This is a genomic window from Desulfoluna sp. CYM3A, assembly GCF_056829965.1.
The window spans coordinates 3928847-4157584 of sequence record NZ_CP186556.1 but is presented as its reverse complement, the minus strand read 5'-3'; the positions used below and the strand labels follow the sequence as shown (position 1 = coordinate 4157584).

The window sequence follows — 228738 nt, the reverse complement described above, 5'->3', positions numbered from 1 at the left end:
GGGCCCCGAGTTTTTCCATCGAGCCGCGCCTGATCCGGCTCCTGGCCGAGTGCGGATACCGTTATGATGCCAGCTACAACTCCTATGGGGGCAACGCCCGTTACGGCAGCTTTGACGACATGCCCCCCCCGGACCGGGGGGTGGCCCGACTTGCCAACGGCCTCTACGAGCTGCCGGTAAGTAACCTGTCCGTGGCCGGACGCACGGTGCCCTGGGGAGGCGGGGGCTTTTTCCGCCTGATTCCCAAGGGGCTGTACGTAAGGGGGGTCAAGGCCGAGGCCGCCCGGGACGGGGTGTTTCACTTTTACCTCCATCCCTGGGAGATCGACCCGCACCAGCCTCGCGTCCGTCAGGCCTCGCCCATGTTCAAGTTTCGGCATTACCTCAACCTGGGCCACTGCCTCGCCAAACTCACCTACCTCCTGAAGCGCCTCGACGGGTTTGTCTTTTCCACCTGCTCCAAGCACCTTGACAAGGTCGCCAACGATTCGACCGAAGGCTAAAGGGGACCCCATGCACATCGTGAACACAGAGACGGATCGTACCGTCACGGAGGAGGCCTGGAACGCCTACCTGTTCGCCCACGGCAGCGGTTCGCTTTACGCCATGGCCCAATGGGGGGCGCTGGTCAGGGAGATTTACGGCCATCGGGACATTCGCCTAACGGCCTTGGAGAGGCGCCACGGCGCCGACGAGGTGGTGGGGGTGCTTCCCCTGGTGGCCATGCGGTCCCGGATTTTTGGGCACAAGCTCGTCTCCATGCCTTACGTGGACATGGCCGGGGTGGTGGCCGATACCCCGGAGATCGAGCAGGCCCTTGTGACACGGGCCCTTGAGATCGGTCGTGAAACCGGGTCGCGCTGTGTGGAGGTAAGGCAGGCCGGAACCTTAGAGTCCTTTGACGGAAAGGAGACCCTGGACATGGGGGCTGGGGTGTATACCCTCACCGTGGCCCGGGACAAGGCGCGCATGGTGCTCTCCCTTCCGGCTTCGTCCGAGGAGCTGTGGAGTTCGTTTAAGTCCAAGCTCAGGAATCAGATCTCCCGGGGAACCCGGGACGGGCTCTCGGCGCGGGTGGGAGGGGACGAGCTGGTGACCCCTTTTTATACGGTGTTTGCCGAGAACATGCGGGACTTAGGGTCTCCGGTGCACTCCAAAAAGCTCTTTCACCGGGTGATGGAGCGCTTTTCCGGCAAGGCCAACATCATCCTGGTGGAAAAAGAGGGGGAGCCTGTGTCCGCTGCCATGGTCTGCTCCTTTGGAAAGGCCCTCCAGAACCCCTGGGCCTCCACCCGGAGGCGGTTCAACAAGATGAGCCCCAACATGCTCTTGTACTGGCGCATGCTGGAGTTCGCCTGCGATGCGGGGCACACCTCCTTTGACTTCGGCCGGTCCACCCCGGGGGAGGGGACCTACCGGTTTAAAAAACAGTGGGGGCCGGAGCCCCACCCCTTGTACTGGTACAGGTTTACCCCCGGAGTACAGCCCCGATCCGAAGGCCCCGCCGGAGAGCGGGATCGGTTCGGCAAGGCCATGGCCTTCTGGAAAAAGCTGCCTGTTCCCGTGACCCGGGTCATCGGGCCCATGGTGAGGGGGCAGATCAGCCTGTGAGACTGGGACGTACACTGCCGCCCGCTGCCGCCCCCGTGCCCTTGAAAAGCGTGCTGAACGGCCTCAAGGGCCTCATGCGCGGGAAGACCGAACTCCGGCGCTTTGAGGACGAGCTCAAAGCGCACCACGGAGCGTCCCACGTGATTCTCGTCTCGTCGGGCAAGGCCTGCCTCTACCTTATCCTCAAGGCCCTGCAGCGGCTCAACCCGTCCCGCAGGGAGGTGGTGATCCCTGCCTACACCTGCTACTCCGTTCCTTCGGCCGTGAAGCGGGCAGGGCTTACGGTGTGCCTCTGCGACATCGACCCGGCAACCCTGGATTTTGATTTTACACGCCTCTCCCGGCTCCTTGCCGAGCGGGGCGATGACATTCTGGCCGTGATGCCGACCCATCTCTTCGGGGTGGCCTCGGACGTGCCGGAGGTTCGAAAGCTCACGGCCGGGACCCCGGTGACGGTCGTCGAAGACGCGGCCCAGGCCCTGGGGGGACGGCTTCGGGGCAAGCCCTTGGGCACCTTGGGTGACGTGGGTTTTTTCAGTTTGGGGCGGGGCAAGGCCCTCTCCACGGTGGAGGGGGGCGTGGTTCTCACCGACAACGGGGACCTTGCCGCAGCCTTTAATGATGAGCTTTCGTCTTTTGACGGGTACTCGGCCCTTGATATCGTGAACCTTGGGGTGCAGGCTGCGGCCCTTGCTCTGCTCATGGACCCCAGGTTCTTCTGGATTCCCAAGGCCCTTCCGCTTTTGAGACTCGGGGAGACCCATTTTGATACCGATTTTTCCTTAAAACGCATGTCCGGCTTTCAAGCAGGGCTGGCCCGTGGCTGGCAACAGCGGCTGGAAGAGGCGACATCAGCGCGGCGCCGACACACCGGTGCCTGGGCCGAGGCGCTTCAAGGTGACGGGGGCGCAGGGCACACGAGCCCTGCCGAGGGCCTTTTGAGGTACCCCCTTCTGGTGTCGGAGCCGACGCAGAGGCAGGCGCTTTTGTCTGCCAGCGAGCGTCTTGGCCTGGGCGTGATGGCCGCTTACCCGCGATCCCTGGATTGCCTTTCCGCCATGGGGGCCCATTGCGGGGACACCCACTGCCCCGGGGCCCGTGACGTTGCGAGCCGATTGGTGACTCTGCCGGTGCATCCCTATGTGACGGACGGGGACCGGCGGCGCATTCATAATGTCCTTCCGTGTACCGAGGCGTCCGGTGGGGAGGCCGTACCATGAACGGGGCCCACCAAAAAATACGGTTGATGCAGATCACCCATGACCTTGCCATCGGGGGCCTTCAGCAGGTGGTGGTGAATTTGTGCCGCCACATCGACAAAGAGCGCTTCGAGGTCTCGGTGCTTTGCCTGAGAGAACTGGGGGAATTTGCCCCGGAGGTGGAGGCCATGGGGATCCCCGTCTTCCTGCTGCCCCAGAAGGAGGGCACCGACTATTTTTCGTTTGTGAAGGTGGGGCGCCTGTTACGGCGCGAAAAGATCGAGGTGATCCATACCCATAACACCCAGCCCTTTGTGGACGGCATGGTGGGTGCCCTCATGGCCGGGGTGAAGAGACGGATCCATACGGACCATGCCCGTGCCTTTCCGGACAAATGGCGTTACATGGCCGCCGAATGGGCGGTCTCCCACGTTGCCCACAAGGTGGTGGGGGTTTCGGATCATACGGTGTCCAACCTGAGGCGTTACGAAAAAATTTCCCCTGCCAAGCTGGCCACCATCGTCAACGGCATCTCCGGGGAGACCTACGCCGTGCCCGTGGACCGCAGGGCCAAGGCACGTGAACTGGGCCTGGATTTCGACGGGCCCGTGCTGGGGTTTGTGGCGCGCCTGGAGGAAGAAAAGGGAGGGATTTTTCTTATCCGGGCCATGCCGGAGATCGCCGCCCGTCTTCCCGGGGCCGTGCTGGTGGTGGCCGGGCAGGGCAGCCGGCAGGGGGCCCTGGAAGAGGAGGCCCGGAGCCTTGGCATGACCGATCGCATCCGTTTTATCGGGCCCCGCATGGATGTGCCGGAACTCCTGGGGCTTTTTGATTTGTGCGTGCTCCCTTCCCTGCGGGAAGGACTGCCCATGGTGATCCCCGAGGCCATGGCCGCCGGGTGTCCCTTGCTGGCCACCCGGGTGGGAGGCATCCCGTCGGTGATTACCCATGGCGAGAACGGCTCCCTGGTGCCCCCGGCAGACCCGGGGGCCCTGGCCGCCGAGGCTGCGGACCTTTTGGAAGACGAAGCCAGGCTGGGCGCGTACCGGGAAGCCGGACGGCAGGTCTTTTGGGAGCGGTTCAGCGCCGAGACCATGGCAGCACGGTATGAGGCCCTCTATCTCGGGCGGAACGGGACGGACCCATCATGACAGTGGTTGAAAAAGCGTTCAAGGGCGTCTCCTGGCTGGCCCTGTTCCGTCTCTTCAGTCAGCTCTTCTCCTGGGCGGTGACGATCTTCATCGCCCGGGTCCTGGTCCCCGAGGACTACGGGCTCATGGTCATGGCCACCATCGTGACGGGCTATGCCGAGATCTTCAACGAGCTGGGCTTGGGGGCCGCCATCATCCAGAAGCAGGACATCGTCACCGAGCACCTTTCCAGTGTGTTCTGGTTTGCCCTGGGGGTGAGCTGCCTGGTGGCGGCAAGCTGCGTGCCCCTGTCTTACCTCACCGCCTATCTCCTTCGGGAGCCCCGGGTCGTGCCCCTGACCCAGGCCGTTTCCGTGATTTTTATCCTGTCGGGCCTTCAGATCATCCCCTTGAACCTCATCAAGAAAGAGCTGGGGTTCAAGTTCCTGGGGTTCATGACCATGGTGGGCACCGTGGTCTCGTGCCTGGGCATGATGGTCATCGCCACCCGGGGCGGGGGAGCGTGGACCCTTCTGGGGGGGCGGATCATCTCCTTTTCGGTCATCACCTTCTTTGTCTTTGCCAAGACCCGCTATTGCCCCCGGCTGCACTTCAGCTACCGGGAGCTCAAGCCCTATGTTTTCTTCGGGCTCACAAAGGCCTTCAGCGGGTCTGTATTTTATGTCTGGGAAAAATCAGACCAGTTCTTTGCCGGTCGCGCGTGGAAGAGCGGGACCCTGGGGTACTACTCCCTGGCCCTTCAGCTCTCGAAGATCCCCACGGAAAAGATCGTCTCCCTTATCAACCAGGTGGCCTTTTCCGCCTTTGCCAAGCTCCAGGGGAACAAAGAGGAGTTCAACCGGTTTTACTTAAGCATCACCAAGGTCTCCATGCTCCTTGTGATTCCTTTTTTCTTAGGGGGCTTTCTCACCGGGGACGTCATCGTCACCCTGCTCCTCACGGAGAAGTGGAGCCCCATCATCCATGTGTTCCGGTACCTGTGCATCGCCCAGATCTTCATTGCCTTAAACGCCAACAACAGCTTTGTGCACTTTGCCCAGGGGCGACCCAAGTGGGGGCTGTACTACCAGCTGGCCTGCGCCGTGTGCATGCCCATATCCTTTTACCTGGTCATCCCTTACGGCCTTAACGCCATCGTCATCCCGTGGCTCACCGTCAATCCCCTGCTCTGCCTCGGCTGGGTCCTTGTGACCATCCGAAAGATCGGGATCCCGGTCTCCACGTATGTTGCCAACATCATGGGGTCTTTGGTGGCGTCTGTTGCCATGGTGTGCGGGGTGACGGCTTTGCGCTACGGGGTGGACTCGGCGCCCTTTGATGTTGCCCTGGGGGCTGAGCTGGCCCTCTACGTTGTGGGCGGGGGCGTGGCTTATCTGCTGGTTCTTTTCAAGCTGGAGCGAGCCGTCTTCGACAAGGTGGCGGAGTCTGTCTCCGGGGTGGTGTCGGTGGGCATCAAGCGCCTGCGCATGAGCCATGATGCCACCAAGCCGTAATCCTTTTAAGGCTCGGGCCATGCCGTGGCCCGGCCGTTGATTTCACGGGGTGTGAAACAGATGAAGAAAAAAAAGATATTTGTCGTGGCCGGGGCCCGTCCCAATTTCATGAAAATTGCGCCCATCGTCCGCGCCATGGACGCCTCCCCGGCCTTTGAGACTGTGATCGTCCATACCGGTCAGCACTACGACCACAACATGTCCGGCTCCTTTTTCGCGGAGCTGGGCATCCGGAGGCCGGATCACAACCTGGAGGTGGGGTCCGGTACCCATGCCTTTCAAACCGCTTCGGTGATGATGAAGTTCGAGGAGATCTGCCTGACGGACCGGCCCGATTACGTGATGGTGGTGGGGGACGTCAACTCAACCATTGCAGCTGGCCTTGTGGCCAAAAAACTGGGGGCGAGCCTGATCCATGTGGAGGCGGGCCTGCGCTCCGGGGACCGCCTGATGCCCGAAGAGATCAACCGGCTGGCCACCGATGCCATCACCGATATTTTCTTCACCACGGAAAAGGGCGCCACCGCCAATCTTGTTTCCGCAGGGTGCGACCCCGGCCGGGTCCATTTCGTGGGCAACGTGATGATTGATAACCTGTTTTATCAGCTGGGCAGGCTCGAGGCCTCGGCGGTGTCCGGGGAGGTGGCGACCCTGAAGCAGAGCATTCGCGGAAACTACATCTGTCTGACCATGCACCGGCCCTCCAACGTGGACAACCCCGAAGTGCTTGAGGCCATGCTGGCCGCCCTCGGGGAGCTGGCCGGAGAGGTGCCAGTGCTCTTTCCCTGCCACCCCCGGTCGCGAAAAAACATCACGCGCTTCGGCCTGGACGGGTATCTCAGCGAACTCCCCATCAACGGCGGCACCGTGAAAGAGGGCCTGTTGTGCATGCCGCCCCTGGGCTACAACGATTTCCTCTACCTGTGGAAGGATGCGGCCCTGGTCATCACAGACAGCGGCGGGCTCCAGGAGGAGACCACGGCCCTTGAGATTCCCTGCATCACCATCCGGGAAAACACGGAGCGCCCCGTCACCGTGGATGTGGGCTCCAACCTTATCGTGGGATCCGACGGCGAAAGGCTCAAAACCGAAAGCCTGAAGGCCCTGTCCGGCCGCTGGAAGCCATGCACCGTGCCGGAGCTGTGGGACGGACACGCCGGTGAGCGGATCACGTCGGTTCTTGAGGGCGCCTGTGGCATCTAAAAACCTTTTGATGGTGTGTTACTACTTTCCGCCCTTGACCGATGTGGGGTGCAAGCGGAGCGTTGCCTTTGCCACCTACCTGAAAAAGGACGGCTGGAGCCCCTATGCCCTGAGCGTGAAAAACCCGGACAGGCACTACTGCTCCCTGGGCACGGACGCACCTCCGGACGGGGTGCCTGCGGTCTACACCCGGTCCATCGTCAATCCCATCAAGTTTCTGGGCAAGGCCAACGGTCTTGTGGACAGGGGCCTCTCCCTGTTCAACAGGGGCGTGTCGCGGAACTATTTCTACGAGTTCCTCTGCATCCCCGGTTCCTGTGGGGCGGGGGTGCCGCTGACCATTGTCCGGGCCGTCAAGCTCATCCGTGCCCACAAGATCGATACCGTCTATGTCTCCTGTTCCCCTTTCAGTGCCGCCCTCATCGGCGTGGCCTGCCGACGGCTCACCGGCAGGCGGCTGGTCCTTGATTTTCGCGACCCCTTCGGGTTGACGGTGGAGGGCTCCAAGGCCAGCCGCACCAAAGAAAAGATCGATGCCTTTTTTGCGAGGCTGTTTTTGAAACACACGGACCTGCTCATCGTCACCACCGACGAGACCCGGCGTGAGTATGCGGCCCAGTTCCCCCAGTTCAAAGAGAAGGTGGTGACCGTTCACAACGGCTTTGACGCCACCCACCTGGTGACGGATCGCCCGGAGAAGTTCGACAGGTTCACCATCATCTATACCGGGCAGTTCTACTACAAGTTCAATGCCTCCCTGAACATGTACGCGGACAATTTCTTTTCGGCCCTGGCCCAGTTGAAGAAGGAGAACAGGATCTGTCCCGAGACCTTTCGGTTTCTCTTTTACGGCTCCGAACAGGGGGCGATACGCGACTATGCGGCCCGGTACGGGGTGGAGGACCTGGTGACGGTCAACGGCCGGGTGAGCCATGCCGAGGTGCTGCTGGCCATGAAGCGGTCCCATCTGCAGCTGCTGCGCATCATGAAGTTGATGCTCAGCACCAAGCTTTTTGAAGGGATCCCCATGAACATCCCGTTTCTGGCCACCATCCCGTCCGGTGAGGCTGAGGAGATCATCCGGCGTTACAGCCCCGGCTCCTATGTTATCACCGAGGACTCATCGGAGGAGATCAAAGGGGCCATTGTGGATGCCATGGACCGGTATGCGGAAGGCCCCCTGCCCGACAATCATGTGGAGGAATTCATGGACTGTTTCTCACGGGAGGCCCTGACACAAAAACTCATGGGCCACCTTAACCCGGATATTTCATGAGCAAAATGGACCGAGGAGAGCGTGTGATGGAAGGCAACGGCAACAGGAAAAAGCTGGTCTTTATCGTTCCCCGCCCTTTAAGCAAGGTTTCGGAACTGTCCAAGTACGAGGATCTGTCGGCCCATTTTCAAGGGGTGGTGCTGGGTTCTTGCTACGGGCCCATGCTCAAGGTGCGCAAGGCGGGACATTTTCGGTTGATTCTCACGAAAATCCGGTACGACCGGTACCTGATGTACAACATTCTGTTTTTCATGCGCTGCGTGGCCTTTGCCCTGGCCTCGCGGGTGAAAAGGGACCGCTACGACCTGGTGGTTACTTACGACCCGTTGAAAACCGGGGTCTGGGGCGCTGTCACCGCCGCCATCTTAAACACGAAATTCGCCCCGGAGGTCAACGGGGTCTACACATCCCCTGCCGAGTACATGGACGAAGCCCATACCCTCTCCGTGAAATTGAAGAAGTTCTTTTACCCCAGGATCGAGGCCTGGGTCCTCAAAAGGGCCGACGGGGTTAAGCTCCTGTTTCCCACCCAGGTGGACCCATTCAAACCGGTGATGAAGACCGACGTCATCCACAGCTTTTCCAATTACGTGCCCATCGACCGGTTTGCCGGGGGAAACGGGACCGAGAACCATGAGGTGCTCTTTGTGGGGTACCCCTTCAAGCGCAAGGGGGTGGATATCCTCATTGACGCCTTCAAACGGGTGGCCCCGGAGTTCCCCCAGTGGCGGCTGAAGATCCTCGGCTGGTACCCGGACCCCCGGGAACTGGAGGCATGCATGGGCAATCATCCCCAGATCCACCACCACCCCCCGGTGGAGACCTCGGAGGTCCCCGCCCACATCCGGGGGTGCTCCATCTTTGTGCTGCCCTCCCGTTCGGAGGCCATGGGACGGGTGCTGGTGGAGTCCATGGCCGCCGGGAAACCCCGCATCGGGGCCAATGTGGACGGGATCCCCACCGTGATCCGGGACGGGGTGGACGGGGTGCTTTTTGAGCCTGAAAATACCGCGGAGCTGTCGGAAAAACTGGCGCAGCTCATGGGGGACAAGGCCTTGAGGGACGTCCTTGGTGAGGCCGCCCGAAAGCGGGCGTTCACCGAGCATGTAAAGGAAACCTACCTCAACAATGTCGTGAGTTTTTACAACGCCGCCATGTGAGCGTGGCGTTGAGGCAAGACCACGGGAAGGAGGGACCATGAACAGGGCAGGGGTCGGCACGGCCGAGAAAAAGGCAATGGACCTGTCAAATCAACCCGGCACGTATTTTGTCTGGACGCTGCTGTTTTTATGTCTGGCAGCGATTTTTTTCATCATCATGGTGACGGACATGGAGCTTTATCTCCTCCTGGTGAAGGAGAGCGCCTACACCGAGCTGTTGACGGCGATCCTTTACCTGGCTTCGGGGTTGATGTTCTGGGTCCGGGCCTGGCAGGTGTACCGGGTAGAAAGGTCTTTCAAGGGTATCGTGTTCTACCTTCTCTTCGGGCTGATGTTTGTGTTTATTGCCGGGGAAGAGGAGAGCTGGGGGCAGTGGATGTTTCATTATGAGGTTCCGGAGGGCATCTCAAGCATCAATGTCCAGAACGAACTCAACGTCCACAACATGGCTTTTTTCTCCAAGTACTCCCATATTTTCAACACCCATCGGGTGCTGGCGGCCATGGCCGGCATGCTCTTTGTCATCCTTCCCTTGCTGAACGCGAGGGTCCCCAGGGTGCGGACCCTCCTTGAGACCCTGCGGTTTCCCGTGGCGCCCCTGCTTTGCGTCCCCCTGTTTGTGGTGGCCATTGCCTACGAAAAGGTGGCCATGATGGTTCTGGCCCATTGGTCCCACGCCGAGATCGCCGAGTTTTTCTATTCCATGGATTCCTATTATGCATCGTCGGTCTATACACGGGCCGACCTGGGGCCGCGGAAGTCCCCGAAGGGGAAGATCGCCGAAACGTGAGCAGAAGCTTATTTACCAGCGGGTCACGGCCCTGAGCCCTGCCCCCCGAAACCGGATCGGAAGGCCTATGTCCAACGTAACGCAACCCGGGCTAACCATGGAGCGTGGCACCCAGTACGCGTCGTGGTTTTTTTTCACCATGATGTACCTTGTGGTGGATTACGGCAGGCCCCAGGTGGTACTGCCCATCGCCGCCATACGGCCCGCCCTGATCCTGACTCTGGTTCTGTGCTTCTACCTCTTGATCAACGGGTACAAAGACTACCTTCAGTACCGGCAGATATGGCTCATGGGCCTGTTCATCCTGTTGCTGGCGGCGTACGTTCCCTTTGTCCGTAACCAGTATTACGCCTTTATGGCCTTCAAGACCCAGCTTCTCTACATGCCCTTTGTGCTTTCCCTTATCGTGTGCGTGGATTCTGTCCGTCGCCTGCGGACCGTCATGACGGTGGGGGTGATCCTGTCGATTTACATCGGGTTTTACTCCATGACCCACGGCTGGATCGGTCCGGGGCACTATTTCCACGATCAGAACGACCTCTCTTTGTACATGAACATGTGGTTTCCCATCAGCTACTACCTCTATGTCACGGAACGCAGCCGGAGCCTCCGGATTCTCTTCCTCGCAGGGGTGGGGGTGGGGCTGCTGACGGTGGTGGGCTCCATGTCCCGCGGGGGCTTTGTGGGGCTTTTGGCGGTGTGTCTTGCCATGTGCTTTTTTTCAAAGAGAAGGGCGCTTTCCCTTACCCTGGTGGCCCTGGCCTGCGTGGCCGTGGTGTTGTGGGTGGACTCCGGGTACATCGATGAGATGGCCACCATCACGGATTTGTCGGAGAGCACCGCAGATACCCGGCTCAAGTCCTGGGCCGCGGGCTGGCGGATGTTTCTGGACAATCCCCTGGGGGTGGGGGGCAACAACTACCCTATCCGTTTTCCCGAATACCAGGGGGATGATTTCCAGAAGAGCATGTGGGGCCGTGCCGCCCATTCCCTCTGGTTTACCCTGATTCCGGAGACTGGCATTATAGGGACCCTTCTCTACCTGCTTTTGGTACACGCCAATATGAAGGACGCCTTCTGGCTGATCAGGGTGTCGGCATGGGATGAGGACAGGGACGAAGACGAAGAGGATGATGATGAAGCCGAAGATCGCGGGTTCCTTCGCGCTTTGGGTCTGGGATATGTCGTGGCCATGGTGGGGTTCTTTGCCTCGGCCACGTTTATTTCGGTCCTGTACTACGCCCACTTCTGGTACCTCACGGGGTTGATCATCGTGACGGTCAACGTCGCAGACCCCCTGGCCGAGGCGTGGGAGCCTTCCGGGGCGAGCCATGGGGTTTCTTGACCTGACGGGCGCCAAGGGCGCCGTGAAACAGGCCATGGCCTGGGCATACTGCAGAATGGGGCTGACGGCCCGGAGGCTGGCCGATCTCTCCTTTGGGGCCTATCCCGTTCTCATGTACCATCGCGTGCTTCCCGAATCCGAAGCGGCGGGCACCACACAGCCAGGGATGTACGTGACCCCTGAGACCTTCGAGGCCCATGTGGCCTACCTTAAAGAGCGATTTGACATTGTCTCCCTTGAAAAAGCCCTCTTGCTTGCCCTTTCAGCCAACGGCGCCGGGTCGGGACGTCCCTATTGCGTCTTGACCTTCGATGACGGGTGGATCGACTTTTACGAAAACGCCTACCCGATCCTGAGGCGCGCCAAGGCCCCGGCCACGGTGTTTTTGCCCACCGCCTTCATCGGGGAAAACCGTACCTTCTGGACCGACAGGCTGGTAACTCTTTTTTACGGTCGCCAGGGTGCGGCGAAGCAGGCCGAGCCCTGCAGAGACAGCCGGGTGAGGGCCCTGGAGGGGCTCAAAGGGACCGTGGAGGCACAGATCGAAGCTGCGGCGGCCCTGCTGAAAGAAGAGCCCGTCGCAGAGATCGAAGGTGCTCGCCCTTGAGGTGGCAGGTGGGGGTTGCCCCGGCAAAGCGTGCCTTTATCAACTGGCAGGAAGTCGAGGAGATGCGGGCCTCGGGCCTGGTCACCTTCGGGTCGCACACCCACGGCCACCATCTGCTTACCCTTCTCAGCGACGAGGAGGTGGCCGAGGAGCTGACTGTCTCCATGGCACAGCTCTGTGCCAGGGGTGCCGTGGACCCCGGGTTCTTGCCCTTTTGCTATCCCAACGGCAACTGGAATCCCGCCGTTGCCCGCCAGGTGGAGTCGTGCGGGTTTGCCGCGGCCGTGACCACCGAGTGGGGGTGGAACGACGGGAGAGGTGATGTGTTCAGATTGAGCAGGGTCCCGGTGCATGAGGACATGACAAATTCGGACAGGATGTTCGGCTGTCGGTTGGCGGGCCTTTTGTGAGGGCCGTGCGGCGGTGAGTTTTTGCATGGGGTTTTGAAGCAAGTCGAAAAAAAACGTGGATGGAGGAAAATGATGGACGAACGGACAAGGACAAGGGGGATTGCGGGCCGATGTTGCATGGTGATGTGGGCGGTGCTGTTCATGATTGGGGCCGGGGTCGCGGAGGTCCGGGCAAAGTCGCTGTATGTGGCACCCGGGGGCAGCGATTCCGTCTCCTACGACAGCAACACCATCGACAATCCCTGGGCCTCGCCCCGGCAGGCCTGGTTCAACGCCCGGGCCGGTGACACCGTCTATTTCCGGGGAGGCAGCTACACCATCTCCTCGGAGATCGATACCAAGAGCAGCGGAAATGACGGCACATCCTCAAGTCCCATCACCTTTCGGAACTACGAAAACGAAGACGTGACCTTTGTCAGCACCCTGGGATCGGCCAAGGTGTTTGACATCGAGCGAAACTACAACGTCGTCAGGGGGATCAATTTTCGTGGGGGCGGCATCTTTTTCCATGTGGGGTACAACACCACGGCAACGAACTTTACCATCTCCCACTGCACAGCCGAGATGACCGACGGCGGGGACAACGTGGCCTTTGTGAAGGCTTCAATCCGGGCCGAAAACCTCCTTATGGAACACTGCACGGTGAGGGGGCCCGGCTTCAACGTCCACCAGAACACCGCGGGCGTGATTTTCTTCCGCAGCCCCGGGGCCAGGGTGCTCCACTGCGAGTTTTCCAACGCCCCCATCGGCATTTTTTACAAGCATGCCAACACGGCGAACTCCCCCCAGATTGAGATCGCCTACAACTATATCCATGACACGGCCAACCGATACTCCATCCTCACCAACACCAACTATGCCTACATCCACGACAACGTCATCGGCGTTTCCAACGCCAACTTCCGGGTGAACAGCGAAAACGGCGGGGACGGCGGGGACAACAACAAGATCTGGTACAACACGGTGTTCGGTGCCCAGCTGCTCTTGAGCGACGACGCAGACGGCGCCCGGAACAACGACATCCGGGGCAATGTCTTCACCCAAGAGATTCCCATCCACCGGTATGAGAGCATGGCCCATAACTCCGTCATGGACGAGAACCTGCACCCCACCGGGACCATCGTCATTGAAAACAGGGTGAACTACGACCTGAACGCATGGCGCAGCCACACCGGGGGCAGCGCCAACTCCGTGCTCATGGGCTCCACCTCCGCGGATTTCGTGGGGGGCAGCTCGCCGAGTTCCCTTTCCGGGTATGCCTTGAGCAGCTCCAGCGCCGGTTACATGGCCATCAACCGGGATGTGGACGGGGACGGCTCATCCGAAGCGGCCAGCATGGGGGCGTACATCCCCCTGGTGGGGCCCCAGGACGGTGGGGACGAACCCGTGGATCCGGATCCTCCCGATTCCAATGTGCCGGTGCCCCGTGTGGACAGCGTGGAGGTGGTGGATGAGGTGGCCGGGGATGACACCATTTTCATGGACGATTTTGAATCGTCTTCCCTTTCCAGCGACTACTCCGACTACAACGCCGGGGACAACACCGCCTTGTCCATTACCTCGGACCAGGGGTTCGGCGGCTCCTCCAAGTCCCTGGTGGCCAAGTGGTTTAGCGCAGGACAGGTGAGCGCCGGGTCGGTCTCCTACTTTTTCGGGCGAAACCCGGCGGGCTCCAAGAGCCGCAGCTCCGAGGATTTTGATGAGGTCTTCTGGCGGTTTTACATCAAGCTCTCCAAGGGGTGGGAGGGCAACGCCAAAAAAGTCACCCGCGCTTCGGTGTTTTCCGCCTCGGACTGGCGCCAGGCCATGATCGCCCACGTGCTGGGCATGGCAACAATGAGCTGGCCCTGGGAACGGACCCCAAGACCTTTGTCTCCGGCAGCACCGTCACCTCCACCACCTACAACGACCAGAACAACGGGACCTGGCTGGGGGCCAAGTCGGGCATATCGAGATCTATGCCACGGACAACGCCGATCACTGGATCTGCATCGAGTCCCGGGTCAAGCTCAACTCACCGGGCAACAGCGACGGCGAACAGGACCTCTGGATCGACGGGGAGCTGGAGATTCGCCAGACAGGCCTCAACTGGATCGGTTCCTGGCGTGACTACGGCATCAACATGATCTCCCTGGGCAACTATTGGAACGGTGGCTCCCCCCGGCCCCAGCAGCGGTACCTGGACAATCTGGTCATCGCCACCTCACGCATCGGCATGGCAGGCTCGCCGGTGAACTTGGCCATTTACAATACTGCTTTTTGATGATCGGGCCACACCCAGAGCGGGTTCGAAGGGCAGGTGAGCACCACGTCTTCGGAGACCGGCATGGTGTGGGCCGGGCAGGTGTCGGGCACCGGCAACACCCTGGTGGTGAACAGCAGCTCCGGTGCCTTCCAGGGAAGCCTTGCAGGTCAGGCCTCCCTGGCCCAGTGCACCACCTACTACGCCCGGGTCCGACAGGCCGACGAAGGGGGAAACCTCTCGGGCTGGTCCCCCTGGAAGATGTTCGTGACCCTGGAGGCCCCCTGGGGCGGCGGGGAGGTCGGCCCCCTTGAGGTGAACTGACACGGCTTAAATGATCACAGCGATGCCTCCGGCAGGGCCGCCGGAGGCATCGTTGATAACCTAATATTGAAAAGGCCAACGGAGACCCATGGATATACAAGGTCCATCCCTGTCCGTCATTATTCCCGCCTACAATGAAGAGGAGTTCATCGGCGCCACCCTGGGGCGTGTGTTTGAGCTGCTGGACGACGACCTTCTCAAGGAGGTGGTGGTGGTGGACAACGGCTCCACCGACGGCACCGCAGCCATTGCCCGGGGGATGGAGGGGGTGACCCTTGTCCCCCTTGCCGAGGCCGTCACCATTTCGCGGGCCCGCAACATCGGGGTTGCCTCGTCTACAGCCCCGGTCCTGGCCTTCCTGGACGCCGATGTGCTCATCACCGGAGAGTGGGTGAGGCAGCTGCGCCAGGAGCTTCCCCTGATGGAGGGCGGTCCCCTGGTGGTGACCGGGGCCCGGTACGACCTCTCCGAAGAGCCCAGCGCCCTTGAGGAGGTGTGGTTCGCTCACCTGGTTCGTCTGGACCACCGGGCCGCCACCTACCTCAAGTGGGAACATCATCACAACCCGGGCCGTGTTCGAGGCCGTGGGCGGGTTTCGTGAAGACCTGGTGACGGGGGAGGACGTGGATTTTTGCGACAGGGCCCGGGCCGCCGGGGCGGCGCTGCACATCAACCCGGGGTACAGGACCCACCACGAGGGGTACCCGAAAACCGTGAAGGCGTTTTTTCTAAGGGAACTCTGGCACGGCACCGGGGACATGCAGAGCTTTGCGGCCTTTACCCGGTCCAAGGTGGCCGTGGCCGCCTCGGTCCACAGCGCCCTGTGGTGCCTGTCCCTTCTCCTGCTGGTGACGGGGCGCTTTGCAGGGGCCATGGTGGCAGCGGTGGCGGCCGTGGCTCTCAACGTGGGGCTCACCGTCACCAAATTCGGTTTCATCACGCCCCGGGCCCTGGTGCCGAATGTGTTCTACCATGGGGTGTACCTGGTGGCCAGGAGCCTCTCTTTTCTTAAACGCTGATCCGAAAGGCCATGATGCGCGTCTGTTACATTGTCTCCGACGATCTCTGGGCCGGTGCCGAGGTCATGGCGTGGAACCTTGCACGGATCCTGCATGCGTCGGGCAGGGTGGCCGTTCAGGTCATCGCCCTGAACCCGGGGCGGCTCTCCCGCCTCCTCCGGGAAGAGGGCGTGCCCGTGTGGGTGGTGCCTGAAGAGACCCTCTCCTTTGGGGCGCTTTTGGTGAAGGTGCGCAGGATCCTCAAGGAGACAGCGCCGGACATTGTCCATGCCCACCGGTACAAGGAGAACATCCTCGCCTTTCTGGCCTGCGGCCTGGTGCGAAGGCCGCGGCTGGTCTCCACCCAGCACGGGATGCCGGAGACCTCCCTTAAAGAGTCAGGGATTCTGAAACGATGCGTATCATGGATCAACATGCTGCTGCTCACCCACGGCTTTCACCGGTATGTCTGTGTCTCCGACGATTTAAGGAGAGCCATGGCTCGCAGTTTCGGCCTCAAGGATGGGAAGGCCTGTGTGGTCTACAATGGGGTCACCCCCTCTGGGGGCCTTGCACACCGGCCGGCAGGGAACACCCTCACCATCGGCTCCGCAGGCCGGTTTTACCCGGTGAAGGATTTTGCCTTGATGATCGATACGGCCGAGGCCGTGGGGCGCCTCCTGCCTGAGGTGCGGTTCAGGCTGGCCGGGGACGGCCCCTTGCGGGATGCCCTCCAGGGGCGGGTCCAGGCTGCAGGGCTCACGGACCGGTTCTCCTTTGCCGGGCATGTGACGGATATGCCCGCTTTTTACCGGTCCATCGACATCTACCTCAACACCTCCGTGCACGAGGGCATCCCCATGAGCATCCTGGAGGCCATGGCCGCCGGGGTGCCTGTGGTGGCGCCCGATGTGGGGGGGCTCGGCGAGATCATCACCCACGGCAGGGACGGGTACCTGGTGCCCACCCGGGACCCGGGGGATTTTGCCCGGTGCCTGGTGCCCCTGTGTGAAAACGGTGACCTGCGCGGGCAGGTGGCCCACCGTGCCGAAAAAACCGTTCAGGACCGTTTCTCCGCCGAGGCCATGGCGGAGCATTACCATCAACTGTATGAAGGGGTGCTGGATCGGCCCGGGGGGGATCGATGAGTGCATGGCTGTTCGCGGGGTCCGTGTTCATGATTTTTTTCGCTTACTTTGGCTACCCCCTGTCCCTGAAGCTGATCCGGCCGAGGCATGCCCCGGTGCAAAAGATGTCCATTCTTCCGTCGGTGACCTTTATCATCGCAGCCTACAACGAAGAAAAGAGGATCCGGCAGAAACTCGAGGACACCCTTGCCCTGGACTATCCGCAAGACTCCTTTCAGGTGGTGGTGGCCTCCGACGGATCCACCGACGGCACCGCCGATATTGTCAGGACCTTTGAGGACCGGGGGGTCGAATTCATCGAGATGCCGGGGCGCAGCGGCAAGGAGCGGGCCCAGAAGGCCGCCCTGGAGCGGGCCCGCGGTGAGATCGTGGTTTTTTCCGATGTGGCCACTATCCTCGAACCCCACGGCATCCGGGCCATTGTCGCCAACTTTGCGGATCCGTCGGTGGGGTGTGTCTCCAGTGAGGACAGGCTCCTGACGCGGGACGGCAAGCCGTGCGGGGAAGGGGCCTATGTCCGCTATGAGATGTGGGTGAGGCGGGTGGAGTCTTTGGTTCATTCGGTGGTGGGACTCAGCGGCTCTTTTTTTGCCGCCCGGAAAGAGGTGTGCCGGGATTTTTCCGGGGAGATGCAAAGCGACTTCAGGATGCTGCTGTCCGCGGTGAACCTGGGGTATCGCGGGGTGAGCGATCCCAATGTCCTGGGGTATTACCACGACATCGCAGACCCGGACAAAGAGCTGAGCCGGAAGGTCCGTACCGTGGTCCGCGGCCTGACCGTTTTTTTTGAGAACAGGCGGTTTTTGAATCCCTTCAGGTACGGCCTGTTTTCCTATCAGCTTCTGGCCCACAAGCTCTGCAGGTGGCTGGTTCCCTTTTTTCTCGTGGTCGCCTTTGGGGCCAACCTGATCCTTGCGCCATTTTCTGTTTTTTTTCTGCCTGCTGTTCTGGCAGGAACCGTTTTACGGGATTGCCGCCGCCGAGCATGCGAGAAGGGCTCCGTTTGCCCATGCCATGCTTCGGATTCCCGGGTATTTTGTCACCGTGAATATCGCCATTGCCCTGGCCTGGAAGCTTTACTGGAGCGGGCATCGCATCGTGATGTGGACTTCATCGGAGCGGTAAAGGCAATGTGGAAGAAGAACAAGGAGGCAGTCCATGGAAAAAGGAGAATGGGGTGCCATTCTCCTTTTTTCATGGGCATGCCCCCCCCAGGGAGGCTGCTCAGTGGACTTTTTTGGCTTCGAGGCGTCTCCGGCAGATACCGGCAAGGCCGAACAGGGCGATACCGAGGAAAAAGAGCGACGCGGGGTCATACACCGGCGCTGCGTCAGCCTTGGCAGCCTTGGGTGTGGTGAGGCTTCCGCTGACGGGTTGCACGGCGTGGCCCATGGTGCGGGAGGTGTCCTGCCCGCTGAAGGACGTGGTGACCGCCACAGGAGAGTGGGTTGTATCGGCGGAGGCTATCAGCAGGGGCTGGGTTGTGTACCCGGCCTCCGGTGCCACCATGGACTCATGGATAGTATGTGGTGAGGCAAAAACAGTTTCCCGCCGTGGTGAAGAAAATGGCGAAAAATGCTAATAGCCAGGGGTCAAACGGCATTCAGATGATGTCTCCAAACGTGGGAAGGGTAAACGATGAGACGATATGGCGGAGCATGATGGAGATGTTTTGGAATCGCTGCCCATGGGCGTTGTGCGATCCGGTCATGGTGAGGGTGAGAGGGAGGTTCCAGCTTAAGGGGAAAATACTGCAGGAATGATGCCAGGACGCCCTGATGAATCGCAGGGTATGGATGATTCGTAAATACACTGTGTTCAGCCCGGGATGCCACCGGGCGGGGGTGGTATGGAATGTGGTGATGTGTACCTTCTTACATAGTTTGCTGTGTTGATGTGTAACAGATTACATAATTGATCCCGCCCATGGAGCCCTTTCATGCCCACGGAAACCCGTGAATGCATTTTGGTTGTTCAAACCATCTAAAACCCAACAGCAACCGGTTGTAACGATAATGTATTGATTTGGTGTCATTGTTATCCCATGACATATCCTGGCAAGGAGTGTAGCCATGTACGTAGAGCACTATAGCCTGAAGGCCAAGCCCTTTGAAATCACCGCGGACCCGGACTTTCTCTGGCTCGGGGAAAAGCACAGGGAAGCCTATGCCATGCTGCGGTACGGAGTGCTTGAGAACAAAGGGATCCTTTTGCTGACCGGTGATGTGGGGGCGGGAAAGACCACCCTGATCAAGGCCCTTGTGGGGGATCTGTCCGGGGATGTGATCTGTGCCACTGTCCCGGACCCCGGGGTGGGCGTGATGGACTTTTACAGGTTCATGGCCCGCGGGTTCGGCATTGATGCTTCCTTCTCCTCCAAAGGTCAGTTCATCACCGTTTTCGGCACCTTTCTTCATGAATGCTTCAACCGGCGAAAGATCGTTCTGCTCATCATTGACGAAGCCCAGAGGATGAGCGAACGATTGCTGGATGACGTGCGCATGCTCTCCAACCTGGAGCACAACGGTGTCAAGATGCTCAACATCTTTTTTGTGGGCCAGCAGGAGTTTCTGGTTGCCATCGGCACCCAGAAGTTCAGGGCCTTTCGCCAGCGCATCACCCTCAGCTATGCCATCGAGCCCTTGGACCTGGAGGAGACCTACCGGTATATCGCCTCGCGGCTGAAGAGGGCCGGGGCAAAGACCAACTGCTTTACCAAGGGCGCCATCAAAGAGATTCACCAGTACTCGGGAGGCTCACCCAGGGTGATCAACCTGCTCTGCGACATGACCATGATGGTGGGCTACTCCAAGGGGGTAACGCGACTGGAAAAACAGACGGTCCGGGATGCAGCCGAAAAGCTGCCCGGGGTGACGGCACCCGTGAAGAAAAAACGGAAGCTGACACGGGACGAGCCCCGTGAACCGGCGGTTTGAATTGTCTTGATGTATTGAGTTTCTATGCTATAATGTATTTAATTTTTAATCCCTTATAAGCTGAGTGTGACAGCCTCATACCTTGTTTTTCATCATGCCTTGCGCAGATATGCAAGGGATGATGACGGGCTGAAAAGTGGTATCGTACCGCGTTTTTCGAGCCTTTGTTTCCGTGCGTCTGCAGCTTGTCCGCTTGCCGGGGACTCACAAGCCCTTTGACCGAGACCGTCTTTATCCCAGCCACCTCTGTACTCTGTCTTTCTTGAGCACCCCTGTCTCTCATCCCCGTGTATCCCTCATGTTCATGCTGACATCGTCGCTTATCTCAGCGCACCCACCGACGCCATCAGTCAATGCCGTCCACCCACAGGCTCGAGGGGATCGGATCGTTTATCGTGCACAGGTCAAAAGCAACAACGGAAAGATTCGCCCCCCCATGGGCGACGGTCAGGCGCTGGACGCTGGGCTTTGGCCTTTTGGTGTGCGGGGCATGCCTTCTGGCCTTGTCTGTTCCGGCCGTCAAGGTGGAGTTACGGGCCGCCCTCGGGCGGGAGCTCATTGATGTGGACTCGCCCATCCCGGGGAAAGTGGACGCAATATACGTTCTGGGCGGAGGCGTCCGAAGCACCCGCGCCCATTTGAAACGGGCGGCGGGCCTGTACCATCAAGGTGTCTCGGAAAAAATTCTCTACTTTCACCGGGACGGAGACACGGTGAGGGACTGGTCCCTGGGGCGCGACATCAGCCGTGACGCCTGGGTGATGAGGCAACTGACCGCCCGTGGGGTTCCCGTCTCGGCCACCGAGGCTGTCCCTGTCATGGAGGGGTTCTGGGGGACCTACTCCGAAGCTGAGGCGGTGTCGGCCCTCGTGGTGGAACGACGTCGGAAGAGCCTGCTGCTTATCACCTCGCCACACCATACAAAGCGCGTTCGGCAGTCCTTTGCCTATTTTCTCCGGGGGCAGGGGGTCTCCGTCCTCGTGGGCGGCTCCGAGGACACGGCCTATCTCCGGGAGCTTTTGATGGAGCACGTGAAGGTGAGGGTTTACGGAATGTTTCTGCTGTAGGAAACCTCGATGAAAATCGACGGCGCACCGGGATCCCGTCAGGGAAGGGAACGGTGCGGCGGACAATGCAAGGAATCATGCCTATGTGCGGCGTTTCAGGGATATTGGGCGGTCACCTGGACGGACCGTCAAGGGAGAGGGCGATCTGCTCGATGGTCTCCACCTTGACCCACCGGGGACCCGACGGATGGGGCATCTATTGTAGCGGGGAGCTGGCGCTGGGGCATACCCGGCTCTCCATCGTGGACCTTCAGGGTGGTCATCAGCCCATGATGAGCGACCGGTTCGTGATCTGCTACAACGGAGAGATCTACAACCATATCGAGCTCAGGCAGGAGCTTGAGAAAAAAGGGGTCACCTTTGAGACCACGTGTGACACGGAGGTGGCCTTAAAGGCCTTTGAGGTCTACGGCACCGATGCCTTCTCCCGGTTCAACGGGCAGTTTGCCATGTTGATCTGGGATCGGCTGAAAAAGGAGCTGGTGGTGGCAAGGGACCGTTAGGGTCTAGACACCCTGTACATCCTCCAGCATGGGGGCGCCTTCTACTTTTCCTCGGAGATCAAGGCCTTCGACACCCTGGAAGGGTTCCGGCGCACCATGGACATGCAGGGGCTGTTCGAACATGCCCTGTTGTGGAACACCATGGGGGACAGCACCGTTTCACAACGGGATCCGCAGCGTATCGTCCGGGACCTTCGAGCGGTTCACGGCCCAGGGCCGGATCGGGGGCGGTCGCTATTACGAGATCGGCGAGTCCTGCGGGACGTCGCCGGAGACCCTTGAAGAGGCAGGGGAGCTCCTGGAGTCCCTGCTCCTCGACTCGGTGCGCCTGCGGCTCAGGAGCGATGTGCCGGTGGGGGCCTACCTCAGCGGGGGCATCGACTCGTCCGTGATCACCCACCTGACCTCGGTGTGGAACCGCGAGAAGTTCAAGACCTTTTCCGTGGCCTTTGAAGACGCCGAGTTTGATGAGTCCTTTTTCCAGCGGGAGATGGTCTCCCGCATCAACTCGGATCACCTGGCCCTTCAGGTGGGCTACAGCCACATCAACGAGCATTTCCTCGATGCCGTGTATCACTTTGAGCGGCCGGTGTTCCGCACGGCAGGGGTTCCCCTGTTCATGCTCTCCGAGAAGGTACGGGAGCACGGGATCAAGGTGGTGCTCACCGGGGAAGGGGCCGATGAGATTCTCTGCGGGTACGACTCCTTTAAAGAACTCAAGCTCCTGGAATTCTGGGGGCGGGATCCTTCCTCCACCATGCGTCCTTTGCTGATCAAAAAGCTCTATCCCCACCTTCGGCACTACAGCAACCCCAGGCAGTACGGGTTGATGAAGATGTACTACGAGGGGTTCCTCGGGGAGTACGACAACGAACTCACCGGCCTGAACATTCGCGCCGGCAACAACCGGATCCTTGCCAAGTACTTCCACAAAGACCACCCCGTGACGTTTGAAAAGGAGCGCCTCATCGAGACAGCCAGGCAGGTGCTCCCCGACAACTTTTCGTCATGGACCCTCCTCCAGAAAAACCAGTTCATGGAGATGAAGACCCTCCTTTCCGGCTACCTGCTCTCGTCCCAGGGGGACCGCATGTCCCTGGCCCACAGCGTGGAGGGGCGCTATCCCTTCCTGGATCACCGGGTGGTGGAGGCCCTCTTCTATTTCAAGGACAGGTTCAAGCTCCGGGGCTTTTCCCAGAAGTACCTGTTGGGCAAAACCTACGGGCACCACCTGCCCGATGCCATCGTCAACCGCCCCAAAAAACCTTACACCGCCCCGGATCTGAAGTCCTTTTTCCATGGGGGCGGCCTCTCGGAGCAGGCGGCACATTTCCTCTCCCCGGAGGTGATCCGGGAGTACGGGGTCTTCGACGAGACCATGGTGGAAAGGCTGGTGAACAAGTTCAACCGCCAGATACCAGCTGAGATCGGCTATCGCGACAACATGCTCATCACCTTTATCCTGTCGTGCCAGATGACCCATCACTGGGCGGGGCACCCGAAAAAGGACCTGCTGGACCCGGCGTCCATGACCGTGAGGATCGACGACCGGCAGGGAACCACAGGGGCTGTTGGATAGGATCGTTGACCTAACCCAAGAGAGGACCATTCCATGAAGGAACATACCCAGGACCGCTGTGTCAGCTGCGTTCTTTCCGCTTCTTTTCCGGGCATTGAGTTTAACGCGGAAGGGGTCTGCAACTTTTGTCGGAACAAGCTCCAGATAACCTCCGATGCCGAGGCCATTGCCCGTGCAAAAGAGAAGATCGAGTCCACCATCAGCCAGCGGCGCGGCCAGGGCCGGTACGATGCCCTGATGTGCTACAGCGGCGGCAAGGACAGCACCTACACCCTGATGCTTGCCGTGCATAAATACGGTCTGAGGGTGCTCTCCTTTACCCTGGACAACGGGTTTTTGTCCGCCGGGGCCATGGACAACATCAACCGGGTGGTGGACGGCCTGGGTGTGGACCAGGTGACGGTGAAGCCGTCGTCGACCTTTTTCCGGTCCGTGGTCAAGGCCAGCGCCCTCAACGACATCTTTGGCGACCGGGCCCTTGTGCGCATCTCCTCCGGGTGCCATGCGTGCATCTCCCTTGTGAACATCACCGCCCAGACAATGGCCCTTGAAAAAGGCATCCCTTTTATCCTGGCCGGGTTCACCCTGGGCCAGATCCCAGCCAACGGCGTGATGTACAAGACCAACTACCGCTTTTTGATGGACAGCCGCAAAACCGCCATGGACAACCTCAGGGCCCACGTCGGCGACGATGTGGATGCGTACTACGGGATCCGGGAGTCCCTCATCGATGCGGTGACCTCCTACCCGTACACCATGAACCTGCTCTGCCTCGAAGACATCACCGAGGCCGAGATCGTGCGGGCCATCGAGCCCCTGGGCTGGGAAAGGCCCGGGGATGTGGACGGTTGCTCTTCCAATTGCCGCCTGAACACCTTCAACAACCATATCCACCAGATAAAATACGGATACAGCCCCTATGAACTCGAACTCAGTCACCTCATTCGAAAAGGGCTGATGGCAAGGGACGAGGCTCTGGAAAAGATATTTGATCAGCCGGTTGATCAGTTTCAATCGGTGATGAGCCAACTCGGCATGACAGACAACGACATCGATTCCCTTGAGCCCCGGAGGCAGGAGGCCTGTTCCGGGGGCCTGGGAGCGATGGGGGGGACTTGACCATGGGACCAGTGAACTCAGGAGACCGCCCCGACAATGGGGCTGAAGGAACCAACACCATCGTGTTTCGAAAAAAGGAGATCCAGGAGGCGCTGCTGGAATTCATCACACGAAATTTCATGGTGGAGCGCAGTGACATCAAGCTGGATCTCTCCATGATTGACGAGGGGATCATTGATTCCTTCGGTCTGGTAGAAATCGTCACCTTCATGGAGACGACCTTCGACATGGAGGTGGCCGACGACGACATGAACCGAGATAACTTCGGCTCGGTCCTGAAGATCGTGGATTACATCTACAGACAGACCGACACCGACATCCCAATCCGTGCCGCAACATAACCCCGGGAGGTATTGTATTATGACGACCTTCAGCAGCGAGGCCGCAAGTTATCCTGCATCGGCCATTCAAGAGCAGTTCTGGCTCATCAATCAGCTCCATCCGGAGAGCTCTGCTTATAACATTCCCCTTTTATTTCGCATCAGGGGGCCCCTTGATCGCGACAGCCTGGAAAAAAGTCTCAACGACATGATCGGACGCCACCAGATCCTGCGGACCTGTTTTGCCATGGACCGGGGGGATCTGGTGCAGCATGTGGCGCCCAGCCTGAACCTTCCCCTGGCCTGCGATGTGCCGGAAGGGGAGGAGGCGGTGAACCGCTGCGTCCGTGAGGAGCTGAGGCGGCCCTTTTCCCTGTCGGAGCTTCCCCTGATCCGTTTCCGGCTCTTTCGGACAGGGGAGGAGGAGCATCTCTTCCTCATTGTCATGCACCATATTATCACCGACCTGCGGACCAAGGAGCTCTTTACCGAAGAGCTCTCCTCCCTGTACGGAGCGGCGGTGACCCGGCGTCCGGCCCTTCAGCCCGCCTCGTCGGTGCCTTATGCTGAGTTTTCGAGGTGGCAGAGGGACTGGCTCGCAGGGGATGAGTGCCGCTCCATGCTGGTGTACTGGAAGGAGCATCTCAAGGGCCGCACCGATTCCCTTGACCTGCCCATGGAGAAAAAGCGTCCGTCGCTTCTTTCTCTGGAAGGGGAGGCCGTGTTCTTCCACCTGGAGCCTTCGTTTGTGGGTGAGTTGAAGCAGTTTAGCAGAGACCGCAGCGTCACGATCTTTCTGACCCTTCTGGCCGCCTACGCGGCCTTGCTTTTCCGCTACGGCGGCAACCCGCAGCTCACCATCGGCGTGCCCCTGACCAACCGTCGCAGGGCCAGGTACAAGGATACCCTGGGGTGTTTTGTTAACATTCTTCCCCTGGCCGTGACCGTGTCCGGGGAGACCAGCTTCCCGGACCTCCTGGGCAAGGTCCGGCAAGCCATGCTGGGAGCCCACAGGCATCAGGAAGCGCCCTACCGCCTTCTGGCACACACGGTGGAGCCCAGGACAGGGGCCAGCCACAACCCCCTGTTCCAGGCCGGGTTTACCCTGGACCCGCCTGTGGGCATGAGCTTAGAGGGCCTTGAGGTGGAACCCGTGGCCGTGCACAGCGGGGGCGCTCAACTGGACCTCTTCTTTACCTTCTGGGAAGGGGACGACGGGATCCGGGGGTACTTTGAGTACAACTCGGAGCTTTTTGACGAGGCCATGGTCCGGCAGGTGTCGGAAAATTACCGGATGCTTCTCCGGGAGGTGCTCCGGGACGGGGACCGCCCCATTGCCGCCATTCCCGTGGTGTCCGAAGGGGAAAAAGAGACCCTGTGCGTGGCGTGGAATCAAACGGAGGCACCTGCGTCCCGGGGCACGGTGGTGCACCGGCTCATCGAGGCCCAGGTGGATGCCGCCCCCCATGCCGTGGCCGCCGTGTTTGAAGGGGAGTCCCTCACCTACGGCGAGCTGAACCGGCAGGCCAACCGGCTGGCCCGGTACCTTGGGGCCCAGGGCGTGAAACCCGGCGACCTCGTGGGGATCCACATGGAGCGCTCCCTGGACATGCTCGTGGCACTGGTGGGCACCATGAAGGCCGGGGCGGCCTATGTTCCCCTGGACCCGGCCTTTCCCGAAGAGAGGCTCCAATACATACTTTCCCACACCGAGGCCTCCGTGGTGCTGACCCAGGAGAGCCTCAAAGGGACCCTGCCCGCGTGCACGGCCCGTCGGGTGTTCATGGACACCGACCGGGGGGCCGTGGCCGAGCAGTCCGACGACAATCCGGAGGTGGCGGTCTCTTCCGACGACCTGGCTTACGTGATCTATACCTCGGGGTCCACGGGGCGCCCCAAGGGCGTGGCCGTGCACCACGACGCCGTGGGCAACTTTTTGTCCAGCATGGCCAGGGAGCCCGGGCTCACATCCGAGGACGTGGTCCTGGCCGTGACGACCCTCTCCTTTGACATCACCGTGCTGGAGCTCTACCTGCCTCTTATCGTGGGGGCCAAGGTGGTCATCGCCCCCAGGGAGACCGTGGCCGACGGGCGGTTGCTTTTAGAAGCCCTGTCCCGGCATGGCGTGACCCTGCTCCAGGCCACCCCCGTCACCTGGCGTCTTCTCGTTGCCGCCGGGTGGCAGGGGGGAGATAACCTGAACGTCCTATGCGGCGGCGAAGTTCTGCCCGCGGATCTGGCCGCCGCCCTTGTCTCCCGGTCGTCCCGGGTGTGGAACATGTACGGCCCTACCGAGACCACGGTTTGGTCCACCTGTGCCCGCATCACGGACGGGGAGGCCAGGGTGACCGTGGGCCGTCCCATCGACAACACCCGTACCTACATCCTGGATCCCTGGATGCAGCCGGTTCCCACGGGGGTCTCAGGGACCCTTTTCATCGGCGGGGCCGGGGTGGCCAAAGGGTACCTGCACCAGCCCGACCTGACCCGGGAGATGTTTGTCCCCGATCCCTTTGCCGGGGAGGCCGGGGCTCGGATGTACAACACCGGGGACCTGGCCCGTTACCGCGCCGACGGCACCATCGAGGTGCTGGGGCGGTCGGATTTTCAACTCAAAATCAACGGGTTCCGCATCGAGGCCGGGGAGGTGGAGACCGTGCTTTCCGGCCATCCGGCAGTCTCCCAGGCCATTGTGTCGGCCCATGAGTTTGAGCCCGGGGATGCCCGGCTCGTGGCGTACATCACCCACACCAACGGCGGCCAGAGTCTTGTCTCCGATCTCAGGGCGCACCTTGCAGGGAGCCTGCCCGATTACATGATCCCCTCCATCTTCATGCCCCTTGATTCCCTGCCCCTGACCCCCAACGGAAAGGTGGACCGCAAAGGGCTTCCGGTGCCGGATACCCGTCGGCCCCAGACGGACCAGGCGTTCATGGCCCCGCAAAGCGATATGGAAAAGCTCCTCTCGGAGATCTGGACCCAGGTGTTGAAGGTGGACACCATCGGCACCGGAGACAGCTTTTTCGAGTTGGGGGGCAACTCCCTGCTCGGGGTTCGGGTGGTGGGCAAGGTGGGTGAGGCCCTGAAACGGAAGGTTCCCGTCCTGGCGCTCTTTCAGTATCCCACCATTGCCGCCTTTGCAGGCTACCTCGCAGGGGAATCAGCGCAACCGGCTGTGGCCCAGGACAAGATTTCAGATCGCGCCACACAGAAGAAGCGGGCAATGGCCCGCCGACGGCGGTCGCCATAAGAGGTCGGCGACGCATCACAGCCATGGATGGAGACGAGGATGAATTGTTTACGTTCATATAAGATCAAAGATTTTTCGACCAACGTGGAAGGCGAGGTGAACCGCCTTCGTTCCCAGGTGGACCTCTTCTGGCAGAAGGAGGTGAGGGCGTACCGGCGGTTCGGCCTGAAGGACGGCATGCGGGTGCTGGAGTGCGGAAGCGGGCCCGGCCACGTCATCGAAAACCTCCTGAAGGCCTGTCCGGGGTGCCGGGCCACGGCCGTTGAGATCGACCCTTACCTTGTGGCGATCCTCAAGGAGAGGCTGGACGGGCGGTGCGATATCTCGGAACAGTCCATCATGGAGCTGGGCTTTGCCTCGGGGAGCTTCGACTTTGTCATCACCCGCCTGGTTCTGGAGCACCTGCCGGACCCCCTGGGGGCTGTGCGGGAGGTCTATCGGGTGCTGAAACCGGGGGGCCGGGCCGTGTTCGTGGACAACGATTTTGCCATGCATCTTCGGACCCATCCCGAGATCCCGGAGTTGAGTGATCTCTACGATGCGTATTGCCGCCTGAGGGTCGACGAGGGGGGCAACCCCCTCATCGGCCGCGAGCTGCCCTCTCTTTTGAGGAAAGGCGGGTTTACCGATGTGGACCTGGAGGTGGTGTGCGCCCACAGCACCGTGACCGGGGACGATATGTTCCTCAAATCCGAAGGGGTGGGCATTCCCTCCCAGCTTGTGAAGGAGGGGTACCTGCCCTCGGGGCTCCTGGACCGGCTCGCCGTGAAGTGGCACCGGGTGCTGCGCCATGAGCACCACTCCATCTTCAGGCAGCTATTTGTCTCCGGCGGAGAGAAACGGGCATCGGGCTCCCGCGGGATTCCCAGGCTTCACGGGGAAGCGGGCTCCGAGAACCGCCTGGGGCGGGAAGGGCAAGGCCTCGCTTCCGGCAGGGGGCTGGGGCCCCATCAGGTCATGGCTGCTCAGCCCCATGAGCGCCTGGCCCTCTTGAAAGCCTATCTGGTGACGCGTGTGGCCGATGCCCTGGGGGCTTCCCCGGAATCCCTGGAGGGCGGCATGCGGATCAGTGACCTGGGGTTTGACTCCCTCATGGCCGTGGAGGTGATGGACGAGGTGGAGTCCCAGTGGGGCGTCTGCCTTTCCCTGATGGATTTCTTTGAGGGGCAGAGCCTCGACGACATCACGGTCACCCTGCATGGTCGGCTGTTTCAGGAGGCACCGAAGGATCCGGTCGAGGCGTTGGCTGAAGAGCCACAGGCCGTCCCGAGCGCCGTGACGGGCCCGGACGATGACGTCGTGGAATGGGAAGAGGGTGAGATATGAGCATCGCGTATATCATGGAAAAACTCAGCCGGCTGGACATTGACCTGTGGGTCGAGGGCGGAGGCCTGAAATATCGTGCCCCCAAAGGGCGCATGACCCCTGAACTGCGTCGCCTGATCAAGCTGAACAAGCCAGGGTTGATGGTGCACCTGGGGGGCTCCGTGGGGGACGACAGGTCCGGCCCCCTGTCCTACAACCAGCAGTCACTCTGGATTCTCAACCGCATGGACCCGGACTCCGCATGCTACAATGTGTCCCTGTCGTGCCGCATCGTCACCGAGGTCCGGCCCGAGGTGATGCAGGGCGTGTGCCGGCAGCTGGTGGCCCGCCACGAGATCTTGAGGACCACCTATGGTTTTGGCGACCATGACGGTCAGACCAGCCAGACCGTCCACGACACCATGGAACCGGAGTTTCACCTGGTGGACGCCCGGGAGCTCTCCGGGGAGGCGCTCAAGGAGCGGGTCCGGGAATACCATGCCCGGCCCTTTGACCTGGAGAAAGGCCCCCTGTTGAGGGTGTGCCTTTTTACGCTTTCCGGGGGCGAGCACATCTTTGTGATGACCATTCACCATATCGCCAGCGACGGCAGCTCCTTTCACCTTCTCATTGACGAGTTCGGCAAGCTCTACCGCGCGGCGACGGCCGGTGAGGAGGCGAGGCTTGCCCCGGTGGAGCGCCAGTATCGCGATTTTGTCCGATACCAGCAGGAGATGCTCGCAGGGGAGGAGGGGGCCCGGCTGGAGCACTTCTGGCGGGATCGGCTGTCGGCCCCGCTTCCGGTCATGAACCTTCCCCTGGACGGCACGCCCTCCGCCTCCCCCAGTTTCACCGGGGCCAGCTACCCCTTTCAGGTGACCGGGGAGGCCTATGAAACCCTCCGGACCTTTGTGGGCACCGAAAATGTGACCCTTTATGTCATGCTGCTGGCGGTGTTTCAGGTGACCCTCATGCGGTTTTGCAACCAGGGGGACCTGATTATCGGCACCCCGGCGGTGGGGCGGGTGCGGCCGGAGTACAAGGGGGCCTGCGGTCACTTCATCAACATGGTGGCCATGCGGGGGGACCTCTCGTCGAGCATGAGTTTTCGAGAGCACGTGACCCGGAGCAGGCGGGTGGTTCTCCAGGCCCTGGACCATCAGGCCTACCCCTTTCCCCTGCTCGTGGAGAGGCTGGGCCTGGATCGCGATCCCAGCCGCTCCCCCCTGTTCCAGGTGATGTTCAACATGCTCAACCGCAAGATTCTGGGCCCTGCAGCGGATTTTTTCATGGGCGCATCCAACGAAACCCCGGTGGATTTCGGCGGAATGGGCATCATGCCCTACCCCCTGGACCAGGAGGAGGGCCAGTATGAGCTGGTCCTGGAGATCGTTGATAACGATGAGAGCCTGGCCTGCGCTCTTCAAGTACTGCATGGGGAATCCTGTTTTCCGAAGAGACCGTCGCCTCCCTTGCCTCGGCCTTTGAAGGGTGCCTCGGCCACGTCATGGCGTCCCCGGACATGCGCCTGGGGGACGTGCCCATGCCCCTGGGACGGGACGGGGACCGGCCGGGCGGAAAGATGCCGCGAGGGGCCTCGCCCGTGCCCTGGGAATGGGAACAGGGGGAGCGGCTTGCGGCCGGGCCACCCGTCACCTTTATGTTCACCGGGCAGGGGGCCCAGTCTGTCCGCATGGCAGAGGGACTGTACCAGGGCGAACCGGAGTTCAGGAACTGGGTGGATTATTGCGCGGACCGGCTGGTACCCCTCATGGGCTGCGATATCCGTCGCTTTATCTACCCATCCCCCGAAGAGGCCCCCGAGGCCGAGGAGAAGCTCAAACAGACCGCCGTCACCCAGCCCGTTCTCTTTACCCTGGAATATGCCCTTGCACGGCTCTGGATGAGCTGGGGTGTCCAGCCCCGGGCCATGATCGGACACAGCATCGGTGAATACACCGCCGCCTGCCTGGCCGGTGTTTTTTCCCTGGACGATGCCCTGGAACTGGTGGCCGCACGCGGTCGCCTCATGCAGGGGCAACCCGGGGGGGCCATGCTGGCCGTGGGCCTGCCCGAAGAGAAGATCATCCCGTTTTTGAGGGACGGGCTCTCCGTTGCCGTGATCAACGCGCCCTCCCGGTGTGTGGTGTCCGGGCCCCAGGCGTCGATCCAGGCCCTGGAGGAGAGGTTGGCCAAGGCCATGAAGATGGAGGGCAAAAAGGCCCGGTGGAGCCGTCTGCGCACCTCCCATGCCTTTCATTCGGAGATGATGGAGCCGGCCCTTGCCCCCTTTGAGGCCTGCGTGACCAAGGTCTGTCCTGCGGCTCCTCGGATCCCCATCGTTTCCAACGTCACCGGGACCTGGCTCACCGCAGCCCAGGCCATGGATCCTGCCTACTGGTCGTCCCACCTGAGGGAGCCGGTGCGTTTTTCCAAGGGCGTGGCGACCCTTTTGACCCAACCCGCAGGGGTACTGCTGGAGGTGGGGCCAGGAAGCACCCTGGCGCTTCTTGCCCGCCAGCAGGTGGCAGAAACGGGGCGCCCGGTGATCCTTACATCCCTGCGTCATCCCGGCCAGGGCGGCTCCGACGACGCCTTTATCCGGGAGACCGTTATCTCCCTGAGAGAGGCCGGAGTCTCCGTGGACTGCTCCGGGGAGGCCTTTGGCTCAGGGACCACACCGGGCGGGTCATCGGAAAAAGCGGAACTCGCTTATTGGAAGGAGACCCTGGGCACGGACCTGCCTGTACTCCAGCTTCCGGTGGACCATCCGCGTCCCGCCCATCTGGCATTCAGGGGCGGCACCCAGCGGTTTCGCCTTTCCTCGGAGTGCATCAAGGCCCTGAAAGGCCGTGGCCTGTCCGAGGGAGGCACCGTCTCTACCCTGCTGCTGGCCGCTTACGTCACCTTGTTGACGCGCTATTCCGGACAGACGGACCTCATGGTGGGGGTCTCGGGGGCCGACGGCGAACGGCCCGGAAACGGTGGGGCCTCTTCCCATATGTTTCCCTTGCGTGCGGATGTGTCGGACCCCTGCACCTTTGATGCGCTGCACCGCCGCATTTGCGAGGCCGCGCGCACGGCGCGGGCCCGTGCCGGGATGTCCCTTGCCCGCCTTGCCCAGCTCCTGGACCCGGACCACGCCCCGGATTCCCACCCGCTTTTCCAGGCGATGTTCACCTTCCAGGACGGCCCCTTGCCCGGCGGCATTGAACAGGGGCCTTCCCTTGGTGGATCGGGTGAGCCAAAGGGGCCTGCATGCGATCTCTCCCTGTTTGTCCGTGACGATGGCGAGCGGTGGCACGGCGGTTTTGTCTACAACGCCGAGCTCTTTCCACGTCGATCTGCGGCGTTCTCTGCGAGAGCTTCGAGGTTCTTCTGGATGCCGTGGCCGTGGGAGGGGACGTTGCCCTGGACCGCCTGCCTCTTTTGAGTCGGTCCGAACGCGACAAGCTGCTTTTCGAGTGGAACGACACAGGGCGGACCTACCCGGAGCCTGTCTGCCTTCACGAGATGTTTGAGGCCCAGGTGGCAAGGACCCCCGATGCGGTGGCCCTGACCTACGAGGGCGACACCCTCACCTATGGGGATCTGTCCATACGGGCCAACCGTCTTGCCCATGCTCTTCAGAAACACGGCGTGGGACCGGAAAAGCGCGTGGGCGTGTTTATGGAGCGCTCCGTGGAGATGGTCGTGGCCCTTTACGGGACCCTTAAGGCCGGCGGGGCCTATGTGCCCCTGGATCCGGATTATCCGGCCGAACGGCTGGCCTTTATGCTGGAAGACACCGAGGTTCCGGTGATTCTCACCCAGGAACGCCTCAAAGAAATGCTGCCGGATCACTCGGCCACGGTGATCTGCCTGGATACCCAATGGGAGACCGTGGCCGGTGAGCCCGCCGAGGCCCCTGACGCCGGGGTCACCGAGGACAACCTGGCCTACGTGATCTACACCTCCGGCTCCACGGGCAAGCCCAAGGGGGTCATGAACGACCACCGGGGCATCAGCAACCGCCTGTACTGGATGCAGGAGGCCTACGAGCTCACCGCCGGGGACCGGGTGCTGCAGAAAACCCCGTACAGCTTCGATGTGTCCGTGTGGGAGTTTTTCTGGCCGCTGCTTTTCGGGGCGCGCCTTGTGGTGGCCCCTCCCCGGGTCCACAAAGACCCCGACGCTCTGGGGCGTCTCATCGAGGACCAGGGCATCACCATCCTTCATTTTGTACCCTCCATGCTCCAGCTTTTTCTCCGGGAAGACCACGGGGACCGGTGCCGGAGCCTCACCAAGGTGATCTGCAGCGGGGAGCCCCTGCCCTGCGAGCTGCGGGACCGCTTCTTCGACACCTTGCCCGCGGAACTCCATAACCTCTACGGCCCTACCGAAGCGGCCGTAGACGTGACCTTCTGGGAGTGCAGGCGGGAAGATCGTGGCCTGGTGGTACCCATCGGCAGGCCTGTTGCCAACACCCAGATCCATATCCTGGATCGGCACATGGAGCCCGTGCCCGTGGGGGTGGCAGGGGAGCTGTATATCGGCGGCGTTCAGGTGGCCAGGGGGTACATGAACCGGCCCAAGCTGACCCGGGATCGCTTTATTCCCGATCCCTTCAGCAAGGAGCAGGGGGCGCGCCTGTACAAGACCGGCGACCTGTCCCGTTACCTGCCCGACGGGCAGATCGAGTACCTGGGCCGCAACGACTTTCAGGTCAAGGTGCGGGGCCTGCGCATCGAACTCGGAGAGATCGAGGCGGTCATCGCCGGGCATCCCGATGTCCTGGAGGTGGTGGTGGCGGCACGGGAGGATGCTTCCGGTAACAAGAAGGTGGTGGCCTATGTGGTGGCGGCCGACGGTGCCACGGGCATGGCCTCTGCCCTGCGGGGCTTTCTTTCGGAAAAGCTTCCCGAGTTCATGGTCCCCTCTTACTTTATCCAGCTTCCCGCCTTTCCCCTCATGGCCAATGGCAAGGTAGACCGCAAGGCCCTGCCGCCGCCCACCACGGACAGGCCTGAGGTGGGAACCCTCTACGCCGCCCCGAGCAGCGACGTGGAATCCGTCATCGCCGAGGTGTGGCAGGATCACCTGGGGGTGGACAACGTGGGGGTGGACGACAACTTCTTCGAGGTGGGGGGAGACTCCTTCCTGCTCGTGGAGGTGGCCAACAAGCTGGCCGGTACATTGAAGACGGACCTGAAGGTGCATCATCTCTTTGAGTACCCCACCATCCGTGCGGTGGCGGATTTTCTCAAGCCCCAGTCGGTGGCGGAGTCGGCACCGGCACGCGACGACATGGAAGCGCGGCTGAAAAAGAGAAAAGAGACATTGTCCAGGAGAAAAAAAAATAGAACGGGAGATCGCACATGAGCCAGGTGGACCAGTATGCAAATGCCATTGCCGTTGTGGGCATGTCCGGCCGTTTCCCAGGGGCTTCCAGCTGTGAGGCCTTCTGGGACAATATCGTAAACGGCGTGGAGTCCATAACCACGTTGTCCGAAGAGGAGCTCAAGGCCCATGAGCTGGATTACGATGCCGTGAAAAACGATCCGAACTACGTGCCCGCCCGGGGCATCATCGAAGGGGCCGACTTGTTTGATGCCGGTTTCTTCGGCTTCAACCCCCGGGAGGCCGCCATGCTGGATCCCCAGCACCGCCTCTGGCTGGAGTGCGTGTGGGAGGCCCTGGAGCGGGCCGGTTACGACCCGGAAAAGTACGACGGGGTCATCGGCCTGTTCGGGGGCGGGAGTTTCATCGACAGTTATTTCCTGCACAACATCACCCGCAGCCACGATCACCTGGAGCGGATGCTTCGCCAGCGAACCCCGGACGGGTTTGCCGCCATCCTGAGCAACCGCATGGAGTTTCTCACCACCCGGACCTCCCACCGACTGAACCTGAAGGGGCCCAGCGTCAACATCCAGACCGGGTGTTCCACCTCCCTTGTGGCGGTGTACTATGCCTGCCAGAGCCTGTTGAACTACGACTCCGACCTCTGCCTCGCCGGCGGGGTGTCGGTTATTTTTCCCCAGGAGTCCGGGTATCTCTACCAGGAAGGGGCCATCAACTCCCCGGACGGGCATTGCCGCCCCTTTGACGCCAAGGCCCAGGGCACGGTTTTCAGCGGGGGCCTGGGGGTGGTGGCCTTGAAGCGCATGGAAGATGCCCTGGCCGACGGGGATCAGGTCATCGCCGTGATCAAGGGGGTTGCCGTGAACAACGACGGCTCCCAGAAGATCGGCTACGCAGCACCCAGCGTCCAGGGCCAGGCCGAGGTTATCGCCATGGCCCATGCCGCAGCCGAGGTGGAACCCGACACCATCTCCTACGTGGAGGCCCACGGAACGGCAACGCCCCTGGGGGATCCCATCGAGGTGGCGGCCCTTACCAAGGCCTTCCGCATGCAGACCGACGCCAAAGGCTTTTGCGGCATCGGTTCGGTGAAGAGCAACATCGGCCACTCCGATGCCGCCGCAGGGGTGGTGGGGCTCATCAAGGCCTCCCTGTGCCTGAAGCACGGAAAAATTCCTGCGAGCCTCCATTTCCAGAGCCCCAACCCGGAGATCGATTTTGAGAACAGCCCCTTCACCACCGGGCCATGGACTGGACCCCGGAACACCTCCCGAGGCGGGCAGGAGTCAGCTCCTTCGGCATCGGTGGGACCAATGCCCACGCGGTCTTGGAAGAGGCCCCCGAATCTCCCCCCGTGGGGGAGGAGCGTCCCTGGAAGCTGATGCTGCTCTCGGCAAAGACAGAGACGGCCCTTGAGGCCCAGGCCGAGCGCCTTGCCGATTTCCTGGCAGGGCCGGAGGAGACGCCCCTGGGAGATGTGGCCTATACCCTCCAGGTGGGTCGGCAGGACATGGCCGTGCGGCAGGCCTTTATCTGCCGCGACACACAGGAGGCCATGGCCGCGGCCCGCAAGGAAGAGGGCCAGTGGACCATGACACGCACCCCGGGCAGGCGGGATCCTTCGGTTGTGTTCATGTTCTCGGGCCAGGGCTCCCAGCACGTCCGTATGGGGGAGCAGGCCTATACATGCGAGCCGGTGTTCCAGGAGGCCCTGAATCAGTGTGCCGACGGCCTGGAGCCCCACCTGGGGCTCGATATCCGTGAGCTCCTCTTTCCCGCCGAAGGCCAGGAAGAGGAGGCCACCCAACGCCTGGCCCGAACCGAACTTACCCAGCCCTGCCTGTTTGCGGTGGAGTACGCCCTGGCCCGGCTCTGGCAGAGCTGGGGCGTGGAGCCCGAGGCCATGATCAAGCAGATGACGGGTCAAGTCCATGGCCGCCACCCTGGCCGGGGTCTTTGCCCTGGAGGACGCCCTGGCCGTGGTGGCCACCCGGGGGCGACTCATGCAGCAGATGCCCGAAGGGAGCATGCGGGCCGTGAGGCTTCCCCAGGAGGAGCTGACGCCCCTGCTGACCCCGGGGGTGGCCCTGGCTGCGGTGAACGCCCCGTCCCTCTGCGTGGTCTCCGGTGCCCACGAGCACATCGAGGCCTTTGAACAGGCCCTGGCCGAGCGGGAGATCGACACCAGGAAACTCCACACTTCCCATGCCTTCCATTCGGAGATGATGGAGCCGGCCCTGGCTCCCTTTGCCGAGGCCCTGGAGGGTGTGGAACTCCATCCTCCGGAGATCCCTTTTATCTCCAACGTCACGGGCACCTGGATCACCGAGGAGATGGCCATGGATCCGGGGTACTGGGTCAGCCAGCTTCGTCGGCCCGTCCTGTTCAGCGACGGGATCCGCGAGCTGCAGAAGGTCTCCGGTCGGGTGCTCATCGAGGTGGGGCCCGGAACTGCCCTGAGCACCTCAGCCCGGCAGCATCCGAACCGGGCGGCGGAGCAGACCGTCATCGCCTCCCTGGGGCACGCCAAAGAGACCCTTCCGGCCCTGGCCTGTCTGCTCAAAGCCTTGGGCGAGTACTGGCTCTCCGGCGGACAGGTGGACTGGGCAGGGTTCTCGTCTGCCGAGCGCAGGCAGCGCGTCCTGTTGCCCACCTATCCCTTTGAACGGACGCGTCACTGGATCGAACCGGCGGACAGGGCCCCCGCAGCCGAGGTGCCGGAGACCTTTGCGGCAGCGGCTGCTGCACCCGAGCCCGCAGAGGCTGTGGCCGCGTCTGCTGCCCCTCTTCAGGCAACCGGCACCGATGCCATCGTGGCGCAGCTCAAAGAGATCATGCACGAGCTGTCGGGCATCGATTTTGATGCGTTTGCCCCGTCGGTGACCTTCCTGGAGATGGGCATGGACTCCCTTTTCCTTACCCAGGTGAGCAACCGCCTGAAAAGCGCCTTTGGCGTTACCCTGGCCTTTCGGCACCTGGTGGGTGAGTATGCCACCTTCCCGAAGCTGGCCGCCTTCATCGAAGCCTCCCGGCCCGAGAGTGCGCCCGCTGCCCCTGAAGAGGATCCGGCCGTGACCCGGGAGCCGGAGGCCGCAACGGAAGGCCCCGCTGGGTTTGCCGGGTCCACGGCAACGGAAGGGGATGCCCCCCTTTCGTCCATGCAGCAGCGCCTCTGGTACATCGACCAGCTCAACCCTGCCGTGTCACCCTTCCCTTGCCATTCGGTTTTCAGGGGCCGTGGACGGGGAGGTGATGCGGCAGAGCCTCCAGGCCTTCATGGATCGCCACGACGCCCTGCGTACCACCTTTGCCCTGGACGGGGGCGCACCGGTGCAGGTGGTGGCCCCCACACAGGAGATCGACTTTATCGCGGTGGATTACAGCACCCTTCCTTCAGAAACGCGGGAAGAGTCCCTGGCAACCTATCTGGAAGCCGAAGCGGCAAGGCCCCTGAGCCTGGCCCAAGGGCCTTTGGTACGCGCCGGGCTGGTGACCCTCTCCTCCGACGAACATGTGCTCTTCTTCATGCCCCACCACAGCATCTTCGACGGGATCTCCTTTGTCATCTTCCAGCGGGAGCTGTTTGCCCTGTACGAGGCCTTTTCAGAGGGGAGAGCCCCTGAGTTGCCCCCCCTTCCCATCACCTATGCAGAATACTCCCGCTGGCAGCAGGAGGTGTGGCTGCCCGGTGAGGACTATCAGCGACAGCTTGCCTATTGGAAAGAGCAGCTGGCAGGGGACTTACCCGTGTTGCAGCTTCCGGCGGATTTTCCCCGCCCCGCGGAGTTTTCCGGGCCGGGGGCCACCGAGACCCTGGTGATCCCCGAGGCCCTGGCAGCCCCCCTGGAGGAGCTGGCGCGCCGTGAAGGGGCCACGCTGTTTATGCTCTTTCTGGCCGCGTTCAAGGCGCTCCTGTATCGCTACACAGGCCAGGAGGAGATGTGTGTGGGCTCTCCCTTCGGCAACCGTGTCCACGGGGAGACCGAAGAGATCGTGGGGTTTTTCACCAACACCCTGGTGCTGCGAACGGCCTGTGGGGGCTCTCTCTCCTTTACGGAGCTCCTGGGGCGCGTCAGGGAGGTGTGCCTCGATGCGTACAACCACCAGGAGATGCCCTTTGAGCGACTGGTCCAGGAACTCAATCCCCACCGGGACCTCAGCATGACCGCCTTGTACCAGGTGCTTTTTGTCTTTCTCGGGGACATGGAGCAGGAGCGCACCATGGCCGGAGTGCCGTGGCGGGAGGAGCCAGTGACCACCCACGTGGCCCAGACCGACCTCATGTGCACCGTGGGCAGGGAAGGGGCCGGTGTCAAGGTGGCCTTTGAATACGCCACGGACCTTTTTACGGCCGAAACCATGAAGCGGCTCCTTGAAAGCTATGCCGTGCTCCTTTCCGGCATCGTGGCCGAGCCCGATGCCGAGCTGGCAAGGCTGCCGGTGCTGTCGGAGACGGAGCAAGGGCTTTTGGCCCAATGGAACGAAACCCAGACCCCCTATCCCGAGGCTGCCTGTATCCACGAACTCTTCGAGAACCGGGTCGCGGCACATCCCGACGCTCCGGCCGTCTCCTGCAACGGGGACTGCCTGACCTACGGAGAGCTGAACGCAAGGGCCGAGGAGATTGCCGCCCATCTGCGCATCTCCGGGGTGGGGCCGGACGTTCTGGTGGGGATCTGCGTGGAGCGGTCCACGGAGATGCTGGCAGGGCTTCTGGGGATCCTCAAGGCAGGGGGGGCCTATGTGCCCCTGGACCCGGAGTACCCGGCCGAGCGCCTTGCCTACATGGTGGAGAGCGCCAAGGTCTCGGTGCTGCTCACCGAACAGGCCCTCCTCGACAACCTGCCGGAAAACAGCGCCCTGGTCATCTGCCTGGACAGGGATGTCTTGACGGGCCAGGGACGGGGCCTGGACAGCGTGTGGGAGGACCCGGGCTCGGAACACCTCGCCTATGTGATCTTCACCTCCGGCTCCACGGGCAAGCCCAAGGGGGTTCAGGTGCCCCACGGCACTGTGGTGAACTTTCTCACCAGCATGGCCCGGACTCCGGGGATGACTTCGGAAGACACCCTGCTGGCCGTGACCACCCTCTCCTTTGACATTGCCGTTCTGGAGCTTTTCCTCCCCTTGAGCGTCGGGGGTGAGGTGATCATCGCAGACCGGGAGACTGCCCGAGACGGCCTGGCCCTGGTGGACGTCCTGAAGAGTTCCGGGACCACGGTGATGCAGGCCACCCCGGGAACGTGGCGGCTGCTTCTCGCCGCGGGCTGGAAAGGGGCCCAGTCCATGAAGATCCTCTGCGGAGGAGAGGCCTTTCCCCCGGACCTTGCCGAAGAACTCACCGGCTGCGTGGGCGAGGTGTGGAACATGTACGGACCCACCGAGACCACGGTGTGGTCCACGTGCAGCCTGCTGGATAAAAACGGCGGGCCCATCCGCGTGGGGCGCCCCATTGCCAACACCCAAATTCACATCCTGGACGGGCGTATGCAGCCCGTGCCCGTGGGGGTTCCCGGGGAACTCTTGATCGGCGGGGCCGGGGTCACCCGGGGCTACCTGGATCGGCCCGAGCTCACCGCAGAGCGGTTTATCCCAGACCCCTTTGCGTCGGGGCCGGGGCATAGGCTCTACAGGACCGGCGACCTCGCCCGGTACCATCCCGACGGAACCATTGAATACCTGAACCGCATGGACAACCAGGTGAAGGTGCGGGGCTTCCGCATCGAGCCCGGGGAGATCGAGGCCAGCCTCACCGACCACGAGGCCGTGCGCCAGGGCATTGTAACGGTTCGGGAGGAGAGCGCAGGGGACGTGCGCCTTGTGGCCCACCTTCTTTACGAGGATGGGGCTTCGGCCACGGGGTCCCAGTTGCGCAAGCACCTGCGAAAGACCCTGCCGGACTACATGATTCCCCAGCATTTTGTGGAGATCGACGACCTGCCCCTGACCCCCGCCGGGAAGATCGACCGCAAGGCCCTCCAAGCCTCCTTCAGCCTGGGCGCGGTTGCGGCCCGGGAGTTCGTGGCACCGGAGACCGACAGCGAAAAAATCCTGGCCATCTGGCGGGACGAGCTGGGCATCACCCAGGTGGGGGTCCACGACAACTTCTTTGACGCCGGGGGCCACTCCCTGCTGGCCATCCGGGTTATCGCCCGGGTGCTCAAGGAGACCGGGGTAAAGCTCAGCCCGAGGGATATCTTTTTGAATACTCTGGGCCAGATCGCGGCCCGATATCCCTTCGCCCAAAAGGACGATAAGAATGACGGCCCGGGAACCAGGCTCCGCCAGCTCTGGGAGAAGGTGGCCGGGGCGTTGAAGCCCAAAGGGGACCCCGTGGAGGTGCCCGTCAACGAGAACAGACCTGCGTGACCACGTTGCCACAGGAGAGGTGAAACACACCCATGGTCCCATTCTATTTCGGCGCCCACGACACCCAGTTGTTCGGAATCTACTACCCACCGGCAGGGGCGGGGCTGCACCAGGAAGGGGTGCTGCTCTCAGCCCCCGTGGCCCATGAACACATACGGACCCACATGGCGATCCGGCAGTTGGCCCTTGCCCTGGCCGCCGCAGGGCGGCACGTGCTCAAGTTGATGCTACGGGGTGGGGGACTCCGCCGGAAAAAGCGAGGAGGGGGACGTGAACCACTGGACCCGGGACTTGATAACAGCCGCCGGGGAACTGAAGGATATTTCCGGAGCCCTGCGGCTCTCGGTGGTGGGCTTGCGCCTCGGGGCCTCCCTGGCCGTGGCCGCGGCAGGGGAGATTCCAGGCCTCAAAGAGCTGGTGCTCTGGGACCCGGTGGTGGACGGAAAGGCCTATCTGGACGCCCATCGGCGGGCAGGGGGCACAACCCGTCCGTCCAGGGGAATACAGGAGGAGATCCTGGGCTATGCCTTCTCCCCGGAGATGATCACCTCCATTGAAGCCGTGGACCTGCTGACTTGCCACCCGACCCTGCCGGGCCCCGTCCACCTGGCCCTGTCCGAAGAAAAGCCCGAGTACCGGGCCCTTGAACAGGCCCTGGCCACGGCTGGAACCACCGTGGACACGGCCTTGGTGCAGGAGCCCGCCGGGTGGGAGCAGTTCAACGGCCACGACGAAGTGCTGGTGGCCAACGCCATGGTCCAGGCCATCGGAGATCGGCTGACAACTCCATGAGCGGCGGCCAGGTGGGGGCACCTGGAAACCCTATGGCGAATGCATGGAGGCAGACATCATGCAATTTTTTTTCGGGGCATTCGCATGGGGTGTGACATGAGTCAACCGGTTTTGCAGGAGAGGCCCATTTCATTTTTTTGGAAACACGATGAAGGGCATTTGGGATTCTCTTGTTGAGTCATCGGTAGGGCGCCGGAGGTCGTGCGGTTACTCGTAGCGGCAACGTATCCTGTGACGGTGAAGCTTGTGAGGCAGCTTGCATAAACCACCAGCGTAATATGCTTTCAAGGTGGCTTCACCTCGCCGCCGGAGGCATGCTTTTTTGGCATTTTTGCCATAAGGAGCGTTTTATGGAAAAAGTGCTGGTATTCGGAGAGCACCGGAACCTTGTGGGGATTTTGTCCGAGCCCGAGGGGGGGGGCGGGGGGATGCCCGGGGTGCTTTTGCTCAACGCGGGGCTTCTGCACCGTGTGGGCCCTTATCGTCTCTATGTGGAGCTGGCCCGCGGCCTGGAGGCCTCGGGGTTTCATGTGCTGAGGTTTGACGGCTCCGGCCTGGGGGACAGCGCCATGCCCCACGATTCCCGCGACTACGACGAACGGTCCAGAGACGACATCACCGATGCCATGGATCTGCTGACGGAAAAAAAGGGGATTGAGACCTTTGTGCTGGTGGGGCTCTGTTCCGGGGCCGACAACGCCCATGCCGTTGCCAGTGTGGACGAGCGGGTCACCGGGGTGGTGATGCTGGACGGGTTTACCTACCCCACCCTGCGGTTTTACCTGAAAGATTACGCACCGTACATGATCAATCCTGTGCGCCTGGCCTGGTTTCTGGCCAAGTGCCTGGGCAGGGCCGTGGCACGGCTTATTCCTGCCTTACGGGCTTCCAAGGGCGGTGGGGATGTGTACGAACGGACGTTTCCACCCAAGGCACGTGTGGCAGGAGAGCTGGCGGAGATGGCGGGGCGGGGGGTCCAGATGCTCACCATCTATTCCGGGGGCATTGCCGGGTACTACAACTATGCGGACCAGTTCACCGACATGTTCAAAGGCACGGATTTCAGGGGGCTCCTCCAGCTGGAATACATCGAGGAAGCCAACCACACCTACACGGCCCTGTCCGTGCGACGGCACCTCATGGGCATTATCTTTACCTGGGTGACAGACCATTTTGCCGGGGACGCACCCGTGTATCTGGAGGGGACGCCATGACCGTTCACGTGTACATCACCATCGATACGGAAGAGGACTCCTGGGACACCTACCACGCCACGGACAACCCGGTGGAGAACCTGGCGAGGGTGCCGGAGCTTCAGCGGCTCTTCGACCGGTACGGGGCCGTCCCCACCTACCTCATCAACTGGCCTGTGGCAACGGACGACAGGGCCCGGGAAATCTTGAAGGGAATCTACGACGACGGGCGTTGCGAGATCGGGACCCATTGCCACCCCTGGAACACCCCGCCCCATGACGAAGAGATTTCGGTGGAACACTCCATGATGTGCAACCTGCCCGAGGCCCTGGTGAAACAGAAGATGACCCGCCTCCATGGCGCCATTGAAGAGCGGTTTCACCTCTCTCCGGTCTGTTTTCGGGCGGGGCGGTGGGGGTTTGACGCCAAGGTTGCGCGGACCCTCAAGGCTTTGGGCTACCGCATCGACACCTCCATCAGCCCCTTTGTGGACTGGAGTGCTTACAGCGGGCCTGATTTCAGCCGGGGGCTCAGCGAGGCCTACCCCTTTGACCCGGATTACCCCATGGTACCCGACCCCCAAGGCTCCCTTCTGGAGGTGCCTCCCACCGTGGGATTTTATCAGAAAAACGGGCGCCTCTGTTATGCCCTCATGGAGAGACTCCGCAAGAAGCCCCTGTCCAGGCTGCGGCTTCTGGGCATCCTGGATCGGCTGAGGCTCCTTAACTTCAGGTGGCTCTCACCGGAACTGAGCAGCGGGGCGGAGATGGTGCGGCTGGCGAAGCAGTGCGTTCGGTTCGGCCACCGGTTCCTCAACATGTCCTTTCACTCAACCTCCATGCTGCCGGGCAAGAGCCCCTTTGTGGACAGCGAGGAGGATCTGGCGCGGTTCCTGGCCGACATCGAAATGTTCCTGGACTACGCCGCCGCCACCATTGTCTTCTCCCCCCTGTGCGAAGCCCTGGAGGCGCCCACGCTCCGTGAGGAGCGGGGGCGCCTCGGCCAGGGCCGTTAAACCACTTCCTTTTGTCCGGCTAATCTCCCCGTGAGGTGTCGATGAAGCAGCCCGACGAGCCGGAGCCGGGATCAGGGGTTTCCTCTTCATCGGGCTCATCCGGTGTGTCCGGGGTGTAGGGGCCCATGCCGATGGCCACGAAGTGTTCGCCGTTGGAGATAAAGGGCGTGGGCCTGCTCTCACCGTTGGCCTTGTTGTAGGGGGAGAGCCCCAGCTGGCCCCACTTCACAACGGACTGGTCCGCGGTCATGGCCGGGAACCGGCCCTCGGGCAGGTGCTCGTCTGCGGGCACGGGCCCCAGGCCGATGATGATCTCGTCGATGCCGTCGTCATTGATGTCCGTGGTGGCCGGGCGCGTCTCTCCCTGCATGCTGTTGTAGTCGTTCCAGTCCACGGTGAGCCAGCTGTGGTGCACCGGGGCGCCGTCCACCATGGCGGCGATCTCCGTGCGTCCCTCTCCACCGGCACCCAGGCCCAGGAGGATTTCATCGCGGCCGTCGCCGTCGATGTCCCCGCAGGTGGGCCAGGTGGCGCCGTTGGAGGCGTTGTACTCGTCCCACTGGCTCTGGCCCCAGGCCATGAGTTCAAAGGGATCGTTGAGGTTGCCGTTGCATACCTTGTCCAGGACGGCGTAGCGGCCGTTGGGTGTATAGCCGGTGCGTTCGTCCGATCCCAATCCCACCACGATCTCCATGCAGGGATCGTCGTCCAGGTTGCCCAGGGCGGGCCGGGTTTCCCCGATGACCTCATTGTAGGCGTCCCAGGGAACAGAGGTCCACTGCCGGAGGGCAACACTGCCCAGGCTGTAGGAGAAGACAGCCAGTTTTCCCTGCCCCCCTTTGCCCAATCCCACCACAATTTCATCGACACCGTCGCCGTCGATGTCCCCACATGCCGGCCATGTCTCCCCATTCAGGTTGTTGTACTCTTCCCAGGGAATCTGGCCCCAGGCCAGATGCTTGAAGTCATGGGAGATGATCTGGAAGTACCCGCCGGGGATGGCAGGGTCCGAATCCACGGGCCCCAGGCCGATCACCAGCTCATGATAGCCGTCCCCGTCCAGGTCGCCACTGGCCACCCGGGCTTCGTTGTTGTGTTTGCGGTAGGCATCCCAGCCGATACTGAGCCAGTCACGGTGCTGCATGTCGCTGTCGAGGACTTCGATGGAGGCGTTGCCCGTATCGTCCGTGGGGTTGGTCTGCACCAGGGTGTCGGTGACTTTGATACTGTCTGAATGGGACAGCCCGCCGTTGTCCGTGATCGTCAGTGTAAACTCCAGCTCCACGCCGCCCGGGGTGGATTTCGGTGCCACAAAGTGCACCACGGGATCGCCCGGAGGCGTCAGGGTCACGGTGGGCCCGGAGGTCTGGGTCCAGGTCCAGGTGGAGATGCCGTCGTCCGGATCCAGAGAGGCCGATCCGTCCAGGGTGACTGTCTCCCCTTCCAGGACGAACTGGTCTTCCCCGGCATTGGCCACGGGAGGCTGGTTGACAAAGAGGACCTGCACAGCGGTGGAGTCCGTGTCGGTGAGCCCCTGGCTGTCCGTGACAGTGACGCTGAAGAGGAGCCTGGCACCTTCGGTGCTCACGATGGGCGCCGTAAAGGTGGGGCTCACGGTTTCGGCGTCGGAGAGGAAGACCGTGGGGCCTGATGTCTGCTCCCAGAGATAACCGGTCAGGTTGTTGTCCGGGTCATGGCTTCCCGTAGCCGACAGGGTGACCACGGTTCCTTCGTCCACCACCTGGTCGGGGCCTGCCGAGGCCACCGGGGGCTGGTTGACAAAGGTGACGGTGACCCTCACCTCATCGGTGGTGAAGAGCCCGCTGTTGTCCGTCACGGTGAGGCGGAAGGCGAGGGTGGCCCCGTCCGTGGAGACTGATGGCGCCGTGAAGGTGGTCACAGCCTGGTTGGGTGTGGCCAGGGCCACATAGGGCCCTTCAATTTGCTCCCATCGGTAGGCACTGATGCCGTCATCCGCATCGGAAGAGCCTTCGCCCGAGAGGGTCACCGTGGTCTTTTCATCGGCGAAGAAGTCTTCCCCTGCATCGGCCGTGGGGGGTTGGTTGGTGTCGGTGACGTTGATGATGACCCGGTCCGCTGCCGAGAGTCCGCCGTTGTCCGTTACCGTCAGCTCGAAGGTCAGGGTTGACCCGTTGGGGCTGTCGGCAAGGGCGGTGAAGACCGGTGCCACGGCCGTGGCATCGGAAAGGGTCACCACCGGTCCGGATTTCTGGGCCCAGCGGTAGGCGGCAATGGAGCCATCGGGGTCGCTGGAGCCTGCTCCCGAGAGGGTGACCTCGGCGCCCACGGGCACGGTCTGGGCGTCACCGGCATCGGCCACCGGCGGTTGGTTGAGGGTGGAGATGGTCACCTGCATGGTGTCGGTGGCGGTTAAACCGCCCGTATCGGTGACCGTGACCATGAAGGTGAGCTGGGTGCCGTCGGGCAGCCCGTCAGGCACGGTGACCCTGGGGGAGACGGCCGAGGTGTCGGAAATGGCCGCAGGGGGACCCAGGGTCTGGGACCAGGCAAAGGTGGCGATGCCGTTGTCCGGGTCGCTGGAGCCCGCAGCCGAGAGGGTCACGGTGCCCCCTGAACTCAGGGTCTGGTCGGCCCCGGCGTCGGCCACCGGCGGCTGGTTGACGAAGATCACGTTGATGACGGTCTGTGCCGTGGCCGAGAGTCCGCGGCTGTCCGTGACCGTCAGCTTGAAGGTGAGGCTTCCCGGAGGGTCCCACGTCCGGGGCCGTGAAACCGGCCACGGCGGTGTCGGCGTCCATGAGTTCAACGGACGGCCCGTCCAGCTGCTCCCAGCGATAGGAGGCAATGGGGTCGTTGTCGGGATCCGACGAGTTGACGCCGGAGAGGCTCACGGGCTCCCCTTCCCGGGCGGTGCGGTCCGGTCCTGCATCGGCCACGGGGGGCTGGTTCTCAAAGGTGACGTTTACCAGGCTCGTGGCCGCGTGGGTGGCCCCTTCGTTGTCCGTGACCGTCAGCTGGAAGGTCAGGGCGCTGCCGCCCTCGTCCACACTGGGGGCCGTAAAGGAGGCTGTCTCGGTGTCGGCACCGGTGAGGGTTACCACGGGCTCGTCGGCTGTGGTCACCTGCTCCCATGTGTAGGCTGAGACGGTGCCGTCCGGGTCGCTGGAGTTGGCGCCGGACAAGGTGACCTCAACCTCCGGCTCCACGGTCTGGTCCGGCCCGGCGTCGGCCTTGGGCTTTCGGTTGACCTTGGTCAGGGTCACCTTGGTGGTGTCCTGGGCCGTGGCACCGGCCGGATCGGTCACTGTCAGGGTGAACTCCAGGGCGGTGTGGGACCCCACGTCGGGGGAGACAAAGCTGGGGGTTGCCGTGTCGGCGTTTTCAAGGGTGACCGTGACCTTGGAGTTGGCGTCCGTACGGACCCAGGCGTAGCTGAGAACGCCCCCTTCCGGATCCCTGGAGCCCGTACCATTGAGCACCACGGTGGTGGGGGTGCCGTCTGAGGTGATCTCCGGGTGGGTCTGGTCCGGCCCGGCGTCGGCCACCGGCGGCTGGTTGAGGTGGGTGATGGTGACCTGGACGCGGTCCGAGGCCGTGGCACCGTTGTCGTCGGTGACGGTGAGTTCAAACTCCAGGGTGGTGTCGGCGGAAACCGCAGGGGCCGAGAACTGCGGGGTGGGGGTATCGGCCCCCTGGAGGGAGACGGAAACCCCTGAGTTCGTGTCCGTACGGACCCAGGCGTAGCGGGTGAGGGTGCCGTCCGCATCACTGGAGCCGTTGCCGTTTAAGCTGATCATCGTGGGGACCCCACCGGTGGTCTCGGACTGGACCTGGTCCGGTCCCGCATCGGCCACGGGGGGCCGGTTCACATGGGTGATGGTGGTGCGTACGCGGTCCGAGGCCGTGGCGCCGCTGTTGTCCGTGATGGTGAGCTCAAATTCGAAGGTGGTGTTGGCGGAAACGTCCGGGGCCGTAAAGCTCGGCGTGGCCGTGTCGCTGTTCTGGAGCGAGATGGGGATGTCCGCATGGGAGTCGATACGGGTCCACGCGTATCCGGTGATGGAGCCGTCCGGGTCGCTGGAGGCACTGCCGTCCAGGGTCACGATGGTGGGGATTCCCCCGGTGGTTTCCGGCTGGGTCTGGTCCGTCCCGGCGTTGGCCATGGGGGCCTGGTTGACGTTGGTGATGGTGACGGTTACCTGGTCGGAATCCGTGGCTCCGTTGTCGTCGGTTACCGTGAGTTCAAAGACAAGGTCCACGTTGGCCGAAACACTGGGTGCGTTAAAGGAGGGCCGCACAGCCGTGGGGCTCGACAGAATGGTGGAAATGTCGCCGTGGTCGTCCACGCGTCGCCAGTGATAGGCGATGATGGTGCCGTCTTCATCCGTGGAGCCCGAGGCATCCAGGGTGATGCGCGAGGGGATGCCGCCGATGGTTTCCGGATGGGACTGGTTATCCCCGGCATGGGCCGAAGGAGAGGTGTTCCCGCCGGGCAGGGGGATGGTCTTGTTCACTTCGTTGGAGTACTCCGACGGCTGGTTGCAGGCGTTGAATGCCTGGATGGCAAAGTAATAGGTGGTGTCCTGGATCAGCCCGGACACGGTATGGACCATCTGGGGCGGAAGGGGGGATGGTTGCGGGATGGTGGTGCTGTGTTCGGTGTAATTTCCAGCCTCGGTGCCCCAGTGAACGATGTAGTAGGACGCTTCGGCCGAAGAGGGCCAGGTCAGGGTGGCATCTCCGGTCTCCACAACCCGTTCGGTGATGGTGACCCTCACCTGGTCGGTGTCCGTGGCCCCCTTGTCGTCGGTTACGGTGAGCTCAAACTCAAAGGCGACGTCTCCGCTTACCTGGGGCGCGGTAAAGGAGGCCGTGGCCGTTCCGGCATTTTTCAGGTCAAAGGAGTAGTCTGTGTTCGTGTCGATGCGCGTCCAGGCATAGCTGACGATGGAGCCGTCGGCATCGCTGGAGGCGTTGCCGCTTAAGGTGACGGTGGTGGGAGACCCGTCGGTGGCGTCCGGGTGCTGTTGATCCGAACCGGCGTTGGCCGTCGGAGGAACGTTTGTCCCGGGGGCGGTGATGGTTTTGGAGACTTCGTTGGAGAAGTCAGAGCTTGCGTTGCAGGCGTTGAAGCCTTTGACGGCAAAAAAGTAGGTGGTGCCCTCGGTGAGTCCGGACACGGTATGGGTGATGCCGGACGGCAGGGGGGACGGCTGGGGAATGTTGGCGCTCTGCTGGTTGTATTGCCCGGAAGCGGTTCCCCAGTAGACCACGTAATACGAGGCTTCGGACGCAGGGGGCCAGGTGAGGACAGCGTCCCCTGCCAGGGCCCCGGAGGGGCCGAGGAGCCAAAAAAGAAAAACCCACAAAAGGAGAAAGGCGCGTGTTCCCGGTTTTGCGGGGGGGCGCCTGTTTTCCGGTCCGTTGGTGGTGCATGGGTACAGGTGTTGGTTTCGGGGGCGGTGATCTCGTGTTGCGGGTGTGTGTGTCATGTCGTTATTGCTTATATCTCATGGCCTTGGGAGGCATCTTTCCCAGCGGGGATGGCGTTCAGGTTGGGGAGCCGGCCCAGAATCGGGAGCCGGGTGTCTTCAGCGATCTGTTTTTCAGATTTGTACGAGCTGTCCATGGATTCCAGAAGGATGTGGACCACCACAAAGGCCACGAGCCCGGCAAAAAGCCACAGGAGTGTTGGCAAGGCCCTGTCGCTGCTCCAGGCAAGGCGAGTTGCCGGAGGCACGGGGTCCATGCGGGGTACGTCGATGATGGGGGCCTTGATGTGGGCTCCCTGCCGTTTGTAGCCCTCCTGTATCCGTTGGTGGAGGGTGGTGCTGTAGTAGAAGACCAGGTGGCTTCCCAACTCCTTGTCGGAGCCCCGGTAAACGGTGCGCAGGTTGTTGTCCTCGACCTTGATCGACAGGTTGGTCAATGCCTCACGGTAGATCTCATTGGTCTTTTTCGGGGAGATGGGCAGGCCGTAGCCCCGGGGGTATCCCATGATGCGCTGGGAGTTGAAATTGGCCTTGATAAAGGCCTCCCAACGGGAAGGACTGGAAAGAAGCGGGGCCAGGGGGGCCACGCCCGTGGGCGTACCGGTCTGGGCCACGGGGGCGTCCTCGGGCACGGCAAAACTTGACGAGAGGGTGTAGACGCTTGGCGTCAGGGCCATGTAACCGACATACGCCAGGGGGGGGATCAGGACCATCCAGAAGAAGATCCAATGCGCAGTAAGGCGGTACGTCAGTCGTTCAAGGTAAAAAATCATGGTCGACCTCATGATAGGGCGGTTAGCGGTTGGAGTGCACCAGGCGCGCTCCGGCTTTTCCCGTCCCGGACCGGCGTGCAGGGCCGTGGCTTAAGGGGGAAAGGGGGTTCCGCCATTGGTTGGCGACAATGCCGAGTACCTGGGCCCCGCTTGACTGCAGTGCGCAGCAGGCGCCTTTGGTTTTGGACTTGGGGGTGACATGGGTCAGGGCCACGAGGATCACCCCGTCGGCAGCTTTGCCCAGGAGCATGGGATCGTTCATGTTCCGGTTGGTGGGGTAGACGGCCGAGGTGTCGATGAAGATCTGGTCGTACCTGTTTTTTGCCTCGTTGATCAGGGCCGCCTGGCTCGGAATGGAGCTGGCGTCGTTCCAGCTCTCCGACTTGGCAAAGGCCGCAGCCGTGAGGATAGACAGATCGCCCATGCCGGGCACGGCGATGACGTTGTCCAGGACATCATTGGATGCATTCGGGGGAGGCTCTGCGGGGATGCCGAACTGGGTGTGCACCTCCGGTGAGAACCAGTGGTAGTCGATAAGCAGCACCCTTTTCCCTTTTTCCCGGGCGGCCAGGGCCGCCAGATTACAGGCCAGGGTCGTTTTACCCTCTCCCCACCAGCCGCTGGTGATGAGAACGCTTCGGGGGGGCGACGTCCCTTTTTGTTCGAACACGACCGAGTAGATGCGTCGTGTTTCGGCGCTGTCCCTCAGGATGGACGACGTGTTGCTGTGTTTCCGATCCATGGAGTACCTTTAGGTTTATGTATGTGTAAAAGATACGCATTCAACGGGCCCGTACACATGGTCACTCACGGCCGTCTGTGGGTTGCAGGCCACGGCGTGTTTCGGAAGAACACAACGTCTCCTGCCACCGGACACAAGGGGGCCGTTGGGTGGATGCGTCGGCATGTACGGACATCGGGATGTAAAACAGAATCACTTCAGGAAGGAATATCAGCAGGTTGGAATATCCATTTCGTCAAGCTGGGAAGAGGGGTGACGGGTGGTCTGGTGAAGCTCAGGGGGAATCAATGAATCCTGTGTGTTTAAGACCAAATATAGTCGAATGTGTTCTTGTTTTCAATGCAAATTAAGATGGCACCCTTAGTTTTTTGGGGTGAGCGATGTTCAATTTAAGGGAACCCGGGCAATCACAAAGCCGTTGGTTGCCCAGGGGCGTTTTGGTGCCGGATTCCCTTCCGAAGGGGCTATCCCGCTTGAATTATCGGTGCAATGTTCGTATATCTGTCTGGCATTGAGGATTAAACACGGAACATTCGGACCCCATGGTTGACACTCCGGCACGGGCCGGAGCCAGAAGGATCGGGACAGGGAGCAAAAAAGGCATGCAGGAGCAGGGCGGTATCACCATCACAACGGAGCAGGGGCAGGGTGTGGTCTCCCTTCACGGTCCCTGGGACCGGGCGGAAACGGGCCTTCGGGTCGCAGAATCCCTTCTCGCCCTGGGGCCGGTGCGGCGGGTGCGTTTCGATACCACGGGGCTTGTCAGCTGGGATTCCCGCCTGGCCGTCTTTGTAAGCGGCCTGGTTGAGGACCTCAAGGCCCGGGACGTGGCCGTGGATGAGAAAGGGCTCCCCACGGGGATGCTCCGGCTCATGGCCCTGGCGGCCCAGGGGGCGGGCGCGGCGGGCGCTTCGGTGAAGCCGCCGCGGGAACCGCTCTTGATGCGGGCCGGCCTGAAGGCCACGGCCGCGTGGGCGGCCCTTGTGGACACCCTTGGCTTTATCGGGGAGACGGCCCTTGGCCTGGGCCGCCTGGTCACGGGCAGGGGGCGCTTCAGGCGCGACGATTTTTTCCTGCTCCTGCAGGACTGCGGGGCATCGGCCCTGCCCATTGTGTCTCTCATCAGCCTGGTCATCGGGGTGATCTTTGCCTTTGTGGGGTCGGTACAGCTCAAGCTGTTCGGGGCCCAGATCTATGTGGCGGATATTGTGGGCCTTGCCATGGCCCGCGAACTGGGCGCCATGATGACGGGCATCATCATGGCGGGCCGCACCGGCGCAGCCTTTGCCGCCCAGCTGGGCACCATGCAGGTCAATGAAGAGGTGGACGCACTCACCACCATGGGGTTGAACCCGGCGGAGTACCTGGTGATTCCGCGGGTAGCGGCCCTTGTGATGATGATGCCCCTGCTCTGCCTGTATGCGGATTTCCTGGGCATCGGTGGGGGCATGGCCATCGGGGTGGGGATGCTGGACATCCCCCTTGTCCAGTACTGGAACCAGACCCGGGCTGCCCTTGACGTCACCCAGTTTATGCACGGTATCATCAAGAGCGCCCTGTACGGGGTCATCATCGCCATGGCGGGCTGCTATCACGGCATGCGGTGCGGTCGCAGCGCCTCGGCTGTGGGGGATGCGGCCACCCGGGCCGTGGTGGCGGCCATTGTGGGCATCATCATCGCCGACGGCCTCATCGCCGTGGTCACCAGCATCATCGGAATGTAGCATGACAAACACACGTGCGGGGGATCCCCCCCTGAAAGTGACGGACCTCACCATGGCCTACGGCCCGCGGGTGATACAACGGGACCTCGCCTTTGAAGTGGCAAAGGGTGAGATCTTTATCATCATGGGGGGCAGCGGCTGCGGGAAGAGCACCTTGCTGCGCCATCTCGTGGGGTTGAAGGAGCCTGCCAGGGGAAAGGTCTTCCATGGCCGGACATCCCTGTATGAGGCTTCGTCCCGTGAGCAGAGTGCCTTGATGCAGCGCATCGGGATTCTTTACCAGAGCGGAGCGCTTTTCAGCTCCATGACCCTTTTTGAGAATGTGGCCCTTCCCCTGTACCAGTACAGCGATTACACGGCGTCCGAGATCCGGGAGCTGGTGATGTTCAAGCTGGCCCTGGTGGGCCTGGGCGGGTTTGAAGACCACCTTCCGGCAGAGATCAGCGGGGGCATGAAGAAACGGGCCGGCCTGGCCCGGGCCATGGCCCTTGACCCAGAGATTCTTTTTTTCGACGAACCCTCGGCGGGACTCGACCCTGTCAGTGCCCGTCGTCTGGACGACTTGATTTTGGAGCTCAAGGAGTCCCTGGGGGCCACCATCGTGGTGGTGACCCATGAACTGGCCAGTATTTTTGCCATCGGTACCGATTCGGTTTTTCTGGACGCAGAGACGAAAACCATGATCGCCTCCGGGCATCCCAGGGACCTTCTTGAACGGTCGGAGGATGCGCGGGTGGTCCGGTTCCTGACCCGTGGCGAAGGCAGTCGATAGTCGTCGGGATTCGTGCAGAAGGGAACCTAATTCAGTTTGGAGCGGGCATGAAGCAGAAAGCAAAATTCAGCATCATCGGCGCCTTTGTGGTGGGGGGCTTCCTCCTGGCTTCGGCCATGGTGGTCACCTTCGGGGCCGGGGAGTTTTTTAAGGAAAAGGACCACTATGTCCTCTATTTTGAGGATTCCCTCAAAGGGCTTGATGTAGGGGCACCGGTGCGGTTTATGGGGGTCAAGGTGGGCAATGTGACAAGCATTGGCCTGGTGTTCGATATGAAGAACCTCTCCTTTACCACCCCGGTTCACATTGAGGTGGAGAGCAACCGGGTCAAGCTGATGGACTACGGCGCGAACACCGAGATGATCCTGGGGTCCATGAATGAGGATGATTTCAGGGAGGAACTGGTGAAACGGGGGCTCAGAGCCCAGCTTAAGATCGACAGCCTCCTGACGGGTAAATTGTACGTGGCCATCGGGTTCCACCCGAACAAAGCGTACACCCTCACCGGCAAGTCAAAGGATGTCATGGAGTTACCGACCGTTCTGTCCGATATCTCGGAGCTCTCGCGGGCCGTGGAGAACATCCCTGTGGAGGCCATCGCCGACCGGTTTCTCTCCACCGTGGACTCCATCGATCGCCTCATCGCCTCGGTGGAGGAGGATGATACCTTGGGGCAGATGAGCGAAGCCATCGTGGCGTTCACCGATCTCATGAACCAGGCCCGTTTGTCCCTGGAGCCCATCACCGATTCCATCGAAGGGGCGGCCACGGAGACAAAGAGCCTTGCGGTGAATTCCGGGGAAGGGATCCAGCGCACCTTAAAGGCTCTGGAAGAGGTGGCCGTCTCCTCCCAGTCCATGGTGGCCACGGCGGAAAAGACCATGCAGAGCCTCGATGCAGGCCTGGGAGCTGATTCAGCTGTTACCTATCGTTTGAACCGCATGCTCGGGGATGTCTCCGAGGCGGCCCGGGCCCTGCGGGCCCTGGCCGATTACCTGGAGAGGCACCCGGAAGCGCTGGTTTTCGGGAAGAACAAGGGGGAGTAAGGCCGCAGCGCAACGACATGCGGTTTATGTCTAATGCGCCTCGCGTACGGGCGCCTGCTAATGATTTGTTTCCACAGCTTATACCACTGGAGAAAAAAGATGCTCAAGACTGTTAACCTGATTGTTGTGGGCGCGCTTCTGTTGATGGCGGGGTGCGCCTCTTCTTCCGCCGTGGTGACCTATCACCTGCTTCATCCCGTGGCGGCCCCTGCCGAGGCCGGGGAGTGGGATCCTTCCACCTACGTGGTGGTGGGACCTGTGGAGCTGCCCTCGTACCTGGATCGTCCCCAGATGGTGGCCCGCCGAAGCGACCATACCCTTTCGGTAAACGAGTACCAGCGGTGGGCAGAGCCCCTGGATGAGGGTATCGCCCGGACCGTGGCGGAGAACCTGTCTCAGCTCACCGGCGGGGAGAAGATGTTCCTCTATCCCTTTGATGCGCCCAAGGCATCGGCCACCATGCAGGTTTTTATGGATGTGGTGCGGTTTGACACCGATGAGGCGGGAAAGGCCGTGTTGGATGTACGGTGGGGGCTGAAAAACGGTAAAAGGGAGACCCTTCTGACCCGGCACACCTCCCTTACCGGGGTGGTGGATGGTGAGGGCCAACCGGCCCGGGCCAAGGCCCTGAGCCGGTTGGTTGCGGAGTTCAGCAGAGACGTTGCCCAAACCCTTGTGAATCCGGAGTAAGGTCCCGTCGCCTGTCTCTCATTCCAAGGGGTGCCGGGGGGGGGAAGGCACCCCTTGGGGCTTATCCCCCGGGCGAGGCGGGTCAGCTCATGGCCTTGAACATCCCCGTCACTCCGTCGCCTCCCGAAAAGTCTCCCAAGTCCACCTTGACCGGTTCCAGCAGGGTGGGATCCACACCGAAACCTTCCATCATCAGGGTATCCAGAACCCGGATCTTGTGGCGCATCTCCTCTTCGGTGTGAGACGGCCCGATCATGCCCTGCATCATCATGGTTTCCATGGTCAGGGTTTTTAACCCCTCTTCAAATTGATGGGCTTTTTCCGCGGCCGCTTCCATGTCCTGCCGGATGGCCATGAAGTGATCCTGCAGGGAGTGTCCCCCGCCAAAGGAGCTCATGGTGATGATGGCGGTCACCAGGTGGTCCTCCAGGTCTGATCCCCGGTTTGCAAGGCCCTTGAGAAGCCGATTGAGAAACCCCGTGGTTTCGTCGGTCCATCGCATTTTCTCACCCCTGAGCAGCACAAGGAAAAGATCGTCCCGTCCACCCGCCAGGTGGGCCCGTGCGGCGTCCACAACGCTTTGCGGCGGATTGGCCTTGACGTTGAGCCGTTTGACGAACAGTTCCATGCACTCCCTAGGCAGGGTGACGCCCACCGGCTCGGTGGCACCTTCCAGGGTGATGTTCACGTCCACTGTTTCTTTGCAGACGGCATCCAGAAGTGTTTTTTCGTCCTCGGCGGTGAACCTGAACTCGTCAAAGAGGGGTTCGAGCCTCAGCTTGGTCCGGCGGTCGGGGAAAAAGAGCAGCTCAAAGAGCATGTCCCGGTCGGGGTGGTCCTCATCGTTAAAAGCGAGGCGCAACTCCTCGGGGGTGGTGATGGAAAAGGTGGACTCCAGAAAGTGGGACATCTCTTTTTCAGGGGTGATTCCCCTGCGAAGTTCTTCGAGAAGTGTGCGGGTCAGCTCCTCGTGTTGGCTTTTTTTGTTCATGGTCTTTCCTTAGTATTGAATGATCCATGGTTGAACATCTGGTACCTGGCCGAACGCCTTGAAGATGGTCCAGAGTTTTGACGGGGCTGGCTTTTCGACATAAGATGGTCGTGCATATGTCAACGCGCCGGGTAATGCATGGGGGGATCGGCGGGCCGATGGTGACCGGTGCGGAGTGAAGGGGGCATGAGAAAGGAGTGAATGGCGCTTACTTGTTCATAATATAATGGCTTTACGCCGCAGCGCAAATTAATTTTCGGCGACGGACTGTTTTGCGGGCCATGCCCAGGCACCGCTGGGAAAAACAGGCCGGCGCCGGGGCGGACCTGTGGCGTGAACCGACTCAATGCAGCGGAAAAGGAGGTACCATGGAACGAACCGGGATGCTCTCTCAGGCAGCAGAACGCGGACGCGTATGGGACATGATCGTGGTGGGCGGAGGGGCCACCGGCCTGGGGGTGGCCGTGGAGGCCGCCTCGCGGGGATACACCACCCTGCTTCTGGAGCAGGCGGATTTTTCTCAAGGCACCTCCAGCCGAAGCACCAAGCTCATCCACGGCGGTGTCCGGTACCTCCAGCAGGGCAACATCACCCTGGTGCTGGAGGCTCTCCACGAGCGGGGCCTGCTCTTTCACAACGCCCCGCACCTGGCCCGTCACCAGTCCTTTATCGTGCCCAATTACAGCTGGTGGGAGGGCCCGTTTTACGGCATCGGCATGAAGGTGTACGACATGCTGGCCGGAAAGCTCGGCATCAAGCCGTCCAAGCACTTGAGCCGCCAGCGGACCCTTGAACTCATCCCCACCCTGGAGCCGGAAGACCTGAAGGGCGGTGTCATGTACTACGACGGCCAGTTCGATGACGCCCGCCTGGCCATCACCCTGGCCCTCACCGCAGAGGACCACGGGGCATGCCTTGTCAACGGCATGCGGGTGGAAGGGCTCATCAAGAACCAGGGGCTGGTGTCCGGGGTGCGGGCCGTGGACGCGGAGAGCGGTGACGAGCTGGAGATCATGGGGCACTGCGTGGTGAACGCCACCGGGATGTTCGTGGATGAGCTCTGCCTCCTGGACGACGCCGCCCGGGAGCCCATGATCGCCCCGAGCCAGGGGGTGCACATCGTCCTGGACAAATCCTTTCTGCCCGGAGACAGCGCCATCATGGTCCCGCAGACCGATGACGGCCGCGTCCTTTTTGCCGTGCCGTGGCACGACTGTGTCATTGTGGGCACCACGGATACCCCCATTGAAAAGCCCCTCATGGAGCCCGATCCCAAGGAGGAGGAGATCGAATTCCTGCTCACCCATGCGGCCCGGTATCTCACGAAAAACCCCGAGCGAAGGGATGTTTTAAGCGTGTTTGCGGGCGTTCGGCCCCTCATCGGGTCAACGAACGCCAAAAAGACCGCGGCCCTCTCTCGGGATCATCATCTGGAGATCTCCAACTCGGGCCTGGTCACCATTGCAGGCGGTAAGTGGACAACCTATCGGAAGATGGGGGAAGACGTGGTGGACCATGCCGCAAAGGTGGCCGGACTCCCGGAACGCCCCTCAAGGACGGCCTACCTCAACCTCCACGGGTGGTCGGCAGACGAGGCGGGCAACGCCCCCTACACCCTCTACGGCAGCGACGCGCGCCTGATCAAGCGCCTGGAAAAGGAGACCCCGGATCTGGCCGAGCCTCTCCACGAGAAGCTACCCTACCGCAGGGCCGAGGTGGTGTGGTCCGCCCGGCATGAAATGGCCCGCACCGTGGAGGATGTCCTTTCCCGCAGGACCCGGGCCCTGATTCTGGACGCCCGGGCCGCCATGGAAGCGGCCCCGGACGTGGCAAACCTCATGGCCGGGGAGCTCGGCAAGGACAACGCCTGGGCCGACGATCAGGTACGCGCCTTCAGGGAATTGGCCTCCGGCTATATCCTGGAAGGGTAGCAGGTTACTTCATTCCCTTGGCAAGGGCCTGGAGGCCCTTGCCCATGAGCCAGCAGGCCAGGGCGAGAAGGGGAAAGGCGATGAGGGCCGGGGTGTTGGCAAGCTTGGCTGCCCCCAGGATCAACTGGCGCCGAATGGCCGAGAGCCTGTCGTCCAGGATGAGCTGGAGAAAGCCAAGGTCTGCGGCCTGGTGGGTTTTCAGCCAGGCCTGCAGCTCCCTGTCGATGACGAGCATGATTTGAAGGATAAGGGCTTTGATCGTGACGATGACGGAGAGGGTGACCCCTGCCAGGGGGATGTAGGCCAGGTAGTGGAGGGCAACCGACGTTGCCTTGGATGCCGGGTGACTCATGGGAACCTCGCGGGATTGTGTGGATGGCGGCACAAAAAAACGGACACACGCCGTGAACGCATGATTTTCCGGGGCACATCATCAGGTTGTGGGTGGTGACGGTCAATCTATAATACGGTTCGGGGGTTGGCAACAGGGTTTTCTCCGAACCGGAGGAGAAACGGGTTGATTCCCTCCATGGTGTGGGATACACTCCTCTTTTTTTTATGACCGGTCGGTCGGTCATAATTTACGGAGAGCGAGATGCCGAAGATTGTGGACAAAGAGGCCAGACGGGAAGAGATTGCTGAAGAAAGTGGCCTATTTTTTCTTGAGGGGTACGAGAACACCCCGGTTCGGGCCATCACCGAGGCGGCAGGGATCTCCAAGGGCTCCTTTTACGACTATTTTTCGTCCAAGGAGGAGATCCTGGGCTTCATTGCCGAGGCGCGTTTTCGCAAGTGGCGGGACCTGTTTGAAGGGGCCGTGCGTTCTGTGGAGGGCCAGGGTGCCGCAGCCGAGCTGTCGGCGGTGGTGACGGAGGCCATCCGGTCGGTGGATGCCCCATACGGTGAACATGCTGGACCTCTGGCGCATGGCCATGCGGGGCCGGGGCGCCTCGGACCTGGCACACGCCATGGACCGTGCCATGGCCGAGCTTCGGTCCATTCTGGAAACGGTGGTGGACAAGGGGAAGGCCGCAGGCGAGTTTCGCGGAGACACCGACTCCCGGGCCACGGCCGTGGGGGTCCTGGGGCTGGTCTCCGGGCTCACCATGCATGTGAACATGATGGACACCACCCCCATGGATCCGTCCCATATGGCTGAGAAGACCTGTGGGCTGATTTTGTCGGGGATAGAAATAAAGGCGCGGTAACGCGCCGGACGGACAGGTATACGGATGGTAGTGTCGTTGGGAGATGGGATCTCCCTGATTGTGAATGCTGGATACGGCGGGTCAAACTGCCTGTATGTGGACGGAGAGCGTCGGGTCCTTGTGGAGACCGGCGGGGAAGAGGGCCTGTTGGAAATCGATCCCGAGGGCGTGGATCTTATTATCAACACCCATCGCCACATCGATCATGTCAAAGGCAACGGGTTGTTTCCAAACGCCAGGGTGTGTGTTCACCCCGACGAGAGGGCGGCCATGGGGGATGTGGACCTCGTGGCAGCGAGCGGCGGGTGGCCCCGCCTCATGGACGGGGGATTCCAGGATTACGGCGCAGCTGGACCCGGACCTGCTGTACGCCAAGCGCCCGGTCCACGGGACCCTTACGGACGGCGAGGTGATCGACTGCGGGCGGACCCGCATGGAGGTCCTCCACACCCCCGGCCACACCGCAGGGCACTGCTCCCTGTTTTTTCCCGAGGAGGAGCTTCTCTTTGCAGGGGATATCTGCTTAACGGCGGTGGGCCCCAACTATGCCGATCCCGATGCCAACATCGACAAGCTTATGGACTCCATTGATCGGATCGCGGCCCTGAAGCCCAAAGCCCTGGTGTCATCCCACAGCAAACAGGTGTTCAACGGCAACTCCGCAGAGGTCCTCTCCGAGTTCCGGGGGCGTATCCTGCGCCGGGAAGAGAGGGTCCTGTCCGCCATCAGGGAGCAGCCCGCCGATGCCCTGGCGGCAAGGCGGCGGCCGACCTCATCCCCGTCACCCAACCCGTTTTGTGGTGTTCTGGGAAAAGAGCATGATCGAAAAACACCTTCTCCGACTGGAAAAGGCCGGGCTTGCCGAAGTATCCGAGGATGGAATCTGGCATCCGGTGTAGAGATGCCTCCACCTTGTGGCCGGAGGCACGCTTTTTGAGCCGGCCTTAACCATAGAAACCTGCTTTTTCCTTGGCCTATTTCAGGGCTCTTCCCTCTTTTTCTTGGTTTCCCGCGCCCCATAGGCGATGAGCCCCAGAAGGGCCCCTCCGGCCACGGCACCGTAAAAGGGGTTCTTGCCGTAGTGTGACAAAAGCTGGGTGAGAAGGCCGACAAAGAGGAGGTAAACGGTGAATCCCAGGCCCTCTGGTGAGGGGCTGTCCATAAAAAGGGATTCCCGCACAGGGTGACGGCGCGGGAAGCCGCCGAACCGGCTGAGGATCAGGCAGCCGATAGGGATATAGGGGGAGAGGCCCTGGACATGGGAAAAGAGTCCCGGGGCAAAGAGCCGCAGGAAAAGCTCCAGAAAGGGGATGAGCATGGAGGCGCAGAGAAGGTAGAGCATTCCCCGAAGCACGGGAAGGACGTATCGAAGGGAAGGCGGGGCCTCCCTTTGGAAATAGGGCGAGGAGGACGCCCAGGAGAAGAAGGCGTTGGCGGCCAAAAGCACCAGGGTCGTGCCGCCCCCCAGGAAGAGGGCCGGAAGGAGACCGGTGCTCACCGAAAAGAGACTTACCAGCCAGAAGACACTGAAAAAAACCACCCACCCCGGCGGATCAATCCACACATCATAAAAAAAACGGCGGAACTGGCGCCCCACTAAGTTCATGCGATGCTCCCTGTGGCTCAGGTTGAGACGATGTGGCCGTATTCGGCCCCGGTTGCGTATGTGCTATCTGATATATCACAAAACCATAACACAGTTTGAGCCGAAGGAGCAGGATATTTGGCGGGTGGAAATCAAGTGCGCCCCGGGCTACTTAACTGCCCGGGTCGCGCATCGTGACCCGGGGCGGAGATCAGCATGGGGTGGGGGCCATGGCATCAGGCCTTGCGGCTGATGACCTCCACGAGGTGGTAGCCGAAGTCCGTTTTGACGGGGCCTGTGACCACGCCGGGTTCTGCGGAGAAGACCACCTTGTCGAACTCGGGCACCATTTCGCCGGGCTGGAACTCGCCCAGGAAGCCTCCCTGGTCACCGGAGGGGCAGGTGGAGAATTTTTTGGCAAGTTTGGCGAAATCGCCGCCGTTTTCTATCTTTTTCTTCAGGTCGTTGCACTCTTTTTCGGTTGCCACAAGGATGTGGCGGGCTTTTGCACTGGCCATGGTGTTGTCCTTTGTCGATGACGATGGGTTTCGGGTATCGGCGTGTGTCCCGTTGGGGGCACACGCCCAAAGCTTTTCTATATCACGCCCCGGGCCGTGTGCGGAGGATTATCTCTGCAGGGCGTCTTCCACCCAGGCCGCGACGGCAGAGGGGGAGTCGGCCACCGGGTGATCGGCGGGCCCCCGGACAAGGCCCCATCCGTAGGAGACCCCTAAAAAGGGGGCTCCCGCCTCTTCTGCGGCCTGTCGGTCCGAGGGCTGGTCTCCCACAAAGAGAAGGGCTGTGACCGGAATGCCCAGGGCGCGTGCTCCGAGCCGGATGGCATCGGCTTTGGGCATGCCGTCGGTTGTGTCCCGGGCAAAGACGCAATGGGGGTGAAAAAGGGTGAACAGATCGCCTAAGGGCCCCTGGACATTGGCCAGGGTGTTGGCCGTGACGATGCCCAGGGGAAGGCCAGAGGCCGAGAGGCCGCGGAGCATCCGGGGAACGCCTTCGAACAGCGGAATGCGGTAGTTGGCCGTAAACCCGGCGCGATATTCCCGGTCTCCTTTTCGGGCAGCCTCTTCGGGGAACCCAACAGCACGGAAAAAGGCCGTCATGGGGCTGATGGGGACCCCGCTTGCGGCGATTTTCTTGAACGCGTCACTGTCCGGGATGTTCAGCCCCAAGGCGTATCGGGCGTTTAGCTCCCTGCAGATGGCAAGGTGGGGGGGAAGGGAGTCCAGGAGGACCCCGTCCACGTCGAAAAACACGGCCTTGATTTCAAGCATGGTGTGATTGACCTCCAGGGGGCAGTTGCAGGGGCCTGGTCCGGGGGCCCGGCAGCGCGGGAAAAAGTGTACGTATCGCATGACGGCCTGGTGGCAGCCATCATCGCAGGGGCATCTGCACCGTAAGGCTTGGCCCTTTGAAATGTGTCCGAGCCTTTATCCTGCACACCATACCAGAAAAGAGGCCGGGGCGGAGCGTATGGTTTGGACTTTTTCCTGGGGCCGCCGCCGGAAGGGGACAGTTTAGCCTGATTTTCCGTAAATGGAAGTGTTGACAGTGCTTTTTAGGTGCTGGTATCATGAAAAGGTGATTGGGTGCCTTCTTCCCCCTCAAGACTCATCTTTCGAGCTTTTCGTTTTCTTGTGTCTGTTTTTTATGCATTTTCAGTTGTGTCCGGTCGATTCGCCTGTCTGCCGATGTCAGATAGGAATGTCATGGCTTTTTTTCGAGTTGTGCCTGCATATGGGGCAACCCTCGAAGACGCCTGTGGTACCCCATAAACCTGTATAAGGAGCGAACATGATACGAGTAAAAAGTCTGGCGGTTGCCCTTGTTGCCGCTTTTTTGCTGGCGTCGGCAGTACCGGCCTTTGCCGCCAGTTCATTTCGGTGCGGGTCCACCATCGTCAAGCCGGGGATGCTTGATGTGGATATCCTGAACAATTGCGGCGAGCCCTCCAGCAGGGAGATTGTCGGCAAAACCACGGGTAAAATGGAGCTCAACATCGAACGATGGGTCTACGGCCCCATCAGCGGGTATATGTATATCCTCTATTTCAAGGCCGGAACCCTGGAAAAGATCGAATCTTACCGGCCCTGATGGGTTTTTATCAGCCCTTCTGATGCGGTTTTACCCGGAACGATAAACGGCACGGCATGCCCTTTGCCCGTGGACCCCTGGTTCACGGGTTTTTTATGGGCAAGCGCAATTTGTCAACACTTCAGGGCTTTGGACGCGAAGCTTTTGAAGGCCGATTTTTCCCGGGCGAGGCCCTCGTCCACATGGGCGCCGCTCTGGACCTCAATAAAGGCTTTCACGGTGTGCATCATGGCACGGTTTACCGAGGCGATGCGCTCCGCAAGCTCCAGAGCACGGGTAAGCAGGGCCTCCCGGGGCACCACCTCATTGACCAGGCCCCAGCCAAAGGCTTTGTCTGCCGGGATCTTTTCGCAGGTCAGGGGAGATATCTGAAGGGCCCGCCTTCGGCCCACGGCCTGCTGCAGGAGCTGGGTCATGCCCCAGCCGGGGTGGATGCCGATTTTGGCGTGGGTGTCCATGAAGCAGGCCGTGTCGTCTGCGATGAGGAAATCGCAGTTCAGGGCCAGCTCAAAGCCTCCGGTGACGGCGTATCCGCTCACCGCTCCGATGACCGGAGTGGTACACCCCTGAAACACGTCCACCATGTCTTTTCCGTCTCCCCTGGGGTTGACCAGGTTGTCCGTGGCCAGGCAGTCCAGATCGATGCCCGAGCAGAAGCTGGTTCCCTGTCCGCAAAGGACCAGGGCGCCTACGTCATCGTCGTTATCGCCCTTTTCCACGCAGTCGAACAACTCCGTGAGCAGTTGCTGGGTGATGGCGTTGCGGCGTTCGGGGCGGTTGAGGGTGATGAGCCCCACGGTTCCTTTTTTTTCGTACATTACAACCGGGGTCATGGCAGGTGTCTCCTGTGGCTACTGGTTCGGGTTGTGCATGGCAAAGGCCATGAGCATCTGGTTGCGGTCCTCCATCTGGAGGCAGGCCTCCAGGCCCCCCGCATCGATGTTGGCGTTGATGGCCTCCTTGGTCATGCGGATGCCCAACGGGTTTTTGGAAAGCATGATGGTGGCCAGCTCCGTTGCGGTGGGGATCATGGCCTCCCTGGGGACCAGGCGGCTCGCAAAACCTAAAGCCATGGCCTCTTCTGCGCCCATCCAGTTGCCGGTGAGGAGGTACTCGTTGGCCCGGCCCGAGCCGATGAGCCTGGGCAGGAAGTAGCTGGAGGCCATGTCCGCCCCCCCTAAACCGATGTTGATGTAGGCGGCGGAGAAGCGGGCGTTGTCGGCAAGGATGCGGATGTCCGAGGCCATGGTCAGGGAAAACCCTATGCCTGCGGCGGCACCGTGGACACAGCAGATCACAGGCTGGGGGATGCGGCGCATGGCCAGCATCAGGCGGCTCATGCGTGCCTGGGCGTTGTAGGCGTTGACAGGGCGCATGGCAAAGATCTCCGGGCCGTATCCCTGCATGTCCAGGCCTGCACAGAAACCCTTGGCCTCACCTCCGTCGAGGATGAGGACCCCCACCTCCTCGTTGTACATGAGCTCTGGGAAAAGGGTCTCCATTTCGCGGACCATCTGTTCGTCAAAGGCGTTGTACTTGTCCGGCCGGTTGAGGGTGAGTCGGCCGATGCGTCCGTCGCAGCTAAACGTGAGTCGTTCCATGGCGGTCTCCGTATCCGTCGGTGGTTGGGTGGGGTGTGGCATTGAAAAGGTGCGCTGTCCTGGATGCTTACAGGGGGAGCTACACGGCATGGGACGGCGCGGTGTGTTGTCCCGGAAATGCTAATGGGATTGCTCTTTGTTCGTCAAACGAAAAGAGTGGTGCCCATGGAAAAAAGTGCGGGTCGCAGGGGCTTTTTTCACCTTATACCCTTTGGGGCGCCCGGCGCGGGACCGTGTCTTTCGCAACGTCGGCAGGGCTTTTGCGACGGGGGTTTGTTTTTTTGTAACGGATTGATTTCAATGGGCTTGAACCTCCAGTTCACGGCATGGTATAGTAAACTAAAATTCAATCCAGGGAGTCCATCTGATGATGCCCTGTTGATATCCTTCTCTTTATTCCATTCATTCCAAATCTTTCTTCTTTGCGGTCATACTTACCAGACTTCTCCCCGATTGAGCTGTTCTTGCAACAGTGGTCATTCGTAATGGTGCGGGCTTCCTTCTGTTTTCGAGGTCGGCAACCCCAACGACCTGCGCATCCGGCCTGGGTCGTTCAATGATCTCGTCGGCATGCATGTCGGCACAAGCGAGCCAAATGGAGGCAAAAAAATGAAAGCTCTCAAACGATGTGTGACCCGTTTTCTTGCTGTGGCCCTGGTGGTGACGGCGGCCACCCTGGTGGCCGGACCGGTTTCTGCCGGGTTGTTTGATTTTACGTACGGACGTGTCGCCGAACCGGGCAGCGACCTGTATGCTCTGGGCAACGAAGCCCTTGAACGGGTCGCGGGATAGCCGACTTCAACCAACGGCGAGGGCCGTGTGGTGGAAGTCCGGGCCAAGAAGATGGCGAGCGGGGATTTGCGCGTCACCAAGCGGCGGGTTTTTATCCCCAAGAATTACGTGGCAAAAAACCATGACCAAACCCTTGAGGCCGAGCAGACTTACAGCCGTCTTGAGGAGCTGGCCGAGGAAAGCCCCTGGGTCGGTGGGTATGCGTTGCTGCCCCAGAACGAGGGCTATGAAGCCTACAAGTTTGGCGTAATGGTGGAGACCGAGTTCAACAGGAACCACGTCTCGGACAAGTGATGACAGAAACGTGATAACAAATAGACAAGGCGGACGCCGTGACAGCTCGTTTCCATGGCGTCGCCCCATGATCAAGGGGTGTATGACACGTTTTTCATGCACCCTTTTTTTATGCGCGGGGAGAGGAGACGATCCGTGGGCAGGCCCGGCCCCCATGGGGATCTTTGAACCGGCCCCTGAAGGCACCGTTGCCTTCAGGGTCGCACCAGAGAGCCGGTTTGCCGGGGCTCAACGGGGCAACGGACCGAGTCAGAACCGATTGCGAAGGGCCACCTGGTTCATGAACAGAGGCCCCTCGGAGCCCAAGAGGGGGCTGCCGTTGCCATCGGTCTTCGGGACCAGGGCGTCGGTGGAGGAGAGGATCGGATCAATCGCTCCCGTACGTCGGCGGGAAGGTGCCCGTGGAGGCGCGACCAGATCCAGGAGCCGATGCCGCGTCGTTTTAAAGCATCGGGCAGGGAAAATCGCCCCACACACATGAGGAGCTCATCCCGGCTGTTTGTGAACCAGCTCTGGGATTGGGCGTGGCGTCGGGTGGCACCGCCTGAAGACGGATCGGGGTAGGTGAGGGTGATGGTGACGCGGCCGTGGCCCTCGGAGGGCATGGAAAAGGAGAAGGCCACCTCACACAACAAGGTGCGCTGGCTTGCACAGAACAGGCGATACGGAATAGGGGGACTTTTCTTCACCTGGCCTGGGATTCCTCGCGCTGCATGTATCGTCTGGCAAGGGGCAGGTCGGGCTCAAGGAGGTCGTAGGAGAGAAGGTCCCGGGGGCGTACCCAGTCGATGCGGTCATGGTCTGTGGGGGCAAGGTCCCCGGACTCCCACTTCAGCTCGTAGCCCAGCAGGCGGATGGTGGCGGTGCCGGTGTGGGCGATGCTCTCCCCGACGTAGGTTACGACCGATGTACGGATGCCCAGTTCCTCACGGATCTCCCGGACAATGGCCTCCTCCGGGGTCTCTCCGTCCTCAACCTTTCCCCCGGGAAATTCCCAGCGGCCCCCATGGCGGGTGCCGGGTCGGTGCCGCGCAACAAGAATGGTTCCTTTTTTGCGGATAAGGGCTGCAACGACGGTGAGCATGGGATGTTCCTTGTGGGTTCGGGTAAAAAAAAGAATGTACCCTATCAGCTCAACCAACGGCGCGCAAGCCCTCCCGGGTGCTTCCTCAGGGCCAACGCACTTAGATTTTTGCCTCCGGAGGCCCTGTCGGGGGCCAAACTGTTGAAAAGTTAGATGAACAGGTTTTGTTTTTTGAGGATGCGTCCCTACAAGGTATAGCTCTCTTCTTTTTTATTACCGGAGAGTTTTTGCGGAGCTTTTTTCAAAAAGCGACCCGCCGGAGGCAGCCAGGTTAAAGACGCCTCCGGCGGCCCTGCCGGGGGCCAAACTTTTGAAAAGTTTGATAAACAGGTCTTGCTCACTTATCCAGAAACCTTCGCGAATGTCCTCACCCTGAGGAACGAAGGGAGAGGGCATTCGCAACCTGGGGTCCAGGGGTGGCGAAGCCACTTAGGCAAAAAATCCCCTGGCCGCCGGAGGCAGGCTTTTCTTGCCCACTTTAACCATAGAAGGCAACTGGATTGTTACATGCGTTGGCCCTCGGCGCTTCCTGGGGGCCCCTGCGTTTTTTTGGGGCCCTCGCCTCGACTTTGGGGGGGAATGGGTGTATCTGGAAGCAGGATAACCGGAAAGGATAGACCCCAACCCACAGGACAGGACCCATGGACGACAGCCACCCCAGAGAAGACCGAAATTTTGACGACCTGGCCGATCGCTTTGGGAACACCACACGCCAAGGCGGTAACCGTTTTCACCCTCCCCGAAGCCCTGCACAGGAGCCTGCCGGCCTCTACGACGGAGAACGGCCCCTGGAGATTCTGGATGCGGGCTGCGGCATGGCCCAGATGGGTTGCGAGCTGGCTGCAAAGGGGCATCGGGTGCATTTTTGTGATCTGTCTGAGCGGATGCTGGAGCTTGCGGGCACCATGGCCTCGGAGGCAGGGGTGACCGAGCGTTGCACTTTCCACCACGGGCCGTTTCAGGAGTTCATCAACGGAAAGAACGGGGCCTTTGATGTGATTCTCTTCCATGCCGTCCTGGAGTGGCTGGTGGAGCCTCAAACCTCCCTGGAAGCGCTTGTGAAAGCTCTGGCGCCGGGGGGATCCCTTTCCCTGATGTTCTACAACGTCAACTGCCTTATCCATCGCAACGCCATCCTCGGCAACTTCCGCAAGGTGATGTCCGGTGAGTTCGGCGGATTTTCCCGGAGCTTTACCCCCCTTCACCCCCTGGACCCTTCAGAGGTGGAGACGTGGGTGGCCGGGATGGGGCTTACCGTGCTTCGGAAAACCGGGGTAAGGGTGTTCACCGAATACATGCGAAAGGATGTCCTGAAGGATCGGAGCTACGAAGACACCCTGGAGATTGAACGGGCCCACTGCCGCAAAGAGCCCTTTGCCTCCATGGGACGCTATGTGCATCTGCTTTGTCGCAAAGAGGTGGAATAAAGGAACGACACGCATTATCTCCGGCGTAAGAGGGGGCACCTTGAAACCCTGTGGCGAATGCATGGCGGCCGCCATCACACACATGTTTTCGGCGTATTCGCGTGGCCTCTGGCATCGGGTCACCGATTTCGTCGGTGGGCATAAAAAAACCGGCCCAACGGTCGGTTTTTTCGGGCATCCATCCTGTATTTGAATAAAATTCCCTATTCCCTATTCCCTATTCCCTATTCCCTATTCCCTATTCCCTATTCCCTATTCCCTATTCCCTATTCCCTATTCCCTATTCCCTATTCCCTATTCCCTATTCCCTATTCCCTATTCCTTTTCTTCTTTGAACCGCTTCTTGTCTTCAAACATAAGGGCATCGGATTCCAAAAGCAGGGAGTCGATGGTGTAAGGCTCTGAAGGCGTGCAGGTCCGGGTCCCGAAGCAGAAGGAGGGGGCCTTGATGTCGGGGTCACCTTCCAGGATGGCCTCAAAGGACCGGCGGATCCGGTTGACCAGCATGTCGGTTTCCGGCAGGGTTTTCTGGAGGGCAAGGAGCACGAATTCATCGCCTCCCATGCGGGCTGCGCAGTCTTCGATGCGGGTGGCCTCCATGAGGGCCCGGGCAAAGGCCCGGATGAGGCGATCGCCAGCCTGGTGTCCGGCGGTGTCGTTGATGTTTTTGAGGCCGTTGAGGTCAAAGAAGGTCATGGCGATGGAGAAACCGTTGCGGCGCGCCAGCTGGACCATTTTTCGGGCCAGGTCCATGAAGCCGCGGCGGTTGTTGAGCTGGGTCAGCTCATCCTTCAGGCTCAGTTCATGGAGTTTGCGCGTCGTGACCAGCTGGCTGAGGTCTCCGTCGATGACATGCTTCAGCTGGTGCATGAGCTCGATATACTCATGGGGATGGTCTGTCTCCATGGTGTCCATGGTGCAGAGGGTGCCGAAGACCGTACCGTCGGGCCACTGGATGGGAACCCCGAGGTAGGATTTGAACCCGTATTCTGTGAACTCCGGGTTGTCTGCCCAGCAGTCGTCGTGGACGGCGTTTTTTACGTACAGGGCTTTGTTCCGGGTGATGACATGGCGGCAGTAGATATTGACGTCCTGTGCCACTGCATCACCGGGTTTCAGAGGATTTTCAGGCCCCTTGTCCGCCAGCAGGGTTTCCATGCCCGCTTCATTGGCTTGTATCAACCAGGCACCGGGGGCTTTGTAGATGACGGCGATGAGGTCCACGAGGCGCTGCCACTTATCCAGAGGGATCTCCGGGGGCATGTGTTGGAAAAACGACGGCTGATCAAAGGGGGACTTGGGCATAACAGAATCTCCGGGTGCGGGTCAAACGGACGTTGCTGAAAAGACATACCAATTCAGGGCAGTATACCCTATTTTTACGGCGGCGTATAAACATTCGCGTAAAAATGATCGGGTCAGACTGGAATCGGGCGCGTGCATGGTGTTGATATGAATGAGCAAACAGGCAGGGCGGCATCCCGGGGACGTAAACAAAGAAATACAGCTCTCCCTGGCATACCTGGCAAGGAAGCCCCCTGGGCTTACCCGCCACCCACCGGGGGGAAGATGCCAAGCCGGTCGCCGGCGCATAGCTCCCGGTTCCGGTCCGCGTGCCTGCCGTTGACAAAGATCAGCCGGACCTGCTCCTCCGGGAGCTTCAGGAGCTTGATGACATCGGCCACCGTGGTGTTGTCCGGCACCTCCAGGGTGCCGTCCTCACAGGTGCCCTTCAGGTAGGGCCGGAGCGTGGCAAAGAGTTTGAGTTCAAGTTTCATAGGCTCATCGTGTCTGTGGTGTGGTTCCATGGGGCCCTGACACAAAGAGCCGCGCCTTATGGATGAAGGACGCGGCTCTCCGGTTGTCAGGTGCCTCGGCTACCCGAAGGAGAGGGTTCCGTCGAGTTCGTCGTCGGTGAAGTCCCAGGTCACGTTGTGGGGCTCCAGGTTCTCCTTGAACATGGCGGGCAGGCGATCATCGTGCTTGGTGAAGCCAGCGGCACGGTTGAAGGCTTTTTCCGTCTCCAGGGTGTTGATGCCGATGGCCAGCACGTCGTCGGCAGTCAGGTTGGTGTCGTAGCGGGCGTTGATCATGTCCACGATCATGCCGAATCCCTCTTCGCTGTCCAGGACGGGGAAGGCCACAAAGATGCAGAGGCCTGCGGCGTCCAGGACGGCGGTTGCCACCTGGAGGTTTTTGGACACGTCGATGTTGCCCTCTTTTTTCAGGGCGTCTACGTCTCCGCCTACCTTGAGGATGTTCTGGCAGACACCGTATCCTGCGGTGTGGTCAGCCCCCATGGGGGTGGTGGCGTAGGTGACGCCCACGCCTTTGACGGCTCGGGGGTCGTAGGCGGGCAGGGCCTGTTTCTTGACCACAGGGATGCGGTCCACGCCCAGGGCCTGGCCGGTGAAGGCTGCGCCGTTGCCGATGATCTTGCCCACGGGGTCGCCGGTTTTCACCTTGTTGAGAAGGTCGATGGCCGCGGCCTTGTCTCCCCACTCAATGAGGCCACCCTCCATGGCCATGCCGATGGCCACGCCCGCGTCGATGGTGTCCAGGCCGATGTCGTCGCAGAGGCGGTCCATCTCGGCGATGGCGTCCAGGTCGTCGATGAGGCAGTGTGCGCCGAAGGCCCATACGGTTTCATACTCGAACCCGGAGGTGAGGTAGTCCCCGTTCTTGTCGTGGTAGGCCTGGGAGCACTTGATGACACAGCCCGGGTGGCAGCCTTCCTTGATGATGCCGCCGCGTTTTTCAATGAGCTCGGCCATCATCTCACCGCTGATTTTGTCCGCCTTGTCAAACCGGCCGCTTCGGAAGTTCTTGGTGGGCATGGCCCCGGCTTCGTTGACCACGTTGACGAGAATGGCGGTGCCGAATCCGGGAAGGCCTTCACCGGAGACGGGGTGGCTGGTGAGGAGCTTGGCCCATTTTTTTGCCACCTCGGAGAAGGCCTCCTTGTTGGCGGGCTTTACGCGCTCGCAGCCGGTATCGTCGATGACCATGGCCTTGATCTTTTTCGATCCCATCACCGCGCCCAGGCCTCCGCGCCCTGCGGCACGTCCGGGATTTCCCTTGGGGTCGGCCAGCTGGATGGAGGCGCCGGTGAGGCGCTGCTCCCCGGCGGGGCCGATGCAGGCCACGCCGACCTTTTCGCCGAACCGTTGCCAGAGGGTGGTGATCACCTCAGAGTTGGTCATGCCCACCAGGTCATCGGCGGGGAGGAAGGAGACCCCCTCTTTGGTGATATGGATCAGGCTGTAGTCCGCTTCCTCGGGTTTGTCCTCGATGACAATGGCCTGAATGCCCATGCGGGCCAGTTTCTGGGACACCAGACCGCCGGCGTTGCTCTCTTTGATTCCGCCGGTGAGCGGAGACTTGGAGCCCACAGACAGCCTGCCGGAGTTGGCGGCGGTGGTGCCTGATAGCAGGCCGGGTGCGATAACGATTTTGTTGTCGGCACTCAAGGGGTGGCACGTCGGCGGGACCTCGTCCATGACCATGCGGGACGTCAGGGCACGCCCCCCCAGGAGGGCATACCGGTCGTCCGGGTCAGAATAGGAAAATTCTTTCCTCTTGGTGTCGATTCTGAGAATTTTGTTCATGATGCGTTCCTCTCCAAAGTAAAACACAATGAAAAAAATGATGAAATTATCATCTCTTCATGCATACCACAGCCGGAACACGGGATAAATAACAAAAAGCTAATCTGCTTGATTTTAAAAGGTATTTATGTGTATTGTCTGGAATGACAACGGCTTGACACCCAGGGTTTGACCGGGTGCCTGAAAAGGAAAAAGCGGGTTGTGCTCTTACAGGGAAGAGCATGCTCGCAATGAGGCTTTCGATTCCTGAATTTGCGATCCGTTGTAACGTCTTGGGAAGAAAAGGGATCCCTGGGATTTCAGTGGAGCATCTGCCTGCGCATGAGGGGGTGGGTTCCCCCGGCTAAGGCTTTCGGGTTGTTTTTTTCTTTGTTAACCGGGGATTGCCGATGGGTCGCCCAATTCCTGATATTTTACAGACCTAAAACGGTGAATTGTATTTTGGGCTTTTGAATGTCTTGAAATGTTTGGGTAAGTGGTTGTTGTGGCGGCGTATTAACTTTTTTTAATCACTTTTATGAAATGCCCGGGCAAGGGGGATGTGCCATGCATGATGTGCCGGTCAGGTCACCATTTTCCGTCAGAAACGTTCGTCTTTTCATCGCCTTTCGTGTTTTTTTTACCGCCCGTTTTTACTACCCCGTGTTTTCGATTCTCTTCCTTGACTTCGGCCTCACCGTTTCACAGTTTGCCCTGCTCAACGCCGTGTGGGCCGGCGTTATCGTGGTGTCGGAGGTGCCCTCCGGGGCCCTTGCCGACACCCTCGGCCGCAAACGCCTGCTGGTGGCCACCGGGGCCATGATGGTGGTGGAACTTTTTCTCCTGTGCGTGGCCCCCATCCGCGGCGGAGGGCTCCTTTTCACCCTGTTTCTTGTGAACCGGGTCCTGAGCGGCCTGGCCGAGGCCTCGGCCAGCGGAGCAGACGAAGCCCTGGCCTATGATGCCCTCAAGCGAGAGGGGATGGAAGAGGACTGGGGCCGGGTGCTTGAGGTCCAGATGCGGGTGCAGTCCGTGGCCTTTGTGGTGGCCATGGTCTTAGGCGGCCTGGTGTACGACCCTGAGGTGATGGGGCGGGTTTTTTCTTTTCTGGGCCTTGCGATCTCCGTGACCCAGGACCTGACCCTGCGCATTCCCCTTGTGCTGACTTTTGTCTTCGGGATCCTGACCCTTGGGTGTGCCCTGGCCATGTCCGAACCGGCCAACCCGGATCACACGGAGCAGCCATCCACGGCGGAGGCCTTTGCAAAGACCCTGGAAGCCGGGCGCTGGATCCTGACCACTTCCTTTGCCCTTACGGTGATCCTGGCGGGCCTGATCTTCGACGGGGTGATGCGCATGGTGATCACCCTGGCAAGCCAGTACTACCGGGTCATCGGCATCCCCGAAGCGAGTTTCGGCCTTATCGGTGCCCTGGTGGCGGCCCTGGGCATCGTGGTGCCCAGGATCTCCCGTCACCTGGCCGAGACCCGATCCCCACGCTACAACCTGATGGTGCTGGGAGTCCTTACCCTTGCCAGCCTTGCCTGGATGGCCTTTTTTCCCCCTTACCTGGGGATTGTTCCCGCCCTGGTTCTCTTCGGGGCCATGAGCATGGTGGCTTTTTTCGTCAGCCATTACCTGAACCGCCTGGCCCCATCTGAAACCCGGGCCACGGTGCTCAGTTTCAAAGGCCTGGCGTACAATCTCTCCTACGGCTTCCTGGGCCTGCTTTACGCCGTGATCGTCGCCATGGAGCGGCGTTCCCTTATCTCCGTCGCCCCCGGGCTCTCCGGCCAGGGCCTCCAAGACCGCCTCTTCATGGACACCTTCTTCGTTTTTCCCTTTACCTTTGTCCTCCTCATGATTTTTTTCCTTCTTTTTGTCATTGTTAAAAAAGACAAAAACGATTTGTCGCCGGGTGTGCCGTCGTGAGTTTTTGGGTGGAGAAGGTCGTCCTTGGTGGAGATGTGTTCAAGTGGTTTCTTTTTGAGCGTGTTTGTTCCTGCCTTGTGAATGAATAAACTTTTATGTATGCTAAGTAGATTTTAAAAATCAATGTTTATAGTTATGGAGGCGACAAAATCTCCACGAAAGCCTGGGGAACATCGCTGCGGTGTTGGGTCCCTCCGGTTTTCCTGCGTCCTGTTTCTGGGGCGGCTTGCGTGGATGGTTTTTGGGCCTTTGAGGTGTCTGTTCCAGGATCCGGGCTACAGATAAGCGATAAGGAGAAGTCCCTGACTTCCCTTTGGAAACCATAAAAGAAAGGAGAGAGGAGGTCCGGTGGATTCCGGGTCTTGTGTCATGCATCGACCACTTTGTTATGAAAAAAAGGGTGATGGATCGTGGTGGTCGTATGGCGCGTGTTATGAATGGTATTATCAACAATCCAATGGTAAGCATGGTGGCCCGGCGACTGGCCATCGGTATCGGGACCCTTCTGGTGATCTCGGTTCTTATTTTTGTCGGTGTGGAGGCCCTTCCCGGGGATCTCGCCGAATGAGTGCTACTTTTGCCCTGGGCCAGAACGCCCTGCCGGAAACCGTAGCGGCCTTTCGCGCCGAATTGAACCTCGACCTTCCGGCCCATGTCCGATACGGGACCTGGCTGGCTGAGGTGGTCAGGGGAGACTTCGGAAACTCCCTTGCCAGCGGAAAACCCATCGCCGATCTCATCGGATGGCGGTTCAAGAACACCCTGTTCCTTGCGGGGATCACGGCCCTCATTGCCGTTCCCCTGGCGCTCTGCCTCGGCATGCTCGCCGCATTGTACCGGGACACCTGGATGGACCGGTTTCTATCCATCTCCACGTTGAGCGCCATCTCCTTTCCTGAGTTTTTCGTAGCCTACATTCTCATTACGCTATTTTCAGTTAATCTGGCTCTTTTTCCCAGCATCTCCACCCTGACCCGCGACATGTCCCTGGCGGTGAAGCTGCACACCATTACCCTTCCCTGCATCACGCTGACCCTGGTGGTCCTGGCCCACATGATGCGCATGACCCGCGCTGCCATTATCAATGTGATGGACCTTCCCTTCATCGAGATGGCCCGCCTCAAGGGTATCTCCCGGCGACGGATCGTCTTTGCCCACGCCCTGCCCAACGCCCTGGCTCCCATCATCAACGTCATCGCTCTGAACCTTGCCTACCTGGTGGTGGGGGTGGTGGTGGTGGAGGTGGTTTTTGTCTACCCGGGGCTGGGACAGCTTCTGGTGGACTCTGTCTCCAAGCGCGATTTGCCCGTGGTGCAGGCCAGCGGCCTGATCTTTGCCGTGACTTACGTGGGCCTGAACCTGACGGCCGACGTGTTGTCCATGGTGAGCAACCCGCGCCTGCGGCATCCGAAATAGGGGGGGATATGAAACGGATTTTGAATACATTAAAGAGCATGCCGCCGAGTGCCCTGTTCGGGGTGGTGGTCATCGCGCTGAATCTTTTTGTCTTTCTGGTGGGGCCTTATGTGGCCCCTTACGGGGAGACGGAGGTGGTGGGGGATGTGTGGCTCTCCATGGGGCCCGGCCATCTCCTGGGGACGGACCATATCGGTCGGGACATGCTGACGCGCCTGATCTACGGTGCGAGAAACACCATCGGCATCGCCCTTCTGATCACTGTCATTGCCTTTGTCTCCGGCACGTTTCTGGGCCTTGCCGCCGCCACCTTGAAAGGGTGGGTGGACCAGGTTCTGGGGCGACTCGTGGATATCGTCATGGCTTTTCCTCCCCTTATTTTCGCTCTTATGGTGCTGTCTGTCATGGGCACTTCGGTGACCGTGCTGGTGGTGGTCCTCTCCCTGCTGGACTGCACCCGGGTGTTTCGCCTGGCCCGGGCCGTTGCCATGGACGTGGAGGTGATGCCCTATGTGGAGGCCGCCCGCCTGCGCGGCGAAGGGCTCTGGTGGGTCATGCGCCGGGAGATCCTGCCCAACACCCTGCCGCCCCTCATTGCCGAGTTCGGCATGCGGTTCTGCTTTGTGTTTCTATTTATAAGCGCCTTGAGTTTCCTGGGCCTTGGCTTTCAGCCACCGGCTGCGGACTGGGGGAGCATGGTACGGGAAAACGCCGGGGCCATCACCTTCGGGATCCCCGTGGCCCTCTGGCCCGCTTCGGTGATCGCCGTCCTGACCATCGGGGTGAACCTGGTGGTGGACTGGTTTCTCAACAGGCAGGGCAAATCAGCGCAGTAAAGGAGACAACGCATGGCAACACAGAAGAAAGAGAAGAAAAACGGTCTGCTCACCATGACCGATATCCATATTTCAGGGGGCCAGGGGGAGCGCCGGGAGGAGATCATCCACGGCATCGACCTCACCCTCAAACGGGGGGAGGTGCTCGGGCTCATCGGCGAGTCCGGGGCGGGAAAATCCACCCTGGGCCTGGCGGCCATGGGGTACATCCGCTCCGGGTGCGAAGTGACGAAAGGCTCCATCGTCTTTGACGGCATGGACCTCATGGCCATGTCTCCGTCTAAGCGGAGAAAACTCTGGGGGCCCCGTATTGCTTATGTGGCCCAGAGTTCCGTAGCTTCCTTTAACCCGGCCACAACCCACTCCGTCAGTTCACCGAGGTGCCCCTCCAGCATGGTATCGCAGGAAAATCCCGGGCCGAGGAGAAGGCGGTGAAGCTCTACGATCGCCTCAACCTCCCCCAGCCGGACCAGATCGGGCACCGGTATCCCCACCAGGTCTCCGGGGGCCAGCTCCAGCGGGCCATGGTGGCCATGGCCATGGCCGCAGACCCGGACATCATCATCTTTGACGAGCCCACCACAGCCCTGGACGTCACCACCCAGATCGAGGTACTGGCCGCCATTCGGGACGTGATCCGCGATAAGAACACGGCCGCCATCTACATCAGCCACGACCTGGCAGTGGTGGCCCAGATGGCGGACCGGATCATGGTACTTAAAGATGGGAACCTCGTGGAGGAGGGGGAGGCCGAAGTCCTTCTGGACGACCCCAAAGAGAGTTACACCCGAGATCTCATTTCCGTGCGTCTGGACAAAGGAAAAAATCGAAAAGGAAAGAAGGCAGGTGAGACGCTCTTGAAGGTTGACGGCATCACCGCCGGGTACAAAAAAGGGGAGCGGGTACTCAAGGAGATTTCCCTTCACGTGGAGCGGCAAAAAACCGTGGCCGTGGTGGGGGAGTCGGGCAGCGGCAAGAGCACCCTGGCCCGGGTCATCACCGGCCTTTTGCCCCCGTCCAAGGGGCGGATCCGGTTCGGGGGCGACCTGCTCAAGCCCAAAACAGCCCAACGGGACCGGGAGACCTTACGGCGTCTCCAGATGATCTACCAGATGCCCGATGTGGCCTTAAACCCGCGCCAGACACTCCTTGAAATCATCCTCATGCCCTTGTCTTCTATTTCGGTATGGACAAAGAGGCGGTGCGGGACCGCGTCTTAGAGTTGCTTTCCATGGTGGAGCTTCCCGAGGCCTACCTGCAACGCTATCCTTCCGAGCTTTCGGGCGGGGAAAAACAGCGGGTCTGCATCGCCCGGGCCCTGGCGGCCGAGCCCGATCTCATCATCTGCGACGAGGTGACCTCGGCCCTGGACCAGCTCGTGGCCGAATCGGTGCTGAATCTCCTTCGGCGCCTGCAAAAGGAGCTTGGCGTCGCTTACCTGTTCATCACCCACGACCTCAACACCGTGAAAGCCATCGCCGACGAGGTGGTTGTGATGCTCAAAGGTCGCATCGTGGAGCAGGGCCCGCGGGCTGACGTCCTCAGCCCGCCCCACCATGCCTACACAGAAAAACTTCTTGCTTCCGTGCCGGAGATGGACACCGACTGGCTGGATAACTACCTCGAAGGGAGCGTGGCTTAGGGCAAAATAAACGTAACTATTCAGCCTGCCTCCGGTGGCTGCAGAAATATTTTAGGGCATAGCCCTTATCACAAACGATGGTTCGATACGCATGAACGCGGATTCGGCCTGAATCGTTTTCTTGGTACCGTTTTTGCCCGCAACCTAACCGGGTGTCGGGCATGTGAGGCAGGCGGTGCTTGCGCACCGCCGAAGGACCGCAACGGTTATGTAAAGCCATATCCGGGGTGACCAGAAGGAAGGCAAAGAGACTTTGGGCTTTGCAGTAAACGGGCGCAGGCGCACTACGGGATATCACATCACACGCTGTGAAGGTCCTTCCGGCTGTCTGAGGCAGATTGAGCTGAACCGTTACCTTTACTCATGTTTCAGGCGTTGGCTTTCGGCAACGCCGTCAACCCCGGTGCGATACGCACCGGAGAAAGGAATCTGTAAAGACGTATGCATGCATTAAAGGAGTTGGAAACACAGTTGGAGAAAGGGCGCATCTCGCGCCGAGAGTTCATGCGACGCGCAGCGACACTGGGGCTTGCCCTGGCCGTTGCTCCGTCCATCTTTCCCCTGGGGGCCCAGGCCGCACAGGGACCCACGCGGGGCGGTCGCCTGCGCGTGGGCATGGGGGGCGCCTCCACCACGGATACGCTTTCACCCGCGGTGATCACACGGACATGATGACCCAGACCCTTGTCTATGGTCAATTGGGCAACAGCCTCATGGAGATCGACAACGAAGGGCGTGCCGTTCCCGAGCTCGCCGAGAGCTATGAAGCCTCAGCCGATGCCGCCACCTGGGTGTTCCGCCTGCGCAAAGGGGTGACCTTCCACAACGGCAAGACCATGACCGCCGATGACGTAATCCACTCCATCAACCTGCATCGGGGCGAGAAGAGCACCTCAGCGGCCAAGGCCATTGTGAAGCCCATTAAGAAGATCGTCAAAGAGGATGCCTACACCGTGCGCATGGAGCTTGCCTCCCCCAACGCCGATTTCCCCTACATCCTCACGGACTACCACCTGGTCATCGTCCCCGAAGGCCACGACGGCACCGACGGGATCTTCACCGGCGTGTATCGCCTCAAGGCCTTTGAACCCGGGGTCCGCAGCCTCACCGTGCGAAATGCCGATTACTTCCGGGACGACAGGGGCTGGTTCGACGAAGTGGAGACCCTTGCCATCAACGACATCAACGCACGCACCAACGCCCTGAAAACCGGTCAGGTGGATCTGATCAACCGGTGCGAGCTCAAGACCCTTCGCTTCCTGGAGCGCACGCCCGGCCTTCAGCTCATCAAGCAGACTGGCTACAGGCACTACACCTTTGCCATGCACACGGACGCGGCGCCCTATGCCGACAACAACGTACGCATGGCCCTGAAGCACGCCGTGGATCGTGAGCAACTGGTAAAGACCGTGTTCCGCGGGTACGCCGTGGTGGGCAACGACCACCCCATCAGTACCGGCAACCGCTACCACGCAGGGGACCTGCCCCAGCGGGTGTACGATCCGGACAAGGCAAAACACTACCTGAAAAAAGCGGGGATGGACAACCTGAAGGTGGGCCTTCACGTTGCCGATGCCGCTTTTCCCGGTGCCGTGGATGCCGGGGTTCTCTTCAAAGAGAGCGCGGCAAAGGCAGGCATCGACCTGAACGTGGTGCGTGAGCCCAATGACGGCTACTGGAGCAATGTCTGGCTCAAGAAGCCCTTTTGCGCCGTTTTTTGGGGCGGGCGTGTCACTGAGGACATGATGTTCTCCACCGCCTATGCCGACAACGCCGCCTGGAACGACACCAACTGGAAGCACAAGCGGTTCAACGAACTCCTGGTGTCGGCAAGGGGCGAACTCGACGAGGCCAGGCGAAAGCAGCAGTACGGAGAAATGCAGCGTCTGGTCAGGGACGAAGGCGGGGTCATTATTCCGGTCTTCGGCATGGACATTGCCGCTGCAAGCAGCAAGCTCGGGCTCAACAAGCCGGCGGTGAACTGGGAGCTGGACGGGTTCCGATGTGCACAGCGTTGGTGGTTTAAGGCGTAATGATGTGCCGTCTATGGTCAATGTTTCTGGAAAAAGCATGCCTCCGGCGGCCCTGCCGGGGGCCAAACTTTTGAAAAGTTTGACAAACAGGTCTTAAAAAAATCATTCCAGGCTTCGCCGAAAGACATTCGTTATTTTTGCAGCCCGCCCTTTGTTTTGATCGCCCCGAAGGGCGATCAAAACAAAGGGCGGGTGTATTTGGAAAGTTTTTTGCGGAGCTTTTTTTCAAAAAAGCGACCCGCCGGAGGCAAACTGAATAGTTACCGTTTTTTATATGCTGATGTGGGCGATCCAGGCGAGTGCCGATGTCCGCCAGGGTATCGGCGTTCCGTCCCACGGAGACGGCGGTTTGAAGGATATCCCGGGAGGCTCCGTCGATTTCCGAGATATCCCCTGCGATCTCCTGGGCGGCGATGGTGCCTTCGGCCAGGTTGCCGTTGACTCCCTCAATGCGTCCGGAGGTTCGGGCCAGGCGCCCCACAACCTCCCGGGTGGCGGTGGACTGCTGGTCCACGGCTGTGGCGATGTCGGAGATGATGGTGTCGATGTCGTGGATAATCTGAGCGATGTCTTCGATGCCCTCTGCCGTGATCCGGGTGGTTTTCTGCATGCCCGTAAGGTGATCGTGGATGCCCAGGGTGGCTTCGGCGGTCTGTTTGGACAGGGCTTTGATTTCATTGGCCACCACGGCAAACCCTTTGCCCGCGGCACCGGCCCTGGATGCTTCGATGGTGGCGTTTAAGGCCAGAAGATTGGTCTGATTGGATATTTCGGTGATGGTTTCGGCCACGTGGCTGATGTCCGTTGCCGATTGGGTGAGTTCCCGGATCCTTGAGGAAGAGGATCCGGCCTGGCGGCAGACGGCGTGTTCTGAAATGGAGCTCGCTTTTTTTGTTTTGGCGGCGATGTTGTCCATTGCAGCCTGCATCTCTTCGGTGGCCCCAGCCACCCGTGTGAGGTTGGCCGTGGCCTCTTCGGAGGCCGTGACGATGGCGCTTAAGGTGGCGCTCATCTGGGCCCCTGCCGCAGCAACGGTGCCGGAGCGGTTGGCGGTGCTTTCGGCGCTGCGAGTCATGATACCGGAGATGGCGTCCAAATTGGCCGAGGCAGAGACCAGAGCGTCTGTCTCCCTGGACACCTCCCCGACAATGGCGTGGATGTTGCCCACAAAGACGTTGAACCAGTGGGCCAGCTTGCCGATCTCATCCCGGTTTTTCACGGGGAGGCGGACGGTGAGGTTGCCGTCCTTTGAGGCGATGTCTTCCAGGGCCCCGGAGAGCACCCGCACCGGCTGCACCAGTTTTTTGATGAGAACGCTACCCAAAAGCACCAGGCTGGAGATGACCACAATTCCCACGGCCAGGTTCAAGCATGATAAGCGTGATAAGGGTTTGTTTTCTGTTTTTTTCCTGTGCTGCGATATTGCCTGTGATCGTCTGGCAGGACCGTGCATGGGCGACCATGACCGGCTCCAGCTCGGTTTTTCGCATCTGGTAATCCGGGGTGCCGTAAAGGGTTGTCAAATGGCGGAAATCGGTGATGTAGGCATGAATCTCCCCTGTGGCCCGGGCAAGGGAGTTCCCGGTACACCGCGGCACCGTGCGGCCTGCAAGTCCCACAACGTCCGGTGGTCTTTGCAGTGGGCTTCCATTTCCCAGGGAGTTTCTTGTGTCCTTGCCATGGGCTTTGAACCCGCGAAGTTGAAAGTTTTTTTCCTGCCGCCTGCACTCCAGGATGCGGGTGTTCATTCCCTCCAGGAGTCCCAGGGTTTGATCGATGGCAACGATCCCACCCATGGCCAGGTTGGAATGGATGCAGATAATGGAAACGCCCACCGTTATACCGATGAGCAGGACGACCGCTTTTTGCCTGATGGTAAGCTGCTTTGGCATGTGTATCTCCCCCATGGTCAATCATCATTTCGTTCAAGTCTTACGACTGACCAGTGAGCAAGTTGCATACCAAGGGCGGGCATGTCCTGTGCGGAGGGAAGTGACGTGAAATAAGGGGCTAATCGAGGCGTAGGGCATGTGGTCTGGGTGACTGCGGGATTTGTCTGTCAGGAGGATTGGCAGGGTGTAAAGATGAGCGGCACAGCTGTTGGAAAAACGCCGGGTGCAACTTATGAACTCATGTGATGGGCCTTACCCCGGGGAAGGAAGGGTGAGGCCAGAGCCAAGCTGGGGCATCAGGCTTACCGGAGGCCGTGAGGTTAAATCGCCAATGGGCAAGTAGCGACAACGTATCCTGTTTCTTCGAAGCGTGTGAGCCAGCCCGCACAAACCATCAGCGTTTCTGTCGGGCGAAGCCCGGGCCGAAGGCCCTTGCGCTTTGGCCCGAGGAACGAGGGACTAAACGCAAGGGCAATCAGCTTTCGATGTGTTTTCGCTATCGTGGCTTCGCCACCCTCGCCGCCGGAGGCAGGGTATTCTTAAATCCAGCCCAGGCCCCCGAAGACGGCTGCGCAGGCAAAGTCAAAGGCAAGGATGGAGGAGACCACCTTGACGCGCTGCCGGTCGGTTTCCATGTCGTGGACCCAGAAGGAGACGACGAAGAAGGGGAGGTAGCCGATGAGGAAGATAAAAATGGGAAACTTGATGCTCCACCAGGCCCAGTCCCAGGTAAGGGCTCCGATGGCGTTGAGCACGCATTCCACCACCACGCAGGCCGTGGTGAAGAGGATGATGTAGAAGGAGCGGTTGGGGACTCCCAGGATTTTTTTGTCCTTGTCGGCGGGAAGGCTCTTGACCGCGGCCACGCCCATGACCATGAACATAAAGAGAATCTCGATGTTCCAGCCGATGAGGATGATGTAGCTGGAGTCGGCCGGGGCTCCCCACACCGGTGCGTATCCGGTGAAGTGAAAGACCAGGGCGTTCCAGAGTTCGTTAAAGAAATCCATTCCGATGAAGGCAAGGCCCGCCAGGACCACCTTCCAGTTTTCCTTGCCCATCTCCACGGAGTAGACATAGATCACGAGAAGAAGGATCGGAATAAAGATTGCAGTTGAAATGAGGAATCTGCTGGGCGGCAAGCCCCTGCTGAGCGGCCGGTCATAGGCTGGTCCTCCTTTGGTTTACTTCGTTATGTGAGAATGGGTGTAAGATATTCCATGGTTATCGGTGTTCAGGGTTGGGTGTCAATAAAAAAAATGAACAAAATGATAAAATGTTCATTTTTTCGTGCTTTTGGTTTCAGTCTTTTGTCATGCGAAGCAGGGTCCACTCCACGTGATGGGCGTCCTTGATGTCCACCGGGACCTTGCCCTTGAGGGTGGCCTTGAAGGCCTTTTTTTTCATGGGAGGGATGGTGCATCGAACCTTGGCGGTGCCCAGGGGCTCACCAAAGACGTTGCAGAACGAGACCTCGGCGGTGAGAGAAATCTTCTGTCGGGTGGTGTTTTCAATAACCCCTGATGCCTTGGACCGGTAGGTTGTTGCTCCAGAAGGCGGTGGGGTGAGGGCCAGGCGGTCGTAAGCCAGGTCCCGGTTGATGGTGCCCCGGGTAAAAAAAGCTGCGGCAGGGGACGCATGGATCAGGCCGATGACAAGGCAGAGGGCCAGAACAGACAGGGCGCGTTTCATGGTGTCTCCTTTGATGTCGAAGGGGGATGTTGTCAAAAAAGGGGGGGATTGGGGGGGAATGTGTTGTGATGAAAGAGGTAACATGAAGCGTGGCGTTGGGCAAGGGAATGAGGTGAATGGTAGGGTGCGCTTGCGCACCGCCGAATGGCCGAATCGGCCATGGAAGCCGATGAGTGTGCAAGCCCCTTGATCCCCATGGAGATGGTGAAGGGTGCCGGTTTACCGGCCAATGGTGCGCAAGCACACCATATATGCCTCGTGTGAAGCTGATCGTTGTTGATAAATAATGTTATGGTGTATGAAATAAGATTGCTCAACGTTTAAGATGGTTATTGAAGCTTTGTTGGTTCTGTTTTTTCGGAGTCCCTGAGAAGGGAGCAAAAGAAAATAGACGAATCGTTGAGAGACAAAGGGGGGAGGAATGCCAAATTATCGACGCGAGAAGATTGCTGACGCCACACTTTTTTTCACCGTGGTCACCCACATGCGTCGGCCGATTTTGTGTGAGGAACCTGTCCGGACGGCTTTGAGGGAAGGGATCGAGAGGGTGAGGACTGTTTCTCCGTTTACCATCGACGCGTGGGTGCTTCTTCCCGACCATTTGCATTGCATCTGGACCCTGCCGATGGGAGACGGGGATTTCAGCCTCCGGTGGGCAAAGATCAAGCAGCATGTGACGGCTTCTTGCGAAACCTGTTTTTATCGGGATGAGATGATGTCCGAATCGCGGTCGCGCCGGGGTGAAGGAACGATCTGGCAACGGCGGTTCTGGGAGCATCGGATCCGCGACGACCGTGATTTTGAAACGCACATGGATTATATCCATTACAACCCGGTGAAGCATGGCCTGGTCGAGGTGGTTTCGAAGTGGCCGTGGTCGACTTATCATCGGTACGTTGCACAAGGGGTGTACCCCCATGATTGGGGTGGGGCCGATATGCCACATGCAGGAGATTTCGGGGAATCGGGGTAGCGTGACCGACGGCGTGGTGGGTAGGGTGCGCTTACGCACCGCCGAAGCGGTCATAAAAGCCGATGAGCGTGTTGGCCTTTTCTGCCTTGAAAGCATGGCAAAGGGGTAGGTTTCCCGGGCATGGTGCGCAAGCACACCCTACATGTGCCGCGTGGCCGACGGCTGGGTGGTAACTACCTTTGCTTTCGGAGAAAATCCTCGGCCTCCTTCCGCGTGGGAATAGAGGTCTGGGCGCCCATGCGCATTACTGAGAGGGCGGCTGCGGCGTGGGCAAAGGTGACGGCTTCGGCGAGTCGCTCGTCCCGTTGCAGGGCCGCCATGAGGGCGCCGTTGAAGGTGTCCCCGGCGGCGGTGGTGTCCACGGGGGTGACGCGGAATCCGGGGACCACGGCACCCCTGCCCTTGGCACTCACAAAGGCGCCTTTGGAGCCTAAGGTGATGATGGCCGTGTCCACCCCCATGTCGTGGAGGCAGGCGGCGGCTTCCATGGCGCTGGCGGCGTCGTGGATGGTGATGCCGGTGAGGGAAGCGGCCTCGGTTTCGTTAGGTGTGATCATGGTAAGGTGTTTTAGGAGCTCTTTGGGAAGGGGGCGGGCCGGGGCCGGGTTCAGGGCCACGGGTACCCCTGCTTTTTTTGCCTCTTTCGCAGCCATGATCACCGTCTCAATGGGGGTTTCCAGTTGCATGAGAAGGGCCGAGGCCCTTCGGATGAGCCCCAGGTGCGGGGCCAGGCGCTCAGGCGTCAGGCAGGCGTTGGCCTCGGGCGAGATGCCGATGCAGTTTTCCCCGCTTTCCGCCACAAAGATCATGGCCATGCCCGTGGGTATGGCTTCCTCGGTCATCACCCCCTGGATGTCCATGCCCTTGGCCTGAAAGGCATCCCTCATGCGACGTCCAAAGTCGTCTTCCCCCACACAGGCGATAAAGGCGGTCCTCGCCCCGAGCCGCACGGCTGCCACTGCCTGGTTCGCCCCTTTGCCCCCGGGCACCACCCGATACCCGTGGCCCGTAACCGTCTCCCCGGGCCGGGGAAGCTTCTTTACCTGCAATATATGGTCGGCGTTGACACTGCCCAATACAACCAACGGCTTATCTCTCATCCCATATCTCTCCCACGTATTGAACTTAAAAGTTGGCTTTCTATCGGTTAACGTCGGCTCAAAAAGCCAGCCTCCGGCGGCCAGGTGGGGGCACCTGGAAACCCTGTGGCGAATGCATGGAGGCAGACATCATGCGAAGGCTTTCGGGGTATTCGCGTGGTGTGTGACATGTGGCAAACGTTTTTGCCGGAGAGGCCCATTTCATTCTCCTGAAAGCCCAGTGAAGAACACGGGGATTCGTTCCCAAGTCATTCACAAAACCTGTTTGTCAAACTTTTCAAAAGTTTGGCCCCCGGCAGGGCCGCCGGAGGCCTGCTTTTGTTTTTTTTACTCCGTAATGACCTTCAACGGCACGGGAATATACGGATCCACGGCGTTGCCCTTGAGGACGCCGACAGCGGTTTCCACGCCCAGGGCGCCGATGAGGGCGGGTTGCTGGGCGATGGTGGCGGCCATGTCGCCGCGCTGGACGGCTTTGATGCCGTCGTCGGTGCCGTCAAAGCCCACGACCAGGGCTTTTTTATTGGCTGCCTGGAGGGCGCGGATGGCGCCCAGGGCCATTTCATCGTTTTGGGCGAAGACGGCCTGGACATCGCCGTGGGCGGCCAGGAGGTTCTCCATGACGTTGAGGCCTTTGGTGCGGTCGAAGTCAGCGGGCTGGCTGGCGATGATGTTCAAGCCGTTGGCCTTGGCGGATGTGAGGAATCCTTTGCCCCGGTCCCGGGCGGCGGAGGTGCCTGCCAGGCCTTCGAGCTGGATTACCTTTGCCCCTTTGCCCAGTCTGGCTGCGATGAAGTCACCTGCCATGGCGCCTCCCTGGACGTTGTCCGAGGCGATGTGGCTGGACACCTTGCCCCGGCTGGCGCCCCGGTCAAGGGTGAGGACAGGGATCTTGGTCCTGTTGATCATGCGGATGGCGTTGGAGACCGCATCGGAGTCCGTGGGGTTGATGAGGATGGCCTTGACGCCCCGGACCGAGAGGTCTTCCACGTTGGCCAGCTCTTTGCTGGGGTCGTTCTGGGAATCCAGCACGATGAGGGAGACGCCCAGCTCGGCGGCTTTTTTCTCTGCCCCGTCTTTCATGGTGACGAAAAACGGGTTGTTGAGGGTGGAGACCACCAGGGCCAGGGTGTCTTTGGCCATGGCCGGGGCAGAGATCCCCAGCACCACGATAAGGGCTGTGAGCAAACCGGTTGTTTTTTTCATGATCGAACTCCTTGGTCATGATGTTTTACTGCGGGTATCCACCAGCACGGCCAGGAGGATCACCACGGCTTTGGCGATCATCTGGTAGTAGGAGGAGACATCCAGCAGGTTGAGGGCGTTGTTGAGGAACCCGATGATCAGGGCGCCGATGAGGGTTCCCATGATGGTGCCTTTGCCTCCCATGAGGCTGGTGCCGCCCAGGACCACGGCGGCGATGGCGTCCAGCTCGTAGCCTGCCCCTGCGGTGGGTTGTGCAGATGAGAGGCGGGAGGTGATGATGAGCCCTGCCAGGGCGGCGAGGAAGCCGCAGATGGCGTAGACCGTGATTTTGACGCGGTCCGTGTTGATGCCGGAGAGGCGCGTGGCTTCTTCGTTTCCGCCCAGGGCGTAGATGTAGCGGCCCAGGCGTGTGTGGTTGAGGAGGTACCAGGCCAGGCCGAAGGTGGTGGCCATGATCCAGACGGGAACCGGGATGCCTAAAAGGTAGCCGGTGCCGATGACGGCAAAGGCGTCGGCGGTGTCTGTAAAGCCAGTGGAGATGGGGCGTCCGTCGGTGTAGACGAGGGTGAGGCCCCGGACCAGGGTCATGGCCACGAGGGTGGCGATGAAGGCCTGGACCCGGCCTTTGGCGATGATGATGCCGCTGACGGCCCCCACGGCAAGGGCGGCCGCCACGCAGAGGGCCACGGGAAGTTCCATGGCGATGAGGCTTGCCCCCACGGCCCCTGACAGGGCCAGGATGGAGCCCACGGACAGGTCGATGCCGGCGGTGAGGATAACCAGGGTCATGCCCACGGCCATGATGGCGTTGACGGCGGTCTGGCGCAGGATGTTGAGGAGATTTGCCAGGGTAAAGAAGTTGGGGCTTAAAAAGGAGACGATGATGATCATCACCAGCAGGGCGATGAGGGATTTCTGTTCGATGATCCGGTCCTTCAGGGTCGGTCGCCCGCCCGTCGGGGGCTTTGATTCGTTGGGGGTCATGGGGCGTCGGTCTCCATGCGGCCCACGGCGCAGGCCATGATGTGTTCCTGGGTGGCGTCTTCCGCGCTGAATTCGCCGGTGACGCGGCCCTGGTGCATCACGATGATGCGATCACTCATGCCGAGGATTTCGGGCATCTCCGAGGAGATGAGGAGGATGCTCATTCCCTTCTCTTTAAAGGTGTTGATGAGTTGATAGATCTCTTTTTTTGCGCCCACGTCCACGCCCCGGGTGGGCTCGTCCAGGATGAGCACTTTGGGGCGCGTCATGAGGCCTTTGGCGATGGCCACCTTCTGCTGGTTGCCGCCGGAGAGGTTGCCCACGGCCTGGTTCCGGCTCGGGGTTTTGACGGCAAAGCTATAGATGAAGTCGTCCACGGCCCGGCGCTCTTCGTCGTGGTCGAGGTTTCCCATGGGGGTGCTGAAGGTCTGGAGGGCGGCCAGGGTCATGTTCTCTTTGACGCTGAGCATGGCCACCAGGCCGTCGGCCTTGCGGTCTTCACTGATGTAGGCGATGCCCGCATCAATGGCGTCTTTGGGGCTTTTGATCTCAAGGGGCGCGCCAAAGAGGCGCACGGCGCCCCGGGTGACGGGGTTGGCACCGATGACGGCCCGCATGAGCTCGGTGCGGCCCGAGCCCATGAGCCCGGCCACCCCCAGGATTTCGCCGCGTTTTACGGAAAAAGTGGCTCCGTTGACCCCATGGGCTGCAAGGTCGGTGACCGTCAGGCTTGTTTCCTGTGGGGTTGTGTGGACCCTGGGGTACTGCTCGTCTAAGCGGCGGCCCACCATCATCTCGATGAGGGACTCTTCGTTAATGTCCGACACGGGGCGCTCTGCGATGAATTTTCCGTCCCGGAGCACGGTGACGTCGTCGCAGATTGCGAAAATTTCGGCCAGGCGGTGGGAGATGTAGACGATGCCCCGGCCTCCGGCCTTGAGTTCTTCGATGACGGCAAAGAGGGCCTCGGTCTCCGTGTCGGTGAGGGCGTCGGTGGGTTCGTCCATGATGATGACCCTGGACTCAAAGGAGAGGGCCTTGGCGATCTCCACCATCTGCTGGGCCCCGATGCCCAGGGTACCCAGGCGGGTTTTGGCGTTGTGGGGCACCCCGAGTTTTGCCAGGAGGCGGTCTGCCTCGGCGAACATCTCGCGCCAGAGAATCCGGCCGAAACGGGATGTTTTTTCCCTTCCCAGAAAGATGTTTTCCGCGATGGTGAGTTCCGGCAGGAGGTTGAGTTCCTGGTGGATGATGCCGATGCCCGCTTCCTGGGAGTGCCTGGGGCCGGGGAAGCAGACCTCTTTGCCGTCGTAGGTGATCGTCCCGGCCTCGGCCCGGTAGATGCCGGTGAGCACCTTCATGAGGGTGGATTTTCCCGCGCCGTTTTCCCCCACCAGGGCCATGACGCGGCCGGGGGTGACGGTGAGGTTCACGCCGTCCAGGGCCTTGACGCCGGGAAAGCTCTTTTCGATGCCCGAAAGGTGCAGGATGGGTTGGGGCATGGGATCGCTCCAAACATGTCATCGGGTTGAACACATGGGATACACCTGGCCTTCGTGTGGGAACACCGGGATCAGGGTATGGGAGCAAGGGGGGGGATGCGTATCGGGTCAGGCGTCAATTACAGTATGATTTGAGCATACCACATTTCGGCTTGTTTTAAAGGAACGCAAGCCCCGGGTACCGTCCGCTGCTGCGGATCCGAGACAAGGTCACCGGGGCTTGCGTCAAGGACTGTGGCCTGTTCCGTTGATTTTAAAATCGGACCCCGGCCTTGAGGATCACGTTGGCGTACGGGGTAAACTCGCCGGTGCGCACCACGGCCCGGCACCGTTTGGTGGCAAGCTTGAAGGCCTCGTGGCGAACGGCAAGGATGGGGATTTCCCTGCCCTGGGCCTCTTCTTCCTCTTTGAGGAGGGCCATAAAGGCGTCGTGGAGCTCCGGGCTTTTTTCGGGGAACTCTTCGGCCATCTCCACCGAGTCCAGGGTCATTTCCGAGAGCACGGCCTTGACGGTGTCGATGAACGAGGGGATGCCGCGGCTTAAGGCCAGGTCGATGCGCCGGGTCTCGGCGGGGATGGGCAGCCCTGCGTCGCAGACACAGAGTCCGTCCAGGTGTCCGATGATTTCGCCTTATGGCGCTGGCGAGTTCCGAGTTGATGAGTGTGCCTTTTTTCATGAAAAAAATCCCAGTCTATTCCGTTTTATGTCTGCGTCTGTGCCTTTGTCGGGGGTATTGATCCTCAAAAAAGGCACCGGGCGATTTTGCCATGGCGGGCGAAGCCTGACCCGGTGCCCGCAGGGCCTTTACGATGATTGCAACAACGCCCTGATCACTGATTTTAGTTCAATGTATCAGACAGGGAACCTTTTGCGCAAACGGTTCCCTGTGTACCTGCTTCTGGAGGGCGATGGGATGCCTTGCGTTTTCTCGCTTCGATTTTCCTTACACACGATTTGAGATCTCCTTTTCAACAAAGGGGGATACCGGCTGGAGCCATGACATTTTTCCATTGATCCCTGTGCTGTCACCCGGTGGGGTGTCCGATGCGTTCGTAAACAATTTTCACGGCCCGGATTGGTTTCGCAGAGCATCATATGGCGGGGCTTTTTTGGGCCGGAATGTTGCAAACCGAAAAGGTTTGGTTCCTCTTTGTGAGCGGTGCGGGGTTTCTTGTCAACCATCGGTGATCAGAAGGGAAAATAGCATCGGCGTTTTTGTGGGGTGGATGTTCATATTCGAAAATTAAGGCAATGTAAAGTGTTTTTCATTTATCTATGGCATCAGCGGAATTTATCGGGTTTGCCCTTGACTAATGGCCTGATTTTTACATTGATGGTTCTTCGTCGGAATCTATGGTGGTGATAACACATCGCTTTTCAGTAAGTAATCGCATTTGCTTTTGCTGTTGGGTGAAGTGAGTAAAAAAAGGAAAACGTCGTTTCGGGTTTTTGTCAGGCACACTCTCATCCCGCAGCATGTTCCACAGGCTTGCCCCGTGCCGGGGGGACCTCCCGGTTTCTCCCGCTTTGTCGACGTATGCCCTTCCCACGGGCGCACATGCGCCCCCTTTCGCTCAGTTCGCCCCGTCACCCTGTATTTTCGGCTTGTTTGCATTCCCATTATCCAAAAACGTTAGTTTGATTTGCACCGGCTGTTCGGCCAGACGCAATGACCGGAGGGTAGTCATGACAAAGATCAAGTCCCTGGATGATTTACGGAAAATGAAAGAGAAGCTCCAGTCCAGTGTCCATTTAAGGGAGAACGGAGAGCGCTGCGACCAGTTGGTCCAGATTCGGGTTGCCATGGCAACCTGCGGGATCGCAGCGGGAGGCAAGGAGGTCTACGGGGCCCTGTTGGACCAGCTGGATCGCCGCAACATCGAAGCGGTGGTCACCCAGACCGGGTGCATGGGGTACTGCTACGCCGAGCCCACCATCGAGGTGACGCTTCCCGGAAGCGATCCCGTTGTCTTCGGCGAAGTAACCACGGAGAAAGCCGCCGAGATCGTGGACCGCTATGTGGCCAACGGCGAACTCCTGCCGGGCATCATCCCTGTGAATTACGAAGTGGTGGACAAGCAGCGGATGCCGGGGCCACCAAAGGGATTGCCCGCATGGCGCCGGATCGGCGCGAGCCGGTTTTCCCGGTCCTTGAAATACATGAAGGAGCACACACGAGATGGGACGATACAAAACGCACATTCTGGTCTGCGCCGGTACCGGTTGCCGGGCTTCGGAAAGCGATCTGATTTTTCAAAAACTCGACCAGGGCATCAAGAAACGCAATCTCCAGCGTGATGTCCAGGTGGTGAAGACTGGGTGCTTCGGCTTCTGCGAGAAGGGCCCCATCGTCAAATTCATGCCTGACAACACGTTCTATGTGGAGGTCAGCCCCTCAGACGCCGACATCCTCATCGAGGAGCACGTGGTCAAGGGGCGCCGGGTGGAGCGGCTTCTCTACACCGACCCCAAGAGCGGGGATCGTATTTCCGATTCCAAGCACATGGGTTTTTACCGCAAGCAGATCCGTATTGCCCTGCGCAACAGCGGGTTCATCGACCCCGAAGTATCGCAACCAGAACATCGCCCGGGACGGCTACCAGGCCCTGGGCAAGGCCCTTTTGGAGATGAGCCCGGACAAGGTCATTGAAGAGGTGAAATCTTCGGGCCTGCGCGGCAGGGGCGGCGGCGGTTTCCCCACGGGGCTGAAGTGGCAGTACGCACGGGCCGCCGAAGGGGACGAAAAGTTTGTGGTCTGCAACGCCGACGAAGGGGACCCCGGGGCGTTCATGGACCGCTCCATTCTGGAGGGCGACCCCCACTCGGTGCTGGAGGCCATGGCCATCTGCGGCTATGCCATGGGCGCCGAGACCGGCCTGATCTACATTCGCGCCGAGTATCCCCTGGCCATCCAGCGGCTCCTCATTGCCATTGAGCAGGCGCGAGAGCTGGGCCTTCTGGGCAGGGACATCATGGGCAGCGGGTTCAACTTCGACATTGAGCTGAAGTACGGTGCAGGCGCCTTTGTCTGCGGCGAGGAGACCGCCTTGATCCACTCCATGGAGGGCCACCGCGGCGAGCCCACGGTGAAGCCTCCCTTTCCTGCGGAGTCCGGCTACTACGGCAAGCCCACCAACGTGAACAACGTGGAGACCCTGGCCAACATCCCGGTGATCATCACCCGCGGGGCGGACTGGTTCTCCTCCATCGGCACGGAGAACTCCAAGGGCACCAAGGTGTTTGCCCGGAGGAGACCGGAACGTGGGCCTCATCGAGGTACCCATGGGCACCACCCTGCGGGAGGTGATCTACGACATCGGCGGCGGCATCTCCAGCGGCAAGAAGTTCAAGGCGGTGCAGACCGGCGGGCCCTCCGGCGGCTGTCTCACCGAAGAGCACCTGGACGTGCCCATCGACTACGACAACCTCGTGGCCAACGGCTCCATGATGGGCTCGGGCGGGATGATCATCATGGACGAGGACGACTGCATGGTCTCCATCGCCAAGTTCTATCTCGACTTTACCGTGGAGGAGTCCTGCGGCAAGTGCACCCCCTGCCGCATCGGCAACAAGCGTCTCTACGAGACCCTGGAGAAGATCACCGAGGGCAAGGGCACCCTGGACGACCTGGTGAAGCTCCGGGAGCTGGGGGAAGCCATCAAGGACACGGCCCTCTGCGGCCTGGGCCAGACTTCGCCCAACCCGGTCCTCTCCACCCTGGACAACTTTTACGATGAGTACCTGGCCCACGTCACCGACCACACCTGCCCGGCCGGGCAGTGCAAGGCCCTGGTGACCTTCGCCATCGACCACGACAAGTGCGTGGGCTGTACCCTGTGTGCACGGAAGTGCCCGGTGAATGCCGTGGAAGGGGTGCGCAAGCAGCCCCATACCATCGACAGCTTCCACTGCATCAAGTGCGGGGTCTGCTACGAAAACTGTAAATTCGGTGCCATCACCAAAAGCTAAGGACGAAAAACCATGGAATCCATCAAACTGACCATAGACGATCAACCCGTTGAGGTGCCCGAAGGGACCACCGTCCTCGAGGCGGCCAGGGAGCAGGGCATCACCGTACCGGCCCTGTGCCATATGGATCTTTCCGGCATTGGTTTTCACAGCAGCAACGCCTCCTGCAGGCTCTGCGTGGTGGAGGTGGAGGGGCGCCGCAACCTGGCTCCCGCCTGCACCACCCTGGCTGCCCCCGGCATGGTGGTGAAGACCCGTACCCAGAGGGTCTTGAACGCCCGCCGCATCAACCTGGAGCTGATCCTCTCCGACCACCCCAAAGACTGTCTGAGCTGCTCCAAAGCGGGCTGCTGCGAGCTCCAGGACCTGGCCCAGACCTTCGGCATCCGCGAGATCTCCTACGAAGGGGAGATGTCCCACCACGTGAAGGACACTTCGTCCCCTGCCATCGTGCGGGACCCGGACAAGTGCGTCATGTGCCGCAGGTGTGAAAACGTCTGCCGCGAGGTCCAGGGCGTGGGCGTTTTAACGGCCGTGAACCGCGGTTTTGAGTCCGTTGTCGTCACGGCCTTTGACCAGAACCTGGACGTCACCAAGTGCACCTACTGCGGCCAGTGCGTGGCCGTGTGCCCCACGGGCGCCCTCTCCGAAAAGGACGAGACCGCCTCCGTGCTTCGCGCCATTGCCGACCCGGACAAGACCGTGGTGGTCCAGGTGGCCCCTGCGGTGCGCACCGCCCTGGGGGAAGAGTTCGGCATGGCCCCGGGCACCCTGGTGACGGGCAAGATGGCAGCGGCCCTGAGACGCCTGGAGTTCGACTACGTCTTTGACACCGATTTTGCCGCCGACCTCACCATCATGGAAGAGGCCTCCGAGCTTCTGGACCGCCTCACCCGCCACCTGGCAGGGGACACTTCGGTGAAGCTTCCCATTGTCACATCCTGCTGTCCGGCCTGGGTAAACCATCTGGAAAAACGATTCCCGGACCTTCTGGATTACCCCTCCACGGCCCGGTCCCCCATGCAGATGTTCGGCTCCATTGCCAAGAGCTACCTGGCTGAGAAGATCGGCGTGAAGCGCCAGGACATGGTGGTGGTCTCGGTGATGCCCTGTGTGGCCAAGAAGGCCGAGTGCGCCCGGGAGGAGTTTGCCGTGGACGGCAACCGTGATGTGGACATCACCCTCACCACCCGTGAGCTGGCCTCCCTCATCAAGCGGGCCAACATCGATTTCCATCGCCTGGAAGACGACGACTTCGACTCTCCCCTGGGCGAGTCCACCGGCGCGGCCGTGATCTTCGGCACCACCGGCGGGGTCATCGAGGCCGCGGCCCGTACCGCCTACGAATTCCACACCGGGGAGACCCTGGAAAACGTGGATTTCACTGCCCTGCGAGGGGTTGACGGCATCCGGTCTGCCACCGTGGATTTTGCCGGTATCGATATCAAGATCGGCATCGCCCACGGCCTGGCCAACGCCCGCGTCCTCATGGAGGAGATCCGCAAAGGGACCTCCCCGTACCACGCCATCGAGGTGATGGCCTGTCCCGGGGGATGCATCGGCGGCGGCGGCCAGCCCTTTCACCAGGGTGACGAGTCGGTGCTCCGCGCCCGCCAGCAGGCCCTGTACACCGAAGACGAGGCCAAGGTGATCCGAAAATCCCATGAGAACCCCCATATCAAGAAGCTCTACGAAGAGTACCTGGGCGAACCTCTGGGAGAAAAGCCCCACAAACTGCTCCACACCCATTACGTGGACAGAAGCGGCAGGAAAACCAAGTAGGATTCGATTGAACGGAAAAAGCGCCGGGCAAGGTTTCGGCGCCCATCCTAACGATCTCATGATACAGGAATGAATCGCCATGACTTTAGTACAAGGCAAGTTGTCCCGCAACGCGGTAAAAGAGATTCAGTCCATCTGTCAAAGCTACGGCAACGACAAGGGCGAACTCATCAATATCCTTCATAAGGCCCAGGACTTCTGCGGCTACCTTCCGCCGGATGTGCAGGAGGTGATCGCCGAAGAACTCGACATTCCGGTCTCCACCGTTTACGGTGTGGTGACCTTCTACTCCCTGTTCGTCATGGAGCCCAGGGGCAAGCATCACATCTCCATCTGTACAGGAACCGCCTGTTTTGTTAAGGGTGCCATGGACGTGATGGATGAATTCAAGCTCCTTCTGGGCATCGACCTGGGGGAGACCACCCCGGACGGGAAGTTCTCCATGGACAGCCTGCGCTGTATCGGCGCCTGCGGCCTGGCCCCTGTGGTCATGGTCGGGGACAAGATCTACGGCAGGGTGACCCCGGATGATGTCATCAACATCCTGGACGACTACAAAGACAAATAAGGGGCGCGGCTAGTCCCACCCCTTGTTCCCCGGTGCCATGGCACGGGCCGCATCGGGGAACGGTTCTCTATAGACCGGCACCGCCGCATCGCGTGATGGGGCGGTGCCGGTCCCTGACAGGTAGGCAGGACGGCGGGTTTGTTTTTAGCGACCCGTTCTGCGTATGCGATGCCGTTGGTTTCGGGTTCCGGGCGATGCCGAACGGCAGGGCATAAAAAAAACTGAAATAGCGTGGAAGATGCCATGAGCAACAATGCCATACATCATGCACTGCGGGTGGATGAGGAGAAGTGCAGGGGGTGCTGCCGATGCATGTCGGTGTGCCCCACCGACGCCATCCGGATCCGCAACGGCAAGCCGCTGATCTTCCAGAACCGGTGCATCGACTGCGGTAAGTGCTACCGGGCCTGCCCGGAGTCTGCCATCCGGGTGGAGCAGGACGACTTTAACGAGATCTACAAGTACACGCGTCGGGTGGCCCTGTTGCCCTCCATCCTCAAGGGGCAGTTTCCCGAGACCATTCCCAAGCAGCGGATCTACGCCGAGCTTCTGGAGATGGGCTTTACCGATGTGTTCGAGGTGGGGATGATGTGGCGGGTGTTCCACCTGGCCACGGCCCGGTACATCAAGAACAACCAGGTCAAAAAACCCTTTATCTCCTCCTTCTGCCCGGCGGTCCTGCGCCTGATCCAGACGCGTTTTCCCTCCCTTCTCGACCACGTGATCCCCATGAAGGCCCCCGTGGACATTGCTGCCCTGTTCTACAGACGCCAGCTCCTGGCCCAGGGCGTGCCCGACGACGAAATCGGCACCTTTTACGTGACCCCGTGCGCCGCCAAGATCTCGGCGGTGAAGACCCCCAACCCCCATGAACGCAAGATTTTAAACGGGGTAATCAACATGGACTACATCTACAACCGGGTGTGGAAACGCATTCGGGGCGAAGAGAAGTCCATGCCGCCGGAGCCCCTGGCCGAGACCCTGTGCGAGAAGGGGGTGCTCTGGTTCCTTACGGCAGGGGAGTCCGAATACGCCCGAGGGCGAAGCCTGGCCATCGACGGCATCGCCAATGTCTTCGAGTTCCTGGAGAACATGGAAAACGAGGAGATCTCGGATATCGATTTTCTGGAGCTCCGGTCCTGCGACCAGAGCTGTGCCGGGGGCGTGCTCACCAGCTGCAACCGGTTTCTCACCGTGGAGCGTTTACGGAACCGGGCGGAGCGATCGAGAAAGGCCGCTCCCTTGAAGGACCCGGATCGGTGGGACGACATCGATGACGACACGGAGTACCTGGTGGACCACATCATGCTGGGCAAGATCAACCCCAGGCCGGCCATGAAACTCGACGAGGACATGGGCCGGGCCATGGTGAAGATGGAGAGGCTCCGCAAGATTCTTGCGTTTTTGCCCGGTGTGGATTGCGGGCTCTGCGGGTCTCCAAACTGCCAGGCCCTGGCCGAAGATGTGGTTAACGGAGACGCGGTGTTAAGGCAGTGTGTGTTCCTGCAGAAAAAGCAGGTGGAGAGGGGACAGATGACCCTCACCGACGCCGGGAATATCCTGGCCGATGTGTGGGGTGACAATAGACTCGACGGCGCGTCCGTCGATCTGGAGGAAGAATGAAGGTTAAAGAGCTTGTTGAAAAAATGAACCTCACCGTGTTCGGCGGGGAAGCTGGCCTGGATCGCGAGATTCGCGGGGGCTATGTGTCCGATCTCCTTTCGGACGTCATGGGGTGTTCCGACGAGGGAGACCTCTGGGTGACCCTTCAGTCCCACCGCAACGTGGTGGGCATCGCCGCCCTCAAGGACCTGGCTGGCGTCATCGTGGTCAAGGGGTTCACCCCGGATGCCGACACCATCGAGGACAGCAATCGCGAGGGCATGCCCCTTCTGGGGGCCACGGACGAGACCTTTGAGGTGGCGGGACGCCTCCACCGAATGCTGGCGGGCGATGCAGACCTTCCGGGCTGATCTTCACCTTCACACCGTGCTCTCGCCGTGCGGAGACGTCTCCATGAGCCCTGCGGGCATTGTCTCTTCCTGCGCGGCCCAGGGGATTACCCTTCTGGGGATCACGGACCACAACTCCACCCGGCAGTGCCGCATCGTTACGGAGCTGGCCGACGAACAGGGGCTTTTTGTCCTCCCCGGCGTGGAGCTTACCACCCGGGAAGAGGTGCACCTTCTGGCCTACTTCGGAAGCCTGGACGAGGCCGAGGTGTTCCAGGGGTGGATTGACGACCACCTGACGGTGATCCGAAACCGGCCGGAGCTCTTTGGCTACCAGGTGGTGGTGGACCGTGACGAACAGGTGGTCTACCAGGAGGAGCGTCTTCTTATCGCGTCTCTCACCACCGATATCCACGAGACCGCCGAGGCCGTGAGGGCGGGGGGAGGCCTGCTGGTCTGCGCCCACGTGGCCAAGGGAAAGAACAGCCTCTTCAGCCAGCTGGGCATTATGCCCAAAGGCTTTTGCCCGGACGCCCTGGAGGTGGCCCGAAGGGACCACAGGGCACAGGTGTGCAGCCGGTTCCCCGAGGTGTCTGATCTTCCCTTTGTGTGCGGGTCCGACGCCCATTACGCCGAAGACATCGGGAAGGTGACCACGGAATTTACATTGGAAACACCCGGTTTGAGTGAGATCCGCCTGGCCTTTTCAGGGTGCGGGGGGCGGAAGGTGATGGTGTGAACGAGATTTCTCATTATGTGCTTGATATTTTAGGTAACTCGGTGCGGGCGGGTGCCCGCGTGGTGAGGCTGACCATCACCGAGAGTCCCAGGGAAAATATCTACAGGATGGTGTTTGAAGACGACGGCAAAGGGATGAGCCCGGAGCTTTTGGAAGAGGTCTTCAGCCCCTGGATGACCACCCGCAAGGAGCGCCGTATCGGCATGGGCCTGCCCCTTTTGAAGCAGGGCGCCCAGCAGTGCGGCGGGGACCTTGTGGTGGATTCCACCCCCGGCGTGGGCACCACGGTGACCGTGGCGTTCGAGTATGCCCACCTGGACCGGCCTGTGGCCGGGGATATTGCGGGAAGCGTCGTCATGACGGCGGCTTCGGTCCCTGATATTGTCTTTTTGTACACCCACACCACGGACAAGGGAACCTACCGGTTCAGCACGGTGGAGGTGGAAGAGGCCCTGGACGGGGTGTCCTTGACCAATCCATCCATCATGCGGGCCGTTCAGGAAATGATTCGGGAAAATCTGGATGAGATCGGCGCCGGGCTGGATGAGCGCACCGTGCTCCATAATGACATGATATAAAATGAAACCAATGAAAATAACCAATATTGCGACCCTTTTGGGGGGGAACATTGTCACCGGCAAGGAGAGGGTTGAGACCCGCGTCTCCTATGGGTTTGCCGCCGACCTTTTGAGCGACGTCCTGACCCTGGAGGTGGAGGGCGTTCTCCTCATCACCGGGCTGTGTACGCTCCAGACCATCCGCACCGCGGAGATGGCCGAGATCGAGTGTGTGGTTATCGCCCGGGGCAAGAAGGTGAGCCCGGCCATGAAGGACCTGGCAGAACGCACCGGCCTGATCCTCATCGAGGTGGAATGCTCGGTGTTCAGGGCAAGCGCAATGCTGTTTGATGCCGGTCTCGAACCCGTTTTTTAACCAGGGCCTCCCAACATGAAGGGGTGTTATGAAGTTTGAATTTGAGATTGAAGACGGGGATTTTGCAAAGGCGGGAACCGCCTCCAGCCAGGTGAAGCACATCCTCAAGCAGCTCAACGTGGACACCAAGATTATCAAGAAGACCACCGTGGCCATCTATGAAGCCGAGGTCAATGTGGTGGCCCACGCCGTGGGGGGCGGTACCCTTACAGCCGACATCAATCTGGAGAGGATCGTGGTGGAGGTGGTTGACCAGGGCCCCGGCATCGCGGACATCCCCCAGGCCATGACCGAGGGGTTTTCCACGGCATCGCCCGAGGTGATCTCCATGGGTTTTGGTGCGGGCATGGGCCTTCCGAACATGCGGAAAAACGCCGACAAGCTGGAGATCACCAGCGGGGTGGGCGAGGGGACCCGTGTGGTTATCACCAACTACATCTAATCCGGTAGAGCTGGTGTGTTGGCCCAATTATGGGTAATCACTAACCCGGATATTTCACGAGTCGGGTGCGCTCATGTGCAAGGCATCAGAGCTGCAGATGTAGTTTTTTACCTCAAGGCTCTGATAACGCAGCAGATGAGTGCACCCGGCTCGCCCGAAGGGTGAGAAAATCAAACAGCAAATGCTGATTTACATTTTGCATTTTCAGAAGCTGAATATTTGCTGAGCGACCAATTATGCCATTTCCATTTTTGAAGTGGTTGTTTTTTCATGAAATATCCGGGTTAATAGAGTGAATCGGGCCCTCGGGCCTCTTCCGAAACGCGCGAACGTGGGGAAACGTTCGGGAAGCGGTCCGTGCAGGCTGAAACGTTACGTATAGATCAGGATCAGGGACGACGTTATGGGAGAGTTGAAAAAGCTGTTTCAAAACAACAGACAGTGGTCTGCTCAGGTGACTTGCGAGCAGCCCGATTTCTTTAAAAAACTTGCCGACCAGCAGAGGATTGGCTGTTCGGACAGCCGGGTGCCCGCCAACGAACTGGTGGGCCTCATGCCCGGCGAGGTCTTTGTGCACCGCAACGTGGCCAACATGGTCATCCACACCGATTTCAACGGCCTGTCCGTGATCCAGTACGCCGTGGAGGTCCTCAACATCAAGGACATCATTGTGTGCGGTCACTACGACTGCGGCGGGGTCAAAGAGGCCCTTGCAAACTCCTCCAGCGGCCTGGTCAACAACTGGCTCCGTCATCTCCGGGACATCCAGTTCACCCACGGTGACTTTCTGGACGCCATCACCGACCCCAAAGAGCGTAGCGATCGTCTCTGTGAGCTGAACATCATCGAGCAGGTGAGGAACGTCTGCCGCACCACCACCGCCGAGCAGGCCTGGCAGGAGGGCAAACCCCTCACCGTTCACGGCTGGATCTACATCGGCAACGGGCTTCTCCAGGACCTGGATGTGTCGGTGAGCAGTGCCGATAGCATTCGGCCAGTTACCGAGGCGGCCCTGAAGAAGGTGTATGGGCGCACTGAGAGGATCAGGGCGTAAAAGGGGCTAAAGATTAAAGGCCAAAGGCTAAGGGCTTAAAGGCGAAAGGCTAAAGGCCAAGGGCTAAAGGCTAAAGGTTCAAGGCTAAGGGCTCAAAGGCAAAAGCTAAGGCTAAAGGCCAAGGGCTAAGCGTGATGGACGTTCGGCGATCTGGTGTCATGACGTCGGCGTTCATCCCCTCTTCTCTTCCGCACGATTTTTTTCTTCCTCTTTTTTATCCGCCGATTCCGGCATCAGCTCCATTTTTTTCCCAACTCTTCCAAGCCTGCATTGGCCAAGTCCTCAGGGGACATGACAATGCGGAAATGGACATCTGCGTCAAAGTTCAGGTGAAAGGGCTCCGAGTAAAAAGGCAGGCCCGAGGCGTTGGTGGCGTTGATGATCAACACGGCGGCCCGCATGCCGTTCTCCTCGGTGAACCAGACGGAAAACGGTTTTATCTCTTCAAGGATCTCATCCAGCAGGATGACGGCGGTCCCTTTTTTCACCAGGGTGTTAAACGGCTCGTGGGGAAACGTGACATGCATGAGCATCTTCATGATGGCCCTCCTTGGGTTGACGGGTGGGTGGTGCGTGTCGGCAGCCGTGCGGCGACGGATCAATGGCCCGGGGTCGAAAGAAAGGCGCTGAGGCGAGGGGTGGGCGACGGCACAAGGAGGGGCGGCTGCGGTGGTATGGACTTGTATTAAAATACAGGGGTTTCGGGTTTGTTTCAAGGGGGAAGGGGGGGGCGGGGAAAGGTGATGGGGGGAGGTCATGGGTGCAGGTCATCGTGAGTTGGGCGGGGGGGATGGTGGATGACTGGAATCATGAAATGAGGGAGAGAAGGTTGATAGGAAGGAAAGGGAGTGGGTGGAAGGTGATTGCCGTAGGGTGCATTTTATGCACCAGGGTTCGTTTCTTCGCTCCCAGGCTCTGCCTGGGAGTGAGGGGTGCAAGGCTCCGCCTTGCCAGGTAGCACTCCATGGTGGTGGGAATAATGGCATGGCTGCGGGGTAGCAGCCGTGGAGGCAGAGTCTCCGGTCAGCATTCCCAGGCGGAGCCTGGGAACGAATGGTACGTTTCGGCCGTTGACCACGGGCGAAGCCCGTCAGCGAATGTGACAACCCGAGGCATCCGCCTACGCCCTTGTCTGTGTACCACCACGTGCACCATGTCGTTGGGCTACGGCGCGACAAGCGAGGGTTGGAGCATCGCGAACCAGGGGTGCAGCCCTTTGGGCTTGGCCCGGTTGGTGGCCACGGCGGTGAGGGGATCGTCGGGCCAGGGGTGTTTGGGGTAGCGGGCTTTGAGTTCTTTTTTCACCTCGGGGTAGGTGTTGGCCCAGAAGCTGGAAAGGTCCCGGGTCACCTGCATGGGACGTGAGGCAGGAGAGAGGAGGTGACAGGTCACGGGAACCCTGCCGTCTGCCACCTTTGGCGTCTCGGTGAGGCCGAAGAGTTGCTGGATGCGGGCGGCAAGGACCGGGGGCTCACCGGTGCCGTAGTCCAGGGGGATGCGGGTGCCGCTGGGGATGGCCATGTGGGTGGGGGCGAGGCGATCGATTTTCCGGTGCCAGGCAAAGGGGATGAGGGCGGTGAGGGCACCGGCCAGGTCCATTTTGCTTAAGGCCCCCATGCTGGTGATGCCAATGAGAAAGGGTTCCAGCCACGTTTGGGCAGAGGTTTCCAGGGCGGCGTCCGAGAGATCGGGCAGCTCATCAAACCCTGCATGATTACGAAGAAAAAGAACCCGGGCCTGGAGGCTTCGGGTTGTTTTGTTCCAGGGGAGAACCGACAGGCCCCGGGACTGGATACCCTGGATGAGCGCGTCGGTGACAGCAGCCGCGTCGGGTTTTTTCAGCGGTTTTTCTGAGAGGACTACGGCGCCCAGGCTGCGTCGCGTCACCGCCTCCACCCTCCCTTTTTTTTCGTTCCAGAATACCTTTTCTTCGCCTGCAATGCGATGGCCGTGATCTGCCTCGAGGGCTTCCATGGCAAGGGGTGCGGCCAGGTAAACGCGGGCGTTCCGACGGTTGCCGTCCAGATCTGCCACGGCCACGAAGGGTTCAAAGGCCAGGGGGTCAGACTCATGGATGACAGCGCCGCCCCCTGAGGCCATCTGGAAGTGACCGGGCCGCCCCGACCGTGCCATGGCGATGCGGTCTGGAAAAGCAAGGGAAACAAGGCGCCCGGCAAGGACGGGATCCTTTGGAGCCCCTTTGACGCCCAGGCGCGCGCCGAGCTGGCGGGCCGTTTCCCGGATGCGGGCAGCAGCCCCGGGGTTGAGCGTTTGAGCCCGAGACCCTTTTTGCATCATGGCTTCCATGCGCAGGCGGATGTCTGTTTCGTTTCGGCCCCCGGTGAGGGGATCCCGTTCCGTGAGCAGGGCGGCCAGGAGGCAAGCCTCGGGGCCCGCGTTTTTCTCCTTTGCCATAAGGATCATGTGGGCCAGCCTGGGGTGGACGCCGAGGCGCGTCATGGCCTTGCCGTGGGCCGTGATGCGGCCGTCCTCATCAAGGGCGCCCAGTTTTTGGAGCACGTCCCGGGCCTGGGCGCAGGACCCTTGGGGGGGCACGTCGAGCCAGGTGAGTTCTGCAGGGTCGGTGACTCCCCAGAGGGCCAGCTCCAGTACCAGGGGGGCCAGGTCAGCGCTAAGGATTTCCGGCGCGGTAAAGGGCGTGAGGGTGGTTGTGCGGGCCTCGCTCCAGAGGCGGTAGCAGGTGCCCGGGGCGGTTCGCCCGGCACGTCCCCGCCGCTGGTCTGCCGAGGCCTTGGAGACGGGCAGGGTCACCAGGCGGCCCATGCCCGATCCCGGTGAAAACCGGGAGACCCGCATGAGCCCGGCATCCACCACCAGGGTCACCCCGTCGATGGTGAGGGAGGTCTCGGCAATGGCCGTTGCAAGCACCACCTTGCGGCGTCCGGCGGGGGACGGCTTGATGGCTTTGTCCTGGTCGGCCTTGGTGAGGGCCCCGAACAGGGGATAGAGGTCCGTATGGGGCGGAAGGCCCATTTTTCGAAGCCGCTCTTCCACCCGTCGGATCTCCCCTGCCCCGGGCAGGAAGACGAGCATGTCGCCCTCTTCTTCGGCAAGGCCCCTGGCCACGGCTCGGGCGCAGGCGGCCTCGATGTCCCGGCGTGTGGGGGTGGGCTCTTTTAAGGGCAGGTGACAGGTGGTAACGGGAAAGGCCCGACCTTCGGAGGTGATGACGGGGGCGTCTCCAAGAAGCGCGGCCGCAGGAGCGATGTCCAGGGTGGCGCTCATGATGAGGATGCGCAGGTCTTCCCGCAGGACCCCCTGGCACTCCAGGGTGAGTGCCAGACCCAGGTCGCTGTTCAGGTTCCGCTCATGGAATTCGTCGAAGATCACCAGGCCGATGCCCGAGAGCTCCGGGTCGGACTGGATCATCCGCGTGAGGATCCCTTCGGTGACCACCTCGATGCGTGTGGCCTCCGAGGTTTTTATCTCCATGCGGATGCGATAGCCCACGGTCTTTCCGACTTGTTCGCCGAGCATCTCTGCCATGCGTGTTGCTGAGGCTCGGGCCGCAAGGCGCCTGGGCTCCAGCATTACGATTTTTTGTCCGGCCAGGAACGGAGCCTCCAACAGGGCCAGGGGGACCCCGGTGGTCTTTCCCGCGCCGGGCGGGGCTTGTATTACGGCCGAAGGCCCTGCTTCAAGGGCATCGCGAATGTCGTCCAGAACATCATGTATGGGTAGTGTCGGGCTCATGGGTGGGTTGTATACTACGAGCCCCGGTAAATGCAAAACGTATCTGCCGGTCTATGCTCCGGCGGGTCGCTTTTCAAAAACCATCCCAGTGGCTCCGAGGCTCCATCGGCCACCATCATCCTCACTCCACGCTGCCACACCCAGCCACCCATTCCCATGCCTCCAGCGCCGCCTGTCCCATCAACATCCAGGGTTCCATTCACCAGCGCCCAGGAGTCCTTCAGAGGCCGAAGATCCAGAGCGATGACCAGGCGCTGGGAATGCAGTTCGCCGCCACCAGCGCCAAGCACGCCCGGTGAATTTTTTCCACCGGCATCCCCAGAAAGGAGAGGGGGGCTTCCGTTGCCGCAGGATCCAGATTATCGTCGACCTTCATCCAGGCATCCACGGGGGTATCGACAATGGCCGGCTTTTTTTTGGTGATGGGGTTTGTGCCTGTCCAGAACTCGATACTGTTGATGATGAAGAGGTCGATGACGGAGGTGACCGCATAGACGGGTGTCCCGAGGATGTAGATACCGGCTCGTCCGTATCGGTTGTCAACGAGTTTGAGGTTGACGCCAATGGCTTTCTGGGTCAGGCCCATCTGTCCCATGCAGCCCATGCCGTACATGGTGATCAGAAAACCAATCAGAAGTCCTGTTGCCTTTTTCATGTGATCTCTCCCTGGTTGATGGTGGGTGTATGCACCCCCATTCCCGACGGGGCGCATCATGCGGGGTGTGGCCTTGTGACCGGGTTTTAGCGGGTGATGCGAAATAACGGAAAATACGAGTGTCGGTTCCTCAGGCTTTTGCAGGCTTTCTCTGCCGATGTGACCGCATTGAGGTGTGTGTCGTTCGGGATGGGTAATTTTCAGATGTTGTGGATTGGGATTCGGTGGCGAGATGCCTGGAATAGTTAATGAAATATATCACTATTGTAAGTGCTTTTTCAATAGGGGCCCTTGGCAGTCTGGGGCCCGGGGGCGAAGATAAAATGCTCTGGCCGTGGAGGCGTCTGGATCCGGTATGGGATATTTGGGTGATCAATGATCTTTGAGGAGAATATTGAAATTATCGTTTTGACCCCCTGTGATTCCGGGTGGTACGAATCGCGGAGCCTGAGGCGGGGCCCGTTGGGCCGCATGGATGATGCGTTGCATATGAAGGGGGAACAATGAAGATCCAAGACGAATTCACGACCTTTACGGTGGCCCTGATTCCCGTGGCCATGGCTGTCAATATCGCGGTGGGCCAGCTCGTGGCCCTGCTGAAACTTCCGGTCTACCTGGACTGCATCGGCACCCTCCTGGTGGGGTTTGCCTGCGGACCCTTTGCCGGGGCGCTGACTGGGGGGCTTTCCAATCTGGCCTGGGGCCTTTTCTCTCCGTCGGCGCTGCCCTTTTTCCCCGTGGCGGCCTGGATCGGTTTTGCCGCCGGTTTTTGCGCCCGGTGGGGCCTGGCCGATACCTGGTGGAAAGCTGCCCTGTCCGGCGTGGTGGTTGCCGTGACAACCCCCTTTGTGGCAACGCCCATTGTGGTCTTTGTCTACGGCGGGGTGGAGGGCAGCGGCGCGTCCCTTATTACCGCTGTGCTGGTGAAATCCGGCATCAAGGTGACCTCGGCCGCGTTTTACAAGAACCTGATGGTGGAGCCCCTGGACAAGGTTCCCACGGCCCTGGTGGCCTTTGCCCTGATTCGGTCCCTGCCGGATCGGATGCTGGCCCGTTTGCCCCGGTTTTCAGCGTAGCTTTGTTGCCTATGCCGTCTCTTCTTCTCTCATGGTCTCCCTGGACCCGCCTTTGCCTGCTGGCGGGCATGGTGCCGGTGACCTTTCTGCTTTTTGAGCCGCCCTTGAGCCTGTTGCCCCTGGCCGTGGTACTGCCCCTGGGGGCCACAAGCGGTGTCGCGGCAAAATGGGCGGTTCGGACCCTGGCCCTTTTGGTGCCTTTTGCCGTGCTCCTTGCCCTGACGTACCTTGTGGCCATGCCCTGCTCCGGGGATGTTCTCTGGGCCTGCGGCCCCTTTGAGGTGGGCCGGGAAAATGTTTTTCTGGCTTTATCCGTTTTTTCCCGGGTGGGGGTGATGCTCTCCTCTTTGTGCCTTTTTTCGGTCTCCACCACAGGGGCTGAGCTCCTGACCGACCTGCGCGGACGCGGCGCCTCCCCGTTTCTTGTGTATGTGCTTGCTACCACCTTGAACCTGGTGCCCCTGCTCAGGCATCGCGCGTCCTGTGTGTTGGATGCCCAGAGGGCCCGGGGCCTTGATGTTGATGGACACGTTCTGGTCCGGGCACGGCGGCTGGTGCCCCTGGTGGGACCGCTGATTCTGGGGGCCCTTGCCGATGTGGAGAAGCGGGCCATGGCCCTGGAGCTTCGTGGCGGGCTGAGGCGGTATCCGGTGGAGGATGTTCGTGAACAGTCGGGGGAATGGGGCCTTCGACTGGGTTCAATCGCCATGGTGGGTGGTGCGATGGGGTATCGGGTATGGATGTTGTTCGGTTAAAATCGTGTTCCTTTACATATGCGGGGGCCTCGATCCCCAGCCTGGGGGACGTGAGTTTTTCCCTGAAAGAAGGGGAGTGCCTTGCGGTGCTGGGGGCTGACGGATCGGGGCGCACGACCCTGTTGTCCCTTCTTGCAGGGCTCATGGTCCGGTTCTATCCCGGGCGCCTTACCGGAGAGTGCCTCGTGCATGGGGGCTGCTGTGTGGGTCGGCGTCCCAAAAGCACGGGGCTCTCTCTGGAAGACCCCAACGCCCAGTTCTCGGGGGTGGCCTTCACCGTGTTTGAGGAGGTGGCCATGGCCTTTGGGAACGGTGGCATGGGAAGGCGCGGGGAAGCTGTCCACCGGCTTCATGAGGGCAGCCCACCTTGCGGATCGCAACCCCTTTACCCTCTCTGGCGGGGAAGCCAGGCGCGTGGCCCTTGCCGTGCTTCTGGCCGGTGCTCCCGACCTCCTGTTGCTTGACGAGCCCTTAGGCCAGCTGGATCCCGCGTCCCGTGATGAGGTGAAAAAGCTGCTTCGTGACCTTAAGGCCCAAGGGGCAACCCTGGTGGTTTCGGGCAGCGATCTGGAGACGTGGCTCGCCCTCACCTGACCGGGCCCTGGTATTTGAGGCGGGAGGGCTGGTGTATGACGGGCCTCTGGCGGCGTTGCCCGAGGACGGAGACCCCGAAGGGTGGGGGCTGATCCTGCCCCTTGTGACCCGTGTTGCCCGGGTTGCACGGACGCGTGGGCTCTTCGCTGGCCCCTTGCCCCTGGACATTGATGCCGCAGAAGGGGGATGGCGACTGTGATCCGTTCTGAGAACCTTACCTATGGATACGGTGACGGACCTTCGGTGGTGGACGGGGTCTCCTTTGACCTGGCGGCCGGGGCGTCCCTTGCGGTGGTGGGACCCAACGGATCGGGCAAGAGCACCCTGCTGCGCCTTATTGCGGGCTTGCTCTCTCCCCGCCGGGGGGGCGTTTCCATTGGAGGCTCTGCCATCGATACCCTGCGTCCTTCCCGTCGGGCGCGCCATGTGGCCATTCTGTTCCAGAATCCGGATGATCAGATATTTTCGACCTGTGTGCGAGATGAGCTGCGGTTTGCACCGTTGCAGGCGGGCGTGCCGTCCCATGTTATCGATGAACGCATGGACCGTGCGGCTGAGCTGTGCGGCATCCGGGAAGACCTTGATCGAAACCCCCATGATCTTTCCCGGGCCCGTCGCAAGAGGATTTGCCTGGCGTCGGTTTGGACTACGACAGTTCCTGGTGCTTTTGGACGAGCCCCTTTCCGGCCAGGATGCGGCAGGGCGGCGGGTGATGATGCAGGTGACGGATGCCTTAAGGGCCCGGGGCAGCTCGGTGGTGGCCGTGACCCACGACATGAACCTTGCCGCGTCCTTTGATTCCATGCTGTTCCTCGGGCCAGGCGGCGGTTGTGCCGTGGGAGACCCCCGCACTCTTTTTACCGACCCTTCCCTTGATCTTCCCCTCCCCGATGCCCTGACCCTGGGCGCAAGCTCGGCTTTCAAGATCGGGCGACTTGAGGGGAAAGCTTTTTAGGCCCTTAGCCGGTTCAGCGAATACGCTCAAAGCATGTTGCCCTTCGTCCACTCGGGACAAGCCGTGTCCGTTAAAATTGCACTCATTCAAACCGTTTTTGTTAAACCTGTTTGTTAAACTTTTTAAAAATTTAGCCCCCGGCAGGGCCGGCGGAGGCTTTTATTGCCGGTTCAGGCCGACATGCGCTTCAGGTCGGTTTTGAGGACCTTGCCCACGGAGGTTTCGGGCATGGCGTCGATGATGTGGATTTCATCGGGCCATTTGTACTTGGCCAGCTCGTTGCGGCAGTGGGCCATGAGGGACTCCACAGACGGGGTCCTGCCCGGCTTTGGGGTGACAAAGGCCTTGACGTTTTCTCCGCGCCGGGTGTCGGCAACACCGATGACGGCGGCCTTGAGGACGTCTCCATGGGCCTGGAGCACCTCCTCCACCTCTCGCGGGTAGATGCTGTAGCCGCTTGAGATAATCACGTCATTTTTACGGTCTACGATGTAAAAATACCCGTCTTCATCCATCCAGGCGATATCCCCGGACATGAGCCATCCGTTTTGGAATGCCGTTTCGTTTTCCCCGTACTGGCCCAGGTAGCCACAGGTGACCTGGGGGCCCTTGAACCACATTTCTCCTGCCTCGCCGATTGCGAGTTCCCGGGTACCGGTCTCCAGATCCATGATGCGCACCTCGGTTCCGGGGAAAGGGATGCCGATGCTTCCGGGTTTGTTTTTGCCTTTCAGGGGGTTGAGGTGGGTCTGGGGGGAGGTTTCGGTCATGCCGTAGCCTTCATTGATGGTGATGCCGGTGCGCTCCTTGAATCGGTGGAAAATCTCTTCGGAAAGGGAGGATGCGCCGGAGGTGATGAGCTTGAAGGAGGTCATGTCCGTTCCGGCAAGGGCCTTTTCTTCCAGGAGGCCTGAGAGCATGGTGGGAACCATGGGGGCCAGGGTGGGCTTGAATTTGCGGATGGCATCAAGGAGTTTGCCCGGTTTGGGCCTGGGTTCCAGCACCACGGACCACCCCATGTGGACGGGGAGGTTCATGGCCGTGGACATGCCCAGCACATGGAAGAAGGGGGGCGCGGCCAACACCCGTTCATCAGCCTTGTCAAGCTGAAACCACGCCTCATACATCTGGGTCATGCAGGTGAGGTTGGTGTGGGTCAGCATGGCCGCCTTGGGGCGTCCGGTGGTGCCCCCGGTGTATTGGTAGACCGCCACCTCGTCGGGGTGGATGGCTGGCTCCGGGATGGGGGTTCCCCGCAAGGCCATGGCCTCTTTCCAGCTGTAGACGCGTTCTGTTGAGGGCACTTTAGCGGAAAGCCCCTGTTTTCCGGACTTGAAAGAAAACACCCATTTGAGGTGTGTGGGAAGAAAGTCGCCCAGGGATGCGTAAATTACGACGTCGACCTGGGTCTTGTCGCGAAGGGCAATGGCTCGTTGGGCAAGAACGTCCAGGGTGATGAGAAGCTTGGCTGCTGCATCATTCATCTGGTGGGTGAGCTCCCGGTCGCTGGCCAGGGGGTTGACCATCACCACGATGGCACCGATGGTAAGGGCCGCATAGTAGGAGACCACCGTGGCCACGGTGTTGGGAAGCCAGATCCCCACCACGTCGCCTTTGCGGATGCCCAGGGTGGTGAGGGTGATGGAGAAGGTCCGTACCAGGACCTGGAGTTCGGCGTAGGAGATATGGTGTCCCTGATAGATGAGGGCCGTGTGCTGGGGGTATCGTCCCACCGTGGTCTGGAACATCTGAGGCAGTGTGAGGCGGCGATAATCGATGACGGGGGGGACGCCTTTGTCATAGTGAGCCAGCCAGGGCTTGTCTGAGCAGGTGAGGGTGATCATGTCTTTCTCCGCAGGAGATAAAAGGTTTAACCACTGTTCATCCCGATGACGACGGTTTTAAGATACGGATAGTTGATCTTGAGAAATCTGTCAATAACACCTCGAAATAAATGAAGTATTATGGATGGTTGTTCCCGCAATGGGTGCGGGGGCCGTGTGGTCAGAAAGGGCTCATCGCTACCGTATGCTTGATCCCGGGGCGCGGTACACAAGGGGGAAAGGGGAGGGCAGGGGGGCGGTGGAAAGAGGGCCCGGTAAGGTCCGGTGGGGATTGAGGTGTGTTTCGGAACGATAAAAAAATTAGGCGCGCCTAAAATTTTAGTTGACCCAAAAAATATTTGGGATTATGTATAGCCCAGGTTCGAGAGTGATGTTCTCGCCCCACGGGGGGAAAGGACATGCCCTGTATCGATGACAGCTATTAAACAACCATGCGGAGGGCATATGGCACGCGCACTGATTATTTTTGGGTCCACCACAGGAAACACGGAAAACACGGCAGAACGCATCGGCGGAATCCTCAGCGCCAAAGGGCTTGAGGTAACCGTTGAAAATGTGAGCGACGTCACCTTGGGCAACGAGGCCGACTATGATCTGGTCCTCTACGGATGTTCCACCTGGGGCGAGGATGAGATTGAGCTTCAGGACGACTTCATCGATTATTACGAAGCCATGGACAAGGCGGCCTTGAGCGGCAAGAAGGTGGGGGTCTTCGGTTGTGGAGACAGCGCCTACACCTATTTTTGCGGTGCGGTGGACGCCATTGAAGAGAAAGTCCGGCAGATCGGTGGAAAGCTGGTTGCCGAGGGCCTCAAAATCGACGGGGAGCCCGACGATTACGAGGCAGAAATCGACGCCTGGGCCGAGCAGGTGGCCGCAGCATAACGTTCACGGCCCGGGGCCTTGGGGCCCCGGGTGATTTTTACCACTTATGGATAAGGCGATATGCCGGAGGAGCTGTACGATGACGAAGAGAGAATCCAAGGTCATGCGTTCGTTTCAGATTAAGATGATGACAAGATTGGCCCAGGGAAAATTCGACTCCGTGGATTTGAAAAACGACCTCTTCGTCAAGTGGCTGGTGGGCTTCCTTGCCGAATCCCGGGTTCCCTTTAAGCTGGTGCCCCTGGGCGGCGGCGTAACCCGTATCCTTCACTCCGGAGGTCTGTGCCCTCTGTGCAGCGGCACCGGTATCATTCATGCCGAGGAGCCGGTCCTTTCGGAATCCCCCGATCCCAGCTCAATCATTCCGGAAGAGGAGTCTCACTCCTGTTGCGGCGATGGCTCCTGCGGCGGAGGCAGCTCATGTTGTGGCGGCTCATGCTGTAAAGAGAAGCGCAACGCAGCGTAGCCTTATTCTGTACCCTTCCCTTACCTCCTTCCTTCCCGATTGTTCCCCGACAGTGACGATGCTGTCCCCTGACACTGGCAGCCCCGCAAGGGGCTGCTTCTTCCTTTTGGCCGGATTCGACTTGTGAAATATACGGGCTATTTCTGTGATACAAGGGAAATCACCGCCGTCGTGGCCTGCCTTTCGGATGTCACCGTATTCCGGGGTTTGGTCCGCGTTTAGAATCACCGTCCGTCTGAGTTGAGAGAATACTTCCGTGCCTTCGATGACGGTGTTGTTGGCCTTCAACGCGTTGATGAAGGCAGCCGCAAAGACAGAGTGGCCGTTGCTGCCGTTGTCTTCTACGGGCTCAAGGCCTCCCGATGCCATGGCAATACGGGCTTTCTGTTTGCACAGCCGGTTTAGATAGTCCGGTATTTTGCGGTTGATATGGATTGCGCGGGTAAGTTTTCCCGAGTAACAGCTGTCGGCGACGACAAGCACATGCTTCGCTTCATTGGCACGTATGGAGGCGGTGATGGTTGAGTTTGAGATCCAGTTGGACTCGTCGTTAAGGGTTGCGTCCGCGGGGAGCCAGTACCCCTCGTCTGCTTTGTTGTCCAGCCAGCCGTGTCCGGCATAATAAATGAGGAGGTTGTCCTGCCTGGTGAGTTTATTTCTCAGGTTCCCGAGGGCGGTGATAATGTCGGACCGACCCGGATTTTTAAGGAATGTGACATCAAACCCATATTTTTGACGGAGAATGTCGGAGACAACCCGGGCGTCATTGATTGCGGTTTTCAGATGGGTGAGGTTCGGGTAGTTGTCGATGCCAATGACAAGTGCGGTAGGTCCCGAAGTTGATGGCCGGGACGACGGTCGGTTCATTGTCCTCAGGCTTAAGGGGGGCAAGGGACTGTTGGGGGAGCTTGGGTCAAGGCAATGATCCGCTTGTCCGTTGTGAGCTGGTTCGTGATCTTTTCGAAGGCGGATTTATAGCAACTCCTCAGAGCTGAAACGGCCTTTCCGTTGCGGAAAAAGCCATAAAAAGTAACTGAAAACGGTTGACTGTCATCTGCGTCAAACTGAGCTACGTGTTTACCTGTGTGATCATACACATGGCTGGATATGGAGACATAGGCCTCCCCCTTTTTCGGTTGAAAGGGCCAGTATAATGGCATCGGGTAGATTGCGGGCCAGGATAACCACCAGTTGAAGTGGTGGGACTCTTTGGGGGTGATGACCGTCCTGATGATGAGTGACTTTTCCCCACGGGATGGGTCCACCTCAGTGTAGTCAAGGACATCAAAAATAGCGGGCTTGGTTCAGGTAGTGTTTAAAATTGGTCTCGATTTTGTCCTGGTCTACAGGATCGGCACTGTTGACTTTAACAGAATCAACGTAAAGGGAAAAATCACTCCTTGTGGGCAGGCTGGACTCGGGCGGAATGGGGGAAGGGATGCAAGGTTTACTTTCATGCAGCCCGATAATAGGAATATTATTGAAATGAATAATAAACAGCTGACTGATTTTGTCTTGGTCATTGATATGTCCTTGAACCCGGTATTTTGATAAAAATGTATGTATAACATGGCCATTCGGATGAGTCAAAACGAGGGGGCGGGCAAGGTTTTGGAAGGGAAAAGAAGTAGAAGAACTGCTTTTTTATGTACTCGATGGAGAACAACAAAACGGCTCAAGGATACCTTGAGCCGTTTTATTGTCTTATTGCGTTATATTAAAATTTATACCCCAAGGTGACGGCACCCAGGTGGGTCACCCCGTTTTTGGAGGAGCCGTCAAGGATGCCGTCGACGTTGTTTGCTTTCTTGTAGGTTACCTTTTCCGCCTTGATGTAGGTATAGGCCAGGTCCAGGGTCCAGTTGCCGAAGGTGCAGCCCGTGCCCACCCCGATGAGGTGGCGGTCATCGGCAGGGATCATGTAATCAACGTACTGGGCGTCTTCAGGGGCTTCATCAAAGCAGTAGCTGGCCCGAAGGTCCCAGTTGTCGGTGATGCCGTACTCCACGCCGATATTGTAGCGCCAGACGTCGTCATAGTTTTTGGGCTGCGGGGACGTGACCCAGAGCATCGATGTCCAGGTCCAGGTCGGTGTAGGTGGACCAGCGGGTTTGAATGGCGCCCACCTCCACGCTCAGGTTTTTGGCGGGGTACCAGGCGATGCCGAAGTTGAGCATGTCAGGCAGCGTCACGGAACCGGTTGTGTTATGCGCACCGTTTCGTGCGGCCGCAAGGCCAGTCATGCCGGAAATGGTTGTATCCCCGCTGGCATCGATCTTGGCCTGGCTGTGGTAGCCGAACCCGAATCGCCAGTTGTCCAGTTTGTAGTGGATACCGGCGGTGAGGGCGGTGCCGTCGCCGTCGGCGGTGAGGGCAGAGATGGGTGCGTCTGCAGGGCTATTACCATCGCGCATATCGACCCCTTTTTTGATATCCAGGTCCACGTAGACATACTCCACACCCACGGCCACGGAGAGTCGGTCCGTCACTTTGTATGCGATGTTCGGGTTCAGGGAGGCGCTCTTGATGGTGGCCTCAAAGACGTTGAAGGCTCCGGGCCAGTCGTTGTGATATTCGAAACCCAGGCCGAACCGGGAGAATTCACCGATGCCTGCGGCCCATCTGTCGTTGATGCGGTGGGTCAGGTAAAAATGGGGGATGACGAAGACGCTGTTGTCACTTTTGGAGGTGGTGACGACACCCGAATCTTCTGTTTCCACCTCGCAGATGGGGTGGGCGAAGGTGGCTCCCATGGAGACCTGGGTGCCCTCAAGCTGGGTCAGGCCCGCAGGGTTGAAGGCCACCGCAGACGGATCGTCGGCACGTCCAACCAGGGTACCGCCCAGGGCGTTGCCCCGTGCGCTCCATTCATACAGTGCAAAACCGGCGGCGGATGCGGAGTCCGCAGCCGCCATGACCAAAAGACACGACACAAAAAAACTCAGGAACTGACGCTTCACTTTTTCCCCTTCTGACAGTCAAAGAAAGGCCCGGGGTACAGACCACTCGTCTGCGAACCCGGCTACCCGTTCTGTGGTGATGTTGAGAGCTATGATCAGTGTTTTTCTATGGGATCTCAAAACACCAATTGAGTTATTTCTTAAGAAATACTCATACATAAATCTCTTAAAATTAAAATGCGAAATCAGCGGTGGCTGGTGCTTTCCGCTTTTATTCTCTTGATATGCCCACGCGATAAAATCAGTTATCAATGCCTGTAGGAATGGAGAACTCTCTATGCAGGGCGAATAGTTCATATCTTGCCTGCTTGCCGGAAGCAATGAATTTTCAACTGTTCCCGGGCAAGGACGAATCCTGTTGCGCAAGGCAGGCGAAAGGAGGGCCGAAAATGCGGTGGGTTAGGGTGTGCTTTCGGAAAAACGGTAACGGGAAAGCAGTTGTTGCAGATGCCTGGGGCTCTTCGGTTTCAAGGCAAGGGGACGGCAGGGAGAGGCCCTTGAAAGCAGGTGTGAGAAACGTCCGGGGTCATCCCCGGTCCTGCACCTGCTCTTCAATCGTGGGGATGACTTGTGTGTTGCTGGTCAGTAAATATTGCTATTTCTTCCTTGATCATCGGGTGGTATCTCTCGTATAGCTGACACATCCGTTTGAACTGGATATTTCGGGAAAAAACGACCGGGACAAATCAATAAGACCTTTGTTATATCAGATTACTGATGAAAATCAGGCAGTTCAAAAGCGTAAATTGTAATCGACGGCTTTCGAGTCGATTTTTCGATGTTGCATTTGATCGTTCGAGAAAAGGTGGTGCCGCCTTTTGCATTCACAGGTCGCGGGGTCTATGTGAAATCCATGGAGCAGGTATGAGCTCAAATTCACTTATTATTCTTTCTGTTACTCTCTACAAACTGGCTTCTCTCTCGGTGGGAAGCCTCTTCGCCCTTCTGGGGTTTCGCCTGTTTATGGCCAATATTTGGGGAAACGCGGGCGAGCTTGAAACGGAATTTGGGGATACCAAACTGGTTGTAAAGAAAGCAGCCCCAGGGACTTTCTTTGCCCTGTTCGGTGCCGCCATCATTGCCTTGACCCTGTATAAGGGCATGGAATTGAAGAGCCACACAAGCGATCTGGTTAACGGAACGTATATCCAGACCACGGAGGAGGACGCAGGGGACACGACCTGACCCTCGACGAACCAGGATTTCAAAAAATCCGACGCACGTCTCAACGGCGTGTTCCCCTTAGTCATTGATATTTGATGCTGTCGTTATTATCTGACAATTTGGACTGTGAGGAGAGTACCTTGAAACTTGCATTGCGATGTTTTGTTGTGGTGGGCCTTATGGGGTTTGTGTGTGCCTGTGCGACAAGCGAGAATACTGGTGACAATGTGATGCGCGGTATGTACGAAAGCTCCAGGCAAATACAGGAAACAGATCGATGTCATGCCCCTTCGCCCGGGCAGGATATCCCCACCTATGATCAGTACAACCGGGACAGGCACGATTCGCAGGGGGCAACCTCAACCCACTGATAAGGCACTCTGCATATTGCTTGATTTCTCGTCGGCCATATACACGGGGTAAAGGCGTCATTGTCGCATAAGTAGTCTTTTTACCGAGTCTCCGTATGAAAAGGTTCTGCGCTGATATGGGACGGTACTCACGACCTCCGCCTTTTTAACCTTCCAAAAACGACCGATCGTGATCGTCACATGTCTATTGGGTGGTCACAGAAACCTCATACATGGTGTAATTCATTACATGGTTTTTGCCATGCTGTAACCTGAATTCCATGAGAATTTGCCCATGGTACCCCATATGTAGCGTAAGCGTTTCGTCTATCTAACTACATGTTGGTGGTATGTTTTTTGCTGATTTTGGCGGTCAACACAAGAAAAAGCCAAACCCGATGTGAGTCGGGGACGGAAAGCCCACGGGTCTCATGGGGAGATGGCCGGGTTGCTCTTGAGAGTAAAGCAAAGGATAGCAGAATAATGAAAAAGATTACGTGTATGTTATGCTTTTTAGTGTTGGCTGCGGCCGTTCCTTCGGGAGCCACAACTATTGACCCCACAGAAGGGTGGTCCGGGAATTTTTCATGGTATGACGGTTTGGGCCAAATCGACGCCATTGGAGGTGATTCAACACAGAATGAGTGGGAGATCACGGTACTAGAAGACTCCAACATGGAATTGGCTACGGCCTGGGATGCGTTTGTACCCGGCGATGAGTTTGCTTTTTACGTGGACGGTGCGGAAGTGGCCTGGGACGAGACCTATGTGGACGGAAGCGGTTATTTTCATGGCGTGTACAACGACCTGTTTCTTTCCGCTGGTACCCACACTTTCACCTTCTTCGTCACCGCTTTGGCTTCCAGTTAGCAGATGGCGGCGCCTATGCGGAATTCTCTCCTGTGGATGCTGCAGCGCCCGTTCCCGAGCCCGCAACGTTTTTTCTGCTTGGGGCAGGGTTGCTTGGGTTTGCAGGCTTAAGGAGCAAGAAAGGTGGTCAACGTTCTAATTCCCATGAGTACGAAGGGCAGGCAGCACGATCTCTGCCTGTCTGGTTTTCAGCAGAGTGCAAAAAAGGGCGTTGACGCAGTATCGTGCGTCAACGCCTTTTTGACCCGGATATTTAGCGCGTCGAGTGCGCCCATATTCTATACATCAGAGCTGCAGATGCCGTGGTTTTATAAAGGCTCTGATAACGCAGAAGACGGGGGCACTCGGCTCGCCCGAAGGGTGAGAAAACCGTGAATCACATTTTGTACTTTTGAAATGTCTAATTTCTTCATAATAACCCACCGGCAATAATTTTCTATTATTGCCGGTGGGTCGTTTTCTCATGACATATCCGGGTTAGGTCATGGTTTTCGGGGCCTGGTCAGCCTCATCGAGATGACGGGCGTGTCAGCAGGATCATGTGCAGGAGTTTTCTTTTCTGGGGCGTGGTGAGGACATCCTTGGATTTGAGCTTGTATTTTACCTTGTTGTCGATGAGCTTGGTTCCCAGGTCGGTGATGGCCAGGAGGAGCTTGTCCACCTTGTCGCTGTTGACCTCTTCACTGATCAGCTCGTTTTCAAGGTCGATGACCTTGAACTTGATATCTCGCTTGATTTTCAGCTCATTGATCATCATCTGGGTTCTGTTGCTGATGATCTCTTTAACCTGTTTGTCGCTGAGCCCCAAGAGGTCGATGAGGTCGTCTAAGTGAACATAGGTTGGAAGGGCCCTGTCCGCATATTCATCCTCGAATTCCAGGCTGTGGACGAGGCGGAAGCGCTGTTCCTGGGTCAGGACGTTTTTGATTTTGAGGATGTACTCCACCTTGGTCCGGATCATTTTTCCGTAGAGTTTGCTGATGTCCGTGACCAGCCGGTTGACATTCCTGGCTGTTTTTCTCTCCTCACGGCTCGTTGTGACCTGATCCTCCTGACGAAGTATGGTGGTGAGCTCGGAGAATTTGGACTCGATTTCCGTCATGATCTCGTTTTCTTTGCCAATGTACTCTTCAATGGTATCCCCTATGAGATCCATCTGCTCGGCGGTGAGGTCGAAGGTTTCCAGGGGAAGCAGCTTGCTTTCGGCTGCGAGGGCCGAGCAGGTGCTTGACAGCAGAAAACCAACCAGGACCAGGAGGGCCCATACACAACGTTTTTTGAGTGACATCATGGCGCTTTCCTTTGTTGAAGGTTAGGGAATCCGCAACAATAACTTGGGGAACAACAGAACCTGTGCATGCCTGGGGCAGGCTGACATGGCATGGAAGAGGCTGGGCAGGGCGATTCCTGCCGGGATATCTGCCCTGCTTGGATGCGTCTCAGGATGGGATGGGCGGAAAAGGTGGGGGGCGCCGCCCTTCTCCCGTGCGGCAGAAGGGTGGGAACAGGCGGCGGCTGTGAATGTAATCGACTCAAAGTATACGGAATTTGCACGCGCTTAGCAACTGTGCAGCGCCAAGGCCTGCTTATTCCCGACCACCGGGGGCCGGGGCGGCTTTGCCGGTGAGATGGGCGATGTCCACGGCCACCACCGTTGTTTTATCCCAGGCGTTGCTGATGTAGGTCTCTCCGGCGGGGATATGGTCGGGGCAGAGCCTGCGGACAAGGGCCAGGAGTCCCCTTTTTTTTTCGTCGCCCTCAAGGATGCGGGCTGTGCCGAAGGCCACGACGCTCTGGAACCGGGTGGTAAATTTTTCCGGCACGACCTCGGCCTGTGTCACCACGCAGAAGGAGACCTGTGGACAGTGGGCGATGTTGTCCAGTTTGTGCCCTGACGGGGCGCAATGAAAAATGATCCGGCCGTCGTGGAGCACATAGTTGAGGGGAACTCCGTAGGGGGTACCGTCCTCGCTTACCGTGGAGAGGACGCCGTGTTCCCCGGCCCTGAGGATTTCAAGGGAGTCTTCATGACTGAGGCCTTTTTTTGCGCGTTTTAACTCTCTGAACATCTCTATTGTCCTTCGTTTTTGTAGTTCTTGGGTTGAACGGCTGTCTGTCGTTGCTGTTTTAGTCGTGCCATGGACAGCATACACCGGCTTTTGCCCTGCCAAAAGAGGGGGGATGAAAAAAGACCTGGAAACAGGGGGCGGGCAATGAAAACAAAAAGGTTTGATAAACAGGCCTTAAGAAAATATGGTTAGCCCGGATAGTTCATCCATACCCAAGGCATCAGAGCTGCCGATGTAGTGGTTTACCTCAATGCTCTGATAACGCAGCAGAAGACCGATTCATTCTTTTTAAATCCAGGAGATCCCATGAAAACCACGACATCCCTTTTGCTCAGTCTGATTGTTCTTTTTGCTTCAAGCTCACTGGTCTTTGGTGCTGAAACAGCAACGGGAACCAACCCGACCGGCGAAATCAGGGCCGCCATGGAGACCAGCAAGGGCGTGATCAACCTGACCCTTTACGCAGACAAAGCCCCCGTCACCGTGGCCAACTTCGTGAACCTTGCCAACCGCGGCTTCTACGACGGCCTGATCTTCCATCGCGTCATCGACAACTTCATGATCCAGGGTGGATGCCCCCAGGGCACGGGTCGCGGTAACCCCGGCTACCGGTTCCAGGACGAATTCCATCCCGATCTCCGCCACAGCGGCCCCGGCACCCTCTCCATGGCAAATGCGGGCCCCAACACCAACGGCAGCCAGTTTTTCATCACCCACGTGGCAACCCCCTGGCTGGACAAAAGGCATTCCGTGTTCGGCCATGTGGTGAGCGATAAAGACCAGGAGGTGGTGAACAAAATCAAGCGCGGGGATCGCATCATCAAGGTCTCCATTTCAGGCGACACACGCGCCCTTCTTGAGCAGCAAAAAGAGCACATTGCCGCGTGGAATAAAATCCTCGATTCAAAATAATCCCCGGTGGGGGGCCGTGCATGAACGAACAAGGGTTGTGCCGTTTTTTTAAATGGCGCAACCCTTTTTTTGTTACCGTGAGGCGTCGAGCCTTTTTTCAAGGACGCGGACGCCCAAGGTCAGCGAGAGGGTGAGGGCGAGGTAGAGGAGGGCCACCACGTTGTAGGTTTCGAAGAATTGAAACGTGGAGGCGGAGTAGACCTTCCCCAGCTGGGTGATGTCCTGGACCCCTAAGGCGGAGACAAGGGCGGAGTCCTTGATCATGGCCACAAAGTCGTTGGCCAGGGGAGGGAGCACCGTTCGGATGGCCTGGGGGAGGATGACGTGCTGCATGGCCTGGCGGCGGCTCATGCCCGAGGCAATGGCCGCTTCCATCTGACCGGAGGGGATGGCCTCGATGCCCGCCCGGAAGATTTCCGCGATAAAGGCGCTGTAGCCCAGGGTGAGGGCGAGGATGGCTCGCACAACAAAGCTGATGTCCCGGACGCTGATCTTATCAAAGAGGCCCGCCTCAATAAGGGGCGAGGCGATCCAGTTGAGGCCTTTGACCAGGGACGGGGCCCCCACAAAGGCGATGTAGTAGAGAATGATCAGCATGGGGATGCCGCGGACGATCTCTATGTAAAAGGTTGCCACTTCACGGATTACCCGGTTGGAGGAGATGCGCATGAGCCCGAAGAGGAGGCCCAGGGCGGTGGCTGCCGCATAGGCAATAAGGGAGACATAGAGGGTGGTGTAAAGGCCCCGGGTGAGGGCGGAGAAGATGACGCCGTAGGATTCGCTCCGCACCATGTGCCAGGTGGCGATGCAGCCGAAAAACAGGGCGGCAAGCAGCCACGAGGGGATGGACGAGAACAGGGGGAAACGCCGATGTGCAGCTTTCATGGGGGCTCCGAAAAACAGGGAAGAGTGGTCTATACGCCAGACGGCCCTTCATCCCACGGGGTGAAGGGCCGCTGCATCAAGGCGAGCTACTTGTTGTACTCGTAGAACCACTTGGTGTTGAGCTTGTCCAGGAAGCCGTCTTTTTTCATGGACTCAATGGCCTGGTTGAAGGGCTCCACAAGATCGGAGCCCGGGGTGAAGATGAACCCGAACTCTTCTGTGCCCAGGGGGCCGCCCACGATCTTCAGCTTGCCGGGCATGGCGCCCATGTAGCCTCGGCTGGAGGCCGCATCCATGAGGACCATGTCCACGTCTCCGGCCACCATGGCCTGAACCGCGGCGCCGAAGTTTTCAAACAGCTTGATGCGGGGGTTGGCCTCGTTGCCGTCCAGAACGCTGTAAACACCCACGTAGAAGTTGGTTGTCCCGGCCTGGGAGCCGATGAGGAGTTTCTTGTCTGCGGCAAACGCCTTCTCGTCTGCAAAGCGGTCTTCATCGGCGCGCACCAGCATGAACTGCTGAGTGACCATGTAAGGCACGGAGAAGTCCACCTGTTTTTTGCGCTTTTCGTTGATGGTGATGCCGTCCATGCCCACATCGAACTGGCCCTCGCGGATGGCGGAGATCATGGTGTCCCAGGTGCAGACATCCCACTGGATCTCGCAGTTGAGGCGGCGCCCAATCTCATTGACCGCATCGTATTCCCATCCCACGGCTTTGCCGGTTGCCGGGTCCACAAAGTTCAGGGGCGTGTAGTCGTTGCCGGTGACGGCTGCGACCTTTCTGCCTTTGAGGTCGGGGAGGGCATCGCTGGCCGCGGCAGCCGTCGCAACGGTCAACAGGGTTGCCAGGACGGCGATACAGGCTTTTCCAGTCCACTTCATCTTGTCTCTCCTTCTTTCCGGGTGCAACGCGAGGTTCCCTCGCATGGGTCAGGCATCTTTTTTCATAACAAAAAAAGAAAAATCGGAACCATTCATATAACCTGGCCGGTACGCAAGTCAACCATTGCCTCCGGCAGGTGGCTTTTTGAAAAATGCGCCCCAAAAACGTTTCGGTTGCATGGCCGTTGGAAGCCTGAAGACGTCGGCTCGTTGAATGCTCTTGTGAAGGTTTACATTATTTATAAAACACGTTTGATAAGTTTTTCAGGCGTTTGGCGCCCTGGTAAAGCCGCCGGAGTGCCCCATTGCATTTGTCCTTGACCTTGACATGGTGTGAACCTTTAGGGTGCTATGAAAGGCAGAGGGGCCTGTTATCATGGGTTGATTTATCAGGTTCGCCTGGGTGGGCCCATGGAATGGGGGCTCAAAATGATATGGAAATGCTTCAAGGGAGCTGCCCTGTATGTACAAAATAAGCCATTTTTCAAAACAGACCAAATTATCGCCCCGAATGCTCAGGCATTACGACAGCATTGGCTTGTTGCAGCCGCAGCATGTGGATGAGGAGACAGGGTACCGGTATTACGCAGAGACCCAGTTTCAAGATGCCATGGAGATCATTCGGCTGAAGCGCTTCGGATTTTCCTTAGATCAGATAAAGGGGCTCCTTGAAAACCATGACCCGGAGTATTTCCGAAGCATGCTGCGTATGCAGATCCGGACGTCGGATCAGCTCCTCAGGGAAGGGAGCTCGATCATCGATGAGATGGAGCAGCTTCTCAGCCAGGGGGATGATGTGCTGGGCAGGATGGTCCAGGCTGAGGCCTACGGCATGTATACCGGGGTGGAGCCGGAGCGGTATGTCCTCCGAACACGAGCCGTCATGGCCGAAGACGAGATGGACGAAACCGTTGAGAACCTGCACGAGGACGCCGAAAACAGGGGGCTGTTCCCGTACAACCTGTCGGGGGCTGTGTACCATGGCGAAGACCATGACCGGAATGCCGTGGACGTGGAGGTGTTCGTCCCGGTCAGGAACAAAACGGGGGAGCCGCAACCATCGGGCAGCAACCCGTGGCCGGAGCACCAGTTGGCTGTCATCCCCTCCCACACCGTGGTCATGACCCTTCACACAGGACGGTATGACGACATCGGGTTTGCCTGGCATGCCATCGAAACATGGATCGAGCAGTCGGATTACAAACAATCCGGCAGCCCTTATGAGGTCTTTCTTCGCTCAACGGAATCGGCCGTTTCGGAGCACGAGTATGTAACCAGGGTCTGTTACCCCGTTGAAACATCATGACGGATTGCAAAGGGGCATAAATCCGAAACGCTTTCATTAGAGGCCTGAAGCAAAGCCGACCTGACATGGTCGCGGAAACACACAAAGGAAAAACATCATGTTATCACGACGTAACTTTATCAAATGGACGATGATCGCCGGAGGAAGCCTGTTCCTCCCGACATTTCAAATCAAGACCTCCAACGCCATGGATGTCAAGGGCTGGTATATGCCCGAAGAGGGGGAGCCCCACACGCGGACCTGGTTGGCCTTTATCGCCAGCCGGGACATCTGGTCAAGAAAGCAGATCCCCGAGGTTCAGCGCAACCTGGCAACCATCGCCAAGACCATCGCCACATATGAACCGGTCTCCATGCTTGTGAGGAAGCAGGACATGGGCAGAGCAAAAGAGCTTATTGGCGGCCCCAATGATAACAACTACCCCATCGAGCTGATCGAATTCGATATGAATGATCTGTGGATACGCGATACAGGGCCCATCTTTGTGGTGAACGGGAAGGGGCAAAAATCGGCCGTTAATTTCAACTTTAACGGCTGGGGAGAAGATCAGGACTATGAACGTGACGCAAAGGTCGCTGACTTTGTGGCCAAAAAGGCGGGGGTGAGCATTGTCCGGTCCAATGTGGTGATGGAGGGGGGCTGTTTCGAAGTGGACGGTCAAGGTACCGCCATCATGACAGAGAGCTGTATTCTCAACGACAACCGGAACCCGAGCAAAAGCAAAAAAGAAGTTGAAGACGAGTTAAAAAAGCTGCTCGGGCTGAGAAAAATTATCTGGCTCAAAGGCATTAAAGGCAGAGATATCACGGACGGTCACACCGATTTTTATGCCCGTTTTGCAAGGCCCGGTGTGCTGGTGGTGAGCCGCGATTCAGACAAAGCCTCCTATGACTATCGGGTCACACGGGAAAACATCGACATCCTCAAAGCCTCCACCGATGCCGATGGCAACCCATTTGAAATGATTATTCTTGATACACCGTGGGATATCAATACGAGGTACGGAACAAAAAGTTTTGCGGCCGGTTACGTGGGGTACTACGCGTGCAATGGTGCCATTGTCATGCAGAAATTCGGGGACAAAAAAGCCGACCGCGTGGCCAGGGAAAAAATAGCAAAGGCGTTTCCCCATCACCGCATTGAACAGATCTCCATTGACGGCATCGCCAGCGGGGGCGGAAGCATCCACTGCGCCACCCAGCAGGAGCCAAAGGCCTGAAAGGGGCGCTGAACATCATAAAGGCAGGTGGCGGAAAGGCCATGTCGGCACGCCCTTTATGCACTGTGCATGAAAGGGGAACCAAAAAAGGGGAGGGGCGGAATCATCCTTTGCAGAACCAAAGGAGAAACGTCCTTCCGCTTTTATTTTAGGTGGCCGGCGTTCTGACTGAACCAGGATCTGTTTGATTTTTCGTCAAAATCTGTCATTATATTCGGTGTTTCATCATCGGTGAGACCCTCAACTCTGTCCCCTTCGGCCCCTCCCCCATAAGTTCTCGTCGAAAAACCGGGCCACGTCCCTCGCACATTCAATACCCAGCCATACCAAGTCTCTTTATCACTCAGCATCGCCTTGCAGGTTTTTTCCTGTTTCGAGGCGTTCAATTTTCCGCAATCGCGACCCCGCAGAGGTGTCCGGGCGCGCCATGCCAACCGTCGCGGGCGCTTCTTGGCTGATTGCAAGCGCAATGGAGGATTCAGGTGAGGGAATCCTTGCTTCGGATCTGTGAGTGTGGGAATCAGCATTCCCGCCACGACGTTGACACGCTACAAACACAGGAGGACAGTTCATGAGATATTCGGTTATCACCATACTCTGTATGACCTTGACACTGTTTGCCGGTTTGACCACCCAGGCTTCAGCGCGGGAGGCCCTTGACCGCACGGTCCTGCCAATTCAGGAACCGAAAAGGTCAACCTACAGCGAACTCGATGTGCGTAACGTGGAAACACCACCCCTGTTTGAGGTCAAGGCCCCCGAAAAAGCCCCCAACATCGTCATCGTGCTCATCGACGACATCGGCTTCGGTGGCCCCAGCACCTTCGGCGGCCCTATTCAGACACCGACCCTGGACATGCTCGCCGCAGAGGGCATCACCTACAACAACTTCCATACCACGGCCCTCTGCTCGCCCACGAGGAATGCCCTTAAAACCGGGCGCAACCACCACACCGCCAACACCGGGTCCATCATGGAATCCTCAACGGGGTTTCCCGGGAACACCGGGCAGGTGCCCAACAGCGTTGCACCGCTTGCCGAGATGCTTCGCCTTAACGGGTACAGTACGGGGGCCTTTGGTAAGTGGCATGAAACCGCTGCCTGGGAGACAAGCGTCTCCGGCCCCTTTGACCGCTGGCCCACCCATCAGGGGTTTGACAAGTTTTATGGTTTTATCGGGGGGGAGACGGATCAGTGGTATCCGCTGATCTACGATGGGGTCATCAAGGTGACGCCGCCGAAGACGGAGAACTACCACTTTACGGTTGATATGACCAACCAGGCCATCCAGTGGGTAAAGGCCCAGCAGTCCATGACCCCGGACAAGCCCTTCCTCATCTACTTTGCCACCGGCGCGGTTCACGCACCGCACCATGTTCCCAAGGAGTGGATCAAAAAGTACAAGGGCAAGTTCGACGAGGGCTGGGACAAAATTCGCGAAAAAACCATGGCCCGGCAGAAAAAGATGGGGATAATTCCTTCCAACACCAAATTACCTCCCAAACCCAAGGACATCAAAGACTGGGATGACCTCACCGACGACGAGAAGCGCCTGTTCACCCGTCAGGCAGAGGTGTTTGCCGGATTCCTGGAGCAGACCGACCACGAAGTGGGTCGCCTCATTGCTGCCATCGAAGAAATTGACGAGATGGACAACACGCTGATTTTCTACATTGCCGGTGACAACGGCACGAGCGCCGAGGGCGGTTTTGTGGGCATGTACAACGAAATGACCTACTTCAACAATGTCACGGAGAAGGTTGAAGACCTGCTCCCCCTCATCGACGAGTGGGGCGGCCCGCAGACCTTCCCGCACATGGCAGCCGGGTGGGCCGTTGCCTTTGATTCACCCTTTATGTGGACGAAGCAGGTGGCCTCGGACTTCGGTGGCACCCGCAACGGCATGACCGTCCACTGGCCGAACGGCATCAAGGAGAAGGGCGGATTACGCCGCCAGTTTTCCCACGTCATCGACATTGCGCCGACCATTCTCGAAGCGGCCGGACTTCCCGAGCCCAAGAGCGTGAACGGCACGCCTCAAACGCCCATGGAAGGCACGAGCATGCTGTACTCGTTCAATGATGCAGGCGCCAAAGAGCGGCACACCACTCAGTACTTCGAGATGTTCGGCAACAGGGCTATCTATCATGAAGGCTGGTTCGCGCGGACGATTCATCGTGCGCCCTGGCAGACCGTGGATATGCCTCCCCTGGAGTCGGACACCTGGGAGCTGTTCAACGTTCAAAGGGACTTCAGCCTTGCGAAGAACCTGGCTGACAAATACCCGAAGAAGGTTGCCGAGCTGGAGGCACTGTTCATGAAGGAGGCTGAAAAATACCACGCCCTGCCCATTGATGACCGGGTGATTGAACGGATGAACCCTGCCATTGCAGGCCGACCGGATATCCTGGGCGACCGGATGACACTGACGCTCTACCCCGGAATGGACGGTATGCTGGAGAACACCTTTATGAATGTGAAGAACCGCTCCAAGACAATCACGGCCAAGGTCGCCATCCCCAAAGGCGGAGCAAATGGCGTGATCCTTGCCCAGGGCGGACGCTTCGGGGGCTGGTCCCTTTACATGAAAGACGGCAAGCCAATCTACACCTACAACTTTTTGGGGCTTGAGCGATATACCGTGGAATCCAAAAAGGCAATCCCCGAGGGAGAAGCCACGATTTTACTCGATTTCGTCTACGACGGCGGCGGGCTCGGCAAGGGCGGCAAGGCGACTCTCTCCGTCAACGGAAAGGCTGTGGCCAATGGCCGCATAGAAAAGACCCAGCCCTTGATTTTCTCCGCCGATGAAACGGCTGACGTCGGTCTGGACAACCAGACACCGGTGGCCGAAGATATCGGCATCGGGCGCGAAGAGACCCGTTTTACCGGAGAAATCCATAAGATCACCCTTGCGGTGAAAGATGTGAAGTAGCCCTTGGCATGATGCAGTAAAAGCGAAAGGGGCCGGGATGGCGGTTGCATTGCCGGGCTCGGCCCCGGAGCGCTGAATGACAAATCAAGATACCATGAAAAAGGGTGGGGCAATGGCCAAAGCTCCACCCTTTTTCTCGTATTTTCTTATGTTGACATGGTTAGAATAATAAATTATCCCTGTTTGATTGAAACGATAGCATTTAAAGACAGGCAATTCCTTGAATTCAAGTACTCTCAACGGGGGTTCGACGTACCATGGCCAGTTCCTTTCCCAGGTGTTTTCGGTTATCACTTCTCGCGATTTTGCTTCTTTCTCATTTTGCTGTGTCCGCCGCGTGTGCGGAGACACCGCACCTTGATGCCGTGGAAGCCCAGCTTCGGCAGCTTGCCCCCGGTTCGGAAGGCACGGTCTGGAAGCGCACAGACGGCAACCTCATTGCCGGGCATGGCGTTGGCGGCAGCCATTGGCTGCTGCAGTCTCCCGATTGCTGGGGACAGGGGGATTGCTCCGGCGCCACCGGTGCCCAGAGGCTTGCCGATGCCATCCGCAGCGATATCGCGGCAGCCCTTGAATGGGTGGATATCATCACCCTGGTCACCTACCCGGACGGCATGTTCCAGGAAGCTATCGTAAGCGGCCTCAAAGAGGCCCTTACCCACAACCCGGATATCACCATTCGCGTCCTGGGGGGCACACCCCCTGTCATGGGAAGTGTGGATACGGGCTTGACCGAAACCGCCTCCAACTACATGGATCGCTTAAAAGCGGATCTGGGGTCTTCTGCGGACAACGCCCGCATCATCGTGGCCGGTGTTGAGACCAGCTGGCTCTACTCCTGGAATCACGCCAAAATAGTCGCCGTGGACGGCAAAACAGTCATTACAGGTGGCCACAATCTCTGGGAAGGTGCCTATGCAGGCGGCCCGAACCCGGTGAGCGATGTCAGCATGCGTTTAACGGGTCCTGCCGCCGAATCGGCCCACACCTTTGCCGACCTGCTCTGGGATTTTGCCGAGACCTGGAGCCAGGACTGGTGGTCACGCCTTTTCTACGTGGAGGTTGTCAAAGGAGAGGGATTCAACTCCATAACTCGGTTTCCCACTCCCCACGAGGTCTCCGCCTCACAGGCCGAAGGAGACACCCCTGTCCTGGCCTTGGGCGGCCTGGGGTTCGGCATGGACGTTCCCGGCGGCACGGCAGGTGGCCTTGAGCCTGCCAATGACAGTGAGGCGACCTGCTCCAGGCTTCACACCGATTACGTAAACAATGACGCGGAATACAGCGTGGCAAACCCCGAGGAGGCAGGCCTGCGGGCCCTGATCGCAAGCGCCACGGAAAGCGTCTTCATCTCCCAGCAGGATTTGCTTGCCGTGTGTGCACCCCCGGTGTCCAACTCCTGTTACGATGCCAGATTGTTTGATATACTTGCCGACAAGCTGATTCGGGAGATCCCCGTAAAAATCGTTGTCAGCTCCCCCGGAGCCAAGCAGAGCCTGGCTGCTCCCTATTCAAACATGGATCAGATGACCGACATCACCGACATCCTGATTCGAAAAGTCCGGGCCCGGGCAGATGTGGACCAAACCACCGCCGAAGAGATCATTTGCCACAGCCTGCAGCTTGCCCCCATACGCATCGCAGACAACGTCGACACCTGGGCAAATGGAAGGGGCATTGCAAACCACGCCAAAGTCATCTGCGTGGATGACGCTGCCTTCTACATCGGTTCAAAAAACCTCTACCCCGCCACACTGCAGGACTTTGGCTTCATCGTCGAGGACAGTAAGGCCGCCGCCGACTTTAAAAAAGAGTATCTGGATGTGATCTGGGACGCGTCAAAACATGCCGCCATCGTAGATTTTGAAGAGGGTGTCTGTAACTTCTAACAATAAGCACGGATAACGGACGAAGGAGAACTCCATGGAAACAAAATCAGACAGTGACAGCAGCCGCGTAGCCCAGGGCATTGGCAACTTTGTCCACGCTGGTGTTCTGGATCGCATCACGGGTCGTCCTGGCCATCGTTGTGGTCCTTGCCCTGTTCCAGTTGATCTGCAGCCTGGTAACCCGCAGCCCCAATGACAAAATCATGCGGTTCGGGAAAAATCTTGGGGTTTATCTGTCCCAGATTGTCGATTTTCTGACCTACAATACGGACCAAAAGCCGTGGCCGTTTCAGGATTGGCCTCGGTATTGACCTGTCGATATGGGAGGGATCGACACCTTTTGATGGGCGATAAAACGGTTACGCGTGACCGGTGGGGTGGAAATGTAGGGTGCGCTTGCGCACCGCCGAAGCACGGAAACAATCATGAAAACCGATGCGTGTGCACGTCCCTTGCAGCCAGTAGCCATAGCAAAGGGTGTTGATTTACCGGGCAAATGGTGTGGCAAACACCACGGGGTGCCGCGTGGCCTGTGGTGTGAGGTAGGGTGCGCCGTGCGCACCGCCCAACGTCCCGAAAAACAATAAATATTAACCCGCGAAAACGTCTTGAGTCAAGGGGTGGGAGGTAGGTGGCTTGCGTTGCAGTGAAAGATGCGCAAGCTCACCCTGCCTTTTATAAGGGGCAATACCATCAGCTTCAGGCCCCTCTTTTTGGTCAACACCCCTCGCCGATGAAAACGGCAAGATATAGAATCTCCTATAACTCCAACGAGCAATCGGTTAGGCGCCCGGCCGATGGCATCTACCTCTGCCCATCCTGCAGGGCTAAACATCGGCACCCGGAGAGGTTTGAGCTGAGTAGACTCAAACTGAGATGTCAGGAATTTTACAAATGATCACCGGAACCACGAAGCCCACGTAGGATGGGCAAAGCGAAGCGTGCCCATCTTTTGTTTTGGAATACCACCGGCTCTCGATCTTTTGGAATTAGGTACATATAGCCAGCCCTTTAGGTTGCCTCGTTCGATTTTTGGTCTTTTGAACCTCTTGGTGTCGGTACTGTTTTATAACCGAAAATGATCAATATCTGAAATATAAGGTGTGTAGGTCTGATCACGGTCCAATAAGGGGCGCCAAGTTAATAACCTGCGCCCCTTATGTTCATGCGTAATGCTAAGCTGCACTTAATCGTCCACGTTTTCGAAAATTATAACATCAACTGTATTACCAAATGCATTGGAGAATTTTTTGCGACCCTTGATTATGTAATAAGCCGTTCTCTCAAGCGCCGAATTCTGCGCGTAATATTTATTGTCTTTCTGTTGATCAGCGAATTGGTACATGCCGTTGGGGCGTGACATGTATATTACATACTTGCCTACTATATTAGATACTTTAAAATATCTGTCTTCTTTTACTAACTATTAGACGCTTTTTTGCTTTTTCGAAAGTTATTCTGCCATCATTCAGGCCCTGAAAAAGAAGCAAAACACCTGGTACGTATCCTCCTAACCCCAAGGAGTCTGCTTTATCAAGATTTTTTTCCTTTTTCCTTTTGCCACGCTGCTTCTCTTCGTTCTTGTTGCAAGTTTTTTCTCCTTGCACTCTCAGCTTCCTTTTGTTGCTCTTGATTTGCCCTGAAGTTGTTAACAGATCTGCAGATGTCATTTGCTAAGAGTTGCAACTTCTCGTGTTGCTCTGGTGTTGTGTCTTTTCCTCGGTTATATATGGCGCTTATAGGCTCACATACAGTGGAAGAAGTTCTGTGGCTATTTTCTAATAAGATATCTTTACTTGTTTGCATAAAAACATGCATCTTGTTTCGTGGAATAGCATATTTTTTAAAAGAAATCCAACCATATTTAATATAAAGTTCGTTTAACGACTCTTTTTTGCCGTCATAATTTTTCAAAAATTCAACCAACTCTTTATCGGTTGGGTAAGAACTTTCTTTGGCAACACTTGCAAACGGAAAAGAAATGCAACATATAAAAGCCAAGCAAATAAGCAGTGATTTTTTTCTGATTGAGAATCTCCTTACTATTGATAAATATCCAGTTACACACTTTAGATAATAATTTGAATACCCTTTGGTAAATTTGAATGTCCCATCCTTATCAAACAGTTGTTGCGGAGACGTTGCAAATTGTCGAAGAATATTTTGAGCGTGCTAAGTCCAAAATGGTTGCTCACAACTCTTCTGTGTTTAACCTATTAGAAAATACAAAACATATCTCCTGCCTTTTTCCGGTATTTTTATCTGGTAGAAGCCTGTGCGGGGGGATATGCCAAGGATGCATCAGAAACAAATTTCTGACTTTGACCTTGGACACACTTCTTGGAAAAAGCTTGCCGGTTTTTTATCCTTATATTGATGCAAAATCTCATGTTATGTTTTTTGCTTGAAAAAAGCATTGTATACGAAATGATCTCGTGAGATTAAATCTCGTTACCCCTTTCAACCAGCATGCTCCCCACAATAAATGCACCTTAGTCATACGCCTCAAAATCCTATTTTTCAATTTAGAAAAACTAACAACCCTGGAGAGAGAACATTGTGCAATGCAAAAAATTTGCTGAAAGGATTGATTCGTTTTTTTGGGGAGCACGAACGCACCTTCTACATCGGTTCAAAAAACCTGTACCCGCAACATTGCAGGACTTTGGCTTCACCGTCGAGGACAGCAAAGCCGCCGCCGACTTAAGAAAGAGTATATGGATGTGATTTGGAGTGCGTCAAAACATGCAAGAGCCGTGGTTGATTTTGAAGAGGGTGTCTGTAACTTCTAACAATAAGCACGGAATACCAATCAAAGGAGAACTCCATGGAAACAAAATCAGACAGTGACAGCAGCCGCGTAGCCCAGGGCATTCGGGCTCTGTTCATGCTCGCGTTCTGGATCGCATCACGGGTCGTCCTGGCCATCGTTGTGGTCCTTGCCCTGTTCCAGTTGATCTGCAGCCTGGTAACCCGCAGCCCCAATGACAAAATCATGCGGTTCGGGAAAAATCTTGGGGCCTTCTTCTCACCATCTCGATTTCCTGACCTACAACACGGACCAGAAGCCGTGGCCGTTAAGGATCGCCTCGGTATTGACCTGTCGATGTGGGAGGGGATCGACACCTTGATGGGCGATAGAACGGTTACGCGTGACCGGTGGGGTGGAAATGTAGGGTGCGCTTGCGCACCGCCGAAGCACGGAAACAATCATGAAAACCGAAGCGTTTGCACGTCCCTTGCCACCGATAGGCATGGCAAAGGGTGTTGATTTACCGAGCAAATGGTGCTCAAGACCACCCTGCGGGGTGACGCGTGGCCGACGGTGTAGGGGAGGTTGGGTAGGGTGCGCCGTGCGCACCGCCCAACGTCCCGAAAAACAGCAAATATTAACCCGCGAAAAACGTCTTGAGGCAGTGGGTGAGAGGCAGTGGCTTGCGTTGCGGTAAAAGGTGCGAAAGCTCACCCTGCTTATTATGAGGGGCAATACCATCAGCTTCAGGCCCCTCTTTTTGGTCAACACCCCTCGCCGATGAAAACGGCAAGATATAGAATCTCCGATGCCTCGAATCTGAGCAATCGGTTAGGTGCCCGTCCAATGGGCACGGCACCATCTCTGCCCATCCTACAGGGCTAAAAATATATCCACCGGAAAAGGTTTGAGCTAAGTAGCATTTCAAACTGAGTCGTCAGGAATTTAACAAGCGATCACCAGAACCACGAAGCCCACGTAGGATGGGCAAAGCTGAACGTGTCCATCTTTGTTTGGAGCACCACCGGCTCTCTATTTTTTCGGAATATAGGTACATATAGCCAGCCCTTTAGGTTGCCTCGTTCGATTTTTGGTCTTTTGAACCTCTTGGTATAGGCACTGTTTTATAATCGAAAATGATCAGGAAGATCCCAAATATCAGGTGTGTAGGTCCGATCATCGTCCAAATAAGGGGCGCCAAGTTAATAACCTGCGCCCCTTATATTCATGCGTAATGTTGGGCTATACTTAATCGTCCACTTTTTCGAAAATTATAACATCAACTGTATTACCAAAGGCATTGGAGAATTTTTTGCGACCCTTGATTATGTAATAAGCCGGTTCCTCAAGTGCCGAATTCTGCGCGTAATATTTATTGTCTTTGTTTATTAGGGCTAATTGGTACATGCCGTTGGGGCGTGACATGTATATTACATACTTGCCTACTATATTAGATACTTTAAAATATCTGTCTTCTCTTTTGCTTACTATTAGGTATTTTTTTGCTTCTTCGAAGGTTATTCTGCCGTCGTTAAGGCCTTGAAAGAAGCGAAACCCCTGGTATGTATCCTTTTAAATTCATTGATGCTGCTTATCAAGGTTTTTTTGCTTTTCCTTTTGCCACGCTGCTTCTTTTCGTTCTTGTTCAAGTCTCTGTTTTTCTTCCCGTTTTTTTTCTCTGGCTAATTCAGCTTCTCTTCCTGCTGTTGTTTCAGTAGGTAGTTATTGACCTCCCTGCATATATCATTTGCCAAAATTTCCAATTTCTTACTTTGCTCAGGTGTTAATTCAAATTCTTCCGCGATAAACCGAGGTTTCTGGCTTGCATGCGCCTGGCTCATAACGGTTTTCTGTTATAACGTAGTTCTGGTAGCGAACAAAAGCCTGGAAAGATCTTCCTCACGTCATAGTAGTTTTTTGATAAAAATTCACCATCCAAACCATACTTGATAAACATATCATTCAGTGAATCTAATGATGGTTTGAAGTTTTTTATGGATTCGATTAATTCATTGTCATTTAGCCCCGAACTTTCTTCGGCAACACTTGCAAACGGAAAAGAAATGCAACATATAAAAGCCAAGCAAATAAGCAGTGATTTTTTTCTCATTGAGAATCTCCTTACTATTGATAAATATCCAGTTACACACTTTTCAATAAAAATTTGAATACCCTTTGGTAAATTTGAATGTCCCATCCTTATCAAACAGTTGTTGCCAGAGGGGGACGGTTCCAATATATTCAGAAGAATATTTTGAGCGTGCTAAGTCCAAAATGGTTGCTCACAACTCTTCTGTGTTTAACCTGTACCGAAAATACAAAACATATCTCCTGCCTTTTTCCGGTATTTTTATCTGGTAGAAGCCTGTGCGGGGGGATATGCCAAGGATGCATCAGAAACAAAATTCTGACTTTGACCTTGGACACACTTCTTCCAAAAAGCTGCCGGTTTTTTATCCTTATGTTCATGCAAAATCTCATGTTATGTTTTTTGCTTGAAAAAAGTATTGTATACGAAATGATCTCGTGAGATTAAATCTAGTTACCCCTTTCAACCAGCATGCTCCCCACAATAAATGCACCTTAGTCATACGCCTCAAAATCCTATTTTTCAATTTAGAAAAACTAACAACCCTGGAGAGAGAACATTGTGCAATGCAAAAAAATTGCTGAAAGGATTGATTCGTTTTTTTGGGGAGCACGAACGCACCTTCTTATGGGGAGTGTTCACGTTTATCCGATCTGTTACTCAAACACGAATCGGTGGGGAGACTTGCTGACAGAATAATGGCGGGATTTGGTATAACTTGAAAGGCAGTTAGCGGCACAGAGCTGAAAAGTGACTGTATGCTGGAAGTGGGGGAGAATTGGACTGAGAATTCATCCAAATTAGGTGTGAAATGGATAACACTTAGATTTAACGATAAAAAACTATTGACACATCAAAAAGATGAATTTAGGGTGGGACGTAATCACTAGTGATTGCGGAGATCATGGAGTTCAAGATGCAGCCCGACAGGATGTGCGACCATCCTGCCAGGCCTGACCAGAGCAACCTTCAAAGGAGGTCGTCATGGCTAAGCGGTTTTTTACATCACGCCCCGATCCATTTCAAGACGTTTTTTCCTCGCAACGCGGTAACCCCCGCCCCTTCTACCAACGCTATTGTCGTTTCAAATGGCCCATGAACACACGCATTTTTGCCTGACGGGCTGAATAACGCCTTTCGGGATTCCTGCGTGGTGCCGGACAGCCCTGTCCCTTGTGGCCGTGGCCGGTTTATCTCCTTTTTTATTTCCCGAAGGTGCATCCTTATTCTGCCTGTTTCAGGCCCGGTTTCAGGGTGGTCTTCTACTCGTTTCGAGTGACGGCCGTCCTGTAAAAAAATGCCTCTCGTGGCTCGCTGACCAGTATTTCGTGCGGTTTTATCTGGGCAAGGCACCACAGGTGCCCTTTTCTCAGCTTGCCTTGCCCGGGCACGAGTGTTGGTGCGCCTTTGCCTCTTCTGCATGTTTGGGCGATACGGCGTGCCGTGGCGTGAGGAGGGAAGGGGGGAAAGGACTGGGGGAGGCCCGCCCGGGCTTCTCCCAGATCCTTCTCTATCCTTCATGTGTAACCCGGATAAAGGAGATCACCATGGCCTCTTTGGATACCCAGACCGGCTCCGGCATGTTTGCAGGGTCGGAAATCTCGGAGCTTTGCGACTCCATCAAAGATGTTCACAGGCTTTTGTCTTCAGTGGGGGCGTTTTACATCGAGTTGGAACAGGCCGAGGCACCGGGCGGCAACGGCCTTCAGATCGATTTTAAAAAGTGGGGGATCCGAACCATCACCGAGGATTTGCTGGCCCGGCAGTATGAAAAGATTGATCGGATCATGGCCATTTATAAAGAAGAGCAGGAGAAGATGAAGGGGGTGAATGTGGGGATGTGATTTTTTATGAGTGACGGTTGATTGCCGGTGGCCGGGGATTTAGAGGGGACGATTGGTGGGGGGAATCGTTGCATTTGATGGGCACGGCGCCAAGGGTTTTGTTGCTCGGGTGGGTGTCGATTTGCCTTTGCCCATCCTACGGGTGACGCGGGTATGAAGGGTATCGTGATGGTTTTTGCCTTTATGCCATTGGCCCTTCGCCGTTGTGATGGCAATGCGTGAGAGTTTGTTGTTCGGTCAGGGTGACGCTGCCGTTATTACGGGTGACGGGGATGAAGGAGGCGGCGGGCTACACTTGACGATGGAACGGAGCCGTTGGTTGGGCGAATTGTCGTTGTGGCTTTTTGAATGATGAAAAATCCCGTGGCAGCGTTCCCCCTGTCATTGTATAGTCGAAAGAATGATGTCAGGCGTGTTGTCGTGTGTTCGGAACCCCATGGTCAGGAATTTATTTTCGGGAAGCTGTTTGTGAAAAAAGGCAAGGTCCTCAGTTAATCGCGGGAACTCTTTTTTGAACATTCTGGCGTAGGCCGTGAACCTGTCTCCTTTGATAATTTTTATGCGCTGAGTGTCTTCAAAGAGCATACCTTTTGCATGGATCATCCAGAGATCGCCTGTTGGGGTTGTTTCATCGATTACGTCGGGTGTGAGGGTGAAGACTTTGTTGTGGAACTCTTCGGCGGAGGAGAACGCAAATAAGAAAAAATCCTTGGATTTTTCCCTTGTTGCTTCAGAACCTGTAAGGATTTTTTCATCGTTGAGGGTTAAGAAGAACATCTCATTCTTGTCGTTTTTTGAATGATAATAAATTGTGTTTTTCGAAATGTTTTGGGCGACTTTACGTAGTGATCCGGAATAAATGCTGACAGACCGAAAAATTCAATCCGGGTCACGGACTCTTTCCGATCGTTTTTCGACTCCACGGATACAATATCGGCCTTATAGAAATATTCTGGGTAGACCCACTGGAAGGGTGAGGATCGGTAATGTGAGAAATCTGAAAGGGTGCCATCCAGAGCAAAGGCACAGGTGGCAAATAATGAGATGAGGCATAGGGACTAATAAAACATTTTTTCATGGGGGCTCTCCGTATAGGCGTGTACCTGTTAACGTTGGCATGCTCCCAACTCGATTTGAATGGCATGTTTCCACTGCCATAGACGAACCGTTTCACAAGAACTGAATACCAAATCTTTATTAATGCCGTAGCGTTGATTCATTACGGTGAATACGTAGCCTACGACCCACCCGTAACCGGGTCTGGAGCTAAGGGGCCTTGGGACGTGTTTCATGGCGTGCGAACAGGAATGGATAGAGGCGAGAGCTTCGGCCAGGGTGTCTCCTGCCGATCACACCAAGCATTTGCATCTGTTTTTTCCCCTGTGAGCATTTCCCAAATTTGAGCACATTTTTCTTTTTCTTCAAAAGTCATAGATGTGGATTCCTGTTTGTTAGGAATTACTTTTCTAAGGCTATGTGTGTTTGGTTTTTGTTGGTAAATTTAATGATTGCGGGGAGGTGATTGGTGAGGCTTTAATGATAGATACTCTGTGTGATGCTCGTTGTCAAATTCATTGTAGAGTAATGAAGATTGGCTGGTATGCTGCTAAGAGTGATGCAGGCATGTACCTTTCATGTGGGGTCGGTAGGAACGTCGGCCTGTTAGCTGATAAGATTTGCAGATTTTTCGGTGATTCGCGGTGCGCACGGCGCACCCTACGAGGTATCGTGACCTGAGTTGATTGTAGTTGGGGGCGTAGAGTGCGACTCCCGCACCGATTGGTGGAGAGGACTCGTTATATTTGATGGGCACGGCGCCAAGGGTTTTGTCGCTCGTGAGGGTGACGGTTTGCCTTTGCCCATCCTACGGGTGACGCGGGTATGAAGGGTGCCGAGATGGTTTCCGGCCTTCACCGTTGGTGCCGCGACACGTAGGGTGCGGCCCCCGCACCGATTAACGTAACGCAAGCCACCGGCCCCACGCCAAATCAAAATCATTCCGGGTTTCGCCCTTCGCCCTTCGCCTTTACCCTTTCGCCCTTTCTGATGGGCACGGCGCCGAGGCTCTCATCATCCGGGATGGTGACGATTTGCCTTTGCCCATCCTACGGGTGAGGCAGGCATGACGGGTGCCGAGATGGTTTCCGGCCTTCACCGTTGGTGCCGCGACACGTAGGGTGCGGCCCCCGCACCGATTAACGTAACGCGAACCACCGGCCCCACGCCAATTCAAAACCATTCCGAGTTCCGCCCTTAGCCCTTCACCTTTAACCCTTCACCTTTAACCCTTCGCCTTAACCCTATCCCCTATTCCCTCTTACCTCTTACCTATTCCCTATCATCTGCTTTATTACGCTTCCCCCCAAAGATCAACATGTCAGCTTTTTGTTACCGGAAGGGTGCGGCTGCATAAAGAAAAATGCGCCATGTTTTTATGGCGCTGCATCTAAAAGCTTGCGAAATCAGCCGGATGTTCCTGGTGTGCTGAAAAATTCCATCAGCTGAACTGATTAAGATGATAAGGAAAATGACAAAAAATCCGTCCCGCTCCATTTTTGGCACGCCGTTTGTAATACCGAGCAGCCAAGAGAATAAATGATTATCATCAATTTAATTTGATGAATCACTGTTGTTTAATAAAGCGTTTTATTCGTGATTGGAGGATGTTGCGATGTTTAAAAAGGGACGAATAATCACCATGGCCGTGTTGACCGGCCTGATGCTGTTGTGGAGCGCTACGTCGTTTGCGGCGACGGAGGCCACCATTGACACTCCGGCCCCCAAGGCCGGAGACACCCTGACCGTGACCGGGAAGATTGCTCCGGGCGAAGATCTCTACCTGGTGGTGAGTTCTTCCGAGCTGTTCAAGGCCGAGGACTCCATCGGTTCCCAGGAAGCAGCCAAGCTTGGCAAAAAATTCGGCGACACCGAAATTCCCCCGGTGTTTTATGCCGTGACCACCAACCCCTCGGCTCTGGCCACCCCCAAGGTGGTTTCCAAGGGCAAGTGGTTTGCCCCCTTTAAGTGGGACATTGAGGTCAACAAGATCAACGCCTGGGAGACCATCCCCGAGGACGTGAAGGGCAAGCTCGGTTCCGTGAAGACCGCTGAGCAGTGGAAGTTCCTCACCTTCACCCACGAGGACAAGTTCGGGATCAACACCATTTCCAAAGAGCGCCCCATCGGCGGCGGCAACGCCCGCATGGTCATGGGTGGCGACGCGTCCAAAACCTGGAACAAGGACGTGTCCCTGACCCTGGACAAGGCCACCGGTGAGTTTGCAGCCTCCTTTAAGGTGAGCAAGCGCATCGCCCCGGACACCGGCCTGGACGTTTTTGTCAACGGCGAGAAAGCCGGTGAAGCGTCCGTGCAGAAGCGCGGTTTTTACTTCCGCATCGGCGGCACCTACATGAACCCCCTGGTGGTGTTCCTGGGGGCCCTTGTCATCGGCTGCATGTTCGTCATCGTGGGGGCCGCAGGCGGCCTCTTTACCGCTGCTTTCCAGATTACCGTCATCGGGACCCAGGGCATGGTGGGGGTCAACGCCGCCAACGCCGTGAAGCCCACCAACCTGTTTTTGACCCTCTGTTCCCCCATCACCGGGGTCTACTCCTACTTTAAAGAAGGACGCTTTGCCTGGCCCGTGGCCCTGTTCTTCGTGTCCGGTATTCTTCTGGGCGCTTTCTGGATCGGTCCCACGTACTCTGCCAAGTACCTGCCCATGAAGGCGTACAAATTCTACCTGGGCTTCTTCTGCCTCGTGCTGTTCATCAAGCTCTGGTACGAATCAACCCAGAAATCCATCAACAAGAACAAGGCCGTGAAAGCCATCGTCAAGAAGTTCGACATGGAGATGGCCGCTGCCAAGAAAGAGGGCCGTGCCGCTGAGATGGGCAAGGTGGTCCTGGAAAAAGGCTGGCACGCCACCAACATCAGCTTCTCCTTCTGGGGCGAGGCCTTCCGCGCCAACCCCGTGGCCCTTTTCTTCGGCGGGATCCTCATCGGCTGCATCGCTTCTGCCTTCGGCGTGGGCGGCGGGTTCATGCTCGTGCCCTTCATGACCACCGTCATGGGCTACCCCATGTACCTGGCCGTTCCCATCTCCCTGTGCGGCACCTTCGGCACTTCCGTGGGCGGCATCTCCCGCTACATCCTCTCCGGCTACTCTCCGGACTGGATCATGGCAGCCCTCATTGCAGCCGGTGCCATCATGGGCGGCAAGATCGGGCCCAAGATTCAGAAGAAACTGCCGGAAATCTTTTTGAAACGTGCTCTGGCATTGATTCTTCTCATCGTATTTCTTAAGTATACCAATGCGATTCCCTTCCTCCGGTAGGTAAGGGCGGCTTTCTTATAAAAATAACCACACGGCCCCCGGCACGCTGGGGGCCTTAAGTCATCACGAGGTTTTGCCATGAATTATACAGATGCCCACAACGCCTTTATCTGGAACTTTCGCCTGGATTACGATCCCGTCGGCATTCGCTACATCTTCGACGAAGACGAGATTGAAAATCTTCCCGTTACCCACAAATCCAAGGCCAAGATCTCCTACTGCATGTACCTGGCCGCAGCCCGCTCCGCGCGCCACAGCCTCTTCATGCCCCCGGAGCGCCTCCAGTGCAAAAACGCCCAGCCCGTCTTCGGGTTCCGTGAGCTGACGCGGGACGTGGACGGCAAGAACCATGAAAAATACCTCCTTGACCCGGATCTCTCCTGGCAGGCTCCCCAGGAGAAGGCCAGGCTGGACGTGGGTGCCTGCAAAGGCATCTTCATGGCGCCCCTGGACAAATTCGACGAAGCGGGCCTTGAGCCCCACGTGGTCTTTATGATGGTGGTTCCCTTCCAGGCCTACCACATCATGAACGACTACATGGGCGGCACCGGCAAGTGCAACCTGCCCCTGTTCTGCACCCCCAACTCCGCGGTGTGCTCGGGCAGCGTCTACGCCTATAAGAACAACACCCTGAACATGACCACCATGTGCGCAGGCTCCAAGGCCTCCGGCAAGACCGAGATGAACTACATGAACGTCTTTGTTCCCGGAAACCAGATCCTGGACACCGCGGCTCAGCTCAAAAAGCGCATCGAAACCACCGGCGGCCCCTCCCTCCTCGGCAAGGGCGGGCAGGCCTGGCCCGGTCTTGATGTCTGCTCGGGCTGTCCCATGGTGAAGTTTGAAAAGGTCGAAGAGTAAGGCCGGAAAATAAGAACTAAGCCACGCATCAGGCCCGGTTGCGAGACGAGTCGCCCGTCGACTCGTCTCGCATCGGAATGCAGGGTGGAGCGCCGCACGCCTGTGCGGCTTTTTGCGTTTTTCGGCAGAGCCTTCCGTGGCCCTGTAGGACGCATGCAATGAGGTGTGTATGGATGCATTGAACGACATACTGGACCTGGCCGCCGACTGGATCTTCGGCGGTGTGGTGATTCCCCTGATGAAGGCTTTTGCCTCGTTTATCAGCCTTTGCTTTTCCCCCCTGTCGGGGGCCTCGCCCGCCCTTCAGGTGTGCGTGGCAGCCCTGGTGGGGGCCCTGCTCTCCATGGGCCTGACCCGCCTGAGAAAGGGGAAGGCCGCCACCTCTGCCGCAAAGCGATTCAAAGAGCGCCTCTCCGCAAAGCAGCAGGCCCGGGAGATTGATGACAAAACAGTGCGAAGTGCGGTATACAAGGGGTTGGACCGTGAAGCCGACGAAGCCTACGAACACCTGATGCTCGATAAGTTTTTCGAGATGGGGATCACCTACCTCTTTCCCATGTTCCTCTTTCTGCTCTGGGTCGAATACCACGCCTTTACGCCGGACCATCTGGAAGCGCTGACCGGAAGCCGCGGGCTCATGCTGCCGGGCATTTCCCAGGCCGTGGGGGCGGGGGCGCTTTACCTCTACCTCTACAACGCCACGTTGATTACGACAGCGTTGGGGCGGTGGGGGATGAAAAAGGTGAAAGGCTAATAAAGGCTAAAGGGGAAAGGCAAAAGGCAAAAGGCTAAGGGCAAAAGGCGAAGGGCGAAGGGCGAAGGGCGAAATTCGGTAGGATGGGCAAAGGTGGTGCCGTGCCCATCGGGCACGGGAATAACCGGCCACGGCGGGAGGCCGGAATCGGCTTGCCGGAATGTAACATATCATCACCGCTTCGGGCCTCCCGGTGAAAGATGGGCACGCATGGCGCTTTGCCCATCCTACGGGGCTTTCGTTGTGCCGGCGTTGAAAGGACCCCCACACCATGGTACGCATTGTCGTTTTTTTATTCCTTTTAATTTTTCTTGTGGTCTCACCGGCCCACGCCACCCAGGGGCACGGGGGCATCGAAGGGATCCTGGTCCATCAGGCGGCCCATGTGCTGTTTGCCCTGGCCATGGGGTTTTTGGCCTTTCGCATCAAGCGGGATGAGCTGCCGGTGCGCAAAGGGTGGCGCAACGTCCAGTATGCGGCCATTCTTTTTATCCTCTGGAATGTGGACACGATCTTTGTCCATTTTGTGGACGAGCAGGTGAAGCTGGTCACGGTGGAGCGCCTTGCCATGGGGCAGCTCCATATCACTTCGCCTGTGCCGGGCCTTGCCGTCATGTATTACATCGCCAAGCTGGACCATCTCCTTTGCGTTCCTGCCATCGCCTTTCTTTGGGTGGGGCTCGGTCAGCTCCTGACCCAGGCGGAAACACGCCGTAAAAAGGGGGACGCATCATGATTGTCTCCTCCTTTCCCATATTCATTGTCGATCTCGTCGGCTCCATGCTGATGATCGTGTTTTCCCTTTTCTGTTTCGGGCGCATGGTGCGGCTCACCACCCTGGAAAAGGAGAACATCCTCTGGACCTATCTCCTCTTTGTGTGCGCGGCCCTTTCCATTTTTGCCGTCTCCAGGTCGGCGGGTCATATTCTCAAGCAACTGCTGCTTTTTCTCGATTTTACGGGGGTGTGGGGGCATATCCGTCCTTTCAGCGGCTCAGTGAACACCCTGACCTTTATTCTGGTGGCCTCGGTGACGGTTTTTTTCGAGCGGGTCTGGGTGATCAACCGGGCGATTTTAAGGGACAGGCGGGCCCTGCGTCAGGCCCACGAAGAGCTCTCCTGGCTCAACCGCAACCTGGAAAAGCTTGTTGACGAGCGCACCGAAGCCCTGGCCGTTTCCGAAAAAAAATACCGCCGGATGTTTGAGCTTTCAGAGGACATGATTCTGATCGCCACAGGCGAGGGCAATGTCCTGGCCCTGAACCCGGCGGCGGGAAACCGCCTCGATACCGGGGCTTCCCTCGGGGATCTTTTTGCCGACGCCGATGAGTTCCGGGAGATCATGGAGACCGTCTCCCGCAAAGGGCGCGTGGGAAACACCGAGGCGGCCTTGAAGGATGTGGACGGCCGGTCCTTCCGGGCCCTGGTGAGCGGGGTCACCGTCACCGACATGGAGAGCCGGGAGCAGGCGGTCCTGTTCATGGTTCGCGACGTGGAAGAGACCCTCACCATGCGGGAGAAGATGGCCACCACCGAGAAACTGGCCGCCGTGGGCGAGCTCTCGGCGGGCGTGGCCCATGAGGTGAACAACCCCCTGGGCATTATTCTGGGCTATACCCAGCTCCTCAAGCGCAGCGCCGAGGACGAGAGCAGCCTGAAAGAGGATCTTTCCGTCATCGAAAAGCACGTCATCGGCTTGCAAGAAGGTGGTGGAGTCTCTTCTCAACTTTGCCCGGAGCGGCCCCTCGGAAAAACGGGCCTGCCACCTTCACCCCATCATCGAAGAGGTCCTTGCCTTTACCCGGCATCAGGCCGAGATGGACGGCATCCGGGTGATCACCGAGCTGGGCCCGAACCTGCCGGAGATCCACGCCGACCCCGAACAGATCAAGCAGGTCCTCATCAACCTCATTATCAACGCAGTCCACGCCATCGACGGCCGGGGCGAGATCCATGTTACCACCGGGGCCGAGGAGCCGGGTACCGTGTTTGTCACCGTTGCCGACACAGGTTCCGGCATGGATGCCGAGACCCGCTCCCGCATCTTCGACCCCTTTTTCACCACCAAGCCCACGGGCACCGGCACCGGCCTGGGCCTGTCGGTGAGCTACGGCATCATTAAAAATCACGGGGGCGAGATCGATGTGATCAGCACGCCGGGGAAGGGGACGGCGTTTACGGTTCATTTGCCGACGGTGGGGGATGAAGGAAAATCAGGCCATAGGGAAAACAGGTAAATAGTGAACAGGGCGTGACGTTTTTGATTCGCTCCCAGGCTCAGCCTGGGAGCGTGTTGTGCAAGGCTCTGCCTTGCCGGTACGGGATACCGTGGTGCAGGGCCTAAGCCCAGGTTATCATGGCTTCAGGCATGGAGGCAGAGCCTCCGATGGGCATTTCCAGGCGGAGCCTGGTAACGAGAACAATAGGGCGTGACGGTGGCCGCTGACCTTCTATTCGCTCCCAGGCTCAGCCTGGGAGCGTGTTGTGCAAGGCTCTGCCTTGCCGGTACGGGATACCGTGGTGCAGGGCCTAAGCCCAGGTTATCATGGCTTCAGGCATGGAGGCAGAGCCTCCGATGGGCATTTCCAGGCGGAGCCTGGTAACGAGAGCAAATAGTGAACAGGGCGTGAGGTTTTTATGTTTTTTGATTGACCCGGGGGCCGCGTTCAGCTAAACGCCCTTAGCCCTTAGCCCTTAGCCCTTAGCCCTTAGCCCTTAGCCCTTAGCCCTTAGCCCTTAGCCCTTAGCCCTTAGCCCTTAGCCCTTAGCCCTTAGCCCTTAGCCCTTAGCCCTTAGCCCTGCTCCCCCTCTTTTTCGGAGAAAAACAGTGACACACCGTATCTTAATTGTAGACGACGAAATTGACATGCTGAGGCTCCTCAAGCGGAGCCTGGAGCCGGACCTGGGCTGCCGGGTAGAGACCGCTTCATCCGGTGAGGAGGCCTTTGCCATGATTCAGGAGCAGCGGTTTGACCTGGTGCTCTCGGACATGAAGATGCCTGGCATGGGCGGGGCCGAGCTGCTGCGGCAGATCAAGGAGCTGAAGCGGGGCATCGCGGTGATCATGATGACGGCCTACGGCTCCATCGATTCTGCGGTGGAGGCCATCCGCGCCGGGGCCTATGATTTTATTGCCAAGCCCTTTGATCACGACACCCTGGTGTTCCGGCTGAGAAAAGCCCTGGAGCGGAACCGGCTCATCAGCGAGAACATCCGCCTGCACAAGGCCTTTCGCGAGAAGGAGACCTTCCACAACATCGTGGGCAGCTCCCCTGCCATGCTCAAGGTGTTCGAGACCATCCGCATGGTGGCCCGCACCGACATGACCGTGCTGGTCACCGGTGAGTCCGGCACGGGCAAGGAACTCACCTGCCGGGCCATCCATGCCCAGAGCGAACGCCGCAACGGCCCGTTCATAACCGTGAACTGTCCCACGGTGCCCGAGCAGATCCTGGAAAGCGAGCTTTTCGGCTACAAAAAGGGGGCCTTTACCCAGGCATCTTCGGACCGCCAGGGGCTCTTCCAGGCGGCCGACGGGGGCACGCTGTTTCTGGATGAAATCGGAGAGATCAGCCCGGCCATTCAGTCCAAGCTGCTCCGGGTGATTCAGGAAAAAGAGATCAAACCCCTTGGGGGGACCAAGTCCGTGCCCGTGGACGTGCGCATCATCGCGGCCACCAACAAGGACCTGGTGCAAGCCATTGAAAAGGGCGAGTTTCGTCAGGACCTCTACTACCGGCTCAACGTGCTTCCCTTGCGCCTGCCCCCGTTGCGGGAGCGGCGAGAAGACATCCCGGCCCTGGTGAGTCATTTTATCCATAAGCACGCCGACACCATGGGGCGAGATCCTCTCCCCGTCTCGGATAAGCTCATGGCCCTTTTGATGGAGCTTCCCCTCACGGGCAACATCCGGGAGCTGGAGAGCCTCGTGATGAAGGGGCTTCTTTTTGCCACGGGTGAGATGATGGAGCCCGAGGACCTCCGGGAGGTTCTTGCCTCGGCACCGGCCGCGGCCACAGGGGATACTCCGGCGCCGGACCTGACGGCATTGCCTTACAAGGAGGCCAAGGAGCAATGCCTCAAAGGGTTTAACGACAGCTATGTGGGAGCCCTTTTGGAGAAAACCGCGGGGAACGTGGCACGGGCTGCCCGCCTTTGCGGCATGGAGCGCCAGGCTCTCCAGCAGGTGATGAAACGTTACGGCATCGACCCCGAGCCATATCGCCACAAATGATTATTCCTTTATAAGGTGCGAAATACCGACCTGTATGTTATGATGAACACATCTCCAGGAAAAAATGTTTTGGTCTCAAAGATGTCTGCGTTTTCATAATCTGTCGCATTTCTGTGTGAACAAGGGTTGGTATTGCATTGAATGATTTTGGTGGGTTGTTTGTTTTGGGAGTTCAAGGTGTCATATGACAGATCTCCTGAATCACATGCTGTTCGCACTGGTCGATTTTCGTCATCTCATCGAAGGCCAGTTTGCCACCCGGGCGTTGTGGGAGTGGATCCTTTTTTTCATGCCCGTTTTCATCTTCGGGGAGTTCCCCCGGTATATTTTCCCTGCCGTTTTCCTCCTTGGGGCCAAAGTGGCCGATCGCCTTCCCCATGACGACCGTGAAAAAAAAACATTTTTTGCCACGGCGCCTTCGGTGAGCGTCCTTCTCGTGGGCTACAACGAAGAGGCCAGCGTGGCAAACGCCATCCGTTCTCTCCTTGAACTCGATTACCCCAACCTTGAGATTATCGTCATCGACGACAACTCGGAGGACCGCATGTATGAGGAGGCCAGGCCCTTTGCCGACAGGGGGCAGGTCAAACTCTACCGCAACAGCGCGGCCACCGGGCGATCGGGACGCCCCACCGCATCCAACATGGCCCTGTACCTCTCTTCCGGCGATTACATTGTCTCCGTGGACGCAGACACCTCCTTTGACCGGGACATGCTCTTCCACATGATCGGTCCCTTTTACGACCCCAAGGTGGGGGCCGTGGCGGGCAACATCAAGGTGCGAAACCTTGGGACCTCTGTCTGGACCCGGCTCCAGGCCGTGGAGTACGCCCTGTCCATCACCATATGGAAGCAGTGGCTGGGGCTTTTGGGCATGGGCATGCAGGTCAGCGGGGCCTTCGGGGCCTTCAGGCGGGAGGCCCTGCTCTCCTTCGGCGCCTGGGACCCGGAACTGGCCGAGGACGCGGACCTGACCCTGAAGATCAAGAAGGTGGGTTGGAAGATCGTCTTTGCCCCGGCGGCCATCGCCATGACCAACGCCCCGGAAACATGGCGGGTGCTGAGGGGGCAGCGGTTCCGATGGGACAAGGGGGGCTTCAGGACTTACTTTCGCAAGCATGCCGACATCCTGAAGTTCTGGCAGTACGACTGGCGCAACGCCTTTGAGATTTCCCTGGAGTTTTTCTTTACGGTGTTCCTGACCTTTGTCTATGCCCTGTATCTGGTGCTGATGCTCTGGTTTTACCCGAGGCTCCTCATCTTTGTCTGGTGCCTGGCCTATCTTATTTACGTCGGGGTGACCCTCTTCTGTTTTGCCATTGCCCTTGTCTTTAGCGAGCGCAAAGTCCAGGAGGTGACACTGATCCCCACGGTGTTCCTCTTTCCGGGGTACAAGGCCCTTTTCCGCTGGGTACGGTTCGGGGCGCTGATGTTGGAATTTTTCAGGATTAACTATCAGGAAGGCTACCTGCCTGAGTCTGCATGGCGCAATACAAAGAAATGGTGAGGTGTGAATGAAAAAAGTGTTTAACGTGGTCATTGTCGGTGCCAGGGAGGAAGAGTATCGAATCCTTGAAACGGGTCTGGAGTCCGGTCGGTTTGAGACCTCTCTCTCCATTTCCCAGGCCGAGGTTTCGGCGATGCAACGCCTCTCCGGACAGACCGATCTCATGATCTACTGCCAGGGAGAGGAGGAGTCCGAGCAGTGCCATGTACCGGTGTTTGTGAACAAAACCATTTTTGTGACCTCCTGTTACGGCAAGGGCATTCTTCTGGAAGCCTTTAAAAAAGGGGCTGCCTACGTCCTGTTTCGCCCCCTGTTCCGGGCGGAACTCCTGCCCGCCATTCGAAATGTTCTGTTTTTTTCAGGAAACGGGAAACTCAACGTCTCCGATGCCTATATCCCCCTCTCATTTTTACGTGACGTGGCGGACGGCGGCGCTTCGGTCCTCGAGCCCCTTCCTTCTCCCTTTAAGCCCACGGGTCATTTTTATCCCGATGTCCTGAAGATCACCGGAGAGCTGGAAAACGAGGAAGCCTACCTGGAGGCCCTGGCCGAACGGGGGTTTTTCACCAAGCAGCTCAAAAACCGGGTCCGCCTCTGCGAGATGTGTGAATCCTACCAGATCAACTATCGAGAGGTGTGCCCGGCCTGCTCCTCCATCGACATCGTCAAGGGGCAGATGGTTCACCACTTCCCCTGCGGTCATGTGGACTCCATAGAGTCTTTCAGGCAGGGCGCGGACCTTGTCTGTCCCAAGTGCGAAGAGACCCTGCGTCACATCGGTATCGACTACGAAAAGCCCACGGACTACTTCAAGTGCGCCCAGTGCCAGACCATCGTTCCCGAACCGGTGGTGGAACTCGAATGCCTGGTGTGCGGCCAGGTCTGCCGACCCGACGAGACCGTGGAGAAGAATATCTACGCCTATGAGATGACCCAGCATGCCTGGGAAGCGGTGCGAAGCGGACAGATCAAGGGCGTGGACCTGGGCACCCTGCTCTACGATCACCACACGAATCTCTACAACAAACAGTTTTTCGAGCATGAACTCAAGCGGGAGCTCATTCGCACGAAGCGCTACCACGCACCCTTTACCCTGATCCTGGCCCGCATCGAAAAAATCGAGGAGATTCGGAAAAACCACCCCGACCGCCTTGCCTGGTACGTGAACAATCTTTTTAAGGCCCTGAGCCAGGGCTTGAGGGAGCTGGACACCACCTGCGTCTGGGACGCCCAGACCCTGGGGCTTATCCTTGCCGAAACCGACTTTGACGGGGCCGTTGTGGTGGTGAACCGGATTCACGAAGCCATTCAGAAGCTGGAATACCTGTTTGACATCTGTCGCCCCGAGGTTTCCTTCAGTGTGGTCCAGGGAGACGCTTCCCACCAGATAGTGGATGACCTTATCGCTCTGGCCATGGCGGATCTTGCGGATGGATAGGAGACGTATGGCGGGCATGGTCCCGTGGATAGGATGCCTTGTGATGGTGTGCTGCCTGGGGTGCGGTATGCGCAACCGCCAGGCCGTGGAGCAGGAGGCCGACATGGCCCTGGTGCGTGAGCTGACGGCCCCGGTCTTCTTTGGCCAGCAGCAGCTGTTCGCTGCCCTGGGGACCACGGCTCACGAGCTTGTTGTGTTTGAGGTGACCGGCCAGACGGTGAAGCGAATCCCGGAGCCGGGCACCGCTCCCCGGGTGAGGTCCGAAGCGCGGGTGGTGTTTTTCAGGATCCCCGATGACTGCGGGGAGGGATGGTCGCTCTATCATTTTGATTCCCGTTCTTTCCAGCTGCGAGCCCTTCCGGAGGTCGGAGCACCCCCTGCCCGAGCGGGACAGGTCCGAGCTCACGGATTCGTTTGTGGTGTTCAAGGCCCTGGACCGCACCGGGCGATGGTTCCCCGGCGAGCATGACCTGGCCCTTGTGCGGCTTCGTTTTGAGGTGGATGCCGAAGGGGAGATCCGTTTCCACGAGGAGAGGTTTAGGGACATTCCCGGAGAACCCGTGCTGCCCGTTCACCTGCGGGGCGCGGGAAGGGTCTTTTTCCTGAGCCGGGACAACGAGGGCGCCTCCACCCTCATGTCCGTGGATGAGTCTGGAGAGGACCTGTCCACCCACCTTGAAGAAGGGGCCGGTACCGTCAGCCGGATCTACTCCGATGACAGAAACGCCCTCGGTCTGAGTCAATAAGCCCGGCTATCAGGCCCTCTACAGGCTGGACCCCGTTACCGGAGAGGTGGCGGATTACCGCCGTCTTGAGGCAGAAACCGGGGAGCACAGCCGCTACATCCTGCGCAGCCGCTATGTGGACGGCACCGCTTCTCCGGTTGTGGTCCGGGTTCCGGAGACCCTCGGGGTCCGGGAGATAGCCGCCCTTGTGACGGCACAGAACCCCGAGGTGAGCCTGAGGCGGGCAGAGCTGGCCGCTTCTCTTGTGGAGGTGGGCATTGCCACCCTGCCCAACTATCCCTCTTTTTACTTTGAGCTGGGCACGGTGTCCCAGGCCGGGCTCTTCAACGATCAGACCAGTTTCTTTTCCCAGACCCTCATCGACGGGCTCCTCGGGCTGTTTCAACCCCTGCTCGATATCCGGCGAAACAGGGAACTCTGGCGGGCGGCCCAGCTGACGGCTGAGGCGGCCCGGAGCCGTCTGGACAACGAGGTCAACGAACGGGTGGCCGAGGCGGTGAAGCTCTGCTTTGAAGTGGCCTACCTTGATGAGCTGGAGGCCGTGCAGGAGTCGCTTCTGGAAGTGTACGGACAGCGCCAGGCTTATTACGAAACCCTGGATACCGTGGGGGGCACCCTAAGGCTGCAACACATGGCGGCAGAGAAAATTATGGTAGCGGCCGCCTCGGAGAAGGCCCACACACGGCGCCGACGCGAGTTCTTGATGAACCGCCTCAAGCAGCTTTGCGGGCTTGCCCGGGAGGTTCAGGTCTCCTTGGCCCCGGACGCCTTTCACCTGAGGGAGGCCGAGTTTGAAGAGGCCGCAGTGCTGAGGGAGCTGGCGGTCCTGAACCACCCCCAGGTTCGTGGCGTTAACGCCGAGCTGAAAAAGGCGCGGTTCCTGGAGGCGGCCGGGCCCGAGGTACGGGGCATTCTCAATGTGGCGGCGGAGTACGAGTACACCGGCAAGAGCACGTCCAACGCGGTGACCGATATCATCAACCTGACCTTCAGCGGCGGCATCTCCACAGCCCACGGCAAGGCCGCCAGGCTCCACACCGCGTACTGGCGCCATGTCAAGGATGCCCTGGGCATTGAGCTGGGCCTGGTGGCGGGAAGGGTTCGCCAGGGTCTGGACGAGGCCCTCATGGATTTCAAGGCCTCACAGGACGACAGCCGGGCCAAGGCCTTGGACACGCGGTATGCCCTGGAACAAGTGCGGGTGGCACGGCTCTACGAGGCCATTGACACCCCGGGGGATGCCGATGCCTACGATCCCCTGGCCGTGATCACCGCCGAGCAGGAGTACCTGAGTGCTGTGGCCAGGAAGGCCCGGGTGGAAAGGGACCTGGGGATCCGGTACGTCAACGTCTGGCGGGAGACCGGGCGATCCAGGCTCCTGGCCGACAACCTGTGGGCTTACTCCGACCTGAAGGTGGAGGGGCGGACAGCTTCTGTCTGGCTGTGGGAGACCCGGGCCGCCATGGAGACAAAGGGCAGCCGGGATGCCTTTGTGACCACGGCAAAAGAAGCTGGTGTCAACCGGGTTTACGCTTACCTGTATTCTGATTCCCGGCTCCTTACGGAGATGATGGACCGGGAGCGGTTTATCCTCTTTTTAAACGCGTGCGCACAAGCGAAGATCGAGGTGTGGGCGCTGCTGGGAGAGCCCGAGTGGCTCACAGCGCCGTACGGGGCGCTGGCGCTGGGCCGGGGCGTGGATCGCATCAACAGCTTTAACGCCTCCAGAAGCGGGTTCGAACCCAAAATTTCCGGCATAAAGATCGATTTGGAGCCCCATTCCGTGCCGGGGTGGGAGACAGATCCCGCCCTCAGGGAGGAGCTGAACGTCTCTTTTCTCCGGCTCCTGAAAAAGGCGAAGAGCCGCATGACGGGTGACATGCCCCTGTGGGTGGACGGGCCCGTCAAGTGGTTTACCCAGGAGGCGCACCGGCCCCTGATGCGGCAGGCCGCGCGCCTCACCGACGGCATCACGGTGATGGCCTATTTCAACGCACCGGAAACCACAAGCCGGGTGGTGGCCAAGGTCTTTGAAGAGGCGGCCGGACCCCTAGAGATCGGCCTGGAGTTTTCCGGCAAAGCACCGCCTTCGGATACCCTGTATCCCCTGGACAGAGCCGGGTGGGACCGGGTTGAACAGGATTTATCGCGCCAATGGATGGAAAACCCCGGGTATCGAGGGCTCTCGTTCCACGACTACTCAGCTTTAAAGCAGATTTTTGAAGGGGGGGAGGAGTAAGATGAAAATATCGTTCAGGAAAGGCGGTGAATCCCAGGAGCCGGTCTCACCGGCCCAACCCCGGATGCGGGAGCACAAGAGAAGGAAAGCCCCTGTGCGCAAGGTGGTGCTGACCGTGTTGTGTGTGGCGATACTGGTGGGTGGCGGCATCATGCTTTACAACCGGAACACCCTGTATACCTACGGGATGGTCACGGGTGAGACCCTGGAACTTACAGCGGATGTGACCACCGAGATCCAGCAGCTTTTTGTCTCCAAGGGGGACATCGTCAAAAAAGGGGATGTGCTCTTCACACAATACTCCGTGGAGGGTGTAAATCGAATCAGGCAGGCCGAGGCCGTCCTGGAGTCCAAGCTTTCCACATACGATCTTATTGCCGGGGAGTCGGGGGATCTGCGGGACTATGCCGCCCCTTTGCAAAACAAGCTCCGGTTCCTCGACCTGGAACAGCAGGGCAGCGCCCTCGCCCGGGAACGCATGCTCTCCGAAGCCCGTCTTCCGATACGACCCAAACCCGTATGAATCCAAAAAAGAGCGCCACGAAAACCTGGAAAAACTCTACCGGCTGGATGCCACCACCCTGAGCCAGGTCCGGGCGGCGAAAACCGAGAAAGAGCTTCGTTACCACGAATATATCCTGGCCCGGGACCACTACACCCATGTGGTGGAATCCAACCGCATCGCAGAAGCCGAGGCGGAAAAAAACTACCGGGCCAGAATGTCCACCCTCAATCGAAGCGGTATTCAGGAAGACTCGGATGTGGACGACCTTCTCTCCGAAATCGAGCGTGCAAGGGCCTATCGGGACCATCTGCGCCAACTGTACGGCTCCGCGGGGTTTAAGGCCCCCTTTGATGCCATCATCACAGAGGTGAAGGTCTCCGCCGGTTCCCTGGTGGGAGGCGGAGAACCCATCTTATCCTGCGCTTCCCTCAACGGGCTGTGGGTGGACGTCTATGTGGCACCGGACAAAGCCTGGATGCTCACCGACGATAAAGAGATCCTTTTGTACGTGGACGGAAAGCGTGAATCCGTTGCCGGAACGCTGACGGCCATGGGGAACGTGGAACTCCGGGTGCCGGAGGTCCTGAGGGAGAAGCTGCCCAAGCTGGTGAGCGCGGTCTATTTTCATGTGGCCGTGGAAAGCGATGAAACCCTGCTTCCGGGCAATGTGGTGAGGGTGGTGGTGAAGTAGGCGCTGCCGTGCCATGGGGCGCGGGAGGAACCTTTTTGTGGAACGCCGCACGTTTGTGCGGCGTTTTTTTGTGTGTCTTAAGCCTTTGTGATCAGAAACAGCCCGTAGGTTGCCCGCAGGTTGGGCAGGAAGGTGATGGTCTTTCCGTATCGGTCCGCCGAATAGGTCTTGATGGCCATTTCGTTGATGATCTCAAAACCGGCTTCCTGGCCGAGGTGTTTGAAATCCCGCAGGGAGAGAACACGGATGTTGGGCGTGTCGTACCAGGAGTAGGGCAGGACCTCGGTCTTGGGGGCGTGGCCTGAGAAGAGGAACTGCGTCCGGACCTTCCAGTGGCTGAAGTTGGGAAAGCTCACCACCGCGGTTTTGCCCACCCGCATGATCTCGGCAAGGAGGGAGACCGGGTCGAAGGTCTGCTGGATGGTCTGGCTGAGGACCACGCAGTCGAAGCTTTCGTCCGGGTAGTCGCTGAGCTCGGTGCTGATGTCCCCCTGGATCACGGAGAGGCCCTTTTCAATGCAGGCCGATACTTTAGATTCAACGATCTCGATGCCTGTCTCCGAGACATTTTTATGCTGCTTCAGGAAGTGCAGCAGATCCCCCTCGCCGCATCCCAGCCCCAGGACCTTGGATCCCGAAGGAATCCATGACGCGATGATTTGAAGGTCGTATCGAATGGGAACCTGGCTATCCGTCATGGGACACCCCCTTTAAAAAGCCGCGAATCATGCGGGAGAGCCTGTCGTTGGGCAGGAGAAAGGCATCGTGGCCTGCGGTGGACTCCAGCTCGCAGAAGCTGACGTCGTTGCCCCGTTTTTTGAGGGCCTTGACAATGGCCTTGGACTGGTAGGTCGGGTAGAGCCAGTCCGAGCTGAAGGAGACCACAAGGCATTTGGCCTTGGTGCCGGAGACCGGTGCGGACAAGGCGGATTCCAGGTCGAAGTAGTCCGCGGCCTTGGTGATGTACATCAGGGAGTTGGCGTCGAAGCGTTCCACGAACCGTGCGCCCTGGTAGTGGAGGTAGCTCTCCACCTTGAAGGGGGCCTCAAAGGCCGAGGCGTGGGTCTCCGGGTCCTGAAGGCGTCGCCCGAATTTTCTGTGCATGGCCTCGTCCGAGAGGTAGGTGATGTGGCCCACCATGCGTGCAAGGGACAGCCCGGTGTCCGGGCTTGGGCCGTCGTAGTAGGCCCCGTTGTTCCAGTTCGGGTCGTTCATGATGGCCTGGCGGGCCACTTCATTGAAGGAGATGGCAAGGGCCGAATGTCGCAGGGTGGTGGCAAGGGCCACGGCCGAGCGCATCATGTGGGGGTAGGCGTGGCACCACTGGAGCACCTGCATCCCTCCCACGGAGCCGCCGATGACCGAGACGAGCTGCTCGATCCCCAGGTGGTCCAGGAGGCGCTTCTGGGCGTTGACCATATCCGCGATGGTGACGACCTCAAAGTCCAGTCCGTAGGCTTTGCCTGTTTCAGGGTTTTCCGAGGAGGGGCCGGTGGAGCCCATGCAGCCCCCCAGCACGTTGGAGCAGATGACAAAGTACTTGGTGGTGTCGATGCCCTTGCCCGGCCCCACCATACTCTCCCACCAGCCGGGCTTTCGGTCCGTGGCATCGTAATACCCCGCCGCATGGGAGTCCCCGGTGAGGGCGTGGGTGATGAGAATGGCGTTGTCCCGGGCATCGTTCAGTTTTCCGTAGGTCGGCAGGCGATGATTGGTCAGCGTGGGCGCCTGCCTCCAGGGGCAGGGAATCGCCTGCGTCACCAAAGGTGAAGAACTGTTTTTCCACAAAGCCCACGGAGTCGGGGTAAAGATCGGTTTTCATCGCGTCCTTCGATGGTTATGGGTACATTGCAACATGTCGCCCATGGTGTTTTTTTATTTTCGTGCCACTCAGTCACGGCCGTTCCAAGGAGCGCCGCACACCTGTGCGGCTTTTTTTATCCCGCCTGCTCAACGTCCACAACAAACGCTTCGGGGTTGAGGGCAAGCATGGCGTCGAGCTCGTGTTCGGTCTCCTTTGTGACACTGAAAAAGAGAAAGGCAAACATGGGAAAGGTGCGGTAATCCATTTTGCGCAGGCACAGGATGGTGCTCAGCCCCTCGGCCAGCTGTCGGTAATCAAAGTCCTGGTCGTCCCGCAGGGGGGTGGGGCGCTCGATGACCGCCATGGCAAAGGTGTCGTCTCCTGCCGCGCGGAGCACCGCGTCCCAGTCGGGTTTTCTCTTCTGGGCAAAATAGTCATAGACGTTGATGCCGTATGCGTAGGAGGCAATGTCCGTGGAGCACCACCCGGCAAAACGCAGGGGGTTCACCTCAATGGGGCGGATGCAATCGTTTTCATCGATGCGGATCTCGGTGTGGACAGGCAGGCCCCTGAAGTCTCCGAGCTCTGCCAGGTCCGAGAGAAAGCCCTCGATGGCGGAAAGGCGCGATGAGATGATCTTAGCGGAGGTGATGTAGAGGCGGTCGCTCATGTCCTGCTCGCCGCTGAACCGGTGCTTTAGGATGTTGAGCACCACCGGTTTGTTGTCGTCGTCAAAGTAGGCGTCCACTGCGTACTCGTCCCCTTCGATGACGGACTCCACAATGAAAAAGGCGCTGCTGATCACCTCTTCGGGAAAGGCGTTGGCCGTTTCCTTTGTCTCTTCCAGAAGCCGTGCCCGGACCGTTTCCCACTCGTCGGCGGTGTTTACCCTGTGGACCCCCGCGCTGATGAACCCCACCATGGGCTTGATGATAAAGGGGGCACCCACGCGCTCAAAGGTGAAGTCCGCGATCTCATCTGCCGCAAGCTTGAAAAAGGCGATGTCCGGGAACAGGGCCGCCGTCTTCTCCCGGAACTTGAATTTGTTCTTGAACAGGTCGATCTTCAGGGCCAGCTCCGAGTCCGCGCCAAAGGTCTCGACGATCCACCCGATGGCATTCTCGCTGTTGCTGTAGAGCCAGCGGAAGTTATCGCGCTCCAGCTCTTTGACGGCCTCGGCATCGGAGATATGGTTGGCTGACGGGGAGACGCACTTCAGGGCAAACTCGTTGTCAAGGAGAGGGGCCTGGGACTCGATGAGGTAGTTCTCGGCCACATCGGAGATGTAGGGTTGATCAAAGATAAACATGCACTGTTCCCAACTAATTAAAGATGCTTTTCGTTTAATGTGTCCGTTTCGACGACATAACCCCGAAAGCCATCGGTGGCCGGAATACCGCTGGGATTTGACCCGAGGAACGAGGGGCAAAGCCCGGCGGTAACCTGCTTTCAAGGTGGCTCACCTTGCCGCCGGAGGCATTCCTTTTAACCCATGCTGTCCAAAGCCTGGGAGAAGTCGGCGATGATGTCGTCGATGTGCTCGATGCCCACGGTGATACGGATCAACTCCGGCAGGACCCCGGCCTTGATCTGGTCTTCGTCGCTGAGTTGGCGGTGGGTCATGCTGGCGGGGTGCAGGACACCGGTGCGGACATCGGCCACGTGGACCACGATCTCGGCCAGCTGAAGGCTGTTCATGAGGCGCTCTGCGGCGTCTCTGCCCCCTTTGGGACCGAAGGTGAGGACCCCGCTGCCCGCTTTCATGTACTTTTTGCAGAGGTCGTGGTTGGGGTCGCTTTTAAGAAGGGGGTACTTGACCCACTCAACGGACGGGTGGCTTTCCAGGAATTCGGCCAGGGCCAGGGCGTTGCTGCTGTGGCGTTCCATGCGCAGGTGGAGGGTCTCCAGGCCCTTGTTGGTGAGAAAGGCGTTCTGGGGGGACATGTAGCACCCCAGGTCCCGGATCCACTGGACCCGCGCCTTGACGATATAGGCCTGGTTGCCGAAGGTCTCGGTGTAGCTGAGGCCGTGGTAGGATTCGTCGGGTTCGGTGAGGCCGGGGAACTTGCCGTTGTTCCAGTCAAAGGAGCCCCCGTCCACGATGATGCCCCCCACGCTGGTGGCGTGGCCGTCGGTGTACTTGGTGGTGGAGTGGATCACGATGTCTGCCCCGTGCTCCAGGGGGCGGCACAGGAGCTGCGTGGGGAAGGCGTTGATGATGAAGGGGACGCCCATAGCCTTGGCGATGGCGGCGAACTTGTCGAAGTCCAGGACCTGGGTGCCCGGGTTGGACAAGGACTCGCCGAAGAGCAGCTTGGTGTTGGGCTTGAAGGCTTTTTTGATCTCATCCACAGGGGCGGCGGGGTCCACAAAGGTCATGTCGACGCCCATTTTCTTCAGGGTGTGCTTGAAGAGGTTGAAGGTGCCGCCGTAAAGGGTGGACAGGGCCACGAAGTGGTCGCCCGCTTCACAGATATTGAGGATGGACACCGTGGACGCGGACTGGCCCGATGAGAGGGCCAGGGCCCCCACGCCGCCTTCCAGGGCCGCCATTTTGTTTTCAAGGACTTCCACCGTGGGGTTGCTGATGCGTGAGTACATGTGCCCGGGGACCTTGAGGTCGAAGAGGTCTGCGATCTCTTTGCACGTGTCGTACTTGTAGGTGGTGCTCTGTACGATGGGGGTGACGCGGGGCTCTCCGTTTTTGGGAGTAAACCCGCATTGAACTGCCTTTGTCTCGATATTCCAGCGTGTCGTATCCATATGAACATCCCGTGTAAGCGTGGTGAATCGTTATTGCCGTAGGTTTCCCTTTGAGGCGGGAAAGTGCACGCATCGGTTTTAGCCTAAGTGTTCGCCGTTTTTCAATTGACAAATTACCCCACATGCATAATCAAGTAAACTTAAACGAATTAAACCATAGGTTAAGTTATGCTAAACGATATCGATTTCAACCGACTCAAGGTGTTTTATTGCATCTACAGCAGGCAAAGCATCGGGGGGGCGGCAAAGGAGCTCAACGTCACCCCGTCGGCCGTGAGCCAGCATCTGAAAAAGCTGGAGCAGGAGATCAGGGTGCGGCTCTTTACGCGGATGCACAAACGGCTTGTGCCCACGGTGGAGGCAGACAGGCTGTTTGCGATCCTCAAGCCGTTCTTAGGGGAGTTGCAGGCGGGGTTGACGCTTTTTCAAAACGGGAAGGATGAGCCGTCCGGGCTTTTGCGCATCGGGGCACCCGTGGAGTTTGGCAAGGCCTTTTTCCCGAAGGTGATGGCGTCATTTCGGAAGCAATACGGAGAGGTGACCTTTTCCCTGACCCTGGGCAATTCGGAGAGGCTCCTTGCCATGGTCAAGGGCGGGGAGCTCGATTTTGCCATGGTGGATCTCTTTGCAAGCCAGAGGAAATACGTGGCGGATCTGGGGACCTATCATGTGGAGCCGATCATCGATGAGGAGGTGATCCTGGCCTGTTCGGCGGTCTATTTCCACACCCGCCTCAAGGAGAACCTCTCTCCAGACCACATCCTCTCCCAGGATTTTATCTCTTACGAGCGCAGCCATCAGGCCCTTAACGGCTGGTTCCGGCACCACTTCGGCAAACAGTCGGTGAGACCCAACGTGGTCCTCACCGTGGACAGCGTCCAGGCCGTGCGCTCGGCCATCGAAAGCGACATGGGCCTGGGCGTGGTGACCCGAAACGCCGTCCGGGACCAGCTTCGGCAGGGAACCGTCATCCCCGTCAGCACGGGCAAGCGGGAGATCGTCAACAAGATCTCCCTGGTCCAGCTCCAGGACAAGGTCCCCACCTTTACGGAGAAGACAGCCCAGTCGTATTTCAGGGAGGCGCTGCGGGAGGTGTCGCGGTAGGCGGTGGGACACTCCCAGGCAGAGCCTGGGAGCGAGAAAAAACTCAGGCAGAATGGCTGCCTTCATGCATTCGCCATAGGGTTTCAAGGTGCCCCCACCTTGCCGCCGGAGGCCGTGCGGTTAAATCAACACTGGGCAAGTGGTGACAACGTCTCCTGTAACGTCGAAGCTTGCGATCCAGCCCGCATAAACCATCAGCGTTCATGTCGGGCGCAGCCCGAGCCGAAGGCCATTGCGCTTTGCCCTGAGGAACGAAGGGCAAAGCGCAATGGCAATAAGCTTTCGAGGTGGCTCACCTCGCCGCCGGAGGCAGGTTTTTCAATGCACTTTAACCATAGAAGGCATCGTTCACTTGGCAGTTTTCGGCGGAATGGGTGGCGAAGCCGGGGTATGATGGCATACCCCGGCTGGTTTACATGGAGTGGGGGTTATTCGAACTCAGCCAGCTCTTTTTCGAGTTTTTCCAGCATGGCTGCGCAGCGCTTGCTCAGCGCTTTTTTGTAGTAGTCGCGGACGGGCAGGGCTGCTTTGCGGAAGGCTTCATGCTGCTCAGGGGTCAGGTCCACGCGTTCGGTGTGCTTGGCCAGGACCTCGGCTGCTTTTTCGTTGGCTTCCTTCTGGAGGTCGTAGGCGTAGTCACGCATCTCGGCGACGGTTTCGGTGAGGATCTTCTGCAGGTCCTTGGGCAGGGACTTGAAGAAGCGGTCGTTCATGAACACGCCTTCGAGGTACATGATGTGGTTGGACATGATGAGGTACTTCTGGACTTCGTACCATTTCATGTCCACCAGGGCGCCCAGGGGGTTTTCCACGCCGTCCACCATGTTCAGCTGAAGGGCGCTGTACACGTCGGTGTAGGAGACCGGCGTGGGGTTGGCGTTGTAGGCTTCGTAGTTTTTGATGATGAGCGGGGTGTCCATGGTACGGAAGGGCAGGCCTTTGAAGTCCGCGGGGCCCATGATCTTTTTGTCGCTCAGCCAGTCGCTTGCGCCCAGGGGCCACAGGTCCATGAGGCGCAGGCTTTTTTCAGCGTAGGCACCGGCGAGGTCCTTTTTGACCACCTGGCTTTTGGCCAGGAACTCGTAGGCTTTTTCCACGCTGGAGGGCAGCAGGAAGTGCAGGGCGAACATCTGGCCTTCGGGCACGATGGTGGAGACGTTGCCGGGGCTGACGATGGCCATCTGGGTGGAGCCGGTGAGCAGGTGTTCCACCAGATCCACGCCGACGCCGAGCTGGCCCACCTGGAAAATCTCAAACGTGATCCGGCCGTCACTTTTTTCCGTTACGCGGCGGGCAAACTCCTTTGCGTATTTGTCCGGTACGGTGTCTGCGTACTCTTCGTGGGTAATCTTAAAGGTGTAGGTTCCTCGTTTGGCAGATGCGGGAAGCGCACCGGCAAACACAATCAACAGCATCAAACCAAGCGTACAAAACTTTTTCATCTCTCACTCCTAAGTAAATGATCTATTATTTCAAATTGATGAATTACTTCATCAACCCTCCCAGGAACAATGAAATTTCGGGAAACGCGGAAATCAGGAAACAGGCAAAGAGCAGGATGGCGATATACGGCCCTTCGTTTCGAATGACTTCAAGGTACGGTTTGTCGAAGATGGCACAGCAGGTGAAGATACTTGTGCCGAAAGGCGGCGTGCCGGAGCCGATGGCGACCTGCAGGGTAATCAGGACACCCAGGTGCACCAGGTTGATGCCTGCGGCATGGGCGATGGGGGCAAAGATGGGGGTCAGGATCAGGATGACGACCACGGCCTCCACAAACATGCACCCGACAAAGAAGACGATGTTGACGGTGAGCAGGATGAGGAAGACAGAGGCCGACTCCCCGAGGAGGCCCTGGGTGAGCATCTGGGGGATACGGTCGTAGGAGATGACCCAGGAGAAGCACTGGCCCACTGCCACAAGGATGAACACGACGGTGGTGAGCACGCCGGTGGAAAGGGCGATCTCGTAGAGGTCTTTCATTTTGACGGATTTGTAGATGATCATCTCCACAAAGGCGGCGTACAGGACGCTGGCGGCCGCTGCTTCCGTGGGGCTGAAGATACCCGAGTAGATGCCGCCCATGATGATGACGGGAAAGCCGAAGGGCAGGATGCAGCGTCTGGTGGCTGCCAGGCGCTCTGCGGCGGATGCCTTGGGCAGGCGGGGGATGTTGTTGCGCTTTGCGTAGAACACGTTGTACGCGGCAAAAAGGGCGATGATCACAACGGCGGGACCGATGCCTGCGATGAACAACTCGCCGATGGAAGCGCCGCTTGCCACCCCGTAAACGATCATCCCCAGGCTGGGGGGAATGAGGTAGGCCAGGTTACTGGAGTTGATGATCAGCGCCAGGGCTTCGCTGTCGCTGTATCCCCTGTCCAGGAGTTTTTGCCGAACCGGAGACCCAACGGCCACAACCGTTGCCTGGGTGGAGCCGGACACCGCGCCGAACAGGGCGCAGGTGATGGATGTGGTGGAGGCCAGGCCGCCGCTGAGGTGACCTACCAGGCTTTCCACAAAATCGAGCAGGCGTTCCGATGTCTGCCCCTTGCACATGATATCGGCGGCGAGGATGAACATGGGGATGGCCATGAGCACCGGTGCCTGAACGCCCAGGATCATCTGCTGAACGATGATGAAGGGCTGAACCATGGGCGTGTACAGGCTGATATAGACAATGGTGGAAAGAAGCATGGTCATCATCATGGGGAATCCCATGAGCAGCAAGAGAAGCATTAAACCAAAAAGAATCAGCATTCTGTGTCCTCCCCCTCGGGCTTTTCCGTTCCCACGTAGAGCTCGGGTTCTTTGATGTTGATGATGATGTTCATCAGGTACTGAATGGCCCCGAGGCCGAACCCTACGGGAACGACGGCAGCGCGAATCCAGTCCGGCATTTCAAGGGCGGAGGTCACCTTGCCCAGCATCTTGGTGTACTCGATGTAGTCGAGAGCGATGGAGCAGACGTAGATGTACGTGGCCATGGTCACAAACGAGATGAAGATCATCAGAGCTTTTTTAATTTTGGGGGACAGCGTGTCGAAAATCGCCGTCATGCGGATGTGGCGTCCCTTGCGGGCGGCATAGCCGATGCCGCTGAATGTCACGAGAATAAGCAGCGACCCGCCGAGCTCGTCGGCCGACGCCATGCTTTTCATAAACAGCTTGCGGGAGACGACATTGCATATGAGGAGGCCGGCCATGAACAAAACGCCGCTGGCCAGGACCCACTCCGTAATCAGTGCAATGAGGTCATCAAGTTTCCAAAAAAGTTTCATGCATTCTCCTCTTTACCCCATTCCCCTCGGGTACGTTACACATGGTATCTTTACCAAAAACAGATTGTACGGCAGTCAAAGCCTCATTGCTTTAACCTGCCAGCAACTGTCCGAATCCTTTTATTTCGGGCTGTTTTCCCGCAAGGGTCATGGCATGCCAGAACATGGCCTGGGTGCTTGTGACAACGGGAACTCCAACTTCAGCCTCAATCTCTTCAATGTGCTCTAATGCGCGCAAATTGGTGCAGGACATAAACAGGGCGTCCGTGGGGGCCTGGGCCAGGATGCGCCTGGCTCCTTCCAGCATCGAGTCAAAGGAGACCGTGGTGATGTCGGTGTCTTTTTCGATGCGCAGCGCCCCGATAGTGGGCACTTCAAGGCCTTCTGCTTCAAGCTGCTGATAGAGCGGGTAGTTCACCTCCGTGGGGTAGGGCGAAAAGATGGAGACCCGCTTGGCCTTCAGGTGCTTGAAGGCGGCAAGGGCTCCGGCCCACGGGTTTGTTGCGGGGATCCCCGGGTTGTTTGCGGTGAGCAGCTCCCGGATTTTGTCATTGCCGATGACAATGGAGGCCGAGGTGCAGCCGAAGGCCATGACGTCCATGGGAAGCCCGGTTGCGATGAGCTCGGCAGACTGGGTGATGCCCCGGGAAATCTCAGCCAGGGCCTCTTTGGTCATGGAGCTTGAGTAGTAGACCCGGTTGCTGAAGACCATGGCAGACGAGCCCACCAGCATGTTCAGGTCCCTTTCAATGGAATGGTCCGTTGAAAGCTGCACCAGCCCGATATGCACCTTGTCCGGCCGGGGAGCCTTGGTATGGTCCAGAAAGAGTTCGCTTGCTTCGTAATCAGACTGGCTGAGCATGGGATACGCCCTCCTTATTGCACTCGGCTGCGTAGGTTGCGCACATGGCGGCGTACATCATGGTGGCACGCAGCACCTGCTTTTTTTCCACGTATTCGTCGGGCACGTGGCATGCCGCGATCACACCCGGTCCGTAGCCGATGACGGGGATGCCGTGCTTGCCCATGATGGCGACCCCGTTGGTGGAAAACGGCCAGGTTGTCAGCGTGGGCGGTGTGTTGAACAGCCCCTCGTAGGCCTTGACCGTGCTGCGGGTGACCACGTGGTCTTTTTCGATTTTCCAGGCGGGGAAGGTGCACTCTTTGCAGGGAACAAGCCCCGTGTAGGACGGCTCTTCAAAGGTGTGGAACTCAACGGTTGCCCGGGCCGCCTGAACCGAAGGCAGCTGCTGCACCTGCTCCAGGGCATACTGGGGAGACTCCCCCCATGTCAGCCGCCGGTCGATGGTCAGTTCGCAGTAATCCGCCACGGAGGAGCGGGACGGCGCTCCGGAGATCATCTCCGAGACCACCAGGGTGCCTTTGCCCAGGTCTTCGTCTTCGATGGTGAGGTTGGTGCTCAGTGCCTCCAGTTCGGACACGATCTTTGCCATGGCGTAGATGGCGTTGTCCCCCATGTGGGGGGCGGAGGCATGGGCGCTTTTGCCTGTGACGGAGATCTTGAGCTCCATGCGGCCCTTCTGGGCAAAGGAGATCCGGTCGTCGCTGGGCTCTGCAATGATGACAACGTCGGGGGACACCCCTTCGTTTTCGATGAGGTATTCCCATGCCAGCCCCTCGCAGGGCTCTTCCTGCACCGTGGCGCAGACCATGTAGGTGACGACGGTCAGGGAGAGGTCCCAGACCTCCCGCGTAGACCATGGACGCGATGGCCGCTTTCATGTCCGAGGCCCCGCGACCGTAGAGGCAGGTGTCGTCCTGGTCACCGGAAAAGGGTGGGCGCGACCACTGGTCGCGGTTTATTGCACCCCACCGTGTCCATGTGCCCGTCCGCTGCGATGAGGGTGTTGCCGGTTCCCACGGAGCCGCGGACGTTGCCCATGGGGTCCACGGTGACCTCATCAAAGCCCAGCTCCCGCATCTTGCCCTCAACGAGGGCGGCAACCCTTTGCTCGTTGCCGGAGAGGCTTTCGGTCTTGATGAGTTCACAGGCGAACTCACAGATGTCCCGGGCATAGTCCTCGGTGCGGGACACGATTTTTTCATACATATCAGACATCACGATTCCTATTTTATAATCACCATGTGTTCGGCGGCCCTGGGGGAGAGCAGTTCGGCGCCATTTTCCGTGATCACAATGTTCTCTTCGTGCACCATCTCCTTGCCCGGGGCATAGACCATGCCGGGTTCCAGGGTGATGACCATGCCCGCTTCCAGCGTGGTGTTGTCCGTGGCCGTGTTGGATGGCCACTCCGTCAGCTGGCTGCCGAGGCCGTGGCCGAGGCGTCCCACGCCACTGCCCAGGGCGCCGCCTTCTTCCATGACGCTCCACATGGCGTTGTAGATATCCGTGGTGGTGGCTCCGGGACGGGCCACCTTCAGGCCGGCTTCCGTTGCTTCATACACGCAGTCGTAGGCGCTCGGTCTCGTCGCTGCAATGGCCGAAGGCAAAGTTGCGGTCAAAGTCCGAGAAATACCCGTCGTGCACCGCCCCCACATCGATGATCAGCACGTCACCCTCTTCAATGCGGCGGGGGGTGGGGCCCATGATGATGCTGTCGTAGCCGTCGGGGCCGGAGCCGGAGATGAGGTATTTGACGAATTCGGCGCCGTGGTTGAGCATGTTGATCCGCATCTGGCGACAGATCTCCTGCTCGGTCTGGCCGATTTTGGCGTGGGTGGGGAGCATGTCGAAGCCGTGGCCGGCGATCTCGCAGGCCCTTTTGATCTTGGCAATCTCCGCCGGGGACTTGATGGCGCGCAGGTGGTGATCCCGTTCAGGGCAATATCCACAAACTCTTTTCCGCTGATCCAGGGAGGCCAGCTTCAGGTAATCCGCCGTGGGCATGCGGTCAAGCTCCTGGCCAAGGGTCGCGCCGATGCGGCCGAAGCGTGTGGGCAGGGAGTTGACGACACCTGCCACCAGGGAGATGCCGTCGTCCTCGGGGTTGGGGGAGGACCAGGTGAGGACGTGGTCCAGCCAGGTGCTGCGCATGCCGCTTTCGCCGATGCCGGGGATCACGGCAACGGGTTTTCCCGTAAGGGGAATGACCAGAAACCAGGGCCGGGTGGGGCTCTCCCAGAATTGGGTGTAAAAACCGGTGAAGTAGCGGACGTTGGCCTCGGTGGTGAGAAAGACGGCGTCCAGCTTTTTCTCCTGCATGACTTTCTGCATGCGGGCGGTACGCGTTTCAAACTCTTCAGCGGTGAATCCAGATTCGAGTATGCTCATCGTTTCTATCCTAAAATCACTCTGGTGGATTAGTTGTCTCGTCCGAACCACACCACGTCGCGGTAGGTCTCAGGCGAGGTATCTCCTTCGGTGTTGATACAAAGGACCTTTGCGTCTTTGGTAAGGCCCAGTTTTTCACGTGCTTCCCGGCCCTCTTCCTCTTGCATCACCCACTGCAGGAACCCTGTGGTGGCGGCACCGGACAGCCGCTCTCCAGAGGTCGCGGCCTGGAAGTAGCCCTTCATGGGAGCGCCCAGGATGCGCATGCCTTTGGCGGCGATGTCGTCGGAGCAGGAGGCGTAGGCCAGGGGGTAGTCGCGCAGCATCTCCCAGCTGGTGATGTTGGGCTCGCCGCAGGCAAGGCCCGCCATGAGGGTGGCAAGGGAACCGGTCACAGCGTGGGGGGTGCCGTCGTTTTCGCAGGCGGAGACGTAAAAGCAGTTGGCTGCCTCGGGTTCCACGATGATGAAGGTGGGGGCGTCTTTTCCGAACACGGACATGAAAAAGCCCAGCATGGCCCCGGCAAAGCAGCCTACCCCTGCCTGGAGCAGCACGTGGGTGGGGCGGTTGACGCCCATGGCCTGCATCTGTTCCAGGGCTTCCAGGGCCAGGGTGGTGTATCCCTGCATGATGGAGGTGGGGATCTCTTCGTAGCCTTCCCAGGAGGTGTCCTGGACAGTGAGCCAGCCGTTTTTCTGGGCCGTGTCCCAGGCCATGCGCACGCAGTCGTCGTAGTAGAGCTCGGAGATGGTGCACTCGGCGCCCAGGGCGCGGATGTTGTCCCGCCGGATGGGGTCGGACCCCTTGGGCATGTAGATGATGGCTTTCTGGTCGAACTGCTGGGCGGCCCAGGCCAGTCCTCTTCCGTGGTTGCCGTCGGTGGTGGAGGCAAAGGTGATGTCGCCCACGGCTTTGCGGGTCTCTTCGGAGCGCAGCTCGTTGCAGCTGACCTCGTCGATTTCTTTGCCCAGCTTCTGGGCGAGGAGCTTGCCCACGGCGTAGGTGCCGCCCAGGACTTTGAATGCGTTTAAGTTGAACCGGTAGGATTCATCCTTGACCAGGATTTCCCCTAAACAAAGGTGGTCGGCGAGGTGGGTGAGTCGTGCAAGGGGGGTGGGGGCATATGTGTCAAAGGTGCTGTGGAACCTGCGCACCTTCTCTGCGATCTCCCGGCTTAATATGGAGACATCGGCTCCGGCGTCGGGAGCCTTTGGATTCTCGTTAAACTTGATATCGACTTTCGACAACGTGTTTCTCCTTTTTGGTAAGCTTGATTGTGAACGGCAAGGAAGTATTGCAGAGAGTATGCCAAATCAGGCTTTTGAAGGAGATGTTTTGCGTTTTCAATCGGTTAAACGAAATTGGACGCCCTTTTGACGGGCCGGGTATGATTCGCAATCTGAGAAGTTTCTCATCTTGCGAATCGTTGTGGAGCAACGCGCCTATTTCTCTATTTTTCGGTAGAGTGTCGCCAGGCTGACCCCCAGGGCCTTGGCCGCCTGCTTTTTCCCTTTTGTGGTGTCCCCGTAATAGGCCAGGGCACGCATAATGGCCTGGTGCTCAAGGGTTTTCAAGGGGATGACGGGCTGCTGGGGATCGGGTTCAGGGGGCGCTTTAGGAGAAAGATTCTCATTTTGCAAAAAACCGGCGTGGAGGGTGGACTGGTTGATCTCCCCCTGGTCCGAGACCATGTTGACCAGGTATTCGATGGTGTTCTCCAGCTCACGGATGTTGCCGGGCCAGTCATAGTCCCTCATCTTCTGGACGATGGGGGTGGGCAGGGTAAACCGCTTTTTGCCGAAGAGGGTGCAGTATTTGTTGATAAAGTGGTCCACGAGCAGGTCCAGGTCCCCGAGGCGCTGGCGCAGAGGGGGCGTGTGCAGGGGGATGACATTTAAGCGGTAATAGAGGTCGCTTCGGAACATGTTCTGGGCCATGAGTTCCTGGAGGTTGTCGTTGCAGGCGGCGATGACGCGGATATCCACGGAGACGGGGCGGGTGGCCCCGAGGCGGGTGATGGTTCGCTCCTGGAGGACCCGAAGGAGCTTCACTTGAAGGTACAGGGGCATGGAGCCGATTTCGTCCAAAAAGAGCACCCCCCCTTCGGCCAGCTCGAATTTGCCGATCTGCCCCTTGCTCAAGGCCCCGGTAAAGGCGCCTCCCACGTAGCCGAAGAGCTCGCTTTCCAGCAGGGTGTCCGGGATGGCCCCGCAGTTGATGGCGATAAACGGGGCGTCGGCCCTGTCCCCGATGGCATGGATGGCCCGGGCCACAAGCTCTTTGCCAGTGCCGCTCTCCCCTGTGATGAGCACCGAGGAGCGGGTGTTGCCCGTGGCCGTGATCTGCTCTTTCAACTGGAGCAGGAGCGGGGATTGACCGATGATGTTGTCCAGGCTGCTGTCGAAGCTGGGGGCGGATCCCTGGGGGCTGTGGGATATGACCGACTGGATGGTGTCGAAAACAAAGACCTTTGAAAACCGGCTGGCGGCGGACTTGGGCTCCACGTACTTGCCCACGATGAGCTGTTGCCTGTTTTCCTGTTCCACGGTGTATTCGTTCAGGTCGGAGAAGGTGCACCCCGTGGGGGTGATGGAAAAATTCTCAAATTGCGAAGGCAGGGTCTTGTGCAGGATTTCCCTTGCTCGTTCGTTATGGTAGACGATGGCCCCTTTGGCGTCGTAGATCAGGGTGCCCTTGTTGTTGGTGTTAACCACCTGGCTCATGATGTCCAGCAGGTCGCTGATGTCTTCAAACTCTTGGCGCTCATTGACGCGGGCCGCGATGCTGATGGCAAGAAGGGAAAGAAAATTTAAATAGATGGCTCGCTGGCTCAGGACCCGCTCCCGGGCTTCCTGGGAAAAACAGATGAGGTCGATGGCTCCGAAGGTGGTCTTGCCGTCGGAAATGGGGGCACACACAGACAGGAGTTCATGGCAGTCGGCTTTGGTCTGGCAGCCTTTGCAGATTTCACTCTCTCTGGGGTTGACGATAAAAAGGGGCTTGCTCCCTTTAAGGGTGGTCTTGAGCAGGTTGCCCGCGTTTTTGATGCTCTCGCCGATTCCTTTGGCGCACCTTCCCGTTCCAGCAATGCGAATCAGGTCGGTGTCCACAACATCCACGTCAAGCCCCGTCACCGTTGAGATGGTTTCGGCGTAATACTGTATCTGTTTCTGCAGTTTTAAAAGCATACCGCGGGTTCCTTGTTTGTCTATCAACGTGCCTTGGTCCCTTGTGCCTTTACACCATTTGTATGCGATCCGGGGAATAGGGCCTTACCGGAAAGCCGTTTAGAATCATGATAATATAGAGTTGGTGTCAAGAGGGAACATTGGTAACTTTTACATGCTATGGTTTTTTTAAGCGGTAAATGGGGAAGTATTGTTGAGAGTGATCCAGGGGTTGAGAAAAGGCGGGTTTGTGATGGTTTTTGGTGCAGGGGCACCGGGAAATGAGCACCGGGTGTTCCATGGGACGCGCCGCGTGTTTTTTTTATCCCCCATGCGGGCGTGGGAAGGGTTGCTATTCCACTGCAGACGCGGTTGCGTGGGGGGGATTTGCCAATTGTTCCTTGACAATAATGATCGCCGGGGGCATTTAGGTCAGTGCTGATTTCGGTGTGTAGCCGCTTAATTAGACGTGAGGCCTCGGTGTGGTGGGCTCTGAACAACAGTGTATTATCGTTCCTTGAAAGGTTACGTCGTTTCGGATGGATCATTGTGGGGGGCATCTGTACAGGAACTGGTTGTACCAAGGTTATGAGGATTAAAATGGATCAAATGCCCTTGTCGTGGCGAAGCGTGTTTTTCATTCTGTTCATGCCGGTATTTTTTTATTCATGCACAACGGTCAGCCCGCCCGTGGCACCTGTGATAAAACCCGTGATTGAGCCCGTTGTCAGCCCTGAGCCCGAACCTGAGGCTGAACCGGATGTCTCTCCCGAAGTGAATCCACCTGAAAAATCAGTTGACGAGCCCCCGGTCAAGAGGTCTGTGGTCAAGAAGTCGGTACCGAAGACGCCTGTTCTGACACCGCAGGAGGCCCCAGCCGTTGACCTCCTTTCCGGCCTTCGCATCATCGGAGAAGTGGAGCCGGTGACCCTGGTTCCGTCCGGGGTGACCATGCCGGCACGCATCGACACCGGGGCCACCACCTCTTCCATTGATGCCACGGAGATCGAACCCTTTGAGCGTGACGGAAAAAAATGGGTGCGCTTTGTGGTGGCCGACAGGCGCAGCGGTGAGAAAGTACCCCTGCAGTGCCCGGCGTGTTGCGGCGCGTCAACATCATCAGTCATGCGGGTGAGTCCCTCGGACTACGCCCCCGTGGTGGTGGATTAAGACCATGATGGGCGGAGTTGCTTTTGATCATGAATTTTCCCTGACCGATCGATCGGACTTTTCGTACCAGGTTCTCATCGGCCGAAATTATCTTCAGGGTGAGTTTGTCGTTGATGTGAACCGCAAGAATGTAACCAGCCCCATGAGTGAGAATTAAAATGAAAGAGCGGATTCAGATCATCGCCATTGTTGTTGTGCTTATTGTTGTGGGTGTGGGGGCAGCCGTATACAAACATAGAAACTGGGGTTTCCTTTTTTACCGGGTGAAAAACAGAGGGCCTGGACCGTTGAGGCAACGATCTCCTTTGTGGCCGACGGTGGCCCGGTGGAGGTCTCGGTGAACAGGCCCGATCGAAGCGACACCATGGCTGTGCTGGAGAATCCATCACCCGGGTATGTGGTTTCGAAAAAAGGGGGCCGGACTGTCTGGAAAGCGGAAGACAGGCATGGGCCCCAGAAAATGTTTTTGAGGTCCACCACCTACCGTCGCAGCGGCGGTGAAGCAACGCCCCGCGGGAAGGTTACATACCCTGAGGCACCAGTTTTCAAAGAGCCCCATGAGCTGGCCGCCGACGGTATCGTCTTTGCCGCTCAAAGTGAAAACACCTCCGGTGAAGCTGTGGCCAGGGCGATTTTAAAGGCCTTTAATGACCCCATGAACAACAACGCCTCACTGCTCCTTACCGACGCCGATACCTATGGGGGCGTTGTGCCCCTTGCCTGTGGGCTGATGGCCAGAGCCGGGGTCAAAGCCCGCATGGTGAAAGGGCTCAACCTTGACGAGGAAAAGCCCAAACAGAAGCTGAAAAGCTATATCGAAATAGAGGATGGCTCCGGGTTCAAGCTGTTCAACCCGCGAACGGCAGAGCTGGAAAACAGGGATGCATTCCTGGCATGGCAGCAGAACGGGGAGTCTATCCTTGAGATCATCGGGGGAAGCGGCGGAGACATCTCGTTTTCCGTTATCGCCGATGAGATCGCCGCCCAGAAGGCTGCTGTGCAGCATGGCAAATACACCGGTCATGTGCTCATCGATTTTTCTATTTACAGCCTCCCCATTGCCCAGCAGAACGTCTTCAAGCTTTTGCTTCTCATTCCCATCGGCGCCCTTGTCATCGTCATCCTCCGAAACCTTGTGGGGATTGAAACCTTGGGGACGTTTATGCCGATCCTCATCGCCCTGGTTTTTCTCCAGGTCCATTTGCTGGTGGGGCTCTCCCTTTTTGTCATCATTGTGGGTATCGGCCTGATCCTTCGGTCTTACCTCTCCAGCCTGAACCTGCTCCTTGTCCCCAGGATTTCCGCGGTCCTGGTCTTTGTCATCCTCATTTATGTGGGGGTGAGTGTCGCCAGCATCCGCATGGGGTTCGAGGCGGGGCTGATGGTGACCTTTTTCCCCATGATCATCATCTCATGGACCATCGAGCGCATGTCTGTCCTCTGGGAGGAGGAGGGGCCCAAAGATGTCTTTATCCAGGGCGGCGGCAGCCTTTTTTCCGCGTCCATGGTCTACCTTGTCATGCAAAACAGGGTCGTCGGTCACCTGACCTACTCCTTTCCTGAGCTGTTGCTGGTGGTGCTCGCCGCGATCATCATGATCGGGAGCTATTCCGGCTACCGCCTCACCGAGTTGAGGCGCTTTGAGCCGCTTGCAGGGGGGGAGTGATAGTCACCTCGCCCTATGGAAACAAAAAAAGCGGGTGTCGTGGGCATGAACCGGCGCAACGTGGTGCTCATCGCCCGGAACAACCCGCGGCAGCTTTACCCCAGCGTGGATGACAAGCTCAAAACCAAGAGACTCCTCGCAGAGGCGGGGATCTCCGCACCACGGCTCCTGGGGGTGGTCAAAACCCAGGGCAACGTCCGGGAACTCGAATCCTTTCTGGACACCTGCCCGCCCTTTGTCATCAAGCCGTCCCGGGGCAGCGGGGGAAAAGGGATCCTCGTCATCAGCGGGCGCCACGGGCAGGATTTCCTGAAACCCGACGGGCATCGGGTGACCATCGGGGAGATCAAGCGCCATGCCTCCAACACGCTGAGCGGCCTCTTCAGCCTCGGCGGCCACAGCGATGTGGCCATGATCGAAGAGATGGTGGATTTTTCCGATGCCTTTGAGGGCTTCTCCTACCAGGGGGTGCCGGACATCCGCGTGATCGTATACAAAGGGTACCCTGTGATGGCCATGACCCGGCTCTCCACCGCAGCTTCCGATGGAAAGGCCAACCTCCACCAGGGTGCCGTGGGCGTGGGTATTGATGTGGGCACGGGTGAGGCGCTGAAAGCCGTGCAGTTCAGTCGCCAGGTGACCCACCACCCGGACACGGGAAAAGAACTCTCCACCCTGTTTGTGCCCCAATGGCCCGATTTTCTGGCCCTTGCCGCACGGTGTTACGAGATCACCGGGTTGGGGTACCTCGGGGTGGACATCGTTCTGGACCGGCTTAAGGGCCCCATGATCCTGGAACTCAACGCCCGGCCCGGCCTTGCCATTCAGATTGCCAACGGGTATGGTCTTCAACCCCGGGTGGATCGTGTGGACGCGGAGGGGGCTAAAGAAAAAAATGCCTCGGAGAGGGTGCAGTTTTCCATGGAGGCTTTTTTCAGTTTGCAAGAAATCTCTAGGGGGCGTGGCACCCTGCCTTGCCTTCGTCTGGCCGCGACCATCAAAAAAAATGAGAAGAATCAACCAGGCCAAACGTCGCACTCCGGTGCGGCTTTTTCGTCCGTCGCTACCCATGCCGCACAGGAGTGCGGCGCTCCAGAGGACAAGGGGCAAAGCACAGCGGCATTCTATGGACATTGATTAGTTAAAGGAACCCCATGGCTTTACCCTGGAAAACCCTGGATAGATTCACCGACGGCAACGAAACCCTGGAGCTGCGCCAGCGCGGAGCAAAGGATTTTCTTATTACCCTGGGCTCCCAGGTGCTCATGAACAGCATGGCCCAGCGCTCGGAAATGGCCCTGGGTACCATGGGATGCAAGGGCCTCGAAGGCCATGCAGCCCCCCGGGTCCTGGTGGGCGGCCTGGGCATGGGCTGCACCCTCCGGGCCGTTTTAGACGCCCTTCCCGAGACAGCCGAGGTGGTGGTGGCCGAGCTTAACCCCCGCATTGTGGAGTGGTGCCGGGGTCCCCTGGCTCCCCTCACAGACTGCGCCGTCTCCGACCCGCGGGTGACGGTCTCCGTGGGGGACGTGGCAGCCCTTATTGGCGGAACCGCATGCGGAACAGGGGAAAAGCCCTTTGATGCCATCATCATCGACCTCTACCGGGGGCCCCATCCCAAAACCGATAAAACCAACGCCCCCTTTTACGGCTCCGGGGCCATCGCCAACGCCCGCAAGGCCCTAAAGCCCGGGGGCACCTTTGCCGTGTGGGGTGAAACCTTTGACGAGGCCTTTTTAAAGCGCATGACCAAGGGCGGCTTTAAAGCCACCTGCGAGCGGCCGGGCAAGGGAGGGTATCGCCATGCGGTGTTTTTGGGGAAGAGGGCGGGGTAGGTGCGTCTGCACGCATCATGTTGATAAATTCGTTACGATTCAGCCGGTGCGGGAATGACGCGTTGCCAGCCCTGTCCGGACGGTGAGGTAGAGTAGGCTCCCACACCGGTAACGGTACGATTGGTGGGAATTCCTCGTTACACCAGATGGGCACGGCGCCAAGGCTTTTGTCACTCGCGGGGGTGGCGGCTTGCCTTTGCCCATCCTACGAGGCACACGGGCACACGGGCACACGGGCACACGGGGACGCGGGGACGCGAGGGGGGCGATGGGGCCGATGGGGGCGCTTGTGTACCGTCGAAGGTGCGTAACGGTCATGAAAACCCATGGCCGGGTATGTGTCTGGCGTTTAATAAAAATCAAAAAAGATGCCCAATGTCAGATAGGATTCGTCGTAATCCAGGGCGAACTCGCCTAAAATAGCCCGTCCGGTATAGGCATCCAGGCCTATCCGCAGATTCGAGCTGCTCTGATCCCTTGTCACGTGAAAACCGGTCTGCAAGCTTACTCCGGGTTCCCAGCTGGTTTCGTCAAACGTCCTTACATGGGCGGCAGCATAAAAGGCCGTGGAGTTGTTCCACAGGTTGTGCGGCCCCTGATATTGGATGCCGCCTTCGGCTGCCCATCGCTTCTGAAGGTCGTCATTGCCCAGGGACCAGGCCCAGCTGGGCTCGACATAGATAAAGATCTCCTGATTCAGGAAAATGCCCATGCCGAAGGCCAGGTCATCGCGGGTGTAACCGATGCGCTCCCGGCCGGTTTCCTCGATATATTCGTCACCTAAATGGGCTGAAATGTGACGGTAACCGATTCGTGCCACCACCTTATCGCTCCAGTCCCAGACGCCAAAGATCCCGTAGCGACCGTCCCAGCCTATGTTGTCCAGATTGTTGCCCGGGTCAAACTGGGTGAAGAGGCAGCCCTCAACGTCCAGTGCAAATTCGTTTTTCCCTTCCTTTGTGGGGCTGACTTTGAACAGTGTGTAGCGCGTCCCCAGATCACACATGACACGACCGGATGAGGTTTCCGGAATTTCGCTGTCGGTAACGGATACGCCCAACTGCATTTGTGGGCGCCGCGGATCGGCCAGGTAGTCCGGGTAGGGCTGATCGTTCGGGTCCAGTTCCAGTACCCATCGGGACCCCAGGTTGAAGGTGGTGTCTGCCCGTTCTTCACTCTGGGCCGCAGCCCACTCAACACACAAGAGAACGGTGAGTATCGTCGCCATGAGTATTTTCATCTTAACCTCCTTGCTCGGCTCGCCCGAAGAGTGAGAAAATTAACAAGAAAACTGTGGTTTATGTTTTTGCTGCGTTAGAATGATTGCACGTGTCTTTGGTCATCATTTTGGTTGAACCGTTTTCTCATGAACTATCCGGGTAGCTGACGGTTCGCGTAGGGATGTCTTCATACCCAATAAAGGAGCGACGAACACCCATGGACTCCTTCCTGATCATCCATGTGATTTTTATCCTGGCGGCAGTGCTTTGTTTTGCGTTTGGCTGAACGACAGGGGGACGGGTTATCGTGCATCAATACTACTCGGGATATTCCCGACCCATGAGTCGATGGACGCGATGCCGTTCCATTTCTCCACGGCTGAGTAGTCGGTGGGGGCCTGGAAGTGGAATTGATACTCCATGGTGGTTGTGTTTAATTTATTTCCCTCCACGCGGGAGACATCCAGGCCGATTCGATTCGGCATCGTGATGTCTGTGAATGCATAGGTGTAATACTCGGGATAGACAATGCGGTTCTTGCCGATGAGGTGCTTGCAAAAAGGCCGGATGCCCGAAACGTTTCGTTCGTCGGCCACATCATAGTTCATGGAAAAGTGAGCGGCAAAAAGTTCGTAACTTCCTGATTCATGATCGATGGCTTGGACCCATTCGTTTTCCGTCGCGGAAAATCCGATCTGCATGGCCAGGTCTCTTCGCGCGGAGTTAGATGATTCCAATGTAGAGACGGTGGGAGCAGTTTGGGGTGGTGGCCGGTGTCGATTTTTTTAGTGAAGGTGGCATTGCCTCCGGGATTTGCGGGTTTGTCCATGGATCCCAGGTGATTCACGGTGCTTCTGACCAGGGGGCCGTTTGTGTCCAGAATACCCTCGCGATTGACCAGCCGGGCGGTGATGGGCAGGTCATTGTATGGTAGGTTAAGCTCTTCGTAACGCTCGAAATTGGTGTGGTCAGTCCTGCACCAGACGATCATGATGATTTCGAGTGGGGTATCCCAGCACGACGGCCCTCCAGGCACGATAAATGGCCCGGGATCGCACCGGGTGTAAGGCCCATGGTCGGCCGTTCGGATGTAATAGGGGCCCGCGCCTTTGATACTCGTGTTGAACGATTCCAAGGGGCCAGTGTCAAAGAGCTCAGGGTATTCGAACTGTGATGATCTCAGGGCCAAAAAGCCGTTGTCGAGCATTTTTGCCATTTTTTCTTTGTGTTGCGCAGAGTCACTCTTTTCCGTAGATAGCCCATTTCTGACGACCTTGATTAATTCCACTTTTGGTTTTTCGATGTCAATGGCAACCGGGATCTCCGTTTCGCCGCTTTTGACGCTCCGGCCAGCTTCGATTTTTCCCACATCCAGCATACACCCGGAGTTTCCCGTGCCCACAGTTGCATAGACAGCGTATCGCATCTTGCTGAATGAGCCGAGACGGTACTTGAAATCGGCATCGAGTACGTCAAATGCCAGGGGCTTTAAGCCGAAGATTTTCTCCTTTGTGAGGTGGTAAAAGGGGTAGAAGACACAGCCCCGATGTTTCACTGTCTTTCCGTTTACCACGGCCTCGGACCATGTTGGCTTCTCCGAGTCCAGAAGGGACGATTCAATGTCATGGATGAATCGTTTGTACTTAGGTCCCTTGACATTGAAGAGACCGTCCGTTCGAACAACCCTTATGGAGGCGGGATAGATGCCTTCAGGGGTATCGGTCTTAAGGATGATGAGTACCCTGATCTGGTTAAGGGGGGTGATGGGCTCTTCCCCTCTCGTATGGATGGGAGTCCACCCTTTATCAGGGAGTCCCTTTTCGTCCGCTTCTTCATCGGTCATACCGCAATCGCGGTAGTAAATGGCCGAATGCTCAATGCAGTTGTGGTGGATGTCCGGAAAAATCGTTTTGAAATGCTCCGACAGGGCACGGTAACTATCGGAATGCGTCACATGCACAGGATAAATTTTCTGGAAATCAGCTGCGACATTGTTGGAGCTGCGCATCGATTCCTTGGTGTTGTTGCCCCACTCGAATTTATGCTTTGAATCGGAGTCGCTGTTGGCAAGGTCGTTTTCGTTGAGGTCGTTTTCATAATACCAGTCCTCGTCAAGTCCCACCGGGTTGAAACCATCCTTGTTGATTACCCACTTATCCTTCAGGAGATAGCGCCTGATATAATCATCGATACGGTACTCTTTGATGATGTCGGTGTAGCGGTATTTGGTGGCTTCCGCCGTCAGCCCAGCCCGGGTGATGAGCCTCACCAGTCCGGAAACGGCCTCATAGCGGATACAGACCTGGAGAACAAGGCGCTGGCCACCGTCGTTTATGTCCAGGGACCGCATGAAATTTCTGTTCTCCTCTCCGATATTGGCCAGCATGCCCAGCATCTTCTTGTTGTCTTTATAGTCCTGATACCTTGACTTGCAGATGGCGGAGTCGATGAGCTGAATGCCTGTTTTTACAAGGGTGTATCCGCCCATAAAAAAGGCGATGAGCATGCAGGCCGGCTGGATGGGCCCGGGAATGGCGCAACCGGTGGCAAGGACCGTAGCAATACTACTTTTGGTGAGTTTGATGGTGGCTTCGTCGATGCCCGCTTTATCAAGGATGGTGGCCAGGTGGTAGGTTTCAATTTCAGCCATTTCCTCCCGGTTGAAGGTCTCTTCACCGTAACGTTCGATGTACCGATTGGCTTCGTTAAAGAGATGGACCCTGTAGTTTTCGACGTTTTGTGCCTTTGTGTCGATTTCTGCGCCGCTGGAGACGGCAGACGTGGCCGCTGTCATCACCTCAAGCCAGGCAACCGCCCTGGGGATATTGGACAGGCCCGGGACGGATCGGACGAATTTTTTCGTATTGACATGATACAGGGTGATTTTCTTGCCAAACTTGCTATCGGACAGGGCCTTTGACATTCTGTCCAGTTTCGCGCCCCGCATAAAAACGCGCGCATAGTTGGCGTCATCCAGTTTATCCACCCATACATACCCAGCAAGGTCCTTGAGGATGTGCGTGTTCATACTTTTGGCAAAGTCATTCCAGGCGTTGATGGTGGCTTTTGTGGAAAAGGCCAGAGCAATAGAGTTGCGAGCGTTTTCATTGAGAACATTATCTCTTCGTATAAAGCCGTAAATGATGTTACCCAGCAACCAACCCCGTTCATATCCCCCATCGGCGTCGATGTATTCCAAGATCATGTGCGCCTTTTTGCTCATCCAGTTCATGCGGTCTGCGATCACCTTGAGGGAACTCGGCAGGCTGGCGTACTTGTCATCTCCTTTCCTCGTGTACTTGACGTCGGCATAGGGCTCACGATCTTTAACCGCCTGGATCAGGTGAGGGTAGGTGGATGAAAACGAGCACAGCATGGACTCTTCCACGGATACGGGGTCGCGGCAGGGCAAGAGTTGAAACTCGCCGGCATCATTTTTGATCTGGAAATCGATGTGTTGGGTGAATTCGTATGAATTTTGTTGCTGAGGGTTGGATGAAGTGATGTCTCTGAATTCTCCGCCTTTGTAATCGTTCGGCAACATGACCTTTATTGAATAAATCCCACTGCGAAGTTGAATTGTTTCATTTTGAAATAGAGTTGTACTTACAACTCCTTCTTGTGTTTTTATGACATTAAGACGCCAAATTTCATTATCTGGTGTTGAAATGACTAACCTTGAGTTAACCATATATTGATTTGAAAAAAAGAAGACAACAGCTTTGGTTTTGAGCATGTGATAGCCGTAGACTGTTTCGTTTTTTGCTTTGATGTTATTGTACCAGGTTGTGTAAGCTTTTTCTTTTTCGGACTCATTCTTTGGATAAGGTGTCCTGAATTTGTCATAGGTCAGAGCAGTAACTGGCAAAGATGTGAACTCAATGTCGGTATGATATTTGAAATAGGTCGAAAAGAATGTGGCCCATTTCTCTTTTTGAGCATACATGGTTTGGAGCACGATATCCCGGGGGGGGAGGTGAAAGGACCGAGATTGTTCGACTTTGGCCACGCGACCAGGTGCTTTTCCAAACCCTTTCTCCGAGACGTGGTGAAGCACCCCATTAACGTTGGTACACCAGGCCACGTATCGTTTTTGCCGTTTGAATTCAGTCGGGAGTTGGGGGTGGTTAATTTTTGACAAAACAGTCTCTTCTGAAAAAATAATTCTGTTTCGGAGCAAGTCATACTTACTGTTCTGGAATGATTTTTTCCGTCTTTGGGTCCAGGGTTCCGTATCCTGAAAATATGTAGAGGTATGGAATTTTGGGGTTTTTGGCGCCGCCAAGTGAATATGTCATGATTGTCTCACTGTTGAATAGTTATTATTGATGGAATTGTTTTGAACTTAGTATGTGACTGGTTTTATAGGCTAAAGAAAGGCTTCTTGGGGTGTTTATTATTTTTGTACTCATTAGGATTAGTTTTTAGGGCGGCCTAAGCTAAATGCGCGTGGTGTTATAAACCGATAGATAAATGATGGCACCACCGTTCAGACCAAATACTCTTTTGTCTTTTTTTGTTTTGAAATTTAATTTTTGAACCACGCCATTTGAATAGTATAAGTTCTTGTTTTCTGGGCCAAATGTGGGGTGTGAGTAGTCGTTCGTGGTTGACTTAAAGAGTATTTTTTTAGGGTCATTCAATGGAAATAAAACGTAAAGTGGGTCTTTGTGTCCATCTAAGAGGCAAAATATCATACCACCGTTTCGAGCAACTGTCTGGTATGTAGATGATACAACACCTCCTTGAATATCTTTATCAAATAGCTTTTTTCTCTCTTTGGAATAAACACTATAAGAACCAGAATGAAGAGCCACGAACCTGTCATCGTTCAATATATATAGCCCTCTTGAATAGATCACAGGGGTATCGTGGTTTGTTTTTGATTTGACATCGTATTTCCAGAAACCGTCATCATTGTAGTAGTAGAGGAATCGGCTGTCCGACGTCCACTGAAAGTCTGGCACATACGCCCCCCTTCCCAACTCTGTGGCTGTTTTTTCCTTCAAATCGAAAAGCATTTTGATCGTCCCCATGACCTCGTTGCTGTCCAAGGAAACCGCAAGATAACGGTTGTCCGGTGAGCGTATGGGTAAGTAAAATGACGCCATCCTTTGCGAAAAGCAAGTCAGGAGGTAAAACCCTTCGCAGGTCGGACCCGTCAAGCCGCGTGCTCCAGATGGTATATTCCTCCTCAGTGGGTGCTTGCCAGACAAACTGAAGCCTCGGCTCGCTGAATATGTCGGGGTCTCCGTAGATCTCTTCTTTGTACACCGGCTTTTGCGGTGGCTTTTCCGGCACGGTGAATTTTTCCCTGCGGGCCTGTCCGCCGGATTTTTCGGGGGTTGGGTCTGAACAGCCGGAGAAGAGGCCGGTCATGATGATGAGGAATAAACCGGTGACAATGCAGATGTAGTTATATGGCTTTTTGGTGTTCACGGTGTGTCCTTGCGTTTCCATGAAAAGGTTTGTGAGGAGAGGTATGCTCCTCGGTTTCTGTCCAGCACGTGTCTTATTTTCAGGCGAACATATCTGACTCTAGGACTTTGGTTACGTCGTAACGCAAATGGTCCTCCGGCAGACTTTCGAATATAAACAAGGCCTCTTTGTCGCCTCCCGGGTTGTGGATGAGCGAGTATTTTTTCTTCTTTGGAGGGCTCGGGAAGGTAAGCCGGACCCAGTCTTCTTCAACCTCCTGGAGGTCGTTCAAAGGCAGGGTGTATTCCCAGATATTGTCGTCGCTGATCAGGGTGACGGTGTCGTTTTTTACTTCCGGGTACGGTCGATTTTGTACATGTATGTCAGGTCGTAGCCGGTTTTTTTGACCCGGATGGTGTGCTCTGTGTTCGTGGGAAGGTCGGAGATGGTCAGGGGCGTGGGGATGTAGACAATACCGGGTGATTCGTCGCCCGAAAAGCGAAGGTCCCGTCCGTCCGGGGGTGTTGTTTTGCAGCCCACGTCGTGGGCCATGCGCGCCAGGACCTTTTCCCTGTCGTAGGTTCCCCAGTTGAAAAAGGCAAGATCCCGAAAGGTGGTGCTGTTGTCCCTGGCAATGGACGTGAAGGTTTCCCCTGCCGTGACCTTGTGCTCCGTGATATGGGCCATGTGGCGCATGCTTTGCCTGGCGTTTTCCTTTTTCCGGGTATGGACCCGGGTGGCGCCGGGGGCGCTGGCTTCGGCTTCGATGGGGGCGGTTCCCATGCCGACGTAGGCAAAGGTGTTGTCCAGGGTGGCGCCGAAGAGGCCGGATGTGTTCAGGTCAAGACCACTTGTCTTGCCTTTGACGTTTTTGAGGATCACCTTGCCGTCGTTGGCTGAGACCAGCTCCTTGTGGTGGTCTTCGGTGAGGGTGACGTTTACCCGCACGCCGGGAAGGATATCGCCGGGTCGGTCTTCCACGATTTTGTAAGTAATGGTGGCGCTCCCATAGTCAGGGAGCTTACTTCCCATGCTGAAGGCATTGGTGAGTGTTTCGGTCGGTACATGGTTGGCGGTGATGCCGTGGGCGGTGTTTGTCATTGCCCTGGGGTAGACCGCGATGTCCCGTTCCACGATGAGCTCCGCCGCCTGTTGGCGAAGAGTCATGTCCGATGAAATCCAGGCCGAGCCGTGATGGTGCCTGGCCACAAAACCCTGGAGTTCGTGGGTGTCCCCTGTGCAGCCCATGGATGTCTGGATCAGCTCTTCCGCCTCACGGATGGATGCAAGGCGCATGACGTCGGCCTCGGAATCCGCCGAGCCGCCGGGATCCAAAACATGGTAATCGTAAACGCCGTCGGTAAGTATCAAGTCACATGCATCTTCAGTCGGTTCCAGATCCACAGTGTCCATGGTTCAGCCTCATTTTTTTCTGCTTTCAACTTCGCGTTATGATGAAAATTCCTGAGCAGGCAACATGGCTTTGCGGGGGATACGTTTGCCGGTGCCTGCTCATTATGTCTCGTGTGTGGGGGTTGATGGTGGAATGTATGCGCTTTTTTATGGTTGCGACAAGTAATTTACATAGGCTTATTGGTGTTGTTTTGTCAATGAATATGAAAATTTAAGGTTTTCCTTTTTGATGTTATGGTTTGGGGCTCATACGTTGTTGTTGCGCGAATGCCGCGCAATCGCATCAACACGCCGTAAGCAGGCTTATGGAGAATCGCCCGACTTGTTCGGGTAAGCCGAGACAGTTGTCTGGTTGCAAGGCCGATACCGTAAATATGCGGGCAATCTTTGAGGAAATAAAATGTTAGTCAAACCAAAAAAAGCTTGACTTGCCTTTGGGGTGTTTTTAGCATGCACCTACTCGCTCCATGCCCACTGCAAAGAATTTACACAGGCACATGGAGCGTCTTCTTCTGAATGCTTTAGATGCACTGTGGGGGGGGGCATGTGAGGGGCATCGAGGGTATCAAGAAAATGGCAATGTGTTTTTTCTGAGCCTTACACGAAAACGCCCGTTTCACACGCCTCTATAAAAAAGGACCTTCCAAGACCCGCCGGTTTTCCTAAGGGGACGTGGCATGAATCATTTTTCGTTAATGGAGAGCTGAAATGTCCGATGCTGTGGCCATTCGTTTCAATGATCGGGACCTCCCCCCTGGGGGCGGCTCTTCAGAGGACGCACGGGACAATGAGCGGGAGGCATTCTGCCGTGTTTCCGGTCCAGATGGGTGCTGCACGCTGCGCCGGGTGATGATTCGGCCAGGGTTGCTCCTCTGGTTTTCGGACTGCATATACGACAGGAAGACGGTTTTTCATACCGAAAGAGAGCAGTCCTTTCTGAGTTTCAGTTTCATGCTGTCGGGGACCTGTGTTGCATCGGACCCTTCATCGGAGGATGCATCAGAATTTTCCTGCGGTCAGCATGGCCTTTTCTTCTTTCCCGATGAAGGGCAGACGGGGTGGGCCCTTGCAGGGCAGCCGTTTCAATGCGTCACTGTTCAGGTCGATCCCGAGCTTCTTTCTGCTTATGATGAAGAGGGGCTGCAGCGGTTGCCTGCAGGTCTCTACCGTATTTTGAAAAAGAACCGCAAAAAATCTTACCAGCACACCGGTCCTATGACTTCTGCCATGCGAACCGCATTAAATCAGTTGGTTCATTGTCCCTATGGTGGGATGGCCAGATGGCTTTACCTTGAAAGCCGGGCCCTGGAGCTGGTCGCATGTCACCTGGACCAAGTCAGCACACAGTTGAAGGCAACGGCATCACACGGTGTGCTTCATCCTCAGGATCGCCTGCGGACTCTCCAGGCCAGAGAGTTTCTTGAAAGTCGCTTAGATAACCCACCTGATCATCTCGAACGCTGCGCAATGGCGGGTATGTCCCATCCAAAACTGAGCCGGTGTTTTAAGGTGATGTTTGGGGTAACTCCCTTTGAATTTCTGCGGCATGAACGCCTCGAGTGTGCAAAGGGACTCCTTGAGGAGGGAAGGAACGTAACGGAAGCGGCACTTTCCGTGGGATATTCCAGCCTCAGTCATTTCTCCAAGGCCTACAGGGCTCGTTTCGGTATCTCACCCGGAGACCACTGCCGAAGGTGAAACGTGTACGCAGGCCTTCTCTGCGGCGCGACGTGATGAAGACGGCAGTAACGGCTTTCATGCCTGCCGAGTCGAAGGGCGAAGTGCATCTTCGTCCAACCCGGCTACGTCATGAGAAAACAATTAGAAGCGAGTCCGGAACGTTGCGGCTGAATGTTGTAAGGCCATCGTGTGTCAATCCATCAGGTTGACTCTTGCCACAGACCAGCCCAGGCCCTGCATCCATTTTTCCCTGTGCAGAATCATCAGACTCACAATGTGAAGGAACCATGGATAGCCATGGAGGGTCGGCATAGGTGGTCCCCTTCAATGGACAGGTTTTGGTTGTGTGTTTTAGGGGTGGCAAAAATTTTATGTGACGTCAATTTTGTCTGTTTGTCGTTAGCGACTGTCATCATGCCCCTTTAGGACAATCGGGTCCGGTTGTTCAATCACATCCGTTGTGAATGAAATTTTTGGATAAGGGCTTCGGCAGACAAAAACAGCCATGCCGCAAACGGTGAAATAGAAGCGTATTCCTCGCCATTCAGAGTCTTGGTTTCACCGTTGAGAAGGTGGCTACCAACCCCACCATGCAATGGCCATTTGCCTGAGCCCTAAGCGGTTTTGATGAGGAGATTGAAGAAGAGGAGAATCCAGCCAAGAGAAGGGCGGAATCGTTCGCCGCTGCGTTTAATTTGTTTCATGGCGGTTCAGGCCCCCATGGCCGGAGCGGCAGGAGAAGAGATGAGCGGGCACCGCTTAGAAAGTGTCACCGTGACCGCCCAGAAGCGTGAAGAGAATGTTCAAAAGGTGACAAGCTCTATTACGGTGCTTTCGGACGTCGCCATTGAGGACTCTCAAATACAGACGACCCGGGATATTCAGGGATATGTGCCTAACATGCGCACACTGCACTCAGGCTCTCGGGATTACTTCAGCCGGATCTCCATTCGGGGGATCTCCAACACGGGCATCGGGGATCCAGCTGTGGCGCTTTACCTGGATGATGTCTCTTATGCTGATGTCTATCTGTTCGACATGCCGATTTACGATGTGGAACGGGTCGAAGTTCTGAAGGGCCCGCAGGGAACCCTCTATGGAAAGAACACCGAGGGAGGAGCCATCAATATTTTGACCAAGGAGCCGAGCAACAACGTGGAGGCAAAGGTCAGGCTTGAGGCGGGGGATTACAACAAACGTTATATAGACGGCCTGATCAATGCCCCTGTGGTGGATGATAAGGTGTTTGTGAGGCTTTCGGCTTTGAAATCATCGCGGGATGGGTATGTTGAAAATGTTGTCACTCATGGCGATGTGGACAATCAGGATACCCTGGCCGGAAGAGCAAGCGTGATCCTGAAGCCAACCGGTAACCTGGACCTGAACCTCACGCTGGGTCTGAGCCGGTATGATGACGACGGCGGGTTTCCCATGGTCCCAAAGGATAAGGAGAAATACAAGGCGGGTACGGGGATCACCTCCCTGGATGATTTCCAGGTGGGTTACGATTATATTGGGAAAAGCAAAGCAGAGAGCAGGAACACATCACTTCGGGTAAAGTACGAGCAGGACCTTTTTGATCTGGTTTCGGTTACGGGGTACCGTGGCAATGAGGGTGATTCGACACTGGATGGAGATTTTACTCCGGCTGACCTGGCTATCGGTTTCAACACGCACGATGCTGACGCATGGACCCAGGAGATGAGGTTGATGTCCAAGCCTGAGAATACCCGTTTGAAATGGCTTCTCGGGCTTTATTATGCTGACGAGGCGGTGGATGTGGAGACCGGGTACCGAATGGGCAAAGGCTACGCGGCATTTTATGGGGTCCCCATCGGTACTGAAGATCTGATGTCCGCCGATCTGGAAGCACGGGATTCCGCTGTTTTTGGTCAGAGCACCTTGCGATTCCTTGATGAATCTGTCGGTGTTACGGCAGGCCTTCGATACGAAAGGGCGAAACGCACCATGGATCGAACCCATACCTTCGGAGGAATCGAGACGGCCCCTGCCATGAGTGGACTTGAAAAGACGTACTCGGAGCTGCTTCCAAAATTTGCCATGGATTATCGTCCCACCGATGATGTCATGACCTATAAAACCGTAAGCGGATCGCGGGGTTACAAGGCGGGGGGCTTCTCCTATGCGGGCAGATAACCCGAGATTGGCCTGGCCTTTGACCCAGAGACGTCCCTGGCCTATGAGGTTGGTGTGAAAAGCGATTTTCCAGGCATCGGGCTGCGTACAAACATCGCGGCTTTCTATACCTGTGTGGATGACTACCAGGACAGGGTGATGCTTGACCCCACGAATGTTCTTCAGAGTAACGCCGCAGAAGTGGCTATTTACGGTGCTGAACTGGAGACCCACTTTGCCGTCACGGATTATCTCTCACTCAATGCCGTTTTCGGGTACACCCATGCGACATATGAGGATTATATCGATCCGGTGACGAAAGAAAACTATAGTGACAACCATGTCTCCCTGATTCCTGAGTACGACTTGGGCGTGTTTCTCCAGTACCGCAACCCCTGGGGGTTGATGGCCAGGGTTGAGATGCAGAGAACGGGGGAAAGCTATCTGGACCGAAGCAATAGCGTAAAGCAAGAACCCTACACTCTGTACAATGTAAAAATGGGTTACGAAAGAGAGACATGGGATCTCTCCCTTGCCGTTCGGAACCTTACTGATGAGCAGTACCTCCTCGATGTGTTCGAGGATCCAACAATTGGGTATATGGGAACCGTTGGTGATCCGAGGACGGTCAGCGTATCGTTTAACTACCGGTTCTGATGTGGCCCTCAGCCCGAATATTTCGCGAGTCGAGTGCGCCTTTATTCAAGATTCTGATAGCGCAGACGATGGGGGCACTCGGCTCGTAAGAAAAGCGATCAGAAAACGATGAAGGACATGTTGTGTTTTTCAAGTTCTTGAATTTTTAGTGGGTAACCTTGCGGCGCTGTTTTATTGGCTTGATCTGATCCTTTGCTCATGAAATATCCGTAAATGAGATATGAAAGGCTGCCCCATCAAAGGGGCGGCCAACAGGGGACATGGATTAGATTTTCTAATAACTCGGTTACGATTACTGACTTGAGCTTTCCGTCGCGGCCACTTATGGTTTGCACCGTTTTTTCCGATCGCTGCGGTTGACACCCCGATATACCCATACAGAGATGCCGACCCATGGTGAATTTTTCATTTGTTTTCCGGCGTGCAAGCCGGGAGACATTATCTTTTGGGAAGGTGTGGTATGCTGACGACGATGATCAATACGCTGTTGCCTCTGTTTGCGATGATGGGGTTCGGCCTTGGGGCCGGTTACAAGGGGATGCTGCCGGAAGAAAGCTCCTCCATTCTGAACACCTTTGTTTACAGGTTTACCCTGCCGAGCCTGATCTTCGGCTCCCTGGCCTCGTCTCCGGCCGCCGAGATCTTTCAATGGCAGTTCATGGAAGGGTTTGCCCTTGCCATGCTCTGTGCCTATCTGGTGGCCTTTCTTATCTCCTGTTTTTCCTTTAAATGCCATTTCACGGAAGGGGGCCTTCGGTCCACGGCGGCCAGCTTTCCCAACACAGCCTATCTCGGATTCCCTATCCTTTTGTCCCTGTTTGAGGGGAGCTCCCATGCGGTCATCGCCGTGACCCTGGCCACCTTGATGCCGACCCTGGTGCTGATGCTGGCCATCGGCAAGCTGGAGTTTCACCGGGCGGACAAGGGGCGATCTTCGTGGCATACCCTGGGGACGGTCTGTTTTTCCCTGCTGAAAACCCCCGTTATCGGAGCCTCTGTGGCAGGCATTCTCTGGTCCTGCATCGGGCTGGGATTGCCCGAATCCCTCACCCTGTTTTTTCACGATTTCGGCATGGCGTCCGTGCCGTGCGCCCTCTTTGCCATGGGCATGGTCATCGGCAAAAGCGGGTTGTCGGTCTCTCCCATGGATCTTTTGTCCGTGAGCGTGGTGAAGATGGTGATCCAGCCCGTACTGGCCGCTTTTTTTCTCGTCATGTGCCACGTTTCCGGGGACTGGCTGATTATGGGGATTCTCCTTTCCGGCCTGCCCACGGCCATGGTCTCCTATCTGGTGGCCAAAGATTACGGGCTTTACGAAGACGGAAGCTCGGCAGCCGTCCTTGTGTCGACCCTGTTGTGTGTCGTGACCATCCCCGCCACCCTGGCCCTGGCGTCCCGCTTTGGCTTGGCCCTTGCCTGACCCGGATATTTCATGAGAAAACGACAGCCCCAAAAATACAAACTGTAATTCATCGTTTTCTGAACAATTTCTCATCCTTCGGACGATGTAGCGATCCTCCTTCCTTCTGCCTCCGGCGAATCCGCCGGAGGTTCTCATAAATTCTCGAATATCTCAATGAGGTGTGTGCTGTCTCCTGCTATACTCGGTGGGTATGGTGTGGCGACGTGTGGCGTCGCCCGTGCGAACCTATCCGGGCCATGCTGGTCCCGGGTAACCTCGGCCGTTTTGTTAACAAACCGTCAAGGAGGAGACCATGGAAGATCGCATCAAGGATGCCGTGATGGCGTCGTTTGTGGGGGATGCCTTAGCGCTGGGAGTGCACTGGATCTACAACGTGCGGGTCATTGACCGGAAATACGGGCGTGTTGAAGAGCTTCTGGCCCCGGAGCTGGCGTCGTTTCACAAGGGCAAGGCCAAAGGCGAATTTACCCATTACGGGGATCAGATGATGGTGCTTCTGGAGTCCGTGGCCCAAAACGGGGGATTTGATGCCAAAGGGTTTATGTCTGCCTGGGTGGGGCTCATGAAGGGGGGCTCCTGCTACCTGGATAAAGCATCCCAGGCGACCTTGGAGAATCTTGATGCGGGGGCGGCCTTTGACGGGGCTGGATCGGACTCCACGGACCTGGCCGGGGCGGCTCGGATTGCTCCGTTGCTTCTCGGCAACCATGCATCGGCCGGGGAGCTGGCGCAGCTGGCAACGACCGAGACAGCCCTGACCCACGCCAACACGGCCGTGACCGATGCGGCGGCCTATTTTGCCTGCGTGGCCCGCCTCGTGCTGGACGGATGCGGGCCGGTGGAGGCCTTAAGTCTGTCCCTGGATGAAGCCGGAGGCGGCGCCGAACTCAGGGAGGGGGTAACCATGGGCCTTCAGAGCCGCGAGACCTCGACCCGTGAAGCCATCGCCGAGTTTGGCCAGATGTGCGAGATCGAGGCATCTTTGCCTTCCACCGTTCACCTGATCACCCGCCATGAAAAAAGCCTGAAAGAGGCCCTCGTCGAAAACGTCATGGCCGGAGGCGATTCCGCAGCCCGCGGCATGCTTACCGGGCTGGTTCTGGGGGCGCGCCACGGGATTTCTGAGATTCCGGATGCCTGGGTTACCGGCATGACACGGTATCAGGACATCGTTAAGCTCATGGCGCCATCGTAAGTCCTTGGTCGACGTCATTGTCAATGGGTGAGGGCCGGGACCATGCGGCGGCCCCCCAGAAAGAGGGCGGCCACGGCAGCCGGGTACCACAGGGCCTGATAGCCCCCCATGGCGATGATGACCAAGGCCAGACTGGAAAGGGTCAGCTGGATTTTGAAGGGCTCGTGCACCAGCATGCGCCACGACGCCAGGATGATGATGACATAGGTGGTGAGAAAATTGGCGCTGGCGAGCTTGAGGTAGTCGTCCACCTCAAAGCCGCAGACCCAAAAAAGGAGAAGGGACAGGCCCCAGATACACCCCAGGGCCAGGAGGGCGCGACGGGGCGTGTGGGTTCTGGGGTCTACCTCTGAGAGCCAGGCGGGAAAGGACCCGTCCCGTGCAAGGCCGAATACCAGGCGGGAGGCCCCTCGGACCCAGGAGATCATCATGATGAAGATGATGGAGATGGCAGCCACCGCCGAGATGCATTCCGCATGGGCACCGATGGAGACGCGCAACAGGTCGGAGATGGATGCGTTGCTCGATGCCAGGGTGGCTCTGGACAGAACGCCCACGATGGCAATAGAGAGCATGGTGAAAAGAACGCCCACCACGGCAACGGATGCCCCCAGGGCTTTGACCATGTCGTTGGGGTCGTGGAATTCTTCCCCGGAAAAGGCCGCGGTTTCCCATCCCACAAAGGCAAAAAAGCAGATGAGGGTGGTCTTCAGGATATGGCTCGGGCCCACCCCTTTGATGTCGGTGAACCGTGCGGGATCGATGTGGGCAAAGGAGAGGAGAATGCCCATGGTCACCAGTACCAGGAACCCTATGAAGGTGTAGCGCTGGATCCGCATGGTCATTTCCACGTCCGCCAGGTTGATGCCGATGAGGGCCGCGAGGAAGCAGAACGCCACCAGCACCTGGCTGCCGTGGCTCAGCGCCATGAGCTTGGTCAGGTACTCGGAGAAAAAGAGGGCGGTGGCCGGGGCACCCACGAAGATGGCCGTCAGGTAGAGGACCCCGGTCAACTGGCCCATCTCTTTTCCCATGCCGTGGGAGATGAACTCGATGACACCGCTTGCCGAGGGGTGTCTGCGGGCCAGCTCGGACATGACCCGCGCCATGGGGTAGGAAATTCCCGCCAGGGCCATCCAGATGATGATGGACCAGGGGCCGGCCAGCCTGGCCGCGATGGAGGGCAGGACAATGATGCCGAGGCCCAGGACAGAGGTGGTGTACAGGACAAACCCGTCGGTTGTCGTGAGGTGTTTGCGCAGCATGTGTCGCCTCGTGTGTGAGTATAAAAATCGTGGTAACGGTTCAGCTCATTTTGCCGTCGGTGACCCTGTTAAGGCCTGCTTTATCTCTTTGTGTTTTAAAGCTGGCTGGTTGCTTTGGCGGCATTTATTAATGCATAGTAAATGGGCATAGAACCTTTAAAACATATATTCGGGTGTTGTTAAATTCTCTTTGTTTTGTGGGGAGTTTTTTCTACCAGGAAATCCGGGTGAAGGTCAACGGGAAGGTTTCCCGTTGGGCGGGGCAAAACGAAAAACAATGGTGCAGGCCATCACATGGGCCTCCGGCGACTGTGCCGGAGGCCCATTGCTTTTTTTATTTCCGTACGCGCTGGGCCAGGCGTTCGCTCAGGCGCAGGAGGGCGGGGGATCGATCGTCCCGGCCGATGGAAACATGGATCAGGGAGAACCCGTCCTCATAGGCTTCGGCATTGTCCAGGGCTCGGTCCAGTTGGGCTTCGGTGGTGACATGAAAACCCTTTCCCGCGCTCAGGACCTCGGGGATGCGGCTGAAGTTCCATGGCAGGATGTCGTTGAAGGGGCCGTCCAGCATGGGGCGCTCCGTGCTGTAGCCCTTGTTGTCGAGCACGACGATAATGGGGTTGAGCTTGAAGAGGGCCAGGGTGGAGAGCTCCATGCCGGTCATCTGGAAGGACCCGTCGCCGGTGAGGACCAGGGGCCTGTGGCGGGGGTTGGCCAGCTGGGCCCCGATGGCCGCCGGAACCGCAAAGCCCAGGGACGCATAGTAGGCGGGGGACAAAAACTCCGTGGCTTCGTGGATGAGAAGGTCGTTGGCGCCGAACAGGGTGTCGCCCACATCGGCGATGACCACGGTGTTGTTTTTCAGGAATCCGTTGAGCCTTTCAAAGAGCCGCTTGGCCGTGATGGGGTCGTTGCCGTTGCCCGCAGGTACCGGGTCTGGCTCTTCAGGTTGGGGCAGGGCTTCCGGCGTTCTGGGCTGTATGTTGGTTTCGTAGAGGCCGCTGACGAACTCTTCGAAGAGGATGTCGTCGTAGTGGTGGTGCTTGATGCTGACCCTCTCGCTGATGGCATAGATGCACCGGCCCGGGTCGATGTCGGCGGTGTAGACCCCCAGGTTCAGGTCGGTCATGAACGCGCCCAGGATGATCAGGCAGTCGCTTGATTCGACATATTCGCGGACCTCCTCCCGCCCGGTGGCCCCTTCGTAGATCCCTAAGTACAGCGGAGATTTTTCCGATATAACAGATTTGCCGAGGATGGTGGATGCCACCGGGATCCCCATTTTTCGTGCAAACCCCAGGAGCTGGGGCTGCAACCCGAATCGGTGGATTTCCACCCCGGCAAGGATCACGGGGCGCTCGGCCTCATTGATGAGTTCGGCTGTTTCGGCCAGGGCCTCCTTGAGGCTCTCCGGGTCGCTCGTCTCTTCGGCCTGGGGGTGGGTGTGATGTGCGGGGCATTCCTTTGTCACCATGTCCCGGGGAATCTCAATGTAGACCGGGCGCTTGTACCTCAAGGCCGCGTGAATCACCCGATCGATCTCCGCAGGGGCCGTGTCCGGGTTGTCCAATAAGGCCGTTGCCACGGTAAACTCCTGGAACACGCGGAGCTGGGTGTCGAATTCCTTGACCTTGTGGTGGAGCATGGGGTCGTTGAGGCGCTCTTCCACGCCCGGAGCACCGCTGATCACCACCACCGGGGATTTTTCGGCGTAAGCCTGGGCAGTTGTGTTGGCGATTTTGAGTCCACCGACGCAATAGGTTACGCAGACGGCCCCCAGGCCGCGCACCCGGGCATAGGCGTCGGCAGCAAATCCGGCTCCCTGCTCATCGCAGGTGTTGATAAGGCTTAAGGTATCGTTGCGGGCCATGAGATCGAAGAAGGAGAGGACATAGTCTCCGGGAATGCCGAACACATGGTCGACGCCATGGCCCTGGAGTTGTTCGATCAGGTAATCGCCAATGGTCTTCGATGCGGTCATCGTAACCTCCTCAAATGGAAAAAACGGTTATGGGTGTGTCAATGAAACAGCCCTCACAGGAGGGCAGTGCGGGCAGGGCGTTGATACATGGCGCTGTGTCGGGACGGATGCCCCGGAATAATAAGTGCCACAGAAGCGGCGGAGGCGAGGTCTTTGGTGATTTTTCAGGATGTGTGCGGGAAAAGGAGTTGTTGCTAATATACCAATTTTAATGGCCCTTTGGCAAACAGGTTGCCGAAAAGAAACAGGCTGAGGCGGGTGTTTTTTTACCCCCCCCCCCGGTACGGGCGGGGAGGGGGAGGCCGCTACGCAATGAGGGTGGAGTGGGCGGTGGCAACCTGCCAGTTGCCGGACTCCGAAAGGGTCCAGGCCCGGGTGAACCGGAATTCGCCGTTTGCAGGCTCTCCGCCGTAGGAACCCGTCAGGTTTACCCGCACGGATACCGTGGCAACGGTGGCGCAGAGTGTGTTGATGCGCATCTCCGACGACACAATATCGTCAATTTTCAGTACGCCAGATTCATGGGCAGCCAGGTCGTCTTCTTTGCTGACGATGAGCCCCAGGTGGTTGGTAAAGACAAGCTCCGGGGACAAAAGCCTGTCCAGGGCCTCGACGTCTGAGCGAAGCATGGCCGAGCGAAGGGCCTCTTCAGCGGTTTCAATGGCTTTGTAAATGGTGGTCATGATGGCCTCCTTGAGGATGGCATGCGTTTCCAGTCATACGTGGGCATGCGGTAAATCGTTTGTTACTGGTTTTCGAGAATCGGTTTCAGCACCTGGGGAAAATCCGTAATCAGGGTGGTGACACCGGCCTCAATGAATGCCTGCATCCGCTCGGGGTCGTTGACGGTCCAGAGGTTGACATCTTTCCCCCTGGCGACAATGTCGCGAAGCTCGTCCGGGGTGATGAGGTCCTGGTTGGCGTTGTAGGTGTCGTAGGCAAGGTCACCCCAGTTGTTCTTGGGGCCGCCCGTGTCCCCGATGAGGGCCTGCACGGCAAACTCAGGGGCTTTGTCTTTGATCTCGTCCAAAAGGCTGTGGTCAAAGGAGGAGAAGAAGACCCGGGAGGGCTCAAGGCCGCTTCGGCGGACCTCGGAAAGGGCTTTTTCCACCACGGGAAAGCCCACGGCAGACCCCAGAAGGGTCTTGATCTCCAGGTTGACGGGCCAGTTTTTGGAGGCGGTAAAGGCCAGGCCTTCCTGCAGGGTGGGGATGGTGAGGCCCCGGAACGATGCGGCTTCTTCCTGTGAAACGGCACCGGATTCGATCTGGCCGAAGGGGTCGGTGCGGACAAACCAGGAGCCGGCGTCGAGCTGCCGGAGCTCGTCCAAGGTAAAGTCCGAGATCGCGTAGCTTTTTCGCCCGGGGAACCGGGTGAGGGCGTCGGTTGTGCGCTCCAGGGTGTTGTCGTGGAAGAGGACAAGGGCGCCGTCCCGGGTGACGGAGATGTCTGTTTCCCAGAGGTGGGCTCCCACGTGAAATCCTTTTTCGATGGCGGCCAGGGTGTTTTCCGGTGCGAGGCTTCGGGCGCCTCGGTGGGCTGAGTTGAAAACCATGATGTGGTGTCCTTTGCAAGGGTGACGGGCTGGGGGTCCCACCCCCGGCCCGGACACCCGTTATAATACAGAACCGGTGGTTAATCCAGGCGTGGTGGTGGGCTGGTAACGCTCTGTGTCCCTGGCAGGAAGATGGCAAAGCGCGGGTGCAGCAGGCCTGTGAAGGAGCTGACGATACATGGTGGCGGTTTGCTCTGTATCTGTAAATAGATACAGCTCAGGGCTGAACGGTGTTAGTGTTTGGGGTGATGGTTTTATCTCCTGCTTGACAAAAAGATAAACCTTACGTTAACGTAAAGTCCAAAAATCACCGGTGGGACAACACGAAGCTCCTTGCCTGCCGGACTGTCACCGTTCATGTTCTGATGCTTTACCGGAGGGCGTATGAAGATACTGGCCATTGACCCCGGTTCCACATCGACAAAAATCGGGGTGTTTACCCACGGTGAGATGATCCAGGAGGGCATGGATCACGACCGGGACCTGATCGATTCATTTTCAGAGATCCACGAGCAGGAAGAGATGCGGTTTGCCTGCATCACCAGGGCCCTTGAAACTCGCGGTTTCGGTACGGTGCGGTTTGACGCCGTGGTGGGGCGCGGTGGATTGATACGGCCCGTCACAGGTGGTGTCTACCGGGTGTGCGACAGTCTTCTTGCCGACTTAAGGGAAGGTGTCAGCGGCAGCCACGCTTCGAACCTAGGCGGGATCCTGGCCCGTCGGTTCGCCGCCTCCTCCGGGTGCGAGGCCTTTATCGTGGATCCCGTGGTGGTGGACGAACTCGACGACGTGGCCCGGCTCTCCGGCCTTGAAGGCATCGAGCGCAAAAGCATTTTCCACGCCCTCAACCAGAAGGCCGTGGCCCGCCGCGTGGCCCAAGAGAGGGGCGGCTCCTATCATGAGGCCCATCTGATCGTGGCCCACATGGGGGGCGGCGTCACCGTGGGGGCCCACAAAAAGGGGCGTGTGGTGGACGTCAACAACGGCCTGGACGGCGACGGGCCTTACGCTGCGGAGCGCTCCGGCTCCCTTCCGGTGGACGGCATGGCAGAGGCCCTGCGCACGGGCCGATTCACCCCGGACTCCCTGGTGCGTACCGTGAGCCGAAGTGGGGGGATCTTTTCCTATCTCGGCATTGTGGACCTGCGTGAGGTGGAGCGCCGCATGGACGCGGGCGATTCCAAAGCGGTCCTTATCTGGCGCGGCATGGTCTACCAGATTGCCAAAGAGATTGGGGGGCTTGCCGCGGCCATGGACGGAGAGGTGGACGCCATCGTCCTCACCGGGGGGATGGCCCATAGCCGACGTCTCACCGAGGCCATTTCGGAAAAAACGGGGTTCATCGCCGACGTGGTGGTGGTGCCCGGTGAGTTTGAGCTGGAAGCCCTTGCCGACGGGGCCCTGAGGGTGCTGAAGGGGGAAGAGGAGGTCAAACGGTATGAAACAGGGGAACAGCGAATGGTGAATAGTGAGTAGTGAATGGTGAATGGTGAGTGGTGGGGGTATTGAACTGTGGTGGTGTTTTCGGGCTCGGTCGGGTACACAGGTTTAAAAAAAGCGTTTGCTCAATTCTACCTATTCAGCTTGCCTCCGGCGGGGCGCTTTGTTGAAAAAAAGCGCCGCAAAAATGTCGACATTGTTTCGGCGGAGCCTGATAAAACTTGCTTCAGGCCTGTTTGTCAAACTTTTTTAGACGTTTGGCCCCCGGCAGGGCCGCCGGAGGCAAAGATGAACGGAATAGCTACAAAATCAGGAAGGACGATATGGATATTGGGAAGCACCTGAGGCGGTACATGGAGCGGGAAGGGGTCTCCGAGGCGGAGGTCATGGAGACTTTGGGGGTGGACTCAGGCCGGTTCGACGAGCTGGAGAGCGGTGAGCTGGCCCTGGGGGTTTCGGATCTGCTCAAGCTGGCTACCCTGTTGAAGACCGACCTTCCGGCCCTTTTGCACGGCAAGGAGTACCGTGAGCGAAAGGCGATTAAGACCTCGGTGGCCGATCGGGTGGTGGTGCGGAACGAAAGGGCACTGGACTACGAGAGCCTGGCGCCTTCCTATGTGGGGCGAAGCATGGAGCCTTTTCTGGTGACCATCTACCGCAGGGACGACGCCGAGGTGGAGGTGAGCCGCCACGACGGTGAGGAGTTTCTCTTTATCACCGAAGGCACCTTGAAGATCGTTGTGGACGGTGAGGCACAGATTCTGGAAGAGGGGGACAGCTTCTATTTTGACTCCAGCCTGCCCCACTCTGTGAACGCCGTAACGGACAAGGTGGTGCTGGTCTCCTCCATCTACAAAGGCGAGTCCATGGTCCACCGCACGCGGGGGCGGCGCATGAAGGCCATCATCGAGGCTGCCAAGCTCTTGACCCGCCGCAACATCGTGGTGATCTCTCCGGACAAGACAGCCATCTCCGCCATCAATATTGCCATTGAAGAGGAGATCATCGACAAGGCCTACCTCGTGGGCAAAAAGGCCTGGATCGACGAGCGGTGCGACGGAGAACTCCGTTTTCCCTCCGCCTACGAGTACGTGGAGGTTGCAGCCGAGGGCGACGACTTTGAACCGGCGGCAGCCCGGGCCGGTGTGGCCATTATCCGCAAGGGCTTCGGTCACATGATCATGAAAGGGAAGGTCAACACCAACGCCTTTTTAAAAGCCATCCTGAATAGAAACGAGGGCATTGGCACTGGCCGGAGGCTGTCTCTGGTGGGGATTTTCGAAGTGCCCGGCGTGGACCGGCTTCTCATGCTCACCGATCCGGGTATCAACCCCGAGCTCTTTGTGGGGGACGACGTGGCCAGCGGTGTGGATATTGTCCGCAACGCCATCGACGTGGCTCGTTCCCTGGGCGTGGCACGCCCCAAGGTGGCCCTTCTGGACGCCAACGAGGTGCCCACGGACAGCATCCCCACCACCGTGTTCGAGCGGAACCTTTCGGAGATGGTGTGGGAAGACGCCGACGTGGCAGGCCCTCTCTCCTACGATCTCGCCCTTTACGATACCTTTGTGAAAGCCAAGGGCATCACCGGTGATCCCGTGGCAGGCAAGGCCGACATCCTCGTGGTGCCCTACATCGCCACCGGCAACATCCTCTACAAAAGCTGGGCCATGACCATGGGCGCCGAAGTGGCCAACGTGGTCCTGGGCGCCTCAGCCCCCATCATCCTCACCTCCCGTTCGGATTCGGACATCGTTAAGTTTCTCACCATCTGTGCTTCTGCCTTGTATTCACGCTGGCTGGAGGAGAAAAGCTCGTAATGCAGCGCATCCACGGGGGCCCCGAAGCGTGTCGCGAATCGTAGGGTGCGGCCCCCGCACCGCCTGGCGTAACGCGGGCCACCGGCTTTTGCTTTTCATGGTCTCTCCCATCACCGCAATGGATACCGGTTTTCGAGACGCTCTGCGGTTCGCACGGCGCACCCGACGGGCCCCCGAAGCGTGTCGCGAATCGTAGGGTGCGGCCCCCGCACCGCCTGGCGCAACGCGGGCCACCGGCTTTTGCTTTTCATGATCTCTCCCATTACCGCAATGGATGCCGGTTTTCGAGACGCTCTGCGGTTCGCACGGCGCACCCGACGGGCCCCCGAAGCGTGTCGCGAATCGTAGGGTGCGGCCCCCGCACCGCCTGGCGTAACGCGGGCCACCGGCTTTTGCTTTTCATGGTCTCTCCCATCACCGCAATGGATGCCGGTTTTCGAGACGCTCTGCGGTTCGCACGGCGCACCCGACGGGCCCCCGAAGCGTGTCGCGAATTGTAGGGTGCGGCCCCCGCACCGCCTGGCGCAACGCGGGCCACCGGCTTTTGCTTTTCATGGTCTCTCCCATCACCGCAAGGGATACCGGTTTTCGAGACGCTCTGCGGTTCGCACGGCGCACCCGACGGGCCCCGAAGCGTGTCGCGAATCGTAGGGTGCGGCCCCCGCACCTTGCGATGGGTGACGGAGGCCGAATGATATCATCTTCATTTAATAGCGGTGGGTGCTTCCAGGAAGAAAGACAAAAGCCGCCGCACGTTGACGTGGTCTACGATCAACGCGCGGCGGCTTTCGTTTTTTGAGGCAGCAATGCCTCGCAATGGCAAGATGAAATCGAGGTGACCGGACGGCCCCTCATGGCGATCCTTTTTACATGCGGATTACGCGTCCAGGTGCCTTGCCTGTGGTTTTGCCCTCTGATACCACGGGCGTGCCGTTGACCAGCACGTGGGAGATGCCGTCGGGGTGCTGGCAGGGGTCGGTGTAGGTGCCTTTGTCACAGACGGTCTCGGGGTTGAACACGGTGACGTCGGCATGGTAGCCGGGTTTGAGCAGGCCCCGTTTGTCGATGCCGAAGACCTCGGCGGTGCGGCCCGTCATCTTGCGGACGGCGTCGGTTAAGGAGAGGGCTTTTTTGTCACGGGCGTAGCGGCCCAGAACGCGGGCAAAGGAGCCGTAGACCCTGGGGTGGGGTTTTCCGCCCAGGAGGCCGTCGGTGCAGACGTTCATCTCCGGACGCCTCATGAAGCCTTCCACGTGCTCTTCCAGCCCGTAGAAATCCACCATTCCCACGGCGTTCTCTTCGGCCAGCAGGAGGTCAAAGGTGGCCTCGTAGGGGTCTTTGCCCCGCAGCTTGCCCAGCTCGGTGAGGCTTTTGCCGATGGCGTCCTTGTTGAGGTCGGTTTTGACGTCGGTGACGAAGATTCCGTCCAGGCCTGCAAAGTCCACGAAGTTGTCCCATCCCGGGATGCCCGCCTCAATATCTTTCACCATTTTCTTGCGGAGGTCTGCATCGCGCAGACGCGAAAGGAGCTTGTCCGTGCCGCCGTCGTGGACCCACGGGGGCAGGATGACGCCCAGCATGGTGCTGCCCGCCACATAGGGGTACTGGTCAAAGGAGACCCGGATGCCCTCTGATTTGCATTTCTCCAGGAGTTCGAGCACTTTTTCGTACTTGTCGGCGTTGTTTTTGCCGCACACCTTGAAGTGGGAGAAGTGGATTTTTGCGCCGGATTCGCGGCCCATGGTGATGACCTCTTCCATGGACTCCAGGATGGTGTCGGCTTCGCTTCGCTGGTGGATGACCAGGGGACGGTCGAACTCTGCGCAGACCTTGCAGAGGGCCACCATTTCACGGGTGTCGCTGTAGGCGCAGGGCATGTAGATGAGGCCGGTGGAAAGGCCCATGCCGCCGGCGTCCAGTTCCCGCCTCAGGATGTCCTGCATGCGGGCCAGGTCGTCGTCGGTGCCGATCTTGTTGTCCAGGCCGATGCCCTCCATGCGCACGTTACCGTGGGGAATGAGGTAGCCTTCGTTGGGGGCGGAGCCGTTGGCCTCCAGGAGTTTCAGGTAGCCGTCGGTGGTTTTGAACGTCCAGTCCAGGTCTTCCACGTCGCCGTCGAGACCGGCCAGGTTCTTGCGCCAGGGGCTGATGAACTCTTCGGGGAGGGGGGCGGCGGAGATGCCGTCCTGGCCGAGGATCTCCGTGGTGATGCCCTGGCGGGTTTTTGCTTCTACCAGGCGGTCTTCAAAGAGGAGAAGGTCGGAGTGGCTGTGGGAGTCGATGAAGCCCGGGCAGACCACCTGGCCTGCGGCATCGATCTCTTCGTCAAAGGTGCCTGCCGGTGCAGGTCCTTCTGCTACGGCCGTAATGCGGTCGTCTTCAATAATCAGGTTGCCGGAAAAGGCTTCGGCGCCGCTTCCGTCGATAATGGTTCCGTTTTTGATAAGACGTTTCAATGCAGGTCTCCCTTGAATACGTATCGTGTGTGAAGCAGGGTTCAGCTTGCCGGAGGGTTTTTGCGCAATACCCGATACCCGGCCGCGCTGAGGCCTCGGTGCCTAAACCCGGATATTTCACGAGTCGAGTGCATCCATATTCAAGGCATCAGAGCTGCAGATGTAGTGGTTTACCTCAAGGCTCTGATAACGCAGAAGATGGGTGCACTCGGCTCGCCCAAAGGGTGAGAAAATCGAGCAAAAAATCATGAATAACATTTTGTATTTTTGAAATGCCTGATTTTTTCACAATAACCGATTGTAATGATTTTTCATTGTTGCAATCGGGCCGTTTTCTAATGAAATGTCCGGGTTAAGGGCACCGAGGCTCTATTGTATTGATTCGGTGTGGTTTTCCCGGCCGGAAAGGGCATCGTTGCTCTTTTTCAGACCGGGTAAGGCATCGGCCGTGTCCGCATCATCCCGCCATCCGGGATGACGCGAACCGGCGTAGCCGCTGGCCTTATGCTGCGTCGTCCTTGGCCATGGCCTCGTGTTCATCGGTGATGGCCAGGGGGGCGGAGGGTTTGCCCATGGCGATCTCGATCTTGGCGATGACAAAGAAGGTCGCGGTGCTCACAAAGGACCCGAAGATGATGGACATGATGCCGAAGGGCTCGCCCATCTGCTTCCAGACAATGGCGGCCACCGAGCCCAGGATGATGGACCAGAGGCCGGCGTTCACCGTGGCTTTTTCATAGACCAGGCCGAAGACGAAGGCCGCAAAGGGACCTGCCGCCCGCATGGTGAAGGCCAGGATGAGCAGGGAGATGATGGGGTAGTCGTTTAAGGCGATGACAATGGCGCTTGCCCCCACCACCACGATGGCTCCCTTGCTCCAGGTCATGAGGTCTTTATCAGCTGCTTTGGGGTTGAGGTACGCCTGATAGACGTCCTTGGTGAACAGGGTGGAGACGGCCAGCATGTTGCCGGAGGCGCTGGACATGGTGGCTGCCACAACCGATGCCAGCACAAGCCCTGCGATGATGGTGGGGGCAAAGTGCTGGGCGGCCGTGGGCAGGGCGCTGTTGGCCGAGATGTCGGGGAAGTGGGCCAGGGCCACCAGGCCGATGACAGCCGGGATAAAGCCGTAGCAGGCCATGAGCAGGGAGCAGATGAAAGAGCCTGCCTTGGCCACCTTGGCGTTTTTCGCCGCAAAGTAGCGTTGAACCGCTTCCTGGCCGGTGGAGAAGGTCATGAAGTACATGAGGATCAAACCGGCGATGGTTTTCCAGCCCACCTTGGTGAGGCCCAGCTGTCCCGGAGGCAGGTTTTCCACCAGGTAGTTCCAGCCCCCGGCGTTTTTCAGGATAATGGGCATGGCAATGGCCATCCCCACGGTAATGAAAAAGATGTGGACGATGTCGGTGTAGGCCACGGAAACCAGCCCGCCCATGAGGGTGTATGCTGTAACCACGCACCCGACGATGACCACCACGGTCTTGAGGTCGGCTCCGGTGACCACGTGGATGACCGAGGAGGTGGCAACCACCTGGGCGGCGGTGGCAAAAAAGAGCGCCGAGATGGAGAGGATGGTGGTGATCATGTGGGACGGCTTGCCGTAGCGGCGCCCGATGATCTCAGGGACGGTGGTGGCCATGGACTTTCGCAGGAAAGGGGCCACAAAGGAGACCAGGAAGATCCCGATACCCGCGCAGACCACGTACCAGCCTGCGGAAAGGCCCCATTCGCCGTAAGCCTTGGAGGCCACGCCCAGGGTGGAGCCACCGCCGATTTCGGCGGCGGCCAGGGTTCCGGCCACCATCAGGGGACCGAGTTGCCGACCGGCCAGCATGAAGTCGCTGGATTCCTTGATTTTGCGTTTGGCAACCCAGAGCCCGATACCGACCATGCCTGCCATGTATGCGATGATGATGTAAAACGTGCTAGTCATGATACTCCCCCTTTTTGGAATCAGTCGTTGAGCAGGCTTTCGATAATGGCGGCATACCCGACCACGGCTTTTTCAAGCTGGTCGGTGGTGATGTACTCGTCGTCGGTGTGAGCCAGGGTCTCAAGGGAAGGTCCAAACCCCAGGGTCTTGATCCCTGCTTCCCCTGCGTAGTGGCTCCCGTTGGTGCAGAAGGCGTAGTGGGAGATATCTGACTGGGGTTTTTCCCCACGGTTTTCAGCCCGGCCAGGGCCTTTTGTACGAAGGGCTCTTTTTCTTCATAGAGCCATGCCGGGAAGAATCGTTCTGCGGAGATGGTTTCGTCGGTGTAGCAGGCAGCCTGGTCGGTGGCCAGGCCCGCAGTGGCGGAGAACTCAGGATCGGCGGCGGCGCAGGCAGCCACGGCGTCGTGGATGGGGGCCAGCACGCTTTCGATGGTTTCGCCCACCAGGAGGCGGCGGTCGTAGGTCACCCGGCAGGAGGAGGGCACCACCGAGGCACCGGGGTAGGGGGCGGACTTGATGTCCGTGAGCACGTTGGTGCCCTTGCCGAGCACGGGGTGCTCAGGCGGGGTGATGGCTTCCACTTTTTCCAGGAGGGCCATCATCTTGTGCACGGCGTTGATGCCCTCTTCAGGGGATGCGGAGTGGGCGGGCTTGCCCTGGGTCTCCAGCACGATTTCCGCGCGGCCCCTCTGGGCGATTTTGAGGTTGAGCTGGGAGGCTTCGCCGATGATGACGTAGTCGGGGGCGACCCGCTTTGTGATCTCTCGGGAGGCCACGCCTTCAAAGCACTCTTCGTGCACCGCGCCCACCACATGGATCTCGCCGTCGAAATCCCTGCCGGTCTTTTCAGCGACTTTTAATGCGGCGCAGGCCATGGCGGCCACCGCGCCCTTCATGTCCGAGGAGCCTCGGCCGTAGATTTTCCCGTCGATGAGTTCGGCGCCGAAGGGTTCCTTGGTCCAGCGTTCAGGGTCCACGGGGACCGTGTCGATGTGGCCGTCCAGGAGTACCTTTTTACCGGGGCGCTTGCCGCGGATGGTGCCGGTGACGCTGCCGTAGCGGTCCACGAACACCTCGTCAAAGCCGCTGGCTTCCATGAACGCTTTCAGGACACCGGCAACCCCTGCCTCTTCGCCCGAAACGCTGGGCTGTTTGATCATGTCCCTGCAAAGTCCGATAACCTGTTCCTTGTGTGTCTCACTCAGCATGCTTCTTCCTCCTTTTCGGTGTGGTCACCGAACCAGGTGATGTTGCGATAGATGTCGGGGTCCGTGTCGCCTTCGGTGCTTATCAGGAGCACGCGCGAATCGGAATCAATTTTTAATTGTTCCCTGATATGGGACAGTTCCGGTCGTGTCATGATGAGGTGGAGCAGTCCTGCGGTGACAGCCCCGGATTCTCCGGAGATCACCTGGGGATCGCCAGACACGGGTGCGCCCAGGATGCGCATGCCGTTGGCCGCCACCCAGTCCGGGCAGGAGATGTAGCCGTCGGCGTAGTCCCGAAGGATGTCCCAACCGATGATGTTGGGCTCCCCGCAGGCCAGACCGGCCATGAGGGTGTCCATGTCGCCGGTGGTGAACCGGGGTTTACCGTCCCCTGCTTCGGCGGATTTGTAGATGCAGTTGGCCTTGTGGGGCTCCACGATGGTGGTGATGGGGCGCTCGTCGCCAAAGGCCGTGGCCAGGAAACCCTGGACCCCGCCGGCATAGGAGCCGACCCCTGCCTGCAGGAAGACGTGGGTGGGGGCGCTCTCTTTGATGGCGGCCAGCTGCTCCAGGGCCTCATGGGCCATGGTCATGTAGCCCTGCATGATCCAGGAGGGGATGTCCTCGTAGCCTTCCCAGGCCGTGTCCTGCACCATGACCCAGCCCTTTTCTTTGGACTGTTTCCAGGCCAGGCGAACGGCATCGTCGTAGTTCATGTCCGTGATGGAGGCTTCGGCCCCTTCGGCCTGGATATTGGCAAGGCGGGTCAGGGAAGAACCCTTGGGCATGTAGATGACCGCTTTCTGGCCCATCTGGCGCGCTGCCCAGGCCACACCGCGGCCGTGGTTGCCGTCGGTGGCCGAGACAAAGGTGATCTCTCCCACTTTTTTGCGGGTCTCCTCGGAGCGCAGGGTCTCGGCGGTGAGCTCCGAGATGTCGATGCCGAGTCGCTCGGCAATGACGCTGGCGATGGCAAAGCCGCAACCCAGGACTTTAAAGGCATTGAGGCCCATGCGCTTGGATTCGTCTTTGACGTAGACGCCAGCCAGCCCAGTATGCCAGCCCCTTCAGCGATGCCAAGGGGGTTGGGGCGTATTCGTCAAAGCTTTTGAAATAACGGCGAACCACGTCGGCGCGCTCGGGCGAAAGGAAGGCCGTGTCGGCCTTGTCTCCTTTGGTGCGTGCGGAAGGGTTTGCGATAAAATCGATGGATGTGGTCATGAATGGTCCTTAAATGTCGGCAGTTACTTCTATCTCAACTTCGGCTCCCATGGGGAGGGCGGCCACCTGCACGCAGCAGCGGGCAGGGTAGTCTCCGTCGAAGAATGTGGCGTAGATCTCGTTCATGGCGGAAAAGTCAGCCAGGTCGGTCATGAACACCCCGACTCGGCAGACGCGGGAAAAATCGGTGCCCGCGGTTTCCAGGATGGCCTTGATGTTGGAAAGGCTCTGGCGCGTCTGGTCCTTGATGCCCTGTGCCAGTTCGCCCGTTTCGGGGTTCACCGGAAGCTGGCCGGAGACATAGAGGGTGTCTCCCTTGATGACGGCCTGGGAATAGGGGCCGATTGCCTTGGGGGCGTTGGGTGAGCAGACGATCTTTTTCTTCATGCGATCCTCCTGTGTGGCTTGGGGTTGATTCGTGGAATCTGTTCTGTAACGGGAATCTTCCATAAGCAACACGCGGGCCAAAAATGAGAATTAGTTTATAAGTTGTAGGAAATAAATTACTTTATTTGGTCGAGGGAGTGGCGTGTCATCCGTTGAAGGGATAAAAACCATTATTATTTTGATAATGATTATCAAAGTGATAATCCCCCGTTTGAGTGTGTGTTCAGAGGGGTGATGTGACGTTGAATGAATATTTTCGGTGATTGTAGGGGGTTGATGGGGTGCTTGGAATGTGAGGTGGTGTGTGTTTGTATCAAAATGATAATTTATGGTGAGGGGTGGGTGCTTTTTTTATGGGTGTTCATGGCCCGGATATGCCATGGGAGAAGGATCAGGTGAAACCAATGCGGTGCCATTTATTGCTTTTCGTCCGATTTTTTCAGCCTGCCGTTCTGATGTTTTGGGCAGGGGGACTCGGCTGGTGACGTATTGGAGAGGTTGTGGGGCTGAGGCGAGCAAGGGGATGTAAGGAGCGGCATCCGTCAAGGTGACAAGATGCCGTTCCTTGAGGTTGGACGATGAATGAAAAGGCGGATCGGAGTATTCTGTGATGCGATATGAAGGCCAGCCCTCTCACCTTAAGAGGTTTACCGAGCCTGGTGGCTTGATCGTATCATTTTGGGGACGTCCCATGCGCCGAATAGTCGAATGGGAACACATCACCGGTGGAAAGCATAGGAGGAGAGAACATCCTTATCGATTTGACGATGAATAAAGCGTCCACGCCCTTTTTCTCCTTTGAAGACACCCCCTTCCATCACCACGTTTCCGGAAGCGATGGTCATGTCCACGGCCCCTTTTACCTTCATCCCTTCGTGAAGAGAGTACTCAATATTGTTGTGAAGGCTTTTCGGGGAGATGGTCCACTCCTTTTCAAGGTCCACCAGGATCATGTCTGCGTCGCTTCCCGGTGCGATGATCCCTTTTTGGGGGAAGCAGCCTGAAAGTCGGGCCACGTTTGTGCTGGTAACGGCAACCAGCCGGTTAAGGCTGATGCGCCCTTTGGACACCCCTTCGGAGAGGAGGATGGGCAGGCGGATTTCAAGGCCGGAGAGGCCGTTGACCACCTTGGTGAAGTCAGGAATGATGGTCCCTTTTTCATCTCGTTCAAGGAACATCTCCTTTTCTTTACGAGAGTAGGTGCAGTCATCTGAGCCCGTCACGCAGATGCTTCCGTCCGAAAGGCCGGCCCAGAGCTCTTCGGCCTCTTTTTCTGTGCGCAAAGGCGGGGAACAGATGGCCAGGTGCCCCCGGTTCTGGTCGTTGTAGAGATCCTGAAACAACGTCAGGTAGTGAGGGCAGGTTTCGACGTAAACGGGGTGTCCTTCGGCCTGGGCCCTCCGGGCGATATCCACTGACGGACCGTTTGTGGTGTGGACCAGGAGCAGGGCGTTGCCACAATATTTACTGAAGAGCACCGCCCTGCTTACCGCCTCGGTCTCGCAAAGCACGGGCTTGGCCCGGGCAAAGTCGGGCCACCCAAGGGTGCCGGCCTCTCGAAAACACTCAATGTTTGTCTCGGCAATGGCGTTTGACTCAGCATGAATCAGGGGTAGCCCTCCATGCTCTCTGGCCAGTTTGAAGATTTTCAAGAGGGTTTCGTCATCGGACATGACGCCCTCTTTTCGGTATGTCATAAACATTTTAAACGATGGGCATCCCATGCCGATGATTTCAGGGATTTCCTTTAAGATGTTGTCCGGCGCTTCCACGAACTTGCAGTGAACCCCGTAGTCCACCGCTGATTTGGACATCTCCTCCTTGCGCTTTTCAAGTTGTGTCTTCACCGAGTCACCGGGAAAGGTGTTGGTGAAATCCATGATGGTTGTCACCCCGCCGAAGGTGGCTGAAACGCTTTGGGTGAAAAAGTCGTTGGCACCGATGCACCCCTGGAACGGTGCTTCCACATGCATGTGGGCATCAATGGCTCCCGGGAGAATGTATTTCCCCGTGGCATCGATGACGTTGGCTGCTTTTACGGTGTCGTCAAAAAGTCCCAGTTCAACGATTTTCCCGTTTTTGACCGCAACATCGGCGCGTATGGTGTTGTCGGTGGAGACCACGTGGCCGCCGCAAATCAATAGATCAAACATCTGCTTTACTCCTTAGCTTTGCGTAAATTATGCCACTTTTTCAGGTGTGGATTCTTCAGCGTTCAGAAAAACTTCTTCCCCGATGTTCTGCTCATACCTGGGGAGAACCATTGCCTTCATGAGGCCCACGTACCCGAAAAGTCCAATGACAAAGGTTACGAAAAAGGCATAGTCAGGAGTAAAATAGCCCACCACGAAAGCTCCGACGGTTGTGATGATGGCCGCGGGGTTAAACCCGTTTGCGTAGGTATACATGCCATCTGTCTTGTAGAGTTCTGCCACGTTGAGGGTCATTTTGCGAATGAGATAGTAATCCGCAATCATGATGCCGCAGATGGGGCCGAGAAGGCTTGATGAAAAGACTTGAAACTGCACCAGGTAGTCGCAAAATTTCCATGGCATGATCACCAGCCCGATGATCCCGCTGATAACGGTGGCGCTGGCGTAGGTCAGCCGGGGAAATGAGTTGAGAAGAATATAGGTGGGGGGCATCAGGTTGGCCGCTGTGTTGGTTGACCACTGGGCAAAGGTGATGGTGATAAAGCAGATAAAAAGGATCATGGGCTTGTCCGGCCCAAAGGTTTTGGCCACAACGTCAATGGGGTTCCACTCCCCCAGGAGAATGCTTGAGGTAAGTCCCACCAGGAGAATCAGGGTTCCGGCCAGGACCAATCCAAGAAACTGACCCGCAAAGGGAATGGTGTTGCGTGCTACAAACCCCCGGTCATTCTGAGGTTTGATTTTGAGCTGACGGGTGAGATCGGGGCTGTTTAGGGCCATGGTAATCCAGCCACCTGCAATGCCCATGATGGCAAAGGTCATGGAGTATGTGTTCTCTGCCGGTGCATAAAGAATATCGGCGATGAAGGATGCATCGTTGGATTTTAACAGCCAGAGAAAGATGGCGATAAAGACAATGGCCAGCATGGGGATGGCCACCAGGTCGAACTTGGCCATGGCTTTGAGGCCGTAGACGGCGTTAACCACTTGTAGCGCCCCGAACAGGACAATCCATAGGGTAAGGTTCGAAAATCCGGTGAGCATGCTCACCACGGAGTCTAAAGCCAGGGCGCCTACCCAGGTTTGAAACCCGAACCAGAAAAAACAGGGAATGGTTCGGATCAGTCCTGGAATCCAGGAGCCTTTGTAGCCATAGCAGGCACGCATGTATACGGCAAAGGTGATGCCGTATTTGATGCCCATGTCTCCGTTCAATACCAGAAGCAGGGTGACCATCATGTAGGCTGCAAAAATAGCCCAAAGGACCGAAACCGGGGCCAGCTGGGGGTAGAGTTGCGCCCCGATGGCAAAACCTGCGATGTTCACAGTCATTCCGGCCCAAAGGAGGGTAAAGTCGATAAAACTCAGTGTTCTTCCGGACAGCGTTGTCGGAAGAAGGTCTTTGTTGCAAAGATCACTCGCCATTTCATACCTCATTGTCATCCATGGTGGCTTTGTAAGCATTTTTTGCTTCTAAAACCGTTGCGTTAAAACCCTGCCAAAGGGTGTTTCTTGAATTCTGTTTTTTGCATACCTCCTGTGACGTTAGGCCGGATATTTCATGGGGAAATGGCCAGGCCAAGCCAATAAATCGTGAAATATCCGGGTTAGGGATTGCTGGGCGTACATGTGTTGTCATGGGATCTATTCGATACAATCGATGCAACTCGCGGGCCATAACTGAAAATTAATGACTAAGCTCGTGGAAATGAATTCTTTTCTTCTTTCTGAATGCCTTGCATTGTTAGTTATAAAGTAACACGGTGTTATCGTTTTGATAAAAATTATCAGGGTGAGAATTCTGTGGAAGATCGCGACGTTTACGTGAAGTGGATGGTTGCTATCTCGATAACTCTTCTGATTTTCATCGATTGGTGCTATGTCTCTGGATTGGGAATCGGGGGCATTGGGCTTATCAAAATGATAATATCGGGGTGGGGCGGAGACGACTTCCTTTACATGCGGAGTCGGGTGATGCGGTGGGGCGTGTTTAAAAATCAGTAAAAACGGGCGCAATTACCCCAAGTACTAAGAATGAGGTAAAATCATCATGCTTTACGCGATTGAAGAGTCCATCAGAAAATTTGCCCATGTCATCGCTGTGGTGGTGGGCATTGATGTGGAGGTGGTGGGGGCGGACTTAAAGCGCATCGCCGGTACGGGACGGTATGCGGAAGGGGACGGGAAAAGCATCGAAGACGAAGGGGAGGTCTACCGCCATGCCCTGAAGACCGGGCAGCCGGTGTGCATCGACAACCCCAAAAACGATCCCATCTGTTTCAACTGCAAGAACAGGGACGGGTGCGAGGAGAAGCTGACCCTTTGTTCTCCGATTTTGCGTGATGGGGAAGCCTTAGGGGTTATGCAGATATGTTACGGAGCAGGACAAGCAGACCATCCTGGAAAACAGAAACGATGCAGTCTACTCTCTCCATGATGGCGGACCTTATTGCGGCCAAGGCCGAGGATTACAGCCACATTGCGGAGACCACGCAGACACTGGATGTCTTGCGGCAGGTGATGGATGTGCATGCCGAGGGCATGTTTGTCTTCGGGGCCGACGGCAGCGTCACCTACGCCAACGCCCATGCAAGAAAGGAGCTGGGCATCGAGGGACCCGGCGATACCGTGTCGGTCCAGCTGATTCCCACGGGCAACACCGTGGGCGACGCAGAGGAGTACGAGCTGCACTTCGGTGAGCATCACCTGGTGATCATGGGGCAGATGGTGGATTTGCAAAAGGATGATCCCAGGTTTTCCAGGGTCATGCTCTTTGAAACCCAGACCGATTTTACACGAAAGATGTCTACCCTTACGTCGTCTGCCTCCGGTGAGGGCCTTGATGCCATCCTTGGCATGTCTCCTGCCATCCGGCAGCTCAAAGAGCAGGTGATGGCCATCACCACTTCGTCTTCCACGGTGCTCATCAGCGGCAAGAGCGGTACGGGCAAAGAGATGTTCGCCCGGGCCATCCACCATGAGAGCGACCGGCGGGAGCAACCCTTTGTAGCCATCAACTGCGGGGCCATTCCCGACACCCTCCTTGAGAGCGAGCTCTTCGGCTACACCTCCGGGGCCTTTACCGGTGCAAGCCCCGGGGGCCGCATCGGGAAATTTGAGCTGGCCCATAAAGGGGTGCTCTTTCTGGACGATCAGCTCCATGCCCCTTTATCTGCAGGTCAAGCTCCTCCGGGTGCTCCAGGAACGCAAGGTGGAGCGCCTGGGGGCCAACAAGCCCATTGACGTGGATATTCGCGTCATTGCCGCAACCAACGACGACCTGCCTGAACTCATCGCAAAAAACATGTTCAGGAACGATCTTTACTACCGCCTCAACGTCATCCCCCTGGATATTCCCCCCTTATGCGAGCGACCTGAAGATATCGACCTGCTTGCAGAGCACTTTTTGGCCAAATACAGCGGTCGGTTCAACAAGCGGTTTCGAAGGATCGAGCCCTCCACCATGGACCGGCTCCGCAGCTATGCCTGGCCCGGAAACGTGCGGGAGTTTGAGAACATCATTGAATTCATGGTGAACATGATGCCTGCAGGCGGTGTCATCGACGACTCCCTGCTGCCCCCTCGAGTATTGGAGACACCAACGGAATGCGCCTGCGGCCGTTGCGTTTCAAAGTCTCCGGTTTTACCTCTGAAAGAGGTGGAAAAGCAGGTGATCATCGAGGCGGTCAAGCGCTTCGGCAGCGACACCAAGGGCAAGCGGACCGCAGCCTCGGCTTTGGGGATCGGGGTGGCGACCTTGTATCGGAAGATTCGGGAGTATGGGATTGAAGGTTGAGGGGGATGGGGGGAGGGCTAAGGGCTAAGGGGGAAAGGCTAAGGGCAAATGGTCTTTCGCATCACCGCAAGGGATATCGGTTTTCGATACGCTTTGCGGTGCGCACGGCGCACCCTACGAGCCATCGATGCGCTCGTGAATTGTAGGGTGCGGCCCCCGCACCGCCAGGCGTAACGCGTGCCACCGGCTTTTGTCTTTTATGGTCCCTCTCCTCACCCCAAGGCCTCCTTTAGCGCTTCGACGCCTCGCCTGATGGTATCCGAATCGAGATTTCCGTATCCCATGACCAGCGTGTCTCTGTGTTGTCCCGGCACGATGTTGTGGTGTGAGGCGGGGTAGACGCGGACCCCTTGTGCCTCGATACGGGCAAGGCGTTTTTTCGTGAAGGGGGTGTCCTGGAATCGGGCAGAAAGATGCAGGCCCGTTTCGCTTCCCAAGATGTGCACTCGGTCACCGAAGGCCTCCGTGAGGGCATCAACGGTGAACTGGCGTCTCTGGCGATAGAGCTTTTTCATTTTTGAGAGGTGCCTGAGGTAGTGCCCTCGGGTGATGAACTCGGCCAGGGCAAGCTGGGATGCGGTGTCATTGTGGAGATCGTTCTGCCATTTCAGGGCTCGGGCAGGGGTGATGAGTTCCTTTGGAAGCACCAGGTAGCCGGTGCGAATGGAGGGGCAAAAGGTTTTGCTGAAGGTGCCGATGTAGATCACCCGCTCCGGGCAGAGCCCGTGAAGGGAACTGATGGGCGGGCCGTCAAAGCGGAATTCGCTGTCGTAATCGTCTTCGACGATGAAGGCTCCTTTGGCATCTGCGTAATGCAGCAGATCGATGCGCCGTTGAATGGGCAGGGTTCCGCCCAAGGGAAACTGGTGTGACGGGGTGACGAAAACAAAGGCGGGGGAAAGATCCTGGGGAAGCAGCTCGGTGATGATGCCCGAGTCATCCACGGGTACCGGGCGTATCACCCCGCCATGGCTTCGGACGATGTGCTGGATATCCAGGGTGATGGGGTCTTCAAGGACCGCTTCCCGGTCTTTCTCGAGCAACAGGGCGCAGACAATGCCGACGGCCTGTGTGGTTCCCGAGGTGATAATCACCTGATCCGGGTGACAGCAAACCCCCCGACGTTCCACCACATGGCGGCAGATCGCTTCGCGAAGCTCCATGCGTCCCTCGGGGTGCCCATAGGCAAGAACCTCTTCCGGTGGGCGTGTGTAGACATGCTTGAGCATGGAGAGCCAGGTGCGGGCAGGAAAGAGGCGAAGATCCGGCGTCCCTGATTTAAAATCGACGAGCCCTGGTGCGTGGTCGGGCCTTGTGGCGACAGGGGGCGTTTCCGGGGGCCGGGAAAGAGAGGGGGAAGGATAGACGCTCCCCGGTGCGACATATGTGCCGGAGCCGGTTTTTGATTCGGTAAAACCTTCGGCATAGAGAAGGTCATAGGCTTCCAGGATCACATTCCTCGAAACCCCGAGGCGCTCAGAAAGTTCACGGCTGGAAGGCAGGCGGGTGCCTGCTGGGAGCTCTCCGTTCAAAATGAGTTGCCTGATCTGGCCATAGGCCTGACGGATCATGGGAACCCTTGAACACTTATCCAATGTCAGCCAGAGCATGGATGCCTCCTTTGAGTGGTTCTATCGAAATAGTCCAAAAGTGGATCTTTGGTAAACCAATCGCGTTGACGTAAGGTACACGTATTTTCATGAAGCGTCAAAGGAGGCTTTTTTATGCGTGACCCAAACTCGTTCAACGAACAGGCCAGGGGGATGGCCCAGCTGGTCATGGCAATGATTCTGGCAGGCAGCTCCGTGGTGGTTGGAAAATTCCTGACGGCGGGGCTGCCGGTTTTTATGATCGGTTCCAGTACCCTTCTCGTGGCTTTCCTTGTGCTGCTGCCTCCGGCCCTTCTCCGGTGGCATGAGATTCGCGGATTAACCCCGGAGCAGTGGGCGTCTCTTTTTATGCAGGCCCTGTGCGGCATCGTTCTTTTTCGGGTGCTGACCCTCTACGGCCTGCAGCATACCGGAGCCGTGCAGGCAGGCGTGATTCTGGGAACCACTCCGGCTGTTCTTACCTTATGTGCGGTTCTTTTTCTTGGTGAGCGTCCCACCCCGTATGGCCTGGTCGGGGTCGGTTTAGCGGTATGCGGGATGATGGTGCTGAACCTTTCGTCTGGTCCGTCCGGCGGGAAGGGGCATCTTTGGGGGAGTCTTTTGGTCTTTGGGGCGGTGGTGGCGGAAGCCCTTTTTACCATTTTCAGGAAAAAGGTGGCCCATGAGATTTCTGCGGTGACCAATACCTTCGGTCTGGTGCTGATCAGCCTGATGATGATGTGTCCCTTTGTCGCATGGGAGTTCAGGGTTTACCATGTCCTGCCCGGTGTTCAGGCCTTTACGGCCATTGTCTACTACGGTGTGTGCGCAACGGCCATGGCTTACCTGCTATGGACCCACGGCGTGGGGCGGGTCAGCGCCGAAGCGGCCGGGGTTGCAACAGCCGCCATGCCCGCCAGCTCCGTTCTCCTGGCTGCCCTCGTCCTTGGGGAGCCGCTGGACCACCGACACCTTCTGGGGTGTAGCATGGTGATGGCCGGGATTGCCTTCAGTACCCTGTTCAAAAAGAGGGGCTATGTGGGCTGCGTGGAGTGAGCCGGGGCTGATTTTTTAAGACATATCCGGCCTAATCCGGATATGTCGACGAGTCGAGTGCTCTCGGATCGCCCGAAAGGTGAGAAAAGCGATCCAGAAACTCGGCTTTTGCTTTTCATGGTGTCTCCCATCACCTCTATCGATACCGGTTTTCGACACGTTTTGCGGTTCGCACGGCGCACCCTATGAGCCATCAATGCGCTCGTGAATGGTAGGGTGCGGCCCCCGCACCGCCAGGCGTAACGCGGGCAATCGATGAACGGTGAGCTGCCCTCAGTCCCGGGGCCCGATCATGGTTTCGGGTCTCACCAGTGCGTCGAATTCGTCTTCGGTGACCCATCCGCTGGAAAGGGCCGCTTCCCGAAGGGTGCATCCCCGGGCCATGGCCTCTTTGGCGATGGCGGCGGCTTTGTCGTAGCCGGTGTGGGGCACCAGGGCGGTGACGAGCATGAGGGATTGCTCCATGAGTTCTGCGATGCGGCGGGTGTTGGGCTCGATGCCTGTGATGCAGTGGCGGGTGAGGCTGCTTGCGGCATCGGCCAGGAGTCCGATGGACTGCAGGACGTTGTGGGCGATGACCGGCTTGAAGACGTTGAGTTCAAAATGCCCCTGGGCCCCTGCAATGGTGACGGTGGCGTGGTTGCCCATGACCTGGGCGCACACCATGGTCATGGCCTCGCACTGGGTAGGGTTGACCTTGCCCGGCATGATGGAGGAGCCGGGTTCGTTCTGGGGAAGGGAGAGTTCGCCCAGGCCGGAGCGGGGACCGGAGCCGAGGAAGCGGATGTCGTTGGCGATCTTGTTGAGGCTGACGGCCAGGGTGTTGAGGGCGCCGGAGGTTTCCACCATGGCGTCGTGGGCTGCCAGGGCTTCAAACTTGTTGCCTGCCGTAACAAAGGGAAGCTCCGTATAGGTTGCCACCTCATCTGCAAAGGCCTCGGCAAAGCCCACACGAGTATTTAAGCCTGTCCCTACGGCGGTGCCCCCCTGGGCCAGGGGGTAGAGGCGCTTGAGGCTGTCTTGCAGGCGGTCTGTTCCGAGGCTTACCTGGGCGGCGTAGCCGGAGAACTCCTGGCCCAGGGAGAGGGGCGTTGCGTCCTGCAGGTGGGTGCGCCCGATTTTAACGATGCCATCCCAGGCTCTGGCCTTGCTGGACAGGGCCGCGTGGAGGCTGTCCAGGGCAGGGAGAAGACGGTGGTGGATCTCTTCCACGGTGGCGATGTGCATGGCCGTGGGAAAGGTGTCGTTGGAAGATTGTCCCAGGTTGCAGTGGTCGTTGGGGTGTATTGGGTCCTTGGCTCCAAGGGCACCCCCGAGCCGCTGGTTCGCAAGGTTTGAGATTACCTCGTTGGCGTTCATGTTGGATTGGGTGCCGGAGCCGGTTTGCCACACCACCAGGGGAAAGTGATCATCCAGCCCGCCTTCGATGACCTGCCGGGCCGCATCCACAATGGCTGTTGCCAGGGTTTTGTGGAGCGTTTTCTGCTTGAGGTTGGCAAGGGCCGCACACAGCTTGACGATGCCCAGGGCCCGGATCATGGAACGCGGCAGGCGTTCGTTTCCAATGTTGAAGTACTGCAGCGAGCGCTGGGTCTGGGCGCCCCAATAGGCATCGGCCGGGACGGCAACGGGGCCGAAGGTATCGGTTTCCTGGCGGGTGTCGGGCATGGTTTTCTCCTTGGGTGATGATGGGGGTGTCTGGGCGAGAGAGGACTCTGGGGGGCGGCATGGGAAAAGGATGCATCCAAGTAAATATACAGTGGCTTGGGTGTGGGTGTAAAGCCTGGGGATATCACGTGTGGGGCAGGCCAGGGAAAACCATTTTCGGGGTGCTCCCAAGACGATATGTTCGCATCCGCGTTTCGCTTTGATGGCCCTTCGGGCAATGAAAACGAAGCGCGGGTGTATCAGGTTTTTTTCAGGAAAACGACCCGCTGGGGGCAAAGGGAAACGGACCTGTTTCTTTATTTAAGGAACCCAGGTCACGATTCCCTCGTCGGGCTGGGCGCCTTTCCAGCGCCAGAACGAGTCGACATCCCGAATCCCGTCAGCAATGACGGCTTTGTAGATCTGGATGCCCATGACCTTTTTTTCTCTGTGGGAATGGCCTGATAGTGCAAGTGGCGCTACGGGTTTCCGGGGTCAGCACCTGGGAGATGCGGTCAGCAACCCGCTCGAAGTAACCGACGTAGGGAGAATCCTCCAGGATATGGATCATGTCGATCTGCCAGGACTGGTTTTCGTCGTCTTCGTAAAAGGCGTGCCACTCGATGCATTTGTCCTCTGCCTCGATGAGGTTGGTGTAGGAGATCGACTTGATGCGAGGGTTCTCGGCAAGCCGTGCCATGGCTGAAAAACTGTCCGAGAGGCTGAAGGGGCTGCGGCTGAATATGGAAATCGATGTCCCGGTTGTTGATCAAAAGCCCTGTTACGAGAAGCGATCCCACCAGGTTGATCGTCGCTCCGATGGAGGTCCATATGTCGAGGACCTGTGTGTCCTCCATGATGGCCCGGGCTTTTTCCTGCATGCGTTCCGCTTTTTGTAAAATGGCTTCCATGGTGTTGCCTTCCTTCGGTCTGGGGGCCTGTCTCAGGCCCTATGCTTGTTGTCTTTTTTATCCGGGTCTTTTTATACTACCCTACGAAAGCAGACAATAAAAAAGCCCGTTTCCATGGTGACCACGGAAACGGGCTTTTTTACTTTGACAGCCTGGTTGGCGGCATCCTCCCTCACATGTCGGCACCATCATGATGCCTTGACATGGGTTCAGCCCGCTCATGACATACCCGGTCTATGCGGCTTCAGGCTGCTCGACGCAAACCTGCCGAACCGCCGTTTCAGGCAATTGAATCCGGGCTTTGATAAACCACCATAAAATGGACGCCAAGCCTCCCGTGCCAACGGCAAGGATCCCGATAAAGGTGACCTTGTCGTGCCAGTCAAAGGAGACAACAGCCATGGCTGCGGCCCCCAGGATAAAATTGAATAAACCCAAGAGGAAGCCGCGCACCGGCATCGCGTTGAACTTGCTCCAGGGCAAGGTTATTGGCCAGCGAGAGGGCGGCTGATACCGATACAAAACGTGATAAACCCCATGCGAGGTGCTGACCATGGGCCGGGAAAGATGAAGGGCCATGGCAAGCCCTCCGGCAGCGATTCCTGTCAGGCCTGTGGACATCAAGGCCACACTGCCTATCCATCTGCCGAAGGCCCGTTGCCGCAGATCATGGCGCCTGCCATAAAGCAAAGGGCATTGGCACCGAAAAAGAGGGCAAAGGTGTTTTCACTGACATGGTAGTGGGTGATGTAAATGCTCGATGACGCAGCGATGTGTGCAAAAAAGGGAAGGCCTGTCATGGAGGTACAGATAACGACGGACATAAACCGCCCGTTGGTCAGGAGACGGCCATAGCTTTTGATGAGTTCGGTTACGGGGACGCCCGTGGGGTTGGGGTGGGACTCGGGTGTGAACAGCATGCCGATAAGGGCCACCCCTCCCATGGCTGCCTGGGCCATAAAAATCCATGGCCAGGTGAACCGGGTAATGATCAGGCTCCCGACCATGGGGGCGATCATGGGCGCCAGGGCCATGATGACCGACACATACCCCATGACCGACTCCCTCTCTCTGGCTTCCAGGCGATCCTTGGCTATTGCCATGGAGATACTCGATGCCGAGGCCGCTCCCGCAGCCTGGATGATGCGTGCTGCGATGAGCATGTGGATGCCTGTGGACAGGGCGCAGAGGATGCTGCCTGCAATAAAAATAAGGATGCCGGTGATCAACGGTTTTTTGCGGCCGTAGCGGTCGGACAGAGGACCGTATACCAAAAGGAAGGCACAGTAGACCGTAAAAAAGAGGACCAGGGTCAGGTTGATGATGGCCAGGGGCTGATTCCAGAGGGTTTGAAGAAATGGAATAGCCGCGGGTTCAGTTACTCGGTGGACAGAGGCGGAAACGCTGCCAGAATAGCCAGTAACAGAATAAAACGAATCATGGGAAACGGGTATTCCTTAGATATTGGGGGTGATCTCTGGCCTTGCGCCAGAGGTCATGGGGGGTTGTTTTGTGGGTCTGATCCCGGATATCTCATGGGAAAACGACAGGCTTACCGCTATAAGTCAGTATGACACACGGTTGCTGAGAAAAAATCAGTTAATTCAAGAGTGCCACTTGGCATTCGCCGTTTTGGCTCGCTTTATTAACCCTTCGGGCGATCGGAGTGAATGCTTGTACCCCACCTCGTGAAATCGGGCAATAAAAGAAAGCCCGTTTCCATGGTGACAACGGAAACGGGCTTTGTGCTTTGGTGTCACTGCTTTTTTACTCAGGGCTGATGCATTGGCCTGGCAGTGAACAGCACGTTGTGCAGCAATGGGCTATTCGGCGTCCAGGGCCATGGCGATGTCTGTGCCGCACTGGTAAGCATCGGCGCCCACAGAGTTCGGGAGCAGGGTATACCCACCGAGTTTGTCGCCTGTCTGGGCCAGCTCATGGAGGTGGTCGTAGGTTGCCTCAACGGCCAGGGTGCCGTCATGGGTTCCGGTGATGTAGTTTCGGGGGATGTAGACGCGCTCAACAGAGACACGGACGCGTCCGTCATCGCACTGTTTGGCCTTGACATCCAGAACCCTGCCTTCGCCGTTGGTGAAGTAGGTGTCTGCACCACCGTTCTGGTTCAGGGAGGCCATGGCCAGCTCATGGAGCTGGGTCCCTTCCTGGGCCACGCGTCCGAACATGGCGCCCATGCATCCTGCGTAAGCCTGGGTGGTGATGAGGGTGAAGGCGCAGAGCGCGAAAAGGGCTGACGCCAGACCTGATTTTTTAAATGCTTGTGTAGTCATGGTTGTGAACCTCCTGGTTCTATGGGTGATCTAAACGCTGTATCGCCAGGGCAGGGCTTTAAAACCGTGCCGTACCTTTTGGCGATATGCGGTGATTGACGTGGCATGTTGCCAACCTGGGTGATGTTATACGTGGTTGATTTGTTGTCATGAAGAGGGTAATTAATCATTTGTTAATTGCGTTTTCTGCAATTAATGCCGGTTGGATGGGGCGTCTTCTGCAACGTGTTGAAATGCTTGGCAAGCACAAGTGTGTTCCTGACCAAGGAGGATGACGGCCGTGTCAGGATGGATCGGTTTCGGAGCCGTCGAAACATCGGAGGGAAGAAGGAAGGGGCCTGACAGGGGTGTTTTGCTGGCAAGACGTGACACTGCATGGCCCAAGGCATTTGGTCGGAAACGTGAACGAAAATACAAGTGGGGTCGTTATCCCGGGAGCGGCATGGCAATGGAAACCAATGAGCAGGTTTTTTTAAGGGTGGTGGAGGCAGGGAGCCTCAAGGCAGCTGCTGAACAGCTGGGGACGGACCCCTCGTCCGTGAGCCGGAAGGTGGCAGCCCTGGAGGGGCGCCTGGGTGTGAAACTGCTTCAACGCTCCACTCGCCGCTCCGTTCCGACGGAAGCCGGGAAAAAATACTACGATGGCATGCGGCGGCTCGTTGATGAACAGGCAGCCCTTGAGGCCTGTGTTGCCCGTGAGACCGACATACCCCGGGGGTACCTTCGTGTCACGGCACCGAACAACATAGGTGATGTGCATGTGGCCCCGGTTTTGACGTCCATGGCGGAGATGTACCCGGACCTGAAGGTCGAACTTATCCTCACGGGAGAAGTCCCGGATATGAGCGAGAAGGGCATTGACGTTTCCATCTGCATCGGGCACCTTCCCGACTCCAACCTCATCTGTCGCAAATTGATCGATCTGCCTGTGCTGCTCATCGCCTCAAAGAAGTACTTGGCTAAGCGGGGCACCCCGCGCAAACCCTCGGATCTTCATGACCACGACTTTCTTTTTTTCACTCGTTTCCAGCGAGATACCCCCCTTGAGTTTATTGGGCCGAAGGGCCCCGAGAAGGTGAAGGTGTCTTCTAAATTCATGGTGAACAGCGCTTCGGTGATTCGTAAGCTCAACCGGGCCGGGTTCGGGATCAGCGTCGGCAACCCCCGGGCCTTCAAGGAGCTTCTGGACAGCGGCGAGGTGGTTCAGCTGCTGCCGGAGTACTCTTTGGAGCCGTACCCCCTTTATGCCACCTATGTGTCCACGGCCTTTGTCCCTGCAAAGATCCGGCGATTCGTGGATATGATGGCCGCCTATTCATCAGAAGAGTTGACCGGGTGGGCCATAGAGGAGATCGAAGAGTAAAATAGCACCCCTTCCAATGCTCCAAGCTGATTTTAGCTGATGCTGAACAGTGAGGCAGGCATGAACGGCACGGTTCCTATAAAATAGTTTTGATGAGATGTAAGGTAGGGCACTTAGTAAAGAACACAAGGCGGGCATTTCTGGAGGGAATGTGGATGGAGCAGATGGGACGTTCGGGGTTTTGGTCAGGCAGCGAGCAAATCTTGCCCGGCCCCCGTTTCCCCATCACTATGAAAGGGGGGGAAGGGGGGCTCATTGTATGCTTCTGCTGATCACCCCACACACCCGAGGCTCGGGTCCTGGGCGGCCGGGCGCCTGCGTTCCCGTTTTTTGTGCTTCACCTGGCACAGCAGCGTTTTGTAGACCGGGAACCCGGAGATCTCGTCGTATTGATCCAGGTCGGTGAGCACGTTGACGTTGGCATTCTGCCACGCCTCGGTCCCCAGGGGGCCGCCGCCGCCCACGGGGGCGTATACAAACCCTTGCATGATCTTGTCGGTGACATAGGCCCGCATCACCACCGATCCCCGGGCCGTCTTGATGATGACGGTGTCTCCGGTGGTGACCCGGCGTTTTTCCGCGTCTGCCTCATTCATCTCAATGACCGGGTAGGGGTATTTCTCCATAAAGCTCGGGATGGCCCGCAGGCAGGATTTCATATCGGGCTTGAAGGGGCCTGTGCCCAGGATCAGGGGATAGCGTTTGTGGAGCTTCGGGTTGCTGACGGGGGTCTCAACGGATTCCTCATACTTTGGAAGGCCTTCGTACCCGTATTGTTCCAGCACCGTGGATTTGATCTCGAATTTGCCCGATGGGGTTTCAAATCCGGGTTGCCCGTCTTGCCGCAGCAGGCCTTTTTCCCATTTTCGGTAGGCCATCTCTTTTCTGCCGTTGCGGAGCACATGCTTGTCAGCCTGCTTCAAGTCTTCCACGGTAAAGCCGGTTCCATCCAGGATGTAGTGCAAGAGCTCTTCCTGGCTCTGGGGAAAGAGGTGGCCGTATCCCAGGCGATGGGCCAATTCTGCCAGGATCTGGTAATTGGGCCGGGCTTCGCCCACGGGGTCTGTCAGCTTCTCCCTCAGCCGGATGGCGTTGCCGTAGTAGCAGTAGGACTCCTGCTCAAAGGCTGTGGTTGCGGGCAGTACGATGTCGGCGTAGGCCGCGTCCCGGGTGAGCTGGAGATCGATGGAGACCAAAAAATCAAGGGCCTCCAGAGCTTCTTTCCAGACCCCTGGATCGGGCCAGGAGGTCATCAAAGACGCCCCCATGACAAACATGGAACGTATCTTATAGGGTTCCCCTTCCAGGATGGATTTCGGCAGGAGGGCGGCGTGGGGTTCGCCCCCGCAGTAATGGGAATAGACAGGGAATTTTCCGCTGCCGATGGATTTGTCATACCCGGGGGTCTCAAGCTGACCCTTTCGGTTCAGGTGAAGGCGATTTTCCCGCCTCGCAAAACAGCGCCCCCCCTCCACATCCAGTTGGCCTGCCAACGCCCACAATACCATGACGGCCCGGATGTTCTGCACCCCGCTTTTGGTGTATTCCAGCCCGGTGTACATGATGTAGCTGGCGCCTTCAGCGTCGGCGATGCTTTCGGCCAGGGTTTCGATGGTCTCCTCATCAATTCCCGTGACGGCGGCAACATGGTGCGGCGAGAACTCCTTTACATACGCGGCAAACTCATCAAACCCCAGGGTCCAGTCTGCCACAAACTCTTCGTCGTAGAGATTGTCCCGTATGAGGATATGGGCAAGGCCGAGGGCCAGCGCCCCGTCGGAGCCGGGCCGGATGGGGAGCCAGGTGCTGCCCGGAAGCTCGGCGGCCTTGGTCCGCCTGGGGTCGATGACGATGATCTCCGCCCCTTCCTCTGCGGCCGTCTTCAGCCGTTCGAACATCTCGGGTGGTGTGGACGAGGAGGGGTCGGTCCCCCACACGAGGATCAGGTCCGAATTGTCCACATCCGAGAACATATCGATGTGCAGACAGCCCATGGTGAGTTTGGGGGCCAGAACGCCCAGGGCGGTATAACAAGGGGCTCCCACGCCGAAAGAATTGGGGGAGCCAAAGGGAAAGAGCACGCTGCTGGCCAGGTAGATCTCCGAGCCCTTGAGTTGAAAGATGTCTTTAAAGGAGCGCTCATAGGTCCCTGTACCCGCATAAAATCCCACCGCCTCAGGGCCGTGTTTTTTCTTTGTCTCGGTGAGCTTGTCCACGATAATATCAAAGGCTTCGTCCCAGCTGATTTTCTCGAACTCATGGGTGCCTTTGGGGCCCACCCGCTTAAGGGGATGCGTGAGCCGTCGCTCGGAATAGATGATCTCTTTGACGCTGTCTGCTATGGGGCACAGGATGCTGCCCAGAGGCGCTTCTGGGTCCGGCTCCAGCCGGTCGATCCTGTTGTTTTCATCAAAATGCGCAATGACCCCGCAACCGGGGCTATGGAAACAGATGCCGCAAATTCCGGGTTTTGGATCCACTGTGCTCATCTCCTGTTTTACTGTCTGACCCCCACCACGAATTGGGAGGTGATGTGTTCCCACAGATTTTCTGTCTTCCGGATTCTCCAGTTTACATGGCCCTGGTCAACAATCTGAAAGGGAGGGTGGAAGGCTTCGCCCCCTTCGGACATGAGGCGGACAACGTTGTCGATGCCTCGGCCTTGAAACGGACCTTCGGTCCGGCCGCCCATCCACAGCTCCGGGTGGGAGACGGCTTCGTCCCAGGAGAAGGGGTCGGAGAAGACAAACATGGCGTTGTCGTCCTTGAGCACGTGGTTGATGTTGGCCAGGTGCTGCATGGGGTGGGGCACTTTTTCCAGGACGTTGACCGAGGTGGCCGTGGAAAAAAGGGCACCCCGAAAGGGCAGGGCCATGGCGTCGGCCACCACAAACTCAACCCTGTCGTCGTGCCAGGCCGGGGAGAGCTCGCAGGTTTTGCGTTCGGTGAGGTGCCCCTCCACGATGAGGTCGAACTCCAGGCGCTTTTCAGTCAGCAATTCCCGCGCCGTTCTGATAAACGACAGGGAGGTGTCCATGCCCACCACCCGAGAGTGGGTCCTGCTCAGTTCAAAGGATAGGCGTCCCACGGAGCATCCGGTATCAAGGGCCCAGCCGTTGTTCTCCGAGAAATATGAGGACCAGGTCCTGTAGGCGTCCGTGGCATTGGTGCCGTTGAAAAATTCGGCAAAATGGCTCCACAGATACGCCGAGAGCATGGCCTTGGAGTTGTATCCTGCATCATCGGACAGCAACCCCATGCTGCGTTCCGGTAAAAGAACGGCCACGCCATCGCGGATTCCGTAGGTCCTCCGGCAGGCCACGCACGTGAGTTCTCCTTCCAGAACATCATCGTCCTTTTCGTGCGTGACGGTAAGGATTAAGGGGTTTTCCTCAGAAGCACAGTCCGGACAGATCAGTTTTTCCTGTAACCATCGTTTCATATGCACCTTTTTCGGGCCCCTTGGAGGCGCGCTCCGGGGCGGAATCGTTGCCCCGTTACGTTTCAGGGGATGATCAGGTAAGGGGGGGAACGAACCTTCAGACGAAGGTCCGGTGTGCGGTTGCCACTGGTGGATACCGCAAGGCGGCACAGATCCTCAGCACCGATGGGAGGTTGCCCCACCCCGGGTTTACTGGTTGTTGTGATGGAATATTATGATTTTGGATATGATTGCAGGGTTGGAAACTGGTTCTTACCATCTCACAGACGGCCGGGAAAAGTCCAGCAGAAAGAGCCCGTTCCCCTGGTTGGGTTTCGGTGGGCCTCTTGTGGCAGAGAATAAACAGAAGGGATAAAAAAAGGCCCCCTGAAAATAAATCCAGGGGGCCTTTCATATATTAAATCACGCTACACTCTTTTAGAGGAACATGATTTTTTTTCTACTGAACGGTGACGTTGGTAGCCGCAGGACCTTTCTGACCCTGCTCAATGTCGAAGGTAACGCGATCACCTTCGTTGAGGGTTTTGAAGCCTGAAGCATTGATGCCTGAGTGGTGTACGAATACATCGGGGCCGTTTTCCTGCTCGATGAATCCAAAACCCTTGCTCTCGTTAAACCATTTTACGATTCCATTGTTCATTGTGACGTTTCCTTAAAAATTAAATGATGTTTGTTGCATGTTCGAAACTTTCAGGTCTGGCCACTTCTTCAAATGGAAATTCCTTTGATAACGAAACACAAGCCTCCACATGAGGCACTAACGGGCGCACTATCTATGTGTTTGCGTAAGTTGTCAATAAGAAAGTGGATATTAAATTTTATAAATGGTTGCCCACACGTGTAATTGCTTGACATAAAAGGGTTCCCAACGATTAATCACCCCTGAAGATATTGAAAATGATTCAGGGGTTTTTCGTGAATTTTACAAAAGATCTTTCCCTTAGTGTCGGTATCTCTGCTTCCGTTAGGAGGGCAATAATACCAGGGTACGGCCCCGCACCGCAAAAGGTTCAATTCACGCCCCCGCATGGATACCGCCAGCCATCGAAGAGCCGCCCGTCAATCCCCGCAATATCTCGCCCACGTAACCGCCCGTGCCGTGTCACCCCGTATGGTGCGGCCCCCGCACCGGAAAAGGTTCAATTCACGTCCCCACACGGATGCCGACAGCCTCCAGAGAGCCGCCCGTCAATCCCCGCAATATCTCGCCCCACGTAACCGCCCGGGCCGTGTCACCCCGTATGGTGCGGCCCCCGCACCGGAAAAGGTTCAATTCACGCCCCCGCATGGATACCGCCAGCCCCTGGATAGGGTGGTTAATCCCCGCAATATCTCGCCCCACGTATCCGCCCGGGCTGTGTCACACGGGTACCTGCTAGGCCCCGCACCGGAAAAGGTTCAATTCACGCCCCCACGGATGCTGCCAGCCCCTGGATAGTCGCCCGTCAATCCCCAAATTTCGACCCCACGTATCCGCCCGGGTTGTGTCACACGGTAGGGTGCGGCCCCCGCACCGAAAAGAGTTTCAATTGACATCCCCGCATGGGTACCGACAGCCGCTGGAGAGCTGCCCGTAAAAACCCAAAAAGTTTTTCAACCCACGCCACTGCTATGGGGTCGATTATCCCTTACTCCATTAGCCCATTGTGATACAGGCAACGCCTCTGATTACGAGACCCTGAAAACTATCGGGATGCTTTTCGGTGGCCCACTCGTGGCAGAGGTCGCTCAGGTAGAGTTCCAGCTCGGAGCTTTGGAGGCCGGAAGGCACAACAAGGTCTGTGGCCGGGCGGCGCTTTGATCCTACTCATAGAACAATCACCAAGCATTCTCTTTGTGCAGGGCGAGAATGATCCTGCCAAACACATTAAATGTGATCTTTTTATCCATTTTGATCGTCCAGGGCCTTTGCCATTCGGATGCATGGCAAGCGGCCGACCCCGTTGGGCAGTTCATGGGCGGACTCGCCCAGGCGAAGGTACCCGCAGTGACCAGAACAAACTACCGCGTTGATGGTGGCGCATAATCTCAGTTCATGGACACCGGCGCCCATGGCCCTGGGGTCTCCAGCTCCGTAATCAGGGCTTTGCCCACCCCGGTTCCCACAGCCCGGGGCTAAAATAACCACCGATCTCCACCGCTAACCGGGTTCAGGATGCCCAGGCCAAAGATCCCTTCGTTCTCTTCAGCCACGACCATAATCTTTTCACCTATGGCGTGCTCGTAGATTGGGCGTCAAAAGTCCTGTCCACCCGGCAATGGCTTCTGGGGTGTAGTGGGGTGCCAGAGGGTTTTAATGGACGCCCGATGGGTGACCGCGATTTTTTCTGAGTCGGTTGGGAATGCAGAGCGAATGAGCATGGGGGGTCCTTGACTTCATACCATGAAGAGCATGGCCATGTGACGGATCAAAAAGATAATACCTGGCTCCATCCGTCATTACCGTGCATGAGACTTATGCCGAGAAAATCATAACCGAGGCGGGCCTTGGAATCAATGTGGCCTTTCACCGTATAAAGGCACTCAACATGTGCGCATGAAAGCCATGCCGAAGCCATAGGTGGCTGGAGCTGTTGACGGTTACACGTTCTCCGATTCCGCCCGGGCCGTGACACCTTGTAGAGGGCGGCGGCCCCCGCACCGAAAAACAGTCTTCCATCGACATCCTCGCATGGGTACCGATAGCCGTCGGAGAGCCTTTAAAGCTGCCGGGTTATATCTTACGCCACAGCGGGGGCGCGACGGTTTTAACGATCATCACCGCTCAACCCAGTGGTGTTTCAATCCACGCCCCCGCGAGGGGAGCGACGCCCCGCCGTGGATGGATTTGACATCAAGGCGAAGTTTCAATCCACGCTCCCGCGAGGGGAGCGACACCCCCGCGGACGACACGGAAAACGAGGAGGCGACGTTTCAATCCACGCTCCCGCGAGGGGAGCGACGTTACCAAGGCGAGCCAAACACAGCAGATCAATTGTTTCAATCCACGCTCCCGCGAGGGGAGCGACGTATGTCACCCCCAACTTGGTTAGCGCCCAGCCTGTTTCACTCACGCTCCCGCGAGGGGAGCGACTCGGAGACCTTAGCGTTACTTAGCAGCTTGCTTGTTTCATCGACGTCCCCGCGAGGGGAGCGACCATACATCTCCGGGAATTCCCACCCCGTATCGAAGTTTCAATCCACGCTCCCGCGAGGGGAGCACAGGCTAACGCGGCCTTTCCTGTACCAGGGCCTATGTTTCAATCCACGCTCCCGCGAGGGGAGCGACAAAGGCGGTCAAGCTCCTTCCCCTTGTCGCCCTTGTTTCAATCCACGCTCCCGCGAGGGGAGCGACATAAAGAGGGGTGATCTTGATGCGGACGAGTGGGTTTCAATCCACGCTCCCGCGAGGGGAGCGACTCTGAGCCTCTGCGCTTCTCCTCTCGGCACCCCTTGTTTCAATCCGACGCTCCCGCGAGGGGAGCGACTTTGGTTTATTTTCGGATACAAGAGGCATGAGTTTCAATCCACGCTCCCGCGAGGGGAGCTCACTGTATGCCCAGGGCGGCCAATCACAAGCACGAAGGTTTCAATCCACGCTCCCGCGAGGGAGCGACTGTTTCTCAGGGAACCCATTCATATACAAAGGAAAACCGGGGCTACGCGCGAACCCCGGTCGGCAGTGCCCATGAGGAGCACGTATTGGTCTGATGTTGATGAATAAGTTCATATTTTCAAATGGTTAAAAAATCGCGAACCTCTCTTCTCCAATGGTCGAAAGAGACCTTTTTTCAGATGGTTGATTTTTATAACAAAAAAACGAGCTCGGGGCTCCGCGTTTTTCAAGGATTAAAGGGCATCCGGGTCTGCGTGAGGGTTTTGCCCCCACATGTTCGACCCGGGTGTTTCCAGTTGGCCCCCAGAAAGTAGAATCGGAGACTGTCTGTTTCCGGGTTGATCTCTTTGATTAGTTTGGCCTTGACCTCCACCCAGAGGGCCGGGTCCAGGCTGCATTCGAACATGGAGTACTGGACCCGCTGTCCGTAGTTCTGGCACACCCGGGCCACACGTCGGAGCCTCTTCTGGCCGCCCTTCATCCATGGCCACATCGTAGCTGACAAGCACCATCATGGCATCTATCTCCATACAAAGGGCGGGTAGCCGTCCAGATCTTTTCGAAAATAACGGGTCCCAAAAGCTGGGCCTGCACGAAAAAAAGCTGGCCGATCTTTGCCTTTTCCTTCAAGAACGGATGACACACTTCGTCCTGCTTTCGGTCCTGATAGGCGGTAATGACAACCTTGCGCGTGGAATCGTCCATGACCACGGCGCCGGAATCCAGGGTTTGAAAGCCCGACGGGGAGACCTGCCTCTGGTTGACTAGGGAGAGCACCAGGCGATCAGCCACAAAGGCCCGAAACTCTTCCATCATGTCCAGGGCAAGACCCGGTCTGCCCGGTCGGTCCCGGTGAAGAAAACCCACGGCAGGGTCCAGGCCCATGGCCTCCAGGGCTGAGCGGACGTCATGGACAAGGAGGGTGTAGACAAAGGAGAGCATGGCATTGACCATGTCCTGGGGCGGTCGCCTGCTTCGACCCTTGGAGAACAAAACGTGTCTTTGTTTGTGATGATCAGGTGGTCCAGCACCCCAAAGTATGCCCGGGCCGCGTCTCCCTCCAGGCCGCGGACTGTGTCCAGGGGGCGGGGCGTGGCAGACTCCTTCGGGTTACACCTCGACGCCGCGTGACAGCGTCTTGCACGGCATCGGCGTCGAGTTTGTCACGGTCGTGCTCAGGGCCCTGGAGAGCACGGCCCGGCAGTTGGCCACCTTGCCGATGACGCAGCTTGGGCAAGCTCCGCAGATTCATCCGGTTCATCGGCGAGGCGGTACTGGGTCCGCCTCACCAAGACGTTACCGGAGACCGGTCCGGCCACCCGGGCAAGGAACCGCCCGCGCTCCGTCCAGAAAGGAGGCCCCCACCTCCTTTTCCCCACAGAACCCCATGAGAAAAGGGCTCATCCCCACATTGCCGAAGCAGACGATGCCTGACAGGGTGTGCACGGGAATGCGGGCTACTACCTTGCCGTCCCCGGTAGACCGAGACCGTCTCTCCGTCTTTTCCCAGGTAGCTTTTTTGGGTGGTGACGTAGAGGGTATTCAACAGCTTCTTCATCCTTTTGTCACCTCCCTGAGGTAGGCCCTTACACGACCAACCCCCATGTCCTTGGGCATGCAGAGATCCAGAAAGGAGCAGGTGTCGCACCCCTTGGTGTACACAGGCGGCGGGGTGAGGCCTTCCTCCACCAGGTGGTGGAGGGCCAGAGCCGCGTCTATGGTTTCTGTCCTCAACGAGTCGGTGAGGGACACCACTTCACGCCGACGGGCATCCCGTAAAAAGGGCTCCTTCGTCAATACCCATTCCATGCATCTCCTCCAGGCAAAGGGCCTGGGCACAGAGCTGGACCCGGTCGTGGTTGCCCTTTTTTGGGCCGCCCTCTTTTGTACTCCACGGGATAGGGACGCCACAGCCCGTCATGATGTCGGTATTCCACGGCGTCGGCTTTGCCCAGCCCGGCCAAGGGCCCGGCTTTTGAGGTCTACGCCATAGGCCGTCCGTACCCCGGGTTCCCGGTGCTCCCCCGGCCTGTCCACCCGTTGATGGAGGACCTGCCCTTCGGCCGTGTATCTGTTCTCTACCCAGAGCCGCTCCACATGGATCAGTGCGCACTGCCTCGGGCAGAAGGAGGGTGCTGAAGGGCCGATAGGGGGAGCAGGTCGTCGTCGGCATACATGGCTACAATTTCACCTCGCAGGAGACACCCTTGGGAAGGGCTGACTCGTCAATGGTTATGTCGTAATCCTTAAACGCCCGTGCCGGGGCATTTCCATCCTTGGCGTGGTTGGCGGTCCACGGTATTCAACAAGAGGTGGGCCGGGGCATTTCCCAGCTTTGAGTCATGCTTGAACACCACCAGTTTTCGGGCGCTCATTTTCCCCTTGCCGCTGAATGGTCATGTTCAAACATCTGGGTCAAGGCTTCCCAGAACAGGGAGAGGTCATCTTCGGAAAATCCGGTTTTGGCTGCCAGGGGCGCCGAGATAAACCCTTCGGCACGGTAGAGGGCGTAGGGAATGATGTATTTGCGCCCCATGGTGCGGTTGTCCGGATTGTTTTTCGGCTTCTTTTTCCGTTGTCACGGCCATGCGTGTGATGCTCACCTCATGGGGCACCACAGGATCCACGCTTTTGGCAAACACCATCTGAACCGGCCCGCGTTACCTGGGGCGCGGTTGGACTTCTGTTGTCATCACCGCACCAAAGCTCCGGATGTCAAAGAAGTTGCCGCACATCCACTGGGTAACGGCCCTGGCGTCTTCCACCTTTTTGGGCAGCTTTTTTCCTTTTTTATCGGTTTCAGGTCAAGGGCCTTGTACGCCATCTCGTTGCGGTTGTTCAGCACCGCCTTTTCCTGGACATAAATGTTAAATCCTTCCTCTCCGTCCTTGGCCAACTCCACATAGTTTCGGACTTTGCGTTTCAGGCAGACGTCCGTCACCATGCCGTGGCCGGTCTCCGGGTCGATGCGGGGCATGTTTCCGGCATCCGGGTCACCGTTGGGGTTTCCGTTTTCCACGTCAAAAAACAAGACAAATTCATATCGGTTTTCAAGGGCGCTCATGGGTTACTCCTTTTCGTTTTTTCGGTAATTTGCGTTGGACTGGTGGTAATAGCCGATGGTGAAAATACCTTGCTCCTGAAGGGAGAGGCGGGTTGGAAAATCAGCGATATCATCCACAACAGCTTGGATGCCCCTGTCCATTTTTTCCCGTATTCTGCTTTGGCAATGTGGTGTTGAGCCAGTCTCAGCAATTGGGGAAACACAATGGAGGGCGTGGCCGATGCAGAGCTGAAATAACGGTGTCGAATGGAGGTGTTTACTTTTCCAAGGGCGTCTCTCTGGGCTTTTTCCAACAAGGAAAAAAGACGACCCAACAGGTAAGGGACGTCCTTTCGATTCAGGTCAGAGTGACATGGTGATCTCTCCTGATGTTTGCCTGTGGTTTCGAGTCAGACACGCCTTGATGACGGCGGCCCGCACATAATTGACCTCTTTGTGGCGCGCGAGAATGCGCCCTAAAATGGCGGTGTAAAGGCTCTGGGGTATCGGCAGCCCGTGAGGACGCTGCGCGAAGGGCCCCTGAAAAGCGGAGATGTCTCTCTTTTTTGCTGGACAGCGCTTTCCAATAGAATCCCGAGATCACGACGGAAATTCGGGCTGGTTGGGGTATTGCCTCTCCATACTCAAGGCTCCGTAGTGCAGGCCAGCCTTCTCCACCAGGGTTCCAAAGGTTGAGGGGCACCAGAATCGTACGGAAAGGCGGGACTGGTTGGGGGCCAATCCCAGGATGTAAAATTTTACGTCCTTGTCCAGCTCACCCAGAGCATCATGA

The 228738-nt window shown here is 58.2% G+C and carries 201 protein-coding genes, 18 pseudogenes and 1 riboswitch (2 of these 220 only partly in view); of the genes and pseudogenes, 125 read left to right on the top strand and 94 right to left on the bottom strand.

The genetic code is table 11. The features are described 5' to 3' along the window. The 19 genes from ACOYW1_RS21075 to ACOYW1_RS20985 all read left to right on the top strand — a co-directional run. Nucleotides 1-503 carry the 3' portion of a DUF3473 domain-containing protein gene (locus ACOYW1_RS21075; protein ID WP_482419608.1) on the top strand. 448 nt of this gene lie to the left of the window's left edge, so 503 of the gene's 951 nt are visible here — the last part of the coding sequence; its start codon lies beyond the left edge, outside the window; the stop codon is at nucleotides 501-503. A 10-nt stretch (nucleotides 504-513) separates the two neighbouring features. Further along, nucleotides 514-1611: a FemAB family XrtA/PEP-CTERM system-associated protein gene (locus tag ACOYW1_RS21070; RefSeq protein ID WP_482417678.1), complete on the top strand. Its 1098-nt coding sequence runs from the start codon at nucleotides 514-516 to the stop codon at nucleotides 1609-1611. Continuing rightward, nucleotides 1608-2831, top strand: a complete 1224-nt coding sequence (locus ACOYW1_RS21065) for a DegT/DnrJ/EryC1/StrS family aminotransferase (protein ID WP_482419607.1) — start codon at nucleotides 1608-1610, stop codon at nucleotides 2829-2831. The genes ACOYW1_RS21070 and ACOYW1_RS21065 overlap by 4 nt, the downstream gene beginning before the upstream one ends. Then, the gene (locus tag ACOYW1_RS21060; protein ID WP_482419606.1) at nucleotides 2828-3961 is read left to right on the top strand and encodes a glycosyltransferase; all 1134 of its coding nucleotides are present in this window, start codon (nucleotides 2828-2830) and stop codon (nucleotides 3959-3961) included. Before ACOYW1_RS21065 ends, ACOYW1_RS21060 begins: the two co-directional genes overlap by 4 nt. Next, nucleotides 3958-5454, top strand: coding sequence for a lipopolysaccharide biosynthesis protein (locus tag ACOYW1_RS21055; protein WP_482419605.1), 1497 nt, complete (start codon nucleotides 3958-3960; stop codon nucleotides 5452-5454). Before ACOYW1_RS21060 ends, ACOYW1_RS21055 begins: the two co-directional genes overlap by 4 nt. Nucleotides 5455-5514: 60 nt before the next feature. Then, nucleotides 5515-6657, top strand: coding sequence for a non-hydrolyzing UDP-N-acetylglucosamine 2-epimerase (gene wecB / locus ACOYW1_RS21050; protein WP_482419604.1), 1143 nt, complete (start codon nucleotides 5515-5517; stop codon nucleotides 6655-6657). Next, the gene (locus tag ACOYW1_RS21045) at nucleotides 6647-7933 is read left to right on the top strand and encodes a glycosyltransferase (RefSeq protein WP_482419603.1); all 1287 of its coding nucleotides are present in this window, start codon (nucleotides 6647-6649) and stop codon (nucleotides 7931-7933) included. Before wecB ends, ACOYW1_RS21045 begins: the two co-directional genes overlap by 11 nt. After that, on the top strand, nucleotides 7930-9093 hold the full coding sequence (locus tag ACOYW1_RS21040) for a glycosyltransferase family 4 protein (RefSeq protein ID WP_482419602.1): 1164 nt from the start codon (nucleotides 7930-7932) through the stop codon (nucleotides 9091-9093). The genes ACOYW1_RS21045 and ACOYW1_RS21040 overlap by 4 nt, the downstream gene beginning before the upstream one ends. Before the next feature lie 37 nt (nucleotides 9094-9130). Next, nucleotides 9131-9883, top strand: a complete 753-nt coding sequence (locus ACOYW1_RS21035; protein ID WP_482419601.1) for a hypothetical protein — start codon at nucleotides 9131-9133, stop codon at nucleotides 9881-9883. Nucleotides 9884-9950: 67 nt separating this feature from the next. Then, nucleotides 9951-11228, top strand: a complete 1278-nt coding sequence (locus ACOYW1_RS21030; RefSeq protein ID WP_482419600.1) for an O-antigen ligase family protein — start codon at nucleotides 9951-9953, stop codon at nucleotides 11226-11228. Further along, nucleotides 11215-11835: a polysaccharide deacetylase family protein gene (locus ACOYW1_RS21025; protein WP_482419599.1), complete on the top strand. Its 621-nt coding sequence runs from the start codon at nucleotides 11215-11217 to the stop codon at nucleotides 11833-11835. The genes ACOYW1_RS21030 and ACOYW1_RS21025 overlap by 14 nt, the downstream gene beginning before the upstream one ends. Then, nucleotides 11832-12245 (top strand): polysaccharide deacetylase family protein, encoded by a 414-nt coding sequence (locus ACOYW1_RS21020; RefSeq protein ID WP_482419598.1) that lies wholly within the window; start codon nucleotides 11832-11834, stop codon nucleotides 12243-12245. The genes ACOYW1_RS21025 and ACOYW1_RS21020 overlap by 4 nt, the downstream gene beginning before the upstream one ends. Before the next feature lie 132 nt (nucleotides 12246-12377). Then, nucleotides 12378-14354 carry a right-handed parallel beta-helix repeat-containing protein gene (locus ACOYW1_RS21015; protein WP_482419597.1) on the top strand — a complete coding sequence of 659 codons (1977 nt, stop codon included), beginning with the start codon at nucleotides 12378-12380 and terminating at the stop codon, nucleotides 14352-14354. Nucleotides 14355-14367: 13 nt separating this feature from the next. Next, nucleotides 14368-14508, top strand: a complete 141-nt coding sequence (locus ACOYW1_RS21010; RefSeq protein ID WP_482419596.1) for a hypothetical protein — start codon at nucleotides 14368-14370, stop codon at nucleotides 14506-14508. A 36-nt stretch (nucleotides 14509-14544) separates the two neighbouring features. Next, a complete protein-coding gene (locus tag ACOYW1_RS21005) occupies nucleotides 14545-14811 on the top strand; it encodes a hypothetical protein (RefSeq protein ID WP_482419595.1) in 267 nt (88 codons plus the stop codon). 88 nt (nucleotides 14812-14899) lie between these two features. Beyond that, nucleotides 14900-15412 carry a glycosyltransferase family 2 protein gene (locus ACOYW1_RS21000; RefSeq protein ID WP_482419594.1) on the top strand — a complete coding sequence of 171 codons (513 nt, stop codon included), beginning with the start codon at nucleotides 14900-14902 and terminating at the stop codon, nucleotides 15410-15412. Then, complete coding sequence (locus ACOYW1_RS20995) at nucleotides 15396-15830, top strand: glycosyltransferase family 2 protein (protein WP_482419593.1); 435 nt, start codon at nucleotides 15396-15398, stop codon at nucleotides 15828-15830. Before ACOYW1_RS21000 ends, ACOYW1_RS20995 begins: the two co-directional genes overlap by 17 nt. A gap of 11 nt (nucleotides 15831-15841) precedes the next feature. Further along, nucleotides 15842-16957, top strand: a complete 1116-nt coding sequence (locus tag ACOYW1_RS20990) for a glycosyltransferase family 4 protein (RefSeq protein ID WP_482419592.1) — start codon at nucleotides 15842-15844, stop codon at nucleotides 16955-16957. Next, nucleotides 16954-18315 carry a glycosyltransferase family 2 protein gene (locus ACOYW1_RS20985; RefSeq protein ID WP_482419591.1) on the top strand — a complete coding sequence of 454 codons (1362 nt, stop codon included), beginning with the start codon at nucleotides 16954-16956 and terminating at the stop codon, nucleotides 18313-18315. The genes ACOYW1_RS20990 and ACOYW1_RS20985 overlap by 4 nt, the downstream gene beginning before the upstream one ends. A 245-nt stretch (nucleotides 18316-18560) precedes the next feature. Here ACOYW1_RS20985 and ACOYW1_RS20980 read toward each other — a convergent pair whose 3' ends face one another. Next, a complete protein-coding gene (locus ACOYW1_RS20980) occupies nucleotides 18561-18770 on the bottom strand; it encodes a hypothetical protein (RefSeq protein ID WP_482419590.1) in 210 nt (69 codons plus the stop codon). 259 nt (nucleotides 18771-19029) lie between these two features. Between ACOYW1_RS20980 and ACOYW1_RS20975 the strand changes: the two genes are divergently transcribed. The 18 genes and pseudogenes from ACOYW1_RS20975 (at nucleotide 19030) to ACOYW1_RS20890 (ending at nucleotide 43749) form a co-directional block, all read left to right on the top strand. Next, a complete protein-coding gene (locus tag ACOYW1_RS20975) occupies nucleotides 19030-19893 on the top strand; it encodes an ExeA family protein (protein ID WP_482419589.1) in 864 nt (287 codons plus the stop codon). Nucleotides 19894-20372: 479 nt separating this feature from the next. Then, entirely contained in the window at nucleotides 20373-20960 is a 588-nt protein-coding gene (locus ACOYW1_RS20970; RefSeq protein ID WP_482419588.1) for an ElyC/SanA/YdcF family protein, read from the top strand. 152 nt (nucleotides 20961-21112) lie between these two features. Beyond that, nucleotides 21113-21463: a hypothetical protein gene (locus ACOYW1_RS20965; protein ID WP_482419587.1), complete on the top strand. Its 351-nt coding sequence runs from the start codon at nucleotides 21113-21115 to the stop codon at nucleotides 21461-21463. Nucleotides 21464-21584: 121 nt separating this feature from the next. Continuing rightward, entirely contained in the window at nucleotides 21585-23042 is a 1458-nt protein-coding gene (locus tag ACOYW1_RS20960) for an asparagine synthetase B family protein (protein ID WP_482419586.1), read from the top strand. Nucleotides 23043-23075: 33 nt separating this feature from the next. Then, nucleotides 23076-24161 (top strand): adenine nucleotide alpha hydrolase family protein, encoded by a 1086-nt coding sequence (locus ACOYW1_RS20955; RefSeq protein WP_482419585.1) that lies wholly within the window; start codon nucleotides 23076-23078, stop codon nucleotides 24159-24161. Between the two features lie 2 nt (nucleotides 24162-24163). Next, nucleotides 24164-24502, top strand: coding sequence for an acyl carrier protein (locus ACOYW1_RS20950; RefSeq protein ID WP_482417658.1), 339 nt, complete (start codon nucleotides 24164-24166; stop codon nucleotides 24500-24502). 19 nt (nucleotides 24503-24521) lie between these two features. Continuing rightward, entirely contained in the window at nucleotides 24522-27731 is a 3210-nt protein-coding gene (locus ACOYW1_RS20945; RefSeq protein ID WP_482419584.1) for a non-ribosomal peptide synthetase, read from the top strand. A 39-nt stretch (nucleotides 27732-27770) separates the two neighbouring features. Further along, a complete protein-coding gene (locus ACOYW1_RS20940; RefSeq protein ID WP_482419583.1) occupies nucleotides 27771-29057 on the top strand; it encodes a methyltransferase domain-containing protein in 1287 nt (428 codons plus the stop codon). Continuing rightward, nucleotides 29054-30448: pseudogene (locus ACOYW1_RS20935) on the top strand (condensation domain-containing protein); the annotation flags it as partial. The gene ACOYW1_RS20940 and the pseudogene ACOYW1_RS20935, both read left to right, overlap by 4 nt. Before the next feature lie 95 nt (nucleotides 30449-30543). Then, nucleotides 30544-32319: pseudogene (locus tag ACOYW1_RS20930) on the top strand (acyltransferase domain-containing protein); the annotation flags it as partial. Between the two features lie 14 nt (nucleotides 32320-32333). Further along, complete coding sequence (locus ACOYW1_RS20925; RefSeq protein ID WP_482419582.1) at nucleotides 32334-34397, top strand: non-ribosomal peptide synthetase; 2064 nt, start codon at nucleotides 32334-32336, stop codon at nucleotides 34395-34397. After that, nucleotides 34394-35761, top strand: a complete 1368-nt coding sequence (locus ACOYW1_RS20920) for a beta-ketoacyl synthase N-terminal-like domain-containing protein (RefSeq protein ID WP_482419581.1) — start codon at nucleotides 34394-34396, stop codon at nucleotides 35759-35761. The genes ACOYW1_RS20925 and ACOYW1_RS20920 overlap by 4 nt, the downstream gene beginning before the upstream one ends. Then, nucleotides 35680-36276: pseudogene (locus tag ACOYW1_RS20915) on the top strand (KS-MAT linker domain-containing protein); the annotation flags it as partial. The gene ACOYW1_RS20920 and the pseudogene ACOYW1_RS20915, both read left to right, overlap by 82 nt. Nucleotides 36277-36310: 34 nt before the next feature. Further along, nucleotides 36311-37387, top strand: a pseudogene (locus ACOYW1_RS20910) (acyl carrier protein); the annotation flags it as partial. A gap of 244 nt (nucleotides 37388-37631) precedes the next feature. Continuing rightward, nucleotides 37632-40748 (top strand): non-ribosomal peptide synthetase, encoded by a 3117-nt coding sequence (locus ACOYW1_RS20905; protein ID WP_482423785.1) that lies wholly within the window; start codon nucleotides 37632-37634, stop codon nucleotides 40746-40748. A gap of 270 nt (nucleotides 40749-41018) precedes the next feature. After that, nucleotides 41019-41540 (top strand): alpha/beta hydrolase family protein, encoded by a 522-nt coding sequence (locus ACOYW1_RS20900; RefSeq protein ID WP_482419580.1) that lies wholly within the window; start codon nucleotides 41019-41021, stop codon nucleotides 41538-41540. Nucleotides 41541-41890: 350 nt separating this feature from the next. Further along, a complete protein-coding gene (locus ACOYW1_RS20895) occupies nucleotides 41891-42754 on the top strand; it encodes an alpha/beta fold hydrolase (RefSeq protein WP_482419579.1) in 864 nt (287 codons plus the stop codon). Next, nucleotides 42751-43749 (top strand): polysaccharide deacetylase family protein, encoded by a 999-nt coding sequence (locus tag ACOYW1_RS20890; protein WP_482419578.1) that lies wholly within the window; start codon nucleotides 42751-42753, stop codon nucleotides 43747-43749. The genes ACOYW1_RS20895 and ACOYW1_RS20890 overlap by 4 nt, the downstream gene beginning before the upstream one ends. A gap of 19 nt (nucleotides 43750-43768) precedes the next feature. Here the strand turns inward: ACOYW1_RS20890 and ACOYW1_RS20885 are convergent, their stop codons facing one another. The 4 genes and pseudogenes from ACOYW1_RS20885 to ACOYW1_RS20870 all read right to left on the bottom strand — a co-directional run bounded on the left by ACOYW1_RS20885 (nucleotide 43769) and on the right by ACOYW1_RS20870 (nucleotide 50738). After that, the gene (locus tag ACOYW1_RS20885) at nucleotides 43769-46333 is read right to left on the bottom strand and encodes a PKD domain-containing protein (protein ID WP_482419577.1); all 2565 of its coding nucleotides are present in this window, start codon (nucleotides 46331-46333) and stop codon (nucleotides 43769-43771) included. A gap of 160 nt (nucleotides 46334-46493) precedes the next feature. Next, nucleotides 46494-49223, bottom strand: a pseudogene (locus ACOYW1_RS20880) (PKD domain-containing protein); the annotation flags it as partial. Nucleotides 49224-49234: 11 nt separating this feature from the next. Next, the gene (locus tag ACOYW1_RS20875) at nucleotides 49235-49996 is read right to left on the bottom strand and encodes a YveK family protein (RefSeq protein WP_482419576.1); all 762 of its coding nucleotides are present in this window, start codon (nucleotides 49994-49996) and stop codon (nucleotides 49235-49237) included. Between the two features lie 22 nt (nucleotides 49997-50018). Continuing rightward, nucleotides 50019-50738 carry a nucleotide-binding protein gene (locus ACOYW1_RS20870; RefSeq protein WP_482417648.1) on the bottom strand — a complete coding sequence of 240 codons (720 nt, stop codon included), beginning with the start codon at nucleotides 50736-50738 and terminating at the stop codon, nucleotides 50019-50021. A gap of 542 nt (nucleotides 50739-51280) precedes the next feature. Between ACOYW1_RS20870 and ACOYW1_RS20865 the strand changes: the two genes are divergently transcribed. The 4 genes from ACOYW1_RS20865 (at nucleotide 51281) to ACOYW1_RS20850 (ending at nucleotide 54970) form a co-directional block, all read left to right on the top strand. Beyond that, nucleotides 51281-52462, top strand: a complete 1182-nt coding sequence (locus tag ACOYW1_RS20865; RefSeq protein WP_482417647.1) for an MlaE family ABC transporter permease — start codon at nucleotides 51281-51283, stop codon at nucleotides 52460-52462. A gap of 1 nt (nucleotide 52463) precedes the next feature. Then, the gene (locus tag ACOYW1_RS20860) at nucleotides 52464-53234 is read left to right on the top strand and encodes an ABC transporter ATP-binding protein (RefSeq protein ID WP_482417646.1); all 771 of its coding nucleotides are present in this window, start codon (nucleotides 52464-52466) and stop codon (nucleotides 53232-53234) included. Between the two features lie 47 nt (nucleotides 53235-53281). After that, a complete protein-coding gene (locus ACOYW1_RS20855; protein WP_482419575.1) occupies nucleotides 53282-54280 on the top strand; it encodes an MlaD family protein in 999 nt (332 codons plus the stop codon). Between the two features lie 99 nt (nucleotides 54281-54379). After that, on the top strand, nucleotides 54380-54970 hold the full coding sequence (locus ACOYW1_RS20850) for a PqiC family protein (protein ID WP_482419574.1): 591 nt from the start codon (nucleotides 54380-54382) through the stop codon (nucleotides 54968-54970). 82 nt (nucleotides 54971-55052) lie between these two features. On the opposite strand, the gene ACOYW1_RS20845 is transcribed toward ACOYW1_RS20850, so the two are convergent. Further along, the gene (locus tag ACOYW1_RS20845; protein WP_482419573.1) at nucleotides 55053-55961 is read right to left on the bottom strand and encodes a hypothetical protein; all 909 of its coding nucleotides are present in this window, start codon (nucleotides 55959-55961) and stop codon (nucleotides 55053-55055) included. Between the two features lie 368 nt (nucleotides 55962-56329). On the opposite strand from ACOYW1_RS20845, the gene ACOYW1_RS20840 reads away from it, so the two are divergent. Further along, entirely contained in the window at nucleotides 56330-57892 is a 1563-nt protein-coding gene (locus ACOYW1_RS20840; protein ID WP_482417642.1) for a glycerol-3-phosphate dehydrogenase/oxidase, read from the top strand. Between the two features lie 4 nt (nucleotides 57893-57896). Here the strand turns inward: ACOYW1_RS20840 and ACOYW1_RS20835 are convergent, their stop codons facing one another. Next, a complete protein-coding gene (locus ACOYW1_RS20835; protein ID WP_482419572.1) occupies nucleotides 57897-58244 on the bottom strand; it encodes a hypothetical protein in 348 nt (115 codons plus the stop codon). Between the two features lie 243 nt (nucleotides 58245-58487). On the opposite strand from ACOYW1_RS20835, the pseudogene ACOYW1_RS20830 reads away from it, so the two are divergent. From ACOYW1_RS20830 to ACOYW1_RS20815, 4 genes and pseudogenes are all read left to right on the top strand, one after another. Further along, nucleotides 58488-58643 (top strand): annotated as a pseudogene (locus ACOYW1_RS20830) (TetR/AcrR family transcriptional regulator); the annotation flags it as partial. A 139-nt stretch (nucleotides 58644-58782) separates the two neighbouring features. Beyond that, a complete protein-coding gene (locus ACOYW1_RS20825) occupies nucleotides 58783-59100 on the top strand; it encodes a TetR family transcriptional regulator C-terminal domain-containing protein (protein WP_482419571.1) in 318 nt (105 codons plus the stop codon). Between the two features lie 24 nt (nucleotides 59101-59124). Next, nucleotides 59125-59337: pseudogene (locus ACOYW1_RS20820) on the top strand (MBL fold metallo-hydrolase); the annotation flags it as partial. Between the two features lie 40 nt (nucleotides 59338-59377). Beyond that, nucleotides 59378-60037, top strand: a complete 660-nt coding sequence (locus ACOYW1_RS20815) for an MBL fold metallo-hydrolase (protein WP_482419570.1) — start codon at nucleotides 59378-59380, stop codon at nucleotides 60035-60037. A gap of 42 nt (nucleotides 60038-60079) precedes the next feature. Here the strand turns inward: ACOYW1_RS20815 and ACOYW1_RS20810 are convergent, their stop codons facing one another. The 3 genes from ACOYW1_RS20810 to ACOYW1_RS20800 all read right to left on the bottom strand — a co-directional run bounded on the left by ACOYW1_RS20810 (nucleotide 60080) and on the right by ACOYW1_RS20800 (nucleotide 61974). Continuing rightward, nucleotides 60080-60706 (bottom strand): Rnf-Nqr domain containing protein, encoded by a 627-nt coding sequence (locus ACOYW1_RS20810; protein WP_482419569.1) that lies wholly within the window; start codon nucleotides 60704-60706, stop codon nucleotides 60080-60082. A gap of 215 nt (nucleotides 60707-60921) precedes the next feature. After that, a complete protein-coding gene (locus tag ACOYW1_RS20805) occupies nucleotides 60922-61203 on the bottom strand; it encodes a peptidylprolyl isomerase (RefSeq protein ID WP_482417637.1) in 282 nt (93 codons plus the stop codon). A gap of 108 nt (nucleotides 61204-61311) precedes the next feature. Further along, entirely contained in the window at nucleotides 61312-61974 is a 663-nt protein-coding gene (locus ACOYW1_RS20800) for an HAD family hydrolase (RefSeq protein ID WP_482419568.1), read from the bottom strand. 520 nt (nucleotides 61975-62494) lie between these two features. Between ACOYW1_RS20800 and ACOYW1_RS20795 the strand changes: the two genes are divergently transcribed. Further along, nucleotides 62495-62794 carry a DUF2845 domain-containing protein gene (locus tag ACOYW1_RS20795; protein ID WP_482419567.1) on the top strand — a complete coding sequence of 100 codons (300 nt, stop codon included), beginning with the start codon at nucleotides 62495-62497 and terminating at the stop codon, nucleotides 62792-62794. Between the two features lie 113 nt (nucleotides 62795-62907). Here ACOYW1_RS20795 and ACOYW1_RS20790 read toward each other — a convergent pair whose 3' ends face one another. Beyond that, nucleotides 62908-63627, bottom strand: a complete 720-nt coding sequence (locus tag ACOYW1_RS20790) for an enoyl-CoA hydratase-related protein (protein ID WP_482419566.1) — start codon at nucleotides 63625-63627, stop codon at nucleotides 62908-62910. A gap of 18 nt (nucleotides 63628-63645) precedes the next feature. Then, nucleotides 63646-64395, bottom strand: coding sequence for an enoyl-CoA hydratase/isomerase family protein (locus ACOYW1_RS20785; RefSeq protein WP_482419565.1), 750 nt, complete (start codon nucleotides 64393-64395; stop codon nucleotides 63646-63648). Nucleotides 64396-65004: 609 nt separating this feature from the next. Here ACOYW1_RS20785 and ACOYW1_RS20780 point away from each other — a divergent pair. Both ACOYW1_RS20780 and ACOYW1_RS20775 read left to right on the top strand, forming a co-directional pair. Continuing rightward, nucleotides 65005-65187: a hypothetical protein gene (locus tag ACOYW1_RS20780; RefSeq protein ID WP_482419564.1), complete on the top strand. Its 183-nt coding sequence runs from the start codon at nucleotides 65005-65007 to the stop codon at nucleotides 65185-65187. A 27-nt stretch (nucleotides 65188-65214) separates the two neighbouring features. Next, complete coding sequence (locus ACOYW1_RS20775) at nucleotides 65215-65481, top strand: hypothetical protein (protein ID WP_482419563.1); 267 nt, start codon at nucleotides 65215-65217, stop codon at nucleotides 65479-65481. Nucleotides 65482-65759: 278 nt separating this feature from the next. On the opposite strand, the gene ACOYW1_RS20770 is transcribed toward ACOYW1_RS20775, so the two are convergent. Together ACOYW1_RS20770 and ACOYW1_RS20765 are read right to left on the bottom strand one after the other, a co-directional pair. Beyond that, complete coding sequence (locus ACOYW1_RS20770) at nucleotides 65760-66170, bottom strand: hypothetical protein (RefSeq protein WP_482419562.1); 411 nt, start codon at nucleotides 66168-66170, stop codon at nucleotides 65760-65762. Beyond that, entirely contained in the window at nucleotides 66167-66565 is a 399-nt protein-coding gene (locus ACOYW1_RS20765; protein ID WP_482419561.1) for a (deoxy)nucleoside triphosphate pyrophosphohydrolase, read from the bottom strand. Before ACOYW1_RS20765 ends, ACOYW1_RS20770 begins: the two co-directional genes overlap by 4 nt. A gap of 641 nt (nucleotides 66566-67206) precedes the next feature. Between ACOYW1_RS20765 and ACOYW1_RS20760 the strand changes: the two genes are divergently transcribed. Then, nucleotides 67207-67992 (top strand): methyltransferase domain-containing protein, encoded by a 786-nt coding sequence (locus ACOYW1_RS20760; RefSeq protein ID WP_482419560.1) that lies wholly within the window; start codon nucleotides 67207-67209, stop codon nucleotides 67990-67992. A gap of 315 nt (nucleotides 67993-68307) precedes the next feature. Here the strand turns inward: ACOYW1_RS20760 and ACOYW1_RS20755 are convergent, their stop codons facing one another. The 3 genes from ACOYW1_RS20755 to ACOYW1_RS20745 form a co-directional block, all read right to left on the bottom strand. Further along, a complete protein-coding gene (locus tag ACOYW1_RS20755) occupies nucleotides 68308-69297 on the bottom strand; it encodes a sensor domain-containing diguanylate cyclase (RefSeq protein ID WP_482419559.1) in 990 nt (329 codons plus the stop codon). 239 nt (nucleotides 69298-69536) lie between these two features. Then, nucleotides 69537-69770 carry a MoaD/ThiS family protein gene (locus tag ACOYW1_RS20750; RefSeq protein WP_482419558.1) on the bottom strand — a complete coding sequence of 78 codons (234 nt, stop codon included), beginning with the start codon at nucleotides 69768-69770 and terminating at the stop codon, nucleotides 69537-69539. A gap of 99 nt (nucleotides 69771-69869) precedes the next feature. Next, nucleotides 69870-71600, bottom strand: coding sequence for an aldehyde ferredoxin oxidoreductase family protein (locus ACOYW1_RS20745; RefSeq protein WP_180140037.1), 1731 nt, complete (start codon nucleotides 71598-71600; stop codon nucleotides 69870-69872). Nucleotides 71601-72146: 546 nt separating this feature from the next. Here ACOYW1_RS20745 and ACOYW1_RS20740 point away from each other — a divergent pair. The 9 genes from ACOYW1_RS20740 (at nucleotide 72147) to ACOYW1_RS20700 (ending at nucleotide 79438) form a co-directional block, all read left to right on the top strand. After that, the gene (locus tag ACOYW1_RS20740) at nucleotides 72147-73511 is read left to right on the top strand and encodes an MFS transporter (protein WP_482419557.1); all 1365 of its coding nucleotides are present in this window, start codon (nucleotides 72147-72149) and stop codon (nucleotides 73509-73511) included. Between the two features lie 433 nt (nucleotides 73512-73944). Further along, nucleotides 73945-74079, top strand: coding sequence for a hypothetical protein (locus ACOYW1_RS20735; RefSeq protein WP_482419556.1), 135 nt, complete (start codon nucleotides 73945-73947; stop codon nucleotides 74077-74079). Further along, nucleotides 74076-74927 (top strand): ABC transporter permease, encoded by an 852-nt coding sequence (locus ACOYW1_RS20730; RefSeq protein ID WP_482419555.1) that lies wholly within the window; start codon nucleotides 74076-74078, stop codon nucleotides 74925-74927. Before ACOYW1_RS20735 ends, ACOYW1_RS20730 begins: the two co-directional genes overlap by 4 nt. An 8-nt stretch (nucleotides 74928-74935) precedes the next feature. Beyond that, nucleotides 74936-75763, top strand: coding sequence for an ABC transporter permease (locus ACOYW1_RS20725; protein ID WP_482419554.1), 828 nt, complete (start codon nucleotides 74936-74938; stop codon nucleotides 75761-75763). Nucleotides 75764-75775: 12 nt separating this feature from the next. Beyond that, entirely contained in the window at nucleotides 75776-76198 is a 423-nt protein-coding gene (locus tag ACOYW1_RS20720; protein ID WP_482419553.1) for an ATP-binding cassette domain-containing protein, read from the top strand. Next, a complete protein-coding gene (locus ACOYW1_RS20715; protein WP_482419552.1) occupies nucleotides 76195-76983 on the top strand; it encodes an ABC transporter ATP-binding protein in 789 nt (262 codons plus the stop codon). The genes ACOYW1_RS20720 and ACOYW1_RS20715 overlap by 4 nt, the downstream gene beginning before the upstream one ends. Next, on the top strand, nucleotides 76965-77405 hold the full coding sequence (locus ACOYW1_RS20710; protein ID WP_482419551.1) for an ATP-binding cassette domain-containing protein: 441 nt from the start codon (nucleotides 76965-76967) through the stop codon (nucleotides 77403-77405). The genes ACOYW1_RS20715 and ACOYW1_RS20710 overlap by 19 nt, the downstream gene beginning before the upstream one ends. A 471-nt stretch (nucleotides 77406-77876) precedes the next feature. Further along, the gene (locus ACOYW1_RS20705) at nucleotides 77877-78077 is read left to right on the top strand and encodes a twin-arginine translocation signal domain-containing protein (RefSeq protein WP_482419550.1); all 201 of its coding nucleotides are present in this window, start codon (nucleotides 77877-77879) and stop codon (nucleotides 78075-78077) included. Then, a complete protein-coding gene (locus ACOYW1_RS20700; protein ID WP_482419549.1) occupies nucleotides 78074-79438 on the top strand; it encodes an ABC transporter substrate-binding protein in 1365 nt (454 codons plus the stop codon). The genes ACOYW1_RS20705 and ACOYW1_RS20700 overlap by 4 nt, the downstream gene beginning before the upstream one ends. On the opposite strand, the gene ACOYW1_RS20695 is transcribed toward ACOYW1_RS20700, so the two are convergent. The 4 genes from ACOYW1_RS20695 to ACOYW1_RS20680 all read right to left on the bottom strand — a co-directional run bounded on the left by ACOYW1_RS20695 (nucleotide 79428) and on the right by ACOYW1_RS20680 (nucleotide 83022). After that, nucleotides 79428-80795 carry a methyl-accepting chemotaxis protein gene (locus ACOYW1_RS20695; protein ID WP_482419548.1) on the bottom strand — a complete coding sequence of 456 codons (1368 nt, stop codon included), beginning with the start codon at nucleotides 80793-80795 and terminating at the stop codon, nucleotides 79428-79430. The two genes, ACOYW1_RS20700 and ACOYW1_RS20695, sit on opposite strands and share 11 nt — an antisense overlap. Continuing rightward, the gene (locus ACOYW1_RS20690; protein WP_482419547.1) at nucleotides 80755-81330 is read right to left on the bottom strand and encodes a hypothetical protein; all 576 of its coding nucleotides are present in this window, start codon (nucleotides 81328-81330) and stop codon (nucleotides 80755-80757) included. The genes ACOYW1_RS20695 and ACOYW1_RS20690 overlap by 41 nt, the downstream gene beginning before the upstream one ends. 539 nt (nucleotides 81331-81869) lie before the next feature. Next, nucleotides 81870-82472 carry a hypothetical protein gene (locus ACOYW1_RS20685; protein ID WP_482419546.1) on the bottom strand — a complete coding sequence of 201 codons (603 nt, stop codon included), beginning with the start codon at nucleotides 82470-82472 and terminating at the stop codon, nucleotides 81870-81872. Between the two features lie 160 nt (nucleotides 82473-82632). Next, complete coding sequence (locus ACOYW1_RS20680) at nucleotides 82633-83022, bottom strand: hypothetical protein (protein ID WP_482419545.1); 390 nt, start codon at nucleotides 83020-83022, stop codon at nucleotides 82633-82635. 421 nt (nucleotides 83023-83443) lie between these two features. On the opposite strand from ACOYW1_RS20680, the gene ACOYW1_RS20675 reads away from it, so the two are divergent. Then, a complete protein-coding gene (locus ACOYW1_RS20675) occupies nucleotides 83444-83995 on the top strand; it encodes an REP-associated tyrosine transposase (protein WP_482419544.1) in 552 nt (183 codons plus the stop codon). A gap of 173 nt (nucleotides 83996-84168) precedes the next feature. Here the strand turns inward: ACOYW1_RS20675 and rbsK are convergent, their stop codons facing one another. The 5 genes from rbsK to rbsD form a co-directional block, all read right to left on the bottom strand. After that, nucleotides 84169-85095, bottom strand: a complete 927-nt coding sequence (gene rbsK, locus ACOYW1_RS20670; protein WP_482419543.1) for a ribokinase — start codon at nucleotides 85093-85095, stop codon at nucleotides 84169-84171. 327 nt (nucleotides 85096-85422) lie between these two features. Further along, nucleotides 85423-86301, bottom strand: coding sequence for a ribose ABC transporter substrate-binding protein RbsB (gene rbsB, locus ACOYW1_RS20665; protein ID WP_482419542.1), 879 nt, complete (start codon nucleotides 86299-86301; stop codon nucleotides 85423-85425). Between the two features lie 15 nt (nucleotides 86302-86316). Then, nucleotides 86317-87285 (bottom strand): ribose ABC transporter permease, encoded by a 969-nt coding sequence (rbsC, locus tag ACOYW1_RS20660; RefSeq protein ID WP_482419541.1) that lies wholly within the window; start codon nucleotides 87283-87285, stop codon nucleotides 86317-86319. Next, complete coding sequence (rbsA, locus tag ACOYW1_RS20655; RefSeq protein ID WP_482419540.1) at nucleotides 87282-88787, bottom strand: ribose ABC transporter ATP-binding protein RbsA; 1506 nt, start codon at nucleotides 88785-88787, stop codon at nucleotides 87282-87284. The genes rbsC and rbsA overlap by 4 nt, the downstream gene beginning before the upstream one ends. Before the next feature lie 253 nt (nucleotides 88788-89040). Next, on the bottom strand, nucleotides 89041-89400 hold the full coding sequence (gene rbsD / locus ACOYW1_RS20650) for a D-ribose pyranase (RefSeq protein WP_482423784.1): 360 nt from the start codon (nucleotides 89398-89400) through the stop codon (nucleotides 89041-89043). Between the two features lie 1074 nt (nucleotides 89401-90474). Here rbsD and ACOYW1_RS20645 point away from each other — a divergent pair. The 13 genes and pseudogenes from ACOYW1_RS20645 to ACOYW1_RS20585 all read left to right on the top strand — a co-directional run bounded on the left by ACOYW1_RS20645 (nucleotide 90475) and on the right by ACOYW1_RS20585 (nucleotide 100227). Then, nucleotides 90475-91086, top strand: a complete 612-nt coding sequence (locus tag ACOYW1_RS20645) for a (2Fe-2S) ferredoxin domain-containing protein (protein ID WP_482419539.1) — start codon at nucleotides 90475-90477, stop codon at nucleotides 91084-91086. Beyond that, a complete protein-coding gene (locus ACOYW1_RS20640; protein WP_482419538.1) occupies nucleotides 90968-91438 on the top strand; it encodes a (2Fe-2S) ferredoxin domain-containing protein in 471 nt (156 codons plus the stop codon). The genes ACOYW1_RS20645 and ACOYW1_RS20640 overlap by 119 nt, the downstream gene beginning before the upstream one ends. Then, a pseudogene (locus tag ACOYW1_RS20635) lies at nucleotides 91416-91898 on the top strand (NADH-quinone oxidoreductase subunit F); the annotation flags it as partial. The gene ACOYW1_RS20640 and the pseudogene ACOYW1_RS20635, both read left to right, overlap by 23 nt. Before the next feature lie 151 nt (nucleotides 91899-92049). Further along, nucleotides 92050-92757 carry an NADH-ubiquinone oxidoreductase-F iron-sulfur binding region domain-containing protein gene (locus tag ACOYW1_RS20630; RefSeq protein ID WP_482419537.1) on the top strand — a complete coding sequence of 236 codons (708 nt, stop codon included), beginning with the start codon at nucleotides 92050-92052 and terminating at the stop codon, nucleotides 92755-92757. Between the two features lie 12 nt (nucleotides 92758-92769). Beyond that, complete coding sequence (locus ACOYW1_RS20625) at nucleotides 92770-94539, top strand: NADH-dependent [FeFe] hydrogenase, group A6 (protein WP_482417609.1); 1770 nt, start codon at nucleotides 92770-92772, stop codon at nucleotides 94537-94539. Between the two features lie 79 nt (nucleotides 94540-94618). After that, on the top strand, nucleotides 94619-95107 hold the full coding sequence (gene nuoE, locus ACOYW1_RS20620) for an NADH-quinone oxidoreductase subunit NuoE (RefSeq protein ID WP_180140073.1): 489 nt from the start codon (nucleotides 94619-94621) through the stop codon (nucleotides 95105-95107). A gap of 243 nt (nucleotides 95108-95350) precedes the next feature. Further along, nucleotides 95351-96730, top strand: a complete 1380-nt coding sequence (locus ACOYW1_RS20615; protein ID WP_482419536.1) for a [Fe-Fe] hydrogenase large subunit C-terminal domain-containing protein — start codon at nucleotides 95351-95353, stop codon at nucleotides 96728-96730. Continuing rightward, complete coding sequence (locus tag ACOYW1_RS20610) at nucleotides 96727-97080, top strand: hypothetical protein (protein ID WP_482419535.1); 354 nt, start codon at nucleotides 96727-96729, stop codon at nucleotides 97078-97080. Before ACOYW1_RS20615 ends, ACOYW1_RS20610 begins: the two co-directional genes overlap by 4 nt. Next, entirely contained in the window at nucleotides 97061-97798 is a 738-nt protein-coding gene (locus tag ACOYW1_RS20605) for a PHP-associated domain-containing protein (protein ID WP_482419534.1), read from the top strand. Before ACOYW1_RS20610 ends, ACOYW1_RS20605 begins: the two co-directional genes overlap by 20 nt. Continuing rightward, nucleotides 97795-98376: an ATP-binding protein gene (locus ACOYW1_RS20600; protein WP_482419533.1), complete on the top strand. Its 582-nt coding sequence runs from the start codon at nucleotides 97795-97797 to the stop codon at nucleotides 98374-98376. Before ACOYW1_RS20605 ends, ACOYW1_RS20600 begins: the two co-directional genes overlap by 4 nt. A gap of 10 nt (nucleotides 98377-98386) precedes the next feature. Beyond that, nucleotides 98387-98731, top strand: coding sequence for a DRTGG domain-containing protein (locus ACOYW1_RS20595; RefSeq protein WP_180140083.1), 345 nt, complete (start codon nucleotides 98387-98389; stop codon nucleotides 98729-98731). A 28-nt stretch (nucleotides 98732-98759) separates the two neighbouring features. After that, nucleotides 98760-99173 (top strand): ATP-binding protein, encoded by a 414-nt coding sequence (locus ACOYW1_RS20590; protein WP_180140085.1) that lies wholly within the window; start codon nucleotides 98760-98762, stop codon nucleotides 99171-99173. A 403-nt stretch (nucleotides 99174-99576) separates the two neighbouring features. Continuing rightward, nucleotides 99577-100227: a carbonic anhydrase gene (locus ACOYW1_RS20585; RefSeq protein WP_482419532.1), complete on the top strand. Its 651-nt coding sequence runs from the start codon at nucleotides 99577-99579 to the stop codon at nucleotides 100225-100227. Between the two features lie 233 nt (nucleotides 100228-100460). On the opposite strand, the gene ACOYW1_RS20580 is transcribed toward ACOYW1_RS20585, so the two are convergent. From ACOYW1_RS20580 to ACOYW1_RS20570, 3 genes are all read right to left on the bottom strand, one after another. After that, complete coding sequence (locus ACOYW1_RS20580) at nucleotides 100461-100766, bottom strand: panthothenate synthetase (RefSeq protein WP_180140089.1); 306 nt, start codon at nucleotides 100764-100766, stop codon at nucleotides 100461-100463. Between the two features lie 625 nt (nucleotides 100767-101391). Further along, a complete protein-coding gene (hrpB, locus tag ACOYW1_RS20575) occupies nucleotides 101392-103941 on the bottom strand; it encodes an ATP-dependent helicase HrpB (protein WP_482419531.1) in 2550 nt (849 codons plus the stop codon). 220 nt (nucleotides 103942-104161) lie between these two features. Then, on the bottom strand, nucleotides 104162-104596 hold the full coding sequence (locus tag ACOYW1_RS20570; RefSeq protein ID WP_482419530.1) for a DUF3332 family protein: 435 nt from the start codon (nucleotides 104594-104596) through the stop codon (nucleotides 104162-104164). A 503-nt stretch (nucleotides 104597-105099) separates the two neighbouring features. Here ACOYW1_RS20570 and ACOYW1_RS20565 point away from each other — a divergent pair. The 7 genes and pseudogenes from ACOYW1_RS20565 (at nucleotide 105100) to ACOYW1_RS20535 (ending at nucleotide 107976) form a co-directional block, all read left to right on the top strand. Then, entirely contained in the window at nucleotides 105100-105672 is a 573-nt protein-coding gene (locus ACOYW1_RS20565; protein ID WP_482419529.1) for an ECF transporter S component, read from the top strand. A gap of 11 nt (nucleotides 105673-105683) precedes the next feature. Continuing rightward, complete coding sequence (locus ACOYW1_RS20560) at nucleotides 105684-106427, top strand: energy-coupling factor transporter transmembrane component T family protein (RefSeq protein WP_482419528.1); 744 nt, start codon at nucleotides 105684-105686, stop codon at nucleotides 106425-106427. Then, nucleotides 106352-106561: pseudogene (locus ACOYW1_RS20555) on the top strand (ATP-binding cassette domain-containing protein); the annotation flags it as partial. The gene ACOYW1_RS20560 and the pseudogene ACOYW1_RS20555, both read left to right, overlap by 76 nt. A 178-nt stretch (nucleotides 106562-106739) precedes the next feature. Beyond that, complete coding sequence (locus ACOYW1_RS20550; RefSeq protein WP_482419527.1) at nucleotides 106740-107021, top strand: ATP-binding cassette domain-containing protein; 282 nt, start codon at nucleotides 106740-106742, stop codon at nucleotides 107019-107021. 31 nt (nucleotides 107022-107052) lie between these two features. Then, nucleotides 107053-107220, top strand: a complete 168-nt coding sequence (locus ACOYW1_RS20545; RefSeq protein ID WP_482419526.1) for a hypothetical protein — start codon at nucleotides 107053-107055, stop codon at nucleotides 107218-107220. Next, a complete protein-coding gene (locus ACOYW1_RS20540; protein WP_482419525.1) occupies nucleotides 107208-107819 on the top strand; it encodes an energy-coupling factor ABC transporter ATP-binding protein in 612 nt (203 codons plus the stop codon). The genes ACOYW1_RS20545 and ACOYW1_RS20540 overlap by 13 nt, the downstream gene beginning before the upstream one ends. After that, a complete protein-coding gene (locus ACOYW1_RS20535; protein ID WP_482419524.1) occupies nucleotides 107785-107976 on the top strand; it encodes a hypothetical protein in 192 nt (63 codons plus the stop codon). Before ACOYW1_RS20540 ends, ACOYW1_RS20535 begins: the two co-directional genes overlap by 35 nt. 170 nt (nucleotides 107977-108146) lie before the next feature. On the opposite strand, the gene ACOYW1_RS20530 is transcribed toward ACOYW1_RS20535, so the two are convergent. Then, on the bottom strand, nucleotides 108147-109820 hold the full coding sequence (locus tag ACOYW1_RS20530; protein WP_482419523.1) for a long-chain-fatty-acid--CoA ligase: 1674 nt from the start codon (nucleotides 109818-109820) through the stop codon (nucleotides 108147-108149). 444 nt (nucleotides 109821-110264) lie between these two features. Here ACOYW1_RS20530 and ACOYW1_RS20525 point away from each other — a divergent pair, with 444 nt between their 5' ends. Beyond that, nucleotides 110265-110705 carry a flavodoxin gene (locus ACOYW1_RS20525; protein ID WP_482417595.1) on the top strand — a complete coding sequence of 147 codons (441 nt, stop codon included), beginning with the start codon at nucleotides 110265-110267 and terminating at the stop codon, nucleotides 110703-110705. A gap of 79 nt (nucleotides 110706-110784) precedes the next feature. Then, nucleotides 110785-111171: a hypothetical protein gene (locus ACOYW1_RS20520; protein ID WP_482419522.1), complete on the top strand. Its 387-nt coding sequence runs from the start codon at nucleotides 110785-110787 to the stop codon at nucleotides 111169-111171. On the opposite strand, the gene ACOYW1_RS20515 is transcribed toward ACOYW1_RS20520, so the two are convergent. The 3 genes from ACOYW1_RS20515 to ACOYW1_RS20505 all read right to left on the bottom strand — a co-directional run bounded on the left by ACOYW1_RS20515 (nucleotide 111139) and on the right by ACOYW1_RS20505 (nucleotide 114131). Beyond that, entirely contained in the window at nucleotides 111139-112038 is a 900-nt protein-coding gene (locus ACOYW1_RS20515) for a caspase family protein (protein WP_482419521.1), read from the bottom strand. The two genes, ACOYW1_RS20520 and ACOYW1_RS20515, sit on opposite strands and share 33 nt — an antisense overlap. 850 nt (nucleotides 112039-112888) lie before the next feature. Next, complete coding sequence (locus ACOYW1_RS20510) at nucleotides 112889-113242, bottom strand: OmpP1/FadL family transporter (protein ID WP_482419520.1); 354 nt, start codon at nucleotides 113240-113242, stop codon at nucleotides 112889-112891. Beyond that, nucleotides 113205-114131 (bottom strand): OmpP1/FadL family transporter, encoded by a 927-nt coding sequence (locus ACOYW1_RS20505; protein ID WP_482419519.1) that lies wholly within the window; start codon nucleotides 114129-114131, stop codon nucleotides 113205-113207. Before ACOYW1_RS20505 ends, ACOYW1_RS20510 begins: the two co-directional genes overlap by 38 nt. A gap of 864 nt (nucleotides 114132-114995) precedes the next feature. On the opposite strand from ACOYW1_RS20505, the gene ACOYW1_RS20500 reads away from it, so the two are divergent. The 3 genes from ACOYW1_RS20500 (at nucleotide 114996) to ACOYW1_RS20490 (ending at nucleotide 116730) form a co-directional block, all read left to right on the top strand. Then, a complete protein-coding gene (locus ACOYW1_RS20500; protein WP_482417591.1) occupies nucleotides 114996-115316 on the top strand; it encodes a hypothetical protein in 321 nt (106 codons plus the stop codon). A gap of 707 nt (nucleotides 115317-116023) precedes the next feature. Then, a riboswitch (cyclic di-GMP riboswitch) is annotated at nucleotides 116024-116101 on the top strand. 27 nt (nucleotides 116102-116128) lie between these two features. Then, nucleotides 116129-116515: a hypothetical protein gene (locus ACOYW1_RS20495; protein WP_482419518.1), complete on the top strand. Its 387-nt coding sequence runs from the start codon at nucleotides 116129-116131 to the stop codon at nucleotides 116513-116515. A 32-nt stretch (nucleotides 116516-116547) separates the two neighbouring features. Then, the gene (locus ACOYW1_RS20490) at nucleotides 116548-116730 is read left to right on the top strand and encodes a PEP-CTERM sorting domain-containing protein (protein WP_482419517.1); all 183 of its coding nucleotides are present in this window, start codon (nucleotides 116548-116550) and stop codon (nucleotides 116728-116730) included. Nucleotides 116731-117023: 293 nt separating this feature from the next. Here ACOYW1_RS20490 and ACOYW1_RS20485 read toward each other — a convergent pair whose 3' ends face one another. Both ACOYW1_RS20485 and ACOYW1_RS20480 read right to left on the bottom strand, forming a co-directional pair. After that, the gene (locus tag ACOYW1_RS20485; protein ID WP_482419516.1) at nucleotides 117024-117806 is read right to left on the bottom strand and encodes a hypothetical protein; all 783 of its coding nucleotides are present in this window, start codon (nucleotides 117804-117806) and stop codon (nucleotides 117024-117026) included. A 295-nt stretch (nucleotides 117807-118101) separates the two neighbouring features. Beyond that, nucleotides 118102-118584 (bottom strand): pyridoxamine 5'-phosphate oxidase family protein, encoded by a 483-nt coding sequence (locus tag ACOYW1_RS20480; protein WP_482419515.1) that lies wholly within the window; start codon nucleotides 118582-118584, stop codon nucleotides 118102-118104. Between the two features lie 306 nt (nucleotides 118585-118890). Here ACOYW1_RS20480 and ACOYW1_RS20475 point away from each other — a divergent pair, with 306 nt between their 5' ends. Beyond that, nucleotides 118891-119496: a peptidylprolyl isomerase gene (locus tag ACOYW1_RS20475; protein ID WP_482417586.1), complete on the top strand. Its 606-nt coding sequence runs from the start codon at nucleotides 118891-118893 to the stop codon at nucleotides 119494-119496. A gap of 72 nt (nucleotides 119497-119568) precedes the next feature. On the opposite strand, the gene ACOYW1_RS20470 is transcribed toward ACOYW1_RS20475, so the two are convergent. After that, nucleotides 119569-120381 (bottom strand): amino acid ABC transporter permease, encoded by an 813-nt coding sequence (locus ACOYW1_RS20470; protein ID WP_482419514.1) that lies wholly within the window; start codon nucleotides 120379-120381, stop codon nucleotides 119569-119571. 86 nt (nucleotides 120382-120467) lie between these two features. After that, a complete protein-coding gene (locus ACOYW1_RS20465) occupies nucleotides 120468-121265 on the bottom strand; it encodes a substrate-binding periplasmic protein (protein WP_180140127.1) in 798 nt (265 codons plus the stop codon). A 463-nt stretch (nucleotides 121266-121728) separates the two neighbouring features. Between ACOYW1_RS20465 and ACOYW1_RS20460 the strand changes: the two genes are divergently transcribed. The 5 genes from ACOYW1_RS20460 to ACOYW1_RS20440 all read left to right on the top strand — a co-directional run bounded on the left by ACOYW1_RS20460 (nucleotide 121729) and on the right by ACOYW1_RS20440 (nucleotide 128925). Then, nucleotides 121729-122571 carry a MerR family transcriptional regulator gene (locus ACOYW1_RS20460; RefSeq protein WP_482419513.1) on the top strand — a complete coding sequence of 281 codons (843 nt, stop codon included), beginning with the start codon at nucleotides 121729-121731 and terminating at the stop codon, nucleotides 122569-122571. Nucleotides 122572-122668: 97 nt separating this feature from the next. Continuing rightward, entirely contained in the window at nucleotides 122669-123790 is a 1122-nt protein-coding gene (locus ACOYW1_RS20455; RefSeq protein WP_482419512.1) for an agmatine deiminase family protein, read from the top strand. A gap of 571 nt (nucleotides 123791-124361) precedes the next feature. After that, nucleotides 124362-126725 carry an arylsulfatase gene (locus tag ACOYW1_RS20450; protein ID WP_482419511.1) on the top strand — a complete coding sequence of 788 codons (2364 nt, stop codon included), beginning with the start codon at nucleotides 124362-124364 and terminating at the stop codon, nucleotides 126723-126725. Nucleotides 126726-127090: 365 nt separating this feature from the next. After that, nucleotides 127091-128614, top strand: a complete 1524-nt coding sequence (locus ACOYW1_RS20445) for a phospholipase D-like domain-containing protein (protein WP_482419510.1) — start codon at nucleotides 127091-127093, stop codon at nucleotides 128612-128614. A 101-nt stretch (nucleotides 128615-128715) separates the two neighbouring features. Continuing rightward, nucleotides 128716-128925 carry a DUF4389 domain-containing protein gene (locus ACOYW1_RS20440; RefSeq protein ID WP_482423783.1) on the top strand — a complete coding sequence of 70 codons (210 nt, stop codon included), beginning with the start codon at nucleotides 128716-128718 and terminating at the stop codon, nucleotides 128923-128925. Nucleotides 128926-130147: 1222 nt separating this feature from the next. On the opposite strand, the gene ACOYW1_RS20435 is transcribed toward ACOYW1_RS20440, so the two are convergent. Continuing rightward, the gene (locus ACOYW1_RS20435; RefSeq protein ID WP_482419509.1) at nucleotides 130148-130528 is read right to left on the bottom strand and encodes a hypothetical protein; all 381 of its coding nucleotides are present in this window, start codon (nucleotides 130526-130528) and stop codon (nucleotides 130148-130150) included. 191 nt (nucleotides 130529-130719) lie between these two features. Here ACOYW1_RS20435 and ACOYW1_RS20430 point away from each other — a divergent pair, with 191 nt between their 5' ends. After that, entirely contained in the window at nucleotides 130720-131022 is a 303-nt protein-coding gene (locus ACOYW1_RS20430; RefSeq protein WP_482419508.1) for a hypothetical protein, read from the top strand. Between the two features lie 419 nt (nucleotides 131023-131441). Beyond that, a complete protein-coding gene (locus ACOYW1_RS20425; protein ID WP_482419507.1) occupies nucleotides 131442-131885 on the top strand; it encodes a DUF4389 domain-containing protein in 444 nt (147 codons plus the stop codon). A 1318-nt stretch (nucleotides 131886-133203) separates the two neighbouring features. Here ACOYW1_RS20425 and ACOYW1_RS20420 read toward each other — a convergent pair. Continuing rightward, the gene (locus ACOYW1_RS20420) at nucleotides 133204-133476 is read right to left on the bottom strand and encodes a hypothetical protein (RefSeq protein WP_482419506.1); all 273 of its coding nucleotides are present in this window, start codon (nucleotides 133474-133476) and stop codon (nucleotides 133204-133206) included. Between the two features lie 1526 nt (nucleotides 133477-135002). Here ACOYW1_RS20420 and ACOYW1_RS20415 point away from each other — a divergent pair. Continuing rightward, a complete protein-coding gene (locus ACOYW1_RS20415) occupies nucleotides 135003-135299 on the top strand; it encodes a hypothetical protein (RefSeq protein ID WP_482419505.1) in 297 nt (98 codons plus the stop codon). Between the two features lie 381 nt (nucleotides 135300-135680). Here the strand turns inward: ACOYW1_RS20415 and ACOYW1_RS20410 are convergent, their stop codons facing one another. Together ACOYW1_RS20410 and ACOYW1_RS20405 are read right to left on the bottom strand one after the other, a co-directional pair. Further along, nucleotides 135681-136076: a hypothetical protein gene (locus ACOYW1_RS20410; RefSeq protein ID WP_482419504.1), complete on the bottom strand. Its 396-nt coding sequence runs from the start codon at nucleotides 136074-136076 to the stop codon at nucleotides 135681-135683. A gap of 511 nt (nucleotides 136077-136587) precedes the next feature. Further along, entirely contained in the window at nucleotides 136588-136731 is a 144-nt protein-coding gene (locus tag ACOYW1_RS20405) for a hypothetical protein (RefSeq protein WP_482419503.1), read from the bottom strand. 1239 nt (nucleotides 136732-137970) lie between these two features. Between ACOYW1_RS20405 and ACOYW1_RS20400 the strand changes: the two genes are divergently transcribed. The 9 genes and pseudogenes from ACOYW1_RS20400 (at nucleotide 137971) to ACOYW1_RS20360 (ending at nucleotide 148428) form a co-directional block, all read left to right on the top strand. Further along, complete coding sequence (locus ACOYW1_RS20400) at nucleotides 137971-139635, top strand: sulfite exporter TauE/SafE family protein (protein ID WP_482419502.1); 1665 nt, start codon at nucleotides 137971-137973, stop codon at nucleotides 139633-139635. A 78-nt stretch (nucleotides 139636-139713) separates the two neighbouring features. Beyond that, nucleotides 139714-140496: a DUF169 domain-containing protein gene (locus tag ACOYW1_RS20395; RefSeq protein ID WP_482419501.1), complete on the top strand. Its 783-nt coding sequence runs from the start codon at nucleotides 139714-139716 to the stop codon at nucleotides 140494-140496. A gap of 169 nt (nucleotides 140497-140665) precedes the next feature. After that, on the top strand, nucleotides 140666-141250 hold the full coding sequence (locus ACOYW1_RS20390) for a hypothetical protein (protein WP_482419500.1): 585 nt from the start codon (nucleotides 140666-140668) through the stop codon (nucleotides 141248-141250). A gap of 271 nt (nucleotides 141251-141521) precedes the next feature. After that, on the top strand, nucleotides 141522-141986 hold the full coding sequence (locus tag ACOYW1_RS20385) for a hypothetical protein (RefSeq protein ID WP_482419499.1): 465 nt from the start codon (nucleotides 141522-141524) through the stop codon (nucleotides 141984-141986). Next, nucleotides 141983-142927 (top strand): annotated as a pseudogene (locus ACOYW1_RS20380) (histidine kinase dimerization/phospho-acceptor domain-containing protein); the annotation flags it as partial. The gene ACOYW1_RS20385 and the pseudogene ACOYW1_RS20380, both read left to right, overlap by 4 nt. A gap of 139 nt (nucleotides 142928-143066) precedes the next feature. Beyond that, a complete protein-coding gene (locus tag ACOYW1_RS20375) occupies nucleotides 143067-143486 on the top strand; it encodes a sensor histidine kinase (RefSeq protein ID WP_482419498.1) in 420 nt (139 codons plus the stop codon). Between the two features lie 590 nt (nucleotides 143487-144076). Then, a complete protein-coding gene (locus ACOYW1_RS20370) occupies nucleotides 144077-145483 on the top strand; it encodes a sigma-54-dependent transcriptional regulator (protein ID WP_482419497.1) in 1407 nt (468 codons plus the stop codon). Between the two features lie 184 nt (nucleotides 145484-145667). Next, on the top strand, nucleotides 145668-146990 hold the full coding sequence (locus ACOYW1_RS20365; RefSeq protein WP_482419496.1) for a glycosyltransferase family 2 protein: 1323 nt from the start codon (nucleotides 145668-145670) through the stop codon (nucleotides 146988-146990). A 7-nt stretch (nucleotides 146991-146997) separates the two neighbouring features. Beyond that, nucleotides 146998-148428, top strand: a complete 1431-nt coding sequence (locus ACOYW1_RS20360; protein ID WP_482419495.1) for a TackOD1 domain-containing metal-binding protein — start codon at nucleotides 146998-147000, stop codon at nucleotides 148426-148428. Here the strand turns inward: ACOYW1_RS20360 and ACOYW1_RS20355 are convergent. Further along, on the bottom strand, nucleotides 148391-148753 hold the full coding sequence (locus ACOYW1_RS20355) for a hypothetical protein (RefSeq protein WP_482419494.1): 363 nt from the start codon (nucleotides 148751-148753) through the stop codon (nucleotides 148391-148393). The genes ACOYW1_RS20360 and ACOYW1_RS20355 overlap by 38 nt on opposite strands. A gap of 1 nt (nucleotide 148754) precedes the next feature. On the opposite strand from ACOYW1_RS20355, the gene ACOYW1_RS20350 reads away from it, so the two are divergent. The 4 genes from ACOYW1_RS20350 to ACOYW1_RS20335 are packed head-to-tail and all read left to right on the top strand — an operon-like array spanning nucleotide 148755 to nucleotide 152609. Further along, the gene (locus ACOYW1_RS20350) at nucleotides 148755-149174 is read left to right on the top strand and encodes a hypothetical protein (RefSeq protein WP_482419493.1); all 420 of its coding nucleotides are present in this window, start codon (nucleotides 148755-148757) and stop codon (nucleotides 149172-149174) included. A gap of 46 nt (nucleotides 149175-149220) precedes the next feature. Next, nucleotides 149221-151413, top strand: coding sequence for a TolC family protein (locus tag ACOYW1_RS20345; protein WP_482419492.1), 2193 nt, complete (start codon nucleotides 149221-149223; stop codon nucleotides 151411-151413). A 1-nt stretch (nucleotide 151414) separates the two neighbouring features. After that, nucleotides 151415-151936: an HlyD family secretion protein gene (locus tag ACOYW1_RS20340; protein ID WP_482419491.1), complete on the top strand. Its 522-nt coding sequence runs from the start codon at nucleotides 151415-151417 to the stop codon at nucleotides 151934-151936. Continuing rightward, nucleotides 151818-152609 carry an efflux RND transporter periplasmic adaptor subunit gene (locus tag ACOYW1_RS20335; RefSeq protein ID WP_482419490.1) on the top strand — a complete coding sequence of 264 codons (792 nt, stop codon included), beginning with the start codon at nucleotides 151818-151820 and terminating at the stop codon, nucleotides 152607-152609. Before ACOYW1_RS20340 ends, ACOYW1_RS20335 begins: the two co-directional genes overlap by 119 nt. A gap of 77 nt (nucleotides 152610-152686) precedes the next feature. On the opposite strand, the gene metW is transcribed toward ACOYW1_RS20335, so the two are convergent. The 4 genes from metW to ACOYW1_RS20315 all read right to left on the bottom strand — a co-directional run bounded on the left by metW (nucleotide 152687) and on the right by ACOYW1_RS20315 (nucleotide 157176). Next, nucleotides 152687-153307, bottom strand: coding sequence for a methionine biosynthesis protein MetW (gene metW, locus ACOYW1_RS20330; RefSeq protein WP_482419489.1), 621 nt, complete (start codon nucleotides 153305-153307; stop codon nucleotides 152687-152689). Continuing rightward, nucleotides 153297-154370 (bottom strand): homoserine O-acetyltransferase MetX, encoded by a 1074-nt coding sequence (gene metX, locus ACOYW1_RS20325; protein ID WP_482419488.1) that lies wholly within the window; start codon nucleotides 154368-154370, stop codon nucleotides 153297-153299. The genes metW and metX overlap by 11 nt, the downstream gene beginning before the upstream one ends. A 176-nt stretch (nucleotides 154371-154546) precedes the next feature. Then, nucleotides 154547-155722 carry an ATP-grasp domain-containing protein gene (locus ACOYW1_RS20320; RefSeq protein WP_482419487.1) on the bottom strand — a complete coding sequence of 392 codons (1176 nt, stop codon included), beginning with the start codon at nucleotides 155720-155722 and terminating at the stop codon, nucleotides 154547-154549. A 176-nt stretch (nucleotides 155723-155898) separates the two neighbouring features. Continuing rightward, nucleotides 155899-157176 (bottom strand): O-acetylhomoserine aminocarboxypropyltransferase/cysteine synthase family protein, encoded by a 1278-nt coding sequence (locus tag ACOYW1_RS20315; RefSeq protein ID WP_482419486.1) that lies wholly within the window; start codon nucleotides 157174-157176, stop codon nucleotides 155899-155901. Between the two features lie 168 nt (nucleotides 157177-157344). Between ACOYW1_RS20315 and ACOYW1_RS20310 the strand changes: the two genes are divergently transcribed. Next, complete coding sequence (locus ACOYW1_RS20310) at nucleotides 157345-158280, top strand: LysR family transcriptional regulator (protein ID WP_482417555.1); 936 nt, start codon at nucleotides 157345-157347, stop codon at nucleotides 158278-158280. Between the two features lie 428 nt (nucleotides 158281-158708). Here ACOYW1_RS20310 and dctP read toward each other — a convergent pair whose 3' ends face one another. The 9 genes and pseudogenes from dctP to ACOYW1_RS20265 form a co-directional block, all read right to left on the bottom strand. After that, entirely contained in the window at nucleotides 158709-159722 is a 1014-nt protein-coding gene (gene dctP, locus ACOYW1_RS20305) for a TRAP transporter substrate-binding protein DctP (RefSeq protein ID WP_482417554.1), read from the bottom strand. A gap of 43 nt (nucleotides 159723-159765) precedes the next feature. Next, on the bottom strand, nucleotides 159766-161040 hold the full coding sequence (locus ACOYW1_RS20300; protein WP_482419485.1) for a TRAP transporter large permease: 1275 nt from the start codon (nucleotides 161038-161040) through the stop codon (nucleotides 159766-159768). After that, complete coding sequence (locus tag ACOYW1_RS20295) at nucleotides 161034-161561, bottom strand: TRAP transporter small permease (RefSeq protein ID WP_180140178.1); 528 nt, start codon at nucleotides 161559-161561, stop codon at nucleotides 161034-161036. The genes ACOYW1_RS20300 and ACOYW1_RS20295 overlap by 7 nt, the downstream gene beginning before the upstream one ends. 91 nt (nucleotides 161562-161652) lie before the next feature. Then, complete coding sequence (locus tag ACOYW1_RS20290) at nucleotides 161653-162423, bottom strand: maleate cis-trans isomerase family protein (RefSeq protein WP_482419484.1); 771 nt, start codon at nucleotides 162421-162423, stop codon at nucleotides 161653-161655. Further along, entirely contained in the window at nucleotides 162407-163252 is an 846-nt protein-coding gene (locus ACOYW1_RS20285; protein ID WP_482423782.1) for a YgeY family selenium metabolism-linked hydrolase, read from the bottom strand. Before ACOYW1_RS20285 ends, ACOYW1_RS20290 begins: the two co-directional genes overlap by 17 nt. Nucleotides 163253-163344: 92 nt before the next feature. Next, complete coding sequence (locus ACOYW1_RS20280; RefSeq protein WP_482419483.1) at nucleotides 163345-163641, bottom strand: hypothetical protein; 297 nt, start codon at nucleotides 163639-163641, stop codon at nucleotides 163345-163347. Between the two features lie 8 nt (nucleotides 163642-163649). Further along, a pseudogene (locus ACOYW1_RS20275) lies at nucleotides 163650-164757 on the bottom strand (M24 family metallopeptidase). Between the two features lie 86 nt (nucleotides 164758-164843). Next, nucleotides 164844-166061 (bottom strand): diaminopropionate ammonia-lyase, encoded by a 1218-nt coding sequence (gene dpaL / locus ACOYW1_RS20270; protein WP_482419482.1) that lies wholly within the window; start codon nucleotides 166059-166061, stop codon nucleotides 164844-164846. Nucleotides 166062-166256: 195 nt separating this feature from the next. After that, entirely contained in the window at nucleotides 166257-168002 is a 1746-nt protein-coding gene (locus ACOYW1_RS20265; RefSeq protein ID WP_482419481.1) for a sigma-54 interaction domain-containing protein, read from the bottom strand. A gap of 690 nt (nucleotides 168003-168692) precedes the next feature. Here ACOYW1_RS20265 and ACOYW1_RS20260 point away from each other — a divergent pair. The 5 genes from ACOYW1_RS20260 to ACOYW1_RS20240 all read left to right on the top strand — a co-directional run bounded on the left by ACOYW1_RS20260 (nucleotide 168693) and on the right by ACOYW1_RS20240 (nucleotide 172652). Beyond that, nucleotides 168693-169151, top strand: a complete 459-nt coding sequence (locus ACOYW1_RS20260) for a putative ATP-dependent zinc protease (RefSeq protein WP_482419480.1) — start codon at nucleotides 168693-168695, stop codon at nucleotides 169149-169151. A 4-nt stretch (nucleotides 169152-169155) separates the two neighbouring features. Next, a complete protein-coding gene (locus tag ACOYW1_RS20255) occupies nucleotides 169156-169308 on the top strand; it encodes a putative ATP-dependent zinc protease (protein ID WP_482419479.1) in 153 nt (50 codons plus the stop codon). 84 nt (nucleotides 169309-169392) lie between these two features. Next, entirely contained in the window at nucleotides 169393-170817 is a 1425-nt protein-coding gene (locus ACOYW1_RS20250; RefSeq protein WP_482423781.1) for an inactive transglutaminase family protein, read from the top strand. A gap of 15 nt (nucleotides 170818-170832) precedes the next feature. Next, nucleotides 170833-171954 carry an alpha-L-glutamate ligase-like protein gene (locus ACOYW1_RS20245; RefSeq protein WP_482419478.1) on the top strand — a complete coding sequence of 374 codons (1122 nt, stop codon included), beginning with the start codon at nucleotides 170833-170835 and terminating at the stop codon, nucleotides 171952-171954. A 17-nt stretch (nucleotides 171955-171971) separates the two neighbouring features. Next, the gene (locus ACOYW1_RS20240) at nucleotides 171972-172652 is read left to right on the top strand and encodes a spermidine synthase (RefSeq protein ID WP_482419477.1); all 681 of its coding nucleotides are present in this window, start codon (nucleotides 171972-171974) and stop codon (nucleotides 172650-172652) included. Nucleotides 172653-173001: 349 nt separating this feature from the next. Here the strand turns inward: ACOYW1_RS20240 and ACOYW1_RS20235 are convergent, their stop codons facing one another. The 7 genes from ACOYW1_RS20235 to ACOYW1_RS20205 form a co-directional block, all read right to left on the bottom strand. After that, complete coding sequence (locus tag ACOYW1_RS20235) at nucleotides 173002-173892, bottom strand: DUF1207 domain-containing protein (protein ID WP_482417544.1); 891 nt, start codon at nucleotides 173890-173892, stop codon at nucleotides 173002-173004. 282 nt (nucleotides 173893-174174) lie between these two features. Continuing rightward, on the bottom strand, nucleotides 174175-174468 hold the full coding sequence (locus ACOYW1_RS20230; protein ID WP_482419476.1) for a hypothetical protein: 294 nt from the start codon (nucleotides 174466-174468) through the stop codon (nucleotides 174175-174177). Nucleotides 174469-174476: 8 nt separating this feature from the next. Further along, a complete protein-coding gene (locus ACOYW1_RS20225) occupies nucleotides 174477-178013 on the bottom strand; it encodes a hypothetical protein (RefSeq protein ID WP_482419475.1) in 3537 nt (1178 codons plus the stop codon). A gap of 298 nt (nucleotides 178014-178311) precedes the next feature. Continuing rightward, nucleotides 178312-178689: a hypothetical protein gene (locus ACOYW1_RS20220; RefSeq protein WP_482419474.1), complete on the bottom strand. Its 378-nt coding sequence runs from the start codon at nucleotides 178687-178689 to the stop codon at nucleotides 178312-178314. 97 nt (nucleotides 178690-178786) lie between these two features. Next, on the bottom strand, nucleotides 178787-179311 hold the full coding sequence (locus ACOYW1_RS20215) for a hypothetical protein (RefSeq protein WP_482419473.1): 525 nt from the start codon (nucleotides 179309-179311) through the stop codon (nucleotides 178787-178789). Between the two features lie 79 nt (nucleotides 179312-179390). Next, on the bottom strand, nucleotides 179391-179582 hold the full coding sequence (locus ACOYW1_RS20210; RefSeq protein ID WP_482419472.1) for a hypothetical protein: 192 nt from the start codon (nucleotides 179580-179582) through the stop codon (nucleotides 179391-179393). 56 nt (nucleotides 179583-179638) lie between these two features. Then, complete coding sequence (locus ACOYW1_RS20205) at nucleotides 179639-180703, bottom strand: hypothetical protein (protein ID WP_482419471.1); 1065 nt, start codon at nucleotides 180701-180703, stop codon at nucleotides 179639-179641. Nucleotides 180704-181411: 708 nt separating this feature from the next. Here ACOYW1_RS20205 and ACOYW1_RS20200 point away from each other — a divergent pair. The 4 genes and pseudogenes from ACOYW1_RS20200 to ACOYW1_RS20185 all read left to right on the top strand — a co-directional run bounded on the left by ACOYW1_RS20200 (nucleotide 181412) and on the right by ACOYW1_RS20185 (nucleotide 187794). After that, nucleotides 181412-182401, top strand: coding sequence for an AraC family transcriptional regulator (locus ACOYW1_RS20200; RefSeq protein ID WP_482419470.1), 990 nt, complete (start codon nucleotides 181412-181414; stop codon nucleotides 182399-182401). 609 nt (nucleotides 182402-183010) lie between these two features. Continuing rightward, nucleotides 183011-185176, top strand: a pseudogene (locus tag ACOYW1_RS20195) (TonB-dependent receptor). 460 nt (nucleotides 185177-185636) lie between these two features. Next, nucleotides 185637-186596 carry an AEC family transporter gene (locus ACOYW1_RS20190; protein ID WP_482419469.1) on the top strand — a complete coding sequence of 320 codons (960 nt, stop codon included), beginning with the start codon at nucleotides 185637-185639 and terminating at the stop codon, nucleotides 186594-186596. Nucleotides 186597-186891: 295 nt separating this feature from the next. Next, complete coding sequence (locus tag ACOYW1_RS20185; RefSeq protein ID WP_482419468.1) at nucleotides 186892-187794, top strand: ADP-ribosylglycohydrolase family protein; 903 nt, start codon at nucleotides 186892-186894, stop codon at nucleotides 187792-187794. Nucleotides 187795-187814: 20 nt separating this feature from the next. Here the strand turns inward: ACOYW1_RS20185 and ACOYW1_RS20180 are convergent, their stop codons facing one another. The 4 genes from ACOYW1_RS20180 to ACOYW1_RS20165 form a co-directional block, all read right to left on the bottom strand. Continuing rightward, complete coding sequence (locus ACOYW1_RS20180; protein ID WP_482419467.1) at nucleotides 187815-189059, bottom strand: APC family permease; 1245 nt, start codon at nucleotides 189057-189059, stop codon at nucleotides 187815-187817. Between the two features lie 334 nt (nucleotides 189060-189393). Further along, complete coding sequence (locus tag ACOYW1_RS20175) at nucleotides 189394-191040, bottom strand: alpha-keto acid decarboxylase family protein (RefSeq protein WP_482419466.1); 1647 nt, start codon at nucleotides 191038-191040, stop codon at nucleotides 189394-189396. Nucleotides 191041-191345: 305 nt separating this feature from the next. Next, entirely contained in the window at nucleotides 191346-191723 is a 378-nt protein-coding gene (locus ACOYW1_RS20170) for a nuclear transport factor 2 family protein (RefSeq protein ID WP_482419465.1), read from the bottom strand. 62 nt (nucleotides 191724-191785) lie between these two features. After that, complete coding sequence (locus ACOYW1_RS20165; RefSeq protein WP_482419464.1) at nucleotides 191786-192595, bottom strand: glycerophosphodiester phosphodiesterase; 810 nt, start codon at nucleotides 192593-192595, stop codon at nucleotides 191786-191788. Nucleotides 192596-192979: 384 nt separating this feature from the next. Between ACOYW1_RS20165 and buk the strand changes: the two genes are divergently transcribed. After that, nucleotides 192980-194071 carry a butyrate kinase gene (gene buk, locus ACOYW1_RS20160; protein ID WP_482419463.1) on the top strand — a complete coding sequence of 364 codons (1092 nt, stop codon included), beginning with the start codon at nucleotides 192980-192982 and terminating at the stop codon, nucleotides 194069-194071. Between the two features lie 287 nt (nucleotides 194072-194358). Then, on the top strand, nucleotides 194359-195855 hold the full coding sequence (locus tag ACOYW1_RS20155; RefSeq protein WP_482419462.1) for a phosphate acyltransferase: 1497 nt from the start codon (nucleotides 194359-194361) through the stop codon (nucleotides 195853-195855). An 866-nt stretch (nucleotides 195856-196721) separates the two neighbouring features. Here the strand turns inward: ACOYW1_RS20155 and ACOYW1_RS20150 are convergent. From ACOYW1_RS20150 to ACOYW1_RS20115, 8 genes are all read right to left on the bottom strand, one after another. Next, entirely contained in the window at nucleotides 196722-198311 is a 1590-nt protein-coding gene (locus tag ACOYW1_RS20150; protein ID WP_482419461.1) for an N-acyl-D-amino-acid deacylase family protein, read from the bottom strand. Between the two features lie 502 nt (nucleotides 198312-198813). Then, nucleotides 198814-200244, bottom strand: coding sequence for a sodium:solute symporter family protein (locus ACOYW1_RS20145; protein ID WP_482419460.1), 1431 nt, complete (start codon nucleotides 200242-200244; stop codon nucleotides 198814-198816). Beyond that, nucleotides 200237-201454 (bottom strand): YgeY family selenium metabolism-linked hydrolase, encoded by a 1218-nt coding sequence (locus ACOYW1_RS20140; RefSeq protein ID WP_482419459.1) that lies wholly within the window; start codon nucleotides 201452-201454, stop codon nucleotides 200237-200239. Before ACOYW1_RS20140 ends, ACOYW1_RS20145 begins: the two co-directional genes overlap by 8 nt. Next, on the bottom strand, nucleotides 201448-202467 hold the full coding sequence (dpaL, locus tag ACOYW1_RS20135) for a diaminopropionate ammonia-lyase (RefSeq protein WP_482419458.1): 1020 nt from the start codon (nucleotides 202465-202467) through the stop codon (nucleotides 201448-201450). Before dpaL (ACOYW1_RS20135) ends, ACOYW1_RS20140 begins: the two co-directional genes overlap by 7 nt. After that, nucleotides 202448-202675: a hypothetical protein gene (locus ACOYW1_RS20130; protein WP_482419457.1), complete on the bottom strand. Its 228-nt coding sequence runs from the start codon at nucleotides 202673-202675 to the stop codon at nucleotides 202448-202450. Before ACOYW1_RS20130 ends, dpaL (ACOYW1_RS20135) begins: the two co-directional genes overlap by 20 nt. Before the next feature lie 9 nt (nucleotides 202676-202684). After that, nucleotides 202685-203062, bottom strand: a complete 378-nt coding sequence (locus ACOYW1_RS20125; RefSeq protein WP_482419456.1) for a RidA family protein — start codon at nucleotides 203060-203062, stop codon at nucleotides 202685-202687. A gap of 719 nt (nucleotides 203063-203781) precedes the next feature. Next, nucleotides 203782-205215, bottom strand: coding sequence for a dihydropyrimidinase (gene hydA / locus ACOYW1_RS20120; RefSeq protein ID WP_482419455.1), 1434 nt, complete (start codon nucleotides 205213-205215; stop codon nucleotides 203782-203784). A gap of 27 nt (nucleotides 205216-205242) precedes the next feature. Further along, nucleotides 205243-206640 (bottom strand): cytosine permease, encoded by a 1398-nt coding sequence (locus ACOYW1_RS20115; RefSeq protein WP_482419454.1) that lies wholly within the window; start codon nucleotides 206638-206640, stop codon nucleotides 205243-205245. A 625-nt stretch (nucleotides 206641-207265) separates the two neighbouring features. Between ACOYW1_RS20115 and ACOYW1_RS20110 the strand changes: the two genes are divergently transcribed. From ACOYW1_RS20110 to ACOYW1_RS20100, 3 genes and pseudogenes are all read left to right on the top strand, one after another. Further along, a complete protein-coding gene (locus ACOYW1_RS20110) occupies nucleotides 207266-207652 on the top strand; it encodes a GAF domain-containing protein (RefSeq protein ID WP_482419453.1) in 387 nt (128 codons plus the stop codon). Next, nucleotides 207586-208504, top strand: a pseudogene (locus tag ACOYW1_RS20105) (sigma 54-interacting transcriptional regulator); the annotation flags it as partial. The gene ACOYW1_RS20110 and the pseudogene ACOYW1_RS20105, both read left to right, overlap by 67 nt. Before the next feature lie 15 nt (nucleotides 208505-208519). Then, nucleotides 208520-209011, top strand: coding sequence for an AAA-type ATPase lid domain-containing protein (locus tag ACOYW1_RS20100; protein ID WP_482423780.1), 492 nt, complete (start codon nucleotides 208520-208522; stop codon nucleotides 209009-209011). A 212-nt stretch (nucleotides 209012-209223) separates the two neighbouring features. Here ACOYW1_RS20100 and pdxR read toward each other — a convergent pair whose 3' ends face one another. Continuing rightward, nucleotides 209224-210621 (bottom strand): MocR-like pyridoxine biosynthesis transcription factor PdxR, encoded by a 1398-nt coding sequence (gene pdxR / locus ACOYW1_RS20095; RefSeq protein ID WP_482419452.1) that lies wholly within the window; start codon nucleotides 210619-210621, stop codon nucleotides 209224-209226. Between the two features lie 114 nt (nucleotides 210622-210735). Here pdxR and ACOYW1_RS20090 point away from each other — a divergent pair, with 114 nt between their 5' ends. Next, nucleotides 210736-211656 (top strand): DMT family transporter, encoded by a 921-nt coding sequence (locus ACOYW1_RS20090; protein WP_482419451.1) that lies wholly within the window; start codon nucleotides 210736-210738, stop codon nucleotides 211654-211656. Between the two features lie 273 nt (nucleotides 211657-211929). Here the strand turns inward: ACOYW1_RS20090 and fumC are convergent, their stop codons facing one another. Further along, on the bottom strand, nucleotides 211930-213324 hold the full coding sequence (gene fumC, locus ACOYW1_RS20085) for a class II fumarate hydratase (RefSeq protein ID WP_482419450.1): 1395 nt from the start codon (nucleotides 213322-213324) through the stop codon (nucleotides 211930-211932). Nucleotides 213325-213703: 379 nt separating this feature from the next. Next, the gene (locus tag ACOYW1_RS20080; RefSeq protein ID WP_482419449.1) at nucleotides 213704-214003 is read right to left on the bottom strand and encodes a hypothetical protein; all 300 of its coding nucleotides are present in this window, start codon (nucleotides 214001-214003) and stop codon (nucleotides 213704-213706) included. Between ACOYW1_RS20080 and ACOYW1_RS20075 the strand changes: the two genes are divergently transcribed. Next, nucleotides 214002-214202, top strand: coding sequence for a hypothetical protein (locus tag ACOYW1_RS20075; protein WP_482419448.1), 201 nt, complete (start codon nucleotides 214002-214004; stop codon nucleotides 214200-214202). The two genes, ACOYW1_RS20080 and ACOYW1_RS20075, sit on opposite strands and share 2 nt — an antisense overlap. 246 nt (nucleotides 214203-214448) lie before the next feature. Here ACOYW1_RS20075 and ACOYW1_RS20070 read toward each other — a convergent pair whose 3' ends face one another. The 3 genes from ACOYW1_RS20070 to ACOYW1_RS20060 all read right to left on the bottom strand — a co-directional run bounded on the left by ACOYW1_RS20070 (nucleotide 214449) and on the right by ACOYW1_RS20060 (nucleotide 216502). Continuing rightward, nucleotides 214449-214793, bottom strand: a complete 345-nt coding sequence (locus tag ACOYW1_RS20070; RefSeq protein WP_482419447.1) for a hypothetical protein — start codon at nucleotides 214791-214793, stop codon at nucleotides 214449-214451. Nucleotides 214794-214849: 56 nt separating this feature from the next. Continuing rightward, nucleotides 214850-215524, bottom strand: a complete 675-nt coding sequence (locus ACOYW1_RS20065) for an MFS transporter (RefSeq protein ID WP_482423779.1) — start codon at nucleotides 215522-215524, stop codon at nucleotides 214850-214852. A gap of 513 nt (nucleotides 215525-216037) precedes the next feature. After that, entirely contained in the window at nucleotides 216038-216502 is a 465-nt protein-coding gene (locus ACOYW1_RS20060) for a hypothetical protein (RefSeq protein ID WP_482419446.1), read from the bottom strand. A 442-nt stretch (nucleotides 216503-216944) separates the two neighbouring features. On the opposite strand from ACOYW1_RS20060, the gene ACOYW1_RS20055 reads away from it, so the two are divergent. Further along, nucleotides 216945-217865: a LysR family transcriptional regulator gene (locus tag ACOYW1_RS20055; protein ID WP_482419445.1), complete on the top strand. Its 921-nt coding sequence runs from the start codon at nucleotides 216945-216947 to the stop codon at nucleotides 217863-217865. A gap of 272 nt (nucleotides 217866-218137) precedes the next feature. On the opposite strand, the gene ACOYW1_RS20050 is transcribed toward ACOYW1_RS20055, so the two are convergent. From ACOYW1_RS20050 to cas8c, 14 genes and pseudogenes are all read right to left on the bottom strand, one after another. Further along, complete coding sequence (locus tag ACOYW1_RS20050) at nucleotides 218138-220345, bottom strand: molybdopterin-containing oxidoreductase family protein (RefSeq protein ID WP_482417516.1); 2208 nt, start codon at nucleotides 220343-220345, stop codon at nucleotides 218138-218140. 17 nt (nucleotides 220346-220362) lie between these two features. Continuing rightward, nucleotides 220363-221307 (bottom strand): class I SAM-dependent methyltransferase, encoded by a 945-nt coding sequence (locus ACOYW1_RS20045; protein WP_482419444.1) that lies wholly within the window; start codon nucleotides 221305-221307, stop codon nucleotides 220363-220365. 439 nt (nucleotides 221308-221746) lie between these two features. Beyond that, nucleotides 221747-221947 carry a cold-shock protein gene (locus ACOYW1_RS20040; protein ID WP_482417514.1) on the bottom strand — a complete coding sequence of 67 codons (201 nt, stop codon included), beginning with the start codon at nucleotides 221945-221947 and terminating at the stop codon, nucleotides 221747-221749. A 996-nt stretch (nucleotides 221948-222943) separates the two neighbouring features. Further along, nucleotides 222944-223093 (bottom strand): annotated as a pseudogene (locus ACOYW1_RS20035) (DUF7661 family protein); the annotation flags it as partial. Nucleotides 223094-225128: 2035 nt separating this feature from the next. Beyond that, on the bottom strand, nucleotides 225129-225383 hold the full coding sequence (gene cas2, locus ACOYW1_RS20030; RefSeq protein WP_482419443.1) for a CRISPR-associated endonuclease Cas2: 255 nt from the start codon (nucleotides 225381-225383) through the stop codon (nucleotides 225129-225131). Next, nucleotides 225380-225895, bottom strand: a complete 516-nt coding sequence (gene cas1, locus ACOYW1_RS20025; RefSeq protein WP_482419442.1) for a CRISPR-associated endonuclease Cas1 — start codon at nucleotides 225893-225895, stop codon at nucleotides 225380-225382. The genes cas2 and cas1 overlap by 4 nt, the downstream gene beginning before the upstream one ends. Nucleotides 225896-226077: 182 nt before the next feature. Next, entirely contained in the window at nucleotides 226078-226221 is a 144-nt protein-coding gene (locus ACOYW1_RS20020) for a hypothetical protein (protein ID WP_482419441.1), read from the bottom strand. Further along, the gene (locus tag ACOYW1_RS20015) at nucleotides 226199-226348 is read right to left on the bottom strand and encodes a CRISPR-associated endonuclease Cas1 (RefSeq protein WP_482419440.1); all 150 of its coding nucleotides are present in this window, start codon (nucleotides 226346-226348) and stop codon (nucleotides 226199-226201) included. Before ACOYW1_RS20015 ends, ACOYW1_RS20020 begins: the two co-directional genes overlap by 23 nt. A 108-nt stretch (nucleotides 226349-226456) precedes the next feature. Next, a complete protein-coding gene (locus ACOYW1_RS20010) occupies nucleotides 226457-226711 on the bottom strand; it encodes a CRISPR-associated protein Cas4 (protein ID WP_482419439.1) in 255 nt (84 codons plus the stop codon). A 562-nt stretch (nucleotides 226712-227273) separates the two neighbouring features. Beyond that, nucleotides 227274-227450: pseudogene (locus ACOYW1_RS20005) on the bottom strand (type I CRISPR-associated protein Cas7); the annotation flags it as partial. Nucleotides 227451-227526: 76 nt separating this feature from the next. Further along, nucleotides 227527-227637 (bottom strand): annotated as a pseudogene (locus ACOYW1_RS20000) (type I CRISPR-associated protein Cas7); the annotation flags it as partial. Next, on the bottom strand, nucleotides 227595-227966 hold the full coding sequence (locus ACOYW1_RS19995) for a type I CRISPR-associated protein Cas7 (protein WP_482419438.1): 372 nt from the start codon (nucleotides 227964-227966) through the stop codon (nucleotides 227595-227597). The gene ACOYW1_RS19995 and the pseudogene ACOYW1_RS20000, both read right to left, overlap by 43 nt. 3 nt (nucleotides 227967-227969) lie before the next feature. Then, nucleotides 227970-228280: pseudogene (locus tag ACOYW1_RS19990) on the bottom strand (type I-C CRISPR-associated protein Cas8c/Csd1). 28 nt (nucleotides 228281-228308) lie between these two features. After that, a pseudogene (gene cas8c, locus ACOYW1_RS19985) lies at nucleotides 228309-228738 on the bottom strand (type I-C CRISPR-associated protein Cas8c/Csd1); it runs 915 nt beyond the window's last position.

What these genes read in the sequence shown, in the direction of transcription:
- wecB (WP_482419604.1), top strand. Translation starts at nt 5,515, where the DNA reads ATGAAGAAAAAAAAGATATTTGTCGTGGCCGGGGCCCGTCCCAATTTC.
- rbsA (WP_482419540.1), bottom strand. Translation starts at nt 88,787, where the DNA reads ATGCCCCAACCCATCCTGCACCTTTCGGGCATCGAAAAGAGCTTTCCC.
- ACOYW1_RS21060 (WP_482419606.1), top strand. Translation starts at nt 2,828, where the DNA reads ATGAACGGGGCCCACCAAAAAATACGGTTGATGCAGATCACCCATGAC.
- ACOYW1_RS20255 (WP_482419479.1), top strand. Translation starts at nt 169,156, where the DNA reads ATGATGGGCGGAGTTGCTTTTGATCATGAATTTTCCCTGACCGATCGA.
- dctP (WP_482417554.1), bottom strand. Translation starts at nt 159,722, where the DNA reads ATGAAAAAGTTTTGTACGCTTGGTTTGATGCTGTTGATTGTGTTTGCC.
- ACOYW1_RS20090 (WP_482419451.1), top strand. Translation starts at nt 210,736, where the DNA reads ATGCGTGACCCAAACTCGTTCAACGAACAGGCCAGGGGGATGGCCCAG.
- ACOYW1_RS20415 (WP_482419505.1), top strand. Translation starts at nt 135,003, where the DNA reads ATGGCCTCTTTGGATACCCAGACCGGCTCCGGCATGTTTGCAGGGTCG.
- ACOYW1_RS20430 (WP_482419508.1), top strand. Translation starts at nt 130,720, where the DNA reads ATGTCCCATCCTTATCAAACAGTTGTTGCGGAGACGTTGCAAATTGTC.
- ACOYW1_RS20405 (WP_482419503.1), bottom strand. Translation starts at nt 136,731, where the DNA reads ATGACTTTTGAAGAAAAAGAAAAATGTGCTCAAATTTGGGAAATGCTC.
- ACOYW1_RS20615 (WP_482419536.1), top strand. Translation starts at nt 95,351, where the DNA reads ATGAGCAACAATGCCATACATCATGCACTGCGGGTGGATGAGGAGAAG.
- ACOYW1_RS20810 (WP_482419569.1), bottom strand. Translation starts at nt 60,706, where the DNA reads ATGAACTTAGTGGGGCGCCAGTTCCGCCGTTTTTTTTATGATGTGTGG.
- ACOYW1_RS20245 (WP_482419478.1), top strand. Translation starts at nt 170,833, where the DNA reads ATGGAAACAAAAAAAGCGGGTGTCGTGGGCATGAACCGGCGCAACGTG.
- ACOYW1_RS20510 (WP_482419520.1), bottom strand. Translation starts at nt 113,242, where the DNA reads ATGCTCTGGGTCACGTCCCCGCAGCCCAAAAACTATGACGACGTCTGG.
- ACOYW1_RS20515 (WP_482419521.1), bottom strand. Translation starts at nt 112,038, where the DNA reads ATGAACCGACCGTCGTCCCGGCCATCAACTTCGGGACCTACCGCACTT.
- ACOYW1_RS20825 (WP_482419571.1), top strand. Translation starts at nt 58,783, where the DNA reads ATGCCCCATACGGTGAACATGCTGGACCTCTGGCGCATGGCCATGCGG.
- ACOYW1_RS20175 (WP_482419466.1), bottom strand. Translation starts at nt 191,040, where the DNA reads ATGACCGCATCGAAGACCATTGGCGATTACCTGATCGAACAACTCCAG.
- ACOYW1_RS21040 (WP_482419602.1), top strand. Translation starts at nt 7,930, where the DNA reads ATGAGCAAAATGGACCGAGGAGAGCGTGTGATGGAAGGCAACGGCAAC.
- ACOYW1_RS20725 (WP_482419554.1), top strand. Translation starts at nt 74,936, where the DNA reads ATGAAACGGATTTTGAATACATTAAAGAGCATGCCGCCGAGTGCCCTG.
- ACOYW1_RS20680 (WP_482419545.1), bottom strand. Translation starts at nt 83,022, where the DNA reads ATGAAACGCGCCCTGTCTGTTCTGGCCCTCTGCCTTGTCATCGGCCTG.
- ACOYW1_RS21000 (WP_482419594.1), top strand. Translation starts at nt 14,900, where the DNA reads ATGGATATACAAGGTCCATCCCTGTCCGTCATTATTCCCGCCTACAAT.
- ACOYW1_RS20055 (WP_482419445.1), top strand. Translation starts at nt 216,945, where the DNA reads ATGGCAATGGAAACCAATGAGCAGGTTTTTTTAAGGGTGGTGGAGGCA.
- ACOYW1_RS20340 (WP_482419491.1), top strand. Translation starts at nt 151,415, where the DNA reads ATGAAAATATCGTTCAGGAAAGGCGGTGAATCCCAGGAGCCGGTCTCA.
- ACOYW1_RS20785 (WP_482419565.1), bottom strand. Translation starts at nt 64,395, where the DNA reads ATGGAACGACTCACGTTTAGCTGCGACGGACGCATCGGCCGACTCACC.
- ACOYW1_RS21035 (WP_482419601.1), top strand. Translation starts at nt 9,131, where the DNA reads ATGAACAGGGCAGGGGTCGGCACGGCCGAGAAAAAGGCAATGGACCTG.
- ACOYW1_RS20290 (WP_482419484.1), bottom strand. Translation starts at nt 162,423, where the DNA reads ATGCTCAGCCAGTCTGATTACGAAGCAAGCGAACTCTTTCTGGACCAT.
- ACOYW1_RS20845 (WP_482419573.1), bottom strand. Translation starts at nt 55,961, where the DNA reads ATGAACAAAAAAAGCCAACACGAGGAGCTGACCCGCACACTTCTCGAA.
- ACOYW1_RS20395 (WP_482419501.1), top strand. Translation starts at nt 139,714, where the DNA reads ATGAATTATACAGATGCCCACAACGCCTTTATCTGGAACTTTCGCCTG.
- ACOYW1_RS20130 (WP_482419457.1), bottom strand. Translation starts at nt 202,675, where the DNA reads ATGACCACATCCATCGATTTTATCGCAAACCCTTCCGCACGCACCAAA.
- ACOYW1_RS20125 (WP_482419456.1), bottom strand. Translation starts at nt 203,062, where the DNA reads ATGAAGAAAAAGATCGTCTGCTCACCCAACGCCCCCAAGGCAATCGGC.
- ACOYW1_RS20745 (WP_180140037.1), bottom strand. Translation starts at nt 71,600, where the DNA reads ATGAACAAAATTCTCAGAATCGACACCAAGAGGAAAGAATTTTCCTAT.
- ACOYW1_RS20645 (WP_482419539.1), top strand. Translation starts at nt 90,475, where the DNA reads ATGACAAAGATCAAGTCCCTGGATGATTTACGGAAAATGAAAGAGAAG.
- hrpB (WP_482419531.1), bottom strand. Translation starts at nt 103,941, where the DNA reads ATGAGCCCGACACTACCCATACATGATGTTCTGGACGACATTCGCGAT.
- ACOYW1_RS20190 (WP_482419469.1), top strand. Translation starts at nt 185,637, where the DNA reads ATGCTGACGACGATGATCAATACGCTGTTGCCTCTGTTTGCGATGATG.
- ACOYW1_RS20760 (WP_482419560.1), top strand. Translation starts at nt 67,207, where the DNA reads ATGGACGACAGCCACCCCAGAGAAGACCGAAATTTTGACGACCTGGCC.
- ACOYW1_RS20850 (WP_482419574.1), top strand. Translation starts at nt 54,380, where the DNA reads ATGCTCAAGACTGTTAACCTGATTGTTGTGGGCGCGCTTCTGTTGATG.
- ACOYW1_RS20520 (WP_482419522.1), top strand. Translation starts at nt 110,785, where the DNA reads ATGACGAAGAGAGAATCCAAGGTCATGCGTTCGTTTCAGATTAAGATG.
- ACOYW1_RS20310 (WP_482417555.1), top strand. Translation starts at nt 157,345, where the DNA reads ATGCTAAACGATATCGATTTCAACCGACTCAAGGTGTTTTATTGCATC.
- ACOYW1_RS20795 (WP_482419567.1), top strand. Translation starts at nt 62,495, where the DNA reads ATGATACGAGTAAAAAGTCTGGCGGTTGCCCTTGTTGCCGCTTTTTTG.
- ACOYW1_RS21055 (WP_482419605.1), top strand. Translation starts at nt 3,958, where the DNA reads ATGACAGTGGTTGAAAAAGCGTTCAAGGGCGTCTCCTGGCTGGCCCTG.
- ACOYW1_RS20410 (WP_482419504.1), bottom strand. Translation starts at nt 136,076, where the DNA reads ATGTTCTTCTTAACCCTCAACGATGAAAAAATCCTTACAGGTTCTGAA.
- ACOYW1_RS20965 (WP_482419587.1), top strand. Translation starts at nt 21,113, where the DNA reads ATGGTCTCCACCTTGACCCACCGGGGACCCGACGGATGGGGCATCTAT.
- ACOYW1_RS20295 (WP_180140178.1), bottom strand. Translation starts at nt 161,561, where the DNA reads ATGAAACTTTTTTGGAAACTTGATGACCTCATTGCACTGATTACGGAG.
- ACOYW1_RS20540 (WP_482419525.1), top strand. Translation starts at nt 107,208, where the DNA reads ATGGCGACTGTGATCCGTTCTGAGAACCTTACCTATGGATACGGTGAC.
- ACOYW1_RS20080 (WP_482419449.1), bottom strand. Translation starts at nt 214,003, where the DNA reads ATGGCACGGCTTGCCGAGAACCCTCGCATCAAGTCGATCTCCTACACC.
- rbsC (WP_482419541.1), bottom strand. Translation starts at nt 87,285, where the DNA reads ATGACCCCCAACGAATCAAAGCCCCCGACGGGCGGGCGACCGACCCTG.
- ACOYW1_RS20400 (WP_482419502.1), top strand. Translation starts at nt 137,971, where the DNA reads ATGTTTAAAAAGGGACGAATAATCACCATGGCCGTGTTGACCGGCCTG.
- ACOYW1_RS20115 (WP_482419454.1), bottom strand. Translation starts at nt 206,640, where the DNA reads ATGGCGAGTGATCTTTGCAACAAAGACCTTCTTCCGACAACGCTGTCC.
- ACOYW1_RS20140 (WP_482419459.1), bottom strand. Translation starts at nt 201,454, where the DNA reads ATGCTGAGTGAGACACACAAGGAACAGGTTATCGGACTTTGCAGGGAC.
- ACOYW1_RS20390 (WP_482419500.1), top strand. Translation starts at nt 140,666, where the DNA reads ATGGATGCATTGAACGACATACTGGACCTGGCCGCCGACTGGATCTTC.
- ACOYW1_RS20780 (WP_482419564.1), top strand. Translation starts at nt 65,005, where the DNA reads ATGAAAGCTCTCAAACGATGTGTGACCCGTTTTCTTGCTGTGGCCCTG.
- ACOYW1_RS20460 (WP_482419513.1), top strand. Translation starts at nt 121,729, where the DNA reads ATGTACAAAATAAGCCATTTTTCAAAACAGACCAAATTATCGCCCCGA.
- ACOYW1_RS20525 (WP_482417595.1), top strand. Translation starts at nt 110,265, where the DNA reads ATGGCACGCGCACTGATTATTTTTGGGTCCACCACAGGAAACACGGAA.
- ACOYW1_RS19995 (WP_482419438.1), bottom strand. Translation starts at nt 227,966, where the DNA reads ATGAGCGCCCTTGAAAACCGATATGAATTTGTCTTGTTTTTTGACGTG.
- ACOYW1_RS20590 (WP_180140085.1), top strand. Translation starts at nt 98,760, where the DNA reads ATGAAGTTTGAATTTGAGATTGAAGACGGGGATTTTGCAAAGGCGGGA.
- ACOYW1_RS20420 (WP_482419506.1), bottom strand. Translation starts at nt 133,476, where the DNA reads ATGAGAAAAAAATCACTGCTTATTTGCTTGGCTTTTATATGTTGCATT.
- dpaL (WP_482419458.1), bottom strand. Translation starts at nt 202,467, where the DNA reads ATGGGCCTCAATGCCTTTAAAGTCCTGGGTTGCGGCTTTGCCATCGCC.
- buk (WP_482419463.1), top strand. Translation starts at nt 192,980, where the DNA reads ATGAAGATACTGGCCATTGACCCCGGTTCCACATCGACAAAAATCGGG.
- ACOYW1_RS20360 (WP_482419495.1), top strand. Translation starts at nt 146,998, where the DNA reads ATGAAAAAAGTGTTTAACGTGGTCATTGTCGGTGCCAGGGAGGAAGAG.
- rbsK (WP_482419543.1), bottom strand. Translation starts at nt 85,095, where the DNA reads ATGAGAGATAAGCCGTTGGTTGTATTGGGCAGTGTCAACGCCGACCAT.
- ACOYW1_RS21025 (WP_482419599.1), top strand. Translation starts at nt 11,215, where the DNA reads ATGGGGTTTCTTGACCTGACGGGCGCCAAGGGCGCCGTGAAACAGGCC.
- ACOYW1_RS20145 (WP_482419460.1), bottom strand. Translation starts at nt 200,244, where the DNA reads ATGACTAGCACGTTTTACATCATCATCGCATACATGGCAGGCATGGTC.
- ACOYW1_RS20960 (WP_482419586.1), top strand. Translation starts at nt 21,585, where the DNA reads ATGCCCTGTTGTGGAACACCATGGGGGACAGCACCGTTTCACAACGGG.
- ACOYW1_RS20905 (WP_482423785.1), top strand. Translation starts at nt 37,632, where the DNA reads ATGCGGCAGAGCCTCCAGGCCTTCATGGATCGCCACGACGCCCTGCGT.
- ACOYW1_RS20805 (WP_482417637.1), bottom strand. Translation starts at nt 61,203, where the DNA reads ATGGCCAGTGCAAAAGCCCGCCACATCCTTGTGGCAACCGAAAAAGAG.
- ACOYW1_RS20890 (WP_482419578.1), top strand. Translation starts at nt 42,751, where the DNA reads ATGACCGTTCACGTGTACATCACCATCGATACGGAAGAGGACTCCTGG.
- ACOYW1_RS20320 (WP_482419487.1), bottom strand. Translation starts at nt 155,722, where the DNA reads ATGTTTATCTTTGATCAACCCTACATCTCCGATGTGGCCGAGAACTAC.
- ACOYW1_RS20450 (WP_482419511.1), top strand. Translation starts at nt 124,362, where the DNA reads ATGAGATATTCGGTTATCACCATACTCTGTATGACCTTGACACTGTTT.
- ACOYW1_RS20185 (WP_482419468.1), top strand. Translation starts at nt 186,892, where the DNA reads ATGGAAGATCGCATCAAGGATGCCGTGATGGCGTCGTTTGTGGGGGAT.
- ACOYW1_RS20100 (WP_482423780.1), top strand. Translation starts at nt 208,520, where the DNA reads ATGTTCAGGAACGATCTTTACTACCGCCTCAACGTCATCCCCCTGGAT.
- ACOYW1_RS20045 (WP_482419444.1), bottom strand. Translation starts at nt 221,307, where the DNA reads ATGAAACGATGGTTACAGGAAAAACTGATCTGTCCGGACTGTGCTTCT.
- ACOYW1_RS20010 (WP_482419439.1), bottom strand. Translation starts at nt 226,711, where the DNA reads ATGGAATGGGTATTGACGAAGGAGCCCTTTTTACGGGATGCCCGTCGG.
- ACOYW1_RS20985 (WP_482419591.1), top strand. Translation starts at nt 16,954, where the DNA reads ATGAGTGCATGGCTGTTCGCGGGGTCCGTGTTCATGATTTTTTTCGCT.
- cas2 (WP_482419443.1), bottom strand. Translation starts at nt 225,383, where the DNA reads ATGAAGGGCGGCCAGAAGAGGCTCCGACGTGTGGCCCGGGTGTGCCAG.
- ACOYW1_RS20690 (WP_482419547.1), bottom strand. Translation starts at nt 81,330, where the DNA reads ATGCCAAAGCAGCTTACCATCAGGCAAAAAGCGGTCGTCCTGCTCATC.
- ACOYW1_RS20950 (WP_482417658.1), top strand. Translation starts at nt 24,164, where the DNA reads ATGGGACCAGTGAACTCAGGAGACCGCCCCGACAATGGGGCTGAAGGA.
- pdxR (WP_482419452.1), bottom strand. Translation starts at nt 210,621, where the DNA reads ATGCTCTGGCTGACATTGGATAAGTGTTCAAGGGTTCCCATGATCCGT.
- ACOYW1_RS20565 (WP_482419529.1), top strand. Translation starts at nt 105,100, where the DNA reads ATGAAGATCCAAGACGAATTCACGACCTTTACGGTGGCCCTGATTCCC.
- ACOYW1_RS20355 (WP_482419494.1), bottom strand. Translation starts at nt 148,753, where the DNA reads ATGATAGAGCGACCATCCCTCCCCGCAGTCATCGGGGATCCTGAAAAA.
- ACOYW1_RS20570 (WP_482419530.1), bottom strand. Translation starts at nt 104,596, where the DNA reads ATGAAAAAGGCAACAGGACTTCTGATTGGTTTTCTGATCACCATGTAC.
- ACOYW1_RS20895 (WP_482419579.1), top strand. Translation starts at nt 41,891, where the DNA reads ATGGAAAAAGTGCTGGTATTCGGAGAGCACCGGAACCTTGTGGGGATT.
- ACOYW1_RS20990 (WP_482419592.1), top strand. Translation starts at nt 15,842, where the DNA reads ATGATGCGCGTCTGTTACATTGTCTCCGACGATCTCTGGGCCGGTGCC.
- ACOYW1_RS20205 (WP_482419471.1), bottom strand. Translation starts at nt 180,703, where the DNA reads ATGGACACTGTGGATCTGGAACCGACTGAAGATGCATGTGACTTGATA.
- ACOYW1_RS20265 (WP_482419481.1), bottom strand. Translation starts at nt 168,002, where the DNA reads ATGCTTTTAAAACTGCAGAAACAGATACAGTATTACGCCGAAACCATC.
- ACOYW1_RS20315 (WP_482419486.1), bottom strand. Translation starts at nt 157,176, where the DNA reads ATGGATACGACACGCTGGAATATCGAGACAAAGGCAGTTCAATGCGGG.
- ACOYW1_RS20675 (WP_482419544.1), top strand. Translation starts at nt 83,444, where the DNA reads ATGCCAAATTATCGACGCGAGAAGATTGCTGACGCCACACTTTTTTTC.
- ACOYW1_RS20955 (WP_482419585.1), top strand. Translation starts at nt 23,076, where the DNA reads ATGAAGGAACATACCCAGGACCGCTGTGTCAGCTGCGTTCTTTCCGCT.
- ACOYW1_RS20335 (WP_482419490.1), top strand. Translation starts at nt 151,818, where the DNA reads ATGCCGCCCCTTTGCAAAACAAGCTCCGGTTCCTCGACCTGGAACAGC.
- ACOYW1_RS20875 (WP_482419576.1), bottom strand. Translation starts at nt 49,996, where the DNA reads ATGATTTTTTACCTTGAACGACTGACGTACCGCCTTACTGCGCATTGG.
- ACOYW1_RS20625 (WP_482417609.1), top strand. Translation starts at nt 92,770, where the DNA reads ATGGAATCCATCAAACTGACCATAGACGATCAACCCGTTGAGGTGCCC.
- ACOYW1_RS20920 (WP_482419581.1), top strand. Translation starts at nt 34,394, where the DNA reads ATGAGCCAGGTGGACCAGTATGCAAATGCCATTGCCGTTGTGGGCATG.
- ACOYW1_RS20975 (WP_482419589.1), top strand. Translation starts at nt 19,030, where the DNA reads ATGTACGTAGAGCACTATAGCCTGAAGGCCAAGCCCTTTGAAATCACC.
- ACOYW1_RS20720 (WP_482419553.1), top strand. Translation starts at nt 75,776, where the DNA reads ATGGCAACACAGAAGAAAGAGAAGAAAAACGGTCTGCTCACCATGACC.
- ACOYW1_RS20945 (WP_482419584.1), top strand. Translation starts at nt 24,522, where the DNA reads ATGACGACCTTCAGCAGCGAGGCCGCAAGTTATCCTGCATCGGCCATT.
- ACOYW1_RS21010 (WP_482419596.1), top strand. Translation starts at nt 14,368, where the DNA reads ATGATCTCCCTGGGCAACTATTGGAACGGTGGCTCCCCCCGGCCCCAG.
- metW (WP_482419489.1), bottom strand. Translation starts at nt 153,307, where the DNA reads ATGACGGATAGCCAGGTTCCCATTCGATACGACCTTCAAATCATCGCG.
- ACOYW1_RS20365 (WP_482419496.1), top strand. Translation starts at nt 145,668, where the DNA reads ATGACAGATCTCCTGAATCACATGCTGTTCGCACTGGTCGATTTTCGT.
- ACOYW1_RS20790 (WP_482419566.1), bottom strand. Translation starts at nt 63,627, where the DNA reads ATGACCCCGGTTGTAATGTACGAAAAAAAAGGAACCGTGGGGCTCATC.
- ACOYW1_RS20455 (WP_482419512.1), top strand. Translation starts at nt 122,669, where the DNA reads ATGTTATCACGACGTAACTTTATCAAATGGACGATGATCGCCGGAGGA.
- ACOYW1_RS20585 (WP_482419532.1), top strand. Translation starts at nt 99,577, where the DNA reads ATGGGAGAGTTGAAAAAGCTGTTTCAAAACAACAGACAGTGGTCTGCT.
- ACOYW1_RS20840 (WP_482417642.1), top strand. Translation starts at nt 56,330, where the DNA reads ATGGAACGAACCGGGATGCTCTCTCAGGCAGCAGAACGCGGACGCGTA.
- ACOYW1_RS20425 (WP_482419507.1), top strand. Translation starts at nt 131,442, where the DNA reads ATGGAAACAAAATCAGACAGTGACAGCAGCCGCGTAGCCCAGGGCATT.
- ACOYW1_RS20580 (WP_180140089.1), bottom strand. Translation starts at nt 100,766, where the DNA reads ATGAAGATGCTCATGCATGTCACGTTTCCCCACGAGCCGTTTAACACC.
- ACOYW1_RS20375 (WP_482419498.1), top strand. Translation starts at nt 143,067, where the DNA reads ATGGACGGCATCCGGGTGATCACCGAGCTGGGCCCGAACCTGCCGGAG.
- ACOYW1_RS20485 (WP_482419516.1), bottom strand. Translation starts at nt 117,806, where the DNA reads ATGATGTCACTCAAAAAACGTTGTGTATGGGCCCTCCTGGTCCTGGTT.
- ACOYW1_RS20060 (WP_482419446.1), bottom strand. Translation starts at nt 216,502, where the DNA reads ATGACTACACAAGCATTTAAAAAATCAGGTCTGGCGTCAGCCCTTTTC.
- ACOYW1_RS20075 (WP_482419448.1), top strand. Translation starts at nt 214,002, where the DNA reads ATGGCTGAAAAACTGTCCGAGAGGCTGAAGGGGCTGCGGCTGAATATG.
- rbsB (WP_482419542.1), bottom strand. Translation starts at nt 86,301, where the DNA reads ATGAAAAAAACAACCGGTTTGCTCACAGCCCTTATCGTGGTGCTGGGG.
- ACOYW1_RS20835 (WP_482419572.1), bottom strand. Translation starts at nt 58,244, where the DNA reads ATGAGTCACCCGGCATCCAAGGCAACGTCGGTTGCCCTCCACTACCTG.
- hydA (WP_482419455.1), bottom strand. Translation starts at nt 205,215, where the DNA reads ATGTTTGATCTATTGATTTGCGGCGGCCACGTGGTCTCCACCGACAAC.
- ACOYW1_RS20640 (WP_482419538.1), top strand. Translation starts at nt 90,968, where the DNA reads ATGGGACGATACAAAACGCACATTCTGGTCTGCGCCGGTACCGGTTGC.
- ACOYW1_RS20280 (WP_482419483.1), bottom strand. Translation starts at nt 163,641, where the DNA reads ATGTCTGATATGTATGAAAAAATCGTGTCCCGCACCGAGGACTATGCC.
- ACOYW1_RS20500 (WP_482417591.1), top strand. Translation starts at nt 114,996, where the DNA reads ATGAGCTCAAATTCACTTATTATTCTTTCTGTTACTCTCTACAAACTG.
- ACOYW1_RS20860 (WP_482417646.1), top strand. Translation starts at nt 52,464, where the DNA reads ATGACAAACACACGTGCGGGGGATCCCCCCCTGAAAGTGACGGACCTC.
- ACOYW1_RS20610 (WP_482419535.1), top strand. Translation starts at nt 96,727, where the DNA reads ATGAAGGTTAAAGAGCTTGTTGAAAAAATGAACCTCACCGTGTTCGGC.
- ACOYW1_RS20870 (WP_482417648.1), bottom strand. Translation starts at nt 50,738, where the DNA reads ATGGATCGGAAACACAGCAACACGTCGTCCATCCTGAGGGACAGCGCC.
- ACOYW1_RS20475 (WP_482417586.1), top strand. Translation starts at nt 118,891, where the DNA reads ATGAAAACCACGACATCCCTTTTGCTCAGTCTGATTGTTCTTTTTGCT.
- ACOYW1_RS20240 (WP_482419477.1), top strand. Translation starts at nt 171,972, where the DNA reads ATGGCTTTACCCTGGAAAACCCTGGATAGATTCACCGACGGCAACGAA.
- ACOYW1_RS20070 (WP_482419447.1), bottom strand. Translation starts at nt 214,793, where the DNA reads ATGGCCCTTCATCTTTCCCGGCCCATGGTCAGCACCTCGCATGGGGTT.
- ACOYW1_RS20815 (WP_482419570.1), top strand. Translation starts at nt 59,378, where the DNA reads ATGTGGACCTCGTGGCAGCGAGCGGCGGGTGGCCCCGCCTCATGGACG.
- ACOYW1_RS20495 (WP_482419518.1), top strand. Translation starts at nt 116,129, where the DNA reads ATGAAAAAGATTACGTGTATGTTATGCTTTTTAGTGTTGGCTGCGGCC.
- ACOYW1_RS20170 (WP_482419465.1), bottom strand. Translation starts at nt 191,723, where the DNA reads ATGACCACCATTTACAAAGCCATTGAAACCGCTGAAGAGGCCCTTCGC.
- ACOYW1_RS20700 (WP_482419549.1), top strand. Translation starts at nt 78,074, where the DNA reads ATGATGACCCAGACCCTTGTCTATGGTCAATTGGGCAACAGCCTCATG.
- ACOYW1_RS20730 (WP_482419555.1), top strand. Translation starts at nt 74,076, where the DNA reads ATGAGTGCTACTTTTGCCCTGGGCCAGAACGCCCTGCCGGAAACCGTA.
- ACOYW1_RS21030 (WP_482419600.1), top strand. Translation starts at nt 9,951, where the DNA reads ATGTCCAACGTAACGCAACCCGGGCTAACCATGGAGCGTGGCACCCAG.
- ACOYW1_RS21070 (WP_482417678.1), top strand. Translation starts at nt 514, where the DNA reads ATGCACATCGTGAACACAGAGACGGATCGTACCGTCACGGAGGAGGCC.
- ACOYW1_RS20740 (WP_482419557.1), top strand. Translation starts at nt 72,147, where the DNA reads ATGCATGATGTGCCGGTCAGGTCACCATTTTCCGTCAGAAACGTTCGT.
- ACOYW1_RS20750 (WP_482419558.1), bottom strand. Translation starts at nt 69,770, where the DNA reads ATGAAACTTGAACTCAAACTCTTTGCCACGCTCCGGCCCTACCTGAAG.
- nuoE (WP_180140073.1), top strand. Translation starts at nt 94,619, where the DNA reads ATGACTTTAGTACAAGGCAAGTTGTCCCGCAACGCGGTAAAAGAGATT.
- ACOYW1_RS20180 (WP_482419467.1), bottom strand. Translation starts at nt 189,059, where the DNA reads ATGCTGCGCAAACACCTCACGACAACCGACGGGTTTGTCCTGTACACC.
- ACOYW1_RS20865 (WP_482417647.1), top strand. Translation starts at nt 51,281, where the DNA reads ATGGTTGACACTCCGGCACGGGCCGGAGCCAGAAGGATCGGGACAGGG.
- ACOYW1_RS20385 (WP_482419499.1), top strand. Translation starts at nt 141,522, where the DNA reads ATGGTACGCATTGTCGTTTTTTTATTCCTTTTAATTTTTCTTGTGGTC.
- fumC (WP_482419450.1), bottom strand. Translation starts at nt 213,324, where the DNA reads ATGCCCGACACCCGCCAGGAAACCGATACCTTCGGCCCCGTTGCCGTC.
- ACOYW1_RS20855 (WP_482419575.1), top strand. Translation starts at nt 53,282, where the DNA reads ATGAAGCAGAAAGCAAAATTCAGCATCATCGGCGCCTTTGTGGTGGGG.
- ACOYW1_RS20235 (WP_482417544.1), bottom strand. Translation starts at nt 173,892, where the DNA reads ATGAAAATACTCATGGCGACGATACTCACCGTTCTCTTGTGTGTTGAG.
- ACOYW1_RS20465 (WP_180140127.1), bottom strand. Translation starts at nt 121,265, where the DNA reads ATGAAGTGGACTGGAAAAGCCTGTATCGCCGTCCTGGCAACCCTGTTG.
- ACOYW1_RS20735 (WP_482419556.1), top strand. Translation starts at nt 73,945, where the DNA reads ATGAATGGTATTATCAACAATCCAATGGTAAGCATGGTGGCCCGGCGA.
- ACOYW1_RS20155 (WP_482419462.1), top strand. Translation starts at nt 194,359, where the DNA reads ATGGATATTGGGAAGCACCTGAGGCGGTACATGGAGCGGGAAGGGGTC.
- ACOYW1_RS20940 (WP_482419583.1), top strand. Translation starts at nt 27,771, where the DNA reads ATGAATTGTTTACGTTCATATAAGATCAAAGATTTTTCGACCAACGTG.
- ACOYW1_RS20755 (WP_482419559.1), bottom strand. Translation starts at nt 69,297, where the DNA reads ATGCCCAAGTCCCCCTTTGATCAGCCGTCGTTTTTCCAACACATGCCC.
- ACOYW1_RS20480 (WP_482419515.1), bottom strand. Translation starts at nt 118,584, where the DNA reads ATGTTCAGAGAGTTAAAACGCGCAAAAAAAGGCCTCAGTCATGAAGAC.
- ACOYW1_RS20165 (WP_482419464.1), bottom strand. Translation starts at nt 192,595, where the DNA reads ATGGTTTTCAACTCAGCCCACCGAGGCGCCCGAAGCCTCGCACCGGAA.
- ACOYW1_RS20040 (WP_482417514.1), bottom strand. Translation starts at nt 221,947, where the DNA reads ATGAACAATGGAATCGTAAAATGGTTTAACGAGAGCAAGGGTTTTGGA.
- ACOYW1_RS20530 (WP_482419523.1), bottom strand. Translation starts at nt 109,820, where the DNA reads ATGATCACCCTCACCTGCTCAGACAAGCCCTGGCTGGCTCACTATGAC.
- ACOYW1_RS20200 (WP_482419470.1), top strand. Translation starts at nt 181,412, where the DNA reads ATGTCCGATGCTGTGGCCATTCGTTTCAATGATCGGGACCTCCCCCCT.
- ACOYW1_RS20110 (WP_482419453.1), top strand. Translation starts at nt 207,266, where the DNA reads ATGCTTTACGCGATTGAAGAGTCCATCAGAAAATTTGCCCATGTCATC.
- ACOYW1_RS20595 (WP_180140083.1), top strand. Translation starts at nt 98,387, where the DNA reads ATGAAAATAACCAATATTGCGACCCTTTTGGGGGGGAACATTGTCACC.
- ACOYW1_RS20560 (WP_482419528.1), top strand. Translation starts at nt 105,684, where the DNA reads ATGCCGTCTCTTCTTCTCTCATGGTCTCCCTGGACCCGCCTTTGCCTG.
- ACOYW1_RS20300 (WP_482419485.1), bottom strand. Translation starts at nt 161,040, where the DNA reads ATGCTGATTCTTTTTGGTTTAATGCTTCTCTTGCTGCTCATGGGATTC.
- ACOYW1_RS20765 (WP_482419561.1), bottom strand. Translation starts at nt 66,565, where the DNA reads ATGCTCACCGTCGTTGCAGCCCTTATCCGCAAAAAAGGAACCATTCTT.
- ACOYW1_RS20800 (WP_482419568.1), bottom strand. Translation starts at nt 61,974, where the DNA reads ATGCTTGAAATCAAGGCCGTGTTTTTCGACGTGGACGGGGTCCTCCTG.
- ACOYW1_RS20470 (WP_482419514.1), bottom strand. Translation starts at nt 120,381, where the DNA reads ATGAAAGCTGCACATCGGCGTTTCCCCCTGTTCTCGTCCATCCCCTCG.
- ACOYW1_RS20605 (WP_482419534.1), top strand. Translation starts at nt 97,061, where the DNA reads ATGCAGACCTTCCGGGCTGATCTTCACCTTCACACCGTGCTCTCGCCG.